This window comes from [Brevibacterium] flavum (assembly GCF_019317305.1).
GTDB classification, from domain to species: Bacteria; Actinomycetota; Actinomycetes; order Mycobacteriales; family Mycobacteriaceae; genus Corynebacterium; species Corynebacterium glutamicum.
Genome location: NZ_CP079240.1, coordinates 2,129,806 through 2,360,491 on the forward strand (window position 1 = coordinate 2,129,806; position 230,686 = coordinate 2,360,491).

200 protein-coding genes, 3 tRNA genes, 1 other RNA gene, 5 pseudogenes and 1 riboswitch (1 of these 210 cut by a window edge) are annotated in these 230,686 nt (G+C 53.9%); of the genes and pseudogenes, 73 read left to right on the forward strand and 136 right to left on the reverse strand.

The features are described from left to right. On the forward strand, window positions 1-983 hold the 3' portion of the coding sequence (locus tag KW808_RS10360) for an amino acid ABC transporter ATP-binding/permease protein (protein ID WP_003861946.1). It extends 550 nt beyond the left edge of the window; the window shows 983 of its 1,533 coding nt (coding positions 551-1,533); its start codon lies off the left edge, out of view; it ends in the stop codon at window positions 981-983. 41 nt (window positions 984-1,024) lie between these two features. Here the strand turns inward: KW808_RS10360 and gdhA are convergent, their stop codons facing one another. Then, window positions 1,025-2,368 carry an NADP-specific glutamate dehydrogenase gene (gdhA, locus tag KW808_RS10365; RefSeq protein ID WP_003856385.1) on the reverse strand — a complete coding sequence of 448 codons (1,344 nt, stop codon included), beginning with the start codon at window positions 2,366-2,368 and terminating at the stop codon, window positions 1,025-1,027. 800 nt (window positions 2,369-3,168) lie between these two features. Between gdhA and KW808_RS10370 the strand changes: the two genes are divergently transcribed. Continuing rightward, window positions 3,169-4,293 carry a glycerate kinase gene (locus KW808_RS10370; RefSeq protein WP_003861948.1) on the forward strand — a complete coding sequence of 375 codons (1,125 nt, stop codon included), beginning with the start codon at window positions 3,169-3,171 and terminating at the stop codon, window positions 4,291-4,293. On the opposite strand, the gene KW808_RS10375 is transcribed toward KW808_RS10370, so the two are convergent. After that, window positions 4,290-4,688, reverse strand: a complete 399-nt coding sequence (locus tag KW808_RS10375) for a hypothetical protein (protein WP_499652043.1) — start codon at window positions 4,686-4,688, stop codon at window positions 4,290-4,292. The genes KW808_RS10370 and KW808_RS10375 overlap by 4 nt on opposite strands. Window positions 4,689-4,718: 30 nt before the next feature. Here KW808_RS10375 and KW808_RS10380 point away from each other — a divergent pair, with 30 nt between their 5' ends. Both KW808_RS10380 and KW808_RS10385 read left to right on the forward strand, forming a co-directional pair. Next, window positions 4,719-6,047 carry a DUF4921 family protein gene (locus KW808_RS10380; protein WP_003861953.1) on the forward strand — a complete coding sequence of 443 codons (1,329 nt, stop codon included), beginning with the start codon at window positions 4,719-4,721 and terminating at the stop codon, window positions 6,045-6,047. Window positions 6,048-6,093: 46 nt separating this feature from the next. Continuing rightward, window positions 6,094-7,359, forward strand: a complete 1,266-nt coding sequence (locus KW808_RS10385) for an amidohydrolase (RefSeq protein ID WP_003861955.1) — start codon at window positions 6,094-6,096, stop codon at window positions 7,357-7,359. On the opposite strand, the gene KW808_RS10390 is transcribed toward KW808_RS10385, so the two are convergent. From KW808_RS10390 to hisD, 21 genes and pseudogenes are all read right to left on the reverse strand, one after another. Further along, window positions 7,356-7,694, reverse strand: coding sequence for a hypothetical protein (locus KW808_RS10390; RefSeq protein WP_003861957.1), 339 nt, complete (start codon window positions 7,692-7,694; stop codon window positions 7,356-7,358). The genes KW808_RS10385 and KW808_RS10390 overlap by 4 nt on opposite strands. Before the next feature lie 38 nt (window positions 7,695-7,732). Continuing rightward, a complete protein-coding gene (locus KW808_RS10395; protein WP_003861959.1) occupies window positions 7,733-8,155 on the reverse strand; it encodes a hypothetical protein in 423 nt (140 codons plus the stop codon). A 119-nt stretch (window positions 8,156-8,274) separates the two neighbouring features. Beyond that, window positions 8,275-10,767, reverse strand: a pseudogene (glgP, locus tag KW808_RS10400) (alpha-glucan family phosphorylase). Between the two features lie 106 nt (window positions 10,768-10,873). Then, on the reverse strand, window positions 10,874-11,776 hold the full coding sequence (locus tag KW808_RS10405; RefSeq protein ID WP_003856399.1) for a VOC family protein: 903 nt from the start codon (window positions 11,774-11,776) through the stop codon (window positions 10,874-10,876). Between the two features lie 174 nt (window positions 11,777-11,950). After that, window positions 11,951-13,378, reverse strand: a complete 1,428-nt coding sequence (gene pyk / locus KW808_RS10410; RefSeq protein ID WP_034984001.1) for a pyruvate kinase — start codon at window positions 13,376-13,378, stop codon at window positions 11,951-11,953. Between the two features lie 205 nt (window positions 13,379-13,583). After that, entirely contained in the window at window positions 13,584-14,534 is a 951-nt protein-coding gene (gene lgt / locus KW808_RS10415; RefSeq protein ID WP_074495239.1) for a prolipoprotein diacylglyceryl transferase, read from the reverse strand. A gap of 114 nt (window positions 14,535-14,648) precedes the next feature. Next, on the reverse strand, window positions 14,649-15,434 hold the full coding sequence (locus tag KW808_RS10420) for a beta/alpha barrel domain-containing protein (RefSeq protein ID WP_003861967.1): 786 nt from the start codon (window positions 15,432-15,434) through the stop codon (window positions 14,649-14,651). 79 nt (window positions 15,435-15,513) lie between these two features. Beyond that, window positions 15,514-16,173, reverse strand: coding sequence for a TIGR02234 family membrane protein (locus tag KW808_RS10425; protein ID WP_003856408.1), 660 nt, complete (start codon window positions 16,171-16,173; stop codon window positions 15,514-15,516). Between the two features lie 28 nt (window positions 16,174-16,201). Beyond that, on the reverse strand, window positions 16,202-16,558 hold the full coding sequence (gene hisI / locus KW808_RS10430; protein ID WP_003856410.1) for a phosphoribosyl-AMP cyclohydrolase: 357 nt from the start codon (window positions 16,556-16,558) through the stop codon (window positions 16,202-16,204). Further along, on the reverse strand, window positions 16,555-17,331 hold the full coding sequence (gene hisF, locus KW808_RS10435) for an imidazole glycerol phosphate synthase subunit HisF (protein ID WP_003856413.1): 777 nt from the start codon (window positions 17,329-17,331) through the stop codon (window positions 16,555-16,557). The genes hisI and hisF overlap by 4 nt, the downstream gene beginning before the upstream one ends. Window position 17,332: 1 nt before the next feature. Beyond that, window positions 17,333-18,160: an inositol monophosphatase family protein gene (locus tag KW808_RS10440; protein WP_003861968.1), complete on the reverse strand. Its 828-nt coding sequence runs from the start codon at window positions 18,158-18,160 to the stop codon at window positions 17,333-17,335. 3 nt (window positions 18,161-18,163) lie between these two features. After that, a complete protein-coding gene (gene priA, locus KW808_RS10445; RefSeq protein ID WP_003856418.1) occupies window positions 18,164-18,904 on the reverse strand; it encodes a bifunctional 1-(5-phosphoribosyl)-5-((5-phosphoribosylamino)methylideneamino)imidazole-4-carboxamide isomerase/phosphoribosylanthranilate isomerase PriA in 741 nt (246 codons plus the stop codon). 18 nt (window positions 18,905-18,922) lie between these two features. Further along, window positions 18,923-19,558, reverse strand: a complete 636-nt coding sequence (hisH, locus tag KW808_RS10450; RefSeq protein ID WP_003856420.1) for an imidazole glycerol phosphate synthase subunit HisH — start codon at window positions 19,556-19,558, stop codon at window positions 18,923-18,925. A gap of 327 nt (window positions 19,559-19,885) precedes the next feature. Beyond that, window positions 19,886-22,975 (reverse strand): type I restriction endonuclease subunit R, encoded by a 3,090-nt coding sequence (locus KW808_RS10455; protein WP_003861970.1) that lies wholly within the window; start codon window positions 22,973-22,975, stop codon window positions 19,886-19,888. Then, on the reverse strand, window positions 22,972-24,207 hold the full coding sequence (locus KW808_RS10460) for a restriction endonuclease subunit S (protein ID WP_003861972.1): 1,236 nt from the start codon (window positions 24,205-24,207) through the stop codon (window positions 22,972-22,974). The genes KW808_RS10455 and KW808_RS10460 overlap by 4 nt, the downstream gene beginning before the upstream one ends. Next, window positions 24,204-25,715 (reverse strand): type I restriction-modification system subunit M, encoded by a 1,512-nt coding sequence (locus KW808_RS10465; protein WP_003861976.1) that lies wholly within the window; start codon window positions 25,713-25,715, stop codon window positions 24,204-24,206. The genes KW808_RS10460 and KW808_RS10465 overlap by 4 nt, the downstream gene beginning before the upstream one ends. Window positions 25,716-26,657: 942 nt before the next feature. After that, window positions 26,658-27,926: an MFS transporter gene (locus tag KW808_RS10470; RefSeq protein WP_034984004.1), complete on the reverse strand. Its 1,269-nt coding sequence runs from the start codon at window positions 27,924-27,926 to the stop codon at window positions 26,658-26,660. A gap of 49 nt (window positions 27,927-27,975) precedes the next feature. After that, window positions 27,976-28,203 (reverse strand): CG2302 family histidine operon protein, encoded by a 228-nt coding sequence (locus KW808_RS10475; RefSeq protein ID WP_003861981.1) that lies wholly within the window; start codon window positions 28,201-28,203, stop codon window positions 27,976-27,978. A gap of 2 nt (window positions 28,204-28,205) precedes the next feature. Beyond that, window positions 28,206-28,814 (reverse strand): imidazoleglycerol-phosphate dehydratase HisB, encoded by a 609-nt coding sequence (hisB, locus tag KW808_RS10480; RefSeq protein WP_003861983.1) that lies wholly within the window; start codon window positions 28,812-28,814, stop codon window positions 28,206-28,208. 16 nt (window positions 28,815-28,830) lie between these two features. Then, window positions 28,831-29,931, reverse strand: coding sequence for a histidinol-phosphate transaminase (locus KW808_RS10485; protein WP_003856426.1), 1,101 nt, complete (start codon window positions 29,929-29,931; stop codon window positions 28,831-28,833). Between the two features lie 5 nt (window positions 29,932-29,936). After that, window positions 29,937-31,265, reverse strand: coding sequence for a histidinol dehydrogenase (gene hisD / locus KW808_RS10490; protein ID WP_003856427.1), 1,329 nt, complete (start codon window positions 31,263-31,265; stop codon window positions 29,937-29,939). Between the two features lie 233 nt (window positions 31,266-31,498). Between hisD and KW808_RS10495 the strand changes: the two genes are divergently transcribed. Next, window positions 31,499-32,701: a YbjN domain-containing protein gene (locus KW808_RS10495; RefSeq protein WP_003861986.1), complete on the forward strand. Its 1,203-nt coding sequence runs from the start codon at window positions 31,499-31,501 to the stop codon at window positions 32,699-32,701. A 94-nt stretch (window positions 32,702-32,795) separates the two neighbouring features. Here KW808_RS10495 and KW808_RS10500 read toward each other — a convergent pair whose 3' ends face one another. After that, window positions 32,796-33,449: a hypothetical protein gene (locus KW808_RS10500; protein WP_003861988.1), complete on the reverse strand. Its 654-nt coding sequence runs from the start codon at window positions 33,447-33,449 to the stop codon at window positions 32,796-32,798. 74 nt (window positions 33,450-33,523) lie between these two features. Next, window positions 33,524-34,180 (reverse strand): hypothetical protein, encoded by a 657-nt coding sequence (locus KW808_RS10505; RefSeq protein ID WP_003856432.1) that lies wholly within the window; start codon window positions 34,178-34,180, stop codon window positions 33,524-33,526. 117 nt (window positions 34,181-34,297) lie between these two features. On the opposite strand from KW808_RS10505, the gene KW808_RS10510 reads away from it, so the two are divergent. The 3 genes from KW808_RS10510 (at window position 34,298) to KW808_RS10520 (ending at window position 38,350) form a co-directional block, all read left to right on the forward strand. Beyond that, entirely contained in the window at window positions 34,298-34,873 is a 576-nt protein-coding gene (locus KW808_RS10510; RefSeq protein WP_003861991.1) for a TetR/AcrR family transcriptional regulator, read from the forward strand. A 6-nt stretch (window positions 34,874-34,879) separates the two neighbouring features. Continuing rightward, entirely contained in the window at window positions 34,880-37,447 is a 2,568-nt protein-coding gene (gene glgX / locus KW808_RS10515; RefSeq protein WP_003861993.1) for a glycogen debranching protein GlgX, read from the forward strand. 99 nt (window positions 37,448-37,546) lie between these two features. Then, window positions 37,547-38,350 carry a class I SAM-dependent methyltransferase gene (locus KW808_RS10520; RefSeq protein ID WP_003861995.1) on the forward strand — a complete coding sequence of 268 codons (804 nt, stop codon included), beginning with the start codon at window positions 37,547-37,549 and terminating at the stop codon, window positions 38,348-38,350. A 34-nt stretch (window positions 38,351-38,384) separates the two neighbouring features. Here KW808_RS10520 and KW808_RS10525 read toward each other — a convergent pair whose 3' ends face one another. Both KW808_RS10525 and KW808_RS10530 read right to left on the reverse strand, forming a co-directional pair. After that, window positions 38,385-39,161, reverse strand: coding sequence for a TIM barrel protein (locus KW808_RS10525; protein ID WP_003861998.1), 777 nt, complete (start codon window positions 39,159-39,161; stop codon window positions 38,385-38,387). 2 nt (window positions 39,162-39,163) lie between these two features. Further along, complete coding sequence (locus tag KW808_RS10530; RefSeq protein ID WP_003862000.1) at window positions 39,164-40,177, reverse strand: Gfo/Idh/MocA family oxidoreductase; 1,014 nt, start codon at window positions 40,175-40,177, stop codon at window positions 39,164-39,166. Window positions 40,178-40,303: 126 nt separating this feature from the next. On the opposite strand from KW808_RS10530, the gene KW808_RS10535 reads away from it, so the two are divergent. Further along, a complete protein-coding gene (locus KW808_RS10535) occupies window positions 40,304-41,302 on the forward strand; it encodes a LacI family DNA-binding transcriptional regulator (RefSeq protein WP_011897532.1) in 999 nt (332 codons plus the stop codon). Window positions 41,303-41,490: 188 nt separating this feature from the next. Here KW808_RS10535 and KW808_RS10540 read toward each other — a convergent pair whose 3' ends face one another. The 4 genes from KW808_RS10540 to KW808_RS10555 all read right to left on the reverse strand — a co-directional run bounded on the left by KW808_RS10540 (window position 41,491) and on the right by KW808_RS10555 (window position 44,852). After that, the gene (locus KW808_RS10540) at window positions 41,491-42,291 is read right to left on the reverse strand and encodes an ABC transporter ATP-binding protein (protein ID WP_003862005.1); all 801 of its coding nucleotides are present in this window, start codon (window positions 42,289-42,291) and stop codon (window positions 41,491-41,493) included. Continuing rightward, entirely contained in the window at window positions 42,292-43,302 is a 1,011-nt protein-coding gene (locus KW808_RS10545; protein ID WP_003862007.1) for a FecCD family ABC transporter permease, read from the reverse strand. Between the two features lie 36 nt (window positions 43,303-43,338). Then, window positions 43,339-44,328, reverse strand: coding sequence for an ABC transporter substrate-binding protein (locus KW808_RS10550; protein ID WP_003856449.1), 990 nt, complete (start codon window positions 44,326-44,328; stop codon window positions 43,339-43,341). An 80-nt stretch (window positions 44,329-44,408) separates the two neighbouring features. After that, window positions 44,409-44,852, reverse strand: coding sequence for a winged helix-turn-helix transcriptional regulator (locus KW808_RS10555; RefSeq protein WP_003862011.1), 444 nt, complete (start codon window positions 44,850-44,852; stop codon window positions 44,409-44,411). A 213-nt stretch (window positions 44,853-45,065) separates the two neighbouring features. On the opposite strand from KW808_RS10555, the gene KW808_RS10560 reads away from it, so the two are divergent. The 6 genes from KW808_RS10560 (at window position 45,066) to KW808_RS10585 (ending at window position 52,434) form a co-directional block, all read left to right on the forward strand. Continuing rightward, the gene (locus KW808_RS10560) at window positions 45,066-46,469 is read left to right on the forward strand and encodes a 3'-5' exonuclease (protein WP_003862013.1); all 1,404 of its coding nucleotides are present in this window, start codon (window positions 45,066-45,068) and stop codon (window positions 46,467-46,469) included. An 84-nt stretch (window positions 46,470-46,553) separates the two neighbouring features. Then, the gene (locus KW808_RS10565; protein WP_003862015.1) at window positions 46,554-47,162 is read left to right on the forward strand and encodes a hypothetical protein; all 609 of its coding nucleotides are present in this window, start codon (window positions 46,554-46,556) and stop codon (window positions 47,160-47,162) included. An 85-nt stretch (window positions 47,163-47,247) separates the two neighbouring features. Then, window positions 47,248-49,683: a malto-oligosyltrehalose synthase gene (treY, locus tag KW808_RS10570; RefSeq protein ID WP_003862017.1), complete on the forward strand. Its 2,436-nt coding sequence runs from the start codon at window positions 47,248-47,250 to the stop codon at window positions 49,681-49,683. Between the two features lie 43 nt (window positions 49,684-49,726). Then, on the forward strand, window positions 49,727-50,752 hold the full coding sequence (locus KW808_RS10575) for a GTP pyrophosphokinase (RefSeq protein WP_003862018.1): 1,026 nt from the start codon (window positions 49,727-49,729) through the stop codon (window positions 50,750-50,752). Window positions 50,753-50,873: 121 nt separating this feature from the next. After that, window positions 50,874-51,005, forward strand: a complete 132-nt coding sequence (locus KW808_RS10580) for a hypothetical protein (protein ID WP_003856460.1) — start codon at window positions 50,874-50,876, stop codon at window positions 51,003-51,005. 382 nt (window positions 51,006-51,387) lie between these two features. Further along, complete coding sequence (locus KW808_RS10585; RefSeq protein ID WP_003862021.1) at window positions 51,388-52,434, forward strand: LLM class flavin-dependent oxidoreductase; 1,047 nt, start codon at window positions 51,388-51,390, stop codon at window positions 52,432-52,434. Between the two features lie 7 nt (window positions 52,435-52,441). On the opposite strand, the gene KW808_RS10590 is transcribed toward KW808_RS10585, so the two are convergent. The 3 genes from KW808_RS10590 to KW808_RS10600 are packed head-to-tail and all read right to left on the reverse strand — an operon-like array spanning window position 52,442 to window position 53,750. Continuing rightward, a complete protein-coding gene (locus tag KW808_RS10590) occupies window positions 52,442-52,822 on the reverse strand; it encodes an RNA-binding S4 domain-containing protein (RefSeq protein WP_003862023.1) in 381 nt (126 codons plus the stop codon). Between the two features lie 10 nt (window positions 52,823-52,832). Then, window positions 52,833-53,066 carry a hypothetical protein gene (locus KW808_RS10595; RefSeq protein WP_003862025.1) on the reverse strand — a complete coding sequence of 78 codons (234 nt, stop codon included), beginning with the start codon at window positions 53,064-53,066 and terminating at the stop codon, window positions 52,833-52,835. Between the two features lie 30 nt (window positions 53,067-53,096). Further along, window positions 53,097-53,750 carry a YigZ family protein gene (locus KW808_RS10600; protein ID WP_003862026.1) on the reverse strand — a complete coding sequence of 218 codons (654 nt, stop codon included), beginning with the start codon at window positions 53,748-53,750 and terminating at the stop codon, window positions 53,097-53,099. A 54-nt stretch (window positions 53,751-53,804) separates the two neighbouring features. Here KW808_RS10600 and treZ point away from each other — a divergent pair, with 54 nt between their 5' ends. After that, window positions 53,805-55,529, forward strand: coding sequence for a malto-oligosyltrehalose trehalohydrolase (gene treZ, locus KW808_RS10605; protein WP_034983822.1), 1,725 nt, complete (start codon window positions 53,805-53,807; stop codon window positions 55,527-55,529). 38 nt (window positions 55,530-55,567) lie between these two features. Here treZ and ilvA read toward each other — a convergent pair whose 3' ends face one another. After that, a complete protein-coding gene (ilvA, locus tag KW808_RS10610) occupies window positions 55,568-56,878 on the reverse strand; it encodes a threonine ammonia-lyase IlvA (protein ID WP_003862033.1) in 1,311 nt (436 codons plus the stop codon). 214 nt (window positions 56,879-57,092) lie between these two features. On the opposite strand from ilvA, the gene KW808_RS10615 reads away from it, so the two are divergent. Next, the gene (locus tag KW808_RS10615) at window positions 57,093-57,602 is read left to right on the forward strand and encodes a hypothetical protein (protein WP_003860413.1); all 510 of its coding nucleotides are present in this window, start codon (window positions 57,093-57,095) and stop codon (window positions 57,600-57,602) included. Between the two features lie 107 nt (window positions 57,603-57,709). Here the strand turns inward: KW808_RS10615 and KW808_RS10620 are convergent, their stop codons facing one another. Together KW808_RS10620 and dnaE are read right to left on the reverse strand one after the other, a co-directional pair. Continuing rightward, window positions 57,710-58,915 carry a cobalamin-independent methionine synthase II family protein gene (locus KW808_RS10620; RefSeq protein ID WP_499652061.1) on the reverse strand — a complete coding sequence of 402 codons (1,206 nt, stop codon included), beginning with the start codon at window positions 58,913-58,915 and terminating at the stop codon, window positions 57,710-57,712. A gap of 146 nt (window positions 58,916-59,061) precedes the next feature. After that, window positions 59,062-62,628 (reverse strand): DNA polymerase III subunit alpha, encoded by a 3,567-nt coding sequence (gene dnaE, locus KW808_RS10625; protein ID WP_003860412.1) that lies wholly within the window; start codon window positions 62,626-62,628, stop codon window positions 59,062-59,064. A gap of 96 nt (window positions 62,629-62,724) precedes the next feature. Between dnaE and rarD the strand changes: the two genes are divergently transcribed. After that, complete coding sequence (gene rarD, locus KW808_RS10630; RefSeq protein ID WP_003860411.1) at window positions 62,725-63,609, forward strand: EamA family transporter RarD; 885 nt, start codon at window positions 62,725-62,727, stop codon at window positions 63,607-63,609. A gap of 7 nt (window positions 63,610-63,616) precedes the next feature. Here the strand turns inward: rarD and KW808_RS10635 are convergent, their stop codons facing one another. The 3 genes from KW808_RS10635 to lspA are packed head-to-tail and all read right to left on the reverse strand — an operon-like array spanning window position 63,617 to window position 65,699. Beyond that, window positions 63,617-64,186, reverse strand: coding sequence for a hypothetical protein (locus KW808_RS10635; RefSeq protein ID WP_003860410.1), 570 nt, complete (start codon window positions 64,184-64,186; stop codon window positions 63,617-63,619). Beyond that, on the reverse strand, window positions 64,186-65,118 hold the full coding sequence (locus KW808_RS10640; RefSeq protein ID WP_003856488.1) for an RluA family pseudouridine synthase: 933 nt from the start codon (window positions 65,116-65,118) through the stop codon (window positions 64,186-64,188). Before KW808_RS10640 ends, KW808_RS10635 begins: the two co-directional genes overlap by 1 nt. Next, on the reverse strand, window positions 65,118-65,699 hold the full coding sequence (gene lspA, locus KW808_RS10645; protein ID WP_003860409.1) for a signal peptidase II: 582 nt from the start codon (window positions 65,697-65,699) through the stop codon (window positions 65,118-65,120). The genes KW808_RS10640 and lspA overlap by 1 nt, the downstream gene beginning before the upstream one ends. Before the next feature lie 319 nt (window positions 65,700-66,018). On the opposite strand from lspA, the gene KW808_RS10650 reads away from it, so the two are divergent. After that, window positions 66,019-66,879 (forward strand): hypothetical protein, encoded by an 861-nt coding sequence (locus KW808_RS10650; protein ID WP_003860407.1) that lies wholly within the window; start codon window positions 66,019-66,021, stop codon window positions 66,877-66,879. 157 nt (window positions 66,880-67,036) lie between these two features. Beyond that, entirely contained in the window at window positions 67,037-68,689 is a 1,653-nt protein-coding gene (locus KW808_RS10655; protein WP_003860406.1) for an ABC-F family ATP-binding cassette domain-containing protein, read from the forward strand. A 3-nt stretch (window positions 68,690-68,692) separates the two neighbouring features. Here the strand turns inward: KW808_RS10655 and KW808_RS10660 are convergent, their stop codons facing one another. Continuing rightward, a complete protein-coding gene (locus tag KW808_RS10660) occupies window positions 68,693-69,295 on the reverse strand; it encodes a WKL family lipoprotein (protein WP_003860404.1) in 603 nt (200 codons plus the stop codon). Between the two features lie 311 nt (window positions 69,296-69,606). Here KW808_RS10660 and KW808_RS10665 point away from each other — a divergent pair, with 311 nt between their 5' ends. Next, window positions 69,607-70,584 (forward strand): asparaginase, encoded by a 978-nt coding sequence (locus KW808_RS10665; protein ID WP_003860401.1) that lies wholly within the window; start codon window positions 69,607-69,609, stop codon window positions 70,582-70,584. A gap of 496 nt (window positions 70,585-71,080) precedes the next feature. On the opposite strand, the gene KW808_RS10670 is transcribed toward KW808_RS10665, so the two are convergent. From KW808_RS10670 to KW808_RS10795, 26 genes are all read right to left on the reverse strand, one after another. Beyond that, window positions 71,081-72,484, reverse strand: coding sequence for a DNA polymerase IV (locus KW808_RS10670; protein ID WP_011897551.1), 1,404 nt, complete (start codon window positions 72,482-72,484; stop codon window positions 71,081-71,083). Window positions 72,485-72,571: 87 nt separating this feature from the next. Then, window positions 72,572-73,432: an EamA family transporter gene (locus KW808_RS10675; RefSeq protein WP_003860394.1), complete on the reverse strand. Its 861-nt coding sequence runs from the start codon at window positions 73,430-73,432 to the stop codon at window positions 72,572-72,574. 11 nt (window positions 73,433-73,443) lie between these two features. After that, window positions 73,444-74,445 carry a MerR family transcriptional regulator gene (locus tag KW808_RS10680; protein WP_003860392.1) on the reverse strand — a complete coding sequence of 334 codons (1,002 nt, stop codon included), beginning with the start codon at window positions 74,443-74,445 and terminating at the stop codon, window positions 73,444-73,446. Then, window positions 74,439-75,053, reverse strand: coding sequence for a hypothetical protein (locus KW808_RS10685; protein WP_003860390.1), 615 nt, complete (start codon window positions 75,051-75,053; stop codon window positions 74,439-74,441). Before KW808_RS10685 ends, KW808_RS10680 begins: the two co-directional genes overlap by 7 nt. Window positions 75,054-75,168: 115 nt before the next feature. After that, entirely contained in the window at window positions 75,169-78,333 is a 3,165-nt protein-coding gene (gene ileS / locus KW808_RS10690) for an isoleucine--tRNA ligase (RefSeq protein ID WP_003860387.1), read from the reverse strand. A 320-nt stretch (window positions 78,334-78,653) separates the two neighbouring features. After that, window positions 78,654-78,824, reverse strand: a complete 171-nt coding sequence (locus KW808_RS10695) for a hypothetical protein (protein WP_162176047.1) — start codon at window positions 78,822-78,824, stop codon at window positions 78,654-78,656. A gap of 123 nt (window positions 78,825-78,947) precedes the next feature. Further along, window positions 78,948-80,045: a DivIVA domain-containing protein gene (locus KW808_RS10700; RefSeq protein WP_003860384.1), complete on the reverse strand. Its 1,098-nt coding sequence runs from the start codon at window positions 80,043-80,045 to the stop codon at window positions 78,948-78,950. 488 nt (window positions 80,046-80,533) lie between these two features. Beyond that, window positions 80,534-80,821 (reverse strand): YggT family protein, encoded by a 288-nt coding sequence (locus KW808_RS10705; RefSeq protein ID WP_003860382.1) that lies wholly within the window; start codon window positions 80,819-80,821, stop codon window positions 80,534-80,536. Window positions 80,822-81,061: 240 nt separating this feature from the next. Continuing rightward, window positions 81,062-81,520 (reverse strand): cell division protein SepF, encoded by a 459-nt coding sequence (locus KW808_RS10710; protein ID WP_003856516.1) that lies wholly within the window; start codon window positions 81,518-81,520, stop codon window positions 81,062-81,064. Between the two features lie 76 nt (window positions 81,521-81,596). Then, window positions 81,597-82,301: a YggS family pyridoxal phosphate-dependent enzyme gene (locus KW808_RS10715; protein WP_003860380.1), complete on the reverse strand. Its 705-nt coding sequence runs from the start codon at window positions 82,299-82,301 to the stop codon at window positions 81,597-81,599. Window position 82,302: 1 nt separating this feature from the next. Next, on the reverse strand, window positions 82,303-83,043 hold the full coding sequence (gene pgeF / locus KW808_RS10720) for a peptidoglycan editing factor PgeF (RefSeq protein WP_003860378.1): 741 nt from the start codon (window positions 83,041-83,043) through the stop codon (window positions 82,303-82,305). Window positions 83,044-83,070: 27 nt separating this feature from the next. Next, window positions 83,071-84,402 carry a cell division protein FtsZ gene (ftsZ, locus tag KW808_RS10725; RefSeq protein WP_003860377.1) on the reverse strand — a complete coding sequence of 444 codons (1,332 nt, stop codon included), beginning with the start codon at window positions 84,400-84,402 and terminating at the stop codon, window positions 83,071-83,073. 250 nt (window positions 84,403-84,652) lie between these two features. Beyond that, entirely contained in the window at window positions 84,653-85,321 is a 669-nt protein-coding gene (gene ftsQ, locus KW808_RS10730) for a cell division protein FtsQ (protein ID WP_003860375.1), read from the reverse strand. Window positions 85,322-85,348: 27 nt separating this feature from the next. Continuing rightward, the gene (murC, locus tag KW808_RS10735; protein WP_230622959.1) at window positions 85,349-86,731 is read right to left on the reverse strand and encodes a UDP-N-acetylmuramate--L-alanine ligase; all 1,383 of its coding nucleotides are present in this window, start codon (window positions 86,729-86,731) and stop codon (window positions 85,349-85,351) included. Between the two features lie 112 nt (window positions 86,732-86,843). Further along, the gene (murG, locus tag KW808_RS10740) at window positions 86,844-87,935 is read right to left on the reverse strand and encodes an undecaprenyldiphospho-muramoylpentapeptide beta-N-acetylglucosaminyltransferase (protein ID WP_003860372.1); all 1,092 of its coding nucleotides are present in this window, start codon (window positions 87,933-87,935) and stop codon (window positions 86,844-86,846) included. A gap of 29 nt (window positions 87,936-87,964) precedes the next feature. Further along, complete coding sequence (locus KW808_RS10745; RefSeq protein ID WP_003860368.1) at window positions 87,965-89,617, reverse strand: peptidoglycan glycosyltransferase FtsW; 1,653 nt, start codon at window positions 89,615-89,617, stop codon at window positions 87,965-87,967. A gap of 2 nt (window positions 89,618-89,619) precedes the next feature. Beyond that, window positions 89,620-91,038 carry a UDP-N-acetylmuramoyl-L-alanine--D-glutamate ligase gene (gene murD / locus KW808_RS10750; RefSeq protein WP_003860365.1) on the reverse strand — a complete coding sequence of 473 codons (1,419 nt, stop codon included), beginning with the start codon at window positions 91,036-91,038 and terminating at the stop codon, window positions 89,620-89,622. Window positions 91,039-91,044: 6 nt separating this feature from the next. After that, a complete protein-coding gene (gene mraY, locus KW808_RS10755) occupies window positions 91,045-92,145 on the reverse strand; it encodes a phospho-N-acetylmuramoyl-pentapeptide-transferase (RefSeq protein ID WP_003856535.1) in 1,101 nt (366 codons plus the stop codon). A gap of 6 nt (window positions 92,146-92,151) precedes the next feature. Then, window positions 92,152-93,696, reverse strand: coding sequence for a UDP-N-acetylmuramoyl-tripeptide--D-alanyl-D-alanine ligase (locus KW808_RS10760; RefSeq protein WP_003860363.1), 1,545 nt, complete (start codon window positions 93,694-93,696; stop codon window positions 92,152-92,154). 9 nt (window positions 93,697-93,705) lie between these two features. Then, a complete protein-coding gene (locus KW808_RS10765; protein WP_003856539.1) occupies window positions 93,706-95,271 on the reverse strand; it encodes a UDP-N-acetylmuramoyl-L-alanyl-D-glutamate--2,6-diaminopimelate ligase in 1,566 nt (521 codons plus the stop codon). Between the two features lie 123 nt (window positions 95,272-95,394). Next, window positions 95,395-97,350 (reverse strand): peptidoglycan D,D-transpeptidase FtsI family protein, encoded by a 1,956-nt coding sequence (locus KW808_RS10770; protein WP_003860362.1) that lies wholly within the window; start codon window positions 97,348-97,350, stop codon window positions 95,395-95,397. Between the two features lie 155 nt (window positions 97,351-97,505). Then, window positions 97,506-98,303 (reverse strand): cell division protein FtsL, encoded by a 798-nt coding sequence (ftsL, locus tag KW808_RS10775; protein WP_080708839.1) that lies wholly within the window; start codon window positions 98,301-98,303, stop codon window positions 97,506-97,508. Further along, complete coding sequence (gene rsmH / locus KW808_RS10780) at window positions 98,300-99,313, reverse strand: 16S rRNA (cytosine(1402)-N(4))-methyltransferase RsmH (protein WP_003860361.1); 1,014 nt, start codon at window positions 99,311-99,313, stop codon at window positions 98,300-98,302. Before rsmH ends, ftsL begins: the two co-directional genes overlap by 4 nt. A gap of 245 nt (window positions 99,314-99,558) precedes the next feature. Continuing rightward, complete coding sequence (mraZ, locus tag KW808_RS10785) at window positions 99,559-99,990, reverse strand: division/cell wall cluster transcriptional repressor MraZ (RefSeq protein ID WP_003856549.1); 432 nt, start codon at window positions 99,988-99,990, stop codon at window positions 99,559-99,561. Window positions 99,991-100,690: 700 nt separating this feature from the next. Continuing rightward, window positions 100,691-101,083, reverse strand: coding sequence for a DUF3040 domain-containing protein (locus tag KW808_RS10790; protein ID WP_462573942.1), 393 nt, complete (start codon window positions 101,081-101,083; stop codon window positions 100,691-100,693). 329 nt (window positions 101,084-101,412) lie between these two features. After that, window positions 101,413-101,838 carry an SAV_6107 family HEPN domain-containing protein gene (locus tag KW808_RS10795; protein WP_003860358.1) on the reverse strand — a complete coding sequence of 142 codons (426 nt, stop codon included), beginning with the start codon at window positions 101,836-101,838 and terminating at the stop codon, window positions 101,413-101,415. Window positions 101,839-102,063: 225 nt separating this feature from the next. On the opposite strand from KW808_RS10795, the gene KW808_RS10800 reads away from it, so the two are divergent. After that, window positions 102,064-102,627 carry a GNAT family N-acetyltransferase gene (locus KW808_RS10800; protein WP_003860357.1) on the forward strand — a complete coding sequence of 188 codons (564 nt, stop codon included), beginning with the start codon at window positions 102,064-102,066 and terminating at the stop codon, window positions 102,625-102,627. A 6-nt stretch (window positions 102,628-102,633) separates the two neighbouring features. Here KW808_RS10800 and metF read toward each other — a convergent pair whose 3' ends face one another. Continuing rightward, window positions 102,634-103,614, reverse strand: a complete 981-nt coding sequence (metF, locus tag KW808_RS10805) for a methylenetetrahydrofolate reductase [NAD(P)H] (protein WP_011014930.1) — start codon at window positions 103,612-103,614, stop codon at window positions 102,634-102,636. 110 nt (window positions 103,615-103,724) lie between these two features. Between metF and idsA the strand changes: the two genes are divergently transcribed. Both idsA and KW808_RS10815 read left to right on the forward strand, forming a co-directional pair. Then, window positions 103,725-104,825, forward strand: coding sequence for a geranylgeranyl pyrophosphate synthase IdsA (idsA, locus tag KW808_RS10810; RefSeq protein WP_003860352.1), 1,101 nt, complete (start codon window positions 103,725-103,727; stop codon window positions 104,823-104,825). 9 nt (window positions 104,826-104,834) lie between these two features. Beyond that, window positions 104,835-106,364, forward strand: a complete 1,530-nt coding sequence (locus tag KW808_RS10815) for an alpha-(1->6)-mannopyranosyltransferase A (RefSeq protein ID WP_003860342.1) — start codon at window positions 104,835-104,837, stop codon at window positions 106,362-106,364. A gap of 69 nt (window positions 106,365-106,433) precedes the next feature. On the opposite strand, the gene KW808_RS10820 is transcribed toward KW808_RS10815, so the two are convergent. Further along, complete coding sequence (locus KW808_RS10820) at window positions 106,434-106,805, reverse strand: Rv2175c family DNA-binding protein (RefSeq protein WP_003856558.1); 372 nt, start codon at window positions 106,803-106,805, stop codon at window positions 106,434-106,436. A gap of 141 nt (window positions 106,806-106,946) precedes the next feature. On the opposite strand from KW808_RS10820, the gene pknB reads away from it, so the two are divergent. The 3 genes from pknB to mptD are packed head-to-tail and all read left to right on the forward strand — an operon-like array spanning window position 106,947 to window position 111,821. Beyond that, complete coding sequence (gene pknB, locus KW808_RS10825; protein WP_034983834.1) at window positions 106,947-109,181, forward strand: Stk1 family PASTA domain-containing Ser/Thr kinase; 2,235 nt, start codon at window positions 106,947-106,949, stop codon at window positions 109,179-109,181. Next, complete coding sequence (locus KW808_RS10830) at window positions 109,181-110,548, forward strand: glycosyltransferase 87 family protein (RefSeq protein WP_003860338.1); 1,368 nt, start codon at window positions 109,181-109,183, stop codon at window positions 110,546-110,548. Before pknB ends, KW808_RS10830 begins: the two co-directional genes overlap by 1 nt. Beyond that, a complete protein-coding gene (mptD, locus tag KW808_RS10835; protein WP_003860337.1) occupies window positions 110,511-111,821 on the forward strand; it encodes an alpha-(1-2)-mannopyranosyltransferase MptD in 1,311 nt (436 codons plus the stop codon). Before KW808_RS10830 ends, mptD begins: the two co-directional genes overlap by 38 nt. A gap of 69 nt (window positions 111,822-111,890) precedes the next feature. On the opposite strand, the gene KW808_RS10840 is transcribed toward mptD, so the two are convergent. After that, window positions 111,891-113,279: a class II 3-deoxy-7-phosphoheptulonate synthase gene (locus KW808_RS10840; protein ID WP_003856581.1), complete on the reverse strand. Its 1,389-nt coding sequence runs from the start codon at window positions 113,277-113,279 to the stop codon at window positions 111,891-111,893. Window positions 113,280-113,366: 87 nt separating this feature from the next. Continuing rightward, window positions 113,367-113,873, reverse strand: a complete 507-nt coding sequence (locus tag KW808_RS10845; protein WP_003856583.1) for a polyadenylate-specific 3'-exoribonuclease AS — start codon at window positions 113,871-113,873, stop codon at window positions 113,367-113,369. Between the two features lie 140 nt (window positions 113,874-114,013). Here KW808_RS10845 and mptC point away from each other — a divergent pair, with 140 nt between their 5' ends. Beyond that, a complete protein-coding gene (gene mptC, locus KW808_RS10850) occupies window positions 114,014-116,452 on the forward strand; it encodes an alpha-(1-2)-mannopyranosyltransferase MptC (RefSeq protein ID WP_003860335.1) in 2,439 nt (812 codons plus the stop codon). Window positions 116,453-116,556: 104 nt separating this feature from the next. Further along, a pseudogene (mytF, locus tag KW808_RS10855) lies at window positions 116,557-118,008 on the forward strand (mycoloyltransferase MytF). Window positions 118,009-118,109: 101 nt separating this feature from the next. Here mytF and KW808_RS10860 read toward each other — a convergent pair. The 13 genes from KW808_RS10860 to ctaC form a co-directional block, all read right to left on the reverse strand. Continuing rightward, window positions 118,110-118,289: a hypothetical protein gene (locus KW808_RS10860; protein WP_003859677.1), complete on the reverse strand. Its 180-nt coding sequence runs from the start codon at window positions 118,287-118,289 to the stop codon at window positions 118,110-118,112. A 140-nt stretch (window positions 118,290-118,429) separates the two neighbouring features. Continuing rightward, window positions 118,430-119,683: an acyltransferase family protein gene (locus KW808_RS10865; RefSeq protein WP_003859675.1), complete on the reverse strand. Its 1,254-nt coding sequence runs from the start codon at window positions 119,681-119,683 to the stop codon at window positions 118,430-118,432. Window positions 119,684-119,870: 187 nt separating this feature from the next. Then, window positions 119,871-120,608 (reverse strand): lysophospholipid acyltransferase family protein, encoded by a 738-nt coding sequence (locus tag KW808_RS10870; RefSeq protein ID WP_003859674.1) that lies wholly within the window; start codon window positions 120,606-120,608, stop codon window positions 119,871-119,873. Window positions 120,609-120,774: 166 nt separating this feature from the next. Beyond that, entirely contained in the window at window positions 120,775-121,746 is a 972-nt protein-coding gene (locus tag KW808_RS10875; protein WP_003859672.1) for an ROK family glucokinase, read from the reverse strand. 79 nt (window positions 121,747-121,825) lie between these two features. After that, window positions 121,826-122,971, reverse strand: a complete 1,146-nt coding sequence (gene pimB / locus KW808_RS10880; protein WP_003859670.1) for a GDP-mannose-dependent monoacylated alpha-(1-6)-phosphatidylinositol monomannoside mannosyltransferase — start codon at window positions 122,969-122,971, stop codon at window positions 121,826-121,828. 25 nt (window positions 122,972-122,996) lie between these two features. After that, window positions 122,997-124,016: a C40 family peptidase gene (locus KW808_RS10885; RefSeq protein WP_003859668.1), complete on the reverse strand. Its 1,020-nt coding sequence runs from the start codon at window positions 124,014-124,016 to the stop codon at window positions 122,997-122,999. 144 nt (window positions 124,017-124,160) lie between these two features. Next, window positions 124,161-124,796, reverse strand: a complete 636-nt coding sequence (locus KW808_RS10890; RefSeq protein WP_003859666.1) for a C40 family peptidase — start codon at window positions 124,794-124,796, stop codon at window positions 124,161-124,163. Between the two features lie 12 nt (window positions 124,797-124,808). After that, window positions 124,809-124,997: riboswitch (cyclic di-AMP (ydaO/yuaA leader) on the reverse strand. Window positions 124,998-125,668: 671 nt separating this feature from the next. Further along, window positions 125,669-127,288, reverse strand: coding sequence for a cytochrome bc1 complex cytochrome b subunit (gene qcrB / locus KW808_RS10895; RefSeq protein ID WP_499652078.1), 1,620 nt, complete (start codon window positions 127,286-127,288; stop codon window positions 125,669-125,671). Further along, a complete protein-coding gene (gene qcrA / locus KW808_RS10900; RefSeq protein WP_003859663.1) occupies window positions 127,285-128,511 on the reverse strand; it encodes a cytochrome bc1 complex Rieske iron-sulfur subunit in 1,227 nt (408 codons plus the stop codon). Before qcrA ends, qcrB begins: the two co-directional genes overlap by 4 nt. Beyond that, window positions 128,508-129,398 (reverse strand): cytochrome bc1 complex diheme cytochrome c subunit, encoded by an 891-nt coding sequence (qcrC, locus tag KW808_RS10905; RefSeq protein WP_170844375.1) that lies wholly within the window; start codon window positions 129,396-129,398, stop codon window positions 128,508-128,510. The genes qcrA and qcrC overlap by 4 nt, the downstream gene beginning before the upstream one ends. A gap of 71 nt (window positions 129,399-129,469) precedes the next feature. After that, window positions 129,470-130,087, reverse strand: coding sequence for an aa3-type cytochrome oxidase subunit III (gene ctaE / locus KW808_RS10910; protein WP_011014948.1), 618 nt, complete (start codon window positions 130,085-130,087; stop codon window positions 129,470-129,472). 582 nt (window positions 130,088-130,669) lie between these two features. Continuing rightward, window positions 130,670-131,101 carry an aa3-type cytochrome oxidase subunit IV gene (gene ctaF, locus KW808_RS10915; RefSeq protein WP_003859655.1) on the reverse strand — a complete coding sequence of 144 codons (432 nt, stop codon included), beginning with the start codon at window positions 131,099-131,101 and terminating at the stop codon, window positions 130,670-130,672. A 17-nt stretch (window positions 131,102-131,118) separates the two neighbouring features. Further along, window positions 131,119-132,198 carry an aa3-type cytochrome oxidase subunit II gene (gene ctaC, locus KW808_RS10920; protein ID WP_499652082.1) on the reverse strand — a complete coding sequence of 360 codons (1,080 nt, stop codon included), beginning with the start codon at window positions 132,196-132,198 and terminating at the stop codon, window positions 131,119-131,121. 518 nt (window positions 132,199-132,716) lie between these two features. Here ctaC and asnB point away from each other — a divergent pair. Further along, a complete protein-coding gene (gene asnB / locus KW808_RS10925) occupies window positions 132,717-134,639 on the forward strand; it encodes an asparagine synthase (glutamine-hydrolyzing) (RefSeq protein ID WP_003859651.1) in 1,923 nt (640 codons plus the stop codon). A gap of 144 nt (window positions 134,640-134,783) precedes the next feature. Here the strand turns inward: asnB and KW808_RS10930 are convergent, their stop codons facing one another. Next, window positions 134,784-135,128, reverse strand: coding sequence for a HesB/IscA family protein (locus KW808_RS10930; protein WP_003856623.1), 345 nt, complete (start codon window positions 135,126-135,128; stop codon window positions 134,784-134,786). 323 nt (window positions 135,129-135,451) lie between these two features. Between KW808_RS10930 and KW808_RS10935 the strand changes: the two genes are divergently transcribed. From KW808_RS10935 to KW808_RS10950, 4 genes are read left to right on the forward strand one after another with little or no spacing between them, the layout of a single operon-like run. After that, window positions 135,452-136,171, forward strand: a complete 720-nt coding sequence (locus KW808_RS10935; RefSeq protein ID WP_186458865.1) for a DUF3043 domain-containing protein — start codon at window positions 135,452-135,454, stop codon at window positions 136,169-136,171. 3 nt (window positions 136,172-136,174) lie between these two features. Then, window positions 136,175-136,699, forward strand: a complete 525-nt coding sequence (locus KW808_RS10940; RefSeq protein WP_003859648.1) for a bifunctional adenosylcobinamide kinase/adenosylcobinamide-phosphate guanylyltransferase — start codon at window positions 136,175-136,177, stop codon at window positions 136,697-136,699. A 28-nt stretch (window positions 136,700-136,727) separates the two neighbouring features. Then, complete coding sequence (gene cobT / locus KW808_RS10945; RefSeq protein WP_003856626.1) at window positions 136,728-137,804, forward strand: nicotinate-nucleotide--dimethylbenzimidazole phosphoribosyltransferase; 1,077 nt, start codon at window positions 136,728-136,730, stop codon at window positions 137,802-137,804. Between the two features lie 11 nt (window positions 137,805-137,815). Further along, the gene (locus KW808_RS10950) at window positions 137,816-138,739 is read left to right on the forward strand and encodes an adenosylcobinamide-GDP ribazoletransferase (protein WP_003859646.1); all 924 of its coding nucleotides are present in this window, start codon (window positions 137,816-137,818) and stop codon (window positions 138,737-138,739) included. A 486-nt stretch (window positions 138,740-139,225) separates the two neighbouring features. Here KW808_RS10950 and KW808_RS10955 read toward each other — a convergent pair whose 3' ends face one another. Both KW808_RS10955 and KW808_RS10960 read right to left on the reverse strand, forming a co-directional pair. After that, entirely contained in the window at window positions 139,226-139,987 is a 762-nt protein-coding gene (locus tag KW808_RS10955; protein WP_003856628.1) for an SDR family NAD(P)-dependent oxidoreductase, read from the reverse strand. A gap of 125 nt (window positions 139,988-140,112) precedes the next feature. After that, window positions 140,113-141,216: a branched-chain amino acid aminotransferase gene (locus KW808_RS10960; protein WP_003859645.1), complete on the reverse strand. Its 1,104-nt coding sequence runs from the start codon at window positions 141,214-141,216 to the stop codon at window positions 140,113-140,115. Window positions 141,217-141,435: 219 nt separating this feature from the next. Between KW808_RS10960 and KW808_RS10965 the strand changes: the two genes are divergently transcribed. Further along, window positions 141,436-142,938 (forward strand): leucyl aminopeptidase, encoded by a 1,503-nt coding sequence (locus KW808_RS10965; protein ID WP_034984008.1) that lies wholly within the window; start codon window positions 141,436-141,438, stop codon window positions 142,936-142,938. 7 nt (window positions 142,939-142,945) lie between these two features. On the opposite strand, the gene KW808_RS10970 is transcribed toward KW808_RS10965, so the two are convergent. Further along, a complete protein-coding gene (locus KW808_RS10970; RefSeq protein ID WP_003856631.1) occupies window positions 142,946-143,341 on the reverse strand; it encodes a hypothetical protein in 396 nt (131 codons plus the stop codon). A 128-nt stretch (window positions 143,342-143,469) separates the two neighbouring features. Between KW808_RS10970 and sucB the strand changes: the two genes are divergently transcribed. The 5 genes from sucB (at window position 143,470) to sucE (ending at window position 150,237) form a co-directional block, all read left to right on the forward strand. Then, the gene (gene sucB / locus KW808_RS10975; protein WP_034983836.1) at window positions 143,470-145,482 is read left to right on the forward strand and encodes a 2-oxoglutarate dehydrogenase, E2 component, dihydrolipoamide succinyltransferase; all 2,013 of its coding nucleotides are present in this window, start codon (window positions 143,470-143,472) and stop codon (window positions 145,480-145,482) included. 115 nt (window positions 145,483-145,597) lie between these two features. Next, on the forward strand, window positions 145,598-146,353 hold the full coding sequence (gene lipB / locus KW808_RS10980) for a lipoyl(octanoyl) transferase LipB (protein ID WP_003856633.1): 756 nt from the start codon (window positions 145,598-145,600) through the stop codon (window positions 146,351-146,353). Window positions 146,354-146,489: 136 nt separating this feature from the next. Continuing rightward, on the forward strand, window positions 146,490-147,536 hold the full coding sequence (gene lipA / locus KW808_RS10985; RefSeq protein ID WP_003856634.1) for a lipoyl synthase: 1,047 nt from the start codon (window positions 146,490-146,492) through the stop codon (window positions 147,534-147,536). A gap of 129 nt (window positions 147,537-147,665) precedes the next feature. Then, window positions 147,666-148,448, forward strand: coding sequence for a DUF4191 domain-containing protein (locus tag KW808_RS10990; protein ID WP_003859641.1), 783 nt, complete (start codon window positions 147,666-147,668; stop codon window positions 148,446-148,448). 169 nt (window positions 148,449-148,617) lie between these two features. Continuing rightward, complete coding sequence (sucE, locus tag KW808_RS10995) at window positions 148,618-150,237, forward strand: succinate exporter SucE (RefSeq protein WP_003859640.1); 1,620 nt, start codon at window positions 148,618-148,620, stop codon at window positions 150,235-150,237. Between the two features lie 385 nt (window positions 150,238-150,622). Here sucE and KW808_RS11000 read toward each other — a convergent pair whose 3' ends face one another. Beyond that, entirely contained in the window at window positions 150,623-151,096 is a 474-nt protein-coding gene (locus KW808_RS11000; protein ID WP_003856936.1) for an RDD family protein, read from the reverse strand. Between the two features lie 280 nt (window positions 151,097-151,376). On the opposite strand from KW808_RS11000, the gene glnA reads away from it, so the two are divergent. Next, entirely contained in the window at window positions 151,377-152,810 is a 1,434-nt protein-coding gene (gene glnA / locus KW808_RS11005) for a type I glutamate--ammonia ligase (RefSeq protein ID WP_003859638.1), read from the forward strand. A gap of 143 nt (window positions 152,811-152,953) precedes the next feature. Here glnA and KW808_RS11010 read toward each other — a convergent pair whose 3' ends face one another. The 3 genes from KW808_RS11010 to KW808_RS11020 form a co-directional block, all read right to left on the reverse strand. Beyond that, window positions 152,954-153,121, reverse strand: a complete 168-nt coding sequence (locus KW808_RS11010) for a hypothetical protein (protein WP_003859637.1) — start codon at window positions 153,119-153,121, stop codon at window positions 152,954-152,956. A gap of 336 nt (window positions 153,122-153,457) precedes the next feature. Then, window positions 153,458-153,859 carry a cupin domain-containing protein gene (locus tag KW808_RS11015; protein WP_003859636.1) on the reverse strand — a complete coding sequence of 134 codons (402 nt, stop codon included), beginning with the start codon at window positions 153,857-153,859 and terminating at the stop codon, window positions 153,458-153,460. Continuing rightward, complete coding sequence (locus KW808_RS11020) at window positions 153,856-154,392, reverse strand: NUDIX hydrolase (protein WP_003859635.1); 537 nt, start codon at window positions 154,390-154,392, stop codon at window positions 153,856-153,858. Before KW808_RS11020 ends, KW808_RS11015 begins: the two co-directional genes overlap by 4 nt. A 79-nt stretch (window positions 154,393-154,471) precedes the next feature. Between KW808_RS11020 and KW808_RS11025 the strand changes: the two genes are divergently transcribed. Beyond that, on the forward strand, window positions 154,472-155,380 hold the full coding sequence (locus KW808_RS11025) for a TIGR03571 family LLM class oxidoreductase (protein WP_003859633.1): 909 nt from the start codon (window positions 154,472-154,474) through the stop codon (window positions 155,378-155,380). Between the two features lies 1 nt (window position 155,381). Continuing rightward, the gene (locus tag KW808_RS11030) at window positions 155,382-155,777 is read left to right on the forward strand and encodes a RidA family protein (protein WP_003859631.1); all 396 of its coding nucleotides are present in this window, start codon (window positions 155,382-155,384) and stop codon (window positions 155,775-155,777) included. A gap of 439 nt (window positions 155,778-156,216) precedes the next feature. Here KW808_RS11030 and thrC read toward each other — a convergent pair whose 3' ends face one another. Continuing rightward, window positions 156,217-157,662, reverse strand: a complete 1,446-nt coding sequence (gene thrC, locus KW808_RS11035; RefSeq protein ID WP_003859629.1) for a threonine synthase — start codon at window positions 157,660-157,662, stop codon at window positions 156,217-156,219. A 140-nt stretch (window positions 157,663-157,802) separates the two neighbouring features. Here thrC and KW808_RS11040 point away from each other — a divergent pair, with 140 nt between their 5' ends. From KW808_RS11040 to KW808_RS11050, 3 genes and pseudogenes are all read left to right on the forward strand, one after another. Beyond that, a complete protein-coding gene (locus KW808_RS11040; protein ID WP_003856951.1) occupies window positions 157,803-158,021 on the forward strand; it encodes a hypothetical protein in 219 nt (72 codons plus the stop codon). Window positions 158,022-158,141: 120 nt separating this feature from the next. Next, the gene (locus tag KW808_RS11045; protein WP_040072850.1) at window positions 158,142-159,467 is read left to right on the forward strand and encodes an MFS transporter; all 1,326 of its coding nucleotides are present in this window, start codon (window positions 158,142-158,144) and stop codon (window positions 159,465-159,467) included. Window positions 159,468-159,483: 16 nt separating this feature from the next. After that, window positions 159,484-160,754, forward strand: a pseudogene (locus KW808_RS11050) (MFS transporter). Window positions 160,755-160,770: 16 nt separating this feature from the next. On the opposite strand, the gene KW808_RS11055 reads toward KW808_RS11050, so the two are convergent. The 4 genes from KW808_RS11055 to KW808_RS11070 form a co-directional block, all read right to left on the reverse strand. Next, window positions 160,771-161,253, reverse strand: coding sequence for a Cgl2226 family protein (locus KW808_RS11055; protein WP_003859624.1), 483 nt, complete (start codon window positions 161,251-161,253; stop codon window positions 160,771-160,773). Between the two features lie 136 nt (window positions 161,254-161,389). Next, window positions 161,390-162,037, reverse strand: coding sequence for a biliverdin-producing heme oxygenase (locus KW808_RS11060; protein ID WP_003859622.1), 648 nt, complete (start codon window positions 162,035-162,037; stop codon window positions 161,390-161,392). A 194-nt stretch (window positions 162,038-162,231) separates the two neighbouring features. Further along, the gene (locus KW808_RS11065; protein WP_003859620.1) at window positions 162,232-165,369 is read right to left on the reverse strand and encodes a bifunctional [glutamine synthetase] adenylyltransferase/[glutamine synthetase]-adenylyl-L-tyrosine phosphorylase; all 3,138 of its coding nucleotides are present in this window, start codon (window positions 165,367-165,369) and stop codon (window positions 162,232-162,234) included. A gap of 66 nt (window positions 165,370-165,435) precedes the next feature. Beyond that, window positions 165,436-166,776: a glutamine synthetase family protein gene (locus KW808_RS11070; protein WP_003859618.1), complete on the reverse strand. Its 1,341-nt coding sequence runs from the start codon at window positions 166,774-166,776 to the stop codon at window positions 165,436-165,438. 196 nt (window positions 166,777-166,972) lie between these two features. On the opposite strand from KW808_RS11070, the gene KW808_RS11075 reads away from it, so the two are divergent. Together KW808_RS11075 and KW808_RS11080 are read left to right on the forward strand one after the other, a co-directional pair. Beyond that, on the forward strand, window positions 166,973-168,079 hold the full coding sequence (locus KW808_RS11075; RefSeq protein ID WP_003859611.1) for a DUF2786 domain-containing protein: 1,107 nt from the start codon (window positions 166,973-166,975) through the stop codon (window positions 168,077-168,079). A gap of 140 nt (window positions 168,080-168,219) precedes the next feature. Beyond that, complete coding sequence (locus KW808_RS11080; protein WP_003859610.1) at window positions 168,220-170,037, forward strand: CYTH and CHAD domain-containing protein; 1,818 nt, start codon at window positions 168,220-168,222, stop codon at window positions 170,035-170,037. A gap of 51 nt (window positions 170,038-170,088) precedes the next feature. Here the strand turns inward: KW808_RS11080 and KW808_RS11085 are convergent, their stop codons facing one another. Then, a complete protein-coding gene (locus KW808_RS11085) occupies window positions 170,089-170,271 on the reverse strand; it encodes a hypothetical protein (protein WP_003859607.1) in 183 nt (60 codons plus the stop codon). A 138-nt stretch (window positions 170,272-170,409) separates the two neighbouring features. Between KW808_RS11085 and KW808_RS11090 the strand changes: the two genes are divergently transcribed. Then, window positions 170,410-171,705: a galactokinase family protein gene (locus KW808_RS11090; protein ID WP_003856970.1), complete on the forward strand. Its 1,296-nt coding sequence runs from the start codon at window positions 170,410-170,412 to the stop codon at window positions 171,703-171,705. Between the two features lie 26 nt (window positions 171,706-171,731). On the opposite strand, the gene KW808_RS11095 is transcribed toward KW808_RS11090, so the two are convergent. The 5 genes from KW808_RS11095 to KW808_RS11115 form a co-directional block, all read right to left on the reverse strand. Beyond that, entirely contained in the window at window positions 171,732-173,141 is a 1,410-nt protein-coding gene (locus KW808_RS11095; protein ID WP_003856972.1) for a ribonuclease R family protein, read from the reverse strand. A 396-nt stretch (window positions 173,142-173,537) separates the two neighbouring features. Beyond that, an RNA gene (gene rnpB, locus KW808_RS11100) (RNase P RNA component class A) lies at window positions 173,538-173,945 on the reverse strand. Window positions 173,946-174,028: 83 nt separating this feature from the next. Beyond that, complete coding sequence (locus tag KW808_RS11105) at window positions 174,029-175,177, reverse strand: bifunctional RNase H/acid phosphatase (RefSeq protein ID WP_003859605.1); 1,149 nt, start codon at window positions 175,175-175,177, stop codon at window positions 174,029-174,031. A 12-nt stretch (window positions 175,178-175,189) separates the two neighbouring features. Beyond that, complete coding sequence (locus KW808_RS11110) at window positions 175,190-175,909, reverse strand: zinc ribbon domain-containing protein (protein WP_003859603.1); 720 nt, start codon at window positions 175,907-175,909, stop codon at window positions 175,190-175,192. A gap of 30 nt (window positions 175,910-175,939) precedes the next feature. Then, window positions 175,940-177,082, reverse strand: coding sequence for a Nif3-like dinuclear metal center hexameric protein (locus KW808_RS11115; RefSeq protein WP_003859601.1), 1,143 nt, complete (start codon window positions 177,080-177,082; stop codon window positions 175,940-175,942). A gap of 81 nt (window positions 177,083-177,163) precedes the next feature. Here KW808_RS11115 and KW808_RS11120 point away from each other — a divergent pair, with 81 nt between their 5' ends. From KW808_RS11120 to KW808_RS11135, 4 genes are all read left to right on the forward strand, one after another. Beyond that, window positions 177,164-177,820, forward strand: coding sequence for an HAD family hydrolase (locus tag KW808_RS11120; protein ID WP_003859599.1), 657 nt, complete (start codon window positions 177,164-177,166; stop codon window positions 177,818-177,820). After that, complete coding sequence (locus KW808_RS11125) at window positions 177,807-178,307, forward strand: low molecular weight protein-tyrosine-phosphatase (protein ID WP_003856982.1); 501 nt, start codon at window positions 177,807-177,809, stop codon at window positions 178,305-178,307. The genes KW808_RS11120 and KW808_RS11125 overlap by 14 nt, the downstream gene beginning before the upstream one ends. Window positions 178,308-178,341: 34 nt before the next feature. Next, window positions 178,342-179,343, forward strand: coding sequence for an SURF1 family cytochrome oxidase biogenesis protein (locus tag KW808_RS11130; protein WP_003859597.1), 1,002 nt, complete (start codon window positions 178,342-178,344; stop codon window positions 179,341-179,343). A gap of 208 nt (window positions 179,344-179,551) precedes the next feature. Beyond that, window positions 179,552-180,013: a helix-turn-helix domain-containing protein gene (locus KW808_RS11135; RefSeq protein WP_046552189.1), complete on the forward strand. Its 462-nt coding sequence runs from the start codon at window positions 179,552-179,554 to the stop codon at window positions 180,011-180,013. 336 nt (window positions 180,014-180,349) lie between these two features. On the opposite strand, the gene KW808_RS11140 is transcribed toward KW808_RS11135, so the two are convergent. Together KW808_RS11140 and KW808_RS11145 are read right to left on the reverse strand one after the other, a co-directional pair. After that, window positions 180,350-180,422 (reverse strand) — tRNA-Val (locus KW808_RS11140). A 112-nt stretch (window positions 180,423-180,534) separates the two neighbouring features. Next, complete coding sequence (locus KW808_RS11145; RefSeq protein WP_003859595.1) at window positions 180,535-180,966, reverse strand: DUF3052 domain-containing protein; 432 nt, start codon at window positions 180,964-180,966, stop codon at window positions 180,535-180,537. A gap of 666 nt (window positions 180,967-181,632) precedes the next feature. On the opposite strand from KW808_RS11145, the gene aceE reads away from it, so the two are divergent. After that, window positions 181,633-184,401 carry a pyruvate dehydrogenase (acetyl-transferring), homodimeric type gene (gene aceE, locus KW808_RS11150; protein ID WP_003856989.1) on the forward strand — a complete coding sequence of 923 codons (2,769 nt, stop codon included), beginning with the start codon at window positions 181,633-181,635 and terminating at the stop codon, window positions 184,399-184,401. Between the two features lie 76 nt (window positions 184,402-184,477). Here aceE and KW808_RS11155 read toward each other — a convergent pair whose 3' ends face one another. From KW808_RS11155 to KW808_RS11165, 3 genes are read right to left on the reverse strand one after another with little or no spacing between them, the layout of a single operon-like run. Beyond that, complete coding sequence (locus KW808_RS11155; RefSeq protein ID WP_003859593.1) at window positions 184,478-185,269, reverse strand: ABC transporter ATP-binding protein; 792 nt, start codon at window positions 185,267-185,269, stop codon at window positions 184,478-184,480. A gap of 3 nt (window positions 185,270-185,272) precedes the next feature. After that, on the reverse strand, window positions 185,273-186,163 hold the full coding sequence (locus tag KW808_RS11160; RefSeq protein ID WP_003856992.1) for an ABC transporter permease: 891 nt from the start codon (window positions 186,161-186,163) through the stop codon (window positions 185,273-185,275). After that, a complete protein-coding gene (locus KW808_RS11165) occupies window positions 186,160-187,152 on the reverse strand; it encodes an ABC transporter substrate-binding protein (protein WP_003856994.1) in 993 nt (330 codons plus the stop codon). Before KW808_RS11165 ends, KW808_RS11160 begins: the two co-directional genes overlap by 4 nt. Before the next feature lie 284 nt (window positions 187,153-187,436). Here KW808_RS11165 and KW808_RS11170 point away from each other — a divergent pair. Beyond that, a pseudogene (locus tag KW808_RS11170) lies at window positions 187,437-187,535 on the forward strand (DUF1707 domain-containing protein); the annotation flags it as partial. 28 nt (window positions 187,536-187,563) lie between these two features. Here KW808_RS11170 and KW808_RS11175 read toward each other — a convergent pair. Beyond that, window positions 187,564-187,878: a hypothetical protein gene (locus KW808_RS11175; RefSeq protein WP_003859590.1), complete on the reverse strand. Its 315-nt coding sequence runs from the start codon at window positions 187,876-187,878 to the stop codon at window positions 187,564-187,566. Between the two features lie 17 nt (window positions 187,879-187,895). Between KW808_RS11175 and KW808_RS11180 the strand changes: the two genes are divergently transcribed. After that, window positions 187,896-188,270 carry a hypothetical protein gene (locus KW808_RS11180; RefSeq protein WP_003856997.1) on the forward strand — a complete coding sequence of 125 codons (375 nt, stop codon included), beginning with the start codon at window positions 187,896-187,898 and terminating at the stop codon, window positions 188,268-188,270. Between the two features lie 27 nt (window positions 188,271-188,297). Here KW808_RS11180 and KW808_RS11185 read toward each other — a convergent pair whose 3' ends face one another. Next, a complete protein-coding gene (locus tag KW808_RS11185) occupies window positions 188,298-189,260 on the reverse strand; it encodes an alpha/beta fold hydrolase (protein ID WP_003859588.1) in 963 nt (320 codons plus the stop codon). A 93-nt stretch (window positions 189,261-189,353) separates the two neighbouring features. Between KW808_RS11185 and KW808_RS11190 the strand changes: the two genes are divergently transcribed. The 3 genes from KW808_RS11190 to KW808_RS11200 are packed head-to-tail and all read left to right on the forward strand — an operon-like array spanning window position 189,354 to window position 191,559. Beyond that, on the forward strand, window positions 189,354-189,647 hold the full coding sequence (locus KW808_RS11190; RefSeq protein WP_003859586.1) for an acyl carrier protein: 294 nt from the start codon (window positions 189,354-189,356) through the stop codon (window positions 189,645-189,647). A gap of 36 nt (window positions 189,648-189,683) precedes the next feature. Further along, entirely contained in the window at window positions 189,684-190,511 is an 828-nt protein-coding gene (locus KW808_RS11195; RefSeq protein WP_003859582.1) for an HAD-IIA family hydrolase, read from the forward strand. A 13-nt stretch (window positions 190,512-190,524) separates the two neighbouring features. After that, window positions 190,525-191,559 (forward strand): App1 family protein phosphatidate phosphatase, encoded by a 1,035-nt coding sequence (locus KW808_RS11200; protein WP_003859580.1) that lies wholly within the window; start codon window positions 190,525-190,527, stop codon window positions 191,557-191,559. A 558-nt stretch (window positions 191,560-192,117) separates the two neighbouring features. Here KW808_RS11200 and KW808_RS11205 read toward each other — a convergent pair. From KW808_RS11205 to KW808_RS11220, 4 genes are all read right to left on the reverse strand, one after another. Beyond that, window positions 192,118-192,546 carry a hypothetical protein gene (locus tag KW808_RS11205; RefSeq protein ID WP_003857008.1) on the reverse strand — a complete coding sequence of 143 codons (429 nt, stop codon included), beginning with the start codon at window positions 192,544-192,546 and terminating at the stop codon, window positions 192,118-192,120. A gap of 321 nt (window positions 192,547-192,867) precedes the next feature. Further along, window positions 192,868-193,677 (reverse strand): serine hydrolase domain-containing protein, encoded by an 810-nt coding sequence (locus tag KW808_RS11210; protein WP_003857011.1) that lies wholly within the window; start codon window positions 193,675-193,677, stop codon window positions 192,868-192,870. A 317-nt stretch (window positions 193,678-193,994) separates the two neighbouring features. After that, entirely contained in the window at window positions 193,995-194,216 is a 222-nt protein-coding gene (locus KW808_RS11215) for a DUF4274 domain-containing protein (protein ID WP_003859578.1), read from the reverse strand. Between the two features lie 45 nt (window positions 194,217-194,261). Further along, window positions 194,262-194,825 carry a hypothetical protein gene (locus KW808_RS11220; protein ID WP_003859576.1) on the reverse strand — a complete coding sequence of 188 codons (564 nt, stop codon included), beginning with the start codon at window positions 194,823-194,825 and terminating at the stop codon, window positions 194,262-194,264. A gap of 24 nt (window positions 194,826-194,849) precedes the next feature. On the opposite strand from KW808_RS11220, the gene KW808_RS11225 reads away from it, so the two are divergent. Further along, window positions 194,850-195,659, forward strand: a complete 810-nt coding sequence (locus tag KW808_RS11225; RefSeq protein WP_003859575.1) for a hypothetical protein — start codon at window positions 194,850-194,852, stop codon at window positions 195,657-195,659. Here KW808_RS11225 and KW808_RS11230 read toward each other — a convergent pair. Further along, the gene (locus KW808_RS11230; RefSeq protein ID WP_003859573.1) at window positions 195,656-196,018 is read right to left on the reverse strand and encodes a hypothetical protein; all 363 of its coding nucleotides are present in this window, start codon (window positions 196,016-196,018) and stop codon (window positions 195,656-195,658) included. The genes KW808_RS11225 and KW808_RS11230 overlap by 4 nt on opposite strands. 260 nt (window positions 196,019-196,278) lie before the next feature. On the opposite strand from KW808_RS11230, the gene KW808_RS11235 reads away from it, so the two are divergent. Further along, entirely contained in the window at window positions 196,279-196,623 is a 345-nt protein-coding gene (locus KW808_RS11235; RefSeq protein ID WP_003859572.1) for a hypothetical protein, read from the forward strand. A 50-nt stretch (window positions 196,624-196,673) separates the two neighbouring features. On the opposite strand, the gene KW808_RS11240 is transcribed toward KW808_RS11235, so the two are convergent. Continuing rightward, window positions 196,674-196,750 (reverse strand) — tRNA-Ile (locus tag KW808_RS11240). Window positions 196,751-196,900: 150 nt separating this feature from the next. Here KW808_RS11240 and KW808_RS11245 point away from each other — a divergent pair. From KW808_RS11245 to KW808_RS11260, 4 genes are all read left to right on the forward strand, one after another. Further along, window positions 196,901-198,451: an alkaline phosphatase D family protein gene (locus KW808_RS11245; protein WP_003859570.1), complete on the forward strand. Its 1,551-nt coding sequence runs from the start codon at window positions 196,901-196,903 to the stop codon at window positions 198,449-198,451. A gap of 80 nt (window positions 198,452-198,531) precedes the next feature. Further along, window positions 198,532-198,604 (forward strand) — tRNA-Asn (locus tag KW808_RS11250). Between the two features lie 133 nt (window positions 198,605-198,737). Then, entirely contained in the window at window positions 198,738-200,576 is a 1,839-nt protein-coding gene (locus KW808_RS11255) for a glycoside hydrolase family 15 protein (protein ID WP_003859568.1), read from the forward strand. A 55-nt stretch (window positions 200,577-200,631) separates the two neighbouring features. After that, window positions 200,632-200,874 carry a hypothetical protein gene (locus KW808_RS11260; RefSeq protein ID WP_003859566.1) on the forward strand — a complete coding sequence of 81 codons (243 nt, stop codon included), beginning with the start codon at window positions 200,632-200,634 and terminating at the stop codon, window positions 200,872-200,874. Window position 200,875: 1 nt separating this feature from the next. On the opposite strand, the gene dnaG is transcribed toward KW808_RS11260, so the two are convergent. Further along, window positions 200,876-202,777, reverse strand: coding sequence for a DNA primase (gene dnaG, locus KW808_RS11265; RefSeq protein ID WP_003859563.1), 1,902 nt, complete (start codon window positions 202,775-202,777; stop codon window positions 200,876-200,878). Window positions 202,778-202,816: 39 nt separating this feature from the next. Between dnaG and KW808_RS11270 the strand changes: the two genes are divergently transcribed. Then, the gene (locus KW808_RS11270) at window positions 202,817-203,311 is read left to right on the forward strand and encodes a ribonuclease (RefSeq protein WP_003859561.1); all 495 of its coding nucleotides are present in this window, start codon (window positions 202,817-202,819) and stop codon (window positions 203,309-203,311) included. Next, window positions 203,312-203,557, forward strand: a complete 246-nt coding sequence (locus KW808_RS11275) for a hypothetical protein (RefSeq protein ID WP_003857033.1) — start codon at window positions 203,312-203,314, stop codon at window positions 203,555-203,557. Window positions 203,558-203,614: 57 nt separating this feature from the next. On the opposite strand, the gene glmS is transcribed toward KW808_RS11275, so the two are convergent. From glmS to KW808_RS11290, 3 genes are all read right to left on the reverse strand, one after another. Then, window positions 203,615-205,486, reverse strand: a complete 1,872-nt coding sequence (glmS, locus tag KW808_RS11280) for a glutamine--fructose-6-phosphate transaminase (isomerizing) (protein WP_003857035.1) — start codon at window positions 205,484-205,486, stop codon at window positions 203,615-203,617. 971 nt (window positions 205,487-206,457) lie between these two features. Continuing rightward, window positions 206,458-207,732, reverse strand: a complete 1,275-nt coding sequence (locus KW808_RS11285; RefSeq protein WP_003859555.1) for a deoxyguanosinetriphosphate triphosphohydrolase — start codon at window positions 207,730-207,732, stop codon at window positions 206,458-206,460. Continuing rightward, a complete protein-coding gene (locus KW808_RS11290; protein WP_003859552.1) occupies window positions 207,733-208,335 on the reverse strand; it encodes a YdcF family protein in 603 nt (200 codons plus the stop codon). It abuts the gene before it with no gap. 116 nt (window positions 208,336-208,451) lie between these two features. Here KW808_RS11290 and KW808_RS11295 point away from each other — a divergent pair, with 116 nt between their 5' ends. Beyond that, a complete protein-coding gene (locus KW808_RS11295) occupies window positions 208,452-210,500 on the forward strand; it encodes a TPM domain-containing protein (RefSeq protein ID WP_003859550.1) in 2,049 nt (682 codons plus the stop codon). Between the two features lie 743 nt (window positions 210,501-211,243). Here the strand turns inward: KW808_RS11295 and KW808_RS11300 are convergent. The 3 genes from KW808_RS11300 to KW808_RS11310 form a co-directional block, all read right to left on the reverse strand. After that, window positions 211,244-211,732, reverse strand: coding sequence for a hypothetical protein (locus KW808_RS11300; protein ID WP_003859548.1), 489 nt, complete (start codon window positions 211,730-211,732; stop codon window positions 211,244-211,246). Window positions 211,733-211,744: 12 nt separating this feature from the next. Further along, window positions 211,745-212,329 carry a hypothetical protein gene (locus KW808_RS11305; protein WP_011015006.1) on the reverse strand — a complete coding sequence of 195 codons (585 nt, stop codon included), beginning with the start codon at window positions 212,327-212,329 and terminating at the stop codon, window positions 211,745-211,747. A 91-nt stretch (window positions 212,330-212,420) separates the two neighbouring features. Beyond that, window positions 212,421-213,806, reverse strand: coding sequence for a glycine--tRNA ligase (locus KW808_RS11310; protein ID WP_003857047.1), 1,386 nt, complete (start codon window positions 213,804-213,806; stop codon window positions 212,421-212,423). A 784-nt stretch (window positions 213,807-214,590) separates the two neighbouring features. On the opposite strand from KW808_RS11310, the gene KW808_RS11315 reads away from it, so the two are divergent. Next, window positions 214,591-215,625: an IS630 family transposase gene (locus tag KW808_RS11315; protein WP_034983405.1), complete on the forward strand. Its 1,035-nt coding sequence runs from the start codon at window positions 214,591-214,593 to the stop codon at window positions 215,623-215,625. Between the two features lie 33 nt (window positions 215,626-215,658). Beyond that, window positions 215,659-215,829 (forward strand): annotated as a pseudogene (locus tag KW808_RS11320) (ArsR/SmtB family transcription factor); the annotation flags it as partial. Between the two features lie 34 nt (window positions 215,830-215,863). On the opposite strand, the gene KW808_RS11325 reads toward KW808_RS11320, so the two are convergent. Next, window positions 215,864-215,998: a hypothetical protein gene (locus KW808_RS11325; RefSeq protein WP_256971048.1), complete on the reverse strand. Its 135-nt coding sequence runs from the start codon at window positions 215,996-215,998 to the stop codon at window positions 215,864-215,866. Between KW808_RS11325 and KW808_RS11330 the strand changes: the two genes are divergently transcribed. Both KW808_RS11330 and KW808_RS11335 read left to right on the forward strand, forming a co-directional pair. After that, entirely contained in the window at window positions 215,945-216,304 is a 360-nt protein-coding gene (locus KW808_RS11330) for a Fur family transcriptional regulator (protein WP_230582021.1), read from the forward strand. The genes KW808_RS11325 and KW808_RS11330 overlap by 54 nt on opposite strands. Before the next feature lie 141 nt (window positions 216,305-216,445). Further along, entirely contained in the window at window positions 216,446-218,008 is a 1,563-nt protein-coding gene (locus tag KW808_RS11335) for an HNH endonuclease signature motif containing protein (protein ID WP_499652104.1), read from the forward strand. 171 nt (window positions 218,009-218,179) lie between these two features. Here the strand turns inward: KW808_RS11335 and KW808_RS11340 are convergent, their stop codons facing one another. From KW808_RS11340 to hemW, 11 genes are all read right to left on the reverse strand, one after another. Further along, a complete protein-coding gene (locus KW808_RS11340; RefSeq protein ID WP_003859467.1) occupies window positions 218,180-219,253 on the reverse strand; it encodes a VIT1/CCC1 transporter family protein in 1,074 nt (357 codons plus the stop codon). Next, the gene (locus tag KW808_RS11345; protein ID WP_034983842.1) at window positions 219,253-219,984 is read right to left on the reverse strand and encodes an isoprenyl transferase; all 732 of its coding nucleotides are present in this window, start codon (window positions 219,982-219,984) and stop codon (window positions 219,253-219,255) included. The genes KW808_RS11340 and KW808_RS11345 overlap by 1 nt, the downstream gene beginning before the upstream one ends. 119 nt (window positions 219,985-220,103) lie before the next feature. Next, window positions 220,104-220,832, reverse strand: a complete 729-nt coding sequence (gene recO, locus KW808_RS11350; RefSeq protein WP_003859464.1) for a DNA repair protein RecO — start codon at window positions 220,830-220,832, stop codon at window positions 220,104-220,106. 18 nt (window positions 220,833-220,850) lie between these two features. After that, complete coding sequence (era, locus tag KW808_RS11355; RefSeq protein ID WP_011015011.1) at window positions 220,851-221,768, reverse strand: GTPase Era; 918 nt, start codon at window positions 221,766-221,768, stop codon at window positions 220,851-220,853. A gap of 101 nt (window positions 221,769-221,869) precedes the next feature. Beyond that, window positions 221,870-223,192 (reverse strand): hemolysin family protein, encoded by a 1,323-nt coding sequence (locus KW808_RS11360; RefSeq protein ID WP_003859459.1) that lies wholly within the window; start codon window positions 223,190-223,192, stop codon window positions 221,870-221,872. Further along, a complete protein-coding gene (gene ybeY, locus KW808_RS11365) occupies window positions 223,193-223,783 on the reverse strand; it encodes an rRNA maturation RNase YbeY (RefSeq protein WP_003859457.1) in 591 nt (196 codons plus the stop codon). Continuing rightward, a complete protein-coding gene (locus tag KW808_RS11370) occupies window positions 223,780-224,766 on the reverse strand; it encodes a PhoH family protein (RefSeq protein WP_230471495.1) in 987 nt (328 codons plus the stop codon). The genes ybeY and KW808_RS11370 overlap by 4 nt, the downstream gene beginning before the upstream one ends. A gap of 88 nt (window positions 224,767-224,854) precedes the next feature. Beyond that, window positions 224,855-225,580, reverse strand: coding sequence for a 16S rRNA (uracil(1498)-N(3))-methyltransferase (locus KW808_RS11375; protein ID WP_011015014.1), 726 nt, complete (start codon window positions 225,578-225,580; stop codon window positions 224,855-224,857). Next, the gene (gene dnaJ, locus KW808_RS11380) at window positions 225,580-226,728 is read right to left on the reverse strand and encodes a molecular chaperone DnaJ (RefSeq protein ID WP_003859451.1); all 1,149 of its coding nucleotides are present in this window, start codon (window positions 226,726-226,728) and stop codon (window positions 225,580-225,582) included. Before dnaJ ends, KW808_RS11375 begins: the two co-directional genes overlap by 1 nt. 66 nt (window positions 226,729-226,794) lie before the next feature. Continuing rightward, window positions 226,795-227,823, reverse strand: coding sequence for a heat-inducible transcriptional repressor HrcA (gene hrcA, locus KW808_RS11385; protein ID WP_003859450.1), 1,029 nt, complete (start codon window positions 227,821-227,823; stop codon window positions 226,795-226,797). Between the two features lie 21 nt (window positions 227,824-227,844). Next, window positions 227,845-228,987, reverse strand: a complete 1,143-nt coding sequence (hemW, locus tag KW808_RS11390; protein WP_034983843.1) for a radical SAM family heme chaperone HemW — start codon at window positions 228,985-228,987, stop codon at window positions 227,845-227,847. A gap of 97 nt (window positions 228,988-229,084) precedes the next feature. On the opposite strand from hemW, the gene KW808_RS11395 reads away from it, so the two are divergent. Beyond that, a complete protein-coding gene (locus KW808_RS11395; RefSeq protein WP_003859446.1) occupies window positions 229,085-229,585 on the forward strand; it encodes a hypothetical protein in 501 nt (166 codons plus the stop codon). Window positions 229,586-229,655: 70 nt separating this feature from the next. Here KW808_RS11395 and KW808_RS11400 read toward each other — a convergent pair whose 3' ends face one another. Continuing rightward, window positions 229,656-230,336 (reverse strand): hypothetical protein, encoded by a 681-nt coding sequence (locus tag KW808_RS11400; RefSeq protein ID WP_003859444.1) that lies wholly within the window; start codon window positions 230,334-230,336, stop codon window positions 229,656-229,658. Window positions 230,337-230,686 lie beyond the last annotated feature (350 nt).

Below are 230,686 nucleotides of genomic sequence, written 5' to 3' on the forward strand. Positions count from 1 at the left end.
CCCAGCACCTCACCGAAGATGCCGCCGGCAGGCTTGAAATCAACTCACATGGAGCGCAAGCCACACGGTTAAATGCGCTCGAGGTGAAAGAGCAACAACTGGAACAAGTTGTGACCCGACAGGGCTTGATCGTCGGTATCCGTCAGGGCGCAGCACTTTTATGGCCGTGGATATCAGCTGGGATGTTGGTTGCTCTGGTTCCTCATGTGGGCATTGTTGCAGCCGCGATTATCCTGGGCATCTCCCCTGCGTTGGATGCAGTTGAGGGATTTGCTCGCACCATGCCTACCGCGTTAAACAGTGCGCAGCGGTATTTCCAGATCATCGATGCCCCTGTTGCTATCGCTGAACCTGACGAGCCGAAGCCTTTGCCCAAAGGCCCGCTTAAGCTGCGAATTTCTAGAGTTCCAGTCAGCGCAAAGGGCACCGTGTCTTTAGAGGTTGCAGCTGGTGAACACATCGGCATCATCGGATCCAGCGGTAGTGGAAAATCCACTTTGGCCAAACTCATCCTCAAGCTGGCGCAACTACGGTCTGGAACCATCACCATCGGTGGTGTTGATATCGCAGAGGTTTCATCGGCGGAGCTTCGCAAATCCGTCACGCTGGTTGAGCAGAAATCTGTGCTGTTTAGAGCAAGCGTGCTGGAGAATTTACGGATGGGCAATCCAGAGCTGTCTGAAGATGAAGCAAGGGAAGCCTTGAGGTTGGCGTCGATAAGCGAACTGCCTTTAGATGCTGACGCCCTGCGCCTATCTGGCGGACAGCAACAACGGCTCTGCCTGGCGCGTGCTTTGGCACGCACCCCTCAGGTACTGATTGTCGATGAAGCCACCAGCCACCAAGATGCGCTCAATCAAGCGGATCTTTCCCAGACTCTGGCCACGCTTAAAGACACCACGGTGATCATCATTGCGCACCGCACAGCTGCATTAACCCATGTGGATCGGATAATTGACCTGGAAGAAATCAAAAATCCCTGATCCTTAACGCGGATCAGGGGTTTGAGTAAAGTGCAGGGGTCTTAGATGACGCCCTGTGCCAGCATCGCGTCAGCTACCTTCTTAAAGCCAGCAATGTTAGCGCCGACAACGTAATCGTTCTCGTGTCCATACTCTGCTGCGGTCTCTGCACAGGTCTTGAAGATGTTCTTCATGATCACCTGGAGGCGCTCGTCGGTGTACTCGAAGCTCCAGGAATCGCGCGAAGCGTTCTGCTGCATCTCCAGAGCGGAGGTTGCAACGCCACCAGCGTTAGCTGCCTTGCCTGGTCCGAAGCGGATGTCGCGCTCACGGAAGACCTCAACAGCCTCAGGGGTGGAAGGCATGTTCGCGCCTTCAGCAACGAAACGGCAGCCGTTGTCTGCAAGAGTCTTAGCGTTCTCGCCGTTGAGCTCGTTCTGAGTTGCACAAGGAAGAGCGATATCGCACTTGAGATCCCAGATGGAACCGTCGGTGTGGTAGGTTGCGCCTTCAACTTCGTCGGCGTACACGGATACGCGTGCGCGGCGAACTTCCTTGATTTCGCGGAGCTTAGCCACGTCAACGCCATTAGGGGTATGAACCCAACCGCTGGAATCGGAGAAACCAATAACGGTTGCGCCGAGTTCCTGAGCCTTTTCAATCGCGTAGGTTGCTACGTTGCCGGAACCGGAAACGATGATCTTCTGGCCGCTGATGCTCTCGCCCTTAGCCTTGATCATTTCACTCACGAAGTAAACGCAGCCGTAGCCAGTTGCCTCGGTGCGGACCAGGGATCCACCCCAGGTCAGGCCCTTACCGGTCAAAACGCCGGACTCGTGCTGGTTAGCCATGCGACGGTAGTGGCCAAACAGGTAACCGATCTCGCGGCCACCAACTCCGATGTCACCTGCAGGAACGTCGCGGTACTCACCGATGTGGCGGTGCAGCTCGGTCATGAAGGACTGGCAGAAACGCATGATTTCCAGATCGGACTTGCCCTTAGGGTCGAAGTCGGATCCACCCTTGCCACCACCGATTGGCAGGCCGGTTAGGGAGTTTTTAAAGATCTGCTCAAAGCCCAGGAACTTCACAATGCCCAGGTTTACAGATGGGTGGAAGCGCAGGCCGCCCTTGTATGGTCCAAGTGCAGAGTTGAACTGCACGCGGAAACCACGGTTGACGTGGACCTGGCCCTGGTCATCAACCCAAGGCACACGGAAGATGAGCTGACGCTCAGGCTCGCACAGGCGCTGGATGAGACCGTAATCAGCGTAATGAGGGTCCTTTTCCAGGACGATCTTCAAAGATTCCAAAACCTCTGCCACTGCCTGGTGAAATTCAGGCTCGCCAGCATTGCGCTTCAGAAGCATGTCGTAATAGTTAGAGACCTGCTCATCAACTGTCATGATTTCCTCGTTCCCATCTCGGCTGCATGCGCGCACGATTTTAAAGTGTGTATCTGGGCCATTTAGTGATGTTAGTGGTTCCCATTGAGGGCACCATGTACATCCTAGGCGTTTGCTGGAGCAAAATACCTGTGAAAAATCTGATCCTGAAACTTTTAAAAATTGCGTTCACATCAACCGGCTTGTCATACCTAACGGTTAATAGTTTTAAACTACGGATGCCCTAAAGAGCAACTTCTTGCTTTGAGACTTAACTCACCGCGGGCATTTAGGCTGGTAAATGCTCACGTTCAATTATGGCAGCGTCGCACAGATATGACCACAAAGAATTAAAATTGTTTGAAAATTTCTTTAGGTTTATCAATTTTTTATCGCCAAAACGCTCGGTAACTGCATGAAGTCTCTTCTTTAATTAAATTCATCCGACGAGCGAATAAGACCAGTTGACTGACTGGTTATATAACCTGGCCACACTTGAGCGCCCTCAAATGGAATTGGTACGACTTTTATAGGCGCTACATCGGAGAAATTTGAGCCGTTTTTCACAATCTCCTGGAGCTCCCGAGGCTAGCTAGAACAACGCACATTCGGGCACTTTCCGACCTTTTCGATAGCCGTATATGCCATGGACCCACTCCTCAATTGGGCGACCGTTAGACTTGAAACACCAAGGCTAGAGATTTTAACTAAAGAGTCTCCTCATGGATTCCCATTTGGAGCCTTATTTACACAGGCCACCTGGCTTGTTTCCCACCGCGATGTGCCACAATAACGCCATAACAGAAAGGCATACTGACACAATGGCCAACTCCCCCACCGACGTTTCAACGAGCGCACCTCGAATTATGATCGCGCCAGATTCCTACAAAGGAACCGCTACCGCATCAGAAGCTGCGCAATACTTAGGCGAAGGCGTGTTGGAAATTTTGCCCAACGCCTCCATTACGTTGGCACCCATGGCCGACGGTGGCGAAGGAACGTCCTCAGTTTTCGGCGGGCAGGTCATAACATTACCCACGACAAATGCCGCGGGACGCCTCACCGAAGCCAGCTACACCTTAGATTCCGAAACAAACACTGCTTACATTGACATCGCCGCAGCCTCCGGTCTGCCCGCCGTTGCAGACGATCCAGTCCCCACCACCGGCGATACCTACGGCACCGGCGTTTTGATCGCAGACGCGGTCACCCGTGGCGCAACTCGCATTGCTTTAGGCCTTGGCGGATCAGCCACAACTGACGCCGGCTCAGGAATTCTCATCGCCCTCGGCGCCGTCCCACGCAACAAAGAGGGCTACGCACTACGAACCGGTGGCGCCGACCTCATCAACCTCGATTACATCGATACCGCCGAACTCAACATCCCCGCAGCCGCCGTCGAATGGATCCTGCTCACCGATGTCGACGCCCCCGCCACCGGCCCACAGGGCGCGGCCACCGTATTCGGGCCCCAAAAAGGTGCCACCGAAAAAGACATTTCGCTTCTCGACGCCGCCCTCCACCACGCCTGCGCCCAACTGGAAGTTGATGGCACAAAGCCAGGTATGGGCGCAGCCGGGGGCATTGCAATCGGACTGACGTGGCTGTCCACCCTCATGCACGGCAACGACCAACAGATCCATATCCTCCCCGGCGCGCCACTGATTGCCCGCTCCAACGGAATCGAGGATGCGCTGCCAGAAACTGACTTATTGATCACCGGTGAAGGCCGACTAGATTCCCAATCGTTCACCGGAAAGGTTGTGGGCACCCTCCACGGTTTAGCTAAAGCCCACGATGTGGATCTCGCTGTTGCGGCCGGCATCGTGGAAGGCGGTATTCCCGATGATTTCCTGGCGGTAGAAATGATTAAATCCTCCGACGTTGCAGCACAATTACGTGATGCAGGCCGAAGGATCGCTCAAGAATACATTGCTAAAAACTAGCGAAGGATCTCCACAGTCCATGAGTAGACTGCAGGAACTTCATAGGCAAGTTCCTGCTCCAGGAGGAAAGCGTCCTTTGGTAACTCTGCTGGCGGGGTGAGCAAACGGGCAAAAATCATGGTCACTTGGTTAACGGAGCCTTTAACTCCATCAACTTCAATGAGGTAACGGTTGACCGAGGATTCTTCCAAGTCTGCATCTTCATGCTCGTCACGGTAAGTCTGGCGAAGCTGCTCTTCCACAGCTTCTGCGGTTTTCGCTGCTGGATCATGGACAACAACGCCATGGTCCATGAGGCCTTTTTCGATCAAAAGGTTGGCGACTACGGTAAAACGTCCCGCTAGTGCGATGGAATCTGTGTCGGGGACTAAAACATCAAACTGAATCTTCGGCATAACACCACAGTAGACAATAGCCTTGGTGTTATGACTAGCCCCCATTCTTTTTCTGTCACCCCCATTCGCACCATGGCTGACGGCACGATCAAACAGATTCACCCTTTCACAGGCACCGAAGTGTGGACGGTCCCTGGGCGTGGAAATCGACCTCTGTCACATCCCGCTTCTACGATCGTCGAACTATCTGCACACGATCACACCTCTTACTGTGCATTTTGTTCCGACAATATGCTCTCCACTCCGCCTGAGAAATCGCGCATCATCATTGATAGCTCCGGCGACTTTGACATCCTTCCCGGAGCATTGCCTGGTGAGCTTTCAGAAACCACTCCGGAATTTCGACGAGTCCCCAATCTGTTTGAGATTGTCTCTTTTGACTACTGGCACCAGAATTTTGGTTTCGATATGGATTCAGAAACCGCCATGCGCATGGCGCAATACTTGGCGATTCCAGAAGGTCGCGAGCATGTTTTAGCCATTGTGCGCACTCGACTTTCTGCCGCTGGTGAAGATCCCGCGCACATGACCGATGGCGAGTTGTTAGAAAAAGCTCCCAGCTACTTTGCTGGTGGTCATGACGTCATCATCGGACGCCGACACTTTGTCGATGACGCAACCACCAGTGATCAATTGGCCTCATCTGGAACACTGACCGTTAAAGAGCATGAGGCGTTCATCCGCCTGACTGTCGATGGCATCAGGGATTTGTATCACCGTAACCGTTACGCACCGTATGTAGTGGCGTTTCAAAACTGGTTGAAACCCGCCGGCGCGTCTTTTGACCATCTCCATAAACAGCTCGTCGCCATTGATGAACGCGGCCGTCTTGTTGCCGATGAGCTGCATCATCTCCGCGGAAACCCCAATATGTACAACGAACTTGCTGTTGATTACGCCGGATACCACAACCTGATCATCGCGGAAAACGATCACGCCGTGGCCTTCGCAGGTTTCGGTCACCGCTACCCCACCATTGAGATTTACTCTAAGTCCGCTATTCCTGAACCCTGGCTTCAAAGCGACGAGGAAATCCAAGCGATGAGCAACCTCATCCATGCATGCCATGCTGCAACCGGCGCAGATGTACCCTGCAATGAGGAATGGGTACACAAACCAATCGATGTTGATATGCCAATGCCCTGGCATGTGATGATCAAATGGCGTGTTTCTACACTGGCAGGTTTTGAAGGTGGCACCAAGGTGTATCTCAATACGCTGTCTCCACACAACGTCCGAGACCGCGTGGTGAAAGAAATGTACCGACTACGCGATGAAGAACTCATCGCATCTGATCTGCGCATCGCCATGGAATGCTCCGTTGAACGCAACAGCCTTAAATACAATCCCCTCCTATAAGCCAAGAGTTTTAGTGTCGCTGCGCAGGTACTCTACTATCTAATCCATGAGCCGCATTTCAGAACTTCTAAACAATCATGGTGTTGATCTGTCGTGGCAAGAGGCCGCATATCAGGATTTCCACGAACATCCTGAGCTGTCCGGCTTCGAATCAGAGACCGCAGATCGCATTCAGAAATACCTCGAGCGTTTTGATTGTGAGGTGATTCCAAATGTTGGCGGTTACGGCATTCTGGCCGTGTTCCGAAATGGGTCGACAAATCCTGGTGCCCCTGTTGCGTTAATGCGCGCAGATTTCGATGGCCTTCCCGTCAAGGAAATCACCGGAGTTCCGTTTGCTTCCACTCGTATGCGTCCGCATGATGGGGCAAATGTCCATGTCATGCACGCATGCGGCCACGATGTCCACGTCACCGCGCTCCTTGGTGCGTGTGCCATTTTAGATGAGCGTCGCGATGCATGGGAAGGCACGTTCATCGCGTTGTTCCAACCTTCGGAGGAAAACTCCCAAGGCGCGAACAAGATGGTCGCCGGCGGCTTAGTTGATCTGATCCCACGCCCTGATGTGTGCTTTGGCCAGCATGTAGTCCCCGGTGCTGCAGGAACCGTGATGAGCATGCCTGGCGGTGCTCTCGCTGCCTGCGATTCCATTGAAATCCGCATTCAGGGTCGCAGCGCCCATGGTTCCATGCCTCATAATTCCATCGATCCCACTTATGTTGCAGCGATGATTGTCGTGCGACTCCAAGGAATCGTGGGCCGCGAGGTTTCTCCAGAGGATTTCGCCGTTATTTCTGTGGGCACCCTCCAGTCGGGCAACACCAACAACACCATTCCAGCAAGTGCTCGTTTGGTGTTGAACTGCCGTTTCTACAACGACAAAGTCAAGCACAAGGTCTACCGAGCCATCGAACGTGTTGTCCGTGGTGAATGCCTTGCTTCCGGTATTGAGGAAGAACCTGTCATTGAGTACTTCGCCCACGGTGATCTCACCGACAACACCCCCGTTGTCTTCGATACTGTGCGCCCTGTGTTCGACGATGTTTTCGGCGAGGATTCTATTGATGCTTACCGGTGGACTGCGTCGGAGGATTTCCCCTCCATTCCTAAGGCATTCAACAGCCCTTACCTGTACTGGACTATTGGTGTTACGCCGCGCGATCAGTGGACAGAAGCCGTAGAAAGAGACCGCGTGGCATCGGATGTGCCAGCCAATCACATGGGAGATTTCCTCCCTGATTATGCGCCGACGATGTCCGCTGCCACCCGCGCAGCCGCAGCCGCGCTGCTGACCTACTTGGGAACTAACTAATCATCTAGTTTTCTGCGACGACGGATTCGAAAAGAGACAACGGCAATGGTCAGCGCCACTCCAATGGCGATGAGGGCGAAATTAACTAGACCATAAAGCCACAGATCAAGGTCATTGAATTTCAGTGGAAGGCCCGATGGCGTCGGCCCGAAAGCCCCTTGATCTGTGGCCCCGCCGAAACCGCCGTCTCCTGCCATCCACGCCAGAAACACGGCTAGTGTCTGGAACGTGAAGAAGATTGATTCGATCGCGAGGAAGAGCACTACAGCGCTCAACCGAGACCGAACAAAATAACCGATGAGCACTGCCAGAATAGGGATGAACAAGATATTCACGAGTTTCTCCTCAGCAACGGCTGGTTTTTAACGTCCTTTTACAGCGTGCTCCACAGACAAACTGCGAACATTCCAAACCATCCAAGCGCGCCGATGATGGCGTGAAGTGCGGGAATGGGTCGTGAAAAACTAAGCACGTCTTTTGCGACAGCCACGTAACTTCCCACTTTGGGCACGCGGTGTCGTGCACGGTAACTGGAAAACATCAGCAGATCTCCAAATACCTGACCTACCGTGATGGTTGCGAACGTCAGCCACGCAATCCACGGTTGCATGAAAACCATAAAAACCACCCACATCACGATGCTGGTACTTTGCAGCACAATGTGAGTGGTGACTTTCTTTTCTGGAAAATCCTGTGATCGGTGTTGACACCACTTGGCTAGCGATGCAATTCCAAGTCCTGCTGTTGCGCCAAGGAAGATGAGCACCACTCCCGCGAAGAACCCAATCGGGAACATAGCACTAATTCTACTTCTGCCCCTTGCCTTCTGTCACCATCTAAGTCAGACAGGTGCTTAAACGCCGAAAGGCCGAGACACACGTAGTGTCCCGGCCTTTTGGTAAAGCTAGTTTCGCCCTAGTTCTCCAAGTAGGTGATCAGGCGGGTTTCCGCTGGGCTGACCAGCATCCTGTTGTTTGGAACAACGCGGGCAGTGATGCCGTAGTTGCCTGGTAGGTCAGTGCTGACCTTTGCCGCGTAGGTGCCATCGCCGCGTGGGGTCAAAACGGTGATTTCTGGATCTTCGATGTCACCGTTGTGTCCGAGCGCACCAAAGAGTGCCTGAGCTTGGAACTCGTCGTCGTTAAGCGAACCGGAATCAACGCGAACGCTGACTTCAAGCTCCTGCGCCGTGATGGCGCTCTCGCTGATCTTCAGGTCTGAGACCTTGACGCCAGCCCACTCTGCTTTGATGTGCTCAAGCCATGCCGCGTAATCCGCTGCTTCTGCAGGCTGCGCAATGAGCTCTGCCTGGTGTTTGGTTGGGCGGTAGTACTGGGTGGTGTAGTCGCGCACCATGCGGGTGGAGGTGACCATTGGCGACAGGGTGGTCCAGGATTCGCGAACCAGGTCCAGCCAGTCCTGTGGGATGCCGTTCTTGTCGCGCTTGTAAAACAGCGGTGCAACTTCGTTTTCCAGCAGGTCGTACAGCGCCTGGGATTCCAGGTGGTCGCGGTATTCCAAGTCCTGGGACTCAACGGTTGGGATGGTCCAGCCGGTGGTCTCCTTAGGCATTTCATCCCACCAACCATCAGAGATGGACAGGGTCAGGCCACCATTCATGACGGCCTTCATACCGGAGGTTCCCGATGCTTCCTGAGGGCGCACTGGGTTGTTCAGCCACACGTCAGCACCAGAGACCAGGTAGCTGGCCAGGTTGATGTCGTAATCAGGCAGGAAGAGGAAACGGTCACGGACACCAGCTTGATCAGCGAAGTGGACGATTTCCTGCATGAGCTTCTTGCCACCCATGTCATGTGGGTGTGCCTTACCAGCAATAACGAACTGAACTGGGCGTTCCTCATTAAGCAAGATGGAACGCAGGCGTTCAGGGTTGCGCAGCATCAAGGTCAAGCGCTTGTAGGTGGATACGCGACGTGCGAAACCAATGGTCAGCACGTTTGGATCCAGAACGCGGGAGGTCCACGCAAGTTCTGCTTCGGTGTGTCCACGGTGAGACCAGGACTTTGCAGTTGCAGCGCGAGCAACCTCCACTAGGTCAGCACGGAACTTGTTGCGCACCTTCCAGATCTTCTCAGACTCGACAGCCTGTGGGTTTGACCAAGAATCAGCAACCGCAAGATCAGCGCCGCCAGTGACGCGATCGATGAGTTCCTTCATCTCTGGCTTGACCCACGTCGGCAGGTGAACACCGTTGGTGACGTGCCCGATGGGCACTTCACGAGGCTCATATCCGGGGTACAGGCCGGCGAACATGTCACGGCTTACTTCACCATGAAGCTTTGCGACGCCATTAGCATGTTGGCTCGCGCGAAGGCCCATATGAGCCATGTTGAAGCGGTGTGGATCGGACTCTTGACCAAGCTCAAGTGCCTTCTCAATTGGAACACCAACGCACAGCTGCTGATCTTCTGGCTGACCGTCACCGAGATAACGACGCACCATCTCCATGTCGAAGCGGTCGATGCCTGCTGGGACTGGGGTGTGGGTGGTGAAGATGTTGGACGCACGAACCTGCTCGAATGCTGCTGGGTACTCCATGCCCTCTGCGATGCGCTCGCGGATACGCTCCAGGGTCAGGAAACCTGCGTGGCCTTCGTTGAGGTGTGCAACAGATGGGCGCTTCAGACCACGAGCTTCGCAGAATGCGTTGACAGCGCGGACGCCACCAACACCGAGAACGAGTTCCTGCTTGATGCGGTGCTCATTGTCGCCACCGTACTGGCGGTCAGTAACGTTGCGGAGCTCTTCTGGGTTTGCCTCGATGTTGGTATCAAGCAGCAGCAATGGGATGCGGCCAACGTTTGCTAACCACAGTGCAATCTTTACTTCCTGCGCACCTGGGTAGGTGACAGAAACAGTGACCTGCTCGCCGTTCTCATCTTTAACTGCCTCAATCGGCAGTTCTGCTGGATCGTGGTACTTGTACTCTTCCTGCTGCCAACCGTCACCGGACAGTGACTGGGTGAAGTAGCCGTGGGTGTAGAGCAAACCAACACCGATCAGTGGCACACCCAAGTCAGATGCAGACTTCATGCGATCGCCCGCAAGCACACCAAGTCCGCCAGAGTAGATTGGCAGGCTTGGGTGAATGCCAAACTCCATGGAGAAGTACGCAACGAGTGGATCTCCGACAGCATCGGTTGCATCTGCGGTGTCCTGGTACCACAGCTTGTCGCTGAGGTATTCGCTGAGGTTTTGCTCCTCGGCGTTGACTCGACCTAGGTACTCATCATCGCCTGCGAGGAACTGCAAACGAGTTGCTGGTGCCTGGAGAAGCATCTGCTTAGGATCTTCGTCGAGCTGTTCCCACAATTCTGGGTCGATGTCGCGGAAAAGCTGCTTTGCTTACTCACGCCATGACCAGCGCAGATTATGCGCCAGCTTCACGAGTGGCTGGAGTTGAGTTGGGAGCTGATTCTTGAACTGTACTGTGCCTACTGGTTTCAAAGCCCTAAACTTAGCCTAAGATTGGGGTTCCTGCTACCAGAATGAGTTATCGGTTCAGAAGTTCATCTGTTGAGACACCCGGAAGTGAAACGGTGATGTGCGTTCCCCATGGATCGCGGGTCACAACAGAGGTGCCGTTGTCAAAGAATTCCTCCCCCTTTAGGCGTGAGACCAGCATGTCCAGATCCTCACGGACTGGAACGATCACTGCTACATCAGCAAGACCCAAGGTTGCTGCGCGTGGACCTGCACCTGCTGAGTTCCAGGTATTCATGGCCACATGGTGGTGATATCCACCTGCGGATGCAAACAGTGCATTGGGGATTGATGTGGTGGCATCAAAACCAATCTTGTCCACATAGAATTGACGGGCTCGCTCGACGTTGCCTACCTGAAGGTGAACGTGTCCGATGCTCGCAGGGAGAATAGCGGTGTTGTTCAAAACGGTTTCGCTGAGATGACTCTGAAGGTACTGGTTTGGATCCAAGTAGATGGTGTCCATGCGGACATCGCCGTTGTCTGCATACTTCCATGCACTTCGAGGGCGGTCAACATAGAGCTCAATGCCGTTTCCCTCAGGATCGGTGAAGTAAAAAGCTTCAGAGACTAGGTGATCTGAAGAACCCACAAAACGTGAGCGTGATTCTTGCGCTGCGCGGTAAACGGTGGCAGCCAAGCTCTCTTGGGTATCGAAGAGGAAAGCGGTGTGATAAAGGCCAGCTTGACGAGGATCTACCGCAGGAAGATCTGGGGTAGAAATCAGGCGAAGCAGTGGGGTGCCATTGCGACCGAGTACACGGTGAACTTCTTTTCCGTGAACTTTTTCTTCCATTGGTTCAACGCTAAGGATTGAAGAGTAGTAACTGGTCATACCCTCTAGGTCGCCGACGCGAAGGCTAACTGCATCCATGAAGGTGTCGCTATTGATGCTCTGCTCAAGAAGTGCCATGGTGTTTCATCCTTTAAGTGTTGGTGGCTGTTTTGCTGTTGAACACCATTGTTCACCAATTTACTTTCCGTGTCAAGTAAATTCTTAAATGAGGCGGATTTCCCCTGCCCTAGCCACGAAAAATGCGCTGACACCACGTACAGTGTCAACGCATTTTTTGAAAGATTTAAGCGATTAGAGCTTTGCAATCCTTGTGTCGTCACCAAGAAGGTGGACGTGAATCATGTTGGTGTTACCGGTAACACCAGGAGGGGAACCTGCAACAACAACCATCATGTCACCCTTGTTGTACTCAGGCATTGCTAAAAGAGCACGGTCGACTTCGCGCATCATGTCATCGGTATCGCTGACAGGTGGGCACCGGAAGGTGGTTGCACCCCAGGTCAGCGCCAGCTCAGAGCGAACTGCCTCATTTGGAGTGAACACGAGCAGTGGCAGGTGGCTGTGCAGACGAGCCACACGCTTTGCGGTATCACCAGAGGTGGTGAACGCAACCAATGCACGAGCGTTGAGGCGCTCTGCGATATCACGTGCAGAGTAGGAAATAACGCCACGCTTAGTGCGAGGGATGTGGGTCAGGTCTGGGACGCGACCGTCGGTTTCAGCGAAGCGAACAATGCGAGCCATGGTGCGCACAACGTTGTGCGGATCTTTGCCCACTGAAGTTTCACCAGAAAGCATGACAGCATCTGCGCCATCGAGCACAGCGTTTGCCACGTCAGAAGCTTCCGCACGGGTTGGGCGGGAGTTCTCAATCATGGAATCCAGCATCTGGGTTGCCACGATAACTGGCTTTGCGTTCTCACGGGCAATCTGGATTGCGCGCTTCTGAACCAGTGGAACCTCCTCCAGAGGAACCTCAACGCCGAGGTCACCACGAGCAACCATGACGGCGTCGAATGCCAACACGATTGGCTCGAGGGAGGTGACAGCCTCTGGCTTTTCCAGCTTGGCGATCACAGGAACACGACGACCTTCTTCGTCCATGATCTTGTGAACGAGTTCAGCATCTGCTGGGGAACGTACGAAGGACAGTGCAATAAAGTCCACGCCGAGCTTCAGGGCGAAGCGCAGGTCACGGATATCCTTTTCGGACAGTGCAGGTACAGAAATATCCATACCTGGCAGGGAAACACCCTTGTTGTTGGAGACTGGTCCGCCCTCAACAACCTCACAGATGACGTCGTTGCCTTCGACGGAAACGCAGACGAGGCCAACCTTGCCGTCATCAACGAGCAGGCGGTCGCCTGGCTTCGCGTCTTTTGCCAGATTCTTGTAGGTGGTGGACACACGATCGTGCGTTCCCTCTACATCGTCAACGGTGATCCGAATGGTCTCGCCGTTTTCCCACACGGTTGCGCCGTCAGTGAAACGGCCAAGACGGATCTTCGGTCCTTGGAGGTCTGCGAGAATACCGACTGCACGGCCAGTCTTCTCCGCCGCCTCGCGGACCCACTTGTAGTTTTGCTCATGATCTGGGTGGTCACCATGGGAGAAGTTGAGGCGAGCAACATCCATGCCGTCTTCTACCAAACGCAGAATTCCATCTGCACTAGCCACCGCTGGGCCTAGGGTACATACAATCTTAGTTCGTCTATCCACGCCCATAAGCCTAGTACGTCATTCCCCCTCAAGCCACAGATACTACCATTAATTCTCGATGAATCTTGCGACCCAGAGTGTGAACAGACAATGTTCTACGCCTCTGACGTGCTTAAATCAGAAAAACCGGGCACCCACAAAACAATTCGGGCACTCGGTTTTTCTACCAAAAACATCTCAGCCAGGTCAGGCCTATGGTTGAAACCTATCGCGTTGAGGGCGTTTCTCCATCAATGCCCTCCTCTGCTTTCGGCAAGGGTTTTCCATCTGGCGAAGCTACAGCATCTGCTGCAACAGACGCTGTGAAAGTCGGATCTACCTCTTCGGGAGTTTCCCTACCCTTCTTCAACAGGAAGAACACAATGATCGCGCCGGCAAACACTACTGCGGAGACGATGGTGTTGATTCGGATGCCGCCAATAAGCGTGGCTTCATCAACGCGCATTTGTTCAATCCAGAAACGGCCCAAGGTGTAACCAGCTACGTAGAGAGCAAATACTCGGCCATGTCCCAGCTTGAATCGCTTGTCAGCCCACATCAACAAAGCGAAGATCAGTAGGTTCCACAACAGTTCATAGAGGAATGTTGGATGAACAGTAGCCATTACCTCACCGGTGGATGTTCCTGTCACCGGTGCGAATTTTCCATTTTCATCTACCCGATAGTAGATTTCCAAAGCCCATGGAACGGTAGTTTCTGCACCGTAGAGCTCCTGGTTAAACCAGTTGCCCAGACGACCAATTCCCTGCGCCAGGATAACTGCAGGTGCCACGGCATCTGCGAAAGGTGCAAGAGGGAGCTTTTTGTACCGGAAGAATACGGCCACTGCCAGGCCACCGAGGATCACTGCACCCCAGATGCCCAGACCACCGTTGGTGATTTTGAAGGCGTCGACGGGGTTACAGGTATCGCAGAAGTACTTTTGGTTGTCGGTAATGACGTGATAAATGCGTCCACCGATGATTCCGGCAGGAACTGCCACGATCGCTGCATCAAGGACGATTTCAGGGTTTCCACCGCGGGCGGCGTAGCGCCTTCTCGTCAGCCAAATGGCAACAATAATGCCAGCGATGATGCACATCGCATAGGCCCTAATCGGAATGGGGCCCAAGTACCACACACCCTGCGGTGGTGAGGGAATCGTGGCCAAAGTCATGACATCCACAACAACGTAAACCTAACAGTCAGGCGACAAGTAATGCACTTCAATCTAGCAAGACTTGTCCGCCCACCGCCCGCTACCCCGGTCAGCTGACCACAGAGCACCTCTTCAACGCGATGGGCACGCTGGATGCATACCTGCTGTCACAAGAGATTTTGTGGTGGCGAGGTCTGCATGTGGAACAAAGATGGCGTCTGCAGAATGTCGTGCAAACCGCATGAGTTCTTTAGGGCTGCTGCAACCTCCGAGCACAATGCGGGCTACCTCTTTGGGTATGAATTGGGTGATACCCGAAAACGCTTCAGGCAAAGTGAGTGAGCCGGTATAACCAGTAATATCAATTGCTACCACTGTCGCTCCTGCGTCCACTGCACGATGCGCTTCTTCGTGGTTTCGTACAGACACGATGGCTGTCATGCCCAATGATTCGGTGCGGTCCACCAAAGATTCCAGTCGAGCTTGTTCCATCGCCCATACGGGGAATTGAAGAGCGTCGATGCCCATGACGCGGGCTTCGTGGATTTGATACGGATCGATGATGGGATCATGAAGCAGAATGGGAATGTCTACTCCAGATTTGATGTCCCTGATATCGCGTACTGCGGTATCAAACTGTCCCCTGCGCACCGTATATGCAAGCATTGATGCGCCAAAACCCGCAACCTGTGCTGCGTAGTCCACATGATCCGAATGATCAGACCAATTGGATGCAAAACGATCAAAGGCGACTACGACATTACATCCAGACGAAAAAAAGACTGAAGCAATATCGAAAGCCGCCGTGAGACCTGCTGATCGAGATTTAGTTTTGACTTCTTGAAAACCAAGCGTTGCTTCCCGAGCCGATATTTCCGCAGCGATTTCCATCAACATGCGGTTCTCTGTTGCAACCATGCCCCAACCTCCTTCCAACCAATGCTGTGTTTAAGGTTATCCCGAACACACATGGCGAAAGAAATCAGGGTGCCACACCCTAGCTTTGACCTGGGGTTTCTTTGGATTTCTGAGTCTTCTCGGTGAAGTCAATGTCTTCATCGAGTGCGTCCCACATCACACGACCGGAGTCTGGATCTTGGGCCAAATCGGTGTGGATTTTCTCAGCGCGAGCCTGTTTACGCTCATATTGATTGCTTTTCGCGGTGTCCTCGCCAGGGCGCATGGCAAGGACAACGCCACCGACTAGGGCTAGCGCGCAGCCAATCATGGCTACCACTGCCGCCAGTGGATGGGTGGTGATATTGATGATCTCCGCCCAATCAGACAGCAGGGTTCCGGAATTAGCCTTCTGTGAGGCCACACCGGAGGTCAGCAGGGTTCGGGCCCGTTCTGCGTCTGGGTCTTGGGTGAGAAGCGCGAGTGGAGACAGGCTGGCACCCACCGCGATCAGCGCCGAAATACCACCAATGATGCGCCGACCCATGCGCTTGAGCACCAACGCGGCGGCGAAGGCAGCTAGCAAAGCAAGTGCAAGCGCCATGATTTCTGTAGACCAGGTTGCACCCACAATAGATTGGGTGACACTACCTGATTTATCGTCGAAAGCCTCGATGGTTACCCAGTTCATGCGTGAGCTGATCCAGACAACCAGGGCGCCAGCTCCAATACCTAATGCTGACAGCACGCGTGGCTTCATAAGACTTCTTCCTTAATCGTTGTTGCTTTTACAGCAAAACGTCATTGTCGAAACATGTGTGGGCACCAGTGTGGCACGCACCGCCGGTTTGTTTCACGGTCAGAAGGACGGTGTCGCCGTCGCAGTCGAGGGCAACTCCGGTGACTTCTTGGACGTTTCCAGAGGTCAGGCCCTTGATCCAGTACTCGTTGCGGGACCTAGAAAAATAGGTTCCACGGCGGGTCGCCAAAGTATAGGCTAGCGCGTGGGTATCCATCCAGGCCATCATGAGGACCTCGTTGGTCCCGTCGGCCTGGACGATTGCCGGCACCAGGCCGGCGTCGTTAAGCTTTAATCGCTTTTCGACGTCCCAATCCAGCTCATACTCTTGTGGATTGTCACTCATTTCCGCACCTCAAATCCTGCATCTTTAATGGCTCCCTTTACTTCGGCGATGGTTACTTCGCGGAAGTGGAAAATGGTCGCGGCAAGCACTGCGTTGGCGCCAGCTGCAACAGCTGGTGGGAAATGCTCCGCCTTGCCAGCGCCGCCGGAGGCGATTACAGGAATGGATACGGCTGCGCGAACTTTTTCCAGCAGCTCTAGGTCAAAGCCGTTTTTGGTGCCGTCGCCGTCCATGGAGTTGAGCAGAATTTCGCCAACGCCCAGCTCTTCGCCGCGCTTTGCCCACTCGATTGCATCAAGTTCTGCGGACTTGGAACCGCCGTGGGTGGTGACTTCAAAACCAGATGGCTGAGGAGTTCCACCTTCAGGAACGCGCCTGGCATCCACAGACAACACGATGCACTGAGCACCAAAACGCTTGGACAGCTCTGACAGCAGTTCTGGACGGGCAATCGCAGACGTGTTCACCGAAACCTTGTCGGCGCCAGCGCGCAGCAATTGATCAACATCTTCTTCGCTGCGCACGCCGCCACCGACAGTCAGAGGGATGAACACCTGATCAGCGGTGCGTCGAACAACATCCAGCATGGTGCCGCGACCATGCTTCGAGGCGGTGACATCCAGGAAGGTCAGCTCATCTGCCCCTTCCTCGTCATAGCGCTTTGCCAACTCCACAGGATCGCCAGCATCGCGGAGGTTTTCAAAGTTCACGCCTTTAACAACCCGGCCGTTGTCCACGTCCAGGCAAGGAATAACTCGAATTGCCACGCCCATTTTACTTGTACTCCTCATTTAACGACTGGTCATTACCTGCATCTGCATGCATCAACCGAACTTTTTCAATCTTACTTAACAGCACATCGTGAGCCCTTTTTGTTCCAGCCACGACTCCCCTACCTGGTGCCCACGGATGGCCTTCGGTGTCAGTAACTTGTGCACCAGCAGCGCGCATCAACATCACGCCTGCGGAATTGTCCCAAACATGAGGACTAAACGATACACATGCTCCAAAAATGCCCTGCGCAGTGAACGCAAGATCAACACCCACCGAACCTGTAATGCGGGGACGAAGATACGATTCCGTGAGCTCGGTCAGAAGATCCCGACGCAACTCCACAGGAAACGCTGTATTGCGCGGGGAGGCCATGGAACTAAAACCAATGTGGGATACCAAACTGGATTGTTCTTGCAATGGTTCCTGAGGTTCACCGTTGATCATCAGCGGTGAACCTTCAAAAGCGGTGAGGCGTTTACCCAGCATGGGCATGGAGGTAATACCCAGGACGGGCTGGTCGTCGACAAGCAAAGACACCAGGATCGCGCTCATCGGGTTGGACGCCGCGAAGTTGGCGGTGCCGTCGATGGGATCAATCACCCAGCGCGTGCCGGAGGTCGCACCGCCACCTTCTTCACCGATGACAGCAATGCCTGTCATCATGTTCAGCATCGAACGCATATGGGATTCGATGGCCATATCCACTTCCGTGGCGAAATCCCCTGGGGATTTCATATGGGCAGGAGCAGCTCCAAAGCCCTGCATGAAGAGGGCTTCGGCATCATCTACAACGGCCTCCGCAATGGCCAACATCCCACGAGCATCCATGTATTAACCGAGCTTTTCTACTGCAGCCAAAGCCTCTTCGAGGGTGAACTTGTGCTCATAAAGTGCCTTGCCAATGATGACGGAATCAATACCCTCATCCTGGTACTTGGCTAGTTCCAAAACATCTTCCAAAACAGAAATTCCACCAGAAGCCACGATAGGTGCGTCTGTAGCTGCAGCAACCTCACGCAGCAGCTCAACATTTGGACCACTCAAGGTGCCGTCCTTGGACACATCGGTAACCACGAAACGTGCACAACCTTGGGAATCCAAACGCTCGAGAACTTCCCACAGATCGCCACCATCGGAGACCCAACCGTTTCCACGGGTGCGCCATTCACCATCTTCCAAACGCACAGCGATATCGACAGCAATCTTCTCGCCATAGCGTTGAATCGCAGAAGCAATCCACTCTGGCTTCTCCAGAGCAGCGGTACCAATGTTTACACGACGTGCACCGGTTGCCAGCGCGCGCTCCAGAGACTCATCATCACGGATACCGCCAGTGAGCTCCACATCAACATCGAGCTTGCCGACAATTTCCGCCATCATCTCATGATTGGAACCACGGTTGAACGCTGCGTCCAGGTCCACAAAGTGCAACCACTTTGCACCCTGCTCCTGCCACTTCAGTGCGGATTCCAAAGGGGTGCCATAAGATTTTTCAGTGCCGGCCTCGCCCTGATCTAGGCGAACTGCTTGTCCGTTAACTACATCGACTGCAGGAAGAATAGTGAAGGTCATGAATATTGATCCTATCTGTTAGATGTAGTTGATCCAGTTTCGCAGTAGCTTTGCGCCTGCGTCACCTGATTTTTCTGGGTGGAATTGAGTAGCCCACAGCGTGCCGTTTTCCACAGCAGCCACAAAACGATCATTTTCGTGCTTCGCCCACACAACCTCTGGAGGCGTGGTCAGATCATCAGTTTCTAACGTCCACTTGCGCACACCATAGGAGTGCACGAAGTAGAAACGCTCATCAGGTGAAATTCCCTCAAACATTGGTGAGTTGGTAGGCATTTCAAGTGTGTTCCACCCCATGTGAGGCAGGATCTCCGCCTGGAGGCGTTCCACCTTTCCAGGCCACTCGCCACAACCAGCTGACTTAATGCCATGCTCATCGCCTTCATCAAACAGGATCTGCATACCCACACAAATACCCATCACTGGACGCCCACCAGCAAGACGCTGTCCGATAATGCGATGTCCGAAGACGTTTTTCAAACCCTTCATGCAGGCATCGAATGCGCCCACTCCAGGAACTAGGAGGCCATCAGCGTTGGTGCAAACTTCTGGATCGGAGCTCACGATAACTTCTGCACCGGCACGCTCTAGTGCGCGTTGAGCAGAACGAAGGTTTCCAGATCCGTAGTCGAGAAGGGCGACAGTTTTGGTCATGCCGATAGTTTATGTCACGTGCTTTCAGGATCAAGAACCGCAGTCGGGTTTCTTTCTCGCTAAAAGGGATTCATATTCACGACGCTGTCCTAGCTGCGAAAAAAGACGATGCACCTCGCTACTAATTCTGCGTCTCGCATGTGAGGTGGTGCCTTAGGTTTTAAAAACGTGGCACGCCAACCGCCAATGAGGACTACAAAGGAAACTAACCGCCTTCTCTGTATGAGAATGACGGCTAGTTATCGTCCGGAGATCATTTCTCAGTGAAAATAAAGCTTCCATTCTTAGGAAATATACGCCTTAAAGCGTTATTTTTCGGCGATACTCCTAGCTGGAAAGGTCGAAGAATCGTTCGAAGAATTCTCCTAGTTTGTTCAGGACTCGGTTTTTCTTCTCCCCATGCCCACCAGACGGAGCGAAACGAGATACTGGCGGTAGAATCCTCGTCACCGCAGTACCAGAAGACTGAATCCCGCCATCACGAAACGCCGTCTCCACAAACACCTTCGTCTCAGCAGACTTCAGATTCTCATCGTCAATAATCTGCGCCAACTCCGATTCTTTCCGAACCGCAATAAACGCCCGCCACTCCTCCTCCACTTCCCCACTGGTAGACAAGGAATCAACAAAGGATTCCACCAAATCCTTCTTGCTCCTTAAACTTGGGCTGGCATCCACAGCCCTGGAAATCTCAGCACGGATCTCCTTATCATCACCATCACCACACTGGTCACGATACTTCTGCACCAGCATCAAAATGTAGTCAACATTAATCTCAACCTGCTTAATCAGCTCGATCTCAAAAACCACATCTTCATTAATGCCCTCTTTATCCCCATTTCGAACCAGACGGTATTGAGCATAAAGATCAAGATAAATACTGCGGTAATTCTGATTCTGCCGCTCAGTTAAAATCTCATTGCCGTGAAACTCATCAAACGACGTCAAAATATTCAGCAGACGCAAAATCGCACCAAACAAAGCAATAAACTCTTTTTGCTTTGTCTCACCGACAATCTGCTGCCCGAGCGGGAAATCCTCTAACAGTTGACTGACTTTGGTGGCGTATTCGTCGTAATACTCCTGAAACGGCCGCAATAGCACCACGCCACGAGCATTTTCATTGCCAAACAACGCCATCGCCGCATTCGTCTCTTCCTCCAAGTTCCGGAAGCTGACAATATTGCCGTAGGTCTTTACCGAGTTCAGGATGCGGTTGGTCCGCGAGTACGCCTGAATCAACCCATGCGACTTAAGGTTCTTATCTACCCACAAGGTATTGAGTGTGGTGGCATCAAAACCGGTGAGGAACATGTTCACCACGATGACCATGTCTAACTCACGGTTTTTTAACCGCAGGGATAAATCCTTGTAGTAGTTCTGAAACTTATCAGCTGAAGTGTCATAGCTGGTGCCAAACATCGCGTTGTAGTCCTGGATGGCATCTTCTAGGAAATCCCTCGATGAGCCATCCAACGCATGAGGTTCAAAGCCTTCCTCATCAAGAAAATCATCGGACTGCTCCTCATTAGGCGCATAGGAATAGATCAACCCGATTTTCAACCGCTGCGCTTCAGGTAAATGTTCCTGTTGCATCTGGAAATGGTTGTAATACCGCTTAGCCGCATCAATCGAAGCGGTGGCGAAAATAGAATTAAACCCACGCACCCGACTACGGTTTTTCTCCTCCACCACCTTGTTCCGGCCACCAGCAACCTGAGACACATTCGACACAACTGAATGCTGGTAGCTGCTGGAACGTCGTGTTTTCTGATCAAAATGCGCAAGCGTGTACTCCACGATCGCGCTCATACGCTTAGGCGATAACAAGGCCTTTTCAGTATCAATCGCTGAGACCTGTTTATCTTCCACAGCACCCATCTGGACGGTGTTGACATAGTCAATCCGAAACGGCAACACATTTTTATCAGTAATGGCATCAACAATGGTGTAGGTATGCAGCTTTTCACCAAAAACCTGCTCAGTGGTGCGCAGATGCGGTTTACCACTCGAGCTGGAGTTCTCCGCGAAAATCGGGGTACCAGTAAACCCAAACAGGTTATATTTCTTAAACGCCTTCGTGATCGCCAGGTGCATGTCACCGAACTGGGAACGATGACACTCATCAAACACGATCACCACATGCCCGTCATAGACGGCGTGGCCTTTATTACCGGCAATAAAGGTTGAAAGCTTCTGGATCGTGGTGATAATAATCCGGGCGTTGGGATCTTCTAACTGCTGCTTAAGCACGGCTGTGGAGGTGTTGGAGTTGGCCGCGCCTTTTTCAAAGCGGTCATATTCCCGCATTGTTTGATAATCAAGGTCTTTACGGTCAACAACAAACAACACCTTGTCCACGCTGGGTAGTTTCGATGCCAGCTGAGCGGTTTTAAACGAGGTCAGTGTTTTACCCGAGCCAGTGGTGTGCCAAATATAGCCACCAGCAGCAACCGTACCGAGGCGTTTGTAGTTGTCAGCGATCTCAATGCGCTGCAGGATCCGTTCAGTAGCCACGATCTGGTACGGGCGCATCACCAAAAGTGTGCGATCAGCAGTCAACACGCAGTACTTGGTCAAGATGTTGAGGATAGTGTGGTTAGCGAAAAAGGTTTTCGCAAACGCGGTGAGATCCTGAATCGGTGTGTTGTGGGCATCAGCCCACCACGAGGTGAACTCAAAACTGTTCGAGGTTTTCTGTCCCCGAGTTTTACCGGCCGATTCTGCCAGGTGAAGCCGACGGGTGGTGTTGGAATAGTACTTGGTTAAGGTGCCATTACTGATCACAAAAAGTTGTACATAATCAAACAATCCTGATCCAGACCAGAAGCTTTCTCGTTGATAGCGGTTGATCTGGTTAAACGCTTCCCTGATATCTACACCACGCCGCTTTAACTCCACATGCACCATCGGCAAACCATTAACCAGGATGGTCACGTCATACCGATTTGAGCGTTGAGCACCGCCATCATTGTGGCTGACTTCGTATTGGTTGATGACTTGAAGCCGGTTGTTGTGGATGTTGGTTTTATCGATCAGTGTGATGTTTTTGGTTGATCCATCATCACGCCGCAGCAGCTGGATGTGGTCTTCGTGGATCCGCACGGTTTTTTCCACGATGCCGTCATTACTACCGGCGATACGTTCGGTGAAGAACTGCTGCCATTCCGCATCAGAAAACTTAATCTGATTGACGATCTCTAACTGGGTGCGCAGATTGTCTTTCAGCTGCTGTTCAGAGGTGATGGGTAGGTACTCATAAGCCTGTGATTCAAGCAGGCTGATGAGTTCTTTTTCCAGTTGATCTTCTGACTGGTACGCCGAATTAGCACTGGGTGTCGCGTCGTATTCAGCAACCACCGTGCTGGCGTCACTGATGGCAATCGGGTCATATTTGCGTGGCGTTAACTCACTCATGAAGCCAGTTCCTTAAACGTCAACAACTGATCCCGGTAATACTCATACTGTTTCCGACGAGCCTCGATCTCTGCAGGCAAACCAGAGGAAAGGTCGTTCACGAGAGCGTCGAACTTGTCAAGTCGATCAGCGATCTCAGATTGTTGATCTGGCGTGGGCCACGGGATCCTTATCTTGCCAATTGCATCACCGGAAATTCTCTTTACTTTAGTCCCAGTGATGAAGCGCTTCTTTTGATCCTGGAAATGCCGGCTTCGGAAGAAATAGGAGATGTAGCGAGCATCCCCCTCCGGCCTGAATATATACGCATCGCTACTGGCAACCGCCGGAGTGTCTCCGAGCCAGGCTACGGCCATTCCTAGATCTTCCTCATTTTCTGAGGTCGTCGCGATGAACACATCCCCAGGATGCAAGAGACGCTTACCTGAAGCAAAGGTTTGAGACACGAAGGACTTCGTTTGCTTAGTGTAGGGCCCATAGTGAGTGTAAACCTGACCATAATGAAATGCAGGAACGCCGTCAGAAGCAAGGTCCTTCTTTTGTAAAGCACTACCTCGTTCTATCGCCCCGAGTTGGGAGAGCGGAACCCAGTTTTCCTGGGGAACAATCTCAAATGAGCGGTCTCGGTAATACTCGTATTGTTTTTTTCGGGCTTCCAGCTCAGCTTCCAGCTCAGCTTCCAGCTCAGCTTCCAGCTCAGTGAACTGATCCAGAATCTCCACAATCGCACGCTGAACCTCAAGAGGAGGAACAGGGATCACAATTTTTTCAAGCGCATCACCAGAAATTCGTCGAACTTTAGTTCCCGTGATGTATCTCTGCTTCTGAGTATGGAATAAAGAGCTATTTAAAAAATAAGAGACATATTTTGAATCTTGCGAGTGCCGAAAAACAAATGCATCGCCACTTGCTACGATCTCTTCACTTCCGAGCCATGCAACAGCCTTACCTAAATCTTCGTCATTCTCTGAGGTAGTAGCAATAAAGACATCTCCAGGCAGCATCTTGCGTTTTTTTGCCGCAAATTCGTTCGATACATAGGTTTTGGTTTGTGTAGCCCAAATTCCATAATGCGTATACACCTGGCCGTAATGAATGCATCCGACACCATCTTCAGTAAAATCCTTTTTCTGAAGCCCACCTCCTCGCGTAAAATTCCCGACTTCACCTAGCGGCAAGTGTTCTACTCCTTCAGGGCACAGCTCGGCGATGAGGTTATCAATCTGGTTCACTTGGTTCCCTCCAGATCTGCCACAATCGCATCAATCGAGGTGCGAAGTTCAGCCTGGCGGGCAACAATCTGCTCAATCTCAGCATTCAACTCGCGGATATCAATAACCTCACGAGTATCCACTGCCTCAACATACGATGAAACAGCAATGTTGTAATCGTTTTCGCTAATCTCATCATTGGACACGAGCCGTGAAAAATACTCAATCTCTTCACGTCCAGCAAAAGCATCAAGAATCTTTGCCTGATTTTCGTCGGTAAGCTTGTTCTTGTTGCCAGATCGTGTGAACTCAGCTGCCCCGTCAATAAACAGCACCGAGCTATCAGTTTTCGACTTTTTCAGCACAATAATGCAGGTACCGATAGTTGTGCCGAAGAACAGGTCTGGTGGCAGCTGAATCACCGCATCAACATAGTTGTTGTCGATGAGATATTTACGAATCTTCTTCTCCGCACCACCACGATAAAGAACACCCGGGAACTCAACAATCGCGGCAGTACCGTTCACAGCCAACCACGACAAAATATGCATGGTAAACGCCAAGTCAGCTTTCGATTTCGGCGCTAAAACACCTGCTGGAGCGAAACGTGGATCGTTAATCAGCAAAGGGTTAGCATCGCCCTCCCATTTAATGGAGTACGGAGGGTTCGACACGATCGCCTCAAAAGGTTCATCATCCCAGTGAGCTGGTTCAGTGAGGGTATCCCCCAGCGCAATATCGAACTTCTCATAGTTAATGTTGTGCAAAAACATGTTGATACGCGCAAGGTTGTAAGTCGTGAGGTTAATTTCTTGACCGAAATAGCCCTGGCGAACACCATCTTTACCAAGAACCTTATCAAACTTCAGTAGCAAAGATCCTGAACCAACAGCTGGGTCATACACCTTATTGACACTGGTCTTCCCCACTACTGTGATGCGAGATAGCAGCTCTGAAACTTCCTGTGGGGTGTAGTATTCGCCACCAGATTTTCCAGCAGACGAGGCATACATACCCATGAGATACTCATAGGCGTCACCGAAAATATCGATAGTGTTATCTGCGAAGTCTCCCAAAGGAAGATCACCAATTGCTTCAAGAAGCTTCACCAACGTCGCATTACGCTTGGCGACAGTACTTCCAAGTCGAGTGCTGTTAACGTCCAGGTCGTCGAAAAGGCCTTTCAGGTCATCTTCACTGTCGGTACCGACTGCAGACCCTTCAATGTTTTTAAAGACTGCCTCTAAAGTCTCGTTGAGGTTCTCGTTTCCTTGAGCTGTTGCTCGAATGTTGACAAAAAGCTCGGAGGGGAGAATGAAAAATCCCTTTTCCGCGACGATGGATTCGCGGCCAAATTCTGCCTGATCATCACTTAACTCGGCGTAATTGAAGTCGGGAGCTCCAGCTTCCCTTTCCTGGCGATTGAGGTACTCTGCCAGGTTTTCTGAGATGAAACGGTAAAACAGCATTCCTAGGACATAAGACTTGAAGTCCCATCCATCAACACTACCGCGCAGGTCGTTGGCCATCCGCCAGATTGTCTTATGTAACTCTGCGCGTTGTGTTTCTTTCACGTGAGGAACCACTTTCTATTGTTTTGTAAGCCACCAGTGGTGGCACTAACTTTTCTTCATCTTGGGAAGCTTATAAAACAGTGACAAAGCCTGAACGTCTACCGCGTCCGGGAAGACACTGTTTGATGCGTCTCTGTTTCCACGATCAGCTAAGCGATTATATATTCGAAAAAGAAATAAATCACATTCTTATAATCATACGCTGAACAGGTAGTTTAAAGACTAATACGCTCCCTTAAATTGCGAGAAAATTCCGCCCACTATTCGCCTTTCATCAGATTCTCAAACGACCTCGCAAGTAGCTAAGGATTGGAATTGGCTTCTAGGTAGCCTCGAGCAATCTAAACTTGGTTGCTCTTCATAGTCCAGCCCCTCTTTTAATACCTGAGACCTTAGTTAGCGATGAAGGTATAAATCCGTAGATAGGTTAGCAATTTTCATCTCACCAGACTGAGATCACTTCTTTATTGGTTTCAAGAAACGACTTAAGGCCGGGAAAGAGTCCAGATGGTTTCTCGATGGTCATTATTTCATTGCCTCGACCGATTTCTGGGCGCGAGGAAAACACACTCTCCAGATCTTTAGAAACAGACCAAGGACCTCATTTCACTCCGCAAATAGGGGTTTGCATTTCAAAATGCTAGATCACATTCCCCCACCTAACACATCTACACCTAACTCAATTCAGTATGGATTAAGGGAAGTAGACGGAATATTTCACCTTAGCGAACTACCGCCGGGATACCTTGGTGGACGCATTCCTAAAGTCCACATCAGCAATTTTCGCATTTCCGAGTTTAATGAGGCTCTGAGTTCAGTGTCGCCATAAGTTCATCAAATCGCGGGTTTATGCCAGCGGGTTGGTGGGCCAAGTAAGGGGTGGCGTCGAAAAGCGTTTTAGCGATCTTTTCGCCTGTTGCGCAGCCCTTGCACTGCGCGCCGAGCGACTGGCACCTGGCGCAAACGCGCGCGGGTGTTGTTGTATTCAGTAATGCGGTGCCGCCCAATGATTCGATCGGCGGTGGTCAAAACGATTCCAAACAAAATCACCACGGCTCCGGAACCAAAAGCACCACTGTAAGCAAGCGATGCGGCAACTATGCCAAGGAGGAAGCTTCCGATTCCTGTTCCCGAATCAAAGGCGATATTCCAGATGGCGGAGGCTTCGGAGACTCTAGTGCGAGGAAGCCGGAAAAACATTGAAAGCAACGCTTCGTTTTGCACCATGCCAAAAGCACCACCAAACATCACTGCACCTATAATCAAAAGCCACACGGACCAGCCTTGGAAGATTGTGACGGTGATTAAAACGACACCTAAGAACCCAATGATTTGAGCAGGAATCATCGTGGTACCAGGCATACCGCGGCGGTCAGCGATAACGCCGGACAGGTAGCGGAACACCATTGAAGAACCACCGGTAATGGATAAAATAATACCCGCTAATGCAGCACCTAATCCTGGATCTAACTCAATGACTGCAGCTGGAAGGAATGAAGACACTGCGCCAAAAGTCATTGACAAACTGGTAACAGCCAAGGAGGGAACCAGCACCAACTTCCAGGTGGAAACAGAACGCTCCTGTTCGCTCACCTGTGGTTGCTGCTTTGCCGCTGCCTTAACCTGCGGAATACGCAGACACATCACCGCTGCAACTAGTGCGATAACGGCACCTAAAACATAGACCACGTTGTAGCCAAATTGGTCACCTAACGCCAACCCGGCAGGCAGGAAAAGCATTTGGGAAAGGCCAATAAATACGCCCAACATTCCAGAAGCTTTGCCCAAGAAGCGTACGGGAACGAGTTCAGCCACCAACGCAGATTCTGCGACGGTGAGCGCACCGAACCCAATTCCTCGAAGTGCGGACACTACCAGCACTGGAATTGGCTCGACGCTGAAGATGTAGCCGATGGCTGGCACACCCAGCATGAATGCGGCGAAAGCCATCACTGGGGTGTAGCCAATTTTCCGCAGCGCAGCGGGAGTGAAAATCTGAGTGATCACTGTGGCTGCCATGAAGATGCCAGTGGTGGCACCGGCGACAGCGCTTGATCCGCCGTTGTTGAGGACCGCTAGCGGTACGACGGGAAGAAGGAGTGACCAACTGCCGAACGCTGCTGCAACCGCCACGAGGACAGCCACGAAACCTGGGCTTTTCCACATGCTGGGAAGTTGCTCAATGTCAGCGCGTGTTAAAGCCCGTGATTCCAAATTAAGTCATCTCTCCCAACAACCATAGAATTCCTCCAGCCACTGCCAGCACTGCGATGAGGCCGGCTGCAACCATGAGGATTTTGTTTTCTGATTTATATGCAGACCAGGCACCGCCAACGAAAAGCCCGGCGATGAGGAACAGACCATAAATAAACCATCGGTCGCCCGCATCTGGTTCGTTCTGCACAGCCGCAGTGACCATATCAGAGATGGGAGAAGAGTTCATGTCTAGAGCGCTCCCTTAGTGGATGGGATTCCTGTTTGACGAGGATCCATCTCTACGGCACCGCGCAGCGCACGGGCAACAGCCTTGTATTCTGCTTCGGTGATGTGGTGAGGGTCGCGGCCGTAGTGGCAGATCACGTGGAGGGTGATTCGGGAGTTGAGCGCGAGGGTTTCAAAGAAGTGCTCGTTGATCACGGTTGCGTAGTGTCCACCGATCACGGAGGTGATCATGTGGTCTGGTTCGCCGGAGATCACGAAGTATGGGCGGCCGGAGATATCCACCACGGACTCCACTAATGCCTCATCCATGGGCAGCTGGCAGGATGCGAAACGGCGGATGCCTTTCTTGTCGCCAATAGCGTCAAGGAGTGCTTGGCCGAGCACGATGGCGGTATCTTCCACGGTGTGGTGTGCGTCGATCTCGATGTCGCCCTTGGCATGGACTTTCAGATCAAAACTGCCGTGCACGCCGAATGCAGTGAGCATGTGGTCGAAAAATGGCAGGCCGGTATCGATATCTACTTTGCCGGTGCCGTCCAGGTTGATCTCGACGGTGATGTCGGATTCGCTGGTGGTGCGGGTTGCGGTACCAATTCTTGGTGCGACAGTCATGAAAAATTCTTCTCTCTTACAGGTTCAGCTTGATGATCTCTGCAGCTGCGTCCAAAAACGCATCATTTTCCTCAGGCACACCAATGGTAGTGCGCAAGTGCCCGGCGATTCCCACATCGCGGATGAGCACTCCCCTATCCAAAAATGCCTGCCATGCCGCGTGCTGATCGGAGAAATCTCCAAAGAACACAAAGTTGGACTCACTTGGAACCACAGCGTAGCCCAGTTCCTCCAAGCGTGCTGCCACGCGAACACGCTCTACAGAGAGCTTTTCGACGGTTCCCAGCGTGTCAGCGGAGTGACGCAGCGCTACGATTGCGGCTGCTTGGCTCAGCGCTGAAAGATGATACGGAAGGCGGACTAGCATCACGGCGTCGATAAACGCTGGGTTGGCCACGAAGTAGCCGAGGCGTCCACCTGCGAAATCAAAAGCCTTACTCATGGTGCGGGACACCACCAGCTTGGTTGGGTACTTCTCCAGAAGAGTGGTTGCTGAAGGTGATGGGGAGAATTCCGCATAAGCTTCATCCACGATCACGATGCCTGGGGCAACGTTAATGATGCGCTCAATATCGTCCAGCGAGGTCACATCACCGGTCGGGTTGTTCGGGGTGGTGACAAAAACAATGTCAGGCTGCTTTGCACGAATTTCTTCCAGCGCCACATCCATATCGATGCGGAAATCAGCACCTCGGGACACCGCAATGAATTCAGTGTGGGTGCCTTTAGCCAAAATTGGGTGCATGGAATAGCTGGGTTGGAATCCCAACGCGGTGCGTCCAGGTCCACCAAAAGCCTGCAGCAGCTGCTGCAGAATTTCATTGGAACCATTGGCAGCCCACAGGTTATCCCTGGTGACAGCCACGCCGGTTTGCTTGGTGATGTACGCAGCCAACTCATCACGCAGTTCCACAGCATCGCGCTCTGGGTAGCGGTTCAGCTCGGTGGCGATCTTATCCACGGTGGCAACCAAGTCAGCGACCAATGCCTCTGACGGTGGGTAAGGGTTTTCGTTGGTGTTGAGGCGAATATCAACGTTGAGCTGGGGTGCGCCGTAAGCGTGCTCACCGCGCAGTTCTTCACGCAATGGCAAATCGCTCAAAGTAATTTTGGTCATTTTTCTTAGGCCTCGTCGGTGGTGGGGAGGTTTTCAAAGCGTGCACGGATTGCTTCGCCGTGCGCTGGAAGATCTTCGGCGTTGGCAAAGTTGATGACAACCTGCGAGACGTCCTTCAGAGCAGCCTCATCGTATTCAATGAGGTTGACTGGGCGAAGGAACGTGTGCGTGGATAGACCTGCGGAGAAACGAGCGGATCCAGAGGTTGGCAGCACGTGGTTGGATCCTGCGGAGTAATCACCCAGTGGTACTGGTGAGAAATCGCCCACGAAGATCGCACCCGCGTTGGTGATCTGCTCTGCTACGGCGCGCGCGTTCTCAGTGTGGATTTCCAGGTGTTCCGCTGCGTATTGATCGGCTACTTGGATACCCACGGAAATGTCGTCGACAAGCACGATGCCACTCTGGGCCCCGCGCAAAGCTTCTGCGACGCGCTCGGCGTTGCGCGTGATTGAGTAACGCGCCTCGATTTCCCTGTTTACGTCCTTGGCAAGCTGCTCGGAGTCAGTGATGAGCACGGACGCAGCCATGACATCGTGTTCTGCTTGGCTGATCAGATCGTAGGCAACGTTGACGGCGTTGGCAGAGGCATCAGCAAGCACAGCGATTTCTGTAGGGCCAGCCTCAGAATCAGTACCTACCACTCCCCTGACCAGGCGCTTCGCAGCGGTGACAAAGATATTGCCAGGTCCAGTGATCATATCCACAGGCTCGAGACCTGCAGCGTCATCACCATAAGCCAGCAACGCCACGGCCTGACCGCCGCCGACAGCCCACACCTCATCAACACCCAAGATGGAACACGCCGCCAAAATGGTGGGGTGAGGCCAGCCACCGTGCTCAGCCTGAGGAGGCGACGCAACCACAAGGGAGTTCACACCAGCCTCTTGAGCTGGGACAGTATTCATAATCACGCTTGATGGGTACACCGCATTGCCGCCTGGAACGTACAGTCCCACGCGATCAATCGGCATGAAACGCTCAGTGACGGTGCCACCTGGTGAAAGTTCAGTGGTGTGCTCGGCTGGCTTTTGCTCAGCGTGAACCTTGCGGACGCGACGAATCGACTCTTCAATCGATTCACGCACCAACGGATCCAAGGTGTTTTCTGCTGCAGCAATAACCTCAGCTGGCACCCGCACCGAGGCGGGGCGAATATGGTCGAACTTCTCGCCGTAATCCAAAGCAGCTTCAGCGCCGCGGTTTTGGACATCTTCTACAACAGGCTGCACTATGGGAAGCACAGACCACACGTCAGTGCCACCACGTGGCAAAGCACGTCGGATGTCGCTCTTGGATGGTGTTTGACCTCGCAGGTCAGTGACATTCAACATGGCGAAAAGTTCTCCCTTAAAAGGTTGAATCGAAATTCTTCGAGCTCGGTGCCCGAATCCAAGCGGCCTCAACACAAGTTCTTAAGCCCGCATGTTTACCTATTGTATTCCCCACGTAACAAGTTTCTGATTTGGGTACATCAGAGTTCATTTGAATTAGACTTAAAACTTAAAATGACCACCCCAGATTTACCTGAATTAAACCCGCTTTCACCTTTGAGATACTGGAAGGAATGGATTTCACCTCTGTGAATGATCGAAACGTCCCTGCACCCAACACCTCCATTCCTTTCCCAGTTGACCTGAATCGAGTGACGGAGGCTGTTGATTCCTTGGGCTACCACTATTTGAGCTCAGAAGATCGCATCATCGTGCCGTGGCAAGATCACCGCATTTCGATGTACTTCAGCCACGAATCAGGGCAAATGCTCACCATCCTTGGTCGCATGCGCCTTAATTTGGACATGTTTGCCATCAACGATGCGGCGCGAGCTGTCACTGAATGGAATGCCGAACGCATCGGGCCAACAGCCCTCGTCCATCTGGGCAACGACGGCGAAGTGGAATTGAAATTCCGCACGACCATCTGCATCGATGAAGGGTTAAGCACCCAACAGCTACGCCAATTCATCAACCTGTCCTTGGACACCACCGCCATGGCTGTGACCTATATTCTGGAGCGTTTTTCAGAACTTAACTTCAGCGACACCGGAAGCCCTGACGACACGAACAATGCCGATGAACTCAGCGACGAACAAGACCAAGCAGATCTCGTAGAGAAAATCCGGGGGCTGTACGTTCCCACTCCAGTTGAAGAGCTCATCGAATCCCTAGAAGACGCAGAGTGGGAAGAATCAGACATGGCAGACGAGGATGCAGAAGACGACTACCTAGACGATGACTCAGAAATCGAATGGGAAACAGACGATGACTACTTCGAACCCGAAGAAGTCGACATGGACGAACTCCTCAACGGTTTCCTCGAAGATTCTGACATCCCCCAGGAAGTCACCTTGGAACGCATTCGGGCACAACTGCATGCCATCGGCGTGGTAAGAACCAGCGGCGAAGACGATTTCATCATCGCGTGGATCAACGAAGTGTTTTTAGGCTTCTTCGTTGATAATGGCCCCACTTTCCTGGTGAAAGGTCACTGGGATCCCAGCATGGACCCCACACGCGACTTCATGAAACTGTTCATGATGTGCAATCAGTGGAACGAAAACTCTCTGACTACCAAAGCTTTTTGCCATACTGATGACAAGGGCCTCCAGGTCCGGGTAGAGTTCGCGGTCTCTGTCGCTGAAGGCCTCAATGACGATCAACTACAGCACAACATCGCACTGTCAATTCATCATATTTTGCAAGCGATTGATTCCATCAGCACAGAAGCCACTGGATCATCAACGGTGGAATGGCCGGAGAAAAACCGCTGATCATTAAGGTCTTCCAAGAATGGTCACTTAGCTTTAGTGCCCACACACCTGATCATGAGGTGTGTGGGTACTTTTGTTTGCGCACATCTAGCCCCTAGCCACTAGCCCCAGTCATCTCAGACCCCGATGCTTTCGAAGTCCCCTGGCCTGCGTCGTCCTGGTCTATCTCTTCTTCAGGTGTCACAAATGCCGCGCACCAATACATGCACACACTCAAAAATGGAGCGACCCCAAACGCAACACCAGGGGTAATAGTGGGTGCTACCTGGAAAGACGCACCGATCGCTGAGGCGTAATCAGATGGTGAACCATGAAGCATCGTCGAGGCCACGTTTCCAAACACCAGGAATGCCACGGAACCTGCGATAGATACAATTCCCAGCCATAGGAGCATAACTGGGCCTCGATGTTGAGGGGTGCGCAGGAAAACGAATAATGCGATTGCTGCTGCAAGCACACCGGTGGCGATCGCAAACCAGGCATAGCCGGCAAAAGAAGTGTTGGTTTCCACCGCTATGGAGGCTGTTTCAGCGTCTTCAACATAAGCGGTATAAGTGGGTCGGAGCAGTCCCCATGCGGCTCCCCCAATGGCGTATAAAGCCAATGTTAGGGCAAACACACCAGCGTAAACTCCCACCGATTTGTTTATTTTCTTTCGGTTTGGGAGGTTGCGCTTGTTTCCAGCCCCGTCATCGCCTGTGTATCCATCATAAGGATTGTGGTCAGAGGTGATGCCAGGGTATGTCATGGCTCTAAAGAATACAGCCGTTGACTGTTAACTTTGCAACCTGAACTGACAACCGGAGTTTAAAGCTCTGTGGATTAGTCGCAGAACTTCCACTGGCCACCTTCGTTGAAGAAGCGCTGGGTTGCAGAGTCGGTGGTTCCACCGGCGGTTGCTACGACCCATGCGGATGCTTCCTGGCCGTTGACCACAACATCGGTGATGGAATCAACAGTTCCGGTGCCTTCGCCACCCAGTGGGATATCAGGGATGGTGTTGAGATCAAGCTGGGTAGCGTCAGCGCCGCTGGCCTCAAGAACGCGGGTGCAGGTGTTGTTGATGGTGTACGCAAGGGAGCTACGCAAGGTGTTGGTGTCAGTGTATCCGCGAACCAGAGCCTCGATGGCAGCTGTGTCTTCTGGGGAAGCGGTCTGGCCGTTTTCAACTGGCGCAGCTTCAGCGAAGGTAATTGGGTTCTCAGACAGCTCTTGTGACAGTACATCAAGCTGTGCTTGCTGCTCTTCGTTGATGGTTGTTGCTTCGGAAGATTCAGATTCAGATTCAGATTCGGACGAGGTGGTTTCTGCTGCTTCCGCCGAGGTCGTTGCGCTGGAAGAGGAAGAATTTGTCGTCGTCGCTGCGCTGGATGAGGCTGCTTCTGTATCAGATGACTCACTGCTACATGCGGTTAAGAGAAGTGGGGTGACCATGAGTGCTGCGAAAGCAGCCTTCTTTGAGGAAAGGCGAATAGACAAAGTTCTGCTCCTGATAAATCATCGACATGCTCCGGAAAACTTAAAAATTCCCGGACGGTTCACGCAGATTACCCTAGCAAAGCAATCTAGCTGACGACCCAATTTAGTCCTGTCATTATGCTGGCAATTGTGCAGCTATCTAAAGAATCTATTATTGGGGCAGCCGTTTCGATCCTGAGCGAGTTCGGTTTGTCGGATATGACCATGCGTCGCGTCGCAAAGCAATTAAATGTCGCGCCGGGCGCGCTGTATTGGCATTTTAAAAATAAGCAGGAGCTTATCGACGCCACCTCACGCCATCTCCTGGCGCCTATCTTGGGGCGCAACGACGAGCAGCGAGCAAGCATTTCCGCGCAGGAAACGTGCGCAGAAATGCGTTCACTGATGATGCAAACCAAAGACGGTGCGGAAGTCATCAGTGCCGCACTGAGTAATCAGCAACTGCGCCAAGAATTGGAATCTCTCATTTCCGACTCTTTAAAAGAACCTAATGAGGTCGGTGCTTTTACGCTGCTGCATTTTGTGGTGGGTGCAGTATTAACAGAACAAACTCAGCTGCAGATGCACGAGTTCACGGCTGGCGCGGAAGATGACACACAAGAAAACCCTGCCGATGCGAACTTTGAGGAGAGATTCAATCAAGGATTAGAAATCATTCTGGCGGGTCTAGACGCGCTTGGGCATATAAGATAGCGTTCTATGACATCAACGACTGAGCACTCGTACCAAGTTTGGCCTGGACATGCTTATCCTTTGGGTTCAACCTATGACGGTGCTGGAACGAACTTCGCAATCTTCTCCGACGTTGCAGAGCGTGTCGAGCTGTGTCTATTAGATGCAGATAATAACGAGACTCGAATTCCGCTCGAAGAGCGTGATGCCCACATTTGGCATTGCTACCTTCCTGGGGTTCAACCTGGACAGCGTTACGGATTCCGAGTTCATGGTCCGTGGAACCCAGATGAGGGTAAGCGGTGCGACGCGAACAAACTTCTAGTTGATCCATATGCTCGTGCTTTCGATGGAGATTTTGATGGACATCCGTCACTATTTTCTTACGACATCACCAATCCAAATGACCCCAACGGTCGCAATACCGAAGACAGCATTGATCACACAATGAAGTCTGTCGTGGTGAACCCATTCTTCGACTGGGGCAACGATCGTGCACCGCGTATTCCTTACAACGAAACAGTCATTTACGAAGCCCACGTCAAGGGCATGACGATGACCCACCCGGATGTTCCTGAAGAACTCCGTGGCACCTACGCGGGCCTTGCCCACCCAGCCATCATTCAATACTTGAGTGATCTGGGAGTGACTGCCATTGAATTGATGCCGGTCCACCAGTTCCTGCAGGATGATCGTCTCCGCGACCTAGGAATGCGCAACTACTGGGGATACAACTCTTTCGGCTTCTTTGCGCCCTACAACGATTACGCTGCCAACAAGAACCCCGGTGGCGCCGTGGCCGAGTTCAAAGGCTTGGTGCGCAGCTACCACGAAGCGGGCCTCGAAGTAATTTTGGATGTGGTCTACAACCACACCGCCGAGGGCAACCACATGGGCCCCACCATCGCGTTCCGAGGCATTGACAACGAGGCGTACTACCGACTGGTTGAGGGCGATCGCCGTCATTACATGGACTACACCGGTACTGGTAACTCCCTCAATGTCCGCGACCCGCACTCACTGCAGCTGATTATGGATTCGCTGCGCTACTGGGTCACCGAGATGCATGTCGACGGCTTCCGCTTCGACCTTGCCTCTACCCTTGCTCGTGAATTTGATGATGTTGACCGCCTGGCAACCTTCTTCGACCTGGTCCAACAAGACCCGGTGGTCTCCCAGGTCAAGCTCATTGCTGAGCCGTGGGATGTTGGCGAAGGCGGATACCAAGTGGGTAACTTCCCACCACTGTGGACTGAGTGGAACGGTAAATACCGCGACACTGTCCGTGATTTCTGGCGTGGTGAGCCAGCAACCTTGGGTGAATTCGCTTCCCGACTAACTGGTTCCTCTGATTTGTATGCAAACAACGGCCGTCGCCCCACTGCATCGATCAACTTTGTGACTGCTCACGACGGCTTCACCCTCAATGACTTGGTCAGTTACAACGAGAAGCACAACATGGCCAACGGTGAAGACGGTCGGGACGGTGAATCACACAACCGTTCCTGGAACTGTGGCGTCGAAGGACCAACTGACGATCCTGAGATTATGCAGCTGCGTGCTCAGCAACGACGCAACTTCCTCACCACCTTGTTGCTGTCCCAGGGCACCCCTATGTTGTCCCACGGTGATGAAATGGCCCGTACCCAAAACGGCAACAACAACGTCTACTGCCAAGACAATGAATTGGCGTGGGTGAATTGGGATCAGGCTGAAGAAAACGCTGACTTGGTGAGCTTCACCAGGCGTTTGCTGCGTATCCGAGCAAACCACCCAGTATTTAGGCGCAGGCAGTTCCTTGCCGGTGGCCCTTTGGGCGCCGATGTTCGTGACCGCGATATCGCATGGCTGGTACCAAATGGAACCTTGATGACTCAAGATGACTGGGACTTCGCTTTCGGTAAATCACTGCAGGTGTTCTTCAACGGCGATGCCATCGAAGAGCCTGATTATCGAGGACAGAAAATCCACGATGACTCCTTCATCTTGATGTTCAACGCTCACTTCGAACCTATCGATTTCAATCTCCCTCCTGAGCATTTCGGTATGAAGTGGAAGCTTTTGGTCGATACCACCGAAGCGGTGGGCCACCCGCTGGAGGATCTCACCATCGAAGCTGGCGGAACCATCACTGTTCCTGCCCGTTCCACGATGCTGCTGCGCCAGGTGGAGGCTCCGGACTACACCAAGCTTGAGGAAAAGATCGCTGCTGAAAAGCGTGAGCAAGAACTTGCGGCAGAGAAGGAAGCTGCTGAGAAACGCGAATTGGAACTGGCGGCAGCAAAGGAAGCTGAAGATGCTGCTGAGGCTCTCCACCTTGCGGCAGAACGTGCTTCGACTCAGGAAGCTGAATTGGCCCATCAACACGGTGCTGATGCGATTGCCGATGAGGTAGCGGAAGAACCACAAGAGCTGCCACAAGATGAAGTAGCGGCAGAGGTCGAGGAAGATCCAGAGCCAGCTGTTGAGGCTGAGCCAGAGGTTGAAGCAGAACCAGCCACGGCCGAGGCCGAGACTGAGCCTGACACTGAATCTGACTCCGAGCAGGCTGAGGTAGCTTCAGAGGAGCCTGAAGCGGACGAAGAAGAGAAGTAGTACACCGAAAGTGGCGTCGCAGGGATGTTCCTGCGGCACCATTTTTGCTGAGGTGGAACTCACGGATTTTTCTAAGGTTAATCAAGTAAGGTTTACCTTATGACCACGAAACCTATCATCCCAGAATTAACCCACTCCGCAGAACGTGCTGGTGGACATTGGATCCTTGCCAGGCTTGGAAAGAAAGTGCTGCGCCCTGGAGGTCGTGAAACAACGCAGTTCCTGCTGGAGAACCTTTCTTTGACCGGTGCTACCGTGGTCGAATTTGCTCCAGGACTTGGCGTGACTGCACGTGACATCCTTGGCAAGGGTCCGGCTCGCTACATCGGAGTGGATAGCGACGCGGATGCATGCGCGAATGTACGTGCGATCTTACCTGCGGGTCCTCACGAGGTGCGCAATACAAATGCCACCGATACTGGCCTTGAAAGCGACTCGGTTGATGTTGTCATCGGCGAAGCGATGTTGACCATGCAGACCGATAAGCACAAGTTGGAGCTGATACGCGAGGCAGCTCGAATTCTGAAACCAGGCGGGCTGTACGGCATTCACGAGCTGTCGCTGGTGCCTGACAATGTCTCCACTGCGGTGAAAGAGGATATTGCTAAGGCGCTGGCTCGTTCCATCAAAGTCAATGCCCGCCCCATCACGGTGCCGGAATGGGCTGCGTTGGCGCGTGAGGCAGGGTTCGATGTGATTAATATTCGCCAAGCCGACATGGCCCTTCTATCCCTCAAGCGGAACCTGAAGGATGAAGGGCCAAAAGGTGTCTTCACGATTGTGAGGAACGTGATTAGCCAACCGGATCTGCGCAAGCGAGTGCTCGGAATGCGAAAGACTTTCACCGAGCATAAAGATCACTTAGGTGCGGTTGGCATCATTTTGCAGAAGAGAGCCCAATAGGGATTTGAAATGGAGGGGTGCGTCGATAAGCAATTTAGACCGTGAACGCTGACTTCAACGCCTGCAGCGCGTCGCTGGAGTCGCCCGATGCCCACGCCTCCATGCCGATGACGCCGTCGTAGCCCATCGCGGCGAGAGCTTTCGCGACGCCCTGGTAGTTGATCTCGCCGGTGCCGGGTTCCATGCGGCCGGGGACATCGGCAACCTGGATTTCGCCGATGAATGGCTGCGCCTCACGGAGCAGCTCAATGAGGTTTCCTTCGCCAATCTGGGCGTGGTACAAATCCAGGTTGAGGCGCAGATTCGGGTGATTGACAGCCTTGACCAGCGCCAAAGTGTCAGTGGCCTTGGCAAAAGGAGTGCCGGGGTGATCGACTGCGAGGTTGAGGTTTTCCAGCACGAAAACCTTGCCTGCGTGCTCCCCCAGCTCAGCGATCTGGCGGAGCGTTTCAGCAGCGTAGAGCCACATTTCTGGGGTAACCACTTCAATGGGAGTAACAGGTAGTCCCTGCGGTCCAAGGCCAGTTCCATGCAGATTCAGCCGGGGGCAGTTGAGCTTTTCCGCCACCGCCAAGGACTCCGAAGCGGTTGCCAAGAGCTCCGCGCGGCCCTGTTCAGTAATCAGATCCCCGCGCAGGTAGCCCGTCATGGAGGAAAATTCCGCGCCTGTTGCCACGAGCGCATCGATGTCTTTTGTGGACCAGTCCCAAATTTCCACGAGGAATCCCTGATCAGAGATCGTCTTGACCCTCTCCTCAAAAGGCAGGTCCTGGTAGATCATCTCTGCGCATGCTGCGAGTTTAAAAGTCATGGTTAAACCTCGATGCTTTCAGCAAGGTTGATGGTTGCGCCGGTTTCTACGCTTCGGATGGCGCCGAGTGCCATGAGTAGTGCGGTGCGTGCAGCTTCGCCTGGAACCTTGGAAGGGGTGTTGGTGCGGATGGAGTCGACGAAAGCTTGGAATTCAGCTCGGTAAGCATCGGAGAGCAGATCAGTATCCGCGCGTGAGGTGGCAGCCGCGATGCCCTCAGCGCCGTAGAAAGTCATGTTGGTTGCGCGCGCGTCGCCTGCGGTCATCATGCCCTTGGATCCGAAGACTTCACCGCGAACGTCATAACCATAGGCTGCGCTGAAGCTTGCTTCTGCAGTACCAATTGCTCCGTTATCAAAACGGACAGTCACCACTGCGGTGTCGAGGAAGCCAGTGCCAGCAGCTTCTGGAACGACGAGGCAATCAGCGTGAGCGGTTACTTCCACTGGGGTTGCGACTGGGTTGAGGTAGCACAGCGCATCGAAATCGTGGATGAGGGTTTCCAGGAAGATGGTCCACTGAGGGATCTTGTTGGGGTCAGCGGTGAATGGTCCTGGATCGCGGGTCACGGAACGAAGCAGCTGTGGGGTGCCGATATCGCCTGCGTCAATGCGTGCGCGTGCTGCAGCGAAACCTGCCGCGAAACGACGATTGAAGCCCACCTGCAGGACAGTGTTTGCTTCGCTTGCTGCGTTGATGGCACGATCTGCGTCCTCGAGGGTGACGGCCATGGGCTTTTCCACAAACACGTGCTTGCCCGCTGCCGCTGCTTTGACCACGAGATCCGCGTGGGTTCGTGCTGGTGTAGCAATCAAAACCGCGTCAATGTCATCGCGGGTCAGGACATCATCTGGGTTAGAGAACGCAACGGCGCCCAATTCATCAGCGAGGGTTTCTGCGTTGGGAGTTGGGTCAACGACGGCGACCAGTTCAGAGCCGATCACGTGGTTTGTGATCAGGCGTGCGTGATTTGATCCGATGCGTCCAGCACCGATGAGGGCAAGTTTGACTGACATTTTTCATCCTTCCAAGCTTCACTAGAACGTTCTACTATAACGTTCTAGTAGATACTAGATACCACCCATTGATGCCGTCAAGGGGTTTCCTGTAAAGATGTAAGAGATTAAGAAAAAGAGGTAGATATGGCGTCAAAGCGACCGACAATGGCTGATGTGGCAAAAGCTGCTGGAGTATCCACTGCGCTGGTCTCCATCGTGTTTCGCGATGCCCCCGGAGCAAGTGAATCCACCCGCAACCATGTGAAAGAAAAAGCCGCCGAACTCGGATACATTCCTGATCGACGAGCCCAAAAACTTCGCCAAAACCGCTCCGGACTCATCGGTGTGGCATTCGAAATGCACCAAGCATTCCACGGCGATATCGTCGAACACCTCTATCCCACCGCCCGAAAACATGGCTTCGACCTGCACCTTAGCGCGATCACACCGACTCGCACTGAAAAAGATGCCGTCAACGCCCTGATCAGGGAACGATGCGAAGCAGTAATTCTTCTAGGATCTCGCATGTCACCTAGTGATTTGGAAACAATCGCACAGCAACTTCCCGTCCAAGTAATTGCCCGCGGTTCCGGAACCCCCAAAGTCAGTTCCGTCCATGTCGACGACGCAGTTGGCGCCCAATTAGCCCTCAACCACCTCATCGAATTAGGCCACGAACACATCATCTACATCGATGGCGGCGACGCCCCTGGCACCCAGGAACGATCAGAAGTGTTCAAAGCGCACATTGATTCCTTCGCCGGCACCACCCGCATAGTCCCTGGTGGCAGCAGCGAAGCAGCAGGAGCCCAAGCAATCTCAGAGATTCTGGATTCCGGAACTGACGCCACCGCCATCCTCGCATTCAATGACCGAGTAGCCCTCGGCGTGCTCGACATCTTATGGCAGCGCGGCATCCACGTCCCCGAAGAAATCTCCGTGGTGGGATACGACAACTCGAGCCTTGCCAGCCTCAACCACATCGGCTTGACCACCATCGCGCAGGACTCCGAAGCAATCGCGGTGAAAGCCATTGATGTCACGATCAGTCAGATCAACAATCACACCGAAACTTCTGCGGTGCTGACTCCAACATTGATTACGCGGCGCACCACGGGTCCTCGGCCACAGAAGGCGATTTAAGAGGTCGAAAATACCGAAGGTGCACACGTCTGGAGTTGCCAGTTCCAATCCTTTAGACGCGCATGGAGGCCTATGTATTTTTAGCGCGATTGGAGCTGGAATCGCTGAGTTTTCAGCTCGACCGCACTAGGTGACCGAATCCTCCGGCGCATCGAATTCGGTCAAATAGTCTGGTCTGCCACAACAGGTCAGTGCGACCGCTGCGGAATCACCACGGGACGCCCATCAATAACCTCAACAATCACCCTGGCATCATAAATCTCCGAAATCCGCTGCGCGGTGAGCACTTCGGCTGCAGTGCCCTCGAAAACTTTGCGGCCACCATTCATCATGAGCACCCGATCGCCGTATTGCGCAGTCAGGGTGAGGTCATGCATCGCCGCGATCACGGTGAGGCCGAGTCGGTGCCGGATGGCGTCGATAAGCTCAAGCGTTTCCTGCGCATGGCCGATGTCAAGCGCGGAGGTCGGCTCGTCGAGAAGCACGATGCGCGGTTCTTGGGCGAGCGCGCGGGCAAGGCTGACGCGTTGACGCTCGCCGCCGGACAATTCGTCTAAGCCGCGGTCGCTGAAATGCTCCAATTTCAGATCAGCGAGGCACCGCTTCACGATCTCATCATCAGCACGCCCCGGCGCGTAACTGTGCGGATGACGCCCCAGAAGCACATAATCAAAAACGCTCAGACCTGCAGGAATAGTAGGATTCTGCGGCATGAGGGCGACGGTACGCGCGAAAAAGCGACGCTGCTTCGCAGCTTTAAGACCAAAAGCAAAATGCTTTTCGACGTCCCCCTCCCCCATTTTCAGCCTTCCCGATTCCAGTGACAGCACCTGAGCAAAAGCGTGCAGCAACGTACTCTTTCCGCAGCCGTTGGGACCTACGATATTAAGCCATTCCCCTTGTTCTACAAAGGTGCTCAACCCAGAAACCGCAGGTGTGGGCGCATGTGGGTGGCGAACCGTGATGTCTTCGCATTCAATGATCGCCACTTAGGCACTCCTTTTTAGAACTCGTTGTCTGCTGGTTCTGCGCAAAATAAATAAGAAGAACGGTGCGCCGAGTGCAGCTGTCACCACACCCACGGGAAGTTCCTGAGGAGCCATCAATGTTCGCCCTGCGGTATCTGCCAACACGAGGAAAATGGCACCCCATACGAAAGACAGTGGCAGTAAAATCCGATGCCCCGGGCCAACAATTAGGCGCAGGGCGTGCGGAACAATGATGCCCACAAACCCGATGAGACCGGAAATGGATACCACTGCAGCTGTACCAAGGGTTGCCACGATGACAATGCCAATGCGTACGAGGCCTGGATCGACGCCCAATGTGCGGGCTTCCACATCACCAACAGCCATCACGTCTAACAACCTGGCGCAGGACATGATCACGGCCGCGCATAGTCCCGCCACCACAGCCACGATAAAGATCGACATCCAGTTGGTGACATTGAGGTTGCCCAACATCCACACATATACGCGCGCCACCGTATCGATGTGTCGTTGCTGGATATAGGTCTGGATGGAACTGGCAAAAGCAGCAACCGCCACGCCGGCCAAAATAACCACGGTGGTTGATGATCCCTGTCCTACTCCCCGACTCACCATCAGCGTGGCAAGTACTGCGGCAACACCACCTACAAATGCTGCACCAATCACGCCGATGCTCGGTGCAGAAAATCCCAGCACGGTACCGCCAACAATCACTGCCGTGACACCAAGGCCAGAACCTGCGGACACACCCAACAAATAAGGATCAGCCAGCGGGTTTCTAAATACCGCTTGGTAAGCAGCACCAGAAATAGCCAGCGTTGCTCCGACAATGACACCAGTGATAATTCGAGGCAGCCGGATATCAAAGAAGATGGCCTGATCTCGAGGGGTGAGCGTGTCCTGCCCACTCAAATGTCTAATCACTGCTGTGGGGCTTAAATCAATAACACCGCTAAAACCTGAAAACAGCACCACAAACCCCAAAATGACTACCGACAACGCGGTAGCCACCCAGGGGTTGAGGAAAATTCTCTTCAGCACGAAAACTTAAGCAGCGGCCGGCACGGCTTCAGAAGAAGCAAGCTGATTCAACTGCGCTGCGATTTCTTCCACCAGCTGGGATACGCGAGGTCCCCACCTGGAAGCAATATCATCGTCCAAAATGTAGATACGTCCATTGGCTACTGCATCAATGGTGTCCCAGCCTGGACGCGCCGCAATATCTTCTGCAGTGAGGTTTTCGGCCTTGGCATCGCTGAGGAAAATCAGATCAGGGTTTGCCGCAATGATTGCTTCGTTGGATAGCTGCGAGTAAGCGTCGCCACCGTCAGCAATAGAGGTGAGACCAAACATGTCGTAAATCTGACCGATGTAGGTTTGCTCTGACACAGTGAACAAATCACTGCCCAGCTCGTGGAAGTAGGTTAAGCCCTGCTCTTTTACCTCTTCAGGAACTGTGGCAACTGCAGCATCAATGGCGGTTTTCATCTGATCAACAACCGTTGTTGCTTGATCTTCAAATCCGGTGGCTCGACCTACTTGTTCAATCTGGGAGTAGGTCTCATCCAGGTTCTCTGCTGCGGGGATAACTAAAGTATCCACTCCTGCAGCATCCAGGCCGGTCAAAATGGAATCATCTGCAGACATCAACACGACCAGGTCAGGATCGTAATCCAAGATGGACTCCACATTGGGAGTAAAACCAGACAGACCCTGCACCAGCGGTGCGTCCTCTGGGTAGTTTGAGTATTCATCCACTGCGACGACATGATCCCCTGCCCCGACAGCGAACAAGGTTTCTGTAATCGCTGGGGACAAACTGACGATGCGCTCTGGTTGATCCTCAATGGTCACAGGTGCTTCTGGGGCAAACGTGACGGTGACAGGAAAACCTTCCTTGCTTTGGGTTGTGGTGGCCTCTGTGCTGCTCCCCGAGTCAACCGTCCCATCCTCTGCGGAACTACAGCCAGCGATTAGTGCTGTTGCCACAAGCACTGACAGTCCAGCGATTGAGCGAGATGTTGTCGTTGAAACCATGAGAATGCACAGCCCTTCTATGTTTGGATTTGTCTCACAACATCTTAACTGGTGGAAACCGTGAGGTTTGCTAAGTGTTCTTATGCTGAGCGGTAGGCCTCCACTTGCTTAATGTTCTCCACTGCCCAGGAATACATCGCACGGCAAGGCTCAATGACAGAAGCACCCAGATCGGTGAGCTGATAATCCACACGAGGCGGCACAACTGCGTGGGAGGTGCGAATGACCAGTCCGTCTTCCACCAACACTCCAAGACGCTGGGTGAGCATCTTTGGGGTAATTCCTTGGACCTGATCTTTGATTTCACCATTGCGCTGTGGACCATTTTCCATGCTGAGCAGGATCAGCACCGCCCACTTGTCACTGATGGTGTCGAGCAAGGTGCGGCTCGGGCAATTCTTCTTAAACGGCGTTACTGAATCAAGCTGGGTTGTTTTACGCTTGGCATCACGAATGTCGGTGACGGTAGCTTCCATGGTGTTTCCTGGTTGGACGGCCATGTCTGATTCAAACTGTACGTTCATTGAAAAGCTCTTTCATCCTCAAAAATGAAACGATCCGAAGTTGTTGTTCGGAGTTCTTAATTTAAGTCTCTGTTACTTAATGCGTCGTGATTTTTGGTTTGAGCGTTACACACCCACATCCAGAATCTTCTTGAATTCCCCGGCGCGCTTAAATGATGTCCACCCCACCTAGTAGGGTGGTGTCCATTGATTCAGATCGAAAGGACCACACCTGTGATCGCGGCTTACGGCGCATCCATCTCTTTGGATGATTCCACCCTCACCATCTCTTATTCCCCTCTTCTTGCTGCTCTTTCTAAGTCCAGCGCACAATCGGAATCGGTTGATCTGACACAGGTCTCTGGGGTATCTGTGCAGGATCCCACTGCTTTTACTCACGGCTTTTTAAACCTGGAGGGCGTGGATAAATCCATCGCCTTTGCCCCAAATAGTTCGGCAGATTTAGCTGCGCTGGCAGCTGATATTGATGCTGTGTTGAAGGGTGAAAAACCACAGCACCTGGGTGGCGGAGCCCCAGTAGTGCCTTCAGCTCCATCTACTGTTGCTGGTCTGAATTTCGTGGGCTTTGACGTAGAGACGGCCAATGATGATTGGGGTTCCATCTGCCAGATTGGTTTGGTCAAGTACGTCGATGGTGTGGAGGAATCTTCGGAGTCATGGTTGTGCACTCCTCCTGAGAGCCTGAATTTCTTCAATGAGATCAACATTGGTATTCACGGCATCACCCCAGAGATGGTTGCTGATCAGCCTCGTTTTGCAGACCTTGTGCCCAAGATGGTGGAGTTCGTTGGGGATTTGCCGTTGGTTGCTCACAATGCGCAGTTTGATTTCACCGCATTGTCTCGCGCGTGTGCTGCCTCAGGGATCGATGTCCCAGAGATGATTTATGGCTGCTCGTTGACGTTGGCACGCAATGAGAAGCTGCAGGTGGAAAACCATAAGCTTCCAACGGTGGCTAGTCATTTAGGGTTTGAGCTGAAAAACCACCACGATGCTGCTGAAGATGCTCGCGCGTGTGCTGCGATTACCATTGCGTTGGCAAAGCGCCACAGCTTTGAGGGCAGCTTTGTGGATTTCGTTCACAGCCGTGGTTTCACCATGGGAACCGTGGATAACGCCCGGGTGTATCCGGTGCTGAAGGATCGTTCTGGAGCTAACGTTGCGTTGCAGCGTCGAAACTTTGGTTTGGATGCAGGCAAGACCGAAGTCCCCGTGCAGCCAGCTGTTGATCCAGCGTGGGAAACCCCGAAGGCGGAGCCAAAAAAGCAACCTGGCCGCCGTGCACCGTGGGACAAGGTGGCTACCCCTGAGGTCATTCCAGATCCCAATCCCGATGCTGATCCAGCAAGCATTCTCTATGGCCAGAATGTCACCTTGACTGGTGATTTCGAGCCATATGAAAAGGGTGCGCTGTGGCAGCGGATCGCTGATCAAGGCGCGCTGATCGGTAAGAACGTGACTAAGAAGACCACCATCTTGGTCGCAGGCCCGTGGGCAACGATTACCAGTAAGCAAAAACGTGCTGAGGAGTTGAAAGAAAAAGGACAGGACATCCAGATCTGGGATGAAAAGCAGCTGTTTACGGCTCTTGGGTTAGATGAACAACCCCCGTTTTAAAAGAATTTTCTAAAACTCGGGAACCTTTAGCTAAGTTTTCAAGTCCAACCCTTTTAAGAACACATTTTTCTTGAAGGGGACGACATGAAAGTAGCTATTCGAGCATCAAAGATTCAGCCTCGACTGCACAATCACCAATGGGCCCACACCGCACGTTTAAGCACAGATGGTTTCTGCGATAACCCAGCAATGCTGAACCTTTCCCACGATCTGTGTATGGGGTTGCACAGCGGGAAAGTCACACTCAGTTACCGGGCTCTCGCTGAAGTAGGGCTGACCACCAGGCAAGCGTGGGATCAATCAGCCACCAATTTATTAAAGTGTGCTACTACTCCTGAGGGTATTCGATTTGATCTTCGGGACGCAGAAACGACCACAACCATCGCCTCGTCTGCATTAGAAATCAGAGTTCCCGGCGCGCCAATTACTGCGTGGTTGGCGCATCCTCAAACCTTTACAGTGTTGAATCGTCATCTTGAATTACGACTGGGACCAGCACCGCTGTATCTTGCTCCGAATTCACACACGCTCATCGCTATTCCTGCTGGTGATCCAGGGATCTTTGAATTTGAACGGTGGGCGCGAAGCTTGCTGGAAGTGGGTGGTGTGGAGGGTATCGTCGATAAGCTTCTTGTTTATAGGCACGGCTTTCCTTGCCCTTACCAGCCAGCCTTTGTAGCACTTGCTGCGTAAATCTTTTTCCCACGCCGGGAATGCGTGAACACTAAGATCGAGGACGTACCGCACGATTTTGTCTAACTTTTAAGGGTGTTTCATCATGGCACGTCCAATTTCCGCAACGTACAGGCTTCAAATGCGAGGACCTCAAGCAGATAGCGCCGGGCGTTCCTTTGGTTTTGCGCAGGCCAAAGCCCAGCTTCCCTATCTGAAGAAGCTAGGCATCAGCCACCTGTACCTCTCCCCTATTTTTACGGCCATGCCAGATTCCAATCATGGCTACGATGTCATTGATCCCACCACCATCAATGAAGAGCTCGGTGGCATGGAGGGTCTTCGAGATCTTGCCGCAGCTACACACGAGTTGGGCATGGGCATCATCATTGATATTGTTCCCAACCATTTAGGTGTTGCCGTTCCACATTTGAATCCTTGGTGGTGGGATGTTCTAAAAAACGGCAAAGATTCCGCTTTTGAGTTCTATTTCGATATTGATTGGCACGAAGACAACGGTTCTGGTGGCAAGCTGGGCATGCCGATTCTGGGTGCTGAAGGCGATGAAGACAAGCTGGAATTCGCGGAGCTTGATGGAGAGAAAGTGCTCAAATATTTTGACCACCTCTTCCCAATCGCGCCTGGTACCGAAGAAGGGACACCGCAAGAAGTCTACAAGCGCCAGCATTACCGCCTGCAGTTCTGGCGCGACGGCGTGATCAACTTCCGTCGCTTCTTTTCCGTGAATACGTTGGCTGGCATCAGGCAAGAAGATCCCTTGGTGTTTGAACATACTCATCGTCTGCTGCGTGAATTGGTGGCAGAAGATCTCATTGACGGCGTGCGCGTCGATCACCCCGACGGGCTTTCCGATCCTTTTGGATATCTGCACAGACTCCGCGACCTCATTGGACCTGACCGCTGGCTGATCATCGAAAAGATCTTGAGCGTCGATGAACCCCTCGATCCCCGCCTGGCTGTCGATGGCACCACCGGCTACGACGCTCTCCGCGAGCTCGACGGCGTGTTTATCTCCCGGGAATCCGAAGACAACTTCTCCATGTTGGCGCTGACCCACAGTGGATCCACCTGGGATGAACGCGCCCTAAAATCCACGGAGGAAAGCCTCAAACGAGTCGTCGCGCAACAAGAACTGGCAGCCGAAATCTTAAGGCTCGCCCGCGCCATGCGCCGCGATAACTTCTCCACCGCAGGCACCAACGTCACCGAAGACAAACTTAGCGAAACCATCATCGAATTAGTCGCCGCCATGCCCGTCTACCGCGCCGACTACATCTCCCTCTCACGCACCACCGCCACCGTCATCGCGGAGATGTCCAAACGCTTCCCCTCCCGGCGCGACGCACTCGACCTCATCTCGGCCGCCCTACTTGGCAATGGCGAGGCCAAAATCCGCTTCGCCCAAGTCTGCGGCGCCGTCATGGCCAAAGGTGTGGAAGACACCACCTTCTACCGCGCATCTAGGCTCGTTGCACTGCAAGAAGTCGGTGGCGCGCCGGGCAGGTTCGGCGTCTCCGCTGCAGAATTCCACTTGCTGCAGGAAGAACGCAGCCTGCTGTGGCCACGCACCATGACCACCTTGTCCACGCACGACACCAAACGCGGCGAAGATACCCGCGCCCGCATCATCTCCCTGTCCGAAGTCCCCGATATGTACTCCGAGCTGGTCAATCGTGTTTTCGCAGTGCTCCCCGCGCCAGACGGCGCAACGGGCAGTTTCCTCCTACAAAACCTGCTGGGCGTATGGCCCGCCGACGGCGTGATCACCGATGCGCTGCGCGATCGATTCAGGGAATACGCCCTAAAAGCTATCCGCGAAGCATCCACAAAAACCACGTGGGTGGACCCCAACGAGTCCTTCGAGGCTGCGGTCTGCGATTGGGTGGAAGCGCTTTTCGACGGACCCTCCACCTCATTAATCACCGAATTTGTCTCCCACATCAACCGTGGCTCTGTGCAAATCTCCTTAGGCAGGAAACTGCTGCAAATGGTGGGCGCTGGAATCCCCGACACTTACCAAGGAACTGAGTTTTTAGAAGACTCCCTGGTAGATCCCGATAACCGACGCTTTGTTGATTACACCGCCAGAGAACAAGTCCTGGAGCGCCTGCAAACCTGGGATTGGACGCAGGTTAATTCGGTAGAAGACTTGGTGGATAACGCCGACATCGCCAAAATGGCCGTGGTCCATAAATCCCTCGAGTTGCGTGCTGAATTTCGTGCAAGCTTTGTTGGTGGAGATCATCAGGCAGTATTTGGCGAAGGTCGCGCAGAATCCCACATCATGGGCATCGCCCGCGGTACAGACCGAAACCACCTCAACATCATTGCTCTTGCTACCCGTCGACCACTTATCTTGGAAGACCGTGGCGGATGGTATGACACCACCGTCACGCTTCCTGGGGGCCAATGGGAAGACAGGCTCACCGGGCAACGCTTCAGTGGTGTTGTCCCAGCCACCGATTTGTTCTCACATCTACCCGTATCTTTGTTGGTTTTAGTACCCGATAGTGAGTTTTGATCCCTGCACAGGAAAGTTAGCAGCGCTACTATGAACGATCGATATGTCTGACAACACTCTCTCCCAATTTGGCAGTTACTACCACGAATTCCGACGTGCCCATCCCATGGCCGACGTCGAATTCCTCCTAGCAATTGAAGAATTACTCACAGACGGTGGTGTCACCTTCGATCGCGTCACCACACGCATCAAAGAATGGTCAAGCCTGAAAGCCAAGGCTCGCAAGCGTCGCGACGATGGCTCGTTGATCTACCCTGATCCGCGCAAAGACATCCACGACATGATCGGTGTTCGGATCACCACGTACCACTCCACGGAAATTCCCGTGGCCTTAAAAGTGCTCCAAGACTCCTTCATCGTCCACAAATCCGTAGACAAAGCCGCTGAAACTCGCATCTCAGGCGGCTTTGGTTACGGCTCCCACCACCTGATTCTGGAAGTCGATGACACCTCCGATGACCTCCAGGACTACAAAGGCCTCGTCTTTGAAGTTCAGGTTCGCACCGTGCTGCAACACGCCTGGGCAGAGTTCGAACACGATATCCGCTATAAACGCGCCGATGTGTCCAACCCAGAAGACTTCAGCGCAGAAGTAGACCGCATGTTCACCCTCGCTGCCGGACTCATCGAATTAGCGGACCAACAATTCGACCAAATCGCCGCACTCAAAGAAACCAGCCGAGTTGCTGATGAATCCGTCGAACTCACCGCAGAGACACTTCCCGGCGTTCTTGCCATGCTCATTGGCAACCGCTTCCCCCGCCCACGCTCCACAAACTACCGCTTCCTCGAAGACATCCTGGTGGCCAACTCCATTACCTCTGTGGTGCAGCTGCGCGAGCTGCTCAACCCCACCGACATTGAAGTGCTGTTGAAAGTAATGAACTACCGCTTCCACCCAGGCCAGATCCGCATCATCGACGATTTACTACTCAAACGATTTGGCCAATCACACATCGATGCCACCGTCGCCACCGACTCCCAACCACTCAACGCCAAACGCCACAGGCAGCTAAAACGCAAGCTAGAGCTCATGACCCAAGCTCATCTTGTGGAACCACCAAACTAAAGTTCCCCCAAAGTTAGCCCCGGCTAAAACACGCGGAGTCCCACAACCTACAATGCACTAAAACACCTGTTACGCTAGTGCAGCAGATCATTTTTATATACCAAGCAAGGAGCCAAATACTATGGGGTCATCCATCACTGACTTCCCGATGCTCGCAGACTTCCTCCACGTGTGGGGCCTGACCGTCGCTGATTTCTTCCGTCCAATGGGCATCAATTTCCCACCAGCTGACTGGAGCCTGAGCTCTATCTAGGACACTCCTTGACTTAAAAAGTCTGCGAACTTAACCGCAGCGGCACCACCTGCAAACTATGCGGGTGGTGCCTTTTCTCTTCTACAACCCCTTTTTCTATAACGTGATCTGTGTTTTCTTCCGTGTGTACATTCGCCAACAAGATTTCAGCAAAATGGTGGCCAAAACCAGGAAATCTTGCTGTCTTTGTACAACGGCAGTTAAGGAGCGTTGCGCGCTTTCCCCGCCCTATTTTGGTGTTGAAAGACCTAGTTGACCTGATCCAGGTTTCGCTGGATTATCCAAGAGAACTTAAAAACCTTGCGGGAATACCACCAACCCCATATTGTTGATATATCTACAAACTCTTTTAATTGGTCTGATCAACAACGTGAGGAAAGCAATGAAAAACGTCTCCTTCGGCCTCGACACCTTCGGCGACAACGCCATCGACCTGCAGGGCAACCCGGTCTCCCCTGCACAAACACTTCGAAACATCATTGATGAAGCCAAGATGGCAGAGAAAGTCGGGGTGGATATCATCGGCATCGGAGAGCACCACCGTGAGGAATACTCAGTTTCTGCACCTGACATCGTCATGACAGCTATCCTCGCATCCACTGAGCGACTCAAAGTCACCTCTTCCGTGACTGTGCTGTCCTCTGATGATCCTGTTCGCCTGTTTGAGCGTTATTCCACCATGAATGCACTGTCCAACGGGCGCGCCGAAATCACCTTGGGACGCGGCTCCTTCATTGAGTCTTTCCCATTGTTTGGTTTTGATCTTCAAGACTACGAGCAGCTGTTTAGTGAACGCCTTGATTTGTTCGCGAAGATTCTTGAGGCCGATAGCCGTGGTCAGGGTGTGACATGGCATGGTGAGACCCGCTCCGCGTTGGAAAACCAGATGCTTTACCCACCAACTGAGAATGGCATTCACGCTTGGGTTGCAGTGGGTGGCAGCCCAGAATCAGTCGTGCGCGCTGCTAAGTATCGTTTCCCGTTGATGCTTGCCATCATCGGCGGTGCTCCTGAGCGTTTCCGCCCGTATGTGGATCTGTACAAGCGTGCCAACGAACAGTTCGGGCAGCCTCAAAAGCCCATTGGTGTGCACTCCCCTGGACTCATTGCGGCAACTGATGAGGAAGCCCGTGAGCTAGCGCTTAATGATTGGTTGGAACTCCAACGCAAGATCGGTGCTGAACGCGGTTGGGCTCCTGCGGATGCAATGCAGTTTGAACGCGAAATCGATCACGGTTCCCTATACATCGGTTCCCCTGAGACGGTCGCAAAGAAGATCGCCAAAACCATTTCAGTGCTTGATCTTGATCGCTTTACCCTCAAATACGCCAGTGGCCAGACCCCTCATGAGTACTTGCTGAAGTCCATTGAGTTGTATGGCACTGAGGTTATTCCGCTGGTGAAGGACATCTTGACCAAGCAGGCTTAAGAAGGTCTTAGGACATTCCCCTGAACTGTTCCATTTCTCGCCGTTCCTTCTTGGTGGGCCGTCCGGCTCCACGGTCACGGCGAGGAATCGACGCCAGCACTTCCATCGGTGGTGGTGGCGGGGTGTGGTCAACGAAGCAGGTTCGGGCCACTGAGGCTCCGACTCGCTTCTTGATGGTGCGCAGCACCTCCACATCAAACTCGCGGTGGTTTACCCACACGCGCACGCGGTCACCTGGCACCACTTGTTGGGCAGGTTTGACCGCGCTGTTGTTTAGCTTGACGTGCCCTGCCCTGCAGGCTTCGGCAGCCTCTGACCGGGTTTTATATAAACGAACTGCCCACACCCACGCGTCGATGCGGACAGGTAATCCATCAGTGTCTGACATTGATTTCTAACTAGTAACGGTCTTTTTCGTTAATGATCTTTTGGACCTTGTTGTAGTAATAAAAACCGCCGACCACGGCGATGATCAATCCAAGTCCCATAAAGAATGCAGAGCCGAACACTAGCCACAGAGCCGCACCGCCTACGATGCCACCGCCAACACTGACAACTGCGTTGCGGGAGTTCTTGCGTACTTCTTGCTTACGTTTTTCGATTGGGTTGCGGGGGTATGGTTGCATGCTCATAGTTGAACAGTCTAGTGCTCTTACACCGCACTAGTCACTCGGGGATTCCACCCACATGTGCCCGGATTCTTTCAATTCAATTTCTGCACCCATCATGGATGACAATTGAGATTCCACCGCAGCCTGTTCACCAGGCAATAAAGCCAAGGTGTATGTGACTTCTGCACCATATTCAGTGTCGGTGATGATGATGCCCATGCCACGCAGATTCGCTTCAATGCGCCCCGCATCAGAATGCGGAAGGTCAATCTTGAAAATCTCTCTAACAGAGCGGGTGACTTGCAAAACCTCAGGTAGAAGCTCCGTCACCGCGTTGGTGTAGGCATTAACTAATCCGCCAGTGCCCAGTTTTACGCCACCGAAATAACGCACCACCACAGCGGCAATATCTTTCATTCCCGAGCCACGCAACGCCTCTAGCATGGGTTTTCCCGCGGTACCGGAAGGTTCGCCATCATCAGAGGAACGCTCCACATCATTTGAGCCATCCACATGGAAAATAAAGGCACTGCAATGATGACGCGCATCCGGATACAGCTCCTTGATGGAGTGAATAAATTCCCGAGCTTGCTCCTGATCTTGCACACGCGTGATATAGGTCAGAAATCGCGAGCGTTTGATCTCTAGTTCATGCTCAAAGACTTGATCAGCCTGAGGGAGTTGGTATTGCGTGAGATGTGCCATAGCATCTCACATCTTAGCTCGCCAACCGGCAGCATTTTCACTAGCCTGGTGGCCATGTTGACCTCGCAAAGTTTTTCAGTGTGGGCTCCACTTCCCCACGATGTACATCTGATCCTCAACGGCGAAACCCTCCCCATGCACAAAACGGAGGGCAGCTGGTGGCGCGCCGAGATCGCGCCCAAGGCCGGCGATCGTTACGGTTTTTCGCTTTTCGACGGCTCCTCCTGGTCAAAAACCCTCCCCGATCCCCGCTCCACATCTCAACCAGACGGGGTTCATGGTTTAAGTGAAGTCTCCGATGATTCCTATCTGTGGGGTGACCAGCAGTGGACTGGCCGAATTCTCCCTGGCTCGGTGTTATATGAGCTGCATGTGGGCACCTTTAGTGAAGATGGAACGTTTGAGGGAGTCGTCGACAAGCTTCCTTATCTGCGCGACCTCGGCGTGACCGCCATCGAGCTTTTACCCGTGCAGCCCTTTGGCGGCAACCGCAATTGGGGCTACGACGGGGTGCTGTGGCACGCCGTCCATGCAGGCTACGGCGGTCCGGCGGGCTTGAAAAAGCTTATCGACGCCTCCCACCAGGCCGGCATCGCCGTCTACTTAGACGTCGTGTACAACCACTTCGGCCCCGACGGCAACTACAACGGGCAATTTGGCCCCTACACCTCTGGCGGCAGCACCGGCTGGGGCGACGTGGTCAACATCAACGGCCATGATTCAGATGAAGTCCGCAATTATATTCTCGACGCCACACGCCAGTGGTTCGAAGATTTTCACGTTGATGGGCTCCGCCTCGATGCGGTGCATTCTCTCGATGATCGCGGCGCCTATTCCCTACTTGCGCAGCTGACCATGGTGGCCGAGGATGTCTCCGCGCAAACAGGCATCCCACGCTCATTGATTGCAGAATCTGAACTCAATGACCCCAAGCTCGTTACCTCCCGCGAGGCCGGCGGTTTTGGCCTGGATGCACAGTGGGTTGACGATATCCACCACGCCCTCCATGCCCTCGTTTCTGGCGAACGCAATGGTTATTACAGCGATTTCGGATCTGTCGACACATTAGCCAAAACCCTGCGTGAAGTATTTGAACACACCGGAAACTACTCCACGTACCGCGGACGCAACCACGGCCGCCCTGTGCACCCCGATATCACCCCTGCCTCGCGCTTTGTCACCTACACCACCACCCATGATCAGACCGGCAACCGCGCAATCGGCGACCGTCCTTCCATGACTCTCACCCCGGAACAGCAGGTGTTGAAGGCAGCCATTATCTACAGCTCGCCGTATACCCCGATGTTGTTTATGGGTGAAGAATTCGGAGCCACCACCCCATTCGCTTTCTTCTGCTCGCATACCGACCCCGAGCTCAACCGCCTAACCTCCGAGGGCCGCAAACGGGAATTCGCACGCCTTGGCTGGAACGCCGACGACATCCCCTCCCCCGAGCTGGAATCCACCTTCACCTCCTCCAAACTCGATTGGGAGTTCACTGCGGAGCAGCGCCGCATCAACGACGCTTACAAGCAGCTGTTGCACCTGCGGCACACCTTGGGCTTCTCCCAACCAAACTTGCTCACACTCGAGGTTGAGCACGGCGAGAACTGGCTATCGATGGCCAATGGTCGCGGCCGAATTCTGGCGAATTTCTCCGACGACACCATCACCGTCCCGCTTGGCGGCGAGCTGATTTACAGCTTCACTTCCCCCACCGTCACCGACACCTCCACAACCCTTCAGCCGTGGGGCTTTGCGATCCTGACCCGAAACTAGAAAAAGGCCACCTCGATTGAGGTGGCCTTCAGCTATGTTTAGGTCAAGTATTCGTACTCAGGGGTGCCCGGCTCGAGGCGACGGGAATCAATTGCCGATTCCTCCATACGTTCCAGCAAAGAATCCAATCCTGATGCTTCACTCAAGTGAATACCCACCAACGCAGTACCGGTCTCACGGTTGTTGCGCTTGAGGTACTCAAACAGCGTGATGTCATCATCCGGTCCCAGGATATCTTCCAGGAAGTGACGCAACTGACCAGGCTTTTGCGGGAAGTTCACCAAGAAGTAGTGCTTCAAACCGCGGTGCACCAAGGAGCGCTCAGCGATTTCCGCATAACGCAGCACATCGTTGTTGCCACCAGAGATGATGCACACCACGACAGAACCAGGTGCAAAGGACATTTCCTTCAACCCAGCGATAGACAGCGCGCCAGCAGGCTCCGCGATGATGCCTTCGTTTTGGTAAAGATCGAGCATCTCAGTACACACAGCGCCCTCGGTCGCGCTCATCATGTGCACGCGACCCTGGTTCTTCTCCACGATGGTGTAGTTGAGATCTCCGACACGTTTGACTGCTGCGCCGTCCACAAAGGGATCAACAGTCTCCAAAGTGATTGGTCCACCATTGTGCAATGCAGCCTGCATGGATGCTGCTCCCGCTGGTTCGATACCAACGATCGCAGTGCGAGGTGCCATATCAGCCATGTAGCTGACCACACCTGCAAGAAGTCCGCCACCGCCGACTGGAACCATCACGTGATCTGCACTCTTGCCCATGGAAGTCAGCTGCGACAAGATCTCAGCAGCCACTGTACCCTGACCGATGACGGTGTTGCGAGCATCGAAAGGCTCGATCAGCGTTGCGCCGGTGCGCTCTGCATCTTCATGCGCTGCAGCCGATGCTTCGTCGAAGTTATTGCCAGTGACCACCAAGGAGACAAACTCTCCGCCGTGAACCATGATGCGGTCACGCTTTTGCTTTGGAGTCTGCACAGGAACATAGATGCGTCCCTGAACGCCCAAGGACTTGCACACATAGGCCACGCCCTGGGCATGGTTACCTGCAGATGCGGCAACGATACCTGCATCGCGCTGCTCCTGAGTGAGCTGCGCTCCAGAGTTCAGCGCACCGCGGATCTTGTAGGAACGAACATCCTGCAGATCCTCACGCTTAAGGTAGATTTCCGCTCCGGTTTCCTCAGAAAGACGAGGGCAATACTGCAATGGAGTTGGTGCAATGACGGAGGAAATTCGTGCCTGCGCCGTTTGAATGTCGGCGGCACGAATCAGCTCCGCTCCGCTAGCCATCACTCCTGGACTTTTCTCAGACACGTATGTTTCACTCATGGTTGACTAGTGTAATCCTCTCCTAGAATTGCACCTACTTTGGCATAGGTTTTATTTCCAACGAGCTCTTTGTAGAACAATGCTATAGATTGTTTTCTAGCCAATACTGTGGTTGTGGCATTACACTTTCCACGAGTTGAGGATAGCTTTCGCTATCCAATCTTCTATCTTGTTTCCATAGTAAATCCGCATATTTATTGCCAGGAGAAAAGTTTTGTCTTTGCGTCGAAGTACTTTGACCCTTGTTACAGCAAGCGCTGTGGCATTGTCCGTGTTCACTCCAGTTGCCCAGGCTCAGTCCTCTGACGCACTGACACAGCTCTCAGACAACATCACCTCATCACAGATCCTTGATGATGATGGAAATCCAGTCGATGGAAACGAAACCTGGCCAGGCAGCTCTGAAGGCAGCTCAATGCTCAGCAGTGGCGACATTCCTGCGGCCCCAAGCTTGAGCTCCTCCGGCAAAGACACCAGCGATGATGACGATGAAATCAGCGAAGAGCAGCAAGCACTGATCGATCGGTTGTCCGAAATGCCAGTGATTGGTTCCATTGTCTCCCCACCAGAATGGCTTGCCATTCCTTTTGCGGTACTGCAGGGATTGCTCGCAATCACCACTCTTGCTTCCACCGCAGCATCCTTCATGGTGACCGTCGACCCATCGTTCAAGCAGACTCTGCGTGACATGCTCACCCAGTTTGGCATCAACGTCGACGCTTAAAAGCACACTGACATAAAATGAGCGGCTGTTGTTCCTTCAGATAATTTTCCTAAAGGAACAACAGCCGCTCATTTTGCTGCCTAGACTAGCAACCCTCGTTGTCTAGCTTAGAACAGTTCCTTTGATGCAATGCGAGCGCCCTCTACTAGGGACTCCAGCTTTGCCCATGCGATCTGGGAATGCAGACGTCCGCCCAGACCACAGTCAGTGGACGCAATGACGTTCTCAGGGCCAACAAGCTTGGCGAACTGAACGATACGATCAGCAACCAGGCGTGGGTGCTCCACAGCGTTGATGGAGTGAGACACAACACCAGGGTAGATAACAGATCCTTCAGGAAGCTTGTTTTCTTCCCATACACGCCACTCGTGTGCGTGACGAGGAGATGCGCCTTCGAAGGAGAAGCCACCGACCTCTGCGCGCAGGATCTCACCAATGATGTCACCGAATGGGATGTCAGTGACGTGTGGTCCGTGCCAAGAGCCCCAGCAGATGTGCAGGCGGGTCTGTTCCTTTGGAAGGCCCTTCACTGCACTGTTGATGGCATCGATGCGTGTACCGATCCAGTCCAAGTAATCCTTCACGCTTGGCTCTGGGTTGATCTGATCCCATGCTTCTGTCAAGTCCGGTGCGTCGAGCTGAACGGTCAGACCTGCATCGGTGATGATCTTGTATTCCTGGGAAAGCGCATCGGCACATGCTGCGACGACTTCTTCATCAGTGTCGTAGAACTTGTTGGTCAATCGAGCTGCAGATCCTGGGGATAGTGCTGCAACGAAGCCGTCGGTAGCTCCCGCTGCGTTCATGCCCTTCTTCAGCAGATCAACATCCGTCTGAGTTTCTTCCTGGCCAATGTAGGTAATAGGTCCGGTGAACTCTGGGTTGCCCACAGAAGCGCGGCCGGTGAAGATGCCAGATACTGGATCCTCGTATGCTTCGCTGAACAATGCGCGGTCGCGACGATCAGAGAAGCTGGTCAGCTTGATGTTGCCAGGGGTGGAACGCACTGCTTCCTGGCTTGCCCAACGGTCGGTATCGGTCATGGTCAGTCCGCCCAGGCGGGTGAAGGAGTAGTTCCACCATGCACCGAAGTCAACTGCACCGGAGGTGACGTGGCCGTATTCGCCCTCGTTAAGGATGTCGATACCCAGGTCAACCTGGCGCTTGATCACGTCATCTACAGAAGACTGCAGAATCTGGAAGAATTCCTCCTCCCCAATCTCACCGTTAGAACGCTTGATGTTTGCATCAAGTAGCTCTGGGGTACGGGGCAAGGAACCAACGTGAGTGGTCCTGATGCGGTTCTGGCTCATTGAAAATCCAATCTAAAAGTCGAAAGAAAGTATCAAACTCTCATTCGACTCTAACCGCGTTTACCTCACCTACGGTCACTGCACCCGGAATTTTATTCATCATTCGGGTTTTCACCCCTACACGGGGTAATCCCAGCGTGATGTGATTAACCGAGGATGCCTGGCCCCATCGTTGCCTTGAGGTCACCCATCAAACTTGCGGATCGGTTGACTCTTAAGTGATCACCCAAAATCATGACCGTGGAGTTATCCCCATCGATCAAATTGAGGTACACATCAGATTCACCCTTGTTGTCCACCAGCACTTGCTTGAGCTTGGCAATGTTGGACATGGTGCACTGATCAGTACGCATGGACAAACGAAGCGGAAGTCCTTGCCCGTTTCCTGGCCCAAGCTCTGGAACGCGGAGATCATCGCAGAAAAGGCTCATACGATCATCTCGAATGGAGATGTGTGCCTTGGCCAAGATGATGTTGTCTTCCACAATCATGGATCCAACGATGGAATACACCTTGTTGAAGACCAACAATTCAACGGACGCGCCGTTGTGATCTTCAATGGTGACAATCGCCCAAGGGGAACCGTCCTTCTTGGAGAACCGTCGATCCACACCAGAGATAATGCCACCCACGGTCACTTCTGCGCCGTGCTTGAGTTCACCGGCAACAATGGTGGTCAGTGCTGTATCAACCTGGGCAGCAATGGCATCTTCATAGCCATCGAGTGGGTGTCCAGAAACATACAGACCCAGCATTTCTCGCTCGAGTGCGAGCTCATGCTTACGGTCCCATTCGTCATCAGGAACGGTGATCTGGAAGAAACTTGCCACATCGTCGTTGTTATCCGAGTCGAAAGCTGCAAAGAGATCAAATTGTCCCTTGTCAGCAGCTTTTTTGGTAGCGATGACGGAATCAACGGCATCTTCGAAGACCAGCATGAGGCCTTTTCGTGCGTGTCCAAGGGAGTCAAAAGCGCCACCCTTGATCAAAGACTCGGTGATGCGCTTGTTACACGGCAGGGTATCGATCTTGTCCAAGTAGTCTGAGAAGTCCTTAAATAGGCCCTTTTCCTTGCGGGTATCCAAAATGGAATCCACAACTTCAGCACCCACGTTTCTAATGGCTCCCAGTCCATAGCGAATATCGGTGCCAACAGGAAGGAAGTTCAATGAGGACTCGTTAATATCCGGCGAAAGCACTCGAATTCCAAGGTGTCGGCAATCAGAAAGGTAGATCGCCGATTTGTCCTTGTTATCACCCACAGAAGTCAGCAGTGCTGCCATGTATTCCGGCGCGTAGTGCGCCTTCAAATAGGCAGTCCAGAAGGATACAAGTCCATAACCTGCGGCGTGAGACTTGTTGAACGCGTAGCCGGCGAACGGCAGAATGGTATCCCACAAAGTCTTAATCGCGGCATCTGAATAGCCGTTCGTCTTCATTCCACCTTCGAAGTTTGCGAACTCCTTTTCCAGGACCTCGGGCTTCTTCTTACCCATGGCTTTACGGAAACCATCTGCTTGACCAGCGGTGTAGTTTGCGACCTTCTGGGAGATCCTCATGATCTGCTCCTGGTACACAATCAGACCATAGGTTTCACCAAGGATTTCTTCCAGAGCTTCCTCCAACTCTGGGTGAATTGGAGTAATGGGCTTGCGTCCGTTTTTACGGTCGGCGTAATCCCAGTGCGCGTTCACACCCATGGGGCCTGGGCGATACAGCGCAAGCGCTGCGACGATGTCATTGAAGCCGGTTGGCTGCATACGCTTCAGCAGCTCCTGCATGCCACCACCATCAAGCTGGAACACACCAAGGGTTTCTCCACGGCCTAGCAGCTTGTAGGTTTCTTCATCCTCGATCGCTAGGTTTTCTAGATCAAGCACTTCCCCATCGCGGTTGGCCTTAATGTTTTCAATCGCATCGCCAATAACGGTAAGGTTTCGAAGACCCAGGAAGTCCATCTTCAACAGGCCAATGGCCTCACATGCTGGGTAATCCCAGCCTGTAATCAGTGCGCCGTCGGCTGGCCGCTTCCACATCGGAATGCAGTCCAGCAGCGGTACAGAAGACATAATCACGGCACACGCGTGCACGCCAGATTGGCGCACCACGCCTTCCAAACCACGAGCGGTGTCGTAAATGCGCTTCACATCAGGGTCGGTTTCGATCAGCTGGCGCACCGCACCTGCTTCATTAAAACGAGGGTGATCCGGATCGGTGATACCGGACAACGGAATATCCTTCGCCATAATGGCAGGTGGAAGCTCCTTGATCACGCGGTCAGCGATTTGATAGCCTGGCTGCCCCATTTGCACACGGGCGGAGTCTTTCAGTGCCTGCTTTGTTTTCACCGTACCGAAGGTGATCACCTGAGCAATCTTGTCCTCGCCCCAACGGTCAGCTGCGTAACGGATCATTTCACCGCGGCGGCGATCATCGAAGTCAATATCGATATCGGGTGCGGATGGTCGTTCTGGGTTGAGGAATCTCTCGAACAGCAATCCGTGTTCCATGGGGTCAATGTTGGTGATGGTCAACGCGTAGGCAACCAATGCACCTGCAGCTGAACCACGGCCAGGTCCAACTCGAATACCAATGGAACGGGCATGTTTGATCAGCTCAGCAACGATGAGGAAGTAGGACGGATAGCCCTTCATATCAATAACAGAGATCTCATACTCAGCGCGCTCAATGTAGTCCTCAGGGATTTGCTGTCCGGAGAAACGATCTTCCAAGCCAGCCATCACTTCATGGTGCAACCAGGACGTTGGTGTGTGACCTTCTGGAACATCAGCGATAGGCATGCGGTCGTGTGAGTGTTCTTCCCAGATTTCGTCATAGGACTGCACACGTTCAGCGATCCACAGGGTGTTGTCGCAGCCATCTGGAACCATGTCGTCCCAGAGTGCACGCATTTGTTCTGCGGATTTGACGTAATAGCCGGTTCCGCCGAATTTAAATCGGTCCTCGTCATGAAGTGTTTTGCCTGTTTGCACGCAGAGCATTGCCTCGTGGGCTTGCGCCTGAGATTCCAGCACATAGTGGCAGTCGTTGGTGACCAGGGGTGGCAAATTGAGCTTGCGTCCGATTTCGAGCAGCTCGCTGCGCACACGGGTTTCAATGTCGAGCCCGTGGTCCATCAACTCGAGGAAGTAGTTGTCGCGACCATAGATGTCCTGCCACATGGCGGCTGCTTCAAGGGCTTCGTCGAACTGGCCCAAGCGCAGGCGTGTTTGCACATCGCCGGAAGGGCAACCCGTGGTGGCGATGATGCCTTCGGCGTGCTCAGCGATGATATCGGCGTCCATGCGGGGCCACTTGCCTAGCTGGCCTTCGTACGATGCCATCGAAGATAGATAAAAGAGGTTTCTTAAACCTGTGGTGTTTTCTGCAAGCATCGTCTGGTGCAAATACGCACCGGAACCAGAAACATCATCTGATTTTTGGTGTGGTTCGCCCCAACGCACACGCTCTTTCTTAAAACGAGACTCAGGTGCCATATACGTTTCAATGCCAATGATGGGCTTAATGCCCATCTCTGTCATCTTGCGATAAAAGGGGTTGGAGCCATACATATTGCCGTGGTCGGTGATTCCGACTGCAGGCATTCCCTGGGCTTTAACCTCATCGGCCAACATGTCGATCTTAGCCATTCCATCAAGCATGGAAAACTCGGTGTGGTTGTGAAGATGTACAAATGAGGATTGCTTGGCCATGTGGGACAGTCTAGCCATCTCCTTACACGGGTGAAACTCCCCTTAAATTGGGCATGTGAACACCGTTTTCTACGCCTGGGTATAAGGTGACCTTTTATGATCTACGGCGTAATTGCTTACTTGGGATGGGGCATGTTCCCCGCATTTTTCCCACTGCTTCTTCCAGCAGGACCAATTGAGATTCTGGCGCATCGAATCCTCTGGACCGCCGTATTGATGATGGTCATTATCAGTGTCACTAAGGGCTGGAAAGAGCTGAAAAATGCTGACCGCGGGACCTGGTTGCGCATCGTGCTGGCATCGTTGTTTATTGCCGGCAACTGGCTGATCTATGTCATTGCTGTCAACTCTGGCCACGTCACGGAAGCTGCTCTGGGATACTTTATTAATCCGCTGGTCAGCGTGGTGTTTGGCATCGTGTTCTTTAAGGAACAGCTACGAAAACTCCAGATGAGTGCAGTAATTATTGCACTTGCTGGTGTTTTGGTACTGACGTTCTTGAGCGGTCAGCCTCCCTATCTGGCTCTAACGCTGGCGTTTACCTTTGGTGTTTATGGAGCATTGAAGAAGCAGGTAAACATGTCTGCGATTGGTTCACTCACCGCCGAAACTCTGGTGCTGCTACCCATCGCCATTGTCTACTTGATCTGGCTTGAAACCTCAGGCCAAGGCACCTTCTTTAGCAACGGTGGCGGGCACATCGCGCTATTGATCAGCTCTGGTTTAGTCACGACTGTCCCGTTGTTGATGTTCGCTCTGGCTGCCAAGGCAATTCCGCTTTCCACGGTCGGTATGCTGCAGTACCTCACCCCAACGATGCAGATGCTGTGGGCATTGTTTGTGGTCAATGAGGTTGTAGAACCAGGGCGTTGGGTTGGTTTTGTCATTATTTGGGTTGCGGTGGCGATCTATCTCACCGATATTGTGCGTCAAAAACGCCCCGGAAAATCTGCACCAATAATCACAGAACCAACACCTTAAAATCCGGTTATTCCACGTCTACTGGTCGCACTCCAAAACTACCCCACGCTGTATCAGGTGGCAGGGTTTCAATGCTGTAGACCAGTGGGCTTTCAGCTAGTGGTCGCACGTTTTCGGGAATATCCCACACCACTACCCCGTTGAGCTCGCCCGGCGCGCGGACGTTGCCGATTCCGGATAACTGGGCGTCGACAAGCGCAATTTGGCGGTTGAAGACATCTTCGCGGGTTTCGCCGGCGATGGGTTCTGGCAGGTCCATGGCGGGTGCAGAAAGCATCACCATGGCGCTGACGCGGCCGATTCCATCGAGAAGCTCGCCTGCCTCAGCAGGTGAAAGTGGCTGTGTGAACGTCACCAGTGAATAGGCTTCTTCGCCGACCACGGCATTTTCCAATGATTCCGATGCCCGCTGACGGTACTCGACGGAAGTTTCCGTGTTGTCTTGGCCGAGCATGTCACCGTTGAGCTGCATGGGTTTCGCGGTGCGGTCGCTGAAACTCAAGATCGCAACCACGACAACCAATGCGAGAATTGCTAGGAGGGCGACGATGCGTCGCCCTTTATCGACACCATCCATTATTGCTCGCGGAGAACGTCTAAAGCGTGTTGGAGATCAGTTGGATATGGGGAGACGATTTCCATCCATCGGCCATCTGCTGGGTGGTTGAATCCAAGCGAGACGGCGTGCAGCCACTGACGGTTAAGGCCAAGGCGCTCGGACAACGCAGGATCAGAGCCGTACATGGGGTCGCCACAGCATGGGTGGTGCAGCGCGGAGAAATGCACGCGGATCTGGTGGGTGCGGCCAGTTTCCAGGTGGATTTTCAGCAGGGTTGCCTCTTGGAAGGCCTCCAGGGTTTCGTAGTGTGTGACGGCGTGTTTGCCTTCAGTTGTTACTGCGAAACGCCAACCTGCTGAGGGGTGGCGGCCGATCGGTGCTTCGATGGTTCCGGTCAGCGGATCAGGGTGGCCTTGCACCAACGCGTGGTAGGTCTTGTCCACGGTGCGGTCCCGGAAAGCGCGCTTGAGTACTGTGTATCCACGTTCAGAGGCAGCAACCACCATCACGCCAGACGTGCCAACGTCAAGGCGCTGCACAATACCCTTGCGCTCTGGTGGGCCGGAGGTGGAAATGCGGAAACCTGCAGCTGCAAGTCCGCCCACCACAGTTGGGCCTTCCCAACCCACAGTGGGATGTGCCGCCACGCCGACGGGTTTGTTGACTGCGATGACATCGTCATCAGAGTACAAAATATCCAGGCCGGGAACGATTTCTTCCTTGGGCATCAACGGAGCTGCTGGTTCAGGCAGCAAGACATCCAGCATGGAATCGGCAACGAGCCGCTCGCTTTTACCTACCACTGCCCCATCAACGCTGACATCGCCGGCGGTGGCGAGTTCTGCAGCTACGGTGCGTGAAATTCCCAGCAACTTGGACAGTGCTGCGTCCACACGCATGCCTGCCAGTCCTTCTGGTACGGGAAGGGTTCTGCTTTGTCGGTTGTTCATCAGGCCTCATCCTTCTCGTCAGTTGCTTTGGCATGCTGGGCGTTTTCACGGTCCTCAAGGAACATTCCGATCAGGAACACCACGACGCCGCAAGAAATCGAGGCATCGGCGATATTAAATACTGCAAAGTTTCCTACGGAGATGTAATCAACAACATGTCCGAAGAAGAAGGAAGGATCTCTGAACAACCGGTCCAACACGTTTCCCAAGGCTCCACCGGCAACAAGGGCAAGTCCTGCCGCGATCCACTTGTGTTTGATGCGTGGGGCATAAATTGCGATACCGATGACGAAGCTCAACTGAATGGTTGTAAAGATCCAGGTGCTGTTTTCCCCACCCATCGAAAATGCGGCTCCGGGGTTAAACAGGAGGTAGAAGCGGAACCAATCCCCAATGATGGGAACGGGAACGCCAGGTTCCAACCAACTAAGCATAATCTGCTTGACTATTTGGTCTAGGGACGCAATCACCACAACGATGGCGGCCATCAAGGCAACCACCTGTTTAACGGTTGTCCTCTTTTCTTTCTTACTCATGGGGGTCACGTTTGCCCCTGCATCCTTTGAGGTCACGTTGACCATCTTTCCCCATGAGCGGTAGAAACTTCCACCCAGGCTCAATTAAGGGTGAAAGGTGATCTTTAATTCAGCGCTGGTTTTTACACAGTTGCAGCAAAAATTCGGCCATTCCGATTGCTTTTGACAGCTAAACTTTGCATTTGTTCTTTTTGGCGCCGATGCCGATAGGTTTAAAGGCGTGCTAAAACGATTCTCTCACCACTCCAGCCCGCGAGTTCTTTCACGGAAAGTTGTCGCGTCCGCATTAGCTTTAACAACCGCGCTGGCTTTAGCCGCGTGTAGTTCCTCAGCCGAGCCGGACTCCCCTGAAGTTGAGCAGGCGGTGGGTCTTGCGGTGGATACGCCACGTGTGGTGGTTGTGGATCCAGGCACTGGCGATTTGCAGCGCTTGCAATACAAAGACATCGCCCCTGATGCCACACAGGAACAGACCATCAATATTGCTGAAGGTTTTGCCCAATCGGTGGTGAATGCAGACAGTGTGGATCAGCAGGCACCAGCCGGTGGCGATGTCACCACATTCCACCTTCCTGTTAAAGCCACCACCGAGGAAGCGGAGTTCAGCGATCAGGAAATGGTGAGCGCGACTCGCGATATCTCTCTACTTTTCGGTAAACCTACCTACACCGATCTTTCCCAAGTTGAAGATGTAAATTCCACCGAGGGATTCACTCTGGGAATCCGCGCAACAGATAGTGGACAGCACACCACCTTAAGTTTCGCAGCCCCTGTTGATTCCACTGAAACTGGTCGCATGCTCATGGAGCAATACTTACTCACGTTTACGTCCCTTCCCATTGTGTTCCCCTCTGACGATATTGGCGTGGGCGCGAAGTGGACTGTGGATAGCCGTGTGACAGGCGAATCAACGCTGCTACAAACCGTGACCTACACGATCACAGGGATCGACGGCGACAAAGTAAACCTCGATGTGGAAGTCTCTCAGCGCCCCAGCATGGGTGCGTTGGAGATCACCGATGAAGAATCGGACGAGACCACCGGGCAGCTCACTGTCCTTAATTCCAACACCACCTCCGTGGGCACCTTGGAAGTCGATCTGACTCAGCCTTTACCTACGTCAGGACAGGTTTCTTGGACCACTCGCGTGATTTACGGCGGTTCCAATGAGCAGGTGCGTGTGGTGCAGGATTCCACCTCTTCGGTGAGCTTCGGAGACCAGTAATTTACCAATTGGGGTTGCCAAAATCCCCAACTGTGGTTCATACTTGTCTGCATGGATCTTCAATAGTCAAAACCAGCAAACTAATTTTTTAAGTTTTACGTAACTGGCCCCACCGCTTGTGGCAGGCCTTGCGTTTTGACATTGAAGGACCCTTTTTATGCGCACTTTTGCCGCTTATATTGCCATTGATGGCCTCAGCTTTTCCTACCCCAACACCCACGTTTTAAGCGATATTTCGCTCACCGTTGCCAATGGCGATATCGCCGGACTGATTGGTGAAAACGGCGCAGGAAAATCCACCCTGCTCAGCCTCATCGCTGGCGTCATGGAACCCGACCAGGGCAGGATTTACCTCCCCGAACGCACCGGATTCATCGCCCAAGAAACAGACTTACCGTTTGAACAACCCGTGCAGTCGCTTATCGACGCCGCCGTCGCCCCAGTGCGCGCGGTCGATGCCTCGATTACAGATTTGTCCACCAAGCTTGGCGACGCCTCCCTCAGCACCGAGGTGCAGGCGCAAGTCGCCACAGATTTCGATGCAGCGCTAGGCGCTGCAGAAGAACTCGGACTGTGGGAATTAGATGCACGTATTGAAACCATCGTCGCGGGTCTCGGCCTTGCCGAGGTGGATCGCAGCACTCCCATTGGTGAGCTTTCCGGCGGTCAGCGCCGCAGATTCGCATTGGCAGCGCTGCTGTTGGAACCACACGATGCTCTGATTTTCGATGAGCCCACCAACCACCTCGACGACACAGCCGTGGATTTCCTCATCTCCGAGATTTCCCGTTTCAAAGGTCCAGTGCTGATCGCCAGCCACGATCGCTTCTTCCTCGACTCCGCCTGTACCGAGTTAATCGACCTCGATCCTGCACTTGGACCTGAGGGTGGATCCGGCGAAGAAGTAAAACAAGCCGTGTCTTTTGGTGGTGGATTTTCTGAATACATCAAAGAACGCGAGACCCGCCGCACCCGCTGGGCTCAGTTGTACACCGCACAAGAAACCGAGCGGGAAAAACTCGAAGAAACCACCGGCACCACCGAATCGGATATTTTCCACAGCTCGGTTTCCAAATCGGAAGCTAAAATCACCGCGAAATTTTACGCAGACCGGGCAGCTAAAACTCAAGGCAACCGCGTCCGCTCCGCCAAAAACCGCCTGAAGGAATTGGAACGCTATGAAATCCCAGCACCTCCAAAGCCACTGGAATTCCAAGGCATCCCAGAAGCCTCCGGAAACGGTCACGGTGAAACACTAGAAGTGCGGGCTATTGCTGTGGAAAACAGGCTTCAACCCTTGACTTTCCACATCGATCCCGGCGACCACATCCTGGTCGAAGGCCCCAACGGTGTCGGTAAATCCACCCTGCTGAGCGTTCTGGAAGGCGTGCTTGAACCAACCGAAGGTGAATTGCTAGTACCCGAAGGATTGAAAGTTGCGCGTCTAAAACAGGACGATCAGTGGACGGAAAAGCAGTTGAACACCCCCGTCGACGAATTGTTCGCTGCCCTATCGAAAGGTCCGGTCGGACTTAACCTCGTGGAGATGGGACTGTTGAGGGAGACGTCGCAAAGCAGCCCGCTACGGGCACTATCGCTCGGCCAACGCCGGCGCGTCTCGCTCGGCCTCATCCTGGCCAGCCCACCTGACCTGCTGCTTCTCGACGAGCCCACCAACCACCTTTCCCTCGCGCTGAGCGAAGAACTCGAGTCGGCGATAGAAAAATTCCCCGGTCGCGTTATTCTGGCCAGCCACGATAGGTGGATCAGAAAACGTTGGACGGGGAAGAAAATCAGCCTGAGCCGTTAAACCCTACTGAACAGGAACCTCTTCAACAGGGGCTTCCTCAACAACAGCACCCTCTTCAGCTGGGGCCTCTTCAATACCAGCGGAAGAAGCATCAGTTCCAACGCACATTGCAGGAACCTGCTCAGGAGCAACAGTGTTGGTGATCAAGATACAAGCCCAATCCTGGGACAGCTGCCAATTACCATCAGTGTTCACAAACTCCACGCCTTCAGCTTCCTGCTCAGCGCGGTCCGGAAGCTGGAACATGACGGTGGTCAGAACCTCAGAGGTTGGGTCATAGCCAGGAAGCACAGAACCAACAACCTGGAACTCAGCACCCGACTCCACCTTTGCCTGAGTCATGGTCTCAAACAGCTCAGGAGCGTTCTCAGAACCCTGAACAGTCTTCACCTTCTCCTCGATTGGTGCCTCAGGGTCGGTTGCCACAGCCAAAATTGCATTCAGTTCCTCAGCAGTTGGGTACTGAGTCGCAGCATCAGACGCAGCCGAAGAGGTGGAAGAAGAGGTGCTTGACTCCGAAGAGGAATCATCACTGCTGGAGCACGCGCTGAGCGCCAATGCTGCTGCAACAGTAAAAGTAACTGCGGTTGCCTTGAAAAGCTTCACGATGAAAATGATCCTTTGCTCTAATCTCTGGTCACCAAATATCTATCAGCATTCGACAGCTACCCATTCTATGGAACCGACGATGGATGATCTCGTGCCTCATCCCCACACTAAATGCACCCAGTTTAGGTTATCTGCACAATTTAGGCGTGCGCCTTCTGCATGCGACTTAGGTGTGCGACGTTTTCAATGACTTTCCCACCAAAGGGTACACGTGATTCATTTGTGACCAACAACCGAAACTGAGCCAGAAGACTGTCAATCCCCTGCTGTGCACATAACAACTGCAGCTAGTTGATACGCTAGAGCGCATGTCGAAGCAGCACTCCACACCATTAAACAATGATGAAGAACACACTTCCGCTCCTCAAAAGGTTGCGGTAATCACCACGGGCGGAACCATCGCCTGTACTTCCGACGCAAATGGGCATCTGCTTCCCACCGTCAGCGGTGCAGACCTGCTTGCGCCAATCGCACCACGGTTCAATGGAGCGCAGATCGCTTTCGAAATCCACGAAATCAACCGCCTTGATTCCTCCTCCATGACGTTTGAGGATCTCGATTCCATCATCGCCACAGTTCATAAGGTGTTGGAGGATCCGGATGTTGTTGGCGTAGTAGTTACCCACGGCACCGATTCCATGGAAGAGTCCGCCATCGCCGTAGACACCTTCCTTGATGATCCCCGCCCAGTCATTTTCACCGGCGCCCAAAAACCCTTCGATCATCCCGAAGCCGACGGCCCAAACAACCTTTTCGAAGCCTGCCTCATCGCATCCGACCCCTCCGCTCGCGGAATTGGTGCACTCATTGTCTTCGGTCACGCCGTCATCCCTGCTCGCGGCTGCGTTAAATGGCACACCTCTGATGAGCTGGCGTTTGCAACCAACGGCCCTGAAGAACCAGAGCGCCCCGATGCGCTGCCCGTAGCTAAATTGGCGGATGTCTCTGTCGAAATCATCCCCGCATACCCTGGTGCCACCGGCGCAATGGTGGAAGCTGCCATCGCTGCCGGCGCTCAAGGACTTGTAGTGGAAGCAATGGGATCAGGCAATGTTGGTTCCCGCATGGGTGATGCCCTAGGTAAAGCACTTGACGCTGGAATTCCCGTGGTGATGAGCACTAGGGTTCCTCGTGGTGAGGTATCCGGAGTGTATGGCGGTGCAGGTGGAGGTGCGACTTTGGCTGCGAAGGGCGCTGTGGGATCTCGCTACTTCAGAGCTGGTCAGGCACGTATTTTGCTCGCGATTGCCATTGCCACGGGCGCACATCCGGTGACGCTTTACTAATTTCGCCGTTGGTGTTGCATTAGGTTGGGTAGTGAAGACCCCTTTGGCTCTAGAAGGCGATTTAAGGGGTCGGATTTTCACATGGACCTTTGGTGTGGATGGGGTGCATTCAGGCGCTTAAAAGTGATTCCGAAAGGGCTCCATTTTGTTACCAGGGTGACAGGTGTGATTCCTGTGGATGCGCTAATCAAGAACTCGTCACGAACCTGTGGCCAGACCATTAAATCGAACGAATTTTTGCATCTCCCCCTCGGATTAGCGCGAATTTTCGATCAGAATTGGCCTCTCACGCCGGACTGGGGACGGATTTTTGCAACCCACCTCCCCTTAGGGTCCAACGGGGATTTCTGAATGTTTGCCGAGGTTCTATAACAAGGATCCACCACAAACTGCCGCCTTTCGGTAGCAATTTGTGGTGAATATTAGAACATTCTTTCCCTTTTCGTCTATTCATGGGCAACCACCGCCCAAAAGCACCCCGAAACCCGATGAAACCCTATTCGTCATCCCCCGTTTCACCATTTTCAGCAAACCAGTCAGCCCAATCCAAACTATCTAGAGGATCTGCCGGGGTGAGGTCCGGGTCATCCATGGAAAAACTTTTAGTTCGCCCTTTTGTGGTGCTGCGGGTTTCAAAACGTACTGATACAACACCGTGACCGGCACCTTGTACCCAACCGTGGCCATATTCTGGGTGGTAGACATCTTGCGTTGCGCGCCACATACTCAACGCGACATCTTGCGGCGCTTCAACTTGAGTACTTTCGGAACTAGAAGAGGATTGCACGCCTACCTCATAATCGGTGTCGGGTGCTGGTGGTACGATGATTTGTTGGTCAAGTTCCGGGAAGAGGATGTCTTGGCGGGATTCTTCCAAACCAGAAAAACTTACTCCGACAAGGCGAATGGGGCCTACTTCTCCGGGGTAGCGGGCAAGTCGGAATGCTGTTGCCTCAAGAGTTGCGTAATCATCGGTGGCATAGGACAAGGTGTAGGAACGAGACTCAATACGAAAGTCGGCCATCCGCAGTTTCACGCTGACAGTTCTGGCACCGCGTCCGTCTTTGAGGAGCCGTCGGTGTGCGCCTTCGGCTGATCGAATGATGGCAGCATCTACTTGTTGCCTGGTGAGGAGGTCTTTTTCATAGGTGTGCTCTTGGGAGATCTGTTTTGCTTCGGCGCGGGGTTCCACAGGGCGGTCGTCGATTCCTCGGGCAAGGTTCCACAGTGATATTCCGATGGTTGCACCGAGGCTGATTTCTACTTCTTTTTGGGTTAGCGCTGCTAGATCACCAATTGTTTCCACCCCCATTGAGGCAAGCTTGGAGCCTGTCACAGGACCCACTCCCCAAAGTGCGCCCACAGGAAGTGGATCAAGCAAGTCATGTTGCTTGTCTACTGGCACGACAAACACACCATCTGGCTTTGCTTCGCCTGAACCAATTTTGGCGATCTGCTTACCGGAGCCAGCACCAACCGAGGAGGGTAAGCCAGTAACTTCTTTAATTTCCGCGCGTAATTCTTCCGCCCACTGTTTCACCTCTTCTGGGGTGGCGCCAACGAGAGCCTCTGGTTCCATGAAGCCCTCATCGATGCTGAGGCGTTCGACAATTCCGGCGCGTTTTTCCACGATTTGGAACACCCGGCGCGAGGCTGCGGAGTAAACGATATGACGGGGTGTCACCACCACTGCCCCAAAACCTACTCGGGCTTTGGCTTGGTGCATGGGCATCGCTGAGCGGGCGCCAAATTTTCTGGCTTCATAGGATGCTCCGGCGACAACTCCCCTACCGGAGACTCCACCGACCAAGACGGGGCGGCCTCTTAAAGTGGGCCGGGTCAGTTGTTCGCAGGATGCGAAGAAGGCATCCATATCGATGTGAAGCACCCAGCGTTGCATGCTTTTTATGGTAGTTGACCAGCCGAAAATTAGGTTAATCGAACAGGTCAACGATTAGTTTGAGAAGACTGGTGGTGTGGGAAACCGCTAGGAGGGGCGTCGCAAAGCAACTGCGATGACAACCAGCACAATGCCGACAAGCTCAGCCACCGACAACATTTGGCCCAGCGCAAGCGCTCCCATGAGCGTGGCGCTGATCGGCAAAATAGCCAGGAGCAGCGCAAAGTAGGATCGCCCGGCCATGCGGAGCACAATCTGGTCAAGGCCATAAGGAATCACCGCCGACAGCACACCCAAACCAAGTGCTAATCCGATGACCTCGATTAACGTAAGTTCCGTTGCTCCCAGACCCGGCCACCACCAGATCGCCAACGGCAAAGACAACACTGAGGCCCACGTGAATCCCACCGCCATGCCGGTTCTACTGGAGGAGGCATCGCCTGCAATGCGGTTTCCCGCGATGATGTACGCAGCCCACAGTAATGCTGCTGCCAGTGCAAACATGACGCCCACGCTGTTGGCCGACCACTGCGCACCGCTAATAATTATCACTCCGATGCCAGCTAAAACCAACGCAGCCCAATCCCGCAGCGTCTTACTGCCCAACGCGGCCACTGCAATAGGTCCCAAGAACTCAATGGCCACCGCGGTACCCATCGGAATGCGGGCGATCGCCTCATAGAACGTGATGTTCATGGCAAGCGTGGAAACGCCATACACCGCCGCATAAAACCCGGTCTGCCCAATAAAATTTCGCACTGCAGGCCGATACAGCACAAGCAAAATCACCGCAGCCGCTGCTACTCGCATCCACGCAACCAACGCGGGTGGGAAACTCTCAAACAGCCCCACCGCCAACGCTGCTCCGGCATAAAGGGACACGCCGTTAACCACCATCAAAATGGGGGCAAGCACCGGGTTTCGCGTCTTCAAGCCAGCATCATTCACATCACGACACCTTACTTCAGCCCCTTGGCTTTGATAATCGCAGCCGCAGTAAAAGCAACCGTCGGATTGTCATCATCAACTAGCTGCTTAACCAAAAACGCCACAGGCGCAAGATTAAACTCCGCCAGCGCTTGCGCAATCCGACCACGCGCCGGGGACATTGTTTCCTCATCATCTAGCGCCCGCGCAAATTTCTTGAACACATCTAACTGCACGGGCTCCCCAAATCCGGCAAGCAATTCGGCTGCCTCCACGTCCCGAAGACCGGTGAGAACCATGGACACGAGCTGCTCAACTGCACTCTCATCGCCTGATTTTCCCAACGCCAACGCAGTTTCAGCACGCACGAGAGCATCGGGATCGCGAATCATTGGCCGGAGCTGCTCCGTTCCATCCAAAGAAGTTCGCGCGCTCGCCACAATCCTTACAGCCCGCAGCCGCACCGCCGCATCCTTTGAGCGCAAACCACGAGCCGCCAATGCAACAGCTTCCTCACCACGCTGCACAACCGCCCACGACAGCGCCCCCTCCGCGTTCAAATGCGACTCACCGAGCGCCGATTCCACCAAGGTTTCTAGCGCAACTGCTTCTTTACCAGAGACAGAGTCAAAGGCCACGGCTTGACGTTGCGCCGGATCCCCCGATCGCAGGCGACGTAAAATCTGCACCGCATCCAACGCCGATTCCCAATCCGAGGCCTGCGCATGACGCACCGCTTTCAGCCTGGCAAGCAACTCCCGTTCCATAGAAATCCGCGCAGAAGTCTCAGCAATCATCTCGGAAATGACTGCCTGAGGATCAAAGTCTGGATCCTCAAGCGCGTCTCCAACCTGCTTCAAACTAAGACCCAAGCTGCGCAAACCTTCGATATGGAAGATCCTGCGCACATCGCCTTCTGAGTATTCCCGATACCCCGCCGTCGACTGCTTCGGCTCGACCAAACCCAGCTTTTCGTAGTGCCGCAACATGCGCGCACTCACCCCACTGAGCTTGGACACCTCACCGATCAGCATGCACCCATATTATCCACGCGCCGCGCTTCCTCCAGATCAGCCATGAAATCGGAGTCCGGATCCGCAATGAGCTTGGCGGTGGCCACCGCGTGCGCGCTCGTTAAAGCACCTAGAAGCACGCTTATCGACGCCTCCCTCCCCTCCAATTCCGCCATCGCCCGACTTAAACTCCGCTGAATTTCAGGCGTTCCTTTATCCAATTCTTGGAGCAATTGGTGCGCCAACCATGCGGTCTGGTCATCTGGGACCAGTCCCACAAAGGTTCGCCACGCAGTTTGGGCCGTGTCCTCCCGGTGCAAAAGCCACGGCCGTGCTTGCAATTCCTGCCACGACTGCGCGACCCTTAACTTGGAGAGTGTGTGGAGTGCTTGACTTGCACCGAATGGTCGATCAGATACCTCAGAATCCAAATCAGCGACCAGTGAGGTAAACACGTCATCAACTGGCATGCGGGTGAGCGCCCACGTGATCATGTCGCGCACAAAGAAGTCTTCTTCTACCCCACTGCGGTACAAAAGAATATCGATCGCAGTGGTGTCCTCAGCAGTTCCTGCGGCCAACGCTGCTTGTAAACGGATAGATGCATTTGAATGTTCGAAGTTGTTCATGGCACTTATGTTCATGGCACTCATTCAATGCCTTGACACAGTGACAAGGTCAATATCTGGGCATAAGAAAACCCGCCACACCGATGTGCAGCGGGCTTTCTCAACAAAACAACTCTTAGTTCTTAGACACCTTCGCGGTCACACCAGCAACAATGTCGTGGGTTTCGCCGTCGAGAGCATCAGTGACGATCTCAAAGGAGGTTGCCAAAACTTCCGCTGCGATGTGATCAGCGTGAGTGGTGATCCATTCCTTCTTGTCCTCAGGAACGCTGACGACAACAGAAATGCGGTCAGAAACCTCAAAGCCGGAGTTCTTTCGAGCATCCTGCAGGCCACGGATCGCGTCCGCTGCCCAGCCTTCTGCTTCAAGTTCTTCCGTTACTTCCATGTCCAGAACCACGAGTCCATCCACGCCGTCGATCTGCGCGGTGGAATCAGGGTTTGCTGCTACGAGACGCTCGGTGAATTCACCCTCGTTGAGCTCGATGCCATCGGCAACAACGACGTCGCCTTCGCGGGTGTAGTTGCCAGCCTTCACAGCCTTGATCACGCGCTGGACGTCCTTGCCCAAGCGAGGACCTGCAACCTTAGCGTTAACAACAACCTCGAAGGTTCCCACGGAATCCACGTCAGAGGTCAGATCCACATTCTTTACGTTGACCTCATCCCGGATGATGGAAGCAAAGTCTGCCAGGCGATCAGCATCTGGAAGAGCAACAGTCAGGCCTGGAAGTGGCAGACGGTTACGCAGCTTGTGAGCCTTACGAACAGAGGAAGCCGCAGAGCACACGCCACGGATCTCATCCATGGTGCGAACCAAATCAGCATCTGCTGGGAAAGACTCAGCGGATGGGAAATCAGTCAGGTGCACAGAACGCTCGCCGGTCAGTCCACGCCAGATCACTTCGGTGGTCATTGGCAGCAGTGGAGCTGCTACGCGGGTGAGGGTTTCCAGCACGGTGTACAAGGTGTTGAAAGCCTCTGGGTGTGCTTCATCGCCAGCCCAGAAACGGTCGCGGGAACGACGCACGTACCAGTTGGTCAACGCATCACAGAAGTTACGAACCAAGTCGCAAGCCTTTGCAATGTCAGTACTGTCAAGTGCCGCTTGGGTCTCTGCCACCAAGTCGTGCAGCTTCGCCAGGATGTAGCGGTCCAGCACGTCAGTGGAGTCGACTGACCAGGTTGCGTTCTTGGAGGTATAGAGCTGCAGGAAGGAGTATGCGTTCCACATTGGAAGCTGTGCTTGGCGCACACCTTCGCGGATGCCCTTTTCGGTGACAATCAAGTTGCCGCCGCGCAGGATTGGGGAACTCATGAGGAACCAACGCATGGCGTCGGAACCGTCGCGGTCGAAGACCTCGTTGACGTTCGGGTAGTTGCCCTTGGACTTGGACATCTTCAGTCCGTCATCACCCAAGACGATGCCGTGTGCGACAACCTTCTTGAAAGCTGGGCGGTCAAACAGTGCGGTGGACAGCACGTGCAGCAGGTAGAACCAGCCACGGGTCTGGCCGATGTACTCCACGATGAAGTCTGCTGGTGCGTGGGTATCAAACCACTCTTTGTTCTCGAATGGGTAGTGCACCTGAGCAAACGGCATGGAACCGGAGTCAAACCACACATCGAGCACGTCGGTGACGCGTCGCATGGTGGACTTTCCGGTTGGATCGTCTGGGTTTGGACGGGTCAGTTCATCGATATCTGGGCGGTGCAGGGACTTTGGACGCACGCCAAAGTCAGCCTCGAGCTCATCGAGGGAACCATAAACATCAACGCGTGGGTATTCGTCGTTGTCGGAGACCCATGCTGGAATTGGTGAACCCCAGTAACGGGAACGGGAGATGTTCCAGTCGCGGGCACCTTCTAGCCACTTGCCGAACTGGCCGTCGCGGATGTGCGCTGGCATCCACTCGATGTCCTGGTTGACCTCAACCATGCGGTCGCGGATTTCGGTGACATTCACAAACCAAGATGGCAGAGCCATGTAGATCAGTGGCTCACCGGAACGCCAAGAGTGTGGGTAGGAGTGTTCGATGGTCTGGTGGCGAACCACGCGACCTGCAGCCTTCAAGTCCTTGATGATGTCCTTGTTCGCATCGAAAACAAGCTGACCTTGGTATTCAGGAACCAAACCGGTGAACTTGCCGTCCATGTCCACTGGGATGACTGGCTCAATGCCGGCAGCGTTACAGGTGTTCATATCGTCTTCACCGAAAGCTGGTGCCTGGTGGACGATACCGGTGCCGTCTTCGGTGGTGACGTACTCTGCACCGAGGATCTGGAATCCGTTCGCGTGATCGCGGAAATATCCAAAGATTGGCTCGTAGGTCAGTCCGACCAGTTCAGAGCCTGGGTGCTCAGAAACGATAACAGCCTCAGCACCGAGTTCCTTGGCGTAGGAATCAACGAGGTCCTTAGCCAAAAGCACACGCTTGCCGACGAATTCTGCCTCACCGTCTTCAGCAACCTCAACCAATGCGTAGGTCACCGCTGGGTTCACAGCCAACGCAAGGTTGGATGGAAGGGTCCACGGGGTGGTCGTCCACGCAAGAGCCAACGCTCCCACCAGGCCAGCGTTTGCAGAAGAACCTTCGACGACACCGGTGACTGGGAACGTGACGGTCAGGGTTGGATCCTGGCGCAGCTTGTAGGAGTCATCCAGTCGGGTTTCCTGGTTGGACAGTGGGGTGTGCTCTGCCCAGGAGTAAGGAAGAACGCGGAAACCCTGGTAGATCAGGCCCTTGTCGTAGAGTTCCTTGAACGCCCAGATCACGGACTCCATGAAAGAAAGGTCCATGGTCTTGTAGCCGTTTTCAAAGTCCACCCAACGAGCCTGGCGGGTGACGTACTCTTCCCATTCCTTGGTGTACTGCAACACGGAGGTTGCACAGTACTCGTTGAACTTGGCAAGACCCATGGCCTCGATCTCGCCCTTGTCCTTGATGCCGAGCTGCTTTTCAGCCTCAAGTTCAGCTGGCAGACCGTGGGTATCCCAACCGAAGACACGAGGAACGCGGTAGCCACGCATGGTCTGGTAGCGAGGAACAATGTCCTTGACGTAACCAGTCAGTAGGTGGCCGTAGTGTGGCAGACCGTTTGCAAACGGAGGGCCATCGTAAAAGACGTAGTCTTCAGCACCATCGCGCTGATCGATGCTGGCCTGGAAGGTGTCATCCTTCTTCCAGTAGCTCAGTACATTCTCTTCCATCTCTGGAAATCTGGATGACCCACCAGATAAATCAACCTGTGGGTAAACTCCGCCAACGGCTTCAGACATGTGTGTTCGGTCCCATCCTTCACGCAAGTAACAATAATTATCGTTCTACCTGCGGGGACGCCCTAAAAAACGGACGCGGTACCACCCAGCTTGAGCTAAATTAACTAGCTCCACTTCGTTGACGCAAAAGGTCTTTCACGGTCCCACCCGTTCGGTTCTACTAGGCATTTCCCACTAAGGGAAGGTGCCGTTCTTCCGAAAAGCTCCCCGGTGATTGCCGGATCATAACCTCCGCCACAACGAGTGAAAAGATTGCTACAACCGTTGCACGACTGTGGACTATTATAGCGCACCTTAGAAAATCCAAAAGTCGTGCAGTCTCAGTGGGCTTTACGCTTGTTCCACATGTCTATGCCAAAACATATAAGTCCAGCTACCACGACGATAATCAGCAACACCGTCCACGTATGGGAGGGTTCGATCACGGTGATGACCAACAGAATAAAACCGACAAGAGACAAAATTATTGCGGCGAAGAACACCAGAGTCACAGTTCCTTGGAGTGCGATATGGACGATGTTGGAATGAAAGCCGAACAAAAAGCTCCCGGATCCGGATGCTTACGCATATAGTCCGGACCCGGGAGCCGGGTGAAAGATAACTAATCTTTCTTTTTACTCACCAGATGGCTTGTTGTTGGTTGGTGCAGAGGAGCCACGTGCGTTGAGTTCTTCCAGCTGGCCCTCGAGGAGGGACTTCAGGCGGGTGCGGTACTCACGCTCGAAGGTCTGCAGTTCCGCGATGCGGGTCTCCAGAGCATTCTGCTGTTCCTTGACTGCAGCCATGGTTTCGGTGTGCTTGCGCTCTGCGTCTGCCTGGAGGGCGTTTGCCTTGTCCTCGGCTTGACGGATCTGAGCTTCTGCACGAGAGGTGGATGCGGCCAGGGTGGCTGCGGACTTCTTCTCGGCTTCGGAAACCAGGTTCTTAGCCTTAGCGTCAGCTTCGTTGACCAGAGTGTCAGCGCGGTTCTGCGCTTCAGCGATCTGCTTCTCAGCGTTTGCGCGAGCATCTTCCAGAGTGCGGTTGGAGGTGCTGTTTGCTTCCTCGATCTGCTTCTCTGCTGCTTCGCGAGCCTCGTCCAGCATGGACTTGGATTCGGAGCGAGCCTCGGAGGTCAGGCGGTCTGCCATTTCCTGTGCGAGTCCCAGAACCTTCGCTGCCTGCATGTGGGTGTCCACATTTGCAGCACCTGTAGCAACTGCTGCTCCGGTGCCAGCGCCGACAGCACCAACCGCTGCTGCCTTAGTGGTGCTGGAGGATGCTGCTGACTTAGCTTCAGCCTTGGCCTTTTCAGCTTCGTCGCGAGCTGCCTTTGCGTCAGCTTGTGCACGCTGTAGCTGATCTTGAGCGGACTTCGCATCGTTTTGAGCCTTCTGAGCGGCCTTGGAGGCATCATCGAGCTTGGATGCGTATTCGGAGCGCAGCTTCTCTTCGATTTCCTTGCGCAGCGCTGCCTCGTCAACAGACTTGGAAGCTGCGGCTGTGGCTGCACCTGCAGTTGAGGAACTAGCAGCGGAAGAAGTACCACCAGCAACCTGCGCCTCTAGCTCTTCGACCTGCTGCTTTAGGTCTTCGTTTTCCTCTTGGAACTGAACGAGGGCGTCCTCAACGAGATCTAGGAACTGATCAACCTCGTCTTCGTTGTAGCCACGCTTGCCGATAGGCGGCTTATTAAAAGCGACGTTATGCACATCAGCTGGAGTCAACGGCATTTGCGGATTCCCTTCGATTTAACGGTGGCCCCAGGCAGGGCCGGGACTCAGCCACAAGAATCTCTCATGACTGGAATTTCCATTTATCATACTGTTCTTCACGTGCCATTGTAGCCAGCAGTTATTTTTTATCTGACATACGCGCCGAAAACTCCAAAGAGAATTCAAAAATCCTGCACACTTTCAAGGCCACAAGGACCCCAAAAGCTTCATGCCAATGACAGTGAAGCGAACGTGGCCAACCCTACCCGTCAGGGTTACAGATTTGTGATTTGAATTGCGTGTTTACAAAACTTTGCACCCCCAATGATGCAACTTAAACCACGCTCACCTATATCAATTCGTTACCGTTGTTATCCTTGTCACAATTTCAAAGAGCACGCTTTTCGACGCCCGGTTGCGGGTGTGCGCGAAGGGGGTAAAAGCCCGAAAATCCCGCATGCCTAACGGCATCCGGGATTTTTCTCCAGAGGTGTTTTTAGGGTCTTTTAAGCCAAAACCAGAACTACCGACCGCAGGATCGAAAGGATGAAAAAGAGCACAAGGACGGAAAGATCAAGGCGCACATTACCTAGCGGCAGCGGTGGAATGACCCGGCGAAGCAGTCTCACCGGTGGATCGGTGACCATGAAAACTGGCTCGGCAATGTAGTAGAACCACTTTGGTGGCGCGAACGATCTAGAAAATGACTGGATCATCTCGATCACGATGCGTGCCACAAGCACCCATGTGTAAATACCGATGAGCCAGGCGATCAATATTGCAATGTTACCCACGAGGAAACAGCCTAACTGAAGTGTTGAGAAGATGAAATTAACTGGAAACGATCACGAAGATCATCGACACCTTCATGATAGACGCAAAAACCCGCCCCAGACCTTGGAAAAGAGCCGTAGAGGTCTGTGACGGGCTGAGGGATTACCCCTTAAAGATTTCCGATCACGCTGCACATGTGGCGATGGTGTTACACACTCATCGCTGTAGTGACCCGGTAAATCCACACCACGAGGGTGTGTTTAGCGGATGCGTGCGGCGCGCTCGAGCTCGGAAGTGCTGATGTTGGACAGCTCTGGAACGACAGCGAAGGTGACGCTGTCAATCTTCTGCATCTTGCCACGCAATGCGAAGCACAGGCCTGCAGCGAAGTCCACAATGCGGCGTGCTTCCTCACGGGAAAGCAAGCTCATGTCGAAAACAACTGCGTCGCCGTCGCGAAATGCTCCACCAATAACCTGAGCGTCTTCAAAGGAATGAAGCTCTACTGGAACGATGGTGGACTGGTAAGAGCGAGGTGCTGGCGATGGAGCAACAGGGGCTGGTGCCTCTGGTGCATAGCCGTAGTCACGCTCACGGTATTCAGGTGCGTACGCAGCGGTGCCCTCGTAACGTGGTTCATCTGCATAGTAGGCATCCTCGTGCTCCGCTTCGTATGGAGCGAGTCCGAAGAATTCTTTAGTCTTCTTGAGCATGGACATGGCAGTTTCCCTTCACCTGGAATGTCTTAAATTTCATGTGCAGCTGGGGTGCTCGTCACACCCTTAACTTGATTTTCTACGCTAGCGGTCGGTTCCCAAGAATTTCAGTTCCGACACGCACGATTGTTGAGCCGTGTTTAATCGCAGCAATTAGGTCTCCAGACATACCTGCCGAAAATTCCAAAGACCTGTCAAAGTGTTCCTCTAAACCTGAAAGTACGTCTCTTGCCTGGGAAAAAGCTTTTTCAGGGTCCCAACCAAGCGGTGGGACACACATGAGGCCCTCAAAACGCAGATGTGTGGTGTCACTGATGCAATCGGCAAGTTGTGTGACCTGGCTCAATGGAGTTCCACCTCGGCTCGGGTCACCATCCAAACTCAGTTGAATAAAACACGGAAGCTCGTCACTGGTGCGGTCGTCTCTTTCCAATGCAAGGGCTACTCCCCTGCCCAATGCTTCGGCGATTTTCTCGCTATCAACGGAGTGCACTGCAGCTGCCCACCTGGCGATCGAGTTGGCTTTCTTTGATTGGATTTGGCCAATCATATGAAAGTCCATGTCAGGAAGTTCGAGTGCTTTGGCGCGTGCTTCTTGTTCGCGGTTTTCTCCCACTGCGGTGACACCAAGCTCTTGTAAGATCTTGATATCTTCCACGGGGTGGAATTTGGTGACCGGCAACAGACGTACACTGCCCTCGGGGCGGTTGTGTTCGTTGAGGGTCGCGTCGATACGCGCTTGCACCTGCTGCAGTCGTACCTGCAGCTCTTCGCGGCGCTCCAATTTATGCCTCCTTTGGCAGCCACACCACGCCGGCCTGGCGGCCTGTCGTGCCTTCGCGGCGGTAAGAAAACAGATCTTCGTCTTCGATGGTGCAACGTGGATCAGAATCAATCATTTGCACACCCAGGCTGAGCATTTGACGCAGCAGCCCTGCGCGGATGTCCAGTCCTGTGGTGCCTTTTGTCGTACGCGCAATGGAACCTGGAAGTTTGGCTTCCACATCGCGCGCCATGGCCTCTGGGACCTCGTAGTTCGCACCCGATGCCGCTGCACCCATGAGCGCATGAATGCGGCTGGGTTTCGCGCCGAGCTCCTCCATCTTCGCAATGGTTTTAGCCACGATACCGTTGCGGGCGCCCATGCGGCCTGCATGCACTGCCGCAATCACGCCAGCGTCTGTATCAGACAGCAGCACTGGGACGCAGTCAGCGACCAAGACGGCCAACGCTAGCCCTCGTTGCGTGGTCACTAGCGCATCGGTGGCCTCTACAGCCTGGCCATCCGCTGGGGCTTCATCAGTGACTGTGACGGTATTGGAATGAATTTGCTCCATGTACACCACCTTGTCTGGGGACAAACCGATGATGTCAGCCAAGCGATTGCGGTTGGATGCCACAGCTTGAGGATCGTCGCCGACGTGATCACCAAGGTTGAAGGAAGCATACGGGGACTGCGAAACCCCGCCGGCACGGGTCGTGAAGACCTTGCGGACGGGGCGGTTGCGGGGGTCAAGACTATCCATAGTGGATAAGTCTATTCTCCTTCTTAATTACTGGAGGAAGCTGGGTACATCCAGGTCGTCTCCGCGGTCATCGCGGCGATCGTCACGACGATCATCACGGCGGTCGTAGGAACGGTCATCGCGGCGCTCATCGCGGCGCTCGTCACGGTGATCTTCGCGGCGCTCATCACGACGGTAATCGCGATCATTGCCGGTGGTGAAGAGTCCACCGCCGGAGCGGGTCTCCTCAATGCGATGACGTGCACCAGCAGAGCGGGACAGGTAAGGATCATTCTCCTCACGTGCACCACCGAAGATGCTTTCCTTCTCTGGTGGAAGGGTTGCGTTGGTGGTTGGGACCTGCTGCTGCTGGACTGGCTCAGCTGCAGGTGCAGCTGAGATGCCTGCGCGGCGGTTCTCAGCGGCGCTTGCGCGAGCTGCGTCAAAACCGGTCGCGATGACGGTTACGCGGACTTCGTCGCCCAGGTTGTCGTCGATGATGGTACCGAAGATGAGGTTGACATCTTCATCGGAACGCTCACGGACCATGGATGCAGCTGCGTTGACTTCCATGAGGCCCAGGTCGGATCCACCAGCAAAGGACAGCAGGACGCCAGTTGCGCCGTCCATGGTTGCTTCGAGAAGTGGAGAGTTGATGGCCTGCTCGGTTGCAGAGACAACGCGGTTGTCCCCACGTGCAGAGCCCACACCCATGAGTGCTGAACCAGCTTCGGACATGACGGAGCGAACGTCCGCGAAGTCCACGTTGATCACACCAGGGATGGTGATCAGGTTGGTAATACCCTGAACACCATTGTGGAGAACTTCATCGGCTGCGCGGAACGCTTCCATGATGGACAGGTTCGCATCACCCAGCTCAAGCAGGCGGTCATTTGGAATAACGATGAGGGTGTCGCAGACCTCCTTCAGTGCTGCGATGCCTTCTTCTGCCTGGCGAGTACGGCGACGGCCTTCGAACTCGAAAGGCTTGGTCACAACACCAATGGTCAGTGCGCCCATCTTCTTGGCGATCCCTGCCACAACTGGTGCAGCACCAGTTCCGGTGCCACCACCTTCGCCGGCGGTAACGAAGACCATGTCGGCGCCCTTGATGGTTTCTTCGATTTCGTTCTTGTGATCCTCTGCCGAGGCACGTCCAACTTCTGGGTTCGCGCCGGCACCAAGACCACGGGTAGCTTCACGTCCGATATCGAGCTTTACGTCGGCATCAGAGAACATGAGAGCCTGCGAGTCGGTGTTCACCGCGATGAACTCCACGCCTTTGAGGCCTTCTTCAATCATGCGGTTGACGGCGTTGACTCCGCCGCCGCCCACGCCGACGACCTTAATCTTGGCGAGGTAGTTGTTCGGTGAGGTCATTGTCGATGTCTCGCCTTTCGAAGAGTTGATACTAAAAAAATTTTGCTTTTATTTTCATCTCAGATAAGCAGTCAGCACTGTGAGAGCTTATCTAAAAGTGTTAATCCGGCTGACATATATCTTGTGCGAAAAACACGTCAATGTGTCGGACATTTACAGCGGCGTGTCGCTACCCTCAACCTTTACTTTAGGGTTGTTGAGGTGGGCAAACGCGTTGTGGAAACGGGTGAACCGGAACTACCCAGCCACTTTAGCGGACTGTCACCATTGAGGGTGAGCTAATGTTCCAACGTTGGCCTTCCCGCTTCAAAACAGTCGACATGGCCACCGCTTTATCGTGGTTGTTTTCCGAGGATCCCCAGTAGATTTCCCGGCCGTCATTCATTTTCAGCAAGATATCAAATTGATCCGGAGCTTCCACTACCTGGATACTTTCTGTCATCTGCGCATCTTGCGCTTTAATTGCGTTGATTACAGCAATAACCGCAGGAAGCACTTCTGAGTTTCCTTCATCCGCGCCAGAAACTTCTACTGTTCCCACCGGGGGTGTTCCAATGATAATTTCTTTACCCTCGGTGTCAATGACATGGTCACCATCAGCACGCTTGATGAACACTGCAGGCTCACGCTCTGTCAGCTCCACGGTGATGGTGCTTGGCAGGGCACGGTTAACGGTCACCGATTTCACCCAGGGCAATTCCACAATGTTTTGCCCTGCTGCAGTCGCATCGACGCGGAAGAGGTTTTCGCCCTCAACAATCCCGGAGACTTCCAGTACTTGATCCGGATCTGTGCGCGTTGCACCGGTTACTTCAATGTTTCCCACCTTGAGGATGGGAACGAACCAGGCAACAACGCCCAGGATTGCCACGAGGACAACAACCACACCCACAACAATGGCGATGACTTTTTTGTTCACGCTAGTCCTGCCTTGTTCACTTACGTCCTAATTGTTTTGCAGCTGATCCAGGATTTCTGGAGCAAGCATGGTCACGGAACCTGCACCCATGGTGAGCACGATGTCATTAGGTCCTGCGATTTCTGCAATGCGTTCTGGGACTGCAGAGAAATTAGGTTCGTACACCACTGGAATGGTCATCGCATCGGTGATGATTTCCGAGGACACGCCATCCACCGGTTGTTCGCGCGCTCCGTAAATCTCAAGCACCACGGCAGCGTCTGCCAGTGACAGTGCCCCCGCGAACTCCTTTTGGAATTCCATGGTGCGTGAGTACAAATGTGGTTGGAACGCGACGATGACACGGCCCTTTCCAGCGGCCTTCACCCGGGTGCGCGCAGCGCTGAGCACTGCAGTTACTTCCGTTGGGTGGTGTGCGTAATCATCATAAATAGCAGCGCCATTAAATTTGCCGCCCTCGATAGCACCGTGGAACTCAAAGCGGCGTCGCACGCCGGAGAAATCCGACAAGCCTTCAACAAGCTTGTCGACGTCCCCACCCACCAGGTATCCGGCCAGCAGGGCGGCTGCACCGTTGAGTACCATGTGATCACCAGGGATTTGAAGAATCACAGATACTTCCTGTCCATCGATGTTGATGGTGGCGCGGGTGCCTTCTGCGACAACTTGGGAATCCACGATGGTAGCCATCGCTGGAACCTCAGGGTGTGCCTGTACGGCGTCAGCGGTACCGTAACCAACAGTCTTGATACCCTTGCGGACAGACCTCTCCCCCAGCTCCGCTGCGTGAGGATCGTTCAGGCACACAACCAGCTTGCCGTTCGGGGTGATGCGTCCTGCGAAATCGTCGAACACTTGGAAGTAGGCTTCAGGGGTTTTAAAGAAGTCCAGGTGGTCTGGTTCCACATTGGTGACCACTGCAACATCTGGCCTGTAGCGCAGCAGCGATGCGTCAGATTCATCTGCTTCAGCGATAAAGACCTCACCAGTTCCATGGTGCGCATTGGTGCCAGCCTTGTTGAGCTGTCCGCCGATAGCAAAGCTTGGATCCATGCCCGCTGCCTGCATAGCTACCACAGACATAGAGGTGGTGGAGGTCTTACCGTGGGTACCCGCGATCAAAACCTGGGTGGAGCCTTCCAGCAATTCGCCCAACAGATCGGAGCGACGAATAACCGGAATGCCTTCTTCACGTGCACGAACAAGTTCCGGGTTGTCTTGCGGAATGGCGGCAAAAGAGGTCACCACGACGGTGGGAAGTTCGCCGGAAAGCTCAAGGTTTTCCGCAGCGTGTCCCACTGCGATGGTGGCTCCCACGGCGCGGAGTGGAAGCAAGGTGCGGGAATCTTTGGCATCGGAACCAGTGACTGTCTTACCGCGGGCAAGCAGGATTCGGGCAACGCCAGACATTCCGGCTCCGCCAATACCGATGAGGTGGACGCGGGACAGATCAATATCTTGTGCAGAATCCAAGTGTGGAGTGGTCACCTTTAAACTATTCCTTTGCGTTGAGCTGGTCGTTTTAGTTGTGTTGGCTATTGATAGTTGCAGCAATCATGTCTGCAATCACCGTGGAGGCGTTACCTGCGGTGGAGGTTTTAGCTGCGTCCGACATCGATTGGTGTGTGGAGGGATGAAGGAGAATGTCAAGGGTGGCGTCGATGAGCGTCTGGGCGGTGAAGTCCGCGTCGTCGATCTGGCGCGCGGCGCCAGCTTTAATGACAGCCTGGGCGTTGAGAGCCTGCTCACCGTTGCCGTGAGGCAGCGGGACATAAATCGCGGGGACGCCGGCGGCGGTGACCTCTGCAACCGTCATCGCGCCGGAGCGGCACACGATAAGATCAGCAACGGTGTAGGCAGCCTGCATATCGTCGATAAACGGAACGGGATGGTAGCCGGGTTTCGCTGCAGGCAACTCGTTTTTCTTACCCACGGCGTGGAGCACCTGGAAACCTGCCTCCACCAGCTGATCTACAGCTTGCTCGACGGCCTTGTTGATACTCACAGAGCCCTGCGAACCACCGGTGACAAAAATGGTTTGGCGGTCCTTGTCCAAACCCCAAGTGTCCCTGGCTCGGTCAGCTGCGGACTCATCCCGCGCGCCACTTAAAACAGCACGAATCGGAATGCCCACCACGTCGCCGTCCATGCCGGAACCAGCAACAGCATTAAGGCCAACGCCACCGAGCTTGACGCCCAATTTGTTGGCCATGCCTGCACGGGCGTTGGCTTCGTGGACAAAAAATGGCAAGCCCAAAGACTTCGCCGCCATATAAGCCGGAGCAGATACATAACCGCCAAAGCCGATGACCGCTTGAGCGTCTGTGTCCTTCAGTGCCTTGCGTGCTTGGCCTAATGCCTTAGCTACCCGGAATGGGAGCTTCAACAAATCCATATTGGGCTTGCGTGGGACTGGAACCGGCTCGATGAGATGAAGCTCAAACCCACGATCAGGCACCAGGGTTGTTTCCAAACCACGAGCAGTACCTAAAGCCGAAACTGTTGCACCGTGCTTATCGCGCAGCGCTTCAGCCACTGCCAACGCAGGCTCAATATGTCCTGCGGTACCGCCACCAGCAACGACAACCCGCATGGGTTTTGGGGAGTTAGCCATCTTTATTCGTAGTTCTCCTGATTTCACATTTATCTGCGGTTGCGGTTGTCACGCCAATCATCGCGCGACTCGGAACGGCGCTCGGTAGGCCTGCTTTGACGACTTCGATCAACGCTGCGATCGGCTGCGCGCCCACCAGTAGTTGATTGGCTACGCGCCGTACCTTCGTTGCTTCGACCGTTGTCCTGACCACTGCTTCGACCTTTGACGCTACCAGTCGAGCGTCGCGGAGCTTCCGATTGTACTCCAGCTCGCCCACTTCGTGGCGCCTGCGCTCGGCGTGCGGTCACAGGCTCGCCGAAGCGGTCCCGAGACTCTTTCTGAGGACTCGGCTTTTGTTTAGCGGCCTTGGTTTTGTTGGAACGCAAGGATGCATTACTGGTGGTCAAAGTACTTGAAGGCTCACGCAATCCCAGAAGTCGATCGATTGCGGGGCGTCCATAGGAAGCCATCGCAGAAACTGTCTCTGGTTCGTGGCGTGCACAGCTAATGAGCAAGCCCATGGAAGCCAAGGTAATGATCGCGGAGGTACCACCGGCGGAAATCATGGGCAGCTGAATACCAGTAACTGGCAGCAGACCAACCACGTAGCCAATGTTGATGAACGCCTGCGACACCACGGATGCCGTCAAGGTTGCAGCCATCAAGCCCAAGAATGGATCGTGGCTCTTCTTGGCTGTGCGCAGACCGAAGTACAGCAGCCCCGCGAAAAGTGCGATGACCAGAGCGCCACCCCACAGCCCCAGCTCCTCACCAATGATGGCAAAGATGAAGTCATTTTTAGCTTCGGGCAGGTAGAACCACTTCGCCCTTGATTGGCCCAAACCAACTCCCAAGCCGGAACCATCTGCAAGAGAGAGGAAGCCCTGATAGGACTGGAAGGCAATGCCTCGCACATCGTGGAAATTGCCAAACAGCGCATCGAAATACACCTCGAATCGGCTTGAACGGAAGCCTCCGCCCATTGCCAGGACTGCGAGGGCTGCGATAATCAGTACGCCGGCAATCGCGATCCAACCCATGGCGATGCCCGCAAAAAACAGCATGAACAATACAACCAGCACGAAAGACATCGCCATGCCGGCGTCGCCTTCCATGAAGATCAAAAACGCCATGAATGCACCGACGCCACCAAAACGCATCAAGTGGTTATTGAACCAGTGCTGCACAGGGCCCTTGCCTGCGAGGTAGTGCGCTCCCCACACGGCAATGGCCACTTTGGCGATCTCCGAAGGCTGAAACTGAATAGGTCCAAGAGCAATCCACGACTGCGACCCGACCTCTTCTTTACCTGTACCAATGCCAGGAATCTGCACGGCAAGCAGCAAGACAATAGACACAATCAATATCAGGTTGGATAGGTTTCTAATGGTTTGCGGGCGCGTCATCAACGCCACCCACATGGCAAAGAAACCCAACACGATCATGATGCCCTGGCGCACGGCAGTACCCCACACGGAGCCACCTTCCCTTAACGACCATGTCATTGAGGAGGAATACACCATGACTACACCGAGGCACGACAAAATGACCACGATGCACAAGATCATGATGTAGTCAGTTAAAGGGCGCGCGAGAAGATCATTCCATGCACCGGAAATACGCTCCCTAATTCCCAGCCCCGTTCTGGTTTTAGCGCCAGTGTTCGGACGTGCGGGTTTTTTTGAGGCTCCGGTGGTCATGATCAGCCTTTCTCTTCCGTTAATCCTTTGATTGTGCCAATGATGTTGTGTGCAAAGAGGTCGCCACGCTGGCCCATGCCTTTGAACATGTCCAAAGACGCAGCGGCAGGGGCAAGCAACACGGTATCGCCGGGTTCGCTGATGCTAAATGCCTCAGTGACGATTTCTTCCATTGCCTCAAATGGCTCCGTCTTGTCAGTGACAAATACAGAGGCCTGCGGCGCGTGTTCCTTCAACGCTGCCACGATTTCAGCACGATCTGCGCCCAACACCAATGCTGCCTTGATGCGCTGTTCGTGCTTTTTCACCAGTGGCGCAATGTCCGCGCCTTTGAGCTGTCCGCCGACAACCCAAATGACTGAATCATGCCCAGCTAGCGCAGAATCAGCAGCGTGGGGGTTGGTCGCCTTGGAGTTGTCAATGAAATGAACACCGTCATGCTCGGCGACGACCTGGCCACGGTGGCCTGCCACCTCAAAAGAATCCAACGCACGCGCGATCGCCTCAGGTGCCACGCCCTGCGAGCGCGCCACCGCAGCTGCAGCCAAAGCGTCCAAAACACCGGCAGGGCCGGCGGGATTAATGCCGTCAGCGGATGCAAGCACCACATTATTGCCGTAGGCATTATCGACGAGCTCCCCCGCTTTCACACCCAACTGGCCGGTTGCAGGCTCATTGACGGTAAATCCAATGAGACCACTCAAGTCTGCTTCAGAAGTCAGCTGCACCAAATAAGGATCGTCTGCCCCAATGATGGCGACCTTGCCCTTGAGCACTTCCATCTTGGCCAACGCATAATCACGCATGGAACCGTGCCAATCGATGTGATCCTCAGCCAAGTTGAGCACCACGCCAGCATCAGGGGTGAAGGTTGGAGACCAGTGCAATTGGAAACTAGACAGCTCTGCAACTAACAAATCAATGCGGTTTTTCGCTACCAAAGCCTCAGACACCGGGATGCCGATATTGCCCACTGCCTTGGCAGTAAAACCGCCCTCATTCATCATCGCGGCGAGCATTGATGTGGTGGTTGTTTTACCGTTGGTGCCGGTGACTGCGAGCCACGTATGTGGCTCGCCGAAAACACCTGCCTGGTCCAGGCGCCAAGCAAGCTCGACGTCACCGATAACCTCAAGGCCCTGGCGGTGGGCGTCGACAAGCAAAGTGCTTGTTGGGCGCCAGCCCGGGGAGGTGACCACAATGGAGAAAGAATCCAGCTGTTCCTGAGCCTGCGCGGTGCTGATATCTGCAACGTCTACTACTTCAATGAGCATGTGACGTGCAGTTTCGTTATCGTCGGCGACCACAACATCGCAATGCAACTCACTGAGCATCTTTGCAATGGACAGGCCGGAAACACCAGCGCCGGCCACAAGAATACGGCCCTGCAGCGCCTGAGGTAAATGGGACAGAGAAACCATAATTATTTATACCTCCGCTAAGTGGAGCCAGTCGCTGTAAAACACACCGACACCCGCCAACACAGCCATGATCGCGATCAGCCAGAAACGGATGGCCACGGTAGTTTCAGCCCACCCAAGGGCCTCGAAGTGGTGGTGGATCGGAGCCATTTTGAACACACGCTTACCGCGGGTCTTAAACACGCCGATCTGGATCGCAACAGAAGCGATCTCAATGACAAACAGCGCGCCGATGATAACCATGAGCAGCTCGGTGCGGCTAACCACAGAAATACCTGCAACCAAACCGCCCAGTGCCAAAGAACCAGTATCGCCCATGAAGATCTTTGCCGGCGCCGCATTCCACCACAGAAAGCCCAAGGTGGCGCCCAGACCAGCAGCACACAACACAGACAAATCCAGTGGATCACGCACCGTATAGCAACCCGCTTCCACTGCAGTATCGCAGGAGTTTCGGAACTGCCAGAACGTGATCAAGGTGTAAGCACCCATGACAAATGCTGTGGTACCTGCAGCCAAACCATCCAAACCATCAGTGATGTTCACGGCATTCGACCACGCGCTGACCACAACGTAGATAAAAATGAGGAACACGATGATGCCAAAAACGCTGCCCCCGAAGCCAAGGTCAATGGTGTCGATATCGCGAATGAATGACAGGTGGGTTGATGCTGGGGTCAGACCGTTTTCATCGGGAAACTGCAGTACCAAAAAACCAAAGATCAACGCAATGGCCAGCTGAGACACCAGCTTAGCGGTCTTGTTCAAACCAAGGTTTCGGTTCATGTACAGCTTGATGAAGTCATCGGCGAAGCCAGTGGCACCAAGGCCCAAGGTCAGACCCAACACGAGCAAGCCGGAGACTGTGAATCCACCAACGCCTTGGATCATGGCCAAGATATTGGTAAACACATAGGCCACAACAATGCCCGCGATAATCGCAATGCCACCCATGGTTGGAGTGCCACGCTTACGCAAGTGAGACTGCAGGCCTTCTTCACGGATTTCCTGGCCCAACTGGCGGTTAGTGAAATAACGGATCAACACCGGGGTGAGAAAGATTGAGACGAGGAACGCAACCGTTCCACTGACCATAATCTGTTGCATTGTTTTCTACTGTCCTTCCACGTTCCGACGAGAATCGTCGTTGACCGAGCCACCTGTGTTTTTGAGGCCCGGCACCATGCCATGTAGTGCTTCTGCGACCCTCCACAGGCGATCAGCATTTGAAGCCTTAACCAGCACTACATCATCCCGCTTAATATGGCCTGCGAGCAACTCGAGCGCTGCATCAACGTCTGAAACTACGTGAGTACTCACACCCAGGCTCGCTGCGGACTCTGCAAGTGCTGCACAGTTAGGGTTCTCCCCCACTGTGACAAGTTCTTGAACATTGTATTTAGCCAGCTCAGCACCAAGTTCGGCATGGGCTTCCGAGGCGTCATCGCCAAGCTCACCCATTTGGCCAAGCACTGCCCAGCTTGTTACTTCAGAACGACCACTAGCTGTGTACGCAAGAGCCGCGATACCTGCACGCATAGAATCAGGATTCGCGTTGTAAGAATCGTTGATGATGGTCACGCCGTCGGCACGGGTCTTTACATCCATGCGGTGCGCGGAAGCAGCTGAATGTGCTTCCAATCCAGCAACCACCAATTCTGGGGCGACGCCAGCTTCCATGGCAATGGCAGCAGCAGCAAGTGCATTAGCAACCTGGTGCTCACCAAAAACCTGCAGGGTGACCGGCCAAGAGCCGTCCTTCGTGTTCAGCGTAAAGCTTGCCCGCGCAACAGCGTCCAGTGAAATACTCGTTGCCCAATAATCAGACTTTTTTGCTTGGCCTGCATCTGTGGTAAACCACACCACGCGCGCCTTAGTACGTGGAGCCATCCGGGCGACAAAAGGATCGTCAGCGTTAAGGACTGCTACCCCACCCGTTTTCTTCGAGGGCAGCGCTTCAATGATCTCGCCTTTTGCCTGCGCGATATTCTCGCGGGATCCAAATTCACCCAGGTGCGCATGGCCGACGTTGAGCACAGCTGCAATCCGTGGCGGAGCAATCTCTGTCAGGTGCTTAATATGTCCAATGCCACGCGCGGACATCTCAGCCACCAAATACTTAGTATCGGTTGTGCAGCGGAGCGCGGTGTGGGGCAAACCAAGCTCATTGTTAAACGAGCCCGGAGGAGCCACCGTTGGCCCATCTTGGCCAAGAATCGTCGCGATGAAATCCTTCGTAGAAGTCTTTCCCGCAGAACCAGTAATAGCCACAACGTTCAATTGATGGCCAGCCACGCAGATATCCACCACGTGGCGAGCCAACCGAGACAACGCCTCCACTACCGCCGCGCCATGCCCATCTGGATCATGAGCATAAATGTCAGCATTGGATTCCTGGATTTTTACTGGAGGCACGACGATCGCAGGTACGTCAACCTCACGGGCTGCCAATACTGCAACCGCACCTTTCTCAATTGCAGTTGCAGCAAAATCATGGCCGTCTACACGAGCACCCGGAAGTGCTAAAAACAAGCCACCCGGTGTGAGGGATCGAGAATCAAACTCCACGCTGGAGCTCACAAGCGTATCTTCTTGAGCACCGCCAGTAAGCCTGCCTCCAACGATGTCAGCGATCTCCCCAAGGGTCATTGTGATCATGACTGTGGCCTATCCTTCTTCCGTAGTAAGGGGAAGTTTATTGTTGAGCTTTTCTGTCAAAGCAGCGCGAACTTCTTCGCGGTCATCAAAATGGTGGGTGACACCAGCAACTAGTTGTCCAACTTCATGGCCTTTTCCAGCTACTACAATGCCATCTCCAGGCTGTGCCCACTCGACCAAAACGCGAATTGCTTCTGCACGGTCACCAATTTCTAGGACTTCCACCGGTCGTTCGGACTCTGAAGCACCCTGCTGTGCTCCCGCAGTGACTGCTGCGCGAATCGTGGCAGGCACCTCTGAACGAGGGTTGTCATCAGTGACAATAACTAGATCAGCACGCTGTGCGGACAACTGCCCCATGGGGCCACGCTTGGTGGAATCGCGGTCTCCACCAGCACCGATAACCACTCCGAGGCGCCCGTCAATCTGGGTCCTCAACGTATCCAACACAGCAGCCACTGCAGCAGGCTTGTGGGCATAATCCACCACTGCAAGGAAGTCTTGTCCCTCATCAATGCGTTCCATACGGCCTGGAACCGCGACCTTGGACATGCCTCGAGCAAACGCTTCGCCATCAACACCCACGCGTGCCGCAGCGGCAAATGCCAACGTGGCGTTAGCAACGTTGAACGCACCTGGAAGAGCTAGCTCGACCTGGTAGGACTGGTTTGAGGGGGCGTTGATCTTAAAACTCTGGGCGCCAGAGTCGCTGACATTGATGTCTGTAGCGCTGAAGTCTGCTTCTTGCCCAAGGGTGGATACTGTTTGCACATCCGCTGCCACGCTGGCCATGCGCTGACCCCAAGAATCATCCACGCACACGACCTGTTTGTCAGCCACAAGTGGAGAATCTGCGCGGAAGAACAATGCCTTCGCGTCAAAGTAATCATCCATGGTGGGGTGGAAATCAAGGTGATCCTGCGACAGGTTGGTAAACGCAGCTACATCAAAGTGGGAACCCGCAACCCTGCCCAATGACAATGCATGGCTGGATACTTCCATCACCACGTGGGTGACACCGTGATCGCGCATTCGAGCAAACAATGCCTGCAGAGTCGGCGCTTCTGGAGTGGTGAGCTTCGTGGGTACTTCTTCCCCATCTATACGTGTACCTGTGGTGCCGATCAAACCAACTTTGTGGCCTGCCTCCATGAGTCCTTTTTCCAAGAGGTAGCTGGTGGTGGTTTTACCTGAGGTTCCAGTGACTCCAATGAGCGTGAAATCTTTTGAAGGATCGCCATAAATGCTTGATGATGCTGCGCCAAGTACTGCGCGGACATCATCAACAACGATGACTGGGCGGGTCTCTCCTGCTTCGTTGAGCACCTCAAGTCCAGCTGCGTCAGTCAAAATGGCCACAGCTTTCGCAGCGTTATCCGTACCTGCAAACTGTGCGCCGTGAGTGCGGGTTCCTGGAACTGCAGCAAAAATAGCGTCCGAGGTAGGCAAGCTGGAGGAGTCAAGACCAATAGCCGCGATTGCTTGTTCCCCTACTGCGTGAGCGGGAACGCCCTGGGCAGAGCCCTTGAGGATGCCATCGATAAGTTTGGTGAGGTCCAGCAACGTGGTTGCCATGGTTTTCTCTCCTCCACAGGTTTCTAGGTGTTAATAATTCGGACGCGGCACGTGGGTGATGCCGAAAAGAGTTCAAACAAAAGTTCAGATTATGAAATTCTACAAAAGACACTTCTGTTTGAGTTATTGAGCTTGAAGGATGATCGGTTCGGTGGCTGCAGACAGTGGGATGTTGTCGCGGTTGAGCAACCAGGTGGCGATGTCTTTGAACAAAGGTGCTGCGGTTTGGCCGCCACCACCGTGGACTCCGCGTTCTGGCTCATCAAGCATGATGGCTACAACAAATCGAGGATCATCAGCGGGTGCAATACCCGCGAAGGTAATCCAGTATTGCGAGTTAGAGTACGCGCCCGTGTTGGGGTCAACTTTCTGCGCCGTACCTGTCTTACCTGAGATTTGATAACCCTCAATGGAGGCGTCTGGAGCGGTACCTTGTTGCACTCCAGTTGGATCAACCTGGGTGACAGACCTAAACATATCCACCGTGGTGCGGGCAGCTTCAGCGCTGACAACCTGGATTTTATCGGGTTCCGGCTGCTCTAGGACTGTTCCGTCAGAATCAGTCACGCTCTTGATGATCCGCGGTTCAATGCGTTCACCATCGTTGGCCAAAGCTTGGTAGATTCCAGCCATTTGCAACGTGGTGATCGACATACCCTGACCGATGGGCAGGTTAGCAAAAGTACCGCCAGACCACTGCTCACGTGCGGGCAGCAGGCCTTGGGATTCGCTCGGAAGCTCAATACCCGTTGACTGTCCCACACCGAATCGTTCCAGGTAATCAGCAAATTTATCTTCACCAAGACGCTGCGCAAGCATCAGAGTGCCTACATTCGAGGACTTACCAAAAATTCCTGCAGTGGTATAGGGAACAACACCGTGGTCCCACGCATCACCGACAGAAACACCGGCCATTTCAATACTGCCCGGTACCTGCAACACTTCATCTGGAGTAGTCAAGCCCTCTTGAATTACGCCTGCTGCAGTAATCACCTTGGCTACAGAACCAGGCTCGAAGGGGTGGGTGACAGAAGGATTGTCAAAGCTCTTGCCCTGCTCAATCTGCTTTCCCGTGTCTTCGTTGGGGTTGATGGTATCGGTGTTTGCCATCGCCAAAACCTCAGCGGTCTTGGCATCAAGAACCACAGCGGAGGCGTTTTCTGCACCGGAGTTAGCTTTCGCCTGCTCCAATGCCTGCTGCACATAGGTTTGCAGATCCAGATCAACGGTGAGTTCAACGCTGGCACCATCAATGGCTGGAATTTGATCCCTCAACGTGCCCGGGATTGCTTGTCCCAAAATGGACATGTCCTGGGTTGAGCGACCGTTGTTTCCTGCCAACAGGGAATCGTTGGAAGCCTCAAAGCCGAACTGGCCTTCGCCGTCCATGCTGATTCGACCGATGATGTTTTCACCAATCGCGCCGTTTGGGTATTGGCGGATGTCTTGATGATCAGCTGCGACGCTGGGCATCTCATCGGTGATTTCTGACGCTACATCGGGATCAACATTGCGGACGAGCACCTCATACTGGCTATTTGCATTGAGCTTGTCCAGGATCTCCTCAGAGGAAATTCCAGTGACATCTTGGTCATGGGATTTGATGATCTCAGGGATCCGATCCGCAATGCTTTGAATGCGCTCTTCTACCTTGTCGGACAGAATGGTTTCGCGCTGTTCTTCAGACGCAAAAACATACGCGTTGCCTTCTTCGATGGTCACATAGCTGGCCACGTTTTCCGGATCGGTTTCTTCAGCCGCCAAACGCAAGGCCAGATCAGTTCCGGTCTTTAATTCCTCACGCATGATGTTCGGAGAAACCGTCAGCGAACGTGCCTGCATCGTGTACGCCATCTGGTTTCCTTCGCGGTCCACGATGGTTCCACGACGTGCAGGATCTACGTACACGCGGGTGCGCTGTTCCGAAGCATTGAGGGACAGTTCTGGTCCCCAGACAACTTGGACCCAGCCAAGGCGAATGATCAGTACGCCAGCGATGACCAATGCGATAGCGGTAACCATGTTCACACGTCGCTTGCGTGCGCCGCCCTGGGTTGAAGATTTAGGCCGGTAGGTCACTCCTTCTTCTTGGTTTACGCCTTTAGCTTTACCGCTGCGTCGCGTAAGTTCGCGCTCTCTAGCGGCTCTTCTGCTTTCGTCCTGATACGCCGAACGGCGGGACGTATCTTCACGTCCCGCACGCTCGCCCCGACTTCTGCCATTGCTGGGGAAAGTCACTGCCCTGCGCCACCTGCTTGTCCGGTGGTTGCAGCATAAGGAACAGTGTTGGTCTGATACGGCGGAGCTGCTGCTTCTTGTGGAATCGCCTGGAGGTTTTCAGTCACTGCGTTAGTCTCGTCAGGGTTGCTTGATGCCCGATTTGGTCGGGTCTGTTGTCCATTGATGTCAACTATAGGGCGTGTCTCTGGATTTGCTTCGCGCTCCTCCACAACATCACCGTTTTCCTGCACTGCGAGCACGCCAGGTTCCACTGGGGATACCAAGCCCATCTCGGTAGCATTCGCTGCCAAGGTTGCTGCTGAGCGAGCATCTTCCACATCTCGGTTGAGAGACTCAATGCGATTGCTCAAATCCGTTTCAGTTGCCTGAAGTTCCTGCAACTGGAAAGTCTGCTGTGTTGACGTTCCGGACAGACCCATGGTCGCGCCAACACCAACGCACAGCAGGATAACCACCAGCACAGACAGCTGGATCACCTTAGGATCAGCACGTTTTGCCTCAACGCGGCGACCACGCACAGACATAACCTGCTGAGAGCCCAGCTTGTGCTGCATCAAACGCTTACGCGTTGGCTGCACGCCAGGGTTCACCAGGGCCCGGGTTGTGTGGCGCCTTTCCGGCGCCATGTCACGACGAGGTTGCGTGCTTATCGACGCGCCCCTCCCCGAAGCTTCCGCTGTGGAGAAATCCCTACTCACCGAGACGCGACGGCTATACCGTGGATCAGCGTCAGCGACACGTCGATCGCGAATCTTTCCCGACTCTGTGCGGGAGCCATTTGTCACGGTCATGAGAGGTCTCCTGAGTTGTTGCCGATTCTTTCGATTGCGCGCACCTTCACAGGTGCGGCACGTGGGTTTTCTTCAATTTCAGCTTCCGAAGCCGTTTCAGCACCGCGAGTAACCTGCTTAAACTGTGGTGCAGTTCCAGGAAGATCAACAGGCAAGCCCGGAGGGGTCTTAGAGGTGGTCAGATCCGTGAAGAACTTCTTCACCAGCTTGTCCTCATGAGACTGGTAGCTCATAAACACTGCACGTCCCCCAACATTGAGGGCGTCAGTGATTTGAGGAAGCACATTCTTCAGGGAATCAAGCTCGTTGTTCACCTCAACGCGCAACGCCTGGAAAGTACGTTTCGCGGGGTGTCCACCGGTTCGGCGGGTCGCTGCAGGGATGGCGTCGTACAGAAGCTCCACCAAACGAGCAGAGGTAGTGAATGGCTCTTTTTCACGTTCTTTCAGCACCGCAGAAGCAATCTTGCCGGCGAAGCGTTCATCGCCGTAAGTCTTCAAGATTCGAGCGATGTCACCATGCGAATAAGTGTTGAGGATATCTGCAGCCGTAATACCCTGAGTTGCATCCATGCGCATGTCCAGAGGCGCGTCCGTGCGGTAGGCAAAGCCACGCTCCACCTGATCAAGCTGCATCGAGGAGACACCCAGATCAAACAGAGCGCCAGCGATACCGTGCTCGCGAGCTAAATCAATGATGTCGCCCTCGACAGATTCCAACACCTCGCGGAGTCCGTCGAAACGCGTCTGGACGCCAATGAACCGCTCCCCGAAAGGAGCAAGTCGCGCGCGAGCATCCCGCAACGCATTTTGGTCACGATCAAGGCCAATCAGGCGCGCTTTGGGGAACGTGTTCAGGAAGAACTCCGCATGCCCGCCTGCGCCAAGGGTTGCGTCAACAATGACAGCGTTTTCTCCCAATGCTTCCACGTGTTCGGCGATCAAAGCCGCCATACGATCACGCATTACGGGAACGTGTCCGTGGTTGCCATCCAAGGAAAAATCTTCCATGTGCGTGTTCCCCCCTTTTCCTGCCGGCCTAGATGTCCAATGTCTTGTACTTATGTTTGTGGATAAAAAAACTGCGCGACAATGTCATAGCCACATATCACGCAGTCCGTTTTCCACAAATCGCGGAGTGCGTACAGGGCCCCACTCGAAAAGTCTCGATCTGATGTCGGGGAAGTACACCAGAGCCACTCCTCGAGCAGAGTCCATACACGCGCTCCCTGCCATTTCGAAGCATTGCCCAACTATCAGAGCAATCCTCCAAGGACGTCATCTTCAGCTGCTGAGAAGGCAGCCTCCGTCTCTTCCTGATACGCGGCCCAGGCTTGAGCGTCCCAAATCTCCAGAAAATCCACCGAACCGATAACGACACACTCTTTTGTCAGCCCCGCATATGTGCGGTGCGCTGCCGAAAGGGTGATGCGCCCCTGGCCGTCGGGTCGTTGTTCATCCGCGCTTGCTGCAAGGTTTCGGATAAACGCACGAGCCTCAGGGTTTGTCCTAGAAACTGCAGCTGCCTTGCGAGCCCTTGCTGCAAATTCTTCCTTCGGATAAACCGCGAGACTGTGGTCTTGACCTTTAGTGACCATCAATCCCCCCGCAAGGTCCTCACGGAACTTTGCTGGAAGAGTCAGCCTGCCTTTGTCATCGAGTTTCGGGGTATAGGTACCAAGGAACATCCTTGAAGTCCCCTTCCCAGCAACTCAGTGGCATAAACAGAACCAACCATTCAGTTTGTCTCTGAGGGTGCGTAGTGGCCTCTCATGCAAGACCACCGCGCACCGCTGCAGCCCACAATACCCCACTTTCCCCCACCTGAATCAAGTGTTAGGTTCACTTTCCCCCACTTTCCCAATATCCATGCAGGTCACCCACACAAAAACAAAGTGGGGCAAATTTCGTGTCGCCCCCTTAATTTTTCACGCCCCCATGTCATACCCACTCAAATCGCGGTTTTGAGCAACTTCACCAACTTTCTCTTGCTACCCAAAACCATCGATCTTGCAGGGGAAATGGCAGGTAAAATCTGAAGAATTCTTAAGGTTCCCAACGAACTCTCAGGATTCCACATCGGCCAGAATCGGCGGCTCTTCAAGTGGGGGAAGGTGGGGAGTCTCGGTGGGAGAAAGTGGGGAGTGTGAATTGAAGGCTTTCAGCTCCAAGGGAACCCAGTCGCCACCTCTACTAGCACGGTCCCCCAATAGCTAATTCCTAGCCCGCCGCGGAAGAAGAATTCCCACCCATCCCCGTACCCACTTCATACATGCCCAATTCATGCCAAAAAATAACGGCGAGGGGCGACCAGCTTAGATAGCTGTCGCCCCTCACACATTCACTACTGGGCGCTACCAGGAGTGAGAAGACTTATTCAGTTACTTCTTACTTATTGCCCTCGAATCGTCGACGGAAGTTTTCTTCCATTTTGTCCCCAATGGTGGAATTGCCCTGTTGGCGATTCTTCGCATTGGAAGTGCGGGATGTGACGGAGATTTTGTTGGAGCCGCCCCCGCGCAGCATCCACACTCCCGATCCGAACATGACTAAGAATCCGATAATTCCGAGCGCAACGAACCACAATGTTTGCTGGCTTAATGCGACGCCGGCAACAAGAAGGACAAGTCCGAGTACGAAAAGTGCGATTCCCCGAAGGGTAAACCCACCGCCTGCTAGGCCATTGTTACTTGCAACCGCTTTTCCAAATTTCGGATCATCTGCCATGAGCGCTTGCTCAATTTCGCGCAGTGCGCGTTGCTCCTGCTCTAAAAGCGACACGATGTCCTCCCGGTGGTTAGTAGAGACATTTTTTCTTCTATGCCTTATTAACGCCCAGAATATCCAGAATGTTCCCCGTTATGCCAATAACGACAAAAACGAGGGGGATACCCCGGCCGATCATGGTGGATCTTTTTGACACACACTCCCCTCTAGGCGCCCGTCAGCTGAGACGAATTTGTTAAAACAGCAGGTTAAACAGCACTTTTCCACGATTGTTACGAATCCAAAACAGTCTGGTTAACTACCCCCGTTCTGCCGTAAACGAAGGTTTATAAGACAAAGATCACATGTCGGCACGGGCGTTAAAAAATAGGATTACGCAGCACCTATGCAGCATCCACGCTTGGACTAAAGCCGTGTTGCGCCTCCTCCAGGAACAGGGCAACTCGAGCCATAAAGCGATCTAAGCCCGCCACAGAAAGGGTGATATCCAGCCCACTGCTTGCTCTTGATCTAATGGTGGAGAATTGGGAAAGTTCAGCCGCCCACTCCGCTGCCTCATCTCCCACCAATTGGAGCTGATCCCAAGCACTCTTAGGCTTCCGCTTTCTGGCAGCTACGGCGCTTCCCGCCACCACCGCACCGGCCGTTCGGAGAGCGGATTGATAGGACATCTCTAGAGCCAGCAGAAGATCACCTTCGCCGCGGTAGGTATGTGCCTGCTCTAAAAGGATGTGCGCCTTGGAGAAAAACTGGGCCCTTTTTCCTCCCACTCTCTCAAACCTCGTTGTTGCTGAAATTACGTCACCCATTGTCTTCCTCTCCTTTCAATCCGCTCTAGCTTTGAAGACCTAGAAACCTTCGTTTCTTTTGTTAGCCCTCACTATATGGACAGGGGTGGACATCAAAATCCATTATTCGAACACATATTTGAATAATGAATTTTGGGGTGTAAAACTACTTCAGTTCGGCCGATTCCTGCATAGATTTCTGCGGAACACCCAACTCACGTCACCACTTCTGGTTTGATGGGGAGCGTGTCACCGATCATTCGTAAATTGAGTATCCCCGAGTTCACCACCAACACCCCAGTGTTGGTGGATATCTACATCGCAGCGATGAACTATGACAAAGCAATCAGGGATACCCGGATCGAAGTCTGGCGGAGAAACTCCCAGAACCCCGGATTCACAGCAGTGGCAGCGCTGATGGATGATCAGGTCGTGGGCGTGGCCTATGGCTTCAATGGCAGCCCAGATCATTGGTGGCAACACCAATTACGCCGGGGACTCCGACAACAAGGAGGCCCGACGGAAGAGGAAATCCATATCATCCACAACTACTTTGAGGTTGCGGAAGTTCATGTTCAGCCTGGCTTCCAAGGTCACGGCATTGGCCGAAAGCTGATGCGTGAACTGTTAAAAGACAAACAAAACACTTTTGCCATTTTGTCTACACCCGAGGTCGACGATGAGGCGAACCATGCGTTTAGCCTGTATCGCTCTCTCGGCTTCACTGACTTGCTCAGGCAGTTTAGGTTTGACGGTGATCAACGGCCGTTTGCCGTATTGATCACCGCCCTCCCCCTTCATGATTCCTAAGAGGGCTTAACGCACCGCGTCTTGGCCGTGCTCTGCTCCCCAAGCAGGCGCCATGCCAAGGTTGTACAACACTTCTTGGGTTGCACGGGTGAAGTTAAGCGTCATGAAGTGCAGATCTTCCGCACCTTCGGCAATGAGTCGCTCTGCCATATTGGTGGAATATTCAATGCCCACCTTGCGGATCTCGTCTTTGTTCGCTTCTTCATTGCCGTTTGCAGCTCGAACAAGTGATTCTTCTAGTTGGCTCGGCAATTGAGCACCAGAGAGTTCGACCTGTCGACGCACAGACCGCAGGCTCGTAATGGGCATGATGCCAGGAATGATTGGCTTCGCGCCATGAATGGGGTCTGCAGCGACAAGGCGATCACGAAGTCGCAGGTAGTCTTCCACATCAAAGAACATCTGCGTGATGGAGTACTCTGCACCTCCACGCAGCTTCGCCAGAGTGTATTTGGTGTCTTCTTCTAGAGTTTTCGCCCGGAAATGCCCTTCGGGGAAGGAGGCGATACCGAGGTCGAATTCCCGGAACTCAGGAGTGGACTTAATAAGATCGATGAGCTCAGAGGCGTAGTTCAGTCCTCCATCGGTGCTCACCCAATCGCCTAATGGGTCTCCAGGCGGATCTCCTCGAAGCGCCAACAGGTTTGTTAATCCCAGCTCTAGGTATTCCCGAAGAATTGCCTTCATCTCTTCGCGAGTGTGGTTAACCAGGGTCAGGTGCACCAGAGTGGTCAACGGTTGTTTCGCTAATCGTCGAGCAATACGTGAGGTTCTCTCACGGGTTGATCCGCCAGCACCATAAGTCACGGAGACAAACGATGCACCGAGGTCATGGAAGACCTCTGCTGCTCGGTAAAGACGCTCTTCAGCTGCATCATCGCGGGGTGGCATAAACTCGACAGAAAAAGGTACTCGGCCGGGTGAAGGACGCTTCAAAACGTCGCTAATTGCCCATTGAGATGAGGCTGGGATGTTCGTTAGGGACATGCCTGGGTATCTTAGTGTGATGAGAGTGTTTTGTTGGGACTGCCTCTGGCATTTATTCACCTCCACCAAAATTCAGCCCGCATCCCCCTATTCGATTGAAGGACGTCTCCTTGAGCAGTTTCGATGCCCATGACCTTGACCTCGACAAATTTCCGGAGGTCGTGCGAGATCGTTTGACGCAGTTCCTCGATGCTCAAGAGCTAACAATTGCTGGTATCGGCGCTCCTGTCACAGATGCTGTGGCCCATCTTCGCAGTTTCGTGCTCAATGGAGGAAAGCGAATCCGTCCTCTTTATGCGTGGGCTGGTTTCCTGGCGGCGCAAGGCCATAAGAATTCTTCTGAAAAACTTGAGTCCGTCCTTGACGCCGCAGCGAGTCTCGAATTCATCCAGGCTTGTGCCTTGATTCATGACGATATTATCGATTCTTCTGATACCCGGCGCGGAGCCCCCACAGTTCACCGGGCTGTGGAAGCTGATCACCGCGCCAATAATTTCGAAGGCGATCCCGAGCACTTTGGCGTTTCAGTCTCGATTTTGGCTGGCGATATGGCATTGGTGTGGGCAGAAGACATGCTGCAGGATTCCGGTTTGAGTGCAGAGGCATTGGCCCGCACGAGGGATGCTTGGCGTGGCATGCGTACTGAGGTTATTGGCGGCCAGCTGCTTGATATTTATCTAGAGTCGCACGCCAACGAGTCGGTGGAGCTTGCGGATTCTGTCAACCGCTTCAAAACGGCCGCTTACACGATTGCGCGCCCATTGCACCTGGGCGCCTCCATTGCTGGCGGTTCGCCGCAGCTTATCGACGCGCTCCTCCACTACGGCCACGACATCGGCATTGCATTCCAGTTGAGGGATGATCTGCTTGGTGTGTTTGGGGATCCCGCTATCACCGGCAAACCAGCTGGAGACGATATCCGTGAAGGCAAGCGCACTGTTCTTCTTGCGCTCGCTCTACAACGCGCAGACAAAGAATCTCCTGAAGCTGCAGCGGCCATTCGCGCAGGTGTTGGAAAGGTGACTTCACCAGAAGATATTGCTGTCATTGCAGAGCATATTCGAGCTACTGGTGCTGAAGAAGAAGTTGAGCAGCGAATTTCCCAGCTGACTGAATCCGGTTTGGCTCACCTCGATGATCTAGACATCCCCGATGAGGTGCGCGCACAGTTGCGGGCACTGGCTATCCGCTCAACCGAACGCCGAATGTAGCAGACACGTATGACACTTTTTCAACGATTTACCAACCCCGTAGTGCTCGGTGGCCTTGCGGGTATTTTGCTCGTGCTTGGTTCTTTCGGTGGCGGTGCCATTCGGTATCGCGACGGAGTGCTCGATGCGTTGGGGCTTAACTTCCTTGCTTTTGGCCACGCGCAGGGTATTTCCAATAGCGTGTTGTGGGTTGGGCAGCTGCTGCTGATTGGCGCGTGGGTTCACCTTGGACGTCGGTTGTTCAAGAAAAAAGTCGCTGATGACACCGCAGACGCTGTTGACTTAGGTCTTGTAAAGCGCACGTTGTATGCCATGGTGGTGCCCCTCATTTTTGCGGCACCAATGATGTCGCGTGATGTTTATTCCTATCTCATGCAGGGCGCGATGCTGCGTGATGGCTTCGATCCCTACACTGAGGGCGCTGCGGTAAACCCTGGCCCTATGTTGCTTGAGGTCTCTCATGATTGGCGTAACACCACAACGCCGTATGGTCCACTACACCTGTGGATTGGAGACATGATCACCACGGTTGTGGGCGATAATGTCACCTTGGGCGTCGTCGCTTACAAGATCTTGTCGATCATTGGCCTTGCTGTGACAGGCTGGAGCATTGTCCGCATTGCACAACATTTTGGAGTCAACCCAGCAATTGCATTGTGGATTGGTGTGGCCAATCCTGTGATGATCATCCACATGATCGGCGGCATGCACAATGAATCCCTCATGGTGGGATTGGTCAGCGTCGGCTTGTTGCTAGCACTGAAGAAGCGTTTCGTGGCAGGTGTGGCACTCATTGCAGTGGCTGTGTCGCTGAAAGCTACAGCGGCGATTGCGCTTCCTTTTGTGGTGTGGATCGGCATGCATCATTTCGCAGGATTCTTAGCCACCAAAAAGGGCAAAGACTCCCCTACCCTTAAGCAACAGGTCCCCGCGTTCTTTGCCACTGGAGCTGCAGGTGTTGCTGTCACTGGTGTTGTTGTCAGTGCGATCACTTGGGCGTCTGGCGCTTCGTGGGGCTGGATCAGTGAGATCAGTGGCAACAGCAAGGTAATCAACCCGCTGGCTTTCCCTTCTTTGGTGGCCAGTGTGATCACCATGGTGGCTGAAGTGTTCGTTGACGATTTCGACTACAACGCAGTGGTTAATGTTGTGCGCTCAATCTCCATGCTGATCATGCTTGGCGGGTTGGTCGTATGTTGGTGGCTGTTCCGCCAGAACGAACGCCGTGCGGTTGCCGGTACTGCGGCGGCTTATGCCGTGGCTTTTGTGTTCAATTCTGTGACCTTGCCGTGGTACTACGCCAGCTTGATCTCTTTGCTCGGCACATTTAAACCACCGATGTGGTTGATTCGCTTCGCAGCGGGTGCTTCGGTGTTTATCGCGCTGGTGTTTACCGGAAGTGGAAACCACCAGCTGTACAACATCGTTACGGTGATCATCGCAGCAATTATCGCGTGGCTTGCCACCGTGGTGATCTTTGATGACACTGACCCTGCAACAACGGCCACGGAGAAACCCTCCCCGCATACCGTTTCCTAGTTACATAAGGTAAACCGCCACCCCACTAACAAAATGGGATGGCGGTTTTTTAGATCTTTTAGAAAGCGCTTAGAACGCCATTGCTTGAGCGCGTCGCATAACTTCACGAGCCAACTGGCCATGAAGCGCATCGATGGGGCGACCAGGAAGGGTCTCATCTTCGGTAAACAGGAACGCGAGGATTTCCTCGTCGCTGAAGCCACCGTCGGCAAGCAAAGCAATAACTCCAGGGATGAAACGGTTGGTGTTTTCCTTCTTGGTGCTCAGGAAAGCTTCTGGGATGTAGCGAATACCGTCGCGCCGGACCACGATCAATTTGTGTTCATTGACCAGATCCATCACCTTGGTGACAACAACGCCGAGGCGCTCGGCTGTCTCCGGAAGGGTCAGCAATGGTTCATTGTCGGGCAGGGCGAAGGAAGATTCATTGTTGGAACTCACAGTCTTAATTTAGCTGGTTCGCGCTCTAATGGAGAATCTTTAGGGTATTTCTGCGCGTGCCGGGAATGAAAGCACCTTCTTGACCTTTGAAAACAGGATGTCACTACCACTTTTTGTGTACCTTCCGACATACTGGAACGCATGGCAAACTTGAAGGTCGGTGACGTTTTAGAGGACAGGTATCGGATTGAAACTCCGATTGCCCGGGGTGGTATGTCTACCGTGTACAGGTGCCTTGATCTTCGCTTAGGACGTTCCATGGCGCTTAAAGTCATGGAAGAAGATTTCGTTGATGATCCCATTTTCCGGCAGCGTTTCCGTAGGGAAGCTCGGTCAATGGCGCAGCTAAATCATCCAAATTTGGTCAATGTGTATGATTTTTCCGCTACTGACGGTTTGGTGTATCTGGTGATGGAGTTAATCACTGGTGGCACCTTGCGTGAGTTGCTGGCTGAGCGGGGACCTATGCCCCCGCATGCTGCTGTGGGCGTTATGCGTGGGGTGCTCACGGGTCTCGCGGCTGCCCACCGGGCGGGCATGGTGCACCGGGATATCAAGCCTGACAACGTGTTGATCAATAGTGATCACCAGGTGAAACTGTCTGATTTCGGTTTGGTTCGAGCGGCTCACGCCGGCCAGTCTCAGGACAATCAGATTGTGGGCACGGTGGCTTATCTTTCCCCTGAGCAGGTTGAGGGCGGTGAGATCGGGCCGGCCAGCGACGTGTATTCGGCAGGCATTGTGCTCTTTGAGCTGCTCACAGGCACCACGCCTTTTTCGGGCGAGGATGATCTCGACCATGCATACGCCCGCCTTACGGAAGTCGTGCCGGCACCGAGTTCGCTTATCGACGGCGTCCCCTCCCTCATCGATGAGCTTGTCGCGACAGCTACCTCCATTAATCCTGAGGATCGTTTCGATGATTCTGGAGAGTTTTTGTCCGCACTGGAAGATGTGGCAACAGAGTTGAGCTTGCCGGCTTTCCGGGTCCCTGTGCCGGTTAATTCCGCAGCCAATAGGGCTAATGCCCAGGTCCCGGATGCTCAGCCAACTGATATGTTTACCACCCATATCCCCAAGACTCCTGAGCCTGATCACACTGCGATCATTCCGGTGGCCTCAGCAAATGAGACGTCGATTCTGCCTGCGCAAAACATGGGACAAAACATGGCACAAAATATGGCGCAGAATCCGCTGCAACCTCCGGAACCTGATTTCGCCCCGGAGCCACCTCCGGACACAGCGCTGAATATTCAAGATCAAGCGCTTGCGCGCGCCGATGAGCCAGAAATTAATACCGTCAGCAATCGTTCCAAATTGAAGCTGACGTTGTGGTCAATTTTCGTGGTCGCAGTGATCGCTGCTGTTGCTGTTGGCGGTTGGTGGTTCGGTTCAGGCCGTTACGGTGAGATTCCGCAGGTGTTGGGCATGGATGAGGTCCAAGCGGTCGCTGTTGTAGAGGAAGCTGGTTTCGTGGCAGTGGCTGAACCTCAGTATGACAATGAGGTTCCCACTGGTTCGATTATTGGGACTGAACCTTCTTTTGGTGAGCGCCTTCCTCGCGGCGAGGATGTTTCTGTCCTCATCTCTCAAGGGCGTCCCGTGGTGCCGGATCTTAGCGAGGATCGATCCTTAAGCACCGTTCGTGAAGAGTTGGAGCAGCGCACGTTCGTCTGGGTTGATGGCCCAGGTGAATATTCTGACGATGTTCCAGAAGGACAAGTAGTTTCTTTTACACCATCGTCTGGCACGCAGCTTGATGTTGGTGAAACCGTGCAAATCCATTTGAGCCGAGGCCCCGCCCCGGTTGAGATTCCTGATGTCTCTGGCATGGGAGTGGATCAGGCAACACGTGTGTTGGAGCGCGCAGGTTTGAGCGTCGAGCGTACTGAAGAAGGCTTTGATGCTGAGACACCAAATGGTGATGTCTACGGGACTTCGCCCAAGGTGTCCACTGAAGTCAAGCGCGGAACCTCTGTTGTACTGCAGATTTCCAATGCCATTTCAGTACCTGATGTAGTGGGTATGACCAAGGACGAAGCCACCGCGGCGCTTGCGGAAGAAGGATTGGTCGTGGCGTCGACAAGCATTATTCCCGGTGAGGCGGCGAGCTCCGCTGACACCGTCGTGACCGTCGAGCCTGAATCCGGCAGCCGCGTTGATCCAGCGCATCCGCAGGTCAGCCTCGGGTTAGCTGGGGAGATTCAAGTTCCAAGCGTGGTTGGACGTAAGGTTAGCGATGCTCGAAGCATTCTGGAAGAAGCCGGTTTAACGCTGACAACTGATGCGGACGACAACGATCGAATTTATAGTCAAACCCCTCGTGCACGCAGCGAAGTCTCGGTAGGGGGAGAAGTTACAGTAAGGGCATTTTAGTGGTTCCCTCGTTGCAGCAATGGCGAAAACCTGCTCTCATCCTGGCCATTTTGACGGTGCTAGGCGTACTCCTGACCCATTGGTTCGCCTGGCCACTCACCTGGCCGCTGGGGCTGCGTCTTCCCGTTGATGTGGAGGTGTACTGGCAGGGTGCGCGCGAGTTTTGGCTCGCCGATGATCTCTACGACATCAGGTATGACACCACTTTCGACAACTTGCCGTTTACCTATCCCCCTTTCGGTGCGTTGGTGTTCACCCCATTGTGGTGGATTCATGACCTCTTTGGTCTTCTCGTCACCGAACGTGTCTTCGCGCTAATCACGCTGCTCACCACCTACGCTGTGGCAGTTTTCCTGCTCCGCCTGGCCGGCGTGCGCGATCGTGTGTGGGAATTCGTCGCATTCGCAGCCCTGCTCGTGTCCGCGCCGGTGTATTTCACGCTCAATATTGGGCAGATCAACGTCGTGCTCATGGCTTTAACGCTTTTCGACGTCACCCTCCCCCGCAGCACGCGCCATTCAGGCGTGCTCAAATACGTGCCACTCGGCGTACTCACCGGCATTGCCGCTGCGATCAAACTAACCCCGCTAGTGTTCGGGCTGTATTTCCTCATCCTGTGGGTCGTGACTAAATCACCACGCGGACTGTTTGGAATGATTGGTGGCTTCCTCGGGTCATCCGGGCTTGCAGTTATTTTCCGACCATCCATTAGCATTCAGTACTTCACCGACGTGCTGTTTACCGCAGAACGCATCGGTGACCTCCACTTCGCACGCAATGTCTCCATCCGTGCCGTTTTGGAACGACTCCCCGAACTTGGTCCCACAGCATCTATCATGTGGCTTGTTGCTGTGGCGCTAGTGATCATCGCAGTCGCAGTTGCTGCTTACCGAATCCTGCGGACGGATCTCTCCGCGCACAACCGTCTGCTGGCTGTTTCCCTGGTGTCGCTCGTTGCACTGTTGTGCTCCCCCGTCAGTTGGTACCACCACTGGGTGTGGCTTGGTCCGTTAATCGTCGCTCTCTGGCTAACTCAACACCGCTGGCTGGCTCTATGGGGCGCATTCGCCGTGACATTCGGATCATTCCACAATTTCCTACCCTCAGAAAACAATGTGGAGCTCACCTGGCCGTGGTGGATGCATGTCCTCGCAGCACATTATTTGATCTTCTCCGCAGTGGTTACTGCCGTATTTAGTTGTGGGAAAATGCCCCAAAAACAGAGCTTTCCCACTAATCGATCAGGAGTATCACATCTCCATGATTTAAGATTAAAACTTTGTCTAAACACGAACGGTGTTTTCATGTTTAAGAAAAGGACTCCTGGTTTTGACGAACCCCCAGACAGCACATGCTGCCGCGTCTGACTCCGCATCCCAGAAGGAGGCTCCTAATCCTTCACTCTCCATCACTGTAGGTATTAAAGATCTGCTGGGGCTGCTTTCAGTTCTTGGCATTGCAGCGGGGCTGATAGCCAACAAGATTCTCATCGAACGCTACAACTGGCGCATCGATGCCGCAGTTTACCGCGAAGGCGCGTTAGCGCTGGTCAACGGGGAATCACTGTACGCGCAGCCGTTTGATATGGGTGATATTTCACTACCCTTTATCTACCCACCGATTGGTGCCATCCTGTTTGCGCCTTGGGGGTACTTTGATTTCATCACAGTTGAACTTGCGGGAAACCTTGTTGTCATAGGCTCATCCCTGCTGTTATTACTGTGCCTGTATCTTGTCACCAACGCTGTTCTTAGCGGTCGAGACAAGCTGTTGGCCTTCACCATCGCTGCGATTTCCTGGCCGATCGCTCTCTTTGCAGAGCCAGTGTTTTTGAACGCTGACTTGGGCCAAATCAACATTTTGATCATGGCTTTGGTTGTCATGGACCTGCTTCCGATTAAGCGCAGAATCCCCCGAGGTGTCCTGATTGGCCTTGCAGCCGCCATCAAAATCACTCCGCTGGCCATGCTGTTGTATTTCCTGGTGAAGAAGGATTTCCGCGGAATCATCAATGCGGTGATCTCACTACTTGCCTTCACGGCTATCGGTGCTGTGCTCGCATGGGAAAACACCAAAGAGTTCTTCTCTTCAACCCTTCTCAACTTAAGTGCTGAAGGCGATTCAGGCGTAGACACCACGTTCCAATCCAACAGCTCGATTCAGGCCATGCTGTATCGCTGGTGGACCTCAAAGGCAGATGCCGAAGCATCCTCACTGCCCACCATCTTGTGGATCGTACTGTCCCTGATTGCTGTGGCGGCCGTTGCCTACCTAATGCACCAACTCTTCTCCAGAGGATTGCACGTTGAGGCAGTCATGGTTAACGCCATGCTCATGCTACTTATCTCCCCCATCTCATGGTCTCACCACTGGGTGTGGCTACCGCTGTGGGCTGTGGTGTTCTTCGTTCGATACCGCCAGCACCGCTCTCACCCGAAGTTCTTGTTGTGGAGCGGAGTTATCTTGAGCGTCATGCTGCTGATGCTGCCACCAAAATGGTGGTTTGGCCGCGATGGCGTCAACGTCTTCGAACTGAATTTCTGGGAGAAGCTACTCATCTCTGACTGGACGTGGCTCTCCATCGGGCTCATGATCACCTTGGGTCTTGGGCTGAAAGTATTTCCCAAAATAGCCAAATAGATAAAGGTGTGGGGGCTGACAACAATTGTTGTCAGCCCCCACACCTATTTTTAGAGTTGGTCTAAAAGCTTAGTTACGCAGCATTTCTGCAACGAGGAAAGCCAACTCCAAAGACTGCTGAGTGTTCAGGCGAGGATCGCATGCGGACTCGTAGCGGCCTGGCAGATCAACATCGGTGATGTCTTCAGCGCCACCGAGGCACTCGGTGACATCTTCACCAGTGAACTCAATGTGGATTCCGCCTGGGTGGGTGCCCAATGCGCGGTGGACCTCGAAGAAGCCCTGGACCTCATCGATAACCTTGTCGAAGTGACGGGTCTTGTAGCCATTGGATGCGGTGAAGGTGTTGCCGTGCATCGGATCGGACTGCCAAATAACCTTGTGTCCGGATGCCTCAACAGCCTGGATAACACCAGGAAGTACGGAGCGAACCTTGTCGTGGCCCATGCGAGCAACGATGGTCAAACGGCCAGGCTCGAAGTTCGGATCGAGCTTGTCAGCGTATGCAACAGCCTCTTCAGGGGTGATACCAGGACCAATCTTGATGCCGATTGGGTTAGAGATCATGGATGCGAAGTTCACATGGAAATCATCCATGCCACGGGTGCGCTCGCCGATCCACAGCTGGTGAGCTGAAAGATCGTAAAGTTCCTCGTTGCCTTCCTCATCGGTTGCAAGACGCAGCATGGAACGCTCGTAATCCACCAGCAAAGCCTCGTGGGAGCAGTAGATATCTGCAGCACGCAGGGACTCATCGGACACGCCACATGCTTCCATGAAGCGCAGACCGGAGTCGATCTCACGAGCAAGAGCCTCGTAGCGTGCACCAGCTGGGGAGTTCGCAACGAACTCGCGGTTCCACTCGCTGAGACGGTAAAGATCAGCGGTGCCAGAGCTGGTGAGCGCGCGCACCAAGTTCATCGCAGCAGAAGCGTTAGCGTAAGCACGGATCATGCGGGCAGGATCGTGGCGACGAGCCTCAGGGGTTGCTTCCACACCGTTGACGATATCGCCACGGTAGTTTGGCAGACCATTTCCATCCAAATCAGAAGAGCGAGGCTTTGCGTACTGACCAGCAATACGAGCCATCTTGATCACGGGAGTGGATGCACCGTAGGTCAAAACAACTGCCATCTGCAGCAGAGTCTTTACGTTGGCGCGAATGTGCGGCTCGGTGTTTGACTCGAAAGTTTCCGCACAGTCACCACCCTGCAAGAGGAAGGCCTTACCGTTGGCAACATCAGCAAGCTTCTGCTTCAGCTCAAGTACCTCAGGGGCAACAACGATTGGAGGAACCGACTCAAGGATCTTGCGCACGTTTTCTGCCTGTGCACGATCCCACGTAGGTTGCTGCTTAGCGTCACGGGAAATGGTGTCCTCGAACTGCTGCTGCATGCCTTCTGGCAATGGTGGCAAATCAGGGAGAACTTCTTTAGGGATATCAACTGTCCAACTCACACCCCTATTCATAGCACGATATCGGTGTTTTAAGGAATGGAATAACTGTTAAGTTTTCTCCCAACCTATGGAATGGGAGCAGATCGACTAAGAGACGCGATCCCTTTTACCCAAAGGCAGCGCTGCCATGCACACTTTGAACTTGGCTAAATTATGACGCGCATCAATCAACGCATCGTGGTTGCCGTTCGGCAGCTCTGGCAGCGTTGGGCGGCCAGCCATGTCCCAATACTGGCGAAGCTCGCGGGTAAAACGAGGGATCTCCCGAGGAAGCCCCGCCATATCGCCCCACATTTGTGCCAACAACACGTGGTCATATGCGCCCACCCAGGCCCACAGTTCAGGGGTTGGTCCGGTGGAGGTGAGAAACTCATAAACTTCGCGCTTTATAGTGTCTGCAGATTTCCACACTTTGGAGGAAGGATTAGGCAATTTGTCCAACACGTTGGCGCGCACCCAAGCGTTCGCCTTGGAGGAATCAAACTGTGTGCTAACTGCGTAATACTCGCGACCGTCTTCTGCGACGATTCCAATAGAGACCAATTCGATCGTGCGCCCATCTTCAATGAACTCAGTATCGTAAAAATAACGCACTAGCAATTAGTCCTTCACAGCGTCGAAAACGTCGGTTTGTTGTTCATCGTAGCCGTAAAGCATTGAGCCATGTCACAAAAGGTCACAAGGTGCACAGCTCAGTTCCTTAAAAACCGCTGGATACGGATACACTATTTTTCATGCACGGTGACAAACTTGTGGATGGCACTGAGGGAAATCTCAGTCAATTCCAATGGCGCGATATGGCTACAAATCAGACGCTGAGAAAAGCACTGTTAGTGCTTTCTACCATCGCTCTACTCTTGACTTTATGGCCTTCAATTTTCAATGTTCGGGCCATCGAGTCTTTTGTTTTCTTCTTCCATATTGATACTGACGTGTACCGCGCCGGTGCTAATGCATTCTTGCATGGCGAGAATCTGTATACCCAGGACTACCAAGTTGGTAGCATTCAACTTCCCTTCACGTACCCACCGATTTCTGCTGCGCTGTTTGTTCCACTTGCAATCCTTGCAAGCAGTGTAGCCGGAATAGCATTAACGCTTATTTCCACGGTGTTGCTGTGGTGGAGCGTAGCTATCGTCTTGCGCCGAGTGCTCAAGGGTCTCACGGATGCTGATTCCAGGTTTGTGTCCTATTTGATTCTGCCTATGGCATTGTCCACGGAACCTGTATTCCAGACCCTGCAGTTTGGCCAGGTCAACATCATTTTGATGGCGCTGGTTCTCATGGATACCTTCACCAAAAAGCCCTGGTTGCCACGTGGTTTTTGGATTGGTTTGGCGGCATCCATCAAGCTGACCCCCGCAGTCTTTGGCCTTTACTTCCTAGTGAAGAAGGACTGGAAGGGCGCTGGAGTAGCAATTGCTTCTGGCGTAGGTTTTTCCGCCTTGGCATTTATCCTCTCACCTTCAAGTTCCAAGATTTACTGGACTGAAACACTCAACGACCCTTCTCGCATCGGCAACCTGTCTTATATTGCTAACCAATCTGTGCGTGGAACGCTCAGCCGAATGATGCATGAACAGCAGGATCTCGTCGAAAAGCTTTGGCTTGTGGCAGTTGTCTTGTGCCTTGCCGCTGTCGCCGTCGCCATGTGGCGCGTGGTACGCGCCGGCAACCCGTACGGCGCCGTCATGCTCAACTCGTTGATTGCTCTGCTGTGCTCCCCTGTTTCATGGTCTCACCACTGGGTATGGCTGATTCCAATCGCTATTGGTTTGGGGGCAAGTGCGTGGAACCAGCGTCGGACTGCTCCAGGAATTGCCGCGACGGCTGGAGTCTTGGCGCTTCTGACCACGATTCCGATGTTCATCACAACATTTTGGAACATGCCATACGATTCAGAGTCTTACCCATTTTGGCCATTGATTCTGCAGCCGTCGGGCAACGCGTATGTAGTAGTGGTCATCGCTATTTTGATCGTCGCGATTGTGAATCCAACAGTTTTGGGCAGTGGCAATAAAGCTGTTTCAGGCCAGGCAGAGAAGAAGTCCTCCCCTGCGTTGCTTGTTGTTTTAGCGATTGCCATTTTCTACCTCTTTGCCAATATTTGGTTTAAGGGGAACAATCAAAACGAAGCGCTCATTCAGTACCCACTGCAGACTATGGAAGGTCGCGGTCTCACTGACTTCGGCGAGCTTATTTTTGAATTCGCGGCTTCCTCCAACCAGCTTGTTTCCCTCTGGATAATCGGCGCCCTCAACGCCATCGCATTGGCTATTACCCTGTGGTTCCTCCTTCAGCGTTTTGCTGGGAAGAAGAGCTCCTGGCTGATTTATCTCAGCACCGTGGCTGTTGCGCTGATGATGTTCTCAGTGCAGGATGCCTTGCAGTTTGGTTCGCTGACTCTCGTTGCACTCGCATTGATCACTGTTGATGTGTTGAGTGTCAGAGAGATTGGCCGCCGCGGGCTGCTCACAGGACTTGCAGCAGCCCTGTTTGGATGGCCAATTCTGATTGTTATCGGATTCCTCATTCGCCGACGTTATGCAGCAACAATCACAACCATTGTCACCGCAGCTGTGCTGTGGATCTTAGGAATTCTGCTCAATCCAGACGCCTTCAACCTCAACCTGCTGCGTCAATGGTTCAGCGGGCGCGATGGTCGGGACAATTTGTCCTTCTATGCTTTCCTTGCCAGGTGGGTCAGCGAATCCCCAGTCATGATGTTCGTATGGTTCATCGTCGCCCTAGGACTTGGTGCCTGGGCAATCCACCGCACCTGGTCACATGGATTCAAGGACCTCTCCGCTGCACTGAGCATCGCACTACCAACCTTGGTGCTCCCCATAGTGGAACTCCACCACCTCGTGCTACTTCTTCCACTGATCGCAGTGCTGCTTCGTCAAGGACGCGTGGCAATTTCCTACCTCATCGGATTTATCTACCTAGGCTCATGGACTCCGCAACACCTGTCCTACTCCACGGTATTCCCACTTAATGATCCAGCACCAGAAGGGTACGTCGCCCACTTTGGATGGTATTTACTCGTTGAACCAATGGCGGTAGCACCGGCAGCTATAATCCTCGGAGCATTTATTGCCTGTGCTGCAACCACACCTAAAACAAGTCAGCTCGTGCAGGTCGACAAGTCAAGCGCGGAAAACACCAAGTAAGCTTTACAGTCCGACAGCCTCATAGCGGATGGGATAAGTTCCAAACACGTTCGAATCCGTTAAAGTGCCTGTTTAAAACTATGCATTTAAAGGAAGAGTTAACAGTGCGTAAAGGAATTTCCCGCGTCCTCTCGGTAGCGGTTGCTAGTTCAATCGGATTCGGAACTGTACTGACAGGCACCGGCATCGCAGCAGCTCAAGACTCTGCATTTGACTACGGCATGGATCCAAACATGAACTACAACCCGATCGACGACATCAAGGATCGTCCCGAAGGGTTATCCAATCTTCCCTACTTCGGAAGCAAACTAACCAGCTGGGGCTCATCAGATGCCACCGCCTCATCTGGCGTCGTGACCTCCGCACTCCCGCAGTACACCGATCCGCGCTACCCCCTCGGCAAAGACGACCTACCCAAAGCAACCATCGACATGGAGCCAGAAGTTCTTGCGCGCCTTGAGCGATTCGTCGGCGTTGACGGTGATCGCATCCGCCAAATCAACGCGTACTCGCCATCAATGGGACGCACCATTCCTCTAGTCTGGGTCGTGCCAGAAGACAACACCGTGCCTGGCCCAACGGTCTACGCACTCGGCGGCGGCGACGGTGGCTAAGGCGGCCAAAACTGGGTCACCCGCACCGACCTTGAGGAATTAACCAGCGACAACAACATCAACCTCATCATGCCCATGCTCGGATCTTTTAGTTTCTACGCTGACTGGGCAGGCGAAAGCGAATCCATGGGTGGTGCGCAACAGTGGGAAACATTCCTCATGCACGAACTACCCGAGCCGCTAGAAGCGGCCATCGGCGCAAACGGGCAACGCAGCATCGTCGGCATGTCCATGTCCGGGGGATCGGTGCTGAACTTTGCGACGCATGACCCCAACTTTTATTCCTCTGTCGGCTCATTTTCTGGATGTGCCGAAACCAACTCCTGGATGGGGCGCCGTGGTATCGCAGCCACCGCCTACAACGGCAATGTCGTCCCTGAGCAAATCTTTGGTGAAGTAGACAGTGATTACTCCCGCTACAACGATCCTTTGCTCAACGCTGCGAAGCTGGAAGAACAAGACAACCTCTACATCTTCGCCGGTTCCGGAGTGTTCTCTGAACTAGATGTCATTGGTGACAACGCACCGATTGATGAGGATGCGTTCAAAAACCGCGTTCTGGTTGGGTTTGAAATCGAAGCTATGTCCAACACCTGCACCCATAATCTTAAGGCTGCGACCGATCAAATGGGCATTGACAACATCAACTACGATTTCCGACCAACAGGTACTCATGCTTGGGACTATTGGAATGAGGCACTGCACCGTTTCTTCCCGTTGATGATGCAGGGCTTCGGGCTTGATGGTGGTCCCATCCCGGTTTATAACCCTAACGGTGTGTCCTCTAGTGAGTCTTCTTCTGAGCTGTCGTCTGATGTGAGTCTTGGCACCGTGATCGGCAGCGTAGCGGGAAGCTCCGGATCAAGTGACGGAAGCAGCGTCCGAGAGTTCCTTGCAGGAAGTTCCGGATCAAGCCAATCAACAGGAAGCTTCTACGAATAGCTAGGGCTGCGCAAGATTCCAATGAGAAAACCTCTGACATCAAATGTGTCAGAGGTTTTGACTTTTCCCAGCTTTCAAGATTTCAGCAGCGTGCAGAAGGCCTATTCTTTGTCAGCAGACTGCTTCTTTTTTGAACCCCACGGGACAAACACAGCGGCCGCGACATCAACGATGATGAACGGTGCGACGATCTCCCGCGATAAGTCCAACGCTGCAACAATCACATAAAGCACAATCAGGATTGCAACAATGAGAAGTCGGATACGCATGAACTTATTCACGGGGAAAATAGATCCTTTACTGTGTAACTAATTCTTCAAAAGGCAGCGGTTCTCTAATGCTCTGGATGATTCCACGCTCGAAAGCAAAAGGCTTGTAGGTTAGAAGGCTGACAAGCAGAATCACACAGGTTAGGCTTCAGTTATATACCGTACGTCTTAGAAGAGGTAGAAGCATTCATAGGCTTCGCAGACTGAGCTTTAACGTGAGAATCAGCTTGTGCTTTAGCTGGAGTTTTATCTGGTTCTGGCAGTTTAGGGGGAACAAGAGTCCATCCCAGCACTGGAACGCGCGAGATCAGATAGGTCAGGTACCCGCCGAGCATCGCGCAGGCAAACGCGATGACCATCCACGTATTGGTGTGGTGCCACAAACTGTCAGAGAAGTTATCAATCTCCATGAAATTCCAGCGCAAGCCGAAACCAAAAATCAGCGATAGTCCTGTTGCATGCCCAATGTAGATGGGAAGGGTGTGCCTACCAATAAGTTTCAAAAACTCCCCTACTGGCTTTATTCGGCCAAGCCATACGCACAACACAATTCCTGCAGGCAGGGAAACAATCCGAATGATCATTGCAGGAAGGTGATCCATATCGAATCCAGTGAGGTTGCCGCCGAGTGCATGAGCAAAAGTATCGCGGAGGTTCATCAGCCACAGCACGGTTGCGCCATGGTTTTCGCTGTCGCGCAGCCCATTTGAGATCACGCCCAAAGCAAGTCCCGAGACATAAAGGACCGCTGCAAACACTATTGCTTTTGGCCTTGTTGCGGCTTCTGCAAAACGCGAAATCAGTGGGCGGAAGTAAGCGCCAATGAGGAATGTAGGCAAGTAAATAATGGACTTGCGTAGAATCTCAATCTCGCTATAAGCCGGCATAAGTAGCCACAGTGAGGCCACCAACGCCACAATTGCCCAAGCTGGGAGTTTTCTGGTTGCCCATAAAAATAGGTTGAAGATAACCAAGAAGTAGAGGAACCAGTACATATTGGTGGCCCCGAGCATCGAGCCGCTGTACCATTCCCATGTTCCCGGTGCTCTACCGGTAAAAACTGTGCCCTCGAGGCGGTGTAGATAAAGATTCACTGGAGTCCACAGCAAATATGGAACCAGGTAGAACCACAGTCGCCCGCGGAAAAGTTCACCAAAGCTTTGATTCAGAACTTTAACTGCAAAAAATCCACTCACCATAAAAAATAATGGCATCCGAAGTGGATCAAGCAGTGCGTTCAGGTGGGACATCATGGTGTCCTGGCCACCTGGAATTGCCAACGACACGTGTAGTAACACGACACCTAGGATGGATATTCCCTTGGCGATGTCTGGCCAATCCATACGAGCCTTGTTCTGGGGAGCCGTCACCTGCTGTGGGGCTGGGTTTAAGTTTCCAGTTTTCACGGTGGCGGACAACTCCTAAAAAGACGATGCGCTCATTTCGCAGCGCAACCGTCCGACTCGATGTATGCCAAAAAGATTAACAATTAGTTAAATCTTGAAGCCTAACCGGTACAACCATACCGTTCTGCCACCCGAATACGAAAAGACTCACACAAAAACCCCAAGGTTTTTAACAGAAAAGACCCGATTACTGTGAAGGAGCTGTGCCCTCCGGGTATCCTTTTCCTTCCTCCAGAGCGTTTTTCACATCTTTAGAGTACGCATCAACATACGGCTGACCAGTGAGATCAGCAAGAATGAACATAACGTGATCTGTCAGCTTGCGCGCTGCTTCGTAGGTTCCAGGCTTCAGTCCATGTTCTTTGACGAATGCGAGGGGATCAATTGGGCTTGCTACCTTGATCCTGACTTTTGCGGGTTTCGGAAACCAACTTCCGATAGGGTTCGCGTCCCGGCTGCCAATCATGGCAACGGGGATAACTGGCGTACCAGTTTCCATCGCAACATAGGCCATTCCGGTTTTGCCCTTGTAGATGCGACCATCGGGCGAACGAGATCCTTCAGGGTAAATACCGAAGAGGTCTCCCCGATCCAGCACCATTTTGGCGGTATTCATCAAAGAATCCATGGCATTATCTGCGGTGCGGTCCAGGGGTACTTGCCCCACAGAAGTAAAAAACCACTTCTGCATCTTGCCTTTAATACCTGGTGATGTGAAGTATTCGGCCTTCGCTGGGAAGGTCAGCTGCCGTGGGCACAGCAGGGGAAAATAAAAGGAATCCATCACTGCTTCGTGGTTGGACGCCATGATCGCGGCACCTTCTGCAGGGATGTTTTCTTTGCCTTCGATCTCCGGGCGGTTGTACACACGCAAAAACGGGCCAATCAGCACATACTTGAAAAGCCGATACCAGTTGTTTTTCATGATGTTTGGGTTTACCCCTTCTTCGCGCTTTACTGCTGTAGGAACTTCTAAGAATACGTTACCCACGATGTGTATTTTGCTGCGAAGCTACCAAAACCACTTTTTAGTTTCTTTAAGGGGTGGCTCTTTTGGTGGACATGCGTCATCGTAGCCCACCGAAAAACACCTAGTTGGCTTCCACTACAGAGCGTCGAGCCAGATCAGCGACACCGATCATGCCAGCATCCGCACCCAACTGAGCTGTGGCAACGCGTGCCAAAGGGCGATATCCTGCGCCGACGATGCGGGTGGAATAGTGGTTGACCGAGCGATCCAAATAAAGGTCGGCAGCATTGGACAGTCCGCCACCAATGATGATCATGCCGGGGTCAAGGACATCAGCAATGATCGCCAAAGTTTCGCCCAGCCACTCGCTGAAATCTTCCAGAACGGCGAGAGCGAGTGGGTCTTCTTGGCGCGCTGCCGCAGTGATCGTTTTTCCATTGATGGAATTCGGATCGGCTTTGATCTTGTCAAACAGCTCGCTGTTGCGGAATGAGCCATGCGAAGCCAATTCACGCGCAGTGTAAACCAAGGCAGTGCCGGAACAGTAACGCTCCAGGCAGCCTTCTTTGCCACACGCACATGCGCGTCCGCCACGAACAACACGCAAATGACCAAATTCTGGTGCCGTGCCATATGCACCACGGTAAATTTCACCTTTTTCAATCAGCGCTGCACCAATTCCAGTACCGAGTGCCAACAAAACCCAGTTGTCAGCGCCTTGAGCTGCACCAAAACGATGCTCACCCCACGCTGCTGAGTTGGCATCATGTTCCAAACGAACAGGCAGGCCCAAAAGGTTTTCCAACTTTTCACGCACTGGCTCATCGCGCCAAGGAAGGTGCGGGGCAAATCGAACAACCTCGCACTCAGGATCCAAAAATCCCGCGACGGCAAGTCCCACAGCACCAACCGGGTATTCGGCCTTGAGCTGTTCGACTAGATCAAAAATCCCCTGTTCCATTGCCTGCGTCGTGCGCGGCGACGGCGCCGACAAACTGGTCACGATGCGCCCGGATTCGTCGACAAGCCCGGCTCGCATGTTGGTGCCGCCGATGTCAAAGCCCACCGCGAAACTGGCCGGTTTTTGTGGCATAAGAGTGCCCCTCGCGTTCTACACAGGATTTAGGTGAATTTAATCTTTCAAAGTATAGCTATCAACAGCTGTCCAACCATCATCGTGGTTCACTCTGCAAAATATCGGTCAACCTCTCCCCCATAATTTCCCACGACCATTCGGCCTCCACATGCGCCCTACCTGCAGCGCCCATCGCGGCGCGGCGGATCGGATCGTCGAGAAGCTCAATTAAAAGCTCAGACAGCTTATCGACGTCCGACCCCTCCACAACCAGGCCAGTTGCCGGAGTCACCGTCTCTGGCGCGCCGCCAGAGGTGCCGGCTATCACCGGCACTCCGCAGGCTTGTGCCTCGAGATAGACAATGCCCAAGCCCTCAACATCGAGCCCGCCACCGCGGGTGCGCGCTGGCATCGCGAAAATATCTGCGGCGGCAAGCGTGTTAATCATGTCCTGATATTCAAGGCGTCCAAGGAATTTCACGTTCTGGCTCACGTCGGTGGCAAGGCGCCGCAAAGTCGACTCGTATCGCCCACTGCCCACAATGAGCAACTGCGCATCCGGGCGCGCCGCAATCACCTGTGGCATCGCCTTGATCAGCGAGTCCTGGCCTTTCCTCGGCACTAAACGCGAGATACAGGCAATAACCGGGGTGGTGTCCGTGAATCCTAGCTTTTTCCTTGTTGCGCTTTTGTCCTCTGGCGTGGCCGGAGTGAATCTCTTAACGTCCACGCCGGAAGGCAAATGTTCAAAAGTCGGGTGCGATCCAAAAGCACTTTTGAATCTGCGCAGCGTGTACTGCGAGATATAAGTCAGCACGTCCACCTCAGTGCCGATTTTGCGCAACGATTGTCTCGATCCAGGAAGCATTGACCACCCCACCTCATGCCCATGAGTGGAGGCAATAACCTTGCTCGCACCTGCCTGCTTCGCTGTGCCTGCCATCAACGCCAACGGAGCCGCAGCACCGAACCACACATTATCGATCTCTCGCTCACGAATGATCTCCGCCATAGCGTGTGCCGTTGTTGGGGTGGGCAGCATCACCGAACGAGGCCACCTAATGACCTCATAGTCCAAAGTCTTGTCGTAGGCATGCGCTTCCTCAGCGTTTTGAGTCGACGCAAACACCACGATCGACTCAGGATCTTGAGTAGCGATGAAATCCCTCAAATAGCTTTGGATTCCGCCGATCCGTGGAGGAAAATCATTGGTCACAACGAGAGTTTTTCGGGATGCAGACACAAAGATTCTCCTGACGAACTATTTCTTAGTAGCGACGCGCACCATAAAACGGTGCTGAATCAACAGATACCACCTGCACAGGGATTCCGTAGTCTGAGGCGTGCACAATCTTTCCGTCCCCAATATACAGTCCCACGTGAGTAGCACCTGGGTAATATCCAATGACATCGCCAGGCTGCAGCTCATCTCTGCTCACCGGCGTTCCGCCAGCCATCTGAGCTTGAGACGTACGTGGCAAAGTCTTACCCATCTGCTGATACGCCCAATAGATCAAACCTGAGCAATCAAACTCATTTGGGCCAATGGCACCCCAACCATAAGGGCTTCCCAACTTAGACAAGGCAGCATCCACCGCACCCGAAGTCGCAGCGGAAAGACCAAGCAAATCAGTCAGATCAATGTCCAATGGACCGTTCTTAGCAACCCACATTTCCCGCTCCTGTGGCGTCAGGGCATCCACCCGGTCTCGGATCTCTGATTTTCGACCATCCAATGCTTCCTTTTCAGATTCAAGCTCCGCCTGGCGTACCTTCAGCTGCCCCAACTGGAACTCCGCTTCCGCCTTAGTACGGTTTGCTTGATACACAGCTTCTGCGGACTTCTCAGTCTCCGCGTTGAGGGATTCAACCACATCACTAATGGACTTAGCCAACGTTGAAAGGTAGCTCATCCGATCAATCACGTTTTGTGGATCTTCTGCAGACACCGCAATGCTCAAAGGATCCGTGACTGTGCCACGATACTTCGCCTGAGCGATCCGATTGATCTCCGAACGATAAGTTTCGACATTCTCCGATGCTTGATCAGCCGCCTCACGGTAGCTTACCGACTGCTCCTGAACTTCCTTGATCGTGACCTCACGAGCCTCAATATCAATCTCAAGCTGTTTGACTGCCTCATTCTGGGCAGACGTTTCCTGAGAGACATGCTCAATATCAGCAATCAGTTGATCGACTTCCTCCGCACTGGAATGCGAAGGCACCAGAATCAGCGTGCTTGCGATAACACATGACGCCACAACGCTCACCCAACGGCGACCAAACATCTTCAAAAATCCCCTATCAACCTCATTCAAGCAACTCCACTACTCTAACCCGATTACAAAAGCCTAGCCAAGGAAAAGAAGCAAGCCGCTCTCAACTTTTTCAAGGAGTGCGGCTTGCTTCAAAAGCTTAAGACTTTATGCAGATTAGAAACGAACTGCAGAGTGGAATGGCATGTAATCCAAGGAGTCCTCAGACAGAGGGGTGCTGCTGTTCAGTGCGTGGATAACGGTGCCGTGGCCGGAGTAGATACCAACGTGAGTAGCGCCGGAGTAGAAGGCAACGATGTCGCCAGCCTGAAGGTCAGAGTAAGCAACAGGGGTGCCCTGTGAAGCCTGAGCCTGGGAGGTACGTGGGATGGACTTGCCAACCTGGCTGTATGCCCATGAGGTAAGGCCGGAGCAGTCGAAAGCGTTAGGACCGGTAGCACCCCAACCGTATGGGGAACCAATCTTGGTGCGCGCTGCATCAACGATTGCCTGACCGGTGCTTGCTGCAGGTGCAGCCTGTGCCTCTGCTGCAGGTGCATCAATGACGGCTGCGTAAGCAGTAGGAGCTGCCTGGCTGCTAAGGGAAGGGATCCACTGATCGATTCCTGGAACGTTGTTAAGACCTGGAGTGGTCTCGATGCCAGCGATGTCAACGCTGATTCCGGTGCCAGGAACAACAACCTCAGCTGCCTGTGCTGGGGAGGCGATAGCTGCGGTTGCTCCAAGCGCAACTGCAGATGCTGCTACAGCCTTGCGAGTTGCGTTTGAATTGTTGCGACGGTGCTTACCCATTGATGAATCTCCAAATTCTTCCTGTTTGCTGACCGAGTTAGCTGTCGGGTTCGGAGCGGAAGGCCCCTATCCCCACTCCTTCTCTCTCTGCGAGAGAACCCTTGTGGGAAACTCACCCCAGGAACACGTTTGGTTCCCCGGCTCGCCGCACGATTTAAAGAATTTCTCTAAACTATGCTTGCGATTAAGCGTCTATTTGTTTCTGTAATGCTGGCGGAAATTCGGTGTCCGTCCCGCAATGTCTCAATAAGGTTACGAAACCGCAACAACACTTGTCTAGCCCAAGCGAAAAAATTGGTTGTTATCGAACCGTTATCGCGGATTAATTTGACCGAGACGCAAGTCCTCCACTCAGACCCCAACCACTAAGGGTTCTCCCCTAGAACCCTTAGAAGGCTAGATGACCTGCAATTTCAGGAAACTTCCAGTAGTCAAATCGTTTTCACAGAGCCGAAAAATCGGCACCAGTTTCAGCAATGATCTTACCATGTGACATTAATCACCATTGACGGCTTATGCTTTGAGATTTGGAGTTATGACAACAATTCTTAAGCCACACCGAGCTGGATTTTGAGCGGAATTTGGGCGAAGTTGACACTGACCCTAGGCGACCTAGGGCGTAATGCTCACGACGAAGAACACTCCTTATATATAAGGAGAAGAAAACTCCACGCTTTCCACGCGCCTGCACGTTGCTTCACGCCACCACAAGCTACATATAAGGCAACTACAGGCTCTACGCCACTCCTCGTGTGTTAAAGAGCCCTCTCCCTTATCTTCAGCCTCGTCTGAATAGAGAAAAACTCCCCGATGCGGAGACCTTTCGATTCAGGTCCCTACAGCGGGGAGTTTCAGAGATGAAGTCCTAGAAACTAGTTCTTGCCCTCATTCTTGTCACGCTCAATGTTTGCCTCGTTGAGTGCACGAAGAGTGTTCGCTTCCTCAATGTGGTTTGCGTGCTCAATTTCCTTAGCCTTCGCACTGATGTCTTCTGGATCAGGTCCGAAGAATCCACCGCGGGTTTCAACCTCAGCGTAACCAAGCTGGTTCATCTGCTTTGGAACCGCAGCGCCAGCGTATGGCAGTGGGATTGGGTGACCATGGTCATCAACTGGGCCAAGTGGCTGGTGAACTTCAATGAAGGCACCATTTGGCATCTGCTTGATGATACCGGTCTCGATGCCGTGCTCCAGGACCTCGCGGTCAGAGCGCTGCAAGCCGATGCACAGTCGGTAAGTGATGAAGTATGCAATAGCTGGTCCAACGATGAGGCCGATACGACCGATCCAGGTCATCGCGTTCAGTGAAACATGGAACTGCATTGCGTAAACATCGTTACCACCAGAAACGGTAAGCAGGATGTAGAAGACAAGCGCCATGACACCGAGTGAGGTGCGGACTGGAACATCGCGAGGACGCTGCAGCAAGTTGTGGTGTGCATCGTCGCCGGTGAACTTACGCTCAATGAATGGGTAAGTCACAAGCAGAACCACGAGGATACCCAGCATCACAGCAACCCAGAAGACTGCTGGGATGGTGTAGTTACCGAGGTAGAGCTCCCATGCCGGCATGACACGAGCAGCACCATCTGTCCACAGCATGTAAACGTCAGGCTGGGAACCAGCAGACACCTGTGAAGGGTTGTACGGTCCAAGATTCCAAATTGCGTTAATGGTGGTGACACCAGCAAGCAGTGCGAAGAAGCCGAAGACGATGAGGCCGAAAGCAACAGCCTTAACTGCGAACAGAGGCATGATTCGGATACCGATCACGTTGTTCTCAGTGCGGCCAGCGCCTGGGAACTGGGTGTGCTTCTGGTACCAAACAAGTGCCAGGTGAGCTGCGATCAAGCCAAGCAGGATAGCTGGGATGATTAGAACGTGTGCGATGTAGAAGCGGTCCAGCATCAGATCGGATGGGAAGTCTCCACCGAAGATCAGCCAGTGCATCCAGGTACCGATGATCGGAAGACCAACGATGATGGCGGACATGATTCGAAGACCAACACCAGAGAGCAGGTCATCAGGCAGGGAGTAACCCATGAAGCCTTCAGCCATACCCAGGATGATCAGCACAACACCGATGATCCAGTTTGCTTCACGTGGGCGACGGAACGCACCGGTGAAGAAAATACGGAGCATGTGAACCAGCATGGACACAACGAACAGCAGGGCTGCCCAGTGGTGCATCTGGCGGATGAACAGACCACCGCGAACTTCGAAGGAAATATCCAACGCAGTTGCGTATGCACGGGACATCTCCACACCGTTCAGTGGGAGGTAGCCACCGTCATAAATGACCTTAGTGATTGATGGGTCGAAGAACAGGGTCAGGTAGACACCAGTCAGCAGCAAGACGATGAAGCTGTAAAGCGCAATCTCGCCGAGCATGAAGGACCAGTGAGTTGGGAAGACCTTGTTGATCTGGCGACGGATACCCGACGCCATGGTGTAACGGGAATCAAGATTGTTTCCCACGGTAGCTAGACTCATGACTTACGCTCCCAGAATGCAGGGCCGAGTGGCTCAATGAAGTTACCAGCGGCGATGAGGTAGCCCTCTTCATCAACGGTAATTGGCAGCTGTGGCAGTGCACGGGCAGCAGGTCCGAAGACTGGCTTTCCGTAGTGCAATGCGTCGAACTGCGACTGGTGACATGGGCACAGAATACGGTTTGTCTGAGCCTCGTACAGTGAGGTTGGGCAACCAATGTGTGTACAAATCTTGGAGTAAGCGTAGTAGTCACCGTAGTGGAAGGACTCCTGGCCTTCGCGTTCGATGACCTTTTCAGCGTCAGCGGTACGGAGACGGATCAACATAACTGCGTTACGTGGGCCGTGCACCGAGTGCATTTGGTGCTCGTAGACGTCCTTCGCAGGATCGTATTCAGCACCGTCGTTCACCATTTCAGCTGGAAGTGGGAAGACAGTTTCCATGGATGCTGCTGCCAGATCTTCTGGGCGCATACGAACCAGGCGGGAAACACCAGTGGTTGACCAGTGCTCACCGGTTGCATCGGTGTGTGACTCCGCAATTGCTGCAGTGTCACGGCCGAGGTAAACCTTGACGTCGTTCTCAATGAGTGTCCAACCGGAAGTCCATAGGGTGCCGTCACCCTGAACGTCCATTGGGCCTTCCTTAGGCTTCCAAGGATTCTTGATCATACCGCCCATTGGAGCGATGATGGTCAGGCCGGCCAGTACTGCTCCGCCACCTGCAAGTCCCATGATCAGCTTGCGACGACCAAGAGTAGAGGTCTGCCAAGAGTCATTGAGAAGTGCAACGATGGTGCGGCGGTCAACTTCTTCAGAAGGACCGTCGTGGCGACGCTGTACTGCGATTTCCTCTGGAATGAACTTCTTGACATAAAGGACAACTGCAAATCCCAGGGACAGGATGCAAAGACCGGAAGTAATACCCAGCATTGGGGTGTACAAGGTGTACGCCAGGAGACCTTCATCTCCGTGTGCCTTGTACTCCCAAGGCCAGAAAATGTAGGTAGCCAGGAATCCAAGTCCACCAATGATGCCGAGGACTAGCCAGAAAGTAACTGAACGTGCAGCGCGCTTCTCAGCTGGGTCATTAGGGATTGGGAAACGTTCCTTGCGGTATGCAATGGTAACGTCGTCCAGCTCTGTACCAAGTCGTGCAAGATCCTCATTGCTCATCGCGTTGAGTTCTTGGGTTGTGTACTGCTTGTCGTTGTTGTTACTCATGAACGTGATCCAATCCACATAGCGGCGGCCACGAGGACCAAGATGCCGAATACCCACATGAACAGACCCTCAGCCACTGGGCCCAAGCTACCGAGTGAGTAACCACCAGGTGATGGAGTCTCCTTGGTGGACTTGATGAAGGCGATGATGTCCTTCTTCTCATCTGCGGAGAGCTGACGATCGGAGAACTTAGGCATGTTCTGAGGACCGGTAAGCATAGCCTGGTAGATTTCCTGCTCGTTTGCAGCATCCAGGTTTGGTGCGTACTTACCAGAGGACAGTGCGCCACCACGACCAGTGAAGTTGTGGCAGGATGCACAGTTCAGGCGGAACAGATCTCCGCCGCGAGCGACGTCGGCGGAGGTAATCTGTCCGTCGTAGTTTTCGCCACGGAGCTCCTCCATGGCCAGGGTGCCGTCCTCGTTGTAAACGAGTCCTGGGCCACCGCCATTAGCTGCAACATATGCAGCGATCGCAAGGGTCTGTGCCTCGGTGTAACGAGGAGCCTTGCGCTCAGCCTGAGCCTCGTTACGCAGCATTGGCATACGGCCGGAGTGAACTTGGAAGTACACTGCGCCTTCGCCAACACCTACGAGGGAAGGACCGCGGTCCTCAACACCTTGGAGGTTTACGCCGTGACAGGTGATGCAGGCGACAGCGTAGAGGTCTTTACCCTCGGAGATAAGTGCCTGATCGTCACGCTGAGCGGTAGCAACTTGAGCATCTGGAGTGATCGCGGTTGCGAGGATTCCTGCTCCGCTCAGTCCAATGGTCAGAGCCAATGCACCTGCGACGGTGCGCCGGACCTTGCGGCGATTCTTGACCTTCTTAGCAGAGGGTTTAGCCATGCTATTTTCCTCTGGGGTCTGCGGGTTGGTTTCCATCATTTCCCTTTGAATCTCGACTGTGGAAGTGAAGGGCATAGGGAACCTCAACAACGTTGAGGATTCCTTACTGCCTACTGAATGAAGTAAATAGTGATGAAGAGGCCGATCCAGACCACGTCAACGAAGTGCCAGTAATAAGACACAACCATTGCTGCGGTTGCCTGTGCCGGAGTGAACTTCGACTTATGGATTCTCATAAGAACCACAACGAAGGCCATAACACCCGCGATCACGTGCAATGCGTGGAAACCGGTTGTAATAAAGAATGCCGATCCGTAGACACTGCTCTGGATTGTAAGTCCGTGACCTACGAGAGTGATGTACTCGTAGCCCTGTCCGATCACGAAGATTGATCCGAGGATAATCGTGACCAAGAACCACTTGCGGAGGCCGTAAACGTCACCCCTTTCAGCCGCAAAAACTCCGAACTGGCAAGTCACTGAGGAAGACACCAGAATGACCGTAATCAACAGTGCGTAGGGCACGTTGAGGTGATCTGTCTGCTCTCCCCATGATCCATTTGCCAGTCCGTTCGCACGGGACACGAAGTACATCGCGAATAGCCCGGCGAAGAACATTAATTCCTGAGACAGGAACACAATGGTGCCGACACTGACCATATTCGGACGGTTCAGTGCCGCAACACGTTGTGGTGCTGCCATACCTGTATTTCCAACTGCGCTCGTCACGCTATCTAGTATGGCTGTTTGGTTGGCCAAAGTCACTTCAAGCCCCCCGTTTCAATTGAAAGTTTGAACTCGGCTTTTGATGCGAATTTTCCCCCAATTCGCAAACTTTTCAATCGACCTTCCGGGAACTCTTCATAGCCCTTTTACGACAGTTACATAATTGCAGGTTAAAGGGTTCACAGGCAGTTCCAATCTGTCCCAAATCACACTCGTCCCATTTTGAAGAACTCACAGAGTGTGCCCAAAGTGGTTTCCGCAGGTTTTTGCCTGAGAGACACGTCACAGAGTTTTTCACCCCATTGGAGCCCCACATACAACTTTTGGTTGAACCCGAATAAAAGGCGTTTTTGCAGCTTAATGCGATTCATGTCCGCCCACTCCCCCACTTTTTCCGCTTTCAGAAACTTTTCTCGATTTTGCGGGAACTTTTTCTATTTTGCCGATTTTCGTATTTCACAGCGCCTCGGTCTGCCCTGTTGGACAGTTTCGTCACGGTGATCAAAGTTGGAAAAGCCTGTGAAAACGACAAAATGCTCAACCCTATCGGACAGCCAATAGGGTTGAGCATATGTGGTTTTAGTACTAGTGCTTTTCTTTTGGCACGCCGTACTGAAGGTTGAGCTTGGTGATCGTGAAGAGCAGGAGCATCAGACCAACTGCGATCATCCAGTAGTGGAAGTACACAACGCCGAATCCAAGGAATCCAACCGCACCGGACATAGCTGCCGGCCAAATGGAGCTTGGGCTGAAGAACCCGAGGGTTCCTGCCTTGTCGGCAACCTCAGCCTCTTCCCAGTCCTCTGGAAGAACGTCTACGCGGACTTCAGTGAAGTGAAGGTAGACACCGAGCATAAGCGTCAGACCTGCTGACAGGACCAGGGCCACAGAACCGACCCACTCAACACCTTGAATGTTGCCGCCATCACTAACGTGCATTGTTGCGAAGATGTAGATGACAGCCATCGCGGCCATGAATACTGTCAGGCCGTACATGAGTTTTGCTGAAGACTTCATTTTTTCGCCACTCCTTCTTAAGCGTTGCTCTGAGTGTTTTCGCCGTCGCGGGTTGCGGTGCGATAGGAAACGAATGGGCTAGTGGAAGTAGCGTAAGGAGCTTGACCAATGTGCTCAAGTGCCTGAGCGTTGGTTGCGTCTGGGTTGGAGTCGCGGAAGCTGATGTACTCAGCGAAGGAATCGCGATCGACGACACGAAGCTCGAAGTTCATCATTGCGTGGTAAGTACCGCACATTTCTGCACAGCGACCAACGAATGCGCCTTCCTCAGTGATCTCTTCAATCTGGAAGACACGCTGGGACTTGTTTGCCTCAGGGTGTGCGTAAGCATCTCGCTTGAAGAGGAACTCTGGAACCCAGAAGGAGTGTGCAACGTCAGCAGATGCGAGGTTGAACTCGATTGGGGTGTTCACAGGAAGAACCATCACTGGGATTTCATCAGTGGTTCCGAGGGTTTCAATTCGGTTGAGCTCAAGGTAAGAAACGTCAGACTTTGAGTTGCCGTGAATTGGGTTGTCTCCAGAAGGATCCTTCTTGGAAGCCTCGGCAGCTGCCTGACGCTCCGGGTCGCTTCCTTGGTAATCCTGTCCACCAGGTGCCAGTGAGCCATCAATTTCGGAGTATCCGAACTTCCAGTTCCACTGGTAAGCGGTGACGTCCACGGTAACCTCTGGGTTCTTATCCAGAGCGGTGACCTTGTCCTGAGTTTGAACGGTGAAGAAGAACAGCACCATAACAATGATGATCGGAACGATCGTCAGAACGAGCTCAAGTGGAACGTTGTACTGGAGCTGCTTAGGGAATTCACCCTCGCCGCGCTTTTCAGCCCTCTTTGCGCCCCAGGCAAAGATGGCGGTGAGGAATAGACCCCACATGATGATGCCGATGATCCAGGCAGCAACCCAGACCCATGACCAGAAGTTACCCATGGCCACTGCTTCAGGGGTAATGCCATCAGGCCAACCCATACGTAGGAAATCTCCAAGCACACCGCCAGGAGGGGCGACTTCACAGCCTGCGATGGCGAGGCCACCTAAGCCCAAGACACCGCCAAGCAGGGCCTTGCGCTTTAAACCACGCTTATTTTGCTGTTCCACGTGTGTTCTGCCTTCCTGTCCACACAAAAACCAAAGACCTTACGGTCATTTCTATCTTCGCAGAATAGCCTATTTGCCAGCCGATTCCATATCTTGTGTTTGGTGGAAATATCTTCGTGGGTTTCGTTTTTAGGGGCGTCAAATGTCTTTCAACTGCAACGATATGTCCGAATCCTCAGGTGGAATACCTAAAGTCTAGGCAATTGGTGTATGCCACGTCACAGACCATCAACCTTTTGATTGCCCTTGAAATTCCCCCACCCTTACCCCCTACGTTCCTACAAGGTGCATGTATTAGGAAATCAATCTGGTTTTCAGGAACCTTTGAGAATGCTGCAATAGTCAGCTGATGCACGTTGTTTGAGGGAGCTTTCGTCAATTTTGGCGTGCCCTTTTCACCTCAGATGTAACTTCGCCGTATCGTTGACACGAGATTTAACAAATGCAGCGTCTTATTTCTTCCAACAAAGTTTCTTTGCGATTTAAGGCGCCTTTTATTTCAGGAGGATTTTTCATTCATGTGCGGCCTTCTTGGCATATTGACTGCAAATGGGAACGCTGAAGCATTCGTTCCTGCACTCGAGCGGGCCTTGCCATGCATGCGCCACCGTGGTCCTGACGATGCCGGCACTTGGCATGACGCCGATGCAGCGTTTGGATTCAACCGCCTCTCCATCATTGATATTGCACACTCCCACCAACCACTGCGTTGGGGACCTACGGATGAACCCGACCGCTACGCAATGACTTTCAACGGTGAGATCTACAACTACGTTGAGCTGCGTAAAGAGCTCTCGGATTTGGGATATACCTTTAATACTTCTGGCGATGGCGAGCCAATTGTTGTCGGTTTCCACCACTGGGGCGAGTCCGTGGTCGAGCATCTCCGCGGAATGTTCGGCATTGCCATTTGGGATACAAAGGAAAAGTCGCTTTTCCTTGCGCGTGATCAGTTCGGCATCAAGCCACTGTTCTACGCAACCACCGAGCATGGCACCGTGTTCTCCTCAGAGAAGAAGACCATCTTGGAGATGGCCGAGGAGATGAATCTAGATCTGGGCCTTGATAAGCGCACCATTGAGCACTACGTGGACTTGCAGTACGTGCCCGAGCCAGATACCCTTCACGCGCAGATTTCCCGCTTGGAGTCAGGCTGCACCGCAACAGTTCGTCCGGGCGGCAAGCTGGAACAGAAGCGTTACTTCAAGCCTCAGTTCCCAGTACAGAAGGTCGTAAAGGGTAAGGAGCAGGACCTCTTCGATCGCATTGCCCAGGTGTTGGAGGATAGCGTCGAAAAGCATATGCGTGCCGACGTGACCGTAGGCTCGTTCCTTTCCGGCGGCATTGATTCAACCGCAATTGCGGCGCTTGCAAAGCGCCACAACCCTGACCTGCTCACCTTCACCACCGGTTTCGAGCGTGAAGGCTACTCGGAGGTCGATGTGGCTGCGGAGTCCGCCGCTGCGATTGGCACTGAGCACATCGTGAAGATTGTCTCGCCTGAGGAATACGCCAACGCGATTCCTAAGATCATGTGGTACTTGGATGATCCTGTAGCTGACCCATCATTGGTCCCGCTGTACTTCGTGGCAGCGGAAGCACGTAAGCACGTCAAGGTTGTGCTGTCTGGCGAGGGCGCAGATGAGCTGTTCGGTGGATACACCATTTACAAGGAGCCGCTATCGCTTGCTCCATTTGAGAAGATCCCTTCCCCACTACGTAAAGGCCTGGGAAAGCTCAGCAAGGTTCTGCCAGACGGCATGAAGGGCAAGTCCCTTCTTGAGCGTGGCTCCATGACCATGGAAGAGCGCTACTACGGCAACGCTCGCTCCTTCAATTTCGAGCAGATGCAACGCGTTATTCCATGGGCAAAGCGCGAATGGGACCACCGCGAAGTCACTGCGCCGATCTACGCACAGTCCCGCAACTTTGATCCAGTAGCCCGCATGCAACACCTGGATCTGTTCACCTGGATGCGCGGCGACATCCTGGTCAAGGCTGACAAGATCAACATGGCGAACTCCCTTGAGCTGCGAGTTCCATTCTTGGATAAAGAAGTTTTCAAGGTTGCAGAGACCATTCCTTACGATCTGAAGATTGCCAACGGTACCACCAAGTACGCGCTGCGCAGGGCACTCGAGCAGATTGTTCCGCCTCACGTTTTGCACCGCAAGAAGCTGGGCTTCCCTGTTCCCATGCGCCACTGGCTTGCCGGCGATGAGCTGTTCGGTTGGGCGCAGGACGCCATCAAGGAATCCGGTACTGAAGATATCTTCAACAAGCAGGCTGTGCTGGATATGCTGAACGAGCACCGCGATGGCGTGTCAGATCATTCCCGTCGACTGTGGACTGTTCTGTCATTTATGGTGTGGCACGGCATTTTTGTGGAAAACCGCATTGATCCACAGATTGAGGACCGCTCCTACCCAGTCGAGCTTTAAGTCTTAAAGCCTAAACCCCCTCCTTCTCAAGGAGGGGGTTTCACTATTTCCTGAGGACAAAGCAATTACGCCAGCAAACACAAAAGCTCGGCCGTAGACAATACGTCCAGGGCCGAGCCTTTATTCCTATATAACGGAATCTCTTTAGTTGAAGGAGTCACCACAAGCGCAAGAGCTGCCTGCGTTTGGGTTGTCGATGGTGAAGCCCTGCTGCTCGATGGTGTCAGCGAAGTCGATCTGAGCGCCGAGCAGGTATGGGGTGCTCATCTTGTCAACGACAAGGCGAACGCCACCGACGATGTCTTCCTTATCGCCATCAAGGGTGCGGTCGTCGAAGTAAAGCTGGTAACGAAGGCCAGAGCAGCCGCCAGGCTGAACGGCGATACGCAGAGAGAGGTCGTCGCGACCTTCCTGATCGATGAGTGCCTTAGCTTTGGACGCTGCGGACTCGGTCAAGATAACACCGGTGTTGGTTGATGGAGCGGTCATCGCTTTAGTCTCCTTAACTGTTGGCCCTTTGAATTACTTTTAGGCCGGGACATCATAGGCTTGCAGTGTACTCCCCTTTTTACGGATCTCCGGCGAGCGATGCTGGATTACGTTCATATGGGAAGCGGATGGATGTTCCCCAGCCTACTCACCGTCCACAGATGAGTAAACCCGGAAAAACCCGTATTTAGTTATTGGTTTTACCTGCGTGGGCTGAAAGTCTTCACTTTTAATCCTTACAGATGGTCGTTCTGATTCCTTTCAACGATGAAGTGTGCACCCCTATTCCCGATTTGGGAGGTTTTCCTTGTAGCCTATTGAGTGTGAAACTTCCTTGGGATAAAAATAAGAACAACGAAGGGGCTGACGCTGCAGGCCAAGACGCCAGCTCCACCCCTGAGACCGCTACGCCTGACGCTACTGAGCAGAAATTGCCAAAGGGGTACACGGCACCGAAGGGCCGTCCCACTCCGAGGCGTCGTGAAGTTGAGTTAGAGCGAGGTGTCGTTGGCGGCCAGTCTTTGGCGCCTACTGATACTTATGCGCAGCAGCGCCAGAAGCGTAAAGAATTTAAAGCTTCTATGACCAAGGAAGAATTCAAGGCATACAAGCAGAAAGAGCGCGATGCCCGAGTTAAGCGTCAGCGCGAAACCCAAGCTGCAATGGATCGCGGCGAAGATGCTTATTTGATGGATCGCGATAAGGGCGAGGTTCGCCGTTTTGCGCGTGACTGGGTGGATTCCCGCAGGTTCTTGTCTAACTTTGTGATGCCAGTGGCTATTGCTTTGCTGGTTGTCATGCTGATCGGTAACTTCAACCCATCATTCGCTGCGACTTCTTCCATGGTTGCCATGGTTTTGATGTTGGGCTTCCTGATTGAGGGCATCACCACTGGTCGTCGTGTGAACAAGGCTGCTCGCACGAGGTTCCCTGGTACCACCGAGACTGGTTTTGGTCTGGGTTACTACGCGTATTCCCGCACCATTCAGCCTCGTAAGTGGCGTACCCCTCGTGCACGCGTTGAAATTGGTGCTGAAGTCTAGCGCATGCGCACGTTAGTTCTTGGCGGGGCCAGGTCTGGTAAGTCTGCTTTTGCAGAATCACTTGTTGGATCTGGTCCCGTTTTGTATGTCGCAACGGCAAGGCATTCGGGAGATGATCCTGAATTCGCCGAGCGCATTGCGGTTCATGCGGAGCGGCGCCCAACGTCTTGGGTGTTGGACGAGAAGGGGGACGTCGATAAGCTTCTTGCCTCGCCACCGGCCATGCCGGTGCTCGTTGATGACCTGGGCACCTGGCTCACGCACGCCACCGATGCGTGCGACGGTTGGGAGGCGAGTTCGGCGCAGCTTGAGGCCAAGATGGATTTGCTTATCGACGCCATCCTCCACTTTCAGGGCGAAGATCTGGTAATTGTTTCACCTGAAGTTGGTATGGGAATCGTCCCGGAATATAAATCTGGGCGCCTTTTTCGTGATCGCATCGGCACACTTAATCAGCGTGTCGCAGCGATTTGCGAGAGGGTTGTCTTCGTGGTTGCTGGTCTGCCACTAGAGTTGAAAACGTTTTAAGAAAACAGTCGGTTTGAAGGAGTTGTTAATGGTTCCAGCAGAGCTTTTTGCGCGTGTGGAATTTCCGGATCATAAAATCCTGGCTCAGACGAAGGATTTCCATGACTCCCTCACCAAGCCACCCGGATCTTTGGGCAAGTTGGAGCAGATCGGCTGTTTCATTTCCGCATGCCAGGGCCAGATTCCGCCACGTCCACTCAACAACTCAAAGATCGTTGTTTTCGCAGGCGATCACGGCGTTGCAACTAAAGGCGTGTCCGCGTACCCATCCTCAGTAAGCCTGCAGATGGCTGAAAACATTACAAACGGTGGCGCCGCCATCAACGTGATTGCACGCACCACCGGCACGTCCGTCCGACTTATTGATACCTCCCTCGACCACGAAGCATGGGGCGACGAGCGCGTATCTAGGTCCTGCGGATCCATTGATGTTGAAGACGCCATGACCCAAGAACAGGTCGAACGCGCGCTGGAGATCGGTAAGCGCATTGCGGATCAAGAAGTGGACGCAGGCGCCGACATTTTAATCCCCGGCGATTTAGGAATTGGCAACACCACCACCGCTGCTGCCCTCGTTGGAACGTTCACCCTCGCAGAGCCTGTTGTTGTCGTAGGCCGCGGCACCGGAATCGACGATGAAGCCTGGAAACTCAAAGTCTCCGCGATCCGCGACGCCATGTTCCGCGTCCGCGACCTGCGCCAAGACCCCATCGCCATCGCCCGGAAAATCTCTTCCCCAGACCTTGCAGCCATGGCAGCATTCATTGCCCAAGCAGCAGTTCGACGCACCCCCGTGCTTCTCGACGGCGTTGTAGTCACCGCCGCAGCCCTCTTGGCCAACAAACTTGCCCCAGGTGCCAGGCGTTGGTTCATCGCAGGACACCGTTCCACCGAACCAGCGCATTCCGTAGCTCTAAACGCACTGGCCCTTGATCCCATCCTGGAACTTGGCATGTCCCTTGGCGAAGGCTCCGGCGCAGCCACCGCACTCCCCCTGGTCAAGATTGCCGTTGACCTGATGAACGACATGTCGACATTTTCTTCCGCCGGCGTCGATGGACCCCTAAACGCCTCTTCCGAAGCGCCCGAGCAAAACACGGAGTAACTTTCTAAGCGATGTCCGGCAAAGCAGGCTTTACCCCCGAAGATCCCGAAGACTCAGACAACCGCCACGGGAACCCCCTTTTCGAAGGTATCTTTACCGCACTTAATTGGATGACCGTTCTCCCCGTCCCCGGCGCATCAGTTTTTGATCGCACCACGGGCGCCCGGGTAATGGCCTCTTTGCCCTTTGTTGGCTTCGTTTTCGGAATGTTCACCGCGATCATCATGTGGGCTATCGGCCCCATTTCAGGGGTGATCCACGTCGATGGACTTTTAGTTGCCGTTCTGATCGTCGCGTTCTGGGAACTTCTTAATCGGTTTATGCACCTCGACGGCCTCGCAGATGTCTCCGATGCACTGGGATCCTACGCAGCCCCACCACGCGCACGAGAAATCCTCGCCGATCCCCGCACCGGACTATTCGGCCTCGCCACCGCGATGCTCTCCGTCCTCGTGCAAGTCGCCGCCGTCGCATCACTTGTCGATTCAACCGTGTGGTGGATGATCTGCTTCATCCCCGTTCTCGGCCGCATCGCCGGACAAGTAACCGCACTGAAAAACCACCACGCCTTCTCCCCCACCGGCTTTGGCGCACTAGTCATCGGAACCGTGAAATTTTGGTGGATCGCGCTGTGGCTCTTGGTTACTCCTGCGTTGGCTTTTTGGTGCGCAGAATTAATTTCTCCACTTTCACCGCTGACCAGTGTTAACACTCCCTTTGTCGCTGGACCTTTCCCCGCTGCAATCAACCCCGCCTGGCTTGGAGGCTGGGTTGCGATAACCGCAGTCGTGGCATGTGTTTTCGCAGCACTTTTCAGCCGCCGCTTATCACGAAGTTTCGGTGGACTCAACGGAGACTGCATCGGCGCATGCATTCATCTCGGGGCGTCGATTTCTGCAGTGATGCTTGCTGTTGTCGCCAATGCAATGGTGTAAAGCGGTGGCGTCTTTTGGGACTAGGTGGATTTCATGACATCTCCCTGCGTCGATTTAAGCCGTGCCAGTTTGTCCCAGATGTATTCCCTTAGCTTTAGCTTTGTTGGTCGCTTAGACGCCATTCTGAGAGGCCTACTTTTACCGGTCCTCGCGTGAAAAGTGAGTTGTTTCCGAAGCAACCAAACTGGCGTGCCAAGACTTCGGAAATTCCGACTTTTCTGTCACGTGTGTCTGGTATCGCCCCCTCAAAACCGGACAGGCGTGCCAACACTTCCAACTTTTCGCCAATCTTGTCACGTGTGTCTGGTTTGGCTTGAGCCGACCATCGGAACCGACCAGGCCCCACCCAAACCGACCAACACCCACCAACTCAGACCGATATGCGCCCCGACCGCGCCCCACCTTTAAGCCGCTCAAACAACAATCCCCCTGCCCCATCACCCAATCAAGGATGCGGAACAAAAGGATATCAAAAGAGTGCGGGTTTTAGACCTGATCGCGAGGTGTAATACGCATGCGGTCAATGTTCATGTGCTTTGGAAGGCTCGCGACCCAACGCACAGACTCTGCGATGTCTTCAGCGGTGAGGTTGAGGACATCGTCATAGACTGCTTCTGCGCGTTCTTTATCTCCGCCGAAACGAACGAGGGAGAATTCTTCCGTGGCAACTCGACCTGGATCGATCTCAGACACACGAAGGGTCTGCTGGTGGGTTTCCAAGCGAAGCACACGGTTGAATGCTGCTACACCGAATTTTGCTGCGTTGTATCCAGCTCCGCCAATGTAGGGGTTTTCTCCTGCAATGGAACCAATGTTGATCACGTGACCGTCGCGTGCGATGAGGCCGTCCATGAGGGCTTTGGTGACGCGCAAAGTGCCCAGCACGTTGGTTTCGTACATCCAGGTCCAATCATCAATGTTAGCGTCATGGATGCTGTCTAGGCCTTTGGCACCGCCTGCGTTGTTGACCAACAGATCGACTTCCCCAACGGTGACTGAAAATGCGTTGACTGATTCTTGGTCAGTGACATCGAGTGCCACTGCAGTTCCGCCGATTTCCTGAGCGAGTGCTTCCAAGCGCTCGAGGCGACGTGCTGCCACAATTACTTTCCAACCGTCAGCTGCCAATGCTCGAGCTGAAGCTGCGCCAATTCCGCTTGATCCACCAGTTACGACCGCAACTTTTTGCCCATTTTCAGCCACTGCATTCTCCTTAAAGTCACCTACGTTTTGTACAGAAACCAGCATGCCACTTGGGCTGGACACGTCCTACCCCTGCTTCCACCCCCTACGTCTCATAAGAGCTTGTCAACGCAAAAACCCCGCTGCAATAAATCAGGGTTTAATGCAGCGGGGTCTTAAAACCGGTTGATTTAGCCAACCAGTGGGTAAAGCCATCCGTTTTGGTCTTCAACGTTTCCTTGCTGAATTCCGGTGAGGGTTTCACGAAGCTTCATCGTGATTTCTCCGACTTCATTGTTGTTCACTTCGAAGGTGCCGTGAGCTGATTTCACGGTGCCAACAGGGGTGATAACAGCTGCAGTACCGCAAGCAAATGCCTCGGTCATGGCGCCAGACTTTGCGTCTTCTTCCCACTCGGTGGTGGTGATCTTTCGCTCTTCTACTTCGTAGCCCAAGTCGCGTGCTACTTGTAGAAGTGACTTGCGAGTGATGCCTGGAAGTAGTGAGCCGGAAAGTTCAGGGGTGACTAGCTTGACGTGGTCGCCGTTGCGGTAGATGAACCCAAGGTTCATGCCACCCATTTCTTCGATGTACTTGTGCTCGATGGCATCCAACCATACGACCTGGTCACAGCCCTTTTCCGCAGCCTGGGACTGGGCAAGCAAAGAAGCCGCGTAGTTGCCAGCAAATTTGGCGTCACCAGTTCCGCCGGGTGCAGCGCGGACGTAATCTTCGCTCAGCCAGACGGAAACAGGCTTGATTCCACCGGTGAAGTAAGCGCCGACTGGGGATGCGATGACCAGGAACTTGTAGGCATCAGCTGGGCTGACACCCAAGCCAATTTCGGTGGAGATCATGAATGGGCGCAGGTAGAGGGAAGCTTCCCCGCCGTACTCAGGAACCCAATCCTGATCCGCGTCTACCAGCAGTTCAAGTGCTTTAATAAAGTCCTCGGTTGGCAACTGTGGCATTGCCATTCGAGCTGCTGAACGCTGCATACGCTCGGCGTTTTCATCAGGACGGAAAGTCTTGATGGTTTCGTCCGAATGGCGGTAGGCCTTAATTCCCTCAAAAATTGCCTGTCCGTAGTGGAATACGGTGGTGGCAGGATCCATAGGAATCGGCGCGTATGGCACTAATTGGGCGTTGTGCCAGCCTTCCGACTCGTTCCAGTCAATGGTCACCATGTGGTCGGTGAAGTACTTACCGAACTTCGGTGCGGCAAGAATTTCCTTCAGACGATCGGGTGACGTCGGATTTTCGGTACGGGTTACTGTGAACTCTAATGACGTCATGGATTTTAAGGTACACCTGCTACCTGACAGATACACTAGTCAGCCCCATTTTATGGGATGAATAGCCAATTTCGTCTCACGGTTTTGAGGAATGGCTAGGCTTGTTAAAAGTTAGTTTCAATTTGATGCCTCCCCCAACCAAAGCGGAGACACAACTTCAACGAAAGGACTCAGCTTTCAATGGCGAAAAATGCCTACAGCACAACAGCACCAACCAAGGTGTCCAAGGATGCCACTCTTCCAGTTCGTGGAACGGTCGCTGAACTCAAGCTCGAAAAGAAGCTGCCAAAGAAGATTGATGCCATCATCGTCGCGATTTTTGAGGGCGAAGATTCCATCGAACTCGCCGGCGGCGAAATCCTCGATTTCATCTTCAGCACCGAGCAGCAGGCCGACATCCTCACTCAGCTCGAAGCTGTCGGCGCAAAGGCCACCGCAAACAGCATCACCCGCGTCCCAGGCACCGACGTTGCGCCTGTCATTGCGGTTGGCTTGGGCAAGGCTGATTTGCTTGACGACGAGACCCTCCGCCGCGCTTCCGGCACGGCGGCCCGCTCCCTCGGTAGTTTTGAAAATGTCGCCACCACCATTGGCGATTTGGGACTTGCAGCAGCGGTTACCGGTTTCGGCCTCGGTTCTTACTCCTACGCGGGTCTCCGCAAAGAAACCGAAGAATCCAAGGACAAGACCACCACAGTCACTTTCATCAGCACCGGCAAGGACGACAAGGATGTCTTTGTGGAAGCTCAGATCATCGTGGAATCTGTCCTGCTCGCTCGCGACTTGGTGAACACCCCTTCATCACACCTGTACCCAGAGTCCTACTCAGTAATTGCATCCAACGAAGCGTCCAAGCACGGCTTGCAGACCACCATCCTGGATGAGAAGCAGCTTGCTGATCAAGGTTTCGGCGGCATCCTCGCAGTCGGTAACGGCTCCTCCCGCAAGCCTCGTCTGCTGCGCATCGATTGGAAGCCACGCAAGGCTAAGAAGTCGATCGCTTTGGTTGGCAAGGGCATCACCTTTGACACCGGCGGAATTTCCATCAAGCCTGGCGCAAGCATGGAGAACATGATCTCCGACATGGGTGGATCCGCATCCGTATTGGCCACCATTATCGCTGCAGCTCGTTTGAACCTGTCGATCAACGTCTCCGCGTTCCTACCAATGGCTGAGAACATGCCATCCGGTGACGCTTTCCGCCCCGGCGATGTCATCACTCATTTCGGTGGTATCACCTCCGAAATCTTGAACACCGACGCTGAAGGCCGCCTCATTCTGGCAGATGCCATTGCTTACGCTTCTGAAGATAAGCCTGACTACCTCATTGATGCGGCAACCCTGACTGGTGCTCAATTAGTCGCTTTAGGCCTGCGTACTTCAGGTGTCATGGGTACCGATGAGTTCCGCGACAGCGTTGCCAAGACTGGCCGCGAGGTTGGCGAGCAAGCATGGGCAATGCCTCTTCCTGAAGAGCTCGATGAGCAGGTTAAGTCCCCTGTCGCTGACCTGCGCAATGTCACCAATTCCCGTTTCGCAGGAATGTCTGCTGCGGGTCGTTACTTGCAGGAATTCGTTGGTGCCGACATCGAGTGGGCTCACGTCGATATCGCTGGCCCTGCATACAACACTGCTGGTGAATTCGGTTACACGCCAAAGCGCGCAACCGGACAACCAGTGCGCACCTTCGTTCAGGTTCTGAAGGATCTGTCGGAAAGCTAAACGCTAGTTAAAGATCAGGATTCTCGCCGCGCTCAAATTTAGCGCGGCGAGCTTTTTGTTCCTCACGCTTTCTTAAGATGCGCTCATATTCAATGCGTTCGCGCATCCTTTGGGGGTAACCGGTCTCCTCAACATCATAAACCGGAACGCCGAGCTTTTTCGCGATAACATCAATCCCTTTGGGACCGCCGATCCTTCGGCGGACAAAAACCCCATGAGCATCAACCAAAACGACAGACATCTCATTGACCAGCGTTTCCGGTTCAACGAATGCCTCAACAAATGGCTTATCCTGCACCCATTGCATCAAGAATTTTAAATCTTCCGGGCGCACAGTATCGCCCGGGCCGCGTGGTGGGCGGAGGTTAGAGCGAGGAGTTTTACGACCAAATAAATTGAACACAAGCCTATTGTAGGGGGCATTTGTTTAGCTTGATATGACCCGAACACCACACATCACAAATTGAATCGGTATCCTTTGGGGTATTAGTTTCCGTTTTAACGACACGACTTGCGAGGAGTCTTAAAATAATGGCGTTCTCCGTAGAGATGCCCGAGCTGGGCGAATCAGTAACCGAAGGCACGATCACCCAGTGGTTGAAGTCTGTTGGTGACACTGTTGAGGTAGATGAGCCGTTGCTCGAGGTCTCAACTGACAAGGTCGACACCGAGATTCCCTCTCCTGTCGCCGGTGTCATCCTAGAGATTAAGGCTGAAGAGGATGACACCGTCGACGTCGGCGGTGTCATTGCAATAATCGGCGATGCTGATGAGACTCCTGCCAACGAAGCTCCTGCCGACGAGGCACCAGCTCCTGCCGAAGAGGAAGAACCAGTTAAGGAAGAGCCAAAGAAGGAGGCAGCTCCTGAAGCTCCAGCAGCAACTGGCGCCGCAACCGATGTGGAAATGCCAGAACTCGGCGAATCCGTCACCGAAGGCACCATTACCCAGTGGCTCAAGGCTGTCGGCGACACCGTCGAAGTAGACGAACCACTTCTTGAGGTCTCCACCGACAAGGTCGACACCGAAATCCCATCTCCAGTAGCAGGCACCATCGTGGAGATCCTTGCAGACGAAGACGACACCGTCGACGTCGGCGCAGTCATCGCCCGCATCGGTGACGCAAACGCAGCTGCAGCACCTGCCGAAGAGGAAGCAGCACCTGCCGAAGAGGAAGAGCCAGTTAAGGAAGAGCCAAAGAAGGAGGCAGCTCCTGAAGCTCCAGCAGCAACTGGCGCCGCAACCGATGTGGAAATGCCAGAACTCGGCGAATCCGTCACCGAAGGCACCATTACCCAGTGGCTCAAGGCTGTCGGCGACACCGTCGAAGTAGACGAACCACTTCTTGAGGTCTCCACCGACAAGGTCGACACCGAAATCCCATCTCCAGTAGCAGGCACCATCGTGGAGATCCTTGCAGACGAAGACGACACCGTCGACGTCGGCGCAGTCATCGCCCGCATCGGTGACGCAAACGCAGCTGCAGCACCTGGCGAAGAGAAAGCAGCACCTGCCGAAGAGGAAGAGCCAAAGCAGGAAGAGCCAAAGAAGGAAGAGCCAAAGAAGGAAGCAGCTACTACACCTGCTGCGGCATCCGCAACTGTGTCCGCTTCTGGCGACAACGTTCCATACGTCACCCCACTGGTGCGCAAGCTTGCTGAAAAGCACGGCGTTGACTTGAACACCGTGACCGGTACCGGTATCGGTGGCCGTATCCGCAAGCAGGATGTTTTGGCTGCTGCGAACGGCGAGGCTGCACCTGCTGAGGCTGCTGCTCCTGTTTCCGCTTGGTCCACTAAGTCTGTTGATCCTGAGAAGGCTAAGCTCCGTGGTACCACTCAGAAGGTCAACCGCATCCGTGAGATCACCGCGATGAAGACCGTCGAGGCTCTGCAGATTTCTGCTCAGCTCACCCAGCTGCACGAGGTCGATATGACTCGCGTTGCTGAGCTGCGTAAGAAGAACAAGCCCGCGTTCATCGAGAAGCACGGTGTGAACCTCACTTACCTGCCATTCTTCGTGAAGGCAGTTGTCGAGGCTTTGGTTTCCCATCCAAACGTCAACGCGTCTTACAACGCGAAGACCAAGGAGATGACCTACCACTCCTCCGTTAACCTCTCCATCGCTGTTGATACCCCAGCTGGTCTGTTGACCCCAGTCATTCACGATGCTCAGGATCTCTCCATCCCAGAGATCGCAAAGGCAATTGTTGACCTGGCTGATCGTTCACGCAACAACAAGCTGAAGCCAAACGATCTGTCCGGTGGCACCTTCACCATCACCAACATTGGTTCTGAAGGCGCACTGTCTGATACCCCAATCCTGGTTCCACCACAGGCTGGCATCTTGGGCACCGGCGCGATCGTGAAGCGTCCAGTTGTCATCACCGAGGATGGAATTGATTCCATCGCGATCCGTCAGATGGTCTTCCTGCCACTGACCTACGACCACCAGGTTGTAGATGGCGCAGATGCTGGTCGCTTCCTGACCACCATCAAGGACCGCCTTGAGACCGCTAACTTCGAAGGCGATCTGCAGCTCTAAGATCTCTGCAAGTTAAAACCGCCACTCCCCTTTCACTGGGGAGTGGCGGTTTTGTCGTTTCATGCATGCAGTGTGTGACTTATCAACCTTGTTAGGGCTAGGGTGGATATCTATCATGACTGCACCAAGAGATCCTTTTTTCCCCGCAGATCTTTCTATCCGCGCGTCTGCAGAGCCCATTGAAATTCAGCGGTTGGGTTTGATCGATTATCAAGAGGCCTGGGATTATCAAGCAGAGCTTGCTACCCGTAGGGCTAATGATGAAATCCCTGATCAGCTGCTTATTTTGGAACACCCGTCGGTGTATACCGCAGGTAAGCGCACCCAGCCGGAAGATCTTCCCACCAACGGACTGCCGGTGATCAATGCTGATCGTGGTGGTCGCATCACGTGGCATGGTCCTGGCCAATTGGTGATCTATCCGATCATCAAATTAGCCGATCCGATCGATGTGGTTGATTACGTAAGACGCCTCGAGGAAGCGCTCATCCAAGTTGTCGGCGATATGGGTGTTGCCGGCGCTGGGCGCATTGATGGGCGTTCGGGTGTGTGGGTGCCAGCTCATGATGGTTGGGTGGACAGCAAGGTTGCGGCCATCGGCATTCGAATAACTCGTGGTGTTGCAATGCACGGTGTGGCCATCAACTGCAACAACACGTTGGATTTCTATGAGCACATCATTCCGTGTGGCATTGCTGATGCAGGCTTGAGCACACTCTCGAGGGAACTGAAAAGGGACGTTTCAGTTGAGGAATTAGTCGAGCCATCGATCCGCGCATTGGATGATGCTTTGGCTGGTCGGCTGGTTGTTTCTGATCATTCTTTCGGCAGCGCGCCCGACCCAACTAAGAATCTCCCTAAACGGGGGTAGTACGAGGAATTTTGTCGGTGGGGCGCCTCGTTGAAGCGAGGTAGAGCCGATTGCAGAATCGGCGGAATGAGACGTCGAAAAGCGTTTAAGCTTTCCCTAAAAATATCACTAACTCGAAAGATGTAAGGTTGCATTTGTGACTATCGCACCTGAAGGACGACGACTGCTACGCGTCGAAGCTCGAAACTCAGAAACCCCGATTGAGACGAAGCCTCGATGGATTAGAAACCAGGTCAAAAACGGACCTGAGTATCAGGATATGAAGGAACGTGTCGCTGGCGCATCACTACACACTGTGTGTCAGGAGGCTGGCTGTCCTAATATCCATGAGTGTTGGGAATCCCGTGAGGCAACCTTCCTCATTGGTGGCGCCAACTGCTCTCGCCGCTGTGATTTCTGCATGATCAACTCGGCTCGCCCTGAGCCACTCGACCGCGGTGAGCCACTGCGTGTCGCTGAGTCTGTTCGTGAGATGCAGCTGAATTACTCCACCATCACCGGTGTTACCCGTGATGATCTGGATGATGAAGGCGCATGGCTGTACTCAGAAGTGGTTCGTAAGATCCACGAGCTGAACCCACACACCGGTGTGGAAAACCTGGTGCCTGATTTCTCCGGCAAGAAGGATCTGCTGCAGGAAGTTTTTGAATCCCGCCCAGAGGTTTTCGCTCACAACGTGGAAACTGTGCCACGTATTTTCAAGCGCATTCGCCCAGCATTCCGCTACGAGCGTTCACTTGATGTGATCCGTCAGGCTCGCGATTTCGGTCTGGTGACCAAGTCCAACCTGATTTTGGGCATGGGTGAAACCAAGGAAGAAATCACCGAGGCGCTGCAGGATCTGCACGACGCTGGCTGTGACATCATCACCATCACCCAGTACCTGCGTCCTGGTCCATTGTTCCACCCCATCGAGCGTTGGGTGAAGCCTGAGGAGTTCCTCGAGCACGCTGATGCTGCAAAGGAAATGGGCTTCGCTGCTGTTATGTCCGGCCCATTGGTTCGTTCCTCTTACCGTGCAGGCCGTCTGTACGCGCAGGCCATGGAGTTCCGTGGAGAGGAAATCCCAGCACACCTCGCGCACCTGAAGGATACTTCCGGAGGATCCACCGCCCAGGAAGCATCTACACTTCTGGAGCGTTACGGTGCTTCCGAAGACACCCCAGTGGTGTCCTTCAACTAAGCCCGAAGTTTTCTTAACCGCCGCATTCGATCACCAAATGTGGCGGTTTTGCGTCGAAAAGCGTGCTCTTTCTACACCTCTTTGAGGTTCATTTTCGCGGTTTCCTCACAATCGCCTATTGTTAAGTACATGGCAGACGCGAAAAAGCAGGCGGATAAAGCCGCCAAGAAGCAGGTAAGAGCAGCCAAGAAGGCACAGCGCAAGGAGACTCGCTCACAAATGTGGCAGGTCTTCAACATGCAACGCAAGCAGGATAAGGCTCTTATTCCGCTTCTGTTGCTCGCTATTCTTGGTATCCCGCTGGTCCTTTTCCTCATCGGTTTGATTTGGGGTGGTCAGTGGTGGATGCTTCCGATCGGCATTGCTGCGGGTGTTGTAGCTGCAATGTTTATTTTCACCCGTCGCGTTGAGCGTGACGTGTACAAGCGCGCCGAAGGTCAGCAGGGTGCTGCTGGTTGGGCTGTGGAGAACCTCCGCTCTGGCGTGGGCATGACCTGGCGCACCAAGACCGCTGTTGCAGTGACCACTCAGATGGATGCAGTGCACCGCGTCATTGGTCTGTGTGGTGTTGTGCTGGTCGGCGAGGGCTCCCCTCACCGCCTGAAGCCAATGCTTGCGCAGCAAAAGAAGCGCCTGAACCGCGTGGCACCTGGTGTTCCAGTGTATGAAATCATCACGGGCAACGGCGAAGGCCAAACCCCTATCGCGAAGCTGCAGCGTGAACTGGTCAAGCTGCCTCGCAACTACAAGAAGAACGACGTCGCTGCCCTGGCCGCTCGCATTGAGGCTATGGACAATGTCGGAAACGCTCCTGGCGGATCTTTGCCTAAGGGGCCACTGCCAAAGGGCGCAAGCATGTCCGGTATGAACCGCCGCGCTCGCCGACAGGCTGAACGCAAGGGCGAGGCTTAAAGCCTTTTCGCTTTCGCGTCGGCGCCGAAGTTTTTTAAAAGCCGCACTTCACCAACTTGGGTGTGGTGCGGTTTTTGCGTGCTCTGGTTTTGGGACTGGTTTTGGGAACGTGCCCAGTTCCACATCAAATAACGCTGAGGTCGTACTTAATCTATGAGATCATGAATGGGTGAGCTTCCTTGTAGAAAATCAATTACTCGCGTTGGTTGTCATCATGACGGTCGGACTATTGCTCGGCCGCATCAAAATTTTCGGGTTCCGTCTCGGCGTCGCCGCTGTACTGTTTGTAGGTCTAGCGCTATCCACCATTGAGCCGGATATTTCCGTCCCATCCCTCATTTACGTGGTTGGACTGTCGCTTTTTGTCTACACGATCGGTCTGGAAGCCGGCCCTGGATTCTTCACCTCCATGAAAACCACTGGTCTGCGCAACAACGCACTGACCTTGGGCGCCATCATCGCCACCACGGCACTCGCATGGGCACTCATCACAGTTTTGAACATCGATGCCGCCTCCGGCGCCGGCATGCTCACCGGCGCGCTCACCAACACCCCAGCCATGGCCGCGGTTGTTGACGCACTTCCTTCGCTTATCGACGACACCGGCCAGCTTCACCTCATCGCCGAGCTGCCCGTCGTCGCATATTCCTTGGCATACCCCCTCGGTGTGCTCATCGTTATTCTCTCCATCGCCATCTTCAGCTCTGTGTTCAAAGTCGACCACAACAAAGAAGCCGAAGAAGCGGGCGTTGCGGTCCAGGAACTCAAAGGCCGTCGCATCCGCGTCACCGTCGCTGATCTTCCAGCCCTGGAGAACATCCCAGAGCTGCTCAACCTCCACGTCATTGTGTCCCGAGTGGAACGAGACGGTGAGCAATTCATCCCGCTTTATGGCGAACACGCACGCATCGGCGATGTCTTAACAGTGGTGGGTGCCGATGAAGAACTCAACCGCGCGGAAAAAGCCATCGGTGAACTCATCGACGGCGACCCCTACAGCAATGTGGAACTTGATTACCGACGCATCTTCGTCTCAAACACAGCAGTCGTGGGCACTCCCCTATCCAAGCTCCAGCCACTGTTTAAAGACATGCTGATCACCCGCATCAGGCGCGGCGACACAGATTTGGTGGCCTCCTCCGACATGACTTTGCAGCTCGGTGACCGTGTCCGCGTTGTCGCACCAGCAGAAAAACTCCGCGAAGCAACCCAATTGCTCGGCGATTCCTACAAGAAACTCTCCGATTTCAACCTGCTCCCACTCGCTGCCGGCCTCATGATCGGTGTGCTTGTCGGCATGGTGGAGTTCCCACTACCAGGTGGAAGCTCCCTGAAACTGGGTAACGCAGGTGGACCGCTAGTTGTTGCGCTGCTGCTCGGCATGATCAATCGCACAGGCAAGTTCGTCTGGCAAATCCCCTACGGAGCAAACCTTGCCCTTCGCCAACTGGGCATCACACTATTTTTGGCTGCCATCGGTACCTCAGCGGGCGCAGGATTTCGATCAGCGATCAGCGACCCCCAATCACTCACCATCATCGGCTTCGGTGCGCTGCTCACTTTGTTCATCTCCATCACGGTGCTGTTCGTTGGCCACAAACTGATGAAAATCCCCTTCGGTGAAACCGCTGGCATCCTCGCCGGTACGCAAACCCACCCTGCTGTGCTGAGTTATGTGTCAGATGCCTCCCGCAACGAGCTCCCTGCCATGGGTTATACCTCTGTGTATCCGCTGGCGATGATCGCAAAGATCCTGGCCGCCCAAACGTTGTTGTTCCTACTTATCTAGCATTGACCCCTTAAGCGCAGAAGGCGATTTAAGGGGTTGGGTTTTCCCGATGACTAGTTGGTCCAGATCGTGTATTTGAGGCCCTTAGGGGCGATTCTGGGGCTGATGTTTTTGTGTCCATTGGGGCTGGTGTGAATACTGAGGAGTTGCTGCAAGATTGCTGTTCAACTTCTCGGCATAGATCGCCGAGATACCCCTAAATCGAACGAATTTTTGCATAATAGGGACTACTTGGAGCCAATACTCGATTAGGATCAGCGATTCAGCTCTGTGCGGGGACGAAAATTTGCAACTCTCGCTTTGTCTAGCTAGATCAACCCCAACCAAGCACGAAGGGCGTCGATCCCCGCAAAGATCGGCGCCCATAAATTTCACTCAAGACAAATTACCCGCGGATAACTGCAGTTCCCGTTGCCTTGTCGTGGAGCCCACGGCCGTCAGCATCCACCATCACGGCAGGCAGAATCAAAATGGTCAGCAGTGGACGAACCAGCGCACGCCACCAACCCACACGCTCCTCTGCATCCACACGCGCAAGGCCCATGCCAAACACGGCATGACCTGGGGTGCGAGCAAAGATCCATCCCGTTAGCCAACCCAGGATCACGAAAATAATGAGCGTGGATGTCGCTACATCGCCCAGCACATCCGTGAAATTGGACAGCACAATAGCAATAACCCAGGAAACACCCCAGTCCACGCAGACCCCGCCGATACGACGAGCCACTGAGGACAGAGAGCCGGCCCCTTCTTGAGGAAGCCCCAACTTTTCGCCAGGCCACCTGCCGGGCGCATCAGGATCGTCAAAATCAGCTGGAATTTCGGGTCCGTCAAGCCAACTTCTCTTCGGCTTTGCCATTGTTACAATCAAATCCAAACATGTAGAGGGCGGATACTGCAGTCAAAAGGCGTTGCCTTTAGACGTCGCAAAGCGCAATTTCCTACCTTTAAGATCCTAATCTGTTGAGGTCAGCCACAATTTTTCAGAAAAGTTTTGATAGATCGACAGGTAATGCTTTATACTGACAACGTCGCAAGGACTACATTTGCAGCCAAGTCTACTACTTGATCTTCAAAGGTCAGCAATTGTGAACAAAGCTACAAATAAACCGTTCCACCCATGTCAATGAGGAGTCACCGTGGCGTTTGAAACCCCGGAAGAAATTGTCAAGTTCATCAAGGATGAAAACGTCGAGTTCGTTGACGTTCGATTCACCGACCTTCCCGGCACCGAGCAGCACTTCAGCATCCCAGCTGCCAGCTTCGATGCAGATACAGTCGAAGAAGGTCTCGCATTCGACGGATCCTCGATCCGTGGCTTCACCACGATCGACGAATCTGACATGAATCTCCTGCCAGACCTCGGAACGGCCACCCTTGATCCATTCCGCAAGGCAAAGACCCTGAACGTTAAGTTCTTCGTTCACGATCCTTTCACCCGCGAGGCATTCTCCCGCGACCCACGCAACGTAGCACGCAAGGCAGAGCAGTACCTGGCATCCACCGGCATTGCAGACACCTGCAACTTCGGCGCCGAGGCTGAGTTCTACCTCTTCGACTCCGTTCGCTACTCCACCGAGATGAACTCCGGCTTCTACGAAGTAGATACCGAAGAAGGCTGGTGGAACCGTGGCAAGGAAACCAACCTCGACGGAACCCCAAACCTGGGCGCAAAGAACCGCGTCAAGGGTGGCTACTTCCCAGTAGCACCATACGACCAAACCGTTGACGTGCGCGATGACATGGTTCGCAACCTCGCAGCTTCCGGCTTCGCTCTTGAGCGTTTCCACCACGAAGTCGGTGGCGGACAGCAGGAAATCAACTACCGCTTCAACACCATGCTCCACGCGGCAGATGATATCCAGACCTTCAAGTACATCATCAAGAACACCGCTCGCCTCCACGGCAAGGCTGCAACCTTCATGCCTAAGCCACTGGCTGGCGACAACGGTTCCGGCATGCACGCTCACCAGTCCCTCTGGAAGGACGGCAAGCCACTCTTCCACGATGAGTCCGGCTACGCAGGCCTGTCCGACATCGCCCGCTACTACATCGGCGGCATCCTGCACCACGCAGGCGCTGTTCTGGCGTTCACCAACGCAACCCTGAACTCCTACCACCGTCTGGTTCCAGGCTTCGAGGCTCCAATCAACCTGGTGTACTCACAGCGCAACCGTTCCGCTGCTGTCCGTATCCCAATCACCGGATCCAACCCAAAGGCAAAGCGCATCGAATTCCGCGCTCCAGACCCATCAGGCAACCCATACCTGGGCTTCGCAGCGATGATGATGGCCGGCCTCGACGGCATCAAGAACCGCATCGAGCCACACGCTCCAGTGGACAAGGACCTCTACGAACTGCCACCAGAGGAAGCTGCATCCATTCCACAGGCACCAACCTCCCTGGAAGCATCCCTGAAGGCACTGCAGGAAGACACCGACTTCCTCACCGAGTCTGACGTCTTCACCGAGGATCTCATCGAGGCGTACATCCAGTACAAGTACGACAACGAGATCTCCCCAGTTCGCCTGCGCCCAACCCCGCAGGAATTCGAATTGTACTTCGACTGCTAATTCACTTAGCTAGCCGATAGCGGAAACCCCCTGAAATTCTTCATTGAATTTCAGGGGGTTTCTTTTTTTACATTCCACCTAAAAGGAAAGCGCCGGATCCTCCATCATGGTGGATCCGGCGCTTTTATCTATTTGTTTTTGGGCTAGATGCCGATCAGTTCAGATGCAACTACATCGGACAGTGAGACGGTTCCGTGTGGTTCGCCGCGGAACAGGAGAAGGTGCTCAGCGTTGATAATTACTTCCAACTGGCGTTCCAGGGTGAATGTCTCCCAGACCTTCATTTCATTTGGGCGAATTCGTAATCCCATTTCCTTCTCCTTTCGAAACTGTTTCGAACCAAAAAGTTTGTGGTTCAAATCACTTTATTTGCTTCTTGCGTTACACATCATCTTAGGGGGTAGTTTCCTAAATAACTAAGCGAGGGGCGCAAATCACTACATATCAACCCCGAAAAATACCCCTGATCAGGTGAGATGTGAGGGTTTGCTCATGTTTCAAACCCAAATCGCACAAACAAAAACAAACATAACGGGGGTACTGTTTCCTTTTCGATAGCAAAAAAGCCACCCTCAATCCGAACAACATCGGATCGAAAGTGGCTTGGAAAGACGTGAAACACTAGAAGTGGACGTCGAAAAGCATTTTTAAGCTTGTAGCTCCGCGCTCACGCTGCGGTAGTGCTCCTCGTCGACCGGCTCCTCCCAATCGACGGTCTCGCCGTCGATGCCTTTGAGGTTAACCACCACGTGGAACATCGGTGCACCAGACACGGCGCCGTGCCAGTGGCGAACCCCGGCGGCTGCGAAAACAACATCGCCAGGCTCCAGGAGTCGAGCAGGCTCCCCCTCCGCCTCATAAATGCCCAAGCCCGACAGCACAATTATGTTTTGACCGACTGGGTGAGTGTGCCAATTGGTGCGACCGCCTGCCTCAAAAGACACGTTCACAGTCTCAATCTGCACGTTGTCATCAAGCTTGGCCATATGGACCTCGCCAGAAAACCACTGTGCAGGCGCTGGATTACCTAACGGAAATTCAATACTCATCGTGCATTCCTTTTCTCATATCCCATGCGGGGCTTATAACCTTGCGGATGCTTCAACTGTGCCACCGCATCAGCGATGACCATGCGGAAACGCTGATTAGTGACAGGCATCTTAGAAATCGGGAACCATGCAACATCCACGTTCTCGTCATCGCCGACGTGAGGCTCATCGGAATCACCAGAAACAACGCAACGCATGGTCGTATCCATGTAGCTCGCCACATCACCATTTTGATAGGTCACAGGCCCCACCGCGCCCACGCCAAGCAACGCCTCAACGCTGACATCAAGGCCGGTTTCCTCCTTGACTTCACGCACCGCAGTCACATGAGGCTGCTCATCCGGATCACAAATACCGGTCGGTGGAGTCCACTCACCAGTATCAGCGCGCTTGACCAACAACACATCCGGAACCACATGGAAAGGAGACCCCGGAGGAACATCACGAATAACAACCGCAGTTACAGCCGGCAACCACAACGGATCCTGACCGACCTTCTCCCGCAAACTAACAATGAACTCTGGAACCGCCATGCAGCAAAACCTCTCCAATTGGTAATCTTTGACTCCCAGGTTACGCCAGCCCTGCGACACCACCATCTAGGGTTAGAGTATGGCCTTCAACAAAGCGTACGATGCACTTCGCGCCCCTCAAATCACCCTCGGACTCATGACGCCAAACGGCCCTGAACTAGGGCGCAGTGAAATGGTTCCAACCGAAAATAGCATCGAACTAGCCATACAAGCGGAAGCTCAAGGATTCAGAGGCATGTGGGTTCGAGACGTTCCGCTCGCAGTTCCTCAAGGAATCACTGTTGCCGATGAACAGGCTACGTATTTAGATGATCCATTCTTAATGCTCGGTGCGATGGCCTCTGTGACCTCTACAATCGCGCTGGGCACTGCAGCGACCGTGCTTCCACTCAGACATCCGCTACATGTGGCGAAATCCGCGCTCACCCTTGATCGACTCAGCCACGGACGTTTCGTTTTAGGCATCGGCTCTGGCGACAGGCCTGAAGAATTCGAGATTTTTGGCAAAAGCTTAGACAATCGACGCGCTGATATTCAGTCTGGGTGGGCAATTTTGCGTGCAGCTTTGTCGCCGGATCCTGCGATGCGGGCCGACCTTGAATTTGCGCCAACCACGCCACCTGAAGCTCAGATCCCCATGATCGCTGTAGGTTCTGCCCGACAAACAGTGCAATGGATCGCCCGAAACGCCGACGGATGGGCAACCTACTACCGCCCCGCTGAAGCTCAAGTCGGACGCCTCGATCTCTGGGACAAAGCCCGTGGTGGCACCCGCCCCTTGTTGATTTCCTCCATGGGGCTCAACCTCACCGAAGGAAACACCCACAAAGAAATCACTCTGGGCGTAGAGGTAGGCAGCCAGGAACTCATCGAACACCTCCACCGCCTTTCGGAACTTGGCATCGACCACGTCATCTTCAACATCCAGCGTCGACCAGCAAGCGAAGTACTGACCCAGATTTACGAAGAAGTGCTCCCCCACCTCTAAAATGCCTGTTCCGGCGCTTCCCTTCGGGGAAACAGCTATGGTTGGCCACATGTCGAATGATCACCCATACTCCCCCGCAAAACGCGTCGGAAATTTCATCTTCGTCTCCGGCGCTCTTTCAGTAGACAAGGACTACCAACCAGTCGTCGGTCGTAAAGAAGCAGTTGATGCAGCACTTGAACGCATGCGTGAACGCCTCGCCACCGCTGGTGGTGAACTCAAAGACGTTGTGAAACTCACTTACTTTGTCACCGACATCAGCCTGCGCGAAGAATGCAACGAGCAATTCCGAGAGCATTTCCTCGAAGGCCGCCCGGCACGCTCTTTCGTGGGTGCATCATCGCTTCCTTATGGTGCAACTGTGGAAATTGATGCGATTGCGATGATCGAGGACTAACCAGAGCATTTTTCGCACAACTCGGGCCCACGATTCTTATGCTCAGGGGTCGCAGACACTTCCATTTGGCGCGATCCGTGTCGTTCAAGGGACTCGCTCGCACCGACAAGAGGGAAACCAGACCGGCGTGACAAAAATCTGAGATGTTGTTAGATTTTGTCACGCCTGTCCGGTTTACCCCTCGATAAACCGGACACACGTGCCAAAACTTCAGGTTTTTAGCCAATCTTGTCACGCCTGTCTGGTTCCCATCAGTTCAGCGGAAATTCGACCTCCAACTCCGAAAAACTTGCCCTCCCAGAATCGCTTCTAACGGCTTGACTGTGACCCCTCCATGCAAACACCCGTTCTAAGAATTGGAGGCCTTAAAACGCCACTCAATGCGAAAGGCCTGGTTCCATCCCATAAAGAGAGGAATCAGGCCTTGGCGTAAAGCAAGTTACTTCACGAAAGTGTTTGCAATCGCATCGACGATGTACTGCTTAACTGCATCGGTGTCGTTTGGTAGGTCGGAAACCTTGAATGGAGCATCCATGATCGCGGCGAAACGCTCTGGAGTTTGAGGTGCTTCACCAATTGCTTCGACGATGGTGTCGGCAAATTTCACTGGGAGTGCAGTTTCTAAGACGATAATTGGGGTGTTGACCTCGTCCCTCCACTGGCGTGCGACGTGAACGCCGTCGGCGGTGTGGGGATCGATTAGTACGTCGAGGCGGGAATGCACGTCAGCGATGGTTGCCACACGGTCAGCGTGGGTGGATCGTCCGGAGGCGAAACCGTATTCTGCTGCAGCCTTTTCAAAGTTGGCGTCATCAGCCAGTGAGAATCCGCCTTGGCGAACCTGGGTACCAAATAGATCGTTGACGCGGGTGGCGTCGCGGCCGAGCAGGTCGAAGATGAAACGCTCGAAGTTGGAGGCGCGGGAGATATCCATCGAAGGTGAGGAGGTCTCGTGGGTGTCTGCGGAGCTGCGGACTCGGTAGTCGCCGGTACGGAAGAACTCGTCGAGCACATCGTTTTCGTTGGTGGCCACGATGAGGCGATCGATGGGAAGTCCCATTTGGCGGGCGATGTGGCCTGCGCAAATGTCACCGAAGTTGCCGGTTGGTACGGAGAAGCTGACCTTTTGGTCATTGCTGGTTGTGGTGCGGATCCATGAGGAAACGTAGTACACAACCTGTGCCATAAGGCGTGCCCAGTTGATGGAGTTCACGGCACCGATGCGGTTGTCTTTTTTGAATTCCGCGTCGGCGGAGACAGCCTTGACTACGTCTTGGCAATCGTCGAAAACGCCGTCGAGGGCGATGTTGAAGATGTTTGGATCGTCAAGGCCAAACATCTGTGCTTGCTGGAATGGGGTCATGCGGCCAGCTGGGGTCAGCATGAATACGCGGATTCCCTCGCGGCCGCGCATGGCGTATTCCGCAGAGGAGCCGGTATCGCCAGAGGTAGCGCCCAGGATGTTGATGGTTTCGTTGCGGCGGCGAAGCTCGTATTCGAAAAGTTCGCCGAGCAGCTGCATGGCCATGTCTTTGAATGCAGCGGTTGGGCCTTCGGAAAGGTGGCCTAGGTAAATGTTGTCCTCGAGTTCGGTGACAGGAACGATGTCTTCGCTGTTGAACTTCGGGTAGGTGTAGGCGCGTGCGGTGATCGCCTTGATGTCTTCTACTGGGATGTCATCAACAAACAGGGAGATAACTTCAGCAGCCAAAGCTGCGTATCCTTCGTTGGCTAATACCTCACGCCATTTACTCAGCTGGGCATCATCTAGTTGAGGGTAGGTTGCAGGCAGGTATAGGCCGCCGTCTGGTGCTAGACCGCCCAGCAAAATATCACTGAAGCGGGCAGGGGTACGGCTGGCATCACGCGTCGAAATGTAGTCCACGGATATAACCCTATCCCAAGGGGTGACACAATACTCCCCCACACCGTCTCAAATATGTTGAAAAAGGTGACTTCGCCCACGCGATACCCTAAAGTGTTGCTGATCACTTTCAATTGTCGGTTTTAGGATGTGCTTTAAAGATGACAGCTCCCGATTACCCCAGCTTCTCGAATCTCGAGGACAACAACAAGAAGAATCTCACCGCAGTTGAAATCCTTAATCCAGCGCCGGTGTCCAAGTGGAACCTGTATGTTCTCATTGGTTGTTCGGTGCTCGCGGTCGGGCTGGTGCTGCTCGGGCCGTGGCTTTACCCCTACGTTGAGGCACACATCGACGGTTTCTGGGCTCAATTCCAGTAGGTCTCCATAACGGGTGATTTCATTCGGTCGATCGAACAATTATCTAAATGATCACACTTGGTCATGGATTGGGAATCAAAGTTCCCATATTTTCCTGTAAGAGGGCTACCCTGATCCTCTGTGAAGAACAATGATCAACGGCCTTCGCCAAGACCGCATCCCAGAGAGAAAGTAACTACCCGCGCCCTCATAGTTTGGGCAGCAGCCTGTCTTGTGTATATGGCAGCCATTACCAGCCGCACCAGCTTTGGTGTGGCTGGAGTGGAGGCCATTGATCGTTTTCAGGTAGACGCCACACGCATTGCAGTATTCACTTCTGTTCAGGTTGGTGTGTACGCGTTTGCTCAGATTCCGATGGGCATTTTGATCGATAAGTTTGGTCCTCGGAAGCTCCTTGCCATTGGTGCTTTGGTGATGGGTATCGGCCAGCTCATTTTGGGCTTTACGGATAGCTATTCCATCGCGATTATTGCCCGCGTGTTTATCGGCGCCGGCGATGCATCGATCTTCCTTTCGGTTATGCGCATCCTGCCGTTTTGGTTCCCACTGAAGCACACCCCTATTTTCACGCAGTTAACTACCTGCCTTGGCCAGTTGGGCCAGTTCTTTTCTGCGGTGCCTTTCATGGCGTTGTTGGGTGCGCAGGGTTGGACTGTGGCGTTTGTCAGCCTTGGTTCCGTGGTGGCACTCATTGCGATCGCAGCGCTGGTGGCCGTTCGGGATACTCCAGATCCTCAGCCAAAACCTGTCGAATCAGCTCAGGACGCAGATAAACCAAGCCTGCGCGCGAGTTTGAAGTTGATTGTCCGCAATCCGATTACGTGGCAGGGTTTCTTCATTCACTACGTATTGATGGTGTGGCAGACCGTGTTCTCCATGATGTGGGGCGTCCCGCTGATGACTTTGGGCATGGGACTGTCTGCAACGACGGCTGGTTTGGTGTTGAGCATCAACACGCTGTGCATGGTGGTATCGGCGCCAATCATCGGAATAATTTCCGCACGCCTTGGGTATCGCCGTGACGTGGTCGCCATTGCGCTGTCGTTTGTTCAGTCCGCAGTATGGCTGGTGTTCTTGGCCTCCGATGCACCTCGTGGATTGATGGCTATCATCTTGGTCAACATCGTCATGGGTCTGACTACTGCGGCTTCTGGTTATGGCTTTGACACCATTCGTGAGCGCCTAGATCGCAAGATTTTGGCTGCGGGCACGGGACTGGCAAACATGGGTGGATTCTTGTCATCGATGGTTGCAGCGCAGGTTATGGGGTTCCTTCTTGATCACAGCGCGCATGGTAGTACCTATACTTGGGTGGACTTCCGTTTTGGTTTCCTTGCGATTCTTGTCACATGGGCCGTCGGAGTCACGGGATTTGTTGCAGCCCGACTCAAGGGTGGACCGGGCCGCAGATTACTCGCCCAGATTAGGTCTACCAAGGACATTTAAAGATCGGGTAAAACCTGTGGGCGTTGAAAAGGTCAAGCTCTCTGCCAAGGCACTAGTTGTCTGGTTGACGGCAATGTGCGTGTACATCGTGGCCATTGCTGGTCGAACATCATTTGGTGTCGCCGGAGTGCATGCGATTGATCGCTTTGATATCGACGCCTCCCGGTTGGCCGTGTTCACTTCTGTTCAGGTTGGAGTCTTGCTCTCGCGCAGATTCCCATAGGCATGCTGGTGGACAGGTTCGACGCCCGGAAACTCTTGCTGGCTGGCGCTTTAATTTTGGCAGCTGGCCAGCTCATTTTGGGTTTCACTGATTCTTATATGATCGCCATTTTTGCCCGAGTGCTCATCGGTGTTGGCGATTCTTCTGCATTTTTGTCCGTGATGCGACTGTTGCCCAACTAGTTCCCGATGTCATATACTCCTGTGTTGCAGCAGCTCACGGGCGCTTTTGGCTTTGTGGGGCAGTTTTTCTCCGCGGTGCCGTTTTTGCACATGCTCAACACCTTAGGGTGGACAATTCCTTTCGCATCCCTTGGCGCGGTAGGCATCATCGTGGCGATCGCGGCGGCCATCTTGGTGCGCGACGCCCCTGCAAGCAGTGAGCCTGTGAGGCGTGGGGAGGCGTCGATAAGCATCGCTTTTAGGCTTAAATCCGTGCTGACCAGTCTTTATTGCTGGCAGGGCGTGTTTAATCACTGGGTGAGCATGGGACCTGTGATGGTATTTTTGCTGCTGTGGGGCACGCCGACGCTGACGCTGGGGCTGGGCATAAGCAGCGGCGAAGTGGGCACGGTTCTAACGATTTTCGCCGTCGCAACCGTGATCACCGGTCCGCTTTCCGGCATCGTGTCGTCGCGGCTAGGGGCCAGGCGCGGGATGATTGGGTTTGTCACGCCGATGATTCAGGCGGCGTTGTGGATCGTGCTCTTTTTATTCGCTGATCGCCTGTCCAATCCGCTGGTTTTTGTCAGCGCCATCATGTTCGCGATTTCCTTTAGCTCCCCCGTGGCGAACTTCGGTTTCAATACGATCCGCGAAAAACTCGACCGCCGCGTCATGGTCGCCGGCACCGGCATGGCCAACATGGGCGCCTACATTTGCGCGATGCTGGCCACACAAATCATCGGATTTTTACTCGACTGGAACGCCGACGGCCACGCCTACACCTGGTCGAATTTCCAGGTGGCGTGGCTTGGTCTGGGCGCGGTGTGGCTGGCAGGCATGATCGGGCTTGCAGTCTGCTTCCTGCTGCAGCGTCGAAAAAATATTGCTTTTCGACGCTAAAACCCGACCGTAACCGCTAGAAACGCGGACCGCGGTATCCCGGACCGAATGGTCCAAATGGGCCGAATGGACCGTCATTGCGTGGACCGCGAGGGCCGCGTGGCCCACCGAAATCACCGTAACGTCCACCGCGGCGACCCTGGCCAAGGCCATTTACGATGCCATCAACGAAGCTTGAAATACCATCGCGGATCTCGTTGATAACCTCGTCGTTGATCTGGCTCTTGGTCTGTGCGCGGTAGTCCTCATCCTCATCGATCAGATCATCTGCGTAGATGGGGCCGTCTTCGCGAGGGTTGTCGAGCTCAATTTCCGCCTCATCAAAGGCATCAAAAACATCATCAAACTGAAGGTCGCCGTCGAATTCAATGTTAAGGACTGTACCTTCAAAGGTGAGCTTCTCATCCGCATCAACACCCAACTGATGTGCGTAACCGATGACTGCCGAAAGTTCTGCGAATGTTGCATCTGATAGGTCAATAGACAGCTTGATTGCCATGGTGGAATTCCTAACTTCCTGTCGAGTACCGAAGTGTGCTTTACACCCGAGACTACGTACCATTTTCCAGCCCGTAAACCACTTAGGGGCAAAGATCAGGGAACTCCCCGACTCTTCGCCAAGACTTCACCTTCGGTTAAGCAAGAGCCTGAAAAACTTGCTGATTAAACCTGAACGCATCAGATGCTTCATCCAGCAACGCAGCACGCTCCTCTGCTGTTAATTCCAAAGCATCAAGCTCTGCACGGTAATTATCCTTGTACGGCTTGAGCTTGCCAAGATCTTCAAAGCGGTAGAAGCTCAACGCCTCTTCCGAAACTCCATATTCCCTGTTCACCAGACGTGCAATAACCTGCCCACCGGACAAATCACCCAGGTAGCGGACATAGTGATGAGCAACCAAACGAGGGAAATCCTTGGCCGCTTCGATGCTTTCAAGACGTTCCACATAAGACGCTGTCGCTGCAGTGGCCGTGACGTTGTCACGCCAGGTGGTGTTTTCGTGCAGCTTATCCAGATCAGCTTCCAACGTTTCCTTGCGCTCGAGGCGTGGGTCCAGCAGACCAGCCGCACGGGAATCTTCTGCACATGCGCGAGCTGCAGCTTCCAAAGCGGTGTAGAACAACCATGATTGCTCCTGCAACTTGATAAATGCCTGCGCATCGAGCTTCCCGGTGAGCAGATCATTCATAAACGTTGAGTGCTCGGCCTCTTCATGGGCCCGCGCAGTGTGGGTGCGCAGCTCCTCCGATAGGTCGCTGTTGCTTGCAATAATGCTTGTCATAGTGGTGTCCTTTGTGAGCCTGCGTGGCCGCAACCGCGGTGTTATCCCGGTCGCTGCCAAGCGGAAGTTAATCTGCGTCTAGATTCCTCAGAGAAATCCTCACGCTCACAAAAGATTAACTTAGGTTATCCACACCTACATATAGTCCCTTAGTTGGAACAATTTTCCGCAACTTTGGGGCTCCCACCACCTACTTAAAACTCACGTTGCTCCATAGAGTCCACACCCCAGAAGACTTCATCAACAACCTGACGACTCTTCCTGGTCACTTTCAGATAGTTTTCCAAATACTCCTGGTACTCATTTGGATCCCAACCAGACGCACCAGCCACCTGCGCAAGGTGCGGACCAGGAGTAGGTAACTGATCTAATCTCTTACCCCTGACCAGCACAAGCGCATTCCTAGCAGCCGTTGCCGTCAGCCACGCTTCCCGAAGCGTCTGCACCTGCACAGGGTTAATAATCTGATGCTTTTCCAGCACTTCAAGAACTTCCAACGTCGACGTATTGTGCAGCTCCGGAATCTCATGAGCATGCATCATGGTCAACAACTGCACAGTCCACTCGATGTCAGTTAACGCTCCCCGACCCAGCTTGGTATGGGTATTTCGATCAGCCCCGCGCGGAAGCCTCTCATTATCCACCCTCGCCTTAATTCGACGAACTTCACGAAGCTGCGCCTGCGTTGCCCCGTCAACTGGGTAGCGGAAACGATCAATCGACTCCAAGAACTTAATGCCCAGCTCACGATCACCAGCAACCCACGCAGCCCTCAGCAGCGCCTGAATCTCCCAAGTTTCACCCCACTTTTCGTAGTACTTCACATAGGAATCAACGGTGCGCACAATCGCACCAGATCTCCCTTCAGGACGCAGCCCCAGATCCACCTCCAAAGGTGGATCACCGGAAGGCTGCGCAAGCCTCGACCGCATGGAATCACAGATAGCAATAGACCATGTGACAGCCTCATGCTCTTCCACACCGGCCACCGGCTCGCATACAAACATCACATCGGCATCAGAACCGTATCCAAGTTCCGCTCCACCCAAACGGCCCATGCCGATCACAGAAATATTGGCCAGAGGCTGATCTGGTTTCTGTGGATCGTTAAGTGCAGCACGGATTTCCGCATCCAAGGCAGCATCCAACACCGCATCCCAGACTAGTGACAAGCTTTGGCATACTTCCTGAACAGTGAGCATGTTGAGCAAATCAGCAGAGGCAATGCGTGCCAGCTCCTGCCTCCTCAGCGATCGTGCAGCCTGGATCGCCCGATCAGGTGACTCATGACGCGACACCGTCGCCTTGATTGCTTTCACAACCTGAGTCGGTGCAGTAGCAAGCAATTTAGGACCAGACGCCGCATCACCCAGCTGTTTCACAAAGTCCGGAGTGGAGATAATCAGTTCAGAAATATAGGGAGAATTTCCCAAAATACGCATCAACCGCTGCCCCACTACGCCCTCATCACGCAGCATGCGCAAAAACCAGCTGCGATCATAGGAAGCATCAGAAAGCTTGCGGTAATTCAGCAATCCCGCATCTGGTTCAGCTGTTTGAGACAGCCACTCCATCAACGTGGGCAGCAACATCGCCTGAATCTTGGCTTTACGGCTAGCTCCTGATGCAAGAGCAGTCAGGTGTTCATAAGCACGTGATGGATGCAGGTATCCCAATGCCCCCAATTGTAGCTTTGCAGCATCCGGAGACAACCTGATGGCATCCGCGCTCAAGTTGACCACAGAGTTCAGCAGTGGCCGATAAAACAGCTGACTATGCAACGACTGAATCTGCAAACGAACCTTACGCAAATGCCGTTCCATAGCTTTGGCCGAACTTTGCTCCATCGAACCAGTAAACCCAGAAGCGCGCGCCAACCAGCGCATATTCATTCGGTCATCAGGTTTCGGTAACAAGTGAGTGCGCTTGATCCGCTCCAATTGAAGGCGATGCTCCAACAGACGCAAAAACTCATACGACTCAATGAGATTATGCCCGTCTTCACGACCCACATATCCCTGATCAACCAACACATGCAAAGCATTTACCGTTGACCGAACCCGCAACGTCTCATCAATGCGACCATGCACCATCTGAAGGAGCTGGACAGCAAACTCCACATCCCTCAAACCACCGCGACCAAGCTTCAGCTCACGATCACGCAAGTCTTCCGGAACATTGTCCAACACTCGACGGCGCATAGCTTGGACATCTGTGACAAATGATTCCCGCTGGCTAGCCGTCCAAATCAACGGTGAAAGAGCATCCACATAGGACTGCCCAAGGTCAATATCACCCGTCATGGGACGAGCTTTCAGCAGTGCCTGAAACTCCCAGGTTTCCGCCCAGCGCTTGTAATACGCCATATGGGAATCCAAAGAGCGCACAAGAGCGCCACTTTTACCTTCTGGGCGAAGTGCTGCATCCACCTCAAAGAACGAGTTGCTACCGATGCGAATGAGCTCTGCTGCGGTGCGTGTTGATTTAGAGTTTGCCGGCTCTGCAACAAACACCACGTCCACATCTGAAATGTAGTTCAATTCCTGCGCGCCACATTTGCCCATCGCGATGACAGATAAAGCTGAATCAACCGGCTTTTCACCATAAACATTGGCAATTGCCACAGCTAAAGCAGCAGTCAAAGCAGCATCAGCTAGGTCGCTGAGCTGCATGGTCACTGTGCTAAACGGAACAGGATCGCCACCTTTTCTCCGCATGTCGGTGGGATAGGTACCCGCTAAATCATGCGCAGCAATCCGGGTCAGCAACGTGCGATAAGTCCATTTCAAGACTCGCTCTACTTCAGGCCCGGTAACACTAGCCGTGTAAAAACCAGGCGTGCTCAAATCGTCTCGGGCAATGTTGTGTGCATCGCTGAAATCCTCAACCTCAAGCACAGCAGGCTGAGCTTTCACAGATTCCAGCAGCGCCTGAAACATCTCTTCCCTCGATGGCGCATCAAGTTTTAAGAGTTTCCACTGCAAAGGATTGGCGACCAAGTGATCACCGACAGCCGAGGAACCACCCAACAATGCAAAAAGGCGGACTCGTAGTTCTTCATCCTGGCGAATCTCTTGATCAAGCTCGTTTCGAGCATCCTCGCCGATTGCTTCAAGTGCCTGATACAGCCGAATAAGAAGGTTCAGCGCGACATCGGGATCGCCTGCACCTGACAAGCCCCACAACAAATCCAAAGACTCAACATTGCGCCAACCCAAATGCTCTAGATCTGCTTGGGCATGCTCAGATTTCAGCGATAAAGAACCAACTTTTGGCAGTGGGTCTCTGACAAAGCCAACGACTTTACGTTCACTTCTTAACGGTCCTGACATAGCTTCTCCCCTCCTTTATTGGGTCGCAATTGGGTCGCCGTAGGGTTTCCATTGGAGTGCAAAAGTCTAGTAATCAAGATTGTTTCGGAGCTCCCACGGAGTGATCTGCTCTTGGTAGTCACGCCATTCACGCCACTTATTGCGCAAGAAAAACTCAAAAACGTGCTCACCGAGGATGTCAGCAACAAGCTCTGACTTTTCCATTTGGCGCAGTGCCTGATCAAGGCTGTTTGGCAGATCGTTGTAGCCCATGGCGCGACGTTCCCGGAAGCTCAAGTTGGAGATATCGTCCTCAGCTGGCTCGTCGAGCTCATAACCTTCTTTAATACCTTTCAAACCAGCGCCGAGCATCACTGAAAACGCCAAATATGGGTTACAAGCGGTATCAGGAAGACGCACCTCCACCCGGCGCGACTCCTCCTTATTCAAACGGTAGGTAGGAACACGAACCAGCGCAGAACGATTAGATACACCCCAGGTTGCCGCAGTTGGAGCTTCGTTTCCGTACACGATGCGTTTGTAGGAATTGACCCACTGGTTGGTCACAGCGGTGAATTCTGGAGCGTGATGCAAGATTCCAGCGATGAACTGTTTTGCGGTTTTGGACAGCATGTAAGAATCGTCTGGATCGTGGAACGCGTTGGTATCGCCCTCAAATAAGGACATGTGCGTGTGCATGGCGGAGCCTGCATGTTCTTGGAATGGCTTGGGCATAAATGATGCCCCAACGCCTTGGTCCCTTGCCACCTGTTTCATGATGTAGCGGAAGGTCATGATGTTGTCGGCCATGGTGAGCGCATCCGCATGGCGTAAATCGATTTCTTGCTGGCCAGGTGCAGTTTCATGGTGGGAGAACTCGACAGGGATGCCGAGTTCCTCCAGCGCTACCATCGCGTTTCGACGGAAATTCGGCGCCTCATTGAATGTGGCTTGGTCGAAATATCCGCCGTTGTCAGTGGGCACAGGTGGCAGTCCGTTGGTGCGAAGGCTTTGCACCAAATAGAACTCAATCTCTGGTGAGATCATGCAGGTCAAGCCTTCATCTGCAGCTAGTTGGACCTGCCTGCGCAGCACTTGGCGCGGGTCAGAAAAAGATGGCTGTCCGTCTGGCATCGTGACATCGCAAAACAGGCGTGCTGCCTGCAGTTTTGAGATGCCCGCTTCTAGTGGGAGGACCTGGAATGTCGATGGATCTGGGCGGGCAATGGTGTCCGCTTCCGAGATACGCGCGTAGCCCTCAATGGCTGAGCCATCGAATCCGATGCCTTCTTCCAACGCAGACTCTAGTTCTGCAGGAGCCACAACCACTGACTTCAAGTGGCCAAGAATGTCAGTAAACCATAGACGCACAAACTTAATGTCGCGTTCTTCAATGGCGCTGAGTACAAATTCCTGTTCGCTGTTCATGAAAACTAATCTACGCAGCGATGGGACATCGACTGCGCATTTGCCACTTTTATACCCGCATCGGGGGTAGTTTTTCTCAGAGTTACTCAAGGATGTCGCGGTTTTTTGATGACACGGGGGTGGGAGGTGTCCAGCTTGGGTGGTTCACTGAGAACCGCACCGAAATTAGAACACTCCTACGAATAAGGAAACCGCAATGACTCTCTCCCACTTCTCCGACAACGTCACCGACGCACAAGACTCTTACCGTCAGCTTTTAGAAGAAAGCATCATCAGCCACCTAGGTTTCTGTGCCCTTCGTGGGTGGACTCCCGCCGATCTCCGCCATGAGTTTTCCGCCGATATTGATCCATTCCTGTTTCACGCGCTACCTGAGATTGCCTACTCCTGCTCCGATGAGATGTACACACTGTGGGTGAACGGAACGCGTGCCGCCGAAACTAACCACTTGCCGGTGATGACCCTGGAGAAGATTCTCACCGAGCTACCGAAGCTAAGTACCTTGCCTGACTGGGCAATGCTCGCAGAGCTCCACGCCTTAGACAATCAAGACACCAGCCCAATGACCCCGGCACAGGCCAAAGCGCATCATCGTATCACCGCACTTTTGAAAAAGGCAGAGTCCACCAACTTCGAAGAAGAAGCCGAAGCACTGATCCTTAAAGCAGAGACACTTCGACAGCAGTACCGGATTGAATCACTGCTGATTAATTCCTATGACCAAGATGTCCAAGCTCGATCTTCTACGATTCGTGCATCTCGGGTGTATCTGGAAGCTCCATGGATCCGACACCAATACAAACTGCTCAATGCCATTGCTCGGGTGCATTCCAGCGAAGCGCTGCTGATCACCAAATCTGGCATCTGCACCCTCTTCGGCGAGCAAGATGACGTAGCCCACATTATTGATCTGTTCAACAGCCTTAATCGACAACGTGCCCACTTCATGAAAACGTCAGCAGGTGCCCGAATTGCCCAATTAAATGGCGAAACAAGCTCATATCGCCGTAGTTTTATGATCTCCTACGCCAGCCAAATCTCTAGACTTCTCATCTCAGCAAAAGAGGATGCATTCAACGAACTAGCTGGTCAGGCACCACTAGCTCACAGCGCCATCGTTCCTGTCCTAGAGAACAGAAGTGTGAGGTCAAAGGAAGCACTGAAAGAAACCTTCCCGAATATGCGGACAATGACCTTCAAATCGACCAACCGACGAGGCACTATTGACGGATTTAATGCTGCCAATGAATCCCACCTTGGCGGGGAATCTGCCAGCTTGGAAGACTCAACATTCATGTTCTAGAGCGGGTGAAAGCCCCATTTCCCGCGTAACATGAGGTGGGCAAAGACAACACAGGTTCCCTATGAAAACGGGGAACCTGTTTCACCTACTTTTTAATCACGCTTCACAATCACATAAGTCTTTAAAGGATGGATACAACAATGGGCCAGCATCTAGAAGTGGAAACTAAGTTTTCCGTCAGTGAATCAACTCAGATTCCACAACTTGAGGCTATCGCAAAAGTCGACCACATTGATCGCACCGAAATCCACCAACTAAGCGCTGTTTACTTTGACACCGTAGATTTGCGCCTCACCCGCGCAAAAATTACCCTCCGTCGCCGCACCGGTGGAAACGATGCCGGCTGGCACATTAAGTTCCCCGGAACCATCGGTCGCCGTGAAGTCCAAGCCCCACTTGATGGCGAAGGCGCAACAGAAACCCTCCCTCCACGTGAGCTCTTGGGACACATCCGAGCGCTGATCCAAGGCCGTGAGCTGACCCCTATCGCCCAGGTGGATAATGAACGCCACATGTCTTACCTCGCGGATGAGGACGGCGCAGTCATCGCAGAATTCTGCGACGATCATGTATCCACCGTGTCCCACCTTCCAGGTGGCGTGCGCAAGCAGTGGCGTGAGTGGGAATTCGAACTCGCTGATGGCACCCTCGCCGAAGAAGCCATCTCCGTACTGCTGCAATCTGCACAGTCAGTCCTGACCGCAGCTGGAGCTTTTGTCTCCAACAGCCCATCCAAACTTGTTTCGGCGCTGGACGAATCAGTCAACCACGCGCCAAAGCCTCCACAGATGGCGCAGCTGGACAAGAATGACCCAGCACGTGGTGTTCTTGCAGCAATCGCAGCCAACGCCTCAAAGATCGCCGAATACGATCCTCGAGTACGCGCCGATGAATATGATTCAGTCCACCAGATGCGCGTAGCTACCCGAGAACTACGCAGCCACCTCCAAACCTTTGAGGGCATCCTCGGCGGCGAAGACTACCTCAACCTGGAAAAGGAACTGAAGGTTCTCGCCAACATCTTGGGTCGCGCACGCGATGCTGAAGTTGTGGAAGAGCGCCTCAGCAACCTGATTAACACTGAGGTTGGCGACTCCATCGAGGAGGAGACCAAGAAGGAACTGCTTGAAGATCTTGGTGCAGAATACCGTCGTGAGCATGAGCGAGTAGTTCGTGCGCTGGATAATGATCGCTACACTGATCTTCTTCAGGCACTGGAAAACCTCCTTGTTGATCCACCGCTGATCACAGAAGTCGAAGAACCCGAAGCTACCGAAGCCCCTAAGTCCGCTGAGACTACCGAGTCCACTGACGTCTCTGAAGCAACCGAAGAAGCAGACGCAGAAGCTGAGTCTGTCGAAGAAGCTACTGAGCAGGAAGAATCAGCAGACGCGCCTGAATCTGCAGATCTGGACGCTCTCGATGAGGAGTACTCCCCTGGTTCCCAAGCGCCGGTGGAGGAGCCAAAGGAACCGAAGAAGGTTGATGCTGCTCTCGTACTTCTAGAGCACCTTGATAAGGCGCACGTGAAGCTCGTCAAGCTGGAAAAGAAGGCTCGCTCACAGTGGGATGATCTCAGCATTCCGATGCTGGAGCGGGAAGAAAACTTCCACAACCTGCGCAAGGCTGCCAAGAAGCTTCGCTACAGTGCAGAGGCAGTGGGCAAAGCAACCACCGTTGAGACGAAGAAACTGTACAAGGCGTGCAGTGGTTTGCAGTCAGTTCTTGGCGATTACCAAGATGCCATTACTTCCCGTAATGAGCTGTTGCGCCGAGCTCAGGTTGCCCGCCGCCAAGGCCGGGATACCTTCGCATACGGAATCCTCTACCAGCACGAACAAACCCTGTCGAGGGAATGCCTGACTGGTTATTCCGATGCGTTCAAGAGCGTAGAAAAAGCCTATGCAAAGCTGGCTGAAGATACCGCCAAGCGTTCAAAGAAGAACAAGCGTAAGTAAACGCAGGCAATAAAAAACTGGGGTTGCATCTGAAAGTGTGACCCCAGTTTTTTAGTCTTCCTTGTCGTCCCAAATTTCGGCTGCCTCGGTTCGGGCTGCCGCAATGGAGATGGCGTGATGGGCTTCCTCTTCAGTGTCATATGGGCCCATGCGGGTTTCAAAGCCGGAAACCTTGCCTTGAAAAACCTTGCCGGTTGCCAGATCGTAGAACCACTTCAAATCTTCTTTAGCCATGTGGGCTCAGCTCCAATCACGAAACAAATCACGGTTTGTAGTGTGTAGCACCCCACTATAGACCTCAATAAGAACCCGCAACAGCTAGAGTGGGTCTGTTATTTATTTGTGATTTCTATCTGTGGAGGCTTCTCTCACATGGCCATTTGGCAGCCAACTCTCACCGGCCCGCACGGCGCACAAGTTGGATCGTCTCCCACTGAACTTCTTGAAGCCTGCGTGGCTTTCCACCGCACTTTCTTTGACGTCAATCCCAAAGGCGCTGCTACCGCACCGGCAACATGGACGCTTATTGGTGAGCATTCGGATTACGCCGGTGGTGTGGTGCTGGCGGCTAATGCGAATTGGCGGACTGCGGTTGCCGTCAATAAGAACCGCGACGATGTTGTTAACGTATGCGTTGTGGATGTGGAGGGAGGCGTCGAAAAGCATTCTTTAAGCACTGCGGACATTGCAGCTCGCGCGCACGCCCATATGAAATCCCATGATGTTTTGGGGCGGCAGACTACGCCGCCTCAGCCGGAGGGCGGCGTTGCTGCCCGGTTGGGCGGGATTGCGTGGACAATGATCCATAAGCAAATGCTATCGCGTGACACAAAAGGCCTGGATATCACCGTGCTGAGCACCATTCCTGAGGGGGTGGGGCTGGGTGAAAATTCCGCCATGGATGTGGCGCTCGCATTGGCGCTGTATCGGGAAAATATTGAGGAAGCCCCCACGAAGGCACGCATTGCGGAGATTTGTTCGCAGTCCGCATTCATGTTCAGTGAGACTTCAGTGTTGCGTGCGCGGCACACCGTGGCGTTGCGGGGTGAAACTGGACAGATTTCGGTGGTTGATTACGCCGATGGTTCGGTCACTCAGGCGCCACATCCGGTGAGTCGTTCCGCTGGTTTGTCGGCATTTGTTGTTGCTGCGCAAACTGAAACTGATCCGAGCATTTACCGCGAGATCTATGCTCGACATGCGTTTATCGATGAAGCTGCGCGCGCTTTCAGTGTGGAATCTTTGCGGTTGCTTCCCGACGCTTCCACTCGTGTTGTGGATTGGTTGCAGGCCGTGATTGAGGTGACTGGTCGAGAGGATCTGCCCTCGATTGAACAAGCCCAGCGCTGGTTGAATCTGTGGGAAAACGAAACCCGGCGCGCTCAGAGGACAGCCAATGCCCTGCGTTCGAGAAGGCTGAGTGAGTTTTCTGAGCTGCTGATGGAATCCCAAGATGATTTGAGCGACACCTTCGATTTCCCCCCTGCTGATTTGGCGCTTGCTCGTTTGTGCGTCGAGCGGGGTGCCACAGCTGCTCGGTCCACGTCAGCGCGCGGTGTGATTGCGTTGGTTGATGCCCATCATGCGCACAATTTTGCTGCGGATCTCAGCGAGGATGGCTTGTTGGTGGTTCCTCTCGGGCACGGGGACGTCGCGGAACAGGGCTAGCACGCCTACTTAACCAGCCTGCATGCTTAGTCAGCCGGCCACGCAAACAAAACTTCACGCTTCTTCAAGTTCGCAGTCACCAGTGTGACCTCTTGGTTTGTTCCCTGTTCTGGGGCGCCAATACACTTTGCCAACACTGGCGGTTTGTACACAAAAAGTCGAGCAGAGTTCTTTTCAGGTTCGCTCGCTACAACCACCGCGTTGAAGTTTTGGCCCTCCCAGTATTTCAACACGGTGGCTTCTGTGAGGTCGAGGCAGGCATTATCCACTTGGCTGGCCAAAATGGAGGAGTATTTCATGGTGTCGAGAACTTGCTCTTCCACCCTGGTCACCCATTCAGGAACGTCCGTTCCGGAGGCAATCGCAAGGCAATGTTCGGTGGCGAAACGGTCGATAAGTCGGCGCAGCGGTGCGGTGACGTGAGCATAGTAACCACCAACACCGGAATGCACTTCCGAGTCCCCATTTTTCACGCTGGCGTAGCCGGAACCCCGCAAGAGTTTCTGCGCTTCCCTCTGAATGGCCATCCCTTTGGGCGTATTGGGATCCACACTTTGAAGAAACTCACCGATGGGTTGTTCGGGCGCGATCTCAAAACCAAGGGCTTGCGCCTCTGATCTGAAAGTAGCTTCGGATTCTTTGGTCGCCGGGGCGAGTGTACGCAGCAAACCGTGCCCCGCTTTCACCATCATCTCCCCCGCTACCATGCCTGTGAGCAGGGAAATCTCGGAATTGTAATCCATGATGTGCGGGCGTGGCTCGATGACAATTTCATAGTGCTCACCGGCGTCATCATTGGGCACTTTCACCACTCGCTGGCTGGGAATAGAAAGATTCACGGCTTCGCGCCGTAGCGCGCTTTCCTGCCTCAGCTGCCCGACCTTGGGCAATAAGCTTATCGACGGATGCAACCGACCATTCTCGGCATCTATTTGAGCCTGATCATAATCCAAACGCGCCCGGGATTTCACCAACCCGCGACGCACCTTGGTGGCTGTGACTTCGCCACGTTCATCTAAATCAATCGACCACACAACCGCTGGTCTCGTTTGTCCCTCCAGCAGGCTTGCCGCATCTTCGGATAATTCCTCAGGGTGCAGTCGCGCTGGGGAATCCGGCAGATAAATAGTCTGCCCGCGGTGAAGGGAAATCTTTTCCAATTCACTGCCCGGCTCCACGAAGGCTGCGACATCTGCAATCGCGTAATGCACCCGAAATCCGCTGTCGATCTCCTCAATCAGCACAGCTTGATCGAGGTCTCTGGAACCTACGGGATCGATGGTGACAAAGGGCATGTGCAGGAGATCTTCCCGCTCTTGCGCATACCTATCGACACTTGACGCGGCTTCGTCATGGATATGAGGGTCAAAACCTCGCTCCACACCGAACTCTTGTGCCACTGGTTCAAAGTCGAGGACTGCTGCATAGAGCTTCATGCGCTCCCATTGTTCCACAGCGGAAAAGTATATGCAGGGGTGTTGAGTTTCCTTGGGCACAGAAGGGTCGAGGTTCCCCAGATAGGTCTTGGTATGGGTCGAGCTCATTTAGCCCGTTAAAAGCGATTCTGAGAGGGTTCCATTTTGGGACTGGTGGGGCAAATGTGATTTCTGCAGGTTTACTGATCAAGTACTCACCACATTCCCGTGGTCAGACCTTCAAATCGAACATATTTTTGCATTCAAATGACCCGAACTTGCAAAAATCCACGACAATTGGCCAAGTCAAGGCGATTTGTGGTGTATATTCGCACATTCATTCCACTCCCGGCAAGCCCAAGGAGGAGCATTCCATCCCCCAGCAACCAGAGCGCCAAAAACACAAATAAAAAGGGGCGAATGAGCCAACCTATAAGCCGGATTCTGTACCAGTTGCAAAAGCAACCGGTGGCGATCATCCATCTCGTCGCAGCCATTGCTGACTGCCTCTAGCAGCTACCTGCAGGCTTGGCGAGCAGCCTTCAACACCTGCACAGACATACCATTGGATACGTCCTCATGCCTTGCTCCCGGTGGGGTTTACCTGGCCAAATCAGTCACCTGACCTGCCGGTGCGCTCTTACCGCACCCTTTCACCCTTACCATCAACAAAAGTTGATGGCGGTTTACTCTCTGTTGCACTTTCCCGCGGATCGCTCCGGGTTGTTGTTAACAACCACCGTGCTCTGTGGAGTCCGGACTTTCCTCGGCCGACGCTTGGGAGCAATCCCCCAGTTCGTCGAACGCAATCACCCGGTTGCCTCATTCGCAACGTTTTACTTTACACCTCGAGGGTGGAAAAACTTAAAAACTCCGGCGAGCTTCGCCGAGCTTCCGTCAGACTGCCGTCACGCTTCCAGGTGTGAGGTGTCGTTGAACAGTCTTACGCAGGTTGGGCCGTCTTCGTAAAACTCTGCGATCGACAGCGACGCCAAGTCGAGGTGTGCCTTCTGAAAGAAGGATGGGCCTGCGTCCAATGCTTGCCTCATGATGGCTTTGATTGGGGTGACGTGGCTGACCACCAAAACATTCGCTGCACCGTATTCGCGTTGGAGGCTTTCACGAGCCTTTTTCACACGTCGATTAACCGTCTGCAGGGACTCACCACCGGGTGGGGCTACAGATGAGTCAGTGAGCCACTTGGTGTGCAGTTCTGGATCTTGTTCGTGGGCTTCTGAAAATGATTTTCCATCCCACAGTCCAAAGTCAGTTTCGATGAGATCATCGATAACACGTACTTTCATTCCCAGTGCGGCCGCTGCTGCTTCTGCGGTTTGCATCGTGCGGGTGAGCGGAGAACTCACAATAGCGTCGATGCCACCGGTTTGAGCGAGTCGTCGTGCTGCCGCTGCTGCTTGTTTTTCACCAAGTTCAGACAGCTCTGGGTTGGACCTACCGGAGTAAAGGCGTGCCACTGACATAGCAGTTTGGCCGTGGCGAAGCAACAAGAAACGAGTGGGATCTGTGGTTGCGCCGTTCCAGTTGGTGGGTTTGGTTTCGGTGCAGTTGAGGTCTTCTTTCTCTGAGCCCGCAACCGAAGAAGCAGAAGATACAGAAGCAGAATCCCCTACAACACCTACCGGCTTACCTGCCGCTGCAGCATCCATCGCCACGTTGGACAATGCGTCAGCTCGTTTGTTTTTCTCACGCGGAATCCACGTATAAGAAACGGACCCGATTTCGGAAGCAATCTCCTTGGCTTCGATCGCTAGAACTTTCATGTCGGGGTGTTTGATTTTCCACCGGCCGGACATTTGTTCAACGACAAGTTTGGAGTCCATGTAGACATCCACGGAGGTAGCGCCGAGCTCGCGGGCTGCTTTGAGGCCTTCGAGTAGTCCGCGGTATTCGGCGACGTTGTTGGTGGCTTTTGTTCCGACAACGTAGGCGATTTCTTTGAGAACTTCTGCTTTGTTGTCGGAGTACACCACGGTGCCGGAGCCGGCGACGCCGGGGTTTCCGCGGGAGCCGCCGTCGGCCTCGATGACTAATTTCACTGGGTGGTCTTTCTAGGAGATGTCCACGATGAGGTAGGAGCCACATTCTGGGCACTGTGGAACCTCATCTTTGGGGGTGTTGCGGATGTCGGAGATACCGGTTGCAGGGAGAACCATGGCGCATCCGCTGCAGGAGCGGCCGTTGAAGAGTGCTGCGCCTACGCCGTTTTCGAGGCGTTGTGCATGGAATTCTGCCAGTGCTTCGGAGGGAAGTTTCTCTTCCAGGTGTGCGATGACTACTGCTGGGTCTTCACCTTCTGGGGTTGCTGCTGCGGCGGCTTCTGCGGCTGCGCGGGCGTCGGCAACTTTGCGTTCGGTGTCTTTGACGCGAGACTGTGCGAGGTCGCGGTTGTTGCGCAGCGCATGGATTTCATTGTGAGCTTCTTGCAGTTCGCTCATGAGGTCAGCGATGCGGGACTTCGCAGTGTAGACGTCGTGGTTGAGGTCGCGGCGACGCTCTTCGTCAGTTTCTGCACCGAGTGCGTCCTGGCCGTCTTTCTTGCGGCGACGCAGTTTGCGTTCGTCGGACTGGATGCGCAGGATTTCGTTTTCCATGTCGTCGACAGCCATTTGTGCAGCGGATGCAGCGTCGCGGTTGCGGGAAAGTTCAGCGACAGCCTTGTCTACAGCTTCCTGCTCCGGGGTGGTCTTCGGTGCGGAGTTGGCGTTTTGGGTGCGCAGGGTGGTGGCGAGCTGCAGCAGGGTTTTGTGCAGAGATGGGTCCAGCTTCATTGAAGTTCTCCTTTTTTAGTTCTCAAGAATTTAGTTCACTGCTCGCGCAGACATGGTCCAGGGGTCTGTGCGGATCGAAATCACATCAACTTCAACCTGTGGGGCTTTGTCCTGCAAAATTTCTTGGGCTTGGGAAGTCCATGGAAATTCGCTGGCCCAGTGTGCAGTATCGATTACTGCAGGGCCACCTTCTCGGAGATATTCATCAACTGGATGGTGGCGCAGATCAGAGGTGACATAAACGTCCACTCCGAGCTTAATCACATCGTTTAAGAAACTGTCACCCGACCCTGATGAAACCGCCACACGGGAGACCATTTGTTCAGGATCGCCGGTAGCGCGCACGCCCCATTCGGTGACAGGCAGGTTGTTGGCCACTTGTTGCACGAAATCCGCGAGGCGCATCGGCTCCGGCAATTCACCCACACGACCCAATCCGGTCGCATTTTCTAAACTCTCAGCGCTGTGCATTTCAACAATATCGAAGGCAGGCTCCTCATACGGATGAGCCTCCCGAAGCACCGACGTGAGCCGGGCGCGCAGGTTGCGCGGTGCAACAAACTCGATGCGCAGCTCAAGGGATTTAAAAAGCTTATCGACGTCCCCCTCTGCCGGATTCGCCCCCTCCACGGGCCTAAACTGCCCGGTTCCTTCGATCTCAAAGGCACATTCTCGGTAGTCGCCGATAGCACCGGCACCCGCGTCGAAAAGCATCTTCTTTAGGTACGCTGCATCCTTGGGCAGAACGTGCACGCCCCATTTGTCCATGCCGCCTAAAAGCCGTGGCGCGATGGGTCGCCCGGCCGTGATGCCGACGAGCTCGGCGAGTTTATCGTTGACACCTGGGCGCGCGGAATCCGCATTAGTGTGCGCGGAAAACAGTGCCACCCCGCCGCGAATTAGGGTGTGAATGACCTTGCCTTTTGGCTCATCCGCAGCAACAGACGTCACCCCACGCAGCAGCAATGGGTGGTGAATGATCAGCATGTCCAAACCCATGTCCACAGCCTTGTCGGCCACTGCCTGGGTGCAATCGAGTGCTAAACCGACACGCTTCACCGACTCTGTTGGATCACCGCAGATCAGCCCCACTTTGTCCCAGCTTTCCGCCAACGCCGGCGGATAAGCCTCATCCAAAATGCGGCGAATATCGCCAACGGTTACATCACTCACGCATTAACTCCCCTGGTTGGTACCGCATGTTCGTTTCCCAAGTCTAGCCAAGCCTTGAAAAATTCTGGCAAGGTTAATGGTGTGACTACGCCTTCTAAGAAAACTCTGCTCTTTGATCTCGACGGAACCCTCGTCGATTCTTTCCCCGGTATCCGCACTTCATTCCTTCACACCCTGCACGAAAAGAACTGGGAAATCCCCTCTGAGGAACGCATCTCGCAAGTTCCAGGACCTCCCATGGAATGGACGTTCCAGGATTTGGGCATGACTCCAGAGCAGGCACAAGACGCTCTGCAGACCTACCTTGAGCATTACGGCCAGGTGGGTTGGGATCTTTCCGAAGCATTCCCCGGCATGCGAGATTTGCTGATCCGCTTGAAATACGAAGGTTTTCGTCTGTGCACCGCCACCTCCAAGGGCGAGTTCTTTGCGGAGAAGGTACTTCGCAAATTCGAGATGTTCGATCTCTTCGAATTCATGGGTGCCGCCACCGACAACGGCAACCGACGCAGCAAATCTGCCGTGATCAAACATGTCCTCGACAGCGTTGGGTTGGACGAACCAAATGATATTTTGATGATTGGTGATCGATCACACGATATTGAAGGTTCGAGTGAATTCGGCATCGATTGTGTTGCCGTAACCTGGGGCTACGGCAACAAAACTGAATGGGACGCTGCCCGCTACACCGTGAGCACCGCAGAAGAATTAGAAAGGATCATCCATGACTGGGCCTAAAACTTCGCTACCTGTGGAAATTGTTTTCGTATGCACCGGAAACATTTGCCGATCCCCCATGGCGGAAGTCATCGCGAAGGCAAAAGCGGAAGAAGCTGGCTTGGAAGACAACGTTATTTTCTCCTCCTGTGGCATGGGCAATTGGCACGTTGGCCAACCTGCTGACAAGCGAGCTCTCGCGGAACTGAAATCAGCCGGTTACAACGGCGACACCCACCGCGCAGCACAACTTGGTCCCGAGCACATGCGCGCAGATCTCTTCGTCGCGCTAGATTCCGGCCACGCCGGTGAGCTCGCCGCAACGGGTGTTCCCAACGACAAAATCCGCCTCATGCGTTCCTTCGACCCAGAGTCCAACCCCACCGACGATGTCGCAGACCCTTACTACGGCACATCCCAGGATTTCGTGCTCACCCGTGAAAACATCGAAGATGCTATGCCGGGCCTTTTGGAGTGGGTCAGAGATCACATCCGCACTGATTCTTAGGTCTTTGAGCTAAAAAGTCCTAAGGTAGACAAGTGTGGACAGCAAGGTAAATAGCCCTTCCGGGCACGATAAGCATGACGTGAACTCCCGCTATTCCGGAAATTCACGGCCAAGAACCAAACCAAAGGGTTGGAGAGCATTCCTCTCCCCCGGTTGGATTATCTCTGCCTTGCTCATCGTCTCCTTCTCCTACGCGGCAATTTCCATGCTGGCGCCATGGCAGCTCCACAAAGACGACGACATCGTCGCCCGCAACGAGCAGATCACCGAAGCCTTCGAGCGCGACGTCGTCCCATACGCTGAGCTTTTCGACGCCTCCGGCCAGATTCCTTCATCGCAGGAGTTCTTCCGCGTGTCACTCACCGGACAGTATCTTCCAGACAGTGAGGTTTTGCTGCGCCTTCGCCCCGTCGACTCCGGCCCAGCATTCCAATCGTTAGCCCCCTTCGAGCTTGAAAACGGACAGATTGTCCTCGTCAACCGTGGTTACGAATCATCAGAGGGCACAATCGTCCCAGAGATCGAGCCTGCTCCTTCCACACCAGTAACCATCACCGGATTCGCCCGCAAGAACGAGGGCCTCCCAGGTTCTGCACCTATGGAAGACAGCGGCTACACCCAGGTCTACGGAATTAACACCGAACAGATCAGTGACGTCACCGGCCTTGATCTTGGCACCGACTACGTCCAGGTCGCAGAAGGCGAACCTGGTGTTTTGAACCCAATGCCACTGCCTCAAATGGACCGCGGTAACCACCTCTCTTACGGCTTCCAGTGGATCGCCTTCGGCATCATGGCACCTTTAGGGCTTGGCTACTTCATCTGGGCTGAAATGCGCGAACGACGCCGCGACAAAGCAGAACGCGAACAGATGGCCGAGCTAACCACTCCTGAACCAGTGGTGGAAACCCCTGAAGTTGTTGAAACTGAAGAACCAACCATCACCCCGGCTGCATCCAAACGACGTTCACGCTACGGCGATCAACACCGCAATCACTACGAGAAGATCTCCAAACGAGACCAAGAGCGCTTCTAAGCCCGTCTCATTTTGCACCTGCCATTCTGTGAGGATATGGCAGGTGCTTTTTCATGCCACTATCTGGGGTTCTCGGTGTTAGATCTTCTGATAAAAACCCGATAGTTTTCTTGCGCTAGACACTAATTACGGCACCGCTTAAGCATGGTCGTGACACGTAAAACCTGACTTAGGCCATTTTGGTGTGGTGTAGATCATATTGACGTCAATGAATGAAGTGGCTAACTCCGCCGAATCCACATCGTCTAAAAGGCCTGGGCTACCACGTAAAGACGGGCACGACGAGAAGATCATCGACGCAACTTTACGGCTCATCGACAGCAATCGTCCCGTCACGGTCAATGCAGTTGTCAAAGAAAGCGGAGTGGCACGTGCAGCGGTTTATCGACGCTGGCCCAGGCTAGTGGATCTAGTAGCGGAAGCTTTAGATGCCGGGCGAGCTCCAGTTGAAATAGATACCTCAGGGGACATCAAAGAGACCTTGATTGATGGGCTGTTTACAAATCAGGCGAAAACCACTGGAGTCTCCTATCCTCGTCAGCGATTTCGCAAACGGCTCGAGTTGGTGATGTCAGATCAAGAATTACAGCTCGCCTATTGGAATTCACATGTGAGGAGACGTCGAGAAGCAAGTATTCGCGCGCTGCAAGTCGCGCAAGAAAAAGGCTAAATCCGGGCGGATCTAGACATCGAGGCGTGCCTCAATGCAATCCTTGGGGTGTTTTATTACCAATCGGTCGCGCGTGGAGTAAATTTCACCGACCAAGGCACAATGCAACGATGCAGAGAAGCTTTCGAGGTGATCTGGCATGGAATGGAACCTTAAATTCAGGTTCTGACGAGGTGCGAAGCAAGTTGTCGCGCGCCGCACCTCAGTATCCGGATCAACTTAATTTCGAAGTGCTGGGTTTTCTCGTGCGTACCCAATGCGTACCGATGTGCCCATGAGCGAAAAACAGGCCACGATAAGTTTCTTAAAACTTATCGTGGCCTGTTTCTATATTTGTGCGCCCTGACGGGCTCGAACCGCCGACCTGCTGGGTGTAAACCAGCTGCTCTTCCAGCTGAGCTAAAGGCGCGCACGTGCTTTTCTAGAACCACCTTGGTGGCCTCGAAAGCAACGAGTGAAATACTAACACACAATCTCCACAGACCTAAAATCGCTGCTCAGGCCGTGGAAATTAGCGATTGTTAAGGCTTCTTGTTCCCACGCTGGACGAGGCAAGAACCCTGCCAATTACCGAGACGTTCCGCCTTGGTCTGCACGAGACCTGCCAGTTGTGCTGATTCAGAGATAACTCCAGGAGCCAGGGCTCCTTCTTTACCAATGCCAGGAGTCAACACCCAGATACGACCATTCTCAGCGAGGGAGCGGATGGAATCCACAAGTCCGTCGACGAGATCGCCGTCATCCTCGCGCCACCAGAGCAGCACGACATCGCACAGCTCGTCGGTTTCTTCGTCGAGTAGTTCCTCACCGATTGCATCTTCGATGGACTCGCTGATCAGCGTGTCGGAATCTTCATCCCATCCAATTTCTTGAACGATATGACCCGATTGAATGCCGAGTAGTTGAGCATAATCCTGGGCACCTTGCTTGACTGCGCCCGGAGCGTCGGCCACTTTAATAATCCTCCTCGTGTGGGCCCCGATGTGTTTTTCGATTACATGGATTCAACATGAAACCGCGGGGCTATTGATATATCCGAATTGCACATTACCGTCCAACCGGTACTTTGAACCACCTTTCCCTGGAATTTTTTCCTTTTCCTCCCCCTTTACGCTCAAGAATCAATGAATTCAATCACTGGCCAGCGATTAACTTTTCGAGTTTTCAGTCTTGGATTTCCACAATTCTCTTCAAAATAATGGTGGCTAGATTTTTCATCAAACCTTCACCAAAAGGACATCAGACCTGTAGTTTTATGCGATTCGCGTCAAACGTGAGAGAAACATCACATCTCGCGGGAAACTACCCGATAATTCTTTGCAAAACTTTGCAAAGCGGAATGAACATGCAGCTAGTTTCCGTAGAAATGTTCTTTAAAAAATCCACAACAATTGCCAGGAAGCACACCGATTGATGGATACCTGAAATCCCAGTGAGCGCACCACTCCCCTTACGTCACAGTCTGTAAAACAAATCTTCGGTGTTGCGTATCCTTGTTAATAACTTATGCGTTGACTCATTCGTGCACTTCGGCGTGTCACAATTAGGTACGACCAAGAATGGGACCGGGAAACCGGGACGTATAAACGAAATAAAACATTCCAACAGGAGGTGTGGAAATGGCCGATCAAGCAAAACTTGGTGGCAAGCCCTCGGATGACTCTAACTTCGCGATGATCCGCGATGGCGTGGCATCTTATTTGAACGACTCAGATCCGGAGGAGACCAACGAGTGGATGGATTCACTCGACGGATTACTCCAGGAGTCTTCTCCAGAACGTGCTCGTTACCTCATGCTTCGTTTGCTTGAGCGTGCATCTGCAAAGCGCGTATCTCTTCCCCCAATGACGTCAACCGACTACGTCAACACCATTCCAACCTCTATGGAACCTGAATTCCCAGGCGATGAGGAAATGGAGAAGCGTTACCGTCGTTGGATTCGCTGGAACGCAGCCATCATGGTTCACCGCGCTCAGCGACCAGGCATCGGCGTCGGCGGGCACATTTCCACTTACGCAGGCGCAGCCCCTCTGTACGAAGTTGGCTTCAACCACTTCTTCCGCGGCAAGGATCACCCAGGCGGCGGCGACCAGATCTTCTTCCAGGGCCACGCATCACCAGGTATGTACGCACGTGCATTCATGGAGGGTCGCCTTTCTGAAGACGATCTCGATGGCTTCCGTCAGGAAGTTTCCCGTGAGCAGGGTGGTATTCCGTCCTACCCTCACCCACACGGTATGAAGGACTTCTGGGAGTTCCCAACTGTGTCCATGGGTCTTGGCCCAATGGATGCCATTTACCAGGCACGTTTCAACCGCTACCTCGAAAACCGTGGCATCAAGGACACCTCTGACCAGCACGTCTGGGCCTTCCTTGGCGACGGCGAAATGGACGAGCCAGAATCACGTGGTCTCATCCAGCAGGCTGCACTGAACAACCTGGACAACCTGACCTTCGTGGTTAACTGCAACCTGCAGCGTCTCGACGGACCTGTCCGCGGTAACACCAAGATCATCCAGGAACTCGAGTCCTTCTTCCGTGGCGCAGGCTGGTCTGTGATCAAGGTTGTTTGGGGTCGCGAGTGGGATGAACTTCTGGAGAAGGACCAGGATGGTGCACTTGTTGAGATCATGAACAACACCTCCGATGGTGACTACCAGACCTTCAAGGCTAACGACGGCGCATATGTTCGTGAGCACTTCTTCGGACGTGACCCACGCACCGCAAAGCTCGTTGAGAACATGACCGACGAAGAAATCTGGAAGCTGCCACGTGGCGGCCACGATTACCGCAAGGTTTACGCAGCCTACAAGCGAGCTCTTGAGACCAAGGATCGCCCAACCGTCATCCTTGCTCACACCATTAAGGGCTACGGACTCGGCCACAATTTCGAAGGCCGTAACGCAACCCACCAGATGAAGAAGCTGACGCTTGATGATCTGAAGTTGTTCCGCGACAAGCAGGGCATCCCAATCACCGATGAGCAGCTGGAGAAGGATCCTTACCTTCCTCCTTACTACCACCCAGGTGAAGACGCTCCTGAAATCAAGTACATGAAGGAACGTCGCGCAGCGCTCGGTGGCTACCTGCCAGAGCGTCGTGAGAACTACGATCCAATTCAGGTTCCACCACTGGATAAGCTTCGCTCTGTCCGTAAGGGCTCCGGCAAGCAGCAGATCGCTACCACCATGGCGACTGTTCGCACCTTCAAGGAACTGATGCGCGATAAGGGCTTGGCTGATCGCCTTGTCCCAATCATTCCTGATGAGGCACGTACCTTCGGTCTTGACTCTTGGTTCCCAACCTTGAAGATCTACAACCCGCACGGTCAGAACTACGTGCCTGTTGACCACGACCTGATGCTCTCCTACCGTGAGGCACCTGAAGGACAGATCCTGCACGAAGGCATCAACGAGGCTGGTTCCATGGCATCGTTCATCGCTGCGGGTACCTCCTACGCCACCCACGGCAAGGCCATGATTCCGCTGTACATCTTCTACTCGATGTTCGGATTCCAGCGCACCGGTGACTCCATCTGGGCAGCAGCCGATCAGATGGCACGTGGCTTCCTCTTGGGCGCTACCGCAGGTCGCACCACCCTGACCGGTGAAGGCCTCCAGCACATGGATGGACACTCCCCTGTCTTGGCTTCCACCAACGAGGGTGTCGAGACCTACGACCCATCCTTTGCGTACGAGATCGCACACCTGGTTCACCGTGGCATCGACCGCATGTACGGCCCAGGCAAGGGCGAAGATGTTATCTACTACATCACCATCTACAACGAGCCAACCCCACAGCCAGCTGAGCCAGAAGGACTGGACGTAGAAGGCCTGCACAAGGGCATCTACCTCTACTCCCGCGGTGAAGGCACCGGCCATGAGGCAAACATCTTGGCTTCCGGTGTTGGTATGCAGTGGGCTCTCAAGGCTGCATCCATCCTTGAGGCTGACTACGGAGTTCGTGCAAACATTTACTCCGCTACTTCTTGGGTTAACTTGGCTCGCGATGGCGCTGCTCGTAACAAGGCACAGCTGCGCAACCCAGGTGCAGATGCTGGCGAGGCATTCGTAACCACCCAGCTGAAGCAGACCTCTGGCCCATACGTCGCAGTGTCTGACTTCTCCACTGATCTGCCAAACCAGATCCGTGAATGGGTCCCAGGCGACTACACCGTTCTCGGTGCAGATGGCTTCGGTTTCTCTGATACCCGCCCAGCTGCTCGTCGCTTCTTCAACATCGACGCTGAGTCCATTGTTGTTGCAGTGCTGAACTCCCTGGCACGCGAAGGCAAGATCGACGTCTCCGTTGCTGCTCAGGCTGCTGAGAAGTTCAAGTTGGATGATCCTACGAGTGTTTCCGTAGATCCAAACGCTCCTGAGGAATAAATCACCTCAAGGGACAGATAAATCCCGCCGCCAGACGTTAGTCTGGCGGCGGGATTCGTCGTAAAGCAAGCTCTTTTTAGCCGAGGAACGCCTTGTCAGACAATGTTGCGCCCTTGATGTTGGCGAACTCCTGCAGCAAATCGCGCACAGTCAACTTCGACTTGGTAGCCTGATCTGCCTGGTAGACAATCTGGCCTTCATGCATCATGATCAGGCGATTGCCCAGGCGAATTGCCTGTTCCATGTTGTGCGTGACCATAAGCGTAGTCAGAGTTCCATCTGCCACGATCTTTTCGGTCAAGGTGGTCACAAGCTCTGCACGCTGTGGATCAAGTGCTGCGGTGTGCTCATCCAACAGCATGATTTTAGGTTGAGTAAAACCAGCCATCAGCAGGGACAATGCCTGACGCTGACCGCCAGAGAGCAAACCAACTTTGGCAGTGAGCCTGTTTTCCAGACCCAGCTCGAGGCGCTCAAGTTCCTGCTTGAATTGCTCACGGCGCTTCGAGGTCAGTGCAAAGCCCAATCCACGGCGCTTGCCGCGCAGCAACGCGATGGCCAGATTCTCTTCAATGGTGAGATTCGGCGCGGTGCCGGCCAGAGGATCCTGGAAAACGCGGCCGATGTAGCGGGCACGCTTGTGCTCTGACATCTTGTTTACATTGTTGCCGTCGATGGAAATCTCGCCGGAATCAACAAGCAAACGGCCAGAAACAGCGTTGAGCAGCGTGGATTTGCCCGCACCGTTAGAACCGATGACGGTGACAAAATCACCCTCAGCCATATCAAGTTTGAGCTGCTGCAACGCGCGGCGCTCATTCACAGTGCCGGGGAAGAAGGTTTTGGAAATTCCGTTGATGGATAACATGTCTTAAGCCTCCACTGCTACTGGTTGCTTAGGCTTCGGTGCCTTGGAGAACTTAGCACGCCACCTCGGCAGCAGCATGGCGACAACCACCAAGATCGCAGAAATTGCCTTCATATCGTTGGGGTCAAGGCCAACGCGCAGTGCTGCGAAAATGATCAGGCGGTACGCGATGGCACCGACGATGACAGCCAACACAGCCAACCACACGCGACGCTGACCGAAGATGGCCTGGCCCAAAATAACCGATGCGAGACCGATCACGATGAGGCCAATACCCATCGAAATATCTGCGAAGCCCTGGTACTGAGCGATGAGTGCACCGGCAAGACCAACAAAACCATTGGACAGGGAGATGGTGAGGATTTTGGTGAAATCCGTTGAAACACCAAAGGACTGCACCATCGGCCCGTTGTCGCCGGTGGATCGCAGCGACAGTCCGATATCAGTGTTGAGGAACCAGATGACGATGAGTCCCAAAATTCCCACTGCAACGGCGAGGATCGCCGGGCCTGCCCATGTGCCGAGGAGGCCGGCGTCGCGAAGCGGGGTGAAGAGGTTATCGGTGCGCAACAATGGCACGTTCGCGCCACCCATGATGCGCAAGTTAACCGACCACAACGCAATCATGGTCAAAATACCTGCGAGCAAACCATCGATCTTGCCCTTGGTGTGCAGCAAACCGGTGATCATGCCAGCGATAAAGCCAGTAACGAAACCAGCGGCAGTAGCCATAAGAGGAGGCCAGCCAGACATAAGAGCTGTCGCAGCTGTTGCCGCGCCAGTGGTCAGGCTGCCGTCAACGGTGAGGTCGGGAAAGTTGAGCACTCGGAACGTCAAATAGACGCCCAATGCGACAACTCCGTACAACAATCCGAACTCAAAAGCGCCGATCATACGCGTTCGGCCTTATCCAAAATCTCTTGAGGGATCTCCACGCCCTGGCGCTCTGCTGCATCTTCGTTGATCACGTAGGTGAACTCAGTTGCAGTCTCCACAGGCATGGTTGCTGGGTCTTCGCCGTCCTGCAGAATACGCAGAGCCATCTCACCAGTCTGGCGGCCAAGCTCGGTGTAATCGATACCCAGGGTTGCCAGTGCGCCACCCTCAACAGTGCCGGACTCAGCGCCGATCACAGGGATCTGCTTCTGCTCAGCAACCTGAACCAGAGAAGAAATACCGGAAACAACCATGTTGTCAGTTGGAACGTAGATGACATCAACATCGCCGAGAGCTTCAACAGCCTGCTGAATCTCGTTCACGGTAGTGACAGTCTGAGTATTAACGGACAGCCCCAGTGGCTCAGCAGCCTTGGTGACCTCATCGACCTGCACCTGAGAGTTGACCTCACCAGATGCGTAGACGATGCCGATGGACTTTGCGTCAGGAACCAGCTGCTGCAAAAGCTCCAACTGCTGCTCAATTGGTGCGATATCAGAAGTACCGGTGACGTTCCCGCCAGGTGCTTCATTAGAATCCACCAGCTCTGCCGACACTGCATCGGTAACTGCGGTGAACAGGACTGGGATATCAGTGATATTCTGCGCAGTTGCCTGTGCTGCTGGAGTTGCAACAGCCAACACGAGATCCAAATTGTCAGAAGCGAACTGCTGAGAAATAGTCAGTGCAGTGCCCTGCTCGCCGTTAGCGTTTTGCTCATCAAAGGTGACGTCAACGCCTGCCTCTTCAAAAGCTTCCTTGAAACCAGTGGTCGCTGCATCAAGTGCGGGGTGCTGAACAAGCTGGTTGATGCCAACTCGGTAAGAGTCGCCACCTGCAGCATCAGTGGAGGTGGAGCTGTCACTGGAATCGCTTGAGCACGAAGCTAACGCCAAGGCGCCAACAGTAAAGATGCTTGCGAGTACCTTCGAACGGGAAGAAAACATGGCACATCTCCTTAAAGTGTTATTTTCAAAAAGGGGCAGACAGCGTCAACACATGTCTCGGATAAAGAACCATATGTGAAATGTCTCATGATTTAAACTACTTGTTCTACCAGTCATATGCGCAATTCCCCCTGGATATCCCGCAGGACATGGACAAAATGGGTGGATAGCGGGTGCACCAATTCAATCTTTTAGAGGCCCTAGACACCGCGGTTTCCTTAATCGATCATTAAAGAGGGATCCTCTCCCCTAGCAAACCTCCAAAGACTAGAGTGGGGAACACCATGAACGTTTCCTCAAATAAACCCAGTGACTCTGACCGCGAATATCTTCAATCAGAACTCACCCGGCTCGTTGGCCAGGGGCGACTCGATCTAGATACTTACCAAGACGTGGTTGATACCGTTTGGTCTACTGATGATCTAGGCGAGTTGATGAGGATCCGTGCCCGCTTCCTGGGAGGGCCGCAGGTTTCGCAGCAGCGGCCCCAGCAGCCGCAGCAACCACATCAGCGGCCGCAACAGCAACCGCCACAGCATTATGGACAACCCGGCTACGGCCAATCACCTCAATATCCACCGCAGCAGCCTCCACATAATCAGCCCGGCTATTACCCCGATCCCGGCACTGACCAGCAGCAACCACCGATGCACCAGCCACCAACGCGTCCAAATCAATATCAGCCTGGCCCACAAGGTGGAATTCCAGTGGGTGGCCATCTGCCACAACCAGGTGCAGGGCACATGCCGGAACCAGAAACCTCCACGATGGGCTCCATCCAAAAGTCCGGTGAATGGCTCGTTCCTGCATATTCGGCATACAAGCTCAACGGTGCTGACCTTTTCTTAGATATCCGCCATGCCACCGCGGCTGCTCCTGTCATTACCTTTGATGTCAACATGACCATGGGTTCTATGACGCTGATTGTTCCACCGGGTGTGTATGTGGAAGTGCAGATGGCTTCCAAGAACTGGTCGGATTTCAAGGTTCAAACAACCAATCCTCTCCCCGGTGCTCCCCGAGTGTTCATCACTGGTGTTGCACGCGCATCAGGGTTGAAGGTTTTCACCAAGCATCCTCATGAGCCTTTTGGGTTCTGGCAGAAAATGTTTGAGTAGCCTCGGGCCACGCCCGAACCAGGTTCCTCAGCCCAGCCCGTCCAAAATGTTGCTGATCGCATTATTGAGGATTCCTGGCGCTTCAAGCGGAAGCATATGACCTGCTCCTTCTGCGATTTGAAGGCGTGCGCCGGGCCAGACTTCGCAGATGCGGTCGGCTTGGCTAATTGGGGTGACATCATCTAATTCGCCGGCAAGGACGTAGCCTTTGAGGCCTTCCAATGCTGGTGCGGCATCGAGTTCGTCGTGTTCTTGGAGGTCGTCGAAGAAACCGACGAAGGTATCCAAGGGGGTTTCGTGGATCATGGCGGCGTGGAAATCGATGACTTCATCGTTTGTGTCTCGTTGGAAGACTGCGGTGGCCAGGGTAGGGGCTAGAAATGTGGTGGCGTATTGGCGGAATTTTTGGGCATCGTTGGGGGCTGCTTCGACGGCGTTTTTGATGTTGTCGGCAAGAGGTGATGCCAGGACTTGTGGTAGACCTTGGGTGGATAATGATTCGATCGAAGTGGCGACTAGAACCATGCCGACGATCCTCTTTCGAAGTGAGTGATCTGCCCGTTTAACCAGGTTAAGTGCCGTGAGTCCGCCGAGGGAATGCCCAACCAAAATGAGCGGGCCGGTCGGTGCGTGTTCGTGGATGGCTGCGAGAACATCGTTCGCTGTTCCTTCGATGGTGCAGAGCTCTGGGCGGACCTGGCCGGTGGCGCCGTGGCCGCGGGCGTCGATAAGCACGCTTTTAATATTTGGGTAAAAGGTTTGTAGGTAGTCGACCTGCATGTAATACACTTCGGCGGCAAGCGTGAAGCCGTGGATGAACACGACCGTTGCCGTGGCATTTTCGGCATGGCCAACCATGTACGTGTGGATGCTGAGGCCGTCGGAGTCCACGATGGTGTGGCGGTCGACGTGTTTTAGACCCGGGATACGGTTTTTGCTAAATGCTGCGCCACGCTCCAGGAGGAGTTGCCTGCGACCATTTGGCGTCATCTTTAGCCTTGCTTTATGAGCTTTTCCCCGCAATGAGCCGCGTTGTGTATCCATAAGTCTTAGCCTACAAGCGCTTTGAGGTAGTTTGGGATCATGGATTTCAACGACAAAGCCGCTTCAGAAAACGCTGTAAAGACTGGCGCAGAAGGCCCCAACGTTTTCGCGAGCGTGGCCAAGATTTTGCAGGATGTTGGCGGAATTTCAGCCGAAGACGTCACTCCGGAATCTCGTTTTACTGAGGATTTGGCGGTGAGCTCACTCAATTACATCGAGTTGATTGTCAATGCGGAGGACGCGTTTGGTGTTCGCATTGAGGACGCCGATGCCAAGGATTTGACCACCGTGCAGGATTTGATTGACTTTATTAACACCAATAAGGCTGATTAGCGGGAAAATTTCGCCCAAAACAGGGACAATGGTGTTATGACAGTGAACATTTCATATCTGACCGACATGGACGGCGTCCTCATCAAAGAGGGCGAGATAATTCCAGGTGCAGATCGTTTTCTTCAGTCTCTCACCGATAACAATGTGGAGTTTATGGTTTTGACCAACAACTCCATTTTCACCCCGAGGGATCTTTCTGCACGTCTTAAGACTTCCGGTTTGGATATCCCGCCGGAGCGTATTTGGACTTCTGCAACCGCCACTGCTCACTTCCTGAAATCCCAGGTCAAGGAGGGCACAGCCTATGTTGTTGGCGAGTCCGGTCTGACCACTGCGTTGCATACCGCGGGTTGGATTTTGACGGATGCCAATCCTGAGTTTGTTGTCCTGGGTGAAACCCGCACATATTCCTTCGAGGCAATCACTACTGCGATAAATCTGATTTTGGGTGGCGCTCGCTTTATTTGCACCAACCCGGATGTCACTGGACCTTCACCAAGTGGCATTTTGCCTGCTACTGGCTCTGTCGCAGCGCTTATTACCGCAGCTACAGGCGCTGAGCCTTATTACATCGGTAAGCCAAACCCTGTGATGATGCGCAGTGCGCTGAACACCATCGGGGCGCATTCCGAGCACACTGTCATGATCGGCGACCGCATGGACACCGACGTGAAATCTGGTTTGGAAGCCGGCCTGAGCACCGTGCTGGTTCGAAGCGGAATCTCCGACGACGCCGAGATCCGCCGCTACCCCTTCCGCCCAACTCACGTGATCAATTCCATCGCCGATCTTGCCGATTGCTGGGACGATCCTTTCGGTGACGGTGCATTTCACGTACCAGATGAGCAGCAGTTCACTGACTAGTATTCTGTAGGTCATGGCATTTGCAGACATTGTGCGCAGCGTCGAAAACCGCACCAACGCAGCGACCCTCAACTGGTCCATCAAAAAGGGCTGGAAGCCCGAAGTCACCGGATTTTCCGGTTACGGCTCCGGGCGTCGAGTGCGCGTCCTTGCGCGCGTGCTCATGTCCAACCCCGAAAATTTGCTTGTCGACGCCCCCTCCCAATCAATTACCCAACAAGCACAGCGCGGTTGGCGCCAGTTCTTCACCATCCAAGTGCCCAACCTGCCAGTAACTGTCACCGTTGGTGGGAAAACAGTTACCTCATCCACCAACGACAACGGCTACGTTGACCTCCTGGTGGAAGACCACAACCTTGACCCCGGCTGGCACACCATCCAGATCCAAGCCGAAGGTTCCACCCCCGCCGAAGCCCGCGTCCTCATCGTGGAAAACACCGCCCGAATCGGACTCATCTCCGACATCGACGACACCATCATGGTCACCTGGCTTCCCCGAGCACTCCTCGCCGCATGGAACTCGTGGGTTTTGCACACCAACACCCGCAAACCAGTCCCCGGAATGAACCGCTTCTACGAAGAACTCCTCAAAGACCACCCCGACGCACCCGTGTTCTACCTCTCCACCGGCGCATGGAACACCTTTGAAACCCTCCAAGAGTTCATCAACAAACACGCACTCCCCGACGGCCCCATGTTGCTCACCGACTGGGGACCAACCCCCACAGGACTATTCCGCTCAGGTCAAGAGCACAAGAAAGTCCAACTGCGCAACCTGTTTATCGAATACCCCGACATGAAATGGATCCTCGTCGGCGACGATGGCCAACACGATCCCCTCATCTACGGCGAAGCAGTCGAAGAACACCCCAACCGCATCGCAGGTGTTGCAATCCGTGAGCTCTCCCCCGGCGAACATGTGCTCTCCCACGGAACAACTGCGTCACTGTCCACCATCACGACCAACGGTGGCCAAGGAGTCCCAGTAGTTCACGGCCGCGATGGATATGAGTTGCTGCAGCGCTACGAGACGAAGCCGTTCGCCTGAGTCCTACTGGGTGTCTCATGAACCAAACCGGGTGACCAGCGTCGCCTTAACTTTGGGTTCCTCGGTCACCTGGTTTGGTCCTTGGTTGCGTTCGCGTATGGCATAAATGGGCACTGACTATTTTTGGGGCGGGGCCCCGAGGTAAAAGGCGATTTAAGAGGTTGAGATCCCCAAATAGGCTTTTGGTATGGAGGACGCCCGTTGAGGCTCTTAAAACCGATTCTGAGAGACCTCGGCTTTGTGACCAGTGGGACAGATGAGATTCCTGCGAGCTTGCTGATCAAGAACTCACCACAATCGTGTGGCCAGACCATCAAATCGAATAGATTTTTGCACTAACTAGACCCAAACTTGCAAAAACCCACCACAAACCCTGTCCCGCCAGCAATCTGTGGTGAATTTTCGCATAATTATTCGACCAATCGTCCGACGGTAATCAACACGTCACAAACCACCCCAAAAAGTGCGCCAAAAACCCGTGGGGCCTCCCTCTTCCTCTAGAGAGGCCCCACGGGCTGGTCTATTTACGCCCCGCCGAGCTAAAGAATCACTGGCTTTCTAGTCAACGATTCGCAGCTCAACTTCAAAACGGTATTCATCAGCCAGAGATTCCAGCACTCCTCGAAGTTTGTCGAGTTCGCGTGGAGTTCCGGTGATCACCTCTCGACACTCAGTGAGGCCAAGTTCGAATGGGTCACGGCGCCATGCAGTGAACCATCGTGCGGTGAGCGGGTCCCTGTTGGAGCCGGACAGCTCCGAAGGACTCGGAATACACACAACCATTGCGGATTCCACGGTCTGACGCAGTTCCTTTGGCATTCCGCTGATTTCTAGAACAGCGGTATGCATTGGGAGGGCTACATCGTCGATGGATTCTTCGATGGTAGTTTTCAGTTGGGGCAACCCCATGTCTTCCCAGAAGTCTGCCGTGAGCAAATCCGCCTGATGACGGGTCCGGGTTGGCACGGTTAATGCATTGTTCGTCATGTTCGGTTTCCTTCGGCAACACTTAACTGCCTTCAATTCCCGCACACATATACAAGTAGATATGTGCAGTTACTAAAGGAAGTAAGACGAGGTTCGTCTTCCCCAACGGCCTCGAGCTCGCTTCAAAATTCCTTGAATGACTACACAGGCGATTGTGGTTGAGTAAGTGGACCCCGGCAACCCTCAACTTAAGCTTTATCCCCCATTTACTAAAGCTAAAGTTAAGGTTTAAACTTCATAACATTTCGGACATTTTCCCACGTCACAGAAGTAACATCTGTAACACTGGCCATAGTTAAGCACTGTAATTACGGCAAAAGTTTATGAATTTAACTCGGCCCAGACTTCGTCATTGAAGGCAGTCCACAACGGTTTAGCCCAAGGACCGAAATTTCGGTCAGTCAAAACAACCCCGACTTGACCTGAGCCTGGAACAGTCCAAAAGAATGTTCCCGACTGCCCAAAGTGTCCAGCAGTGTTCTCCGGCATCAAGTCACCTGTCCAGTGCGGCGACTTCTGTCCCTTGATTTCAAAGCCCAATCCCCACGGACACGGCTTCTGCATGCCATAACCGGGGACGGTGCCAATCAGTTCCGGGAATTGCACCTGGAAAGCCTCTGCAAGGGTTTCTGGTGAGATCAGAGTTGGTGCGGTGAGTTCTTGGCCGAACTTGGTAAGATCAGCCACTGTGCTGCGCGCCTCGTGTCCCGCAGAACCCCATAGTTCAGAGTTCTCCATTCCCAAAGGCTCGAACACAGCCTCGCGGAGATACTCTGCAAACGGCATTTCAGCTTCAGCGGCAACAGCATCCGCCAAGATGTCCATGCCAGCAGAGGAGTAAATGCGGCGCTCCCCCACTCCCTTTTCCGCTACCGGCTTATCGAATGCCACGCCAGAAGCATGTGAGAGCAGATGCCTCACTGTGGATCCTTCAGGACCCATCGGTGAATCGAGCTCAAAAACACCTTCTTCGATGGCAACAAGGAAACCGTAGGTGGCCAGGAGTTTTGTCACACTCATGAGTTCAAAAACACGATCGACGTCGCCGTAAAAGTGCACGGCGCCGTCGGAGATGACACTGGCCGAAACATTGTCGACAGGCCAAGATTCAAGCGTCTTAAAACTCTGCATGGAGACAGACCTTAGCAACTAATCTGTTAAACCCCTGGCAACACAACGATGTATGTTAGGAAATTTCTTCTACAACCTTTTTTATAGCTCTGGTTGGAGGAAAGCTTCCTCGAAATTCTTGAGCGCAAATTTGGTTTTCCGGCGCGGATTTTGCGCTGACGGTCGGTCAAAGAAGGGTCCTCGAGGTTGAAAAATCCCGTGTCGAAACGGTTGGAGCCCCGAGGATAGGTCTGCTTGCGGAGCCCTTCGACCAGTGTGGTGCAGTAGTCCAGGATTCTGTCGAATTCTGCTGGGTCGTTTTCTGCGGTACTGGCGTACTACTCGGCGATCGCTGATTCTTCGTCGGAGTGGTGGATTTGGGCGGTTTCATCGATGTCCCAAAACAAGCGGAGGGCTAGCGCTCGGTCGCATTTGGAGTGTCGGACTACTGCGAGGGGAACCGCGAAGCCGTCGTCCCAGTTGTATTCGTTGATGATTTCCCACAGTGCGGTTTCATCGGAGAGGTCCGCGATTTCGGCAGGCAGGTTTGCTTGGTTCATGGCGAGGATCCTCCATTTTTCCGCGACGGTTTCCGCCGAGTGTAATTACGTCGATAAGCGTGCTTGTAAATAGGCGCGCAAGTCCGGCGCGTGGACGTGCTCGTTCTCAAACGCCCAGATCTCAGGCTCGGGCGCGGCGAAGACGAAGTAGGCGCGGTTGTAGGGCGCGCGTGCAAGTGCGTCGAGCGAGAACAGCGCGCACCGGGCAGGGTCGAGCGGGCGATTTTGCTTATCGACGAGCACCCCCACCCGTTCAAACTCATTATCCAGAATATCCTGCAAATAAAGGCGAGGGTCGGTGAGATGATCGAGGTAGTCATCGGGATCAATGACGTTTCCCAAGGCCTCACTGTTTGTCCAGGATCGGGCGTAGCTATAGAACTCCGTCAGCTGCGGGCTAAGCGGTAGCTTCGTGTGCCCGTCTAAAGCCGTGAGATACGCCGGCGGTTGGTTCGCTGGGCCGCACAGTAGTGGTCCGAATTCTGCAGCCCATTCCGCTTGCTCGGGAGAAAATCGGAGGGCATCCAACGTGTCGGTGATCGACACGGTTTCTGCAGCATCCTCAAGGACTTGGATCCAGCCGTCGCCAAAAGGGACCGTATGACTCATGGGTTTTATTGTATTCTGGCGGGCGTGAATAACGCTCCCGCATGGCTCGTTACCCAAGATGATTCCGAGGATCTGGGTTTTGCGTTCGATTGCCTCATCGTTGATGCAATCACTCTTGATGAACTCAAAGAATGGATTTATCGAGTCATCGTGGAAATGGATGAATTCCCAGACTATTTGATCGACATCACCGATGTCAGTCATAAGCACGATCTTATTCTTGGCTACCAGGATATTGTTGGTTTTTGGCCCTACTCGACACTAAAACGCACCGAGGAAACTGCATTGGTGGGAATTGCTTACGCCCGTTTCCCTGATACCCGCGACGATTCCATCAGCCGCGGCAAAGCACGATCAGCGTTGGAGAAATCCACGGGCCTTAAAGAGCGTTTCGCGCGTCATTTTCCTGCAATTTCCATACCTGTCGATACGGGTGATGCTGCAGACATTCTCGTATCGGGTTGGTGGCTTTCAGGTTCTAAAAAGAAGATCCTGACTGCAGCGGAAATCCAGACCTTATTTATCAACCAATTGGCCACAGGTCCATTGAGCACTCAATTGGAAACTGCTACCGGGTTGAAACTGCAGGTGGTGACCAATCGAGAGCGTATGAAGATCACTCTCATTGAACCTAATGGCACATCAGGACATGCCATCGACCCCCAAGCTGGCAAGGGTTCAAGGGGTGGCTTCCTCTTGGACAATGGCCAAGAAGATGAATACGACGATGTCGACACCGTCACAATCCCCGATGCACTCAATGTCATCGGTTACATTCTTGCCCACGGAACTCCACCTCAAGAAGGCTGGAAGGTAGACGTGTTGGGGCGTTAGTCCTCTATGAATTCTTCTCCCATCACGATCGCCTGCTGAATTTCTTCTGAGCTATCTCCTGCCGCTTTGCATAGTTTTTCCAGCGCAACAACGATATCTTCCCGCTCCCCTGCATCAATGAAATTCTTCTTTGCGGCGAGCTGGTTGATGCTTGCGATGAAGCTGCGCAGGGTTTCTTTTAAGGGAGCCTGGTCTGGGATCTTTGTTGAGGCTCTGATGGTTCGAAGGGTCGCTTTGTAAATATTTCCAGCCTTTTTCGCAGCAGACGCCGGAATATGAGGATTATCGACCCAGTGTCTCAGCGGATTATCGATATTTTCCGCCAACCACTCCGGCTTCCGCGGACCGCGAATATCCACCCAGGCTTCAATGCGCGGTTCGAAACATGCAAAATAGTCACCTGCGGAAAACCCTTAGATGTTCATTCCCCCAAAACTACTATGCGTGTGAATCCGCTGCGCACGAATACTATTCCCACAACTGCCCAACGAGTAAAACCTTTTTGCGACTACATTGAAACCCAAGAAATCTCGCAACTCAGGAAGTCGCGATACTTCGTAAGCTTGGGAAGAAGGAGCAGACACGTGACGTTGATCAACCTCACTGCTGGTGTGAGCGCATGAGCGATTCACCGCGCACCGTCGTCATCCTGAACCGTACAGCTACTGCGACTTCCATCCTGAGAGATATTAAAGCCTTCACCGGTTACGGCCTGTCTGAGATCAGGTCGCGCATCGTTGCGGGACTTCCCGTCGTGATCGAGGAGATGTTCTCAAACGCCTGGTACGACGAACGCGCACAACTGTTGCTGGCACTGCTGACCAAATGGCAGAACGAAGGAATCACATTCGAGATTCGGGAAGTCGCTGAGGATGATCCCATCGAAGCAGGGGCATTGATCTCTCTAGAAGTGCTGCGAAACATCATTGAGCCAGACGATAATGAATCGAGGGACGGTATCTAGTGGTGAACGTAAACCCCCGGCCAGACGACCGGGGGTAAAACATTCAATATTGGTGGGGCCACCGGGGCTCGAACCCGGGACCAATGGATTATGAGTCCACGGCTCTAACCGACTGAGCTATAGCCCCTACCGCTGCACGTTCATGCAACGAGAATCAGTATAACTAGGTCCACTTTCTAATTTGAATTAAGCCCTCTTCAATTTTCCGCTTTCGCTGCGAGGTGTGCCAATGTGGCGCATTATTTAATGCATACTCGGCGCTATTTTGAGGAGCCTCATGCCACAGTTAAGCAGACGCCAGTTCTTGCAGACAACCGCCGTTACTGCAGGTCTAGCCACTTTTGCGGGCACACCTGCACGCGCTGAAGAACGCCAATTCCAGCATGGCGTGGCTTCCGGGGACCCCACCGCAACCTCTGCCATTTTGTGGACTCGGCTGACCCCAATTCCCGACGCCACACCTGGAAGTGGCCTTGGCCCCGACTCTCCTGTCACCTGGGAAGTCTCCCCCACTCCTGATTTCGCCAGCATCACGCGCTCGGGAACCGTAATCACCTCCGCAGCAAGCGATCACACCGTCCACGCGCACGCCACGGGTTTGAGCCCATCCACCCGCTATTTCTACCGCTTCATCTCCTCCACCGGCGAGGTCTCCCCTGTGGGGCGCACGCAAACAACATCGCTTGTCGACGCTCCCCTCCCGCACCTTCGCTTTGCCCTTGCGTCGTGTGCCAATTGGGAGGCAGGATTTTTTGCCGCCTACGGCGACATCGCCCGGCGCGCTGACGCCGGCGAATTGGAGATGTTGATTTTTTTGGGTGATTACATCTACGAGTACGCCACCGGTATGTTCGCCGGAAAGGACGGTGTGGTGCGCCCGCATCAGCCTCTTCATGAAACCATCACGTTGGAGCACTACCGCACTCGTTATGGCCATTACCGCAGTGACAATCACTTGCAGGCAGCGCATGCGGCGTTGCCGTGGATTGTCATGTGGGATGACCATGAGTCGGCCAACAACTCTAATCGTGAGGGCGCGCAGAATCATTCCGCTGATGAGGGTTCGTGGGTGGATCGTCAAAATGCTGCTCGGCAGGCCTTTTTGGAGTGGATGCCGATCCGCCAGGAGGACACGCTCTATCGTTCCTTCACTTTTGGTGACCTCGCCACGCTGTCACTTCTTGATCTTCGAAGTTTCAGAGATCCAGCACCCTCCCAGCAACAGTGGCTGGAGGGTCAACGTGCGGACACCATGATGGGGTCGCAGCAGTTTGAGTGGCTGAAATCCAACGTGGAACACACCACCACGACGTGGAATATCATCGGCAGCTCAGTGATGTTTGCCCCCATGGCAATTACCGGGCAGCCTCTTTTCCAGATCCCTGAACCTATTCCCGCCAATTTGGATCAGTGGGACGGCTACTCCCGTGAGCGCGACCGACTCCTAGCTGTGCTTGCCGATTTCGCCACGCCAACGCTTTTTCTATCTGGCGATATCCACTCCGAATGGGCAAACGCCATCCGGTTTAATGGTCAAGACATCGGTGTCGAGGCAGTATGCAGCTCCATCACCTCAGCTAATGTCAACGACTTCGCCAAACTCCCTGAGGACAATCCGGTCTCCCTGCAAGCGGAACAAGTAATCCGAGCCAACAGTTCGCATGTGCGCCACGTTGATCTTGACGCCCACGGCTACGCCACGGTGAATCTCACCCAAGATGGCGCGCACATGGTCTGGCACCGCGTCGCCGATCTCTCCCTTCCGGACTCAGAAGTTGCTCCGGCAATTGCACTTGAGTGGAAACCAGGCGTCGGATTCACTACTTGAGCTGCTGATTTGTAGGTTTTAAGACCTTGAAGATATAGTTAATTCTCGTTGCAAGGAACCAGATTCCAAGCAATCCTTATTCCTCCATAGCTCAGTTGGCAGAGCATTCGACTGTTAATCGAAGGGTCACTGGTTCGAGCCCAGTTGGAGGAGCAATACACACAGCCCGCCGTTTTTCTTAAAACGGCGGGTTTTGTTGTGGAGGGGCGCGTCGAAAAGCAATTTTTTTTCCAAGATAGCTCACTTTATTGGAGTCACCTGGCCTGAAATCCTCTACTCTGGGCGCATGACCATTCCAGGAGCTTCCACACAGACTGATATCCCTCTGGACACACTTCTTGAGGATTACGCGCTACTGTCAGACACTCACACCGGCGCTCTGCTGTCCAACATGGGCAGTTTGGACTGGTTGTGCCTGCCTCGTTTTGATTCCCAAGCCATGTTCACCAGGCTGCTTGGTGATCGCGAGCACGGACACTGGAGTTTGCGTGTCCCAGGTGGTGAGGTGATCAGCCAAAACTACCTCGGCGATTCCTTCGTGGTGCAGACCGTGTGGCGTTCAGAGACCGGTACTGCCCGGGTTGTTGATTTCATGCCGATTCACGGTCAAGAACAACCCGATATCACCGACCTGGTGCGCTCTGTGCACTGCGTGGAAGGCGAAGTGGATGTGGAATCGATCCTGCGCCTGCGTTTTGATTATGGCGAGTCCACTCCGTATTTCCGCACCAGCACTGTCGACGGCATCAGCATCGTGCAGGCTGTCGCCGGCCCCAATGCGGTATATGTTCGTGGACCTGAGATGCCACACCGCCCTGCAAAGGATTGTCACAGTGGCACCTTCCACCTGACGGCCGGCGAATCCGTGGAATGGGTTCTCACCTGGGCACCGTCGTTCGAACCGCATCCCCCCATGCCGGATTACACCCGCTCTTTGGAGAGCACCTTGAGCTTCTGGGCATCATGGGTTGAAGAGCTCCCCCACCAGCACCTCTACGACGCTGAAGTCCGCCGCTCCATGCTCGTACTGCGCGCCTTGACCGATCTACAAACCGGTGGCATCGTGGCCGCACCGACCACCTCACTACCAGAGGAGTTCGGAGGCATCCGCAACTGGGACTACCGCTACGTGTGGCTGCGCGACTCCGCACTCACCATTGAAGCCCTCGTGGAATACGGATTCTCCCACGCAGCCCTCCAATGGCGTACCTGGCTGCTGCGCGCCATCGCAGGCGACCCGGAAAACCTCCGCATCATGTATGGCCTCGGCGGCGAACGACACCTCCCTGAACGCGAACTCCAACACCTGCGCGGATACGAAAACTCCGTGCCTGTTCGCGTTGGCAATGGAGCCGCCGAACAATACCAAGCAGATGTCGTCGGCGAAGTAATGGTCGCGCTTGAAACCATCCGCCGCGCCGGGTGCCTCGAGGACGAATTCTCCTGGGGCATGCAAAAAGCCATCCTCGATTTCCAAGAAGCCAACTTCGACCGCAAGGATCAAGGCATCTGGGAAATGCGCTCCGAACCGCAATATTTCACCCACGGCCGCGCCATGATGTGGGCCGGCTTCGACCGCGGCATCAAAGCCATCGAAGAATTCAACCTCGACGGCCCCATCGAGCGCTGGCGTGAACTCCGCGCCAAACTCCGCGAAGAAATCATGGCAAACGGCTTCAACGAAGAGATCCAATCCTTCACCCAGTGCTACGACAACACCCAAGTCGACGCCTCGCTGCTGCAGCTCGCCCAAATAGGCTTCATCGGCTTCGACGATCCAAAAATGCTCAGCACCGTAGCGCGCATTGAGCAAGAGCTTCTCGACGCCCACGGCTTTCTTCACAGGTACCACACCGACGGGTCTGACGGCCTTGCCGGCGACGAATACCCCTTCCTCATCTGTTCATTCTGGCTGGTAGAACAATACGCCCGCTCCAACCGCCTCGACGAGGCCAAAGAAAAGATGGACCGCATCCTTGCCGTCCAAAGCCCACTTGGCTTGTTGGCTGAGGAATACTCCACCCACCATGGCAGGCTCGCTGGAAACTACCCTCAGGCCTTCTCCCACATTGGTCTGATTAGCGCTGCACGGGCCATAAATTTCGAAGAGGCGAGAAACAGGTAGAGTCTAAGGTGTCATTCTTGGTACAAGTTTTATATTTAGGGAGAGTTATCCACACATGATCCAGTTAGTGATAGGCGCTGCAGCAGGCTACGTGCTTGGCACAAAGGCCGGCCGCAAGCGTTACCACCAGATCAAAAAGGGATATGAAGCAGCGATTAACTCCCCTGCCACCAAAACGGCTGTAACCGCCGCCCGCAAAGCCATTGCCAACAAGCTGGATCCGCAGCCCCGTATGAAGGAAGTAAAAAACCTGCGGACTGCGGACGGGCATGAAGTCCTCGAGCAAGACCAGGACTAAATTACCCTCTAAACGCCCGGGCCAACAGCTCCCGGCGCGCCTGTTCCAGGGCAACCAGATCGGAAAACAGCGAGTTGTAGGCTTGCTCATCTTCAGACGGACGCATTCTTTGCAGCTGTCCTTTCAAGATGGCGATCTGGTTGCCCACTCGTGTTTCCTGCAGCCTGGACAACACACCATCGGTATATGATTCCAGGTCTTGCGCTTCCACCTCGATGGGTTCCATCGCTAGCTCTGATACCAGCGACGTGCCCAAAATATCAGTCATATTTTCCGATACGGCAGGCAACCAATCAGTGCCATCGAGGGCACGTTCACATCCCCCAGCAGCCGAAATCGCATCGCGTACCATGCGGTAGGCAGGGTTGGTGAAGCTATCGGTTGGCAGTCCATCAAAGTACGATCCCGCGAGCTCCGGATATTGCAGGGCGATCTTGAGTGATTCCCGTTCCTGCCACAGCACAGGGTTCCGCGGATTTGGCAGCGCCATGGTGGGTCGCAGGCTTTGATCCTCGAGTGGTTGATCGAAACGCTTTGCACGCATCGGCTTCTTATCGCGCTTGGGGCGACGTGCTTCCTCGTGAACCTGACGCAGCACCTCTGAAGGATCAGACCAGCCGACCCAACCAGACAGCAGGCGGGCGTATTCAGATTGCAGTGTCTTATCGCGAATATCCGCCACGATGGGGACTGCCCGACGAAGCGCAGCCAGACGGCCTTCCACGGTGTCGAGGGTGTATTCGCTGATGATCGATTGGATGACGAACTCAAACATCGGAATACGTCGTGCTACAAGATCACGCACTGCCGCATCGCCACGCTCAAGGCGCAGATCACACGGATCCATGCCGTTGGGTGCCACAGACACAAATGATTGTCCTGTGAACTTCTGATCGCCCTCAAAGGCACGCATGGCGGCCTTCTGGCCGGCCTCATCACCATCGAAGGTGTAAATCAGTTCACCGCGGAAGTAGTTATCATCCAGCATGAGTCGACGAAGCATCTGCAAGTGTTCTTCACCAAACGCAGTGCCACACGATGCCACGGCTGTATCAATGCCCGCGGCATGCATGGCCATCACATCGGTGTAGCCTTCCACCACTACTGCTTGGTGTCCAGCCGCAATGGCTTTCTTTGCAGAATCTAGACCAAAGAGCACCTTGGACTTTTTGTACAACAACGTCTCAGGCGTATTCATGTACTTGCCCATTTTGTCGTCATCAAAAAGCTTGCGAGCGCCAAAACCAATGACATCACCAGACAGGTTCTTGATCGGCCACAGCAACCTGCGCTGGAACTGATCAATCGGACCGCGCTTACCCATCTTGCTTAGACCGGCAGCTTCTAATTCTTTGAACTCAAAGCCCTTCTTCAGCAAATGCTTGGTCAAGGTATCCCAGCCGGCAGGCGCATAGCCACATTCGAAATGATAAATGTGCTGCTGTCCGAATCCACGCTGCAGCAAAAACTCCCTGCCAGGTTGTGCTTCAGGGGTTTCTAATTGCTCGCGATAAAACTGGTGCGCAGCCTTATTAGCCAAAATAAGGCGCTGGCGAGTTCCAGGTTCCTCACGGCGCCCCGGGCCACCACCTTGGTAATTGATCTGATAACCAATTTTCTCCGCACACACTTCCACAGCCTCAGGGAAAGAGATGTGTTCCATCTCCATGAGGAAGGAGAACACATCTCCACCTTTGCCGGTGGAGAAACAGTGGTAGTAACCACGATTGGGGCGCACATGGAACGATGGTGTTTTTTCATCTTTAAAGGGAGAAAGCCCCTTGAGCGAATCAGCACCTGCCGATTTCAGCTGCACATAATCACCCACGATCTCCTCGATCGGGGTGCGCTCGCGGATTGCCTGAATGTCACTTTCCGGAATACGTCCCTTTGCCATGACCATCACTTTAGCCCGTCCCTTTAGTGTGCCTATATTGGTTGTATGCAAAACAGCAAGAAGACCCTCGGCGGAGTACTCGGAGTCATCGTTGTCCTCGCTGCTGCATGGTTTGGAATTGATCTGTCCACTTCAGGTGAAGCCACCAGCCAAGCATCAAGCTCAGCAACTACTACCACTATTACTAGCTCTAACACTCCAACATCTGAGTCCATTTCCAGCAACAGCGACTTAGACGGTGACAGCTGCTCCATGAGTGAGCTGCCACAAGAAGCTGATGAGGTGGTCGACGATATCCTCGCCGGTGGTCCTTTTGATTACCCAGACAATGACGGCGTGCGCTTTGGAAACTACGAAGGCGTACTACCGAAAGAGTCCAGCAACTACTACCGCGAATACACCGTGGAAACCCCAGGACTTAGCCACCGCGGTCCACTGCGCATTGTCACCGGTGGATCAAACCCAACTGATCCAGAGGTGTGGTACTACACCTCAGATCACTATGAAACTTTCTGTGCCATCACCGATGCGGAGAACTAAATGAATATCGTCTTGCAGGGATCGTTTAGCACTCGACAGGAGTTCTTTGATCTCCTCGGTGCCGCTGCCTGGGGTGTGGAACGACCAGCGCCAACCAATCTGGACGGCATGGTCGATCTGATCCGGGAAACTGGACTGGACACAATCACCGTCAAAGGTCACTGGCTTGTACCGGCAGAGGAAACAGAACGGATTGAAGAAGTCTGCGATGATCTAGGCGTTGATCTGCGCTTCAACCGTCGCTAAAAACACCACAAGTGCCGCCCCTTGGGGCGGCACTTGGCGTCGAGAAGCGAAATCTTTTTATTCGACGGTGACAGACTTTGCCAGGTTACGAGGCTGATCCACGTTGTAGCCCTTTGCGGTTGCCACAGCGCACGCAAAGATCTGCAGAGGCACGGTGGACAGCAGAGGCTGCATCAGGGTTGGGGCCTGAGGAATGCGGATGATGAAGTTGGCGTAATCGTTGACAGCCTCATCGCCTTCCTCTGCAATCACGATGGTGACAGCGCCACGTGCACGGATCTCCTGGATGTTGGAGACAACCTTGGAGTGCAGGGAATCGCGACCACGAGGTGAAGGCACGATAACGAAGACCGGCTGGCCTTCCTCAACCAAAGCGATTGGGCCGTGCTTGAGCTCGCCTGCAGCGAAACCTTCCGCGTGCAGGTATGCGATCTCCTTGAGCTTCAACGCACCCTCAAGCGCAACTGGGAAACCAACGTGGCGACCCAAGAACAGCACAGACTTAGCATCCGACATATCCTGGCCAAGCTTCTTGATCTGCTCTTCTGCATCGATGACCTGCTGAATCTTCTCAGGCATCTCACGCAGGCTGTCCAGAATGGAAGAAACCTCATCAGCGAACTTGTTGCCGCGCAGCTGAGCCAAGTACAGGCCAAGCAAGTAAGAAGCAGTGATCTGAGCCAAGAACGCCTTGGTGGACGCCACAGCGATCTCAGGGCCAGCGTAGGTGTACAGGGACGCATCTGCTTCACGTGGCAGAGTGGAACCAACGGTGTTACAGATCGCGATAACCTTCGCGCCCTGCTCACGAGCGTGACGCACAGCCATCAAGGTGTCCATGGTCTCACCAGACTGAGACAATGCTACGACCAGAGTCTTTTCATTAACGATTGGATCGCGGTAACGGAACTCGTGCGCCAACTCGACCTCGGTTGGGATACGGCACCAGTGCTCAATGGCATAACGAGCAACCTGGCCTGCGTAAGCAGCAGTACCACAAGCAACAACGATGATCTTGTTTACACTGCGCAAGGTGGCTTCATCAATACGAAGCTCATCAAGGACCAGCTTGCCATCCTCATCTAAACGTCCGAGGAGGGTGTCACGCACTGCAGCTGGCTGGTCGTGGATTTCCTTATCCATGAAGGAATCAAAGCCACCCTTTTCAGCAGCAGCCGCATCCCACTCCACGTCGAAAGGTTTTCCGGTTGCCTCAGAACCATCAAAGTTGGTGATCTGGTAGTCGTTCGCAGTGATGGTCACAATCTGATCGTTGCCCATCTCAACAGCCTTGCGGGTGTAATCGATGAAGCCAGAAACGTCAGAGCCGAGGAAGTTTTCGCCTTCACCCAAGCCAATAACCAAAGGAGAGTTACGGCGCGCTGCAACAATACGATCATCATGATCAGCATGGATAGCCAGCAGGGTGAACGCACCCTCAAGACGCTGACCAGTAAGCTGCATAGCCTTGGTCAGATCGCCATTAGCCTGGGTGTTGTAGATTTCTGCCAGCAATGTGGCGGCAACTTCAGTGTCAGTAACGGAAACAAAGTTGTAGCCCTTAGCTGAAAGCTCTGCGCGCAGCTCTGCAAAGTTTTCAATAATACCGTTGTGTACGACAGCTAACTTGCCGCCATCAACAACATGGGGGTGTGCATTTGCATCGGTTGGTCCACCGTGAGTTGCCCACCGGGTGTGACCAATAGCCAAAATGGAATCCGCCAAAGGAGCGCGAGCGATCTCAGCGTCCAGCGCAGCTACCTTTCCAGCCTTCTTTCGGTAGCTGATTTCACCGTTCGCATGAACAGCTACACCTGCGGAATCATAACCGCGGTATTCAAGTCGGCGCAGTCCTTCTAAAACGACGTCAAGCGCAAAGTAATCACGGGAGTCGCCCGCCTGGCCAATATATCCAACAATTCCACACATGCGCATGACTTTACAACAACTTTTTCTCGATCACTTAATGGACGAGAATAAACAATCCACACAGCACACTGAGCTGGGAGGACCATAATTAAGTTGCAGCACGCAATGTGTTCAGGAACGAAAAACGCACTCCTCTAGTAGTGCGGTTTTACGGTAGTTGGCAGCTTTTTTACGAAATCTTGAGAAGCTTAGGATTGAGCGGAAACTTCAGACAAGCACTGACCAACGGATGATTAGCAGTAACACCAGTCAGCTCAGCAACTAGAGCATCCGATGCTTCAGGGTTCCCCCGTGCTTGGGAAAGACGCGCTTGCAGATCAACAGCCTCTGCATCACCTTCCACATCAAACGCTAATGCTGCTGCAAACGGCAGACCTCAGATTATTTGGGTTATGTCCGTGTTCTGCCAGCTCTGCAGCGGGGCCAATGAATCGCTCGTTGGCAGAAATCTCACGGATTGGTACGTCCCACACGATTGACCGTGTCAGGCAATGAGGGGCTCGTGAGACGATGCAGGATCTTTTCTACATAAGCCTTTCGAACCTCCGGTTCAAATCGGAAACCGTGGCCGAAGATTTGAGACCCACAAAATTTATAAAATTTTATTTACTTGGCAGAAACCGACTGATCCGACAAATCACTTTTCTAAACCCTCGATATGTAAGCAATAAGCTAAATGGGTTTGACCCGCTTCTGGGGAATTGTGACTTTTGGGGTTTCGACCCAGAACGAACGCCCGATCACACCAGGGTGCATAACGTGCTGATACTTTACAGCGGTAAACGACACAGACACCCACAAACCTTAAAGGCGAAATTTTTGGGCAGCGTGATTTGATCTCTGTTTAGTCCCCGAGCACGAATTCATGTTCGCTAGCCTTAAGGCCACTACTTCACCCCCATCTGACACGACACAGGTTTAAGCCAGAACATTTTATTAGCCTTACTGAAACTTACTGCTGCTCTAACCAATTATCCCAAAAATCCTGAGATGTCAGCAGCATGCCTGGCAAGACGTTCCAGACGAGACTCCGTCATCGACGCAATCTGATCAACAATCACACGGATCTGTTCCGATTCTGAATTCGCTTCAATAAACCACTGGCGATACATCGGATCCAACGATCCCGGAGCCCCCAGCACCAGGTAGTCAAAAACCCGGAAGATACGATCCCGTTGCCTGTTTTGGCGCGCAAGGTGCCCTGGGTCATCCATCACATAGAGAACCGCTAACGTTTTGAGCAGTTTTACTTCACTGGCCGCTGTTTCTGGAATGATCAAATCGCCGTGCATGCGTCCCACATCAATGCCAGCGTGTGTTTTCTTTGTTGACTCGATGGTAGAGCCAACGTATCTTCCCACTAGTTCTGAAGTCATCGCCTTCAGCGCAGCGTAGGAACGCAGTGAGAAATCAAAATCCGCAGCGGCAGCCACCACCGGAAGTTCCCGCAACGATGCTGCACCCTCGATGAGCTCTGCAGGCGAACCTCCGAAAGCAGCTGCTCCTTTGTCTGCCAAAGCTGCTAATTCCACCAGGTCCCACAGCACTTTTAAGTCGATACGCCCGGATACAATACCGTCTTCCACATCGTGCACCGAGTAGGCAATGTCATCAGAAAAGTCCATGACCTGCGCTTCGATCGGTGGGCGAAGATCCTCATGGCCTTGTCTAATCCAAGCGAGGATTTCTGCGTCCTCGTCATACGCGCTGTATTTCTTATTAATACTGCCGTCCGCGTTTGTTTTGGCCCACGGATATTTACACGCAGCGTCAAGGGCTGCCCTCGACAGGTTGAGACCGAAACTCTCCCCTTCCTCCGACACAATTTTTGGCTCCAGACGCGTGAGGATACGCAAGGTCTGGGCATTACCCTCAAACCCGCCACAGGCCGCAGCAACTTCATTCAAGGCGTTTTCACCGTTGTGACCATACGGCGGATGCCCAATGTCATGGCACAGCCCTGCCAGATCGCACAGATCAGAATCCAAATCCAGTCCAGCTCCGATTCCCCGTGCAATTTGAGCTACTTCCAAAGAGTGCGTCAGCCGGGTGCGTGGAGTGTCTCCATCGTTGGGGCCAACCACTTGGGTTTTATCCGCGAGGCGTCGAAGAGCAGCAGAATGCAGCACGCGAGCCCGGTCGCGGGCGAACGCGCTGCGGGTGTCTACGGCGCTGGTGCGCAGTTGGCTGGACTTGGCGCGCTCAGGGTGGCGTCGAAAAGCGTCTGCGTCGGAATAGGGGTACATCTACTTTTTCAGCCTCCGAAGTTGCTCGTGGCGCGCACGCCGCGAAGGGCGCAGCAGGCCTTGGATAGTTCGCAAAGATGCTTCCACCTTATCGGCCACCCGTTCGCCCAAGAGCCACGACACGTCCTGTACTACTACCCCGCCCCACTCATGGGACAAGGTCAGAAAATAAACTATCGACGGAAACTTCGCGGGACTATAGGTTGTCGGGGAAGGTTTCGCGTCAAAGCCCATGCGTCGCGCGATGCGCACCGCCCGATACGAATGGTTCGGATCAGTAACAATCAGCACCCGACCAAGCTTTTCCGGATCAAGCGCCTCATAGGAGGAGACAGTGTCATTGCCAACTGCAGAGGCAAAAATCAGATCCGGATCCACGCCCTCTTTGATCAAATACTCCCGCGCGACTTCTGCTTCGGTGAAACGATCGCCAGGAAGTTTTCCGCCGACAGTATATACATGCTGGATTTCATGAAGACGCCACAGCTTCGCGGCATGCCTCAAACGAGCAGCAAACTGCCTCGATGGAACCCCATCATATTGAGCTGTGCCCAACACCAAAATTGAATCAATCTTGTGCCGATTATTAGGCGTTCTGAGCATCGAATACGCCACCACCCTCAGGGCTGGCTGCACTACTGCGGTTAAGAGTAAACTCTTGGCTAAAAATCTTCTCACGTTAACTAGTGTGCCAGCTGGACTCGTCTAAGGTGGGGACCATGAACTTTAGTTTGGTGCATCTTCGGGAAAACGTCCGCCGTGTATCGGTCACTGTGGCAATTGGAGCTGGCGCGCTCCTTATCAGTGGACCATTTTTTACTGCTCACACTGCAGAAGCCACAGAAACATATGTCTTGGCTGAATCACCAGAATTTTACCAAGACAATGTCACTGACTACACCGGCCAGATTTCCTCGTCCGATATCACCAACATTCAGGCTGCCATCGATGATGTAAAGGCATCTGAACAAAAGGTTATTTTCGTTGTTTTCCTAAGCTCTTTCGACGGAGTTGACCCTGAAACGTGGACGCAGCAAGCACTCCAAGCCAACGGCGGCGGGAACGTCTTGATTTATGCACTCGCTACCGAGGAACGGCAGTACGGCATCAAAGGCGGGAATCAATGGACCGACGCTGAACTCGACGCCGCCAACAACGCTGCTTTCCAGGCACTTTCCCAAGAAGATTGGGCAGGCTCTGCACTAGCGCTGGCAGAATCAGTTGGTTCTAGTTCTTCCAGCTCTTCGGGCTCGTCCAGCTCTTCCGATTCTTCCGGCGCTTGGCTGGCAGCTGCGGGCGTTGGCACTGCAGCCGCTGGTGGCGGAATTTGGGCATATTCCCGCAGCCGCAAAAAGAAGACAAGTGCTGCAACCTTGGAAGATGCACGCGAAATCGACCCGCGCGACACCAACCGCCTCATGCAGCTTCCCATGGAAACTCTCGAACACCTTGCCCAAGAAGAGCTCACCTCCACTGATGACTCCATCCGTCGCGGAAAAGAAGAGCTCGCTATCGCTACCTCCGAGTTCGGACCAGAGCGCACCCGCAGCTTCAACCGCGCCATGAACCACTCCACCGGCATCCTGCAAAAAGCCTTTGAGATTCAGCAGCGCCTCAACGATTCTATCCCAGAATCCGAAGCCGAACGTCGATCCATGCTGGTAGAAATCATTTCATCCTGTGGCCAAGCCGACGATGCCCTCGACGCCGAAGCCCAAAACTTTGCCGATATGCGCAACCTGCTAATCAACGCGGGCAGCAAATTGGACGCTCTCACCCAAAAATCCGTCGACCTGCGCACCCGCCTCCCCAAGGCCCAAGAAACACTCGCTGGCCTGCGCACTCGCTACTCAGCAGAGGTCCTTGAAAGCATCGACGACAACGTCGACCTCGCCAGCGCTTCGCTCGACGAAGCAGAAGAAGTCCTGCCACAGGCGTACGAGATAGAGTCCATGCCCGCAGGCGAGCAGGGCGGGCTTATCGACGCGATCCGCCACATCGAGCACGCCATCACTACCGCGGACAAACTCCTCGAGGGCGTCGAGCATGCCGATGAAAACATCTCCACAGCCAAAGCAAACGTTGCCGATCTGATCCAAGAAATCTCAGACGAAATCAACGAAGCCGGCCAACTCAAACAAAGCGCAGGAGCCGACGGTGCCCGTGCCGACTGGGCCTCCCTCGACGATGCTGTCCGCGCAGCCAGCGCAGCACTAACCACCGCATCAGCAGACGCCGAAAAGGATCCGCTCGGAACCTACACAGAACTTGTCGATGTCGACTCCGCCCTCGACACTCAACTTGACACACTTCGCGCCACCGCAGCTGATCAAGCCCGCCAGCTACGCGTATTCGACCAACAGCTGCAATCTGCAAGAAGCCAAATCCAAAAGGCCGAAGACCTCATCTCCACCCGCGGTCGCATCGTAAAATCCGAAGCCCGCACCCACCTGGCCAACGCACAAAAGCTGTACGCCATGGCACAACAAAACCGCACCCGCGACACCCGTGCAGGAATTGATTACGGACGTCAAGCAGCAGTCGCAGCCCAACGCGCCAGCAAGTCAGCACAAAACGACATCACCACCTACAACAATCGCCACAATTCCGGTGGCGGAACCACCGGTGCGATTGTCACCGGCATGGTGATCAACTCGATTCTCAACAGCGGCCGCGGTGGCAGTTTCGGTGGAGGCTTCGGTGGAGGCGGTGGCGGCTTCAGCGGTGGTGGCGGTGGCGGAGGAGGGTTCCGCGGAGGCCGCTTCTAGCCTGAAACGAGCAAAACCAAGTGACCGAAGAGACCTCGCATAGGACATTTTCGGTCACCTGGGATGGCAGCAAACTTGAACTTGGCTCAAATTAGTGCCGAAGGCGAGTCAACGACCCTAATCCTCCACTTCTTTAGATGAGATAGAGGTCTTTACGGAACGATTTCCTTCACACCGAGGGCAACTTAGTGCGGAAAACCAATGATTCACCAGCCCAAACATCCTGGTCAGGGTGCCAATGTGATCTTCCACAACACAAAATGAGCAAAGTCATTACACGGCGGTTTAAACGGTTGGGATCGTGGAACGGGTATTTGCGTCGGTTAGTGGGTGGGAGGCTCTTAAACGCGATTCTGAGAGGGCACTTTCTGGGCCTCCCAATGGGAATTTTCGGCTGAAGTTGGAGGGGGCTGCATTTTGAGGCCAAACGCCGGTTGGGGAATGGGGATCTTGGTTTGATATTGCAGTATCGGCGCCGGAAAGTGTTCATTTAAGGCCAAACGCGGGGTCGGCATAAGCAGTCTTGGTTCGAAACGAACGTGGCCTAGCTGACTTGGCTCAAATTAGTGCCGAAAGCGAGTCCACGACCCTAATCCTCCACTTCTACAGATGAGATAGAGGTCTTTACGGAACGATTTCCTTCACACCGAAGGAAACTAAGTGCGGAAATTGGATCCTTCAAAGGAAATGATCCCCCGGCTACAAAAAACAGGTGGAGGGGTGCGTCGATAAGCAAAAAGCTTTTAAATTTTCGGCCGGCGCACGGCCGAATCCACCAGGACGCACGCCCAGCTCAAAAATACTGCGTCGACGAACGGCAACGCCTCGCTGCCCGCGGTGCCCACAATGAATTCGACTTTACCGCTGGTCATCGGGCGAAGCCGCGCCACTTCCACCCCATTGTTGGTGATCAGGCGTTCTTTACGCCACGGCGACACCCTTTTTAGCGAATACGTCCGGCGCCCGCACACCGCAGTGAGATCCCCCACAGTGAAAGAACTCTGAGTCATCGTATAGACCTCACCCCCGGACAGTGTTGCGCGGCAACGAAAACGCATGGTGCCGGGGGTGGATTCGATGAGTAGTCGTTCGCGATCCACGTAGAGGACGTCGGAGCGAACGTCGGCGATGACCTCGCCGGACTCGTCGAAAAGTTCATTACCGAGCCACACCCATGTTTCTTCTGTGTGGCTACCGAAGATGCCTGCTTTGGGGCGCTGAGCGTCTACCATTGCATGGTCCTTTTAGCTGAAAGTGAGGAAAATAATGATTGGCGTCAAAATGATCAAAAACAGAGTCAGTCCCCAACTGGAGCCCAACATGCGGGATTCCAGAGTTTTCCGAGCAACCCACGACAAGAAAATTTCCTGCTCCTGGGTGACTTCTACGTCAGGCTCAAACTCCACAATCGCGCGACGCACACCGTTGTTCATACCGGTAAACTGAGCGACTTTATTCTCTTCAGAATCGTCGATAATCCAATTGTTTTTATCTTCATTAACAGCAGCCATCGCGGTGCCGTCCATGTCGATTTCAATCCGCTTGGACTTGGTAAAGGTCTTCTCACCTGCATTCGCGCTGAACACACGACCATCAGGAAGCTTGGCAGTTGCCGTTCCATCAATACTGAAGGACAGTTCCCACTGCTGCTCATCAACCGTTGCGGTGGTTTCAAATGATTTGCTGGGAACTTCACCGAAAGTGGCTAAAACCTTTTCATCAGCACTATCAGTGGTGCTGCGAAGTAGGTTAATAAAAAGCTTCCCGTCATTCTTGAAACGCTTGCCCCAAGACGTATAGGAGGTCACAATCAGATCCTTCGAAGTCATGCGAACAGAATAGCACCGGCCTGTTAAGCCGGTGCTATATGTTGCTGCGATTACATTCGCCTTAGCGAATTATCGCTCTATTGGTTGCCGTTTAGCAGCCGATGAGGCGCTGAGCCAAGTAACCCTGCAGCTCATCAAGTGGAACACGAACCTGCTCCATGGTGTCGCGCTCACGCACGGTCACAGCGTTGTCCTCGAGAGAATCAAAGTCAACGGTGACGCAGAATGGAGTACCGATCTCGTCCTGACGACGGTAACGGCGACCAATCGCACCTGAAGTGTCGTAATCAACGTTCCAGAATTCACGCAGCTCTGCTGCGAGCTTTTCCGCCAAAGGCGTCAAAGTGTCCTTCTTTGACAGCGGCAAGACCGCAACCTTAACCGGCGCAAGGCGACGGTCAAGCTTCAGAACAACACGCTTATCGACGCCACCCTTTGAGTTTGGTGCCTCGTCCTCGTGATAAGCATCCATCAGGAACATCATCATTGCGCGACCAAGACCTGCAGCAGGCTCGATTACGAAAGGAATCCAACGCTCATTGGTCTCCTGATCGAAGAATGACAGGTCCTCACCAGAGCCCTCAGAGTGCACGCGAAGATCGTAATCAGTACGGTTCGCGATACCCTCCAACTCGCCCCACTTGGTGTTAGCAAAGTTGAATGCGTACTCAATATCAACAGTGCGCTTGGAGTAGTGAGACAGCTTCTCCTGAGGGTGCTCGTACAGACGCAGGTTCTCAGGCTTAATGCCCAGGTTGATGTACCACTGCAGGCGAGTATCAATCCAGTGCTGGTGCCACTCTTCGTCCTCACCAGGCTTGACGAAGAACTCCATCTCCATCTGCTCGAACTCACGAGTACGGAAAATGAAGTTACCTGGGGTGATCTCGTTACGGAAAGACTTACCGATGTTCGCGATACCGAAAGGTGGCTTCATGCGTGAAGTGTTCATCACGTTCTTGAAGTTCACGAAGATACCCTGAGCAGTTTCAGGGCGCAGGTAGTGCAGACCCTCTTCATCGTCCACAGGTCCCAAGAAAGTCTTCAGAAGACCAGAGAACGCCTTAGGCTCAGTCCAGTTACCTGGCTGGCCGGTCTCTGGATCGTTGATGTCAGCCAAGCCGTTTACAGGTGGGTGACCATGCTTCTCTTCGTACTGCTCCAGCAGGTGGTCCGCACGGTAACGCTTGTGGGTGTTCAAAGACTCAACCAGTGGGTCAGTGAAGACCTCAACGTGGCCGGAAGTTACCCACACCTGGCGAGGAAGGATGACAGAAGTATCAACACCCACAACATCTGGGCGGGAAGTAACCATAGAACGCCACCACTGGCGCTTGATGTTTTCCTTCAGCTCCACACCCAGCGGGCCGTAGTCCCACGCAGAGCGGGTACCGCCGTAGATCTCACCACAGGGGTACACCAGTCCACGTCGTTTACACAGGTTAACCACGGTGTCGATGATCGATTGCTGAGCCACGTCGGATGCTCTCCTCCACGTCGAATGAAAAAATAACCGTCCCTTTTAGGACATACCCAACCAATTCTAGCCCACCTAACGATGTTGCTTCCGCTGACCCCGTCATTTTGCGGTCTTCGTGATGTAAACTAGTTCTAATAACTATTTTTTCATTTCCCTCATAAAAGGTTTATATAGAAGGTAAAATAGCAAGCGTGCTAGATCCATTCCAGACCTAGCCTAAGGACGGAAGGACTTCCCCGTGGCTCAACACTCAAATCGGAATTTCGTCACCCCTGCAGAAGAGTCCGAATCCACAGCATCAGCTGAGCTTCAGAAACTTGCAACAGCAAAAAACATCAAAGCGATCAGCCTGCTGATTAGGGCACTAGATTCCCCCTTGAGAATCGAAATCATCCTAGCCCTCAATGAAAGGCCCCACTACGTCCACGAATTGGTCAAGCTATAGCTCTCCCAAAACAAAAGCTTCCTGATTAGCGTGTTTGACCACTGATCCACCCGTGGCTCAACACTCAAATCGGAATTTCGTCACCCCTGCAGAAGAGTCCGAATCCACAGCATCAGCTGAGCTTCAGAAACTTGCAACAGCAAAAAACATCAAAGCGATCAGCCTGCTGATTAGGGCACTAGATTCCCCCTTGAGAATCGAAATCATCCTAGCCCTCAATGAAAGGCCCCACTACGTCCACGAATTGGTCAAGCTATAGCTCTCCCAAAACAAAAGCTTCCTGATTAGCGTGTTTGACCACTGATCCACCTCGCCGGGGTTGTTGACTTTTCAACTATGGTCGCAGCCCCGAAAATTGCCCTCACCGACGAGGAAATCACCATCCTCAAAAGCTACAAACGCTCCCGATTCAGCCTCGTCCAACACAAGGCAGAAGCACTCCTACTGCTCAACGGCAACATCGACATTAACTTCATCGCAGACTTTTTAGACCGCCGACCCTCGACCGTGACAACGTGGGCGAAAGACTACCAACGCATCAGAATGGCCAGCCTCTACACCGGCCACGCAGCCAACACGAATGCATCCAAACTCACCCTCACACAACGCCATGAGATAGCCACAGTGTTATCCACACCGCCCTCTGCACAGGATATCCCCGCCCAGTTCTGGACCGTGCCACACTTAAAAGACTGGATAACCAGCCAGTTTGATGTCATCTACGACTCTGACACCACCTACCACCTGTTACTTCGCCACGCGGGCCTAAGCTTTAAATATCCCCAGGTCTTCGATAAACGCCGCGGCAGTGACGCAGAAATCAACGCCCGGATGTCCCAGATCCGTGACGAGATCGCAGAAGCACTTAATGATCCAGGCCAGGTGGTTTTTGCTGCTGATGAAGTCCGCATCGAACATGAAGCAGAAGTACGCAAAGCTTGGGTACACATAGGCCAGCCCACCACCTTAAGTGTGGATCGTGTGCGTCAGGCCCAGTCCTATATTGGGTTTTTATCCCAGACCACCGGTGAGGTGGATCTATTGCGGTTGGAGTGGCAAAACACTGAAACCATCATCGAGGCACTCACCACCTTAGTGGGCAGGCATCCAGGGAAAAAGATCACCGTGGTGTGGGATAACGCGAGGTGGCATAGGTCGAAGAAACTCCGCGAGCATCTTGGGGAGGGCAATGCGTTGGCCAACGTGCACCTGGTGTGGTTGCCACCGTATGCCCCGGATCATAATCCGATTGAGAAGGTGTGGAATGAGGCGAAAGCAGCGATCAGTAACCGGCAGCGGCTCGTGTTTGAAGACACGGTGGTGGGGTTCGAGACATTTATCGGTTCATCGACTTTTTCCTACCGGATCTGACTTGCTGGGTGAAGCTTTTGTTTTGAGAGAGCTATAGTAAAAAGTTCGCAACCACTAGTGAGCCAGCACCTCAAAGTCCTTAAAACTGCAGGTATCGTCGACGCAGAACGTCAAGGCCGGCAAATGACTTATTCACTTGCCGAACCACTCGTCCTCGACATACTTCTCCTGGCACTAAACGCAGGGGTTGACACATCTGGGTAGACTATCGAAGTACATTTTGTGTCATTGAGGAGGATCAACGGTGGGTATCAATCGCATCAGCCAAGGCTCTGCCCCGAAGCTGGGAGTGCGAAGCACCAGACAGCGAAAAGCCGTAATTGACGTTCTTGAGGAAATCGATAACTTCGCTTCCGCCAAAGAAATCCATCACGAGCTATCCACCAGGGAACACAACGTCGGCCTCACAACCGTCTACCGAACCCTCCAATCCCTCGCCGACATCGGAGCAGTCGACGTACTTACCGTAACGGGTGGAGAAACTCTGTACCGCCAATGCCACGACGAGGGACACCACCATCACCTGGTCTGCACCAATTGCGGTCGCACAGTCGAAATCGATGGCGGTCCAGTAGAGACATGGGCACAGGAAATTGCCACTAAAAACGGCTTTGCTCTCAGTAGTCACGAGGCTGAAATCTTTGGACTTTGCACTGATTGCAAGGAAGAAGTTACGTAGTTCAAGGACATATGAAGCTGTCGAACATGTGAGTGCTCGACAGCTTTTCCATTTCGAAAAATAGCCTTGTATTCGAAAATTTGATCGGGTATGGTGGTTGGTATTAGCACGGGGAACTAAACGGGAAAGGGGGAAGACACCATGAGCATCACCACACACGTCCAAGCACTGACCACAGCACTCAACGCCATCGACAACCATTTGGCCAGCATGCTTGACCATGGTGTCACCCCAGACCAATACAAGGCCATTGAGCCCGACCTCATCGCCCTAGAACACACCATCAACCACCACGCCACCATCGCCGCCCAAACCACAGCCCTCGCCGAACGCACCAACGCCGCCCACACCATTGGCTCCACCCACCTCATCGACTACCTCACCACCACCTTCGGCCTATCCAAAGCACGCGCCCACCACCGCATCAATCTCGCCCACTCCCTCTACCCCATACCGAAGCCAAACTCTGGATCTGGCAACGGCGGTAATGGTGGCAATCCCGATGGCGGTCCTGATGGTGGCGACTCGGGTGATGACGACTCCGGCGACGATGACCCCGACCCTGAACCGAACCCTGACGATGGGAAAGGCAAGCCCGATGATGATGGTGATAAGCCTCGTGGGCCACGGATCAGCGCGGAAAAACACGCCATCATCACCGACGAACTCGCCCGCCTCAACCCGAATACCACACCCAGCGCCGAGGAGCTACGCACCCAAGCCCTGAGTCAAGCGATCTGGCGCACCCCAGAAGACCTCCGCACGTGGCTACGCCACCACGTCACCACCGCGAACAAAAACAACCCCAACCCCATCACCGCCATGGGCAGGCGCCACCTCTCGGTAGGTAAACCCGATGCCGACAACATGGTCCGCATCAGCGGCCTCGTCCCTGCTGCCACCGCAGCACTGATCACCGCGAACACCGCACCCTTAACCAAACGCGGCAACCTCGTCGATACCCCAGCAGCAGAAGACATGCGCACCCGAGGGCAACGCCATGCGGACGCGTTGCATCACATCATGGAGATCTACAACCACGGTATTGTCACCCCAGCTCGTGGTGGAACAGCCAGCATCATCATCTCCATGACCACCGATGATCTTGACGAGATCAACCACGGTGATCATGGCGATGGGAGCATATTGAATAAGCTGTACCCCACGAACACAGGCTATTCGTTGAACTTGGCGGAGATCATGAACCTCATCGCTGCGAAATACGACTTCGCTGTGCTCTTAGACGGCGCAACCGGGCAGCCGTTGAACGTCAATCGGATGCAGCGCTCAGCCAACCTGACTCAACGCATCGCGTTGTTTGCCTCTGAGTTGGTGTGCTCGGCACCCAATTGTGATCGCCCGCAGTTAGAGTGCGAGGTTCATCATTTAGATCCCTGGATTCGGGGTGGGTTGACCAACCTCGTCAACCTCACACATCAGTGTTTTAATCACCACCCCCGCAACGATGACACTCGCAGTGGGGTCAATGGTAAAGGGTTTATGGACCGCGATCCCGTTACTGGCAGAGTAGGTCACTATCCGGTTGGTGGTGAGGGGCCGGTGTTTAACCGGTCGGCTGCTGCTGATCGTTCCGGTGGTGCGTGGGCCAGACGTAAACATCATGGCCCACCACCCGAACCGCCGAGCCCGCCGGATCCACCTGGTCCTGAGCCGGATCCTGGTGATGAGGGCAGATTGTTCTAGCCCTTGTTATTGCTGAGTTGTTGTCATGTTGTTGTGCCCGCTCAGTCACCCCAGTGTGTCTGATACCGGGCACACCCATGCCCTGCATCAACATACCGACAAGCCAGCACACCCCGAACTGGCCAGCCGAGCCCGGGCCGCCTGCAACCTGACGTCGAGAAGCAAGAGCTTTTAAAGGATCATGCCGAACAGGAGGCCGAGCACGTAGGTGACCAGCGCCGCGCCGTAGCCGATCGACAGCTGACGCACCGCGCGGATTCCCGGTGGCTTTCCCGATAGCAGGCCGGTGGTCGCGCCCGTTGCCATCAGTGATAGTCCGACGACGACTAGGGACACCACTGCCCCGGCGAGGCCTTCCATGCCGAAGACGTATGGGACGATCGGGAGGAATGCGCCGATGGCGAAGGACAGGAAGCTGAATGTGGCGGCCGAACGAGCGGAGCCGGCGCATTGGATTTCGGTGCTGCCGAGGACGTTGTCGCTGATGCGTTTTTGGTCGCTGATTCTTTGGAAAACCTGTGACGCTTTTGCCCGCGCTTCGTCTTCGCTCATTCCGCGGGCTCGGTAGACGAGTTCCAGTTCGTTGGATTCGACGTCGAGGGCGTGGAGGGCTTCGCGGGCTTTGGGGTCTGGGAGGGAGGCGTCGAGAAGCTCTGTTTGGGAGCGCACTGAGATGTATTCGCCGGCGGCCATGGATAGCGCGCCGGAGAGCAGACCGGAAACACCGGTGATGAGAACAATTTGGGCGGGCACGCCGGTGGCCATGACACCCATGACGAGGGCGACGTTGGAGACCAGGCCGTCGTTGATTCCGAATACGGCGGCGCGGAAGTTGCCGCTCATGCGTTCTCTGCCGCGACTGGCTAGGCCTCGAACGACTTCGGCGTGGATGCGTTCGTCGGCGCTGATTTGGCGGGAGGCGTCGGCATCGTCGTCATAGGGGCTGCGCGTTTCGGCGGACTGCATGAGTGCCAGGGTGAACACGGAGCCGAATCGGCGTGCTAGAAAACCGAGCAGGCGGGTTTTGACGTCGGCTTTTGGTGGGTTTTCAGCATCAGGGCCGAGCTTTTCCACCCAGTAAGCGGCGTGCCGGTGTTCAGCGTCGGCGAGCGCTAGGAGGATGTCTCGCTCTTCGCCTTCGCGTCGTTTGGCCAGGTCGCGGTAGGCTGCGGCCTCTGCTTGCTCATTGGCCAGGTATCCGCGCCAGCGTTTGATTTGGGCTGGCGTCGGCTGGTTGGTGGGCATTATGCGCTTCCGAATCTGCGATCCCGCTTGGCGTATTCCAGGACCGCGTCGTACAGATCTTGCTGCGTGAAATCAGGGAACAGCTTGTCTTGGTAGACCATTTCCGCGTAGGCAGACTGCCACAGCAGGAAGTTTGACGTGCGCTTCTCACCGGATGGGCGCAGGAACAGGTCGACGTCTGGCATGTCAGGTTCGTCGAGGAAGTTCGGGAAGGTCTTCTCAGTGATTTGTTCCGGGCGCAGTTTGCCTGCAGCTGCAAGGCGGGCGATGTCGCGGGCTGCGTCGATGATTTCGGCGCGTCCACCATAGTTCACACACATGGCCAAGGTCATGGTGGTGTTGTCTTTGGTTAGCTCTTCCGCAGTTTCCAGCTCACGGATAACCGAGCGCCACAGGCGGGGACGACGGCCAACCCAACGCACACGAACGCCCTTTTCATGTAGGTCATCGCGTTGTCGTCGCAGCACATCTCGGTTGAATCCCATGAGGAAACGGACCTCATCGGTGGAACGACGCCAGTTTTCAGTAGAGAAGGCATAAGCAGAAAGGTACGGAACACCAAGTTCAATGCATGCATCAACAACATCAAGCAGGACTGCCTCGCCACGCTTATGGCCTTCGGTGCGCTTCATGCCGCGCTCGGTAGCCCAGCGTCCATTTCCATCCATGACAAGCGCAATATGCTTGGGTAGGAATTGGGCAGGGATTTCGGGTACTTGGAATTCACTCACCTAAGCTATTCTGCCATGCAAACTATTTGTGTTTGCCATTTAGCCTGATCTCAGGGTCTGGAGGGGCTGCAGTTCAGCCAGGCACCTCGGCCTTAAAGCCGGACGCCTAAGCCTAAGCACTAGGCCTGATCCAGCACCGCCAGCGTGGGCAGCTTTCTTTCAATATGCCACTGCAGATGCGCGGTTGTCAGTTGGTGAATGGTGGTTTGCTGCTCTGGGTGTTCCCGGGGAATGCGGGCTGCTTGGCCGTTGGCGACCAACCACATCATGTGTAGTGCTTCTGGTGGGACTTCGGCGCTTCCCGGCGGTCGGCAGTACAGGCACACTGCCCCGCCGACGCCTGGGTGGAATGCGTTGTGAGGTCCTGGTCGGCCGCAGGCTGCGCAGTCGAAAAGGCTTGGTGCCCAGCCGGCATGGTTCATGGCGCGGAGCATGAACTCGTCTAGGTTGAGGATGGGTTCTGGGGAGTCCTGAATGTTTTTCAACGCCCGGGTGGTTTCTTCAAACAGGTGCGGATCGTTTTCCAGTCCTGCGATGTGGGTGGCGATTTCCAGGATGGCGGACGCACAGGAATACCGAGTGAAGTCCTCGATGATGCCTGATGCGTAGTAGCCGACGGTGTCCGCGCCAGAGATGGTGGACAGTTTTCTACCTGGGTAGAGCTGCACGTCGAGTTCCACAAAAAGCTGCAGCCTTGACCCAAACCGGGATTTGGATCGGCGTACTCCTTTGGCAACTCCGCGCACGATGCCGTGGTCTCGGGTGAGCAGCACAATAATGCGGTCGGCTTCGCCAAAATCATAAGTTTTGACTACTAGCGCGCGGTCCCGAAAACTGTCCCTACGCATGAACTCACCCCCTTAAAGCTAGAAGCCCAGGCGGTTCAAAGCCTTTGGATCGGACTGCCAGTTCTTCAGCACCTTGATGCGCAGGTCAAGGAATACGTTTTGGCCGAGGATCTTGATGATGTCTTGGCGTGAGGTGTGGATGATGCGCCCCAGGCGCTGTCCCTTGTGTCCGACGATGATGTCTTTCTGACCAACACGCTCGACGTAGATGATGGCGTGCACAGCCAGGACACCGTTGCGTTCTGGGTCTGGCAGGATTTCATCAACCTCAACTGCGACGGAGTGCGGCAGTTCATTCTTCAAGCCAGACAGTGCTGCTTCGCGGATGGCTTCCGCGATGCGGGTGTTGGTGTCCTCATCGGTGATGTGATCATCCGGGTAGAACTTGGGGCCTTCAGGCAGCAGGTCGGTCATGACCTTAATAAGCGTTTCGACGTTTTCCCCCGAGGTGGAAGACACTGGGACTACCTCGCTGTTTCCGCCGAGCAGCTCATGGACAGCCATCAGTTGGGCCGCAACCAAGTCACGTGAGACGCTGTCTGCTTTGGTGATGATGCCGAGGATAGGAGTTTTAGGCGATACCTTGCGGACTGCTTCAAGGATCCAGCGGTCGCCAGGACCAATCTTCTCGTTTGCTGGAACGGTGAAACCGATCAGGTCGACGTCAGCGTAGGTGTCTTTAACTGCTTCGTTGAGGCGCTCACCCAGCAAGGTGCGTGGGCGGTGCAGGCCTGGGGTGTCCACGACGATGATCTGTGCGTTGTCGCGGTGGACCAAGCCACGGATTGGGTGGCGGGTGGTTTCTGGCTGGTTTGCGGTGATGGCGATTTTCTCGCCGACCAGCGCGTTGGTCAGGGTGGACTTGCCGGTGTTGGGACGTCCCACGAAGCTGACGAAGCCGGAGCGGAAGCCATCAGGGGTATCGGTAAAGCTCATAAATCCTCTTTGAAAGTTTGGGATGATCGAACCAGCCACTTCTTGGCAAAAGGGCCGGTTTCCTTGGACGTCCCAGCATAGTCCCCTACTGCTGTAAAAAACTAACCTTCGTTGTCCTCGCTGGGCTCGCCAACTTCTACGACTGCTGAATGCATGCGCAAACGACCCCGGCGGTTCTTGGCTCCCTCGGCGGTGAGCTTTAGTCCGCAGGTTTCCACCGTGGCACCCGGCAGAGGCACTCGGCCAAGTTCAAAGGCAATAAGGCCACCGACAGTGTCGACCTGATCTTCAATTTCATCACCGAATTCGATTTCTAGGTCGAGTTCTTCTTCGATGTGGTCTTTGAGATCTTCCAGCGAGAGTCGGGAGACCACGCGGTAGGTGCGGTCGCCGATTTTCTCGATGGGGGCTACTTCGCGGGCGTCGTATTCATCAGCGATTTCACCGACGATTTCTTCCAAAATATCCTCAATGGAAATAAGACCTGCCACGCCGCCGTATTCATCAACCAGGATTGCGATGTGTTTGTGGTCTTCCTGCATTTCCTGCAGCAGCGCATCAAGGGACTTGGAGTCTGGCACGAAGGTAGCTTCGCGCATGACCTCGTCTACAAGCACAGACTTTCCGCCATCAGTGGCGTAGTAGGTTTTTTGGACCAAGTCTTTGAGGTAGACGATGCCGATGATGTCATCGACGTTTTCACCGATGACTGGGATGCGCGAATGACCAGAGCGCACGCACAGCGCGGTTGCTTGCCCGGCTGTTTTTCCAGATTCAATCCAGATCATTTCAGGACGCGGCACCATCACCTGGCGAACCGTCGTGGATGCCAGGTCGAACACCGACTGGATCATGCGGCGCTCTTCAATTTCCACGATGCCGTGTTCTTGGGCGATATCGACCATCTCACGCAGTTCCACTTCAGTGGCGTAAGGGCCGTTGCGGAAACCTGGGCCGGGCGCGATGATGTTGCCGATCCAGATGAGGCCACGTGCAATGGGGCCAAGGATTTTAGCTAAACCGCTCAGCACGACTGCGGAGCGAAGCATCACTGAATATGGGTTTTTGCGGCCAACGGTGCGGCCAAACACGCCCACTACTGCGAAGGTCAGGAGGGAAACCACCACGATGGCCAAGACGATGCCCCACGCCCAGCTGTCCATCACATTGACTGCGATTGCCCCGGCGAAGACTGCTGCGGAGGCATCCAGCAAGGTCCGCAACATGATGAGCATGTTGATGTGGAGTGCGCGTTCGTCGATGACTCGCAATAAGGACGCGGACCCGGAGGCTTCATCCTTGAGCATTTGTTCAACGCGGGCGCGGGAAACAGAAGAAAGCGCAGATTCAACTGCACCTAATAAACCGGAGAAGAGCAGCGCAACGACAGTGGCGATGCTCAACCATATAACTGAGGATTCCACCTAGGACTCAACGCCTCCAAAGCCAGAGTCATCCGCTTCCATCTTTTCGTCCAATTCCAGACGATCAGCAGCGGTGGGGAATGCACCGGCGCCGGATGGTTTTGGCTGGTAGGTGACGCCGCGGGCTTCGACGTTGTCGTACCAATCGGCAAGCAGCTCGTTTTGAAGGGCGAACATTTCACGCTCTTCGGCTGGATCGACGTGGTCGTAGCCAAGCAGGTGCAGGCTGCCGTGCACGGTCAGCAAAGCTAGCTCGTGGGCTAAGTCGTGGCCTGCTTTGGTCGCTTGCTTTGCCGCGAACTCTGGGCACAGCACAATGTCTCCCAGCATGGCGGGGCCGGGGGTGGCGCCGTCGGGGCGGGAGTAGCCGGGGGTGAGCTCATCCATCGGGAAGCTCATCACGTCGGTTGGGCCTTCAAGATCAAGCCATTTCACGTGGAGATCGGCGATGGTGTCGAGGTCGACGATGTGGATGGATGCTTCGGCGTCGGGGTGGATGTCCATTTCCCCGAGTGCGAAGGAGAGGACATCAATGAGCATTTCTTCATTGACGCCGTCGTATCCTGATTCGTTGAATACTTCAATGCTCATGGCCGTGTCTCCTGGCGTTTGCGTTTCAATTCGCGGGCCTCGCGTTCTTCATAGTCTTCGTATGCATCCACAATGTGTCCAACCAGTTGATGTCGGACCACGTCGGATGAGGTGAGCTCGGAGAAGTGCACATCGTCTACTCCGCGCAGGATGTGGCGGACCAGGCGCAGGCCGGACTTTTGGCCTCCTGGGAGGTCCACCTGGGTGATGTCACCTGTGACTACCATTTTGGAACCGAATCCCAGGCGGGTGAGGAACATCTTCATCTGTGCTGGGGTGGTGTTCTGGGCTTCATCCAGGATCACGAATGCATCGTTGAGGGTGCGTCCGCGCATGTAGGCAAGTGGGGCGACTTCTACGATGCCGGCTTCCATGAGTTTTGGAATGACTTCTGGTTCGACCATGTCGCGCAGCGCGTCGTGAAGCGGGCGCAGGTAGGGGTCGATCTTTTCGTTCAGGGTGCCGGGCAAGAAGCCGAGTTTCTCGCCGGCTTCCACTGCGGGGCGGGTCAAGATGATGCGGCTGACCTGCTTTGATTGCAGCGCTTGGACGGCTTTTGCCATGGCCAGGTAAGTTTTACCGGAACCGGCTGGGCCCAGACCGAACACAATCGTGTTGGTATCAATCGCGTCCACGTAGTGCTTTTGGCCAAGCGTCTTAGGGCGGATCACTTTGCCACGGCGAGCAAGGATATCGCCGGTCAAGATTTCAGAGACGGTTTGCGGCGTCTCCACGTTAATCATGCTGATGACATTTTTTACTGTCTCAGGGCTAATCACATGTCCTCGACGGGCAATCGCCTGCAGTTCCTCAAATATTTTCGAGGCGCGGGAGACTTCGTGGGCTGGCCCGGTGAGTTCCACGCGGGTGCCACGCACGTGAATATCGCAATCAATTTGATTGTCCAACACACGCAGGTTTTCGTCGTTGATTCCTAAAACGGTTTGCGCGAGCGTGCGTTCTAGATTGAGGACAGTGGTGATTACTTCTGTGCGGGTTTTTCGCGGGGCAGTCACAGTACTAGTTCGGCCTGCTTTCGGAATGTTCAAGAAAGGTTATGTCAGAGAAATGTTACCAGCGGTCAGACAGCACGCCGATAGCTGCGAGCGCCACCATGCCTGCGGAGGCAGTGCGCAACACCTCAGGGCCCAGTTTCACGGTGTGTGCGCCAGCGTCGACGAAGCGTGAAATTTCCGATGGCGCGACGCCACCTTCGGGTCCGATGATCACCACGACGTTGCCGGAAAATTCCAGTTCACGGATCGCGGCGGTTGCTTCTTCGTGCAGGATGATGGCCAGGTCGGATTCGTCGATAAGCTTTTCGACGCCCTCCTCCCCCACTACGCCAAGAATTTCAGGGATCGTTGCGCGCCGCGATTGCTTGGCGGCTGCTTCCGCAGCCACCTGCCATTTAGCCAGTGATTTTGCTTCCTTGCCGCCCCATTTTGCTACGCAGCGCGATGCTTGCCACGCAACAATCCGATCGGCGCCAGCTTGGGTGAGCAGGTCGATGGTCAGCTCGGAACGCTCTGATTTGGGGATAGCCTGCACGATGGTGACCTGTGGGTTCGGTGCGGGGATTTCCTCGACCAAATCCACCACAGCGTTCAGGCGGTCTTTGCCCTGCAAGGCGGTGACCGTGCAGGTGCGCGCTGTACCCCGGCCGTCGATAAGCGAAATCTTTTCGCCTACCTGGATCCGTTTGACGGTGACGGCGTGCCGGCCTTCCGGACCGGCGAGCTCAATGGTTTCGCCTGGTCCGGCTGCGGAATCAGAGATAAATACTGGCAGTGACATTATTTGCGGAACTTGTTTCGGAGCTTGTCAAAGAAACCGGATTCTTCTCCGCCTTCGCGATGCACGGAAGCGTTGTCGCTGCGATGGTTGCGGATTTCTTCAAGCAATTCGCGCGTGCGGTCATCCAAATCGGTTGGCACAAATAGATCGACATGCGCCATGAGGTTGCCGTGGCCTTCTGCGCGCAGCTTCGGCATGCCTTCACCATCCAAGGTGATCACATCGTTGGGCTGAGTACCTGCAGGGATGGTGATTTTCACCTCTTCGCCGGTGAGGGATTCCACGTCCAATTCGGTGCCAAGCGCTGCATCGAACATTGGAACCTTGATGCTAGCGTGCAGATCGTCGCCATCGCGGGTGAAGATGGCGTGCGGGCGCACCATGACTTCAATGTAGAGGTCACCCGCAGGACCGCCACCAGCGCCAACCTCACCTTGGCCTGCCATGCGGATGCGCATGCCGGACTGGATGCCAGCTGGGATGCTAGCCACGATGTCGCGGCGAGCACGCACACGACCATCTCCTGCACACTCGGTGCAAGGATCTGGGATGATCTCACCGGTGCCATCGCAGGTGTGGCATGGGCGGGACGTCATGACGTTGCCCAGGAAGCTGCGCTGCACTTCCTGAATTTCACCAGCGCCATTACAGGTGCCACAGGTAACAGGCTTCTTGTCGGATGCAGATCCAGAACCATGACACTTGGTACACAGCACTGCGGTGTCAAGGGTGAGATCTTTCTTAGCGCCCTTGTAAGCCTCTTCCAAGGTGATGGAGGTGCGCCACAAGGTGTCACTGCCTGGCTGCACGCGGGAACGTGGTCCACGGGAACCGCCCGCGCCACCGCCGAAGAAGGCATCGAAGATATCGCCCAGTCCACCGCTGCCGCCGAAGCCTCCACCGAAGCCACCAGCGCCAGCTCCGCCGCCTTGCTCCATTGGGTCACCGCCCATATCAACAATGCGGCGCTTATCCGGATCAGTGAGTACCTCATGCGCAACAGAAGCCTCGCGGAATTTCTCCGCTGCTTCCTCACCTGGGTTTACGTCCGGGTGGTATTTGCGGGCAAGCTTTCGGTACGCCTTTTTGATCTCTGATTCGGTTGCATTGCGATCGACGCCGAGAATGCCGTAATAGTCACGTGCCACGGTGGGTGATACTTCCTTTAGCTTCTAAACAGATTAATCAAAACAAATGGCCAACTATACCCGCAGCTATTCGCCAGCGAGCACACGACCAACATACTTAGCAACGGCGGACACCTTAGAAATTGTTCCCGAGTAGTCCATATAGGTGGGGCCAACCACCCCCAATCCGCCCAGTGCGCTGCCCTGGGAGCCGTAACCGGTGGTAATCACCGTTGCGCTGCGCAGCTCAATGTCTTCATTTTCGCCGCCAATATGCACGCGCACTTGGTCAAGATCAGTGACATTGGACAGCAGTTTCAACATGACCACCTGCTCTTCCAAGGCTTCTAAAACCATGGGCAGGCTCGCGGAGGTTTCCCGGCTTAAGCGGGTGAGGTTTGAGGTGCCGGCGAGGATCAGGCGGTCAGAGGGTTGATCGACAAGCGTGTTCACCAGCACATCGCAGCAGCGGCGCATGGCATCACGAATATCGGTTGGGGCTTGCTGAGCCAACTCCTCCAGCGCATCTGATGCAGCCGTCAGCGTTTTCTCCCCTAGCGCGCCGTTGAGCAGATCGCGCAGCACATTAACTTCTTCCGCCGCCAGCGGTTCCTCAAGTTCCACGTTGCGCTGATCTACACGGCCAGTATCGGTAATGAGCACCAGCAGCAAGCGCATCGGCGACAGCGGCACCACCTCGCAGTGCTTCACGCGCGCTGTTTTCAGGGTGGGCAGCTGCACCACGGCAGCCTGATGGGTGAGCTGAGACAACAGCTGCACAGACCTGCGCAGCACGTCCTCTAAGTCCACTCCCCCTTCAAGGAAGCCCAAAATAGCGCGCCGTTCCGCCAGCGACAGCGGTTTGATGTCATGGATGGAATCAACAAAAAGGCGGTAACCCCTTTCGGTTGGTACCCGGCCAGAACTTGCATGCTCCTGGACGATAAAGCCATCGGATTCCAGCACCGACATATCGTTGCGGATCGTCGCAGAACTCACGTTGAGCTTATGGCGCTCGAGGAGTGACTTCGATCCGACAGGTTCCTGAGACGCAATGTAATCAGCGACGATGGCCCGCAACACTTCGTATCTACGTTTCTCTGTTGCACTCACCATGTCTGTAACCCTACTAAATATTTAGTCTTCTTCACTAAGCAAAATGTCGGCGATGATGCCGTCGGCAAGCAAACGTCCCGCATCGGTCACCGCCAGGTTGCCCAGCGCATTGATGTGCAGCAGGCCTCCTGCGATATGACGGTCGATGACCGGGCGCGCTGCGGGTGTGAAAAGGTTCAGCGGCACGCCTTGTTTCAGGCGCAAACCAAGCATGACGCGCTCGGTGTGGTGATCTTCCGCGGTCAGCATCTCTGTTTCCTTAATGGGCAGCTCGCCGGCCGCAATCTGCGCGGAGTAACGCGCTGGGTGCTTGATGTTGTAGAAGCGGCGGTCGCCGATGTGCGAGTGCGCGCCCGGGCCAGCACCCCACCAGTCGCCATCGACCCAATAGCCCATGTTGTGCTTGCATTCTCCGCCGGGTTTCGCCCAGTTGGATACCTCGTACCAATCGAAACCCGCTGAGCGCAGGCGAGCGTCGATAAGCTCAAAACGATCAGCGTAAACATCCTCGTCCGGCGCTGGCAGCTCGCCCTTGCGCACCTTGCGCGCCATCGCCGTGCCATCTTCCACGATCAAGGAATAGGCAGACACGTGATCCACGTTCGCTTCGAGCACCGCATCCAGCGTCTTGCGGACATCATCATCGGTCTCTGTCGGCGTGCCATAAATCATGTCCAAATTGACATGCTCAAACCCCGCCCGACGTGCCTCCTTGGCCGCCGCCACCGGGCGACCTGGGGTGTGCGTGCGGTCCAGCACCTTCAAAACGCTTGACGACGCCGACTGCATTCCTAACGAAATCCTGTTGTAGCCCGCCTCACGCAGGCCATCAAAAAACTCAGGCGAGGTAGACTCCGGATTGGACTCCGTGGTGACTTCCGCACCATCCGCAATGCCAAAAGTATTGCGCACAGCCCCCAAAACCCTGGCCAAACCGTCCGCACCAATCAACGACGGGGTACCCCCGCCAATAAAGATAGTTTCCGCCTGCCGAGGATTATCCAGCGAAGCCACAGCCATCTCCAACTCAACTTCCAACGAGTCAAGATAGGTGTCCGGGCCTGCAGTACTACCCAATTCCCCAGCAGTATAGGTGTTGAAATCGCAATAACCGCACCGAGTTGAACAAAACGGCACATGAATATACACACCAAAAACTGACATGCCCCAAGCCTAGTGCCTGCCCCCTATACATGATTAATTGATGTTAAACATAGCGAATTCCTAAGAACAGGGTAGAGTGCAGGGTATGAAACGGAAGATGGTCGCAGCGGCGCTGGCAACAGCGCTTCTTTTTGGGGCTGCACCTGCGCACGCTTCCGAATTGGTAGAGCCCACCACAGTTGGAGAGTCAGTGGCACTCGATCCCAACAAAGCAATCAGTATTCTCACCCCAGATCTCTGGGAAGACATTGAGGCAAAACCAGGCGATATCGTCCACATCCCCTACCAGGGCACCCGAAACTACGAGGACCTCACGGTAGAAGTCGCGAAACCTTTCGAAGATTTCCAAATCCTCGTCGGACTCGACAACAGCATCGTCATCGCAGTGCCAAAGAACTTAAGTGGCGCAGCATCAGTCGCCCCAGTTTTCACTGTCTCTGACAAAAACGGTGAGATCGACTCTTTCACCATCAAAGTAAGCGTCGAGCCACGCCGCCAAAGCGACGAAGAAAAGCGCTCCGCACTATTTGATGTCATCTCTGAGCTTGCCCACCGCATGCCTCATCTGCCATTCGTGTCAGAGTTGCTGAAGTACTAGAACAGTAACGAGAAAACCCCGGGAGTCGCGTTGAGCGCCCGGGGTTTTAGTTTTTGCTGCACCGAGATTTCTAGGAAACAGCGTTGCGCTTTTGCGCAAGCTTGTCTGCAACCCGGGCCACGACAGCGTCGATACGCGCACGCTCAAGCAGGAAACGTGGCGGGTTGCTGCCTCGCATGGTGCGCACATACGCCGGATTGGCGGTGCCCACTGCGTTGATCCATGCGCTGGTGGCGCTTTCGATCACCGCTGCAACGCGGCCATAAAGCAGTGGCAGAGACAGGGAATCCAGATCGTTGGCCACCTTGTCAGTTTCCGCCAGCACCCACTCCACAGTGGCCTCCAGGCGCTTAACCACAGCGTCGGTGCGCGCATTGAGCGCGGTCGACAGATCGCGTACATCAACGAGGCCGGCATCAATATCGAAGTCGCGCTCCAGCTCGGAGGCGGTCAGGCGTTCCGGCTTATCGACGTCCACCTCCACCGTAGCTCTAGCGCTCACGGTGCCCTGACGGATACCAGTGGTTAGTGCGTGACGCAGGCCTGAAAGTTCAGCCACAACAGTGCGGGAGTCATCGCGGGCTTCAGTGATGATCTCATCGAATTCAGCGAGGCAATCTTCCACGAGCTCCAGATCCCAGTCGGAGACTGCTTCCATGATGTGCTCAATGTATTCAGCGACCTCGTCGCCGATGTTGTAGATCTCCTGGGTCAGCTCTCGGTGGCGTAGCTGTGCGGTTGTACTGCTCATCGCGTTCCAACACACCTTCCTTTTCTTGCCTCGTAGCTAAAGTTCTAGCCGGTCTTGATCCGGTTTGCGAGCCGTCCTCTAGCCAATTTCTCAGCTATTTTCCAGCTAACATTCGCACCAAACACGACAGGAGTCACACGGTTAACAACCATGTTTTTCAAGCTCTTTAGTGCATTTTCACACCTTGAGACCCTCAAGTAACACTTGAGAGTTTCCCTTAACGGGTTCTGACTTTATGTGAAACAGCTTGGAATGTCGTGACGGCGCGCCGGTGTGTCGGAAATTTGAGGTCGTGAGATGAAGCAAGAGCTGACAGCGATTGCGGTTACCTCACTAAAGCCCGAGAAAAA

Bases quoted from the DNA above. Each gene is read 5' to 3' on its own strand.
- KW808_RS11400 (WP_003859444.1), bottom strand. From the start codon at position 230,336: ATGAGCAGTACAACCGCACAGCTACGCCACCGAGAGCTGACCCAGGAG.
- KW808_RS10940 (WP_003859648.1), top strand. From the start codon at position 136,175: ATGCGCACGTTAGTTCTTGGCGGGGCCAGGTCTGGTAAGTCTGCTTTT.
- KW808_RS10380 (WP_003861953.1), top strand. From the start codon at position 4,719: ATGACTAGCCCCCATTCTTTTTCTGTCACCCCCATTCGCACCATGGCT.
- KW808_RS11055 (WP_003859624.1), bottom strand. From the start codon at position 161,253: ATGGCAATCAAGCTGTCTATTGACCTATCAGATGCAACATTCGCAGAA.
- pgeF (WP_003860378.1), bottom strand. From the start codon at position 83,043: ATGGATAGTCTTGACCCCCGCAACCGCCCCGTCCGCAAGGTCTTCACG.
- dnaG (WP_003859563.1), bottom strand. From the start codon at position 202,777: ATGGTCATGGCAAAGGGACGTATTCCGGAAAGTGACATTCAGGCAATC.
- KW808_RS11340 (WP_003859467.1), bottom strand. From the start codon at position 219,253: ATGCCCACCAACCAGCCGACGCCAGCCCAAATCAAACGCTGGCGCGGA.
- mptC (WP_003860335.1), top strand. From the start codon at position 114,014: ATGCACGGTGACAAACTTGTGGATGGCACTGAGGGAAATCTCAGTCAA.
- KW808_RS10960 (WP_003859645.1), bottom strand. From the start codon at position 141,216: ATGACGTCATTAGAGTTCACAGTAACCCGTACCGAAAATCCGACGTCA.
- ilvA (WP_003862033.1), bottom strand. From the start codon at position 56,878: ATGAGTGAAACATACGTGTCTGAGAAAAGTCCAGGAGTGATGGCTAGC.
- KW808_RS10370 (WP_003861948.1), top strand. From the start codon at position 3,169: ATGGCCAACTCCCCCACCGACGTTTCAACGAGCGCACCTCGAATTATG.
- gdhA (WP_003856385.1), bottom strand. From the start codon at position 2,368: ATGACAGTTGATGAGCAGGTCTCTAACTATTACGACATGCTTCTGAAG.
- KW808_RS11020 (WP_003859635.1), bottom strand. From the start codon at position 154,392: ATGGCGGTTCCAGAGTTCATTGTTAGTTTGCGGGAGAAGGTCGGTCAG.
- KW808_RS10875 (WP_003859672.1), bottom strand. From the start codon at position 121,746: ATGCCACAAAAACCGGCCAGTTTCGCGGTGGGCTTTGACATCGGCGGC.
- lspA (WP_003860409.1), bottom strand. From the start codon at position 65,699: ATGGTCAACGTGACCTCAAAGGATGCAGGGGCAAACGTGACCCCCATG.
- murD (WP_003860365.1), bottom strand. From the start codon at position 91,038: ATGGTTTCTCTGTCCCATTTACCTCAGGCGCTGCAGGGCCGTATTCTT.
- KW808_RS11270 (WP_003859561.1), top strand. From the start codon at position 202,817: ATGCAAAACAGCAAGAAGACCCTCGGCGGAGTACTCGGAGTCATCGTT.
- KW808_RS10665 (WP_003860401.1), top strand. From the start codon at position 69,607: ATGTCGAAGCAGCACTCCACACCATTAAACAATGATGAAGAACACACT.
- era (WP_011015011.1), bottom strand. From the start codon at position 221,768: ATGAGCTTTACCGATACCCCTGATGGCTTCCGCTCCGGCTTCGTCAGC.
- KW808_RS11075 (WP_003859611.1), top strand. From the start codon at position 166,973: ATGACTCTCTCCCACTTCTCCGACAACGTCACCGACGCACAAGACTCT.
- KW808_RS10795 (WP_003860358.1), bottom strand. From the start codon at position 101,838: ATGGGTGACGTAATTTCAGCAACAACGAGGTTTGAGAGAGTGGGAGGA.
- treZ (WP_034983822.1), top strand. From the start codon at position 53,805: ATGTTGACCTCGCAAAGTTTTTCAGTGTGGGCTCCACTTCCCCACGAT.
- rarD (WP_003860411.1), top strand. From the start codon at position 62,725: ATGATCTACGGCGTAATTGCTTACTTGGGATGGGGCATGTTCCCCGCA.
- KW808_RS11125 (WP_003856982.1), top strand. From the start codon at position 177,807: ATGACTGGGCCTAAAACTTCGCTACCTGTGGAAATTGTTTTCGTATGC.
- KW808_RS10585 (WP_003862021.1), top strand. From the start codon at position 51,388: ATGAAAAACGTCTCCTTCGGCCTCGACACCTTCGGCGACAACGCCATC.
- KW808_RS10890 (WP_003859666.1), bottom strand. From the start codon at position 124,796: ATGGGTAAGCACCGTCGCAACAATTCAAACGCAACTCGCAAGGCTGTA.
- murC (WP_230622959.1), bottom strand. From the start codon at position 86,731: ATGTCTGGCGTTGCCCGAATCCTGCTTGCCCGCGGTAAGACAGTCACT.
- KW808_RS11210 (WP_003857011.1), bottom strand. From the start codon at position 193,677: ATGCAGAGTTTTAAGACGCTTGAATCTTGGCCTGTCGACAATGTTTCG.
- KW808_RS10530 (WP_003862000.1), bottom strand. From the start codon at position 40,177: ATGTCAGTCAAACTTGCCCTCATCGGTGCTGGACGCATCGGATCAAAT.
- KW808_RS10655 (WP_003860406.1), top strand. From the start codon at position 67,037: ATGCGCACTTTTGCCGCTTATATTGCCATTGATGGCCTCAGCTTTTCC.
- KW808_RS10395 (WP_003861959.1), bottom strand. From the start codon at position 8,155: ATGTTCCCGATTGGGTTCTTCGCGGGAGTGGTGCTCATCTTCCTTGGC.
- glgX (WP_003861993.1), top strand. From the start codon at position 34,880: ATGACATCAACGACTGAGCACTCGTACCAAGTTTGGCCTGGACATGCT.
- KW808_RS11090 (WP_003856970.1), top strand. From the start codon at position 170,410: ATGGCCATTTGGCAGCCAACTCTCACCGGCCCGCACGGCGCACAAGTT.
- KW808_RS10510 (WP_003861991.1), top strand. From the start codon at position 34,298: ATGCTGGCAATTGTGCAGCTATCTAAAGAATCTATTATTGGGGCAGCC.
- KW808_RS11185 (WP_003859588.1), bottom strand. From the start codon at position 189,260: ATGACGCCAAATGGTCGCAGGCAACTCCTCCTGGAGCGTGGCGCAGCA.
- mraZ (WP_003856549.1), bottom strand. From the start codon at position 99,990: ATGTTCCTTGGTACCTATACCCCGAAACTCGATGACAAAGGCAGGCTG.
- lipB (WP_003856633.1), top strand. From the start codon at position 145,598: ATGACTGCACCAAGAGATCCTTTTTTCCCCGCAGATCTTTCTATCCGC.
- cobT (WP_003856626.1), top strand. From the start codon at position 136,728: ATGGTTCCAGCAGAGCTTTTTGCGCGTGTGGAATTTCCGGATCATAAA.
- KW808_RS11220 (WP_003859576.1), bottom strand. From the start codon at position 194,825: ATGAGTCATACGGTCCCTTTTGGCGACGGCTGGATCCAAGTCCTTGAG.
- KW808_RS11065 (WP_003859620.1), bottom strand. From the start codon at position 165,369: ATGTCAGGACCGTTAAGAAGTGAACGTAAAGTCGTTGGCTTTGTCAGA.
- KW808_RS10535 (WP_011897532.1), top strand. From the start codon at position 40,304: ATGGCGTCAAAGCGACCGACAATGGCTGATGTGGCAAAAGCTGCTGGA.
- KW808_RS10670 (WP_011897551.1), bottom strand. From the start codon at position 72,484: ATGCAACGCTGGGTGCTTCACATCGATATGGATGCCTTCTTCGCATCC.
- hisI (WP_003856410.1), bottom strand. From the start codon at position 16,558: ATGAGTGACAATCCACAAGAGTATGAGCTGGATTGGGACGTCGAAAAG.
- KW808_RS10580 (WP_003856460.1), top strand. From the start codon at position 50,874: ATGGGGTCATCCATCACTGACTTCCCGATGCTCGCAGACTTCCTCCAC.
- KW808_RS10555 (WP_003862011.1), bottom strand. From the start codon at position 44,852: ATGAACGTACAGTTTGAATCAGACATGGCCGTCCAACCAGGAAACACC.
- KW808_RS10575 (WP_003862018.1), top strand. From the start codon at position 49,727: ATGTCTGACAACACTCTCTCCCAATTTGGCAGTTACTACCACGAATTC.
- KW808_RS10600 (WP_003862026.1), bottom strand. From the start codon at position 53,750: ATGGCACATCTCACGCAATACCAACTCCCTCAGGCTGATCAAGTCTTT.
- KW808_RS11025 (WP_003859633.1), top strand. From the start codon at position 154,472: ATGGCCTTCAACAAAGCGTACGATGCACTTCGCGCCCCTCAAATCACC.
- KW808_RS11135 (WP_046552189.1), top strand. From the start codon at position 179,552: ATGAATGAAGTGGCTAACTCCGCCGAATCCACATCGTCTAAAAGGCCT.
- KW808_RS10565 (WP_003862015.1), top strand. From the start codon at position 46,554: ATGAAAGTAGCTATTCGAGCATCAAAGATTCAGCCTCGACTGCACAAT.
- KW808_RS11315 (WP_034983405.1), top strand. From the start codon at position 214,591: ATGGTCGCAGCCCCGAAAATTGCCCTCACCGACGAGGAAATCACCATC.
- KW808_RS10470 (WP_034984004.1), bottom strand. From the start codon at position 27,926: ATGTGGAAAAGCCCAGGTTTCGTGGCTGTCCTCGTGGCGGTTGCAGCA.
- KW808_RS10635 (WP_003860410.1), bottom strand. From the start codon at position 64,186: ATGGATGGTGTCGATAAAGGGCGACGCATCGTCGCCCTCCTAGCAATT.
- pknB (WP_034983834.1), top strand. From the start codon at position 106,947: ATGGCAAACTTGAAGGTCGGTGACGTTTTAGAGGACAGGTATCGGATT.
- KW808_RS10990 (WP_003859641.1), top strand. From the start codon at position 147,666: ATGGCAGACGCGAAAAAGCAGGCGGATAAAGCCGCCAAGAAGCAGGTA.
- priA (WP_003856418.1), bottom strand. From the start codon at position 18,904: ATGACCTTCACTATTCTTCCTGCAGTCGATGTAGTTAACGGACAAGCA.
- KW808_RS11060 (WP_003859622.1), bottom strand. From the start codon at position 162,037: ATGACAAGCATTATTGCAAGCAACAGCGACCTATCGGAGGAGCTGCGC.
- qcrA (WP_003859663.1), bottom strand. From the start codon at position 128,511: ATGAGTAACAACAACGACAAGCAGTACACAACCCAAGAACTCAACGCG.
- KW808_RS11000 (WP_003856936.1), bottom strand. From the start codon at position 151,096: ATGGCAAAGCCGAAGAGAAGTTGGCTTGACGGACCCGAAATTCCAGCT.
- KW808_RS10420 (WP_003861967.1), bottom strand. From the start codon at position 15,434: ATGGTTGCAACAGAGAACCGCATGTTGATGGAAATCGCTGCGGAAATA.
- KW808_RS11030 (WP_003859631.1), top strand. From the start codon at position 155,382: ATGCCTGTTCCGGCGCTTCCCTTCGGGGAAACAGCTATGGTTGGCCAC.
- KW808_RS10385 (WP_003861955.1), top strand. From the start codon at position 6,094: ATGAGCCGCATTTCAGAACTTCTAAACAATCATGGTGTTGATCTGTCG.
- KW808_RS11335 (WP_499652104.1), top strand. From the start codon at position 216,446: ATGAGCATCACCACACACGTCCAAGCACTGACCACAGCACTCAACGCC.
- KW808_RS10500 (WP_003861988.1), bottom strand. From the start codon at position 33,449: ATGACATACCCTGGCATCACCTCTGACCACAATCCTTATGATGGATAC.
- KW808_RS11110 (WP_003859603.1), bottom strand. From the start codon at position 175,909: ATGAAGCTGGACCCATCTCTGCACAAAACCCTGCTGCAGCTCGCCACC.
- qcrB (WP_499652078.1), bottom strand. From the start codon at position 127,288: ATGAGTCTAGCTACCGTGGGAAACAATCTTGATTCCCGTTACACCATG.
- KW808_RS10680 (WP_003860392.1), bottom strand. From the start codon at position 74,445: ATGCTGATCGGTGAGGTGTCCAAGCTCAGTGGGGTGAGTGCGCGCATG.
- KW808_RS10745 (WP_003860368.1), bottom strand. From the start codon at position 89,617: ATGACCACCGGAGCCTCAAAAAAACCCGCACGTCCGAACACTGGCGCT.
- KW808_RS10930 (WP_003856623.1), bottom strand. From the start codon at position 135,128: ATGACCGCTCCATCAACCAACACCGGTGTTATCTTGACCGAGTCCGCA.
- asnB (WP_003859651.1), top strand. From the start codon at position 132,717: ATGTGCGGCCTTCTTGGCATATTGACTGCAAATGGGAACGCTGAAGCA.
- KW808_RS11085 (WP_003859607.1), bottom strand. From the start codon at position 170,271: ATGGCTAAAGAAGATTTGAAGTGGTTCTACGATCTGGCAACCGGCAAG.
- KW808_RS11205 (WP_003857008.1), bottom strand. From the start codon at position 192,546: ATGACGAACAATGCATTAACCGTGCCAACCCGGACCCGTCATCAGGCG.
- KW808_RS10685 (WP_003860390.1), bottom strand. From the start codon at position 75,053: ATGAACAACTTCGAACATTCAAATGCATCTATCCGTTTACAAGCAGCG.
- hisF (WP_003856413.1), bottom strand. From the start codon at position 17,331: ATGGGCGTGGCAATTCGAGTTATTCCTTGCCTGGACGTGGACAACGGC.
- KW808_RS10760 (WP_003860363.1), bottom strand. From the start codon at position 93,696: ATGATCACAATGACCCTTGGGGAGATCGCTGACATCGTTGGAGGCAGG.
- mraY (WP_003856535.1), bottom strand. From the start codon at position 92,145: ATGCAACAGATTATGGTCAGTGGAACGGTTGCGTTCCTCGTCTCAATC.
- treY (WP_003862017.1), top strand. From the start codon at position 47,248: ATGGCACGTCCAATTTCCGCAACGTACAGGCTTCAAATGCGAGGACCT.
- KW808_RS11295 (WP_003859550.1), top strand. From the start codon at position 208,452: ATGAACTTTAGTTTGGTGCATCTTCGGGAAAACGTCCGCCGTGTATCG.
- KW808_RS11080 (WP_003859610.1), top strand. From the start codon at position 168,220: ATGGGCCAGCATCTAGAAGTGGAAACTAAGTTTTCCGTCAGTGAATCA.
- KW808_RS10455 (WP_003861970.1), bottom strand. From the start codon at position 22,975: ATGAGTGAGTTAACGCCACGCAAATATGACCCGATTGCCATCAGTGAC.
- KW808_RS10765 (WP_003856539.1), bottom strand. From the start codon at position 95,271: ATGGCAACCACGTTGCTGGACCTCACCAAACTTATCGATGGCATCCTC.
- KW808_RS11300 (WP_003859548.1), bottom strand. From the start codon at position 211,732: ATGGTAGACGCTCAGCGCCCCAAAGCAGGCATCTTCGGTAGCCACACA.
- murG (WP_003860372.1), bottom strand. From the start codon at position 87,935: ATGGCTAACTCCCCAAAACCCATGCGGGTTGTCGTTGCTGGTGGCGGT.
- recO (WP_003859464.1), bottom strand. From the start codon at position 220,832: ATGCGTAGGGACAGTTTTCGGGACCGCGCGCTAGTAGTCAAAACTTAT.
- KW808_RS11285 (WP_003859555.1), bottom strand. From the start codon at position 207,732: ATGTACCCCTATTCCGACGCAGACGCTTTTCGACGCCACCCTGAGCGC.
- KW808_RS11215 (WP_003859578.1), bottom strand. From the start codon at position 194,216: ATGAACCAAGCAAACCTGCCTGCCGAAATCGCGGACCTCTCCGATGAA.
- KW808_RS11245 (WP_003859570.1), top strand. From the start codon at position 196,901: ATGCCACAGTTAAGCAGACGCCAGTTCTTGCAGACAACCGCCGTTACT.
- KW808_RS10520 (WP_003861995.1), top strand. From the start codon at position 37,547: ATGACCACGAAACCTATCATCCCAGAATTAACCCACTCCGCAGAACGT.
- KW808_RS10870 (WP_003859674.1), bottom strand. From the start codon at position 120,608: ATGAAAAACAACTGGTATCGGCTTTTCAAGTATGTGCTGATTGGCCCG.
- KW808_RS11070 (WP_003859618.1), bottom strand. From the start codon at position 166,776: ATGAACAGCGAACAGGAATTTGTACTCAGCGCCATTGAAGAACGCGAC.
- KW808_RS10375 (WP_499652043.1), bottom strand. From the start codon at position 4,688: ATGCCGAAGATTCAGTTTGATGTTTTAGTCCCCGACACAGATTCCATC.
- KW808_RS11165 (WP_003856994.1), bottom strand. From the start codon at position 187,152: ATGTTTTCTTCCCGTTCGAAGGTACTCGCAAGCATCTTTACTGTTGGC.
- KW808_RS10485 (WP_003856426.1), bottom strand. From the start codon at position 29,931: ATGACCAAAATTACTTTGAGCGATTTGCCATTGCGTGAAGAACTGCGC.
- hisB (WP_003861983.1), bottom strand. From the start codon at position 28,814: ATGACTGTCGCACCAAGAATTGGTACCGCAACCCGCACCACCAGCGAA.
- ileS (WP_003860387.1), bottom strand. From the start codon at position 78,333: ATGTCTGAAGCCGTTGGCGGAGTTTACCCACAGGTTGATTTATCTGGT.
- KW808_RS11040 (WP_003856951.1), top strand. From the start codon at position 157,803: ATGACAGCTCCCGATTACCCCAGCTTCTCGAATCTCGAGGACAACAAC.
- KW808_RS10405 (WP_003856399.1), bottom strand. From the start codon at position 11,776: ATGGCACTTCTTGAGCAGAGCATCAATAGCGACACCTTCATGGATGCA.
- KW808_RS10700 (WP_003860384.1), bottom strand. From the start codon at position 80,045: ATGCCGTTGACTCCAGCTGATGTGCATAACGTCGCTTTTAATAAGCCG.
- KW808_RS11255 (WP_003859568.1), top strand. From the start codon at position 198,738: ATGACCATTCCAGGAGCTTCCACACAGACTGATATCCCTCTGGACACA.
- KW808_RS10950 (WP_003859646.1), top strand. From the start codon at position 137,816: ATGTCCGGCAAAGCAGGCTTTACCCCCGAAGATCCCGAAGACTCAGAC.
- KW808_RS11180 (WP_003856997.1), top strand. From the start codon at position 187,896: ATGCCGGAACCAGAAACCTCCACGATGGGCTCCATCCAAAAGTCCGGT.
- KW808_RS10475 (WP_003861981.1), bottom strand. From the start codon at position 28,203: ATGAACTCTTCTCCCATCTCTGATATGGTCACTGCGGCTGTGCAGAAC.
- KW808_RS11305 (WP_011015006.1), bottom strand. From the start codon at position 212,329: ATGACTTCGAAGGATCTGATTGTGACCTCCTATACGTCTTGGGGCAAG.
- sucB (WP_034983836.1), top strand. From the start codon at position 143,470: ATGGCGTTCTCCGTAGAGATGCCCGAGCTGGGCGAATCAGTAACCGAA.
- lgt (WP_074495239.1), bottom strand. From the start codon at position 14,534: ATGACTTTGGCCACGATTCCCTCACCACCGCAGGGTGTGTGGTACTTG.
- aceE (WP_003856989.1), top strand. From the start codon at position 181,633: ATGGCCGATCAAGCAAAACTTGGTGGCAAGCCCTCGGATGACTCTAAC.
- KW808_RS11010 (WP_003859637.1), bottom strand. From the start codon at position 153,121: ATGGGATTACGAATTCGCCCAAATGAAATGAAGGTCTGGGAGACATTC.
- KW808_RS10640 (WP_003856488.1), bottom strand. From the start codon at position 65,118: ATGAACAACCGACAAAGCAGAACCCTTCCCGTACCAGAAGGACTGGCA.
- ybeY (WP_003859457.1), bottom strand. From the start codon at position 223,783: ATGAGCATTGAAGTATTCAACGAATCAGGATACGACGGCGTCAATGAA.
- KW808_RS10425 (WP_003856408.1), bottom strand. From the start codon at position 16,173: ATGAAGCCACGCGTGCTGTCAGCATTAGGTATTGGAGCTGGCGCCCTG.
- KW808_RS10590 (WP_003862023.1), bottom strand. From the start codon at position 52,822: ATGTCAGACACTGATGGATTACCTGTCCGCATCGACGCGTGGGTGTGG.
- KW808_RS11190 (WP_003859586.1), top strand. From the start codon at position 189,354: ATGGATTTCAACGACAAAGCCGCTTCAGAAAACGCTGTAAAGACTGGC.
- KW808_RS10550 (WP_003856449.1), bottom strand. From the start codon at position 44,328: ATGGTTTCAACGACAACATCTCGCTCAATCGCTGGACTGTCAGTGCTT.
- KW808_RS11275 (WP_003857033.1), top strand. From the start codon at position 203,312: ATGAATATCGTCTTGCAGGGATCGTTTAGCACTCGACAGGAGTTCTTT.
- KW808_RS11375 (WP_011015014.1), bottom strand. From the start codon at position 225,580: ATGTCACTGCCAGTATTTATCTCTGATTCCGCAGCCGGACCAGGCGAA.
- KW808_RS10595 (WP_003862025.1), bottom strand. From the start codon at position 53,066: ATGAGCATGCAACCATACCCCCGCAACCCAATCGAAAAACGTAAGCAA.
- rsmH (WP_003860361.1), bottom strand. From the start codon at position 99,313: ATGGAAGATTTTTCCTTGGATGGCAACCACGGACACGTTCCCGTAATG.
- KW808_RS11155 (WP_003859593.1), bottom strand. From the start codon at position 185,269: ATGTTATCCATCAACGGAATTTCCAAAACCTTCTTCCCCGGCACTGTG.
- KW808_RS10955 (WP_003856628.1), bottom strand. From the start codon at position 139,987: ATGCTGGTTTCTGTACAAAACGTAGGTGACTTTAAGGAGAATGCAGTG.
- qcrC (WP_170844375.1), bottom strand. From the start codon at position 129,398: ATGATGGAAACCAACCCGCAGACCCCAGAGGAAAATAGCATGGCTAAA.
- ctaF (WP_003859655.1), bottom strand. From the start codon at position 131,101: ATGAAGTCTTCAGCAAAACTCATGTACGGCCTGACAGTATTCATGGCC.
- KW808_RS11160 (WP_003856992.1), bottom strand. From the start codon at position 186,163: ATGATCGGCGCTTTTGAGTTCGGATTGTTGTACGGAGTTGTCGCATTG.
- KW808_RS10885 (WP_003859668.1), bottom strand. From the start codon at position 124,016: ATGTTTGGTCGCCGTTGGGTGAGCGTTGTGGCGTCATGTGTTATCGCA.
- KW808_RS11015 (WP_003859636.1), bottom strand. From the start codon at position 153,859: ATGAGTATTGAATTTCCGTTAGGTAATCCAGCGCCTGCACAGTGGTTT.
- KW808_RS11395 (WP_003859446.1), top strand. From the start codon at position 229,085: ATGGTCGCAGCGGCGCTGGCAACAGCGCTTCTTTTTGGGGCTGCACCT.
- hisD (WP_003856427.1), bottom strand. From the start codon at position 31,265: ATGTTGAATGTCACTGACCTGCGAGGTCAAACACCATCCAAGAGCGAC.
- KW808_RS10710 (WP_003856516.1), bottom strand. From the start codon at position 81,520: ATGTCCATGCTCAAGAAGACTAAAGAATTCTTCGGACTCGCTCCATAC.
- ftsZ (WP_003860377.1), bottom strand. From the start codon at position 84,402: ATGACCTCACCGAACAACTACCTCGCCAAGATTAAGGTCGTCGGCGTG.
- KW808_RS10465 (WP_003861976.1), bottom strand. From the start codon at position 25,715: ATGGCCAACGACCTGCGCGGTAGTGTTGATGGATGGGACTTCAAGTCT.
- KW808_RS10440 (WP_003861968.1), bottom strand. From the start codon at position 18,160: ATGGATGCTCGTGGGATGTTGGCCATTGCGGAGGCCGTTGTAGATGAT.
- KW808_RS10495 (WP_003861986.1), top strand. From the start codon at position 31,499: ATGGATTTCACCTCTGTGAATGATCGAAACGTCCCTGCACCCAACACC.
- metF (WP_011014930.1), bottom strand. From the start codon at position 103,614: ATGTCCCTAACGAACATCCCAGCCTCATCTCAATGGGCAATTAGCGAC.
- hemW (WP_034983843.1), bottom strand. From the start codon at position 228,987: ATGTCAGTTTTTGGTGTGTATATTCATGTGCCGTTTTGTTCAACTCGG.
- KW808_RS10815 (WP_003860342.1), top strand. From the start codon at position 104,835: ATGACACTTTTTCAACGATTTACCAACCCCGTAGTGCTCGGTGGCCTT.
- KW808_RS11260 (WP_003859566.1), top strand. From the start codon at position 200,632: ATGATCCAGTTAGTGATAGGCGCTGCAGCAGGCTACGTGCTTGGCACA.
- KW808_RS10620 (WP_499652061.1), bottom strand. From the start codon at position 58,915: ATGAGCCAGAACCGCATCAGGACCACTCACGTTGGTTCCTTGCCCCGT.
- KW808_RS11095 (WP_003856972.1), bottom strand. From the start codon at position 173,141: ATGAAGCTCTATGCAGCAGTCCTCGACTTTGAACCAGTGGCACAAGAG.
- KW808_RS10525 (WP_003861998.1), bottom strand. From the start codon at position 39,161: ATGACTTTTAAACTCGCAGCATGCGCAGAGATGATCTACCAGGACCTG.
- KW808_RS11290 (WP_003859552.1), bottom strand. From the start codon at position 208,335: ATGCTCAGAACGCCTAATAATCGGCACAAGATTGATTCAATTTTGGTG.
- KW808_RS11235 (WP_003859572.1), top strand. From the start codon at position 196,279: ATGAGCGATTCACCGCGCACCGTCGTCATCCTGAACCGTACAGCTACT.
- KW808_RS11200 (WP_003859580.1), top strand. From the start codon at position 190,525: ATGGCATTTGCAGACATTGTGCGCAGCGTCGAAAACCGCACCAACGCA.
- KW808_RS11195 (WP_003859582.1), top strand. From the start codon at position 189,684: ATGACAGTGAACATTTCATATCTGACCGACATGGACGGCGTCCTCATC.
- hisH (WP_003856420.1), bottom strand. From the start codon at position 19,558: ATGACCAAAACTGTCGCCCTTCTCGACTACGGATCTGGAAACCTTCGT.
- glmS (WP_003857035.1), bottom strand. From the start codon at position 205,486: ATGTGTGGAATTGTTGGATATATTGGCCAGGCGGGCGACTCCCGTGAT.
- dnaE (WP_003860412.1), bottom strand. From the start codon at position 62,628: ATGGCCAAGCAATCCTCATTTGTACATCTTCACAACCACACCGAGTTT.
- ftsL (WP_080708839.1), bottom strand. From the start codon at position 98,303: ATGACCGTGACAAATGGCTCCCGCACAGAGTCGGGAAAGATTCGCGAT.
- hrcA (WP_003859450.1), bottom strand. From the start codon at position 227,823: ATGGTGAGTGCAACAGAGAAACGTAGATACGAAGTGTTGCGGGCCATC.